Origin of the sequence: Streptomyces sp. NPDC048370 (assembly GCF_043200825.1) — a bacterium.
Classification (GTDB): Bacteria; Actinomycetota; Actinomycetes; order Streptomycetales; family Streptomycetaceae; genus Streptomyces.
The window spans coordinates 224,145-390,666 of sequence record NZ_JBICYI010000007.1; the positions used below are offsets into that span (position 1 = coordinate 224,145).

Consider the following 166,522-nt stretch of genomic DNA (forward strand, 5'->3'; position numbering starts at 1 on the left):
ACGCGGGGTCCGCCGCGCTCGCCAGCACAGGTGCCTGCTGCATCTCTCGAGCTCCCTTGCTCGGTTAATGAGCGTTAACGTATGTCCTTCAGGTTAACGACCGCTAACCGCATTGTCTAGAATCGATTCCATGACCACCACCGCCAGGACCGACGCCCCCACGCGACGCGAGCAGATCCTCAAGGAGGCCGCTCGCCTCTTCGCCGAGCGCGGCTTCCACGGCGTGGGTGTCGACGAGATAGGAGCCGCGGTCGGCATCAGCGGCCCCGGGCTCTACCGCCACTTCCCCGGCAAGGACGCGATGCTCGCGGAGCTGCTCGTCGGGATCAGCGAACGCCTCCTGGACGGCGGCCGGCTGCGGGTCGGCGACGCCGCCGGCGACCCGCGGGCGCTGCTCGGCGCGCTCATCGACGGGCACATCGACTTCGCGCTCGACGACCGGCCGCTGATCACCCTCCACGACCGGGAGCTGGACCGGCTCAAGGACGAGGACCGCAAGCGCGTGCGGCAGCTGCAGCGGCAGTACGTGGAGCTGTGGGTGGCGGTCGTACGGGAGCTGTACCCGGCGGCCTCCGAGGGCGAGGCGCGGGCCGCCGTCCACGCCGTCTTCGGGCTGCTGAACTCCACGCCCCACCTCGCCGCCCTCGGCCGCGAGTCCATGGAGGAACTGCTGCGGCGCCTCGCCCACGGGGCGTTCGGCGCTCTCGCCCACGGGTAGCCGCCCGTCCACGGGGTGAAAACGGGCGGCCGCCGCCCCGGAGGCCCGGCAGAATGAGCACCATGCCGATACTCAGTCGCCCCGCCCTCGTCGAGCACCTCGTACGGACCCGGATCGCGGGAGACGTCGCGACCCCGCGCGACAACAACCTCTCCCACTACCGCAAGCTCGCCAACGGCGACCGGCACTACTGGCTCGGCCTGGAGCTCGGCGACCGGTGGACCGACGAGCAGGACGTGCTCGCCGTGATGGCCGAGCGGTGCGGGGTGAACGACGACCCCGCCCACCGCGCCGGGCAGGACACCATCGACCCCGAGCTGACCGTCGACGCCCTCGACCGGGCCGCCGCCCGGCTGCGCAAGGCCGCCGCGGGCAAGCAGCGGGTGCTCTTCGCGACCGGCCACCCGGGCGCGCTGATCGACGCCCACAGCCGCGTCGCCGCCGCGCTGCGGGCCCAGGGCTGTGACATCGTACGGATCCCCGGCGGGCTCACCGCCGACGAGGGGTACGTCGTGCAGTTCGCGGACGTGGCCGTCTTCGAGCGGGGCGCGACCCTCTGGCACACCCATTCGCCGGAGCCCATGAACGCGATCCTGGACGGCCTGGAGGCCCTGGGCGAGCCCCGGCCCGACCTCGTCGTCGCCGACCACGGCTGGGCGGGCCGGGCCGGTCAGCGCGGGATCGACTCCGTCGGCTACGCCGACTGCAACGACCCCGCCCTCTTCATCGGCGAGGCCGAGGGCACGATGCAGGTCACGATCCCCCTGGACGACCACGTCATCGACCCCCGCTCCTACGAGCCGCTCACCGACTACCTGCTCGACGCGTCCGGCCTGCTCTGACGCCGCCCCAGGCCCGGTGTCGGGTCGAGGTACACCCGGCGGACGGCCGGAAAGCGCTCCCGCAGCTGCTCTTCGGCCTCCTCGCAGGCCCACTCGACCTGCTCGGCCGAGGACACGTCCCGGAAGTCGACCTTCGCCGCGATCATGACCTCCGCCGGGCCCTGGATCAGCGTCGTCAGCTCCAGTACGTCGATGATGTGCGGGACCGACAGCAGCTCCTCGCGGATCTCCTCCCGCATCCGCCTCGGCACCGGGCGGCCGATCAGCAGCTCCGCGTTCGAGCGGCCGAGCACCCAGGCCACGTACACGAGCAGGGCGCCGATGAGGAGCGAGGCGATGCCGTCCCAGACGCTGTCGCCGGTGAGCTCGACGCCGAGCAGGCCGCCCGCCGCCAGCAGCAGACCGGCGAGGGCCGCCGAGTCCTCGAGCACCACGGCCTTGACCGTGGTGTCGGGGGTGCGCCGCAGATAGCGGCCGAAGGGCGCCTTCATCCGCTCCGCCTCGCCCTTGACCTGACGGACCGCCGTCCGCAGGGAGAAGCCCTCCAGGACGAAGGCGACGCCGAGCACGATGTACGAGAGGAGCGGGTCGCCGACCTCCTCGCCCTGGACGAGGGTGTGGATGCCGTCGTAGATCGAGAAGACCGCGCCGCCGACGAAGGTGGCGACGGCGGCGAGCATCGCCCAGACGTAGCGCTCGCCCGCGTAGCCGAGCGGATGGTCCTCGTCGGCCGGCTTCTCGCTCCGCTTGAGCGCGGTGAGCAGCATGACCTCGGTGACCGTGTCGGCGACCGAGTGGGCCGCCTCGGAGAGCATCGCGCTCGATCCGCTGACGACGCCCGCGACGGCCTTGGCGGCGGCGATCCCGAGGTTCGCCACCGCCGCCACGATCACCGTGAAGGTGCTCTCGCCGTTCTGCGAGTCGTCGTTCCGGGGCATGTTCGGACGGTATGTCCGATCATCGGCGCGGAACGCGAACGACACCCTCCTGGATGACGGAGATCGCCAGCTGCCCGTCCTGCGTGTAGATCCGGGCCTGGCCGAGTCCGCGCCCGCCCGAGGCGGACGGCGACTCCTGGTCGTACAGCAGCCATTCGTCGGCCCGGAACGGCCGGTGGAACCACATCGCGTGGTCGAGCGAGGCCCCGACGACGTCCCCGACCGCCCAGCCGCCCCGCCCGTGGGCGAGCAGCACCGAGTCGAGCAGCGTCATGTCGGAGACGTACGTCGCCAGGCAGACGTGCAGCAGCGGGTCGTCCGCCAGCTTGCCGTTCGTCCGGAACCAGACCTGCGAGCGCGGCTCGCGCGGCTCCCCGACCGAACCCCACGGCGGGGTGTCGACGTACCGCAGGTCCACCGCCGCCCGTGCCTCGACGAGCCGTGCGGCCACATCCGCAGGGAGGTGCCGGGGCAGCATCTCGGCGGCCGTCGGCAGGGACTCCGGGTCCGGCGAGGCCGGCATGTCGTACTGGTGCTCAAGCCCCTCCTCGTACGTCTGGAACGACGCGGAGAGGTGGAAGATCGGCTGCCCGTGCTGGACGGCGACGACCCGCCGGGTGGTGAAGGACCGGCCGTCGCGGATCCGGTCCACGGTGTAGACGATCGGCGCGCCCGGGTCCCCCGCACGCAGGAAGTACGCGTGCAGGGAGTGGGCGAGCCGGTCGCCGGGGACGGTCCGGCCCGCCGCCACCAGCGCCTGGGCGGCCACCTGGCCACCGAAGACGCGGGGGACGACGGAGGAACGGGACTGTCCCCGGAAGAAGTTCTGCTCGATCTGCTCGAGGTCGAGCAGATCGAGCAGAGCGTCCAGAGCCTCGGGCACTTACAGACCCATCGACTTGGCGATGATCGACTTCATGATCTCGCTGGTGCCGCCGTAGATGCGGTTGACGCGGTTGTCCGCGTACAGGCGCGCGATCGGGTACTCGTTCATGTAGCCGTAGCCGCCGTGCAGCTGGAGGCAGCGGTCGATCACGCGGTGCGCGACCTCGGTGCAGAAGAGCTTGGCGCTCGCGGCCTCGGCCGGGGTCAGCTCGCCCGCGTCCAGGGCCTCCAGGGCGCGGTCGGCGACCGCCTCCGCGGCGTCCACCTCGGCCTGGCAGGCGGCCAGCTCGAACTTGGTGTTCTGGAAGTGCGCGACCGGCTTGCCGAAGACCGTGCGGTCCGTGACGTACTGCTGGGCGAAGCGGACGGCGGCCTTGGCCTGCGCGTAGGCGCCGAAGGCGATGCCCCAGCGCTCGGAGGCCAGGTTGTGGCCGAGGTAGTAGAAGCCCTTGTTCTCCTCGCCGAGGAGGTCCTCGACCGGCACCTTCACGTCGACGAACGCCAGCTCGGCGGTGTCGGAGGTGCGCAGGCCGAGCTTGTCCAGCTTGCGGCCGATGGAGTAGCCCTCGGACTTGGTGTCCACGGCGAAGAGGGAGATGCCGTGGCGGCGGTCCTCGGCCGTCGGGGCGGACGTACGGGCGCAGACGATCACGCGGTCGGCGTGGACGCCACCGGTGATGAAGGTCTTGGCGCCGTTGAGGACGTAGTGCGTGCCGTCCTCGGAGAGCTTGGCGGTGGTCTTCATGCCCGCGACGTCGGAGCCGGTGCCCGGCTCGGTCATCGCCAGCGCCCACATCTCCTCGCCGGTGACGAACTTCGAGAGGTAGCGCTTCTTCTGCTCGTCGGTGGCGAGCATCTTGATGTACGGCAGGGCGAGCAGCACGTGCACGCCGGAACCGCCGAACTGCACGCCCGCGCGCGAGGTCTCCTCGTAGAGGACGGCCTCGAACTTGTGGGTGTCCAGGCCCGCGCCGCCGAACTCCTCGGGGACGTTGATGCCGAAGATGCCCAGCTCGCCGAGCTTGTCGTAGAACTCGCGCGGCGCCTGCCCCGCGGCGAACCACTCGTCGTAGACGGGGACGACCTCGGCCTCGATGAAGGCGCGGATGGTCTCCCGGAACGCCTCGTGGTCCTCGTTGAATACGGTACGGCGCACGAGCCGCCTCCTTCGGAGTCCTGGACATAAGTCTAAGCGCTTGCTCAGTCAAGTTACCCATCGGTTCGCTGCGCTGTCCAGGTCTGGGCGCGCAGGGTTGCCCACATCACGTCCGCTCAGGGGGACGGGATCCAGCGGCGGCCCAGGGTGTCGTACTCGTACACCGGTCCCTGGATCCCGCTCGTGCGGAACGGCCGGCCGGCGTCGTCGATCCGGACCGTGCCGGAGCGGCCCTCGCCGCTCCACTCCAGCTCCAGGTACCAGCGGCAATCACAGCCGGCCGTACGGGCGTTCACGAGGAGCTCCTCCGGGGCCGTGGACGTCACCGCGTACGGGAGGGAGACGGCGGGGATCTCCTCGCCGGCATCGCCCGCGAGCGCGTCGAAGCCCGCGACGGACCGGGCGACGGGCCGGGGAGCGTCGAGGTTCACGTCGAAGCGGCGCGGGGTGACCGCGCCGCCGCAGCCGTTGTCCATCCGGTACGCGGGCCGGCCGAGGGGCTCCGCACGTCCTGTGACCCGCACGTGCAGGGCCTGGAGCACCACCGCCGACGTCGGGGACCTGCCCTGGAGGGAGACGCGCACGAGCGTGTCCCCGCCGTGCACGGCACCCTGCGCACCGGCCCACGGCGCCGCGTCCTGCGCGGCCGGGGGCGGGGGCACGCGGTCGGGCCCGGCGTCGACGAGGTAGGTGTGGCCGCACCCCGACTGCCAGACCTGGGACGCGACGGTCCAGGTGAAGGGGGGAGCGGGGGGTTGGGGAGCGGTGGGCGTGGGTGTGGCCGTGGGTGCTGGTGTGGGTGCGGTGGGGGCGGACGCGGTGGGGGCGGCGCCGTCGGGCGCGGTCGACGGGCCGAGTCCCAGGAGCGCGAGGACGGAGGCGAGGGCGGCGAGCGCGGGGGCGAGTCCGGCGCGCGTGCGTGCCCGGGTCGGACGGTTCCGGGGGTCCGGCTCGGGCGCGGGGGCCGCAGTGGGGACCGGGGTCGGTGTCGGGGCCAGGGTCGGTGACGGCGTGAGGGTCGGTGACGGCGTCGGTGGGCGGCGGACCTGGTCCGCAGCGGTCCACAGGCGTCGGAGCGCGCGCCGTTCCTCCTCCGTCGCCCCGCAGAGCCGCGCCAGCGCGTCGACCACGGCGAATCGTTCCGGCACGGTCTCGCCGGAGCAGTAGCGGAAGAGTGTGGAGGTGCTGACGTTGAGCCGTCGCGCCAGGGAGCCGTAACTACGGCCGGAACGTTCCTTGAGCGCCCGTACCTCTCGGGCGAACCCGTCGACCGCCGGGTCCTGTGTCCGTCCCATCGGCGTTCCACCCCCCTTTACGTACTCCCACGTCAGCGGGGGTGGAACGGTTCCGGCACGAGAGGCGCGCGTGCCACCGTTGCGCCGACCCCCCGGCCGCCCGGACGCTGACCGGTGTCTTCACGACCCGCACATCTCAGGGGGATGCTCACCATGGTCACGTTCCGTTCCGCCATAGCCGTCTCCGGCGCCGCCGCGCTCGGCCTCGTGGCGCTGGTTGCCGCGCCGGCGGCCACCGCCTCGGACGCCCGTACCGCCGTCGCGGCGGCGGCCAATCGGCAGCCGGCGTTCCTGTCGCCGGGGCAGATGCCGCCGTCCAGCACGCCGTGGACGGCCGACCCGGTCACCCGGGGGCTGCCGGAGACCGGCGTCTTCTGCAGCCCGGGCACGTTCCCGGAGCAGGGCACCCGCCACCGGACCTTCCGTACCGACCTTGACACCGGGGGAGTCCAGGTCACCACGGTCGCCTCGACGGAGGCCAAGGCCGTCGCGCTCGTCGAGGCGCTCCGGCAGGCGCTCCTCGGCTGCGGGGAGCGCATCGAGCAGCAGTACCCGGGGACGGACGCGAGCAGCCTGTTCCACGGGAAGCTGGCGGTGGAGGAGGGCGCGTACGTCTACAGCCTGGACACCGCGAACCCCGAGATCGGCAACACGGACATCCACCTCTTCTCCGTCGGCCGCGACGGACGGGCCGTCACCTATGTGCAGTGGGGGCAGATGGGGGACCTGGCGGACGCCCCGCTGACGGCCTTCAAGAACACCACGCGTACCGCGGTGAACAAGCTCTACCCCTGAGCCGCGGGTAGCCCCTCGGCCGGCCACCGGTCCCGGTCACCGGTCACCGGTCACCGGTCCCGGTCACCGGCCACCGGTCCCGGTCACCGGTCACACCCGGCGGCCTCACACCCGGCCGAGAGCGAACCACAGCTCCATCCGTACGTCGGCGTCGTCCAGGTCCATGCCCAGGAGCATGGCGCAGCGGGCGATGCGCTGGCGGACGGTGTTGCGGTGGATGTCCAGGGCGACGGCCGTACGGTCCCAGTTGCCGTGCAGCGAGAGCCAGGTGCGCAGCGTCTCGGTCAGCGGCTCGCCGATGGGGGCGAGCAGGGTCCGGGCGTACGCGGTGGCCTCCGCGCCGTCCATCAGCCCGCCGAACCCGGCGGGCCGGTGGCGAACGAGGTCCGTGCGGCTCGCCTCTGCCCGGCGCAGCGCCCGCGCGGCCTGCGCGTCGCCGACGGGCAGGTCGCCTGCCTCGACGGGGGCGCTGACCCCGAGGGTCCAGCCGGGCTGGGCGGTGACGGGCGAGGCGGCGGGCACCAGGAGGCGGACGGTCACGGGGGTGCCGTCCGGCCGGGTCCTGCCCGCCTCGCCGCGCGTGCCGCCGTCCACGGCTGCCTCGTCGCCCGTGCCCGCCCCGTCGTCCGTGCCCCGGGCGCCCGCGCCTGGCACGGTCCGGGGCCCGCCCCCGAGCACCGTCCCCGTCCCGCCCCCGTCCACCAGCGGTGTCCCCAGTGCGGCCGCCAGGCTCGGGGCCGCGAAGGGGGTGCCGTCGCCTCCTCGGGCGTGGACGACCGTCCAGGGGCCGGGGCCGAGGGTCCGCGCGGCCTCCTCGGCCCCGGCGCCGAGGAGCAGGCGGACCAGGGCCGCGTCGCGGGCCGAGACGTCCGCGCCCCGGTGCGGGGCCGTGAGCAGCGAGAGCAGGACGACCGCGACGCCCGCGACGGTGTGGTCCCCGGGCTCCCGGCTCTCCGTCGCGACCCCGAGGGTCAGTCCGTCGCCCCCGCCCAGCGCGTACGCGGCCAGGCGCAGCCCGTCGCCCTCGCCGCTCGCCGTGGCCGGGCCGCCGGGCCGGGGGCCCAGGACCCCCGCAAGCTCCATGAGCGCCCGGGACACCGTGCCCGGCAGCTCCCGCCCCGCCGCCGCGTAGGGCGTGCCGTCCGCCGCGTAGAGCACCGCCCGCCCGCCGAGCCGGGAAGCGAGGGCTCCGAGGACCGCGGGGACCGGCGCGGGCCTGGCCGCGGCCGCCGCCAGCGACTGCTGGGCCTCGGTCACCCGCCGCAGCTCCCGGTGGCGGGCCTCCGCCATCAGCCGCCAGACCGCCCGGGCCACCGCCGTGAACGGCGTCTGCGGGGGCACTTCGAGCAGCGGCAGCCCGTGGAGCTCGCAGGCGGCGACGAGGGCCGCGGGGACGGTGTCGTACACCGGCGCGACGCCGAAGCCGAGCGCCGCCGCGCCCGCCGCCACCACCCGCTCGACGTAGTGCGCCGGGTCCGGGAGCTGCACGCCCGCCGTCATCAGCAGCTCGCCGCCGAGCAGGTACGGGTACGGGTCGGCCATCTCGGAGGTGTGCACCCAGTGGATCGCGGCGTCGGCCGGGCCCGCCAGGAGCCGCAGCCCGAGGTCCTGCCGGCTCAGCAGCGCCGCCAGCGAGACCGGCGGGGCCGGTGGTGTCGACGTGGGTTCCTGTGCGGGGGGCATCGCTCTGGACCTATGGACCTTTCGTACATTGCACCGGGATGACAGTGGATGAAACTTACGCTTCAGCGTCGCTTTCCGGCCACCTAGCCTCGTCCCATCCAGCGGCCGCGGGTACGGGCGGATGTCCTCGCGATCAGTCACTGGAGTCACTCCACCGCACGACACGCCACCGGAACGAACGAGGGAGGGCCCCATGGCCGTCGACTACACAGTGATCGTCCTGTATTTGGCCGGCATGCTCGCGATGGGCTGGTGGGGCATGCGCCGCGCCAAGTCCAAGAGCGAGTTCCTGGTGGCGGGCCGTCGGCTCGGCCCCTGGATGTACTCCGGGACCATGGCCGCCATCGTCCTCGGCGGTGCGTCGACGATCGGTGGTGTGGGCCTCGGCTACAAGTACGGCCTCTCCGGCGCCTGGATGGTCTTCACCATCGGCCTCGGACTCCTCGCCCTCTCCGTCTTCTTCTCCGCGCGGATCGCGCGCCTGAAGGTCTACACCGTCTCCGAGATGCTCGACCTGCGCTACGGCGGCAGGGCCGGCGTCATCTCGGGCGTGGTCATGTGGGCGTACACGCTGATGCTCGCGGTCACCTCGACCATCGCGTACGCCACGATCTTCGACGTCCTCTTCGACCTGCCCCGTACGGTCGCGATCGTCCTGGGCGGCGCCATCGTCGTCGCGTACTCGACGCTCGGCGGCATGTGGTCCATCACGCTCACCGACATGGTGCAGTTCGTGGTGAAGACCATCGGCGTGCTGATCCTGCTGCTGCCGATCGCCGTCATCAAGGCCGGCGGCTTCGCCGAGATGAAGGCCCAGCTGCCCACCGAGTACTTCGCGCCGCTCGGCATCGGCGGCGAGACGATCTTCACGTACGTGCTGATCTACACCTTCGGCATGCTCATCGGCCAGGACATCTGGCAGCGGGTGTTCACCGCGCGCACCGACAAGGTCGCCAAGTGGGGCGGCACGGTCGCCGGTACGTACTGTCTCGTCTACGCCCTGGCCGGCGCCGTCATCGGCACCGCCGCCAAGGTGCTCTACCCGAAGCTGCCCAGCGCCGACGACGCCTTCGCGACGATCGTCAAGGACGAACTGCCCATGGGTGTGCGGGGCCTGGTCCTCGCCGCCGCGCTCGCCGCCGTGATGTCCACCTCCTCCGGCGCGCTGATCGCCTGCGCCACCGTCGCCAACAACGACATCTGGTCGCGGCTGCGCGGGCTGACGTCCAAGGGCGACGGCGTCGGTACCGGCGCCGATGACCACGACGAGGTGAAGGGGAACCGTCTCTTCATCCTCCTCATGGGCATCGCCACGATCGCCATCGCCATCGCGCTCAACGACGTCGTCCAGGCGCTGACCGTCGCCTACAACCTGCTGGTCGGCGGCCTGCTCGTGCCGATCATCGGCGGCCTGCTGTGGCGCCGGGGCACCGTCCAGGGCGCGCTGGCCTCGGTCACCGTCGGCGGCCTGTCCGTCATTGGCCTGATGTGGACTTACGGAATCCTTGCAAATGAGCCTGTTTACTATGGTTTGTTGGCCTCGCTCGCCGCGTATGTGATCGTTTCCCTGGCGACCCGCCCGACGGACGCCGCCGTGCTCGCCCACTGGCGTGCCCGGCTGGCGGGCCAGTACACCCCCGAAACGGACGCCGAAGCCGACCCGAAGACGCCGGAGACCGTGCCGGCGCCGACGACCGGCTGACGGCACCAGACTCCCGGCCGGGGCCCGAGACGACCCTCGGGCCCCGACCGGACACCACCGACACACCCCTGGAGGACCCGACCATGAGCAGCAGCGACCAGAACGCCTTCCGCGGCCCGACCGACTCGTCCCGCATCCCGCGGTACGCCGGTCCCGCGACGTTCGCCCGGCTGCCGCGACTCGACGAGGTCGGCACCACCGACGTCGCCGTGGTCGGCATCCCCTTCGACAGCGGTGTCTCCTACCGCCCCGGCGCCCGCTTCGGCGGCAACGCCATCCGCGAGGCCTCCCGCCTCCTGCGCCCGTACAACCCGGCGCAGGACGCCTCGCCGTTCGCCCTGGCGCAGGTCGCGGACGCCGGTGACATCGCGGCCAACCCGTTCAACATCAACGAGGCCGTCGAGACGATCGAGGCCGCGGCCGACGACCTGCTCGCCACGGGCGCCCGCATGATGACCCTCGGCGGCGACCACACCGTCGCGCTGCCGCTGCTGCGCTCCGTCGCCAAGAAGCACGGCCCGGTCGCGCTGCTCCACTTCGACGCGCACCTCGACACCTGGGACACGTACTTCGGCGCCGAGTACACCCACGGCACCCCGTTCCGCCGCGCCGTCGAGGAGGGCATCCTCGACACCTCCGCCCTGTCGCACGTCGGCACCCGCGGCCCGCTGTACGGCAAGCAGGACCTGACCGACGACGAGAAGATGGGCTTCGGCATCGTCACCTCGGCGGACATCTACCGCCGCGGCGCCGACGAGGTCGCCGACCAGCTGCGCCAGCGCATCGGGGACCGCCCGCTGTACATCTCCATCGACATCGACTGCCTCGACCCGGCGCACGCCCCCGGCACCGGCACCCCGGAGGCGGGCGGCATGACCTCGCGCGAGCTCCTGGAGATCCTGCGCGGCCTGTCCTCCTGCAACCTGGTGTCGGCGGACGTCGTGGAGGTGGCCCCGGCCTACGACCACGCGGAGATCACGGCGGTCGCGGCCTCGCACACGGCGTACGAGCTGACGACGATCATGTCCCGCCAGATCGCGGCGAGCCGCGCGAAGTAGCCCCCTGGTGGTGTGGGCCGCCCACTCGTTCCGCTGGGGTGGAACCGGTGGGTGGCCACACCACCCACCGGGCCGCACCCGACCACCGAGCCACGCCCAGAGGGACCTCATGACCCACGACCACGACCTCGTCCTGCGCCCCACCGCCGCACAGACGGAGGCCGCGCTCAACCCGCCCGCCGGACGCAACGGCGGTGACCTCGTCGTCGAGACCCTCACCGGTCTCGGCGCGACCACCGTCTTCGGGCTCCCCGGCCAGCACGCGCTCGGCATGTTCGACGCGCTGCGCCGCTCCTCGCTCACGTACGTCGGGCTGCGCGTCGAGAACAACGCGGGCTTCGCGGCGGACGCGTACGGCCGGATGACCGGCGAGGCGGCCCCGCTGCTGCTCTCCACCGGCCCCGGCGCGCTGATGTCCCTGGCCGCGCTCCAGGAGGCTGCGGCCGCCTCCGCGCCCGTCCTCGCGATCGGCAGCCAGGTCCCGGCGGCGGGGCTCGGCGGCGGGCGGCACGGGTACCTGCACGAGCTGCGCGACCAGCAGGCGTCCTTCCGGGACATCGTGAAGTCCGTGCACACGGTCCGTACGCAGTCCCAGATCCCGTCCGCGATCGCGGCGGCCTGGGAGTCGGCGCTGACCGCCCCGCACGGCCCGGTCTGGGTGGAGATCCCGCAGGACGTGCTGCTCGCGGAGACGAGCCTGCCGGTCGTCACGGCGATGGACGCGACGCCCGAGGAGGTCGTCCCGCGCCCCGAGCTGACGGCGGTCGCGGCGCACCTCCTGGCCAACGCCGAGCGGCCCGCGATCATCGCGGGCGGCGGGGTCGTGCGCTCCGACGCGTCGGGCAAGCTCCGTGCACTGGCCGAGCGGATCGACGCGCCCGTGGTCACCACCTTCGGCGGCAAGGGCGCGTTCCCGTGGGAGCACCCGCTGTCGCTGCAGTCCTGGCTGGAGGACCGGCACACCACCGAGTTCCTGGAGGACGCGGACGTCGTCCTCGTCGTCGGCTCGGGGCTCGGTGAGCTGTCGTCGAACTACCACACGTTCGCGCCGCGCGGCCGGGTGATCCAGATCGAGGCGGACGCGGGGAAGCTGGAGTCCAACCACCCGGCGCTCGGCATCCACGCGGACGCGCGCCTCGCGCTCCAGGCGCTCCTGGAGACGGTGGAGGAGCGTACGGACGCGACGGCCCCGGACCGTGTGCGGGCGGTCCTGACGAAGGTCAGGGACCGGATCGCGGCGCAGGACCTCGGCCTGGAGCAGCGGATCGTGGCCTCGGTGCGGGAGGCGCTGCCGGACGACTCGCCCAGCTTCTGGGACATGACGATCCTGGCGTACTGGGCGTGGTCGGCCTTCGACGCGCGCCACCCGAACACGATGCACTCGGCGCAGGGCGCCGGCGGCCTCGGCTACGGCTTCCCCGCCGCCCTCGGCGCGGCGGCGGCCGACCCGACCCGCCCGGTCCTCGCGGTCTCGGGCGACGGCGGCGCGATGTACTCGATCGCGGAGCTGGCGACGGCGAAGCAGTACGGCTCGAACGTCACGTGGCTGATCGTCGACGACGGGGGCTACGGCATCCTGCGCGAGTACATGACGGACACCTTCGGCGAGGCCACGGCCACCGAACTGACCCGCCCGGACTTCGTGGCCCTCGCGGAGTCCTTCGGCGTCCCGGCCCTCCGCACGACCCCGGAGTCCCTGACGTCCGACCTCGCGAAGTCCCTCGCGACCCCGGGCCCATCGGTGGTGGTCCTGCCGGCCCTCCTCCACATGTTCGAACCGACGCACCTCTGAGGCGCCCCAGGACCGGCCCCTGGCCCCAGAAACCGGTGTCCCCGGTCCTAGGACCAGGGACCGGTCCTGCCGTGCAGTTTGTTGCGGCGGGATGAAATCGCACCTCACCCGCGTTGGAGCCTTCCGGTAGAGCAGGACGAACGGGAGGCACCACGTGGCCGCGGCGGGGCGAAAAGAGCAGGGGTGGGCGCGCAGGCTCGCCGGGTATGCCTGGCGGTACAGGGCCAACGTCGTGCTCGCCCTCGGGTCGTCCCTCGCCGGGATGGCCGTCCTCGCGCTCGTGCCGCTCATCACCAAGGTGATCATCGACGACGTCATCGGCGCGAAGACCAGGTCCCTCACCGTCTGGACCGGCCTCCTCATCGGCGCCGCCCTCGTCGTCTACGTCCTCACCTACGTGCGGCGCTACTACGGCGGCCGGCTCGCCCTCGACGTCCAGCACGACCTCCGTACCGAGATGTACGGGACCATCACCCGGCTCGACGGCCGGCGGCAGGACGAGCTGTCCACCGGGCAGGTCGTCGGGCGCGCCACCAGCGACCTCCAGCTCATCCAGGGCCTGCTCTTCATGCTCCCGATGACGATCGGGAACATCCTGCTCTTCCTGATCTCGCTGGCCGTCATGGCCTGGCTCTCCCTCCCCCTCACCCTCGTCGCCCTCGCCGTCGCCCCCGCCCTCTGGTTCATCGCCAAGCGCAGCCGCTCCCGCCTCCACCCCGCCACCTGGTACGCCCAGGCGCAGGCCGCCACCGTCGCCGGGGTCGTCGACGGCTCCGTGACCGGCGTCCGCGTCGTCAAGGGCTTCGGGCAGGAGGACCAGGAGACCGGCAAGATCCGCGAGGCCAGCCGCAAGCTCTTCGCCGGACGCCTGCGCACCATCCGGCTGAACGCCCGCTACACCCCCGCCCTCCAGTCCGTGCCCGCCCTCGGCCAGGTCGCCGTCCTCGCCCTCGGCGGCTGGCTCGCCACCCGCGGCGAGATCACCCTCGGCACGTTCGTCGCCTTCTCCGCCTACCTCGCCTCCCTCGTCGGCCCCGTCCGCATGCTCGCCATGGTCCTGACCGTCGCCCAGCAGGCCCGCGCCGGCGTCGACCGCGTCCTGGAGCTCATCGACACCGAGCCCGTCATCGAGGACGGTACGAAGGAGCTGCCGGCGGACGCCGAGGCGACGGTCGAGTTCGACGACGTCTCCTTCGCCTACCAGGACGGCCGGCCCGTCCTCGACGGCTTCTCCCTGGAGATCCGCGCGGGCGAGACCGTCGCCGTCGTCGGCGCCTCCGGCAGCGGCAAGTCCACCGTCTCCCTCCTCCTGCCCCGCTTCTACGACGTCGATCACGGCGCCGTCCTCGTCGGCGGCCACGACGTCCGCGAGCTGACCCAGGACTCCCTGCGCGCCGCCATCGGGCTCGTCCCCGAGGACAGCTTCCTGTTCTCCGACACCGTCCGCGCCAACATCGCGTACGGCCACCCGGACGCCACCCAGGAGCAGATCGAGACCGCCGCCCGCGCCGCCCAGGCGGACCGTTTCATCGCCGAGCTTCCCGACGGCTACGACGCCAAGGTCGGCGAGCACGGCCTCACCCTCTCCGGCGGCCAGCGCCAGCGCGTCGCGCTCGCCCGCGCGATCCTCACCGACCCCCGGCTCCTCCTCCTCGACGACGCCACCTCCGCCGTCGACGCGCGCGTGGAGCACGAGATCCACGAGGCCCTCGCCTCCGTGATGGCCGGCCGCACCACCCTCCTCATCGCCCACCGCCGCTCCACTCTCGGCCTCGCCGACCGGATCGCCGTCCTCGACGACGGCAAGCTCTCCGACATCGGCACCCACGAGGAGCTGGAGGAGCGCTCCGCCCTCTACCGACGGCTCCTCACCGACCCCGACGAACTCGGCGGCGTCTCGCCCGGCCACACCGTCCCCGTGGAGCTGCCCGAGGAGCGCACCCTGCGCGCCGAGCTCGACGCCGAGTTCGACGCCGAGCGGGGCATCACCCCCACCCTCTGGGTACGGGAGGAGACCCCGACCGAGGAGTCCCAGGCTCCTGGGGCCACCCCCGAACTCCTCGCCGCCGTCGAGGCGCTGCCGCCCGCCACCGACACCCCTGACATCGACGAGGCCCGCGCGGTCACCCCCGAGGACTCGTACGGCCTCCGCCGCCTGCTGCGCGGCTTCCGCACTCCGCTCCTCATCAGCCTGGGCCTCGTCGCCGTCGACGCCGGCATGGGCCTGCTGCTGCCGGTCCTGATCCGGCACGGCATCGACGACGGCGTGAACAAGCTCGCCATGGGCGCCGTCTGGGCCGCCTCGGCGCTCGCCCTGCTGACCGTCGTCGTGCAGTGGTTCGCCCAGACCGCCGAGATCAAGATGACCGGCCGCACCGGCGAACGCGTCCTCTACGCCCTGCGCCTGAAGATCTTCGCCCAGCTCCAGCGGCTCGGCCTCGACTACTACGAGCGCGAGCTGACCGGCCGGATCATGACCCGGATGACGACGGACGTGGACGCCCTGTCCACCTTCCTCCAGACCGGGCTCGTCACCGCGTTCGTCTCCGTAACGACATTCTTCGGGATCATGGGCGCGCTGCTCGTCCTCGACCTCCAGCTCGCCCTGGTCGTCTTCGCGACGCTCCCGGTCCTCGCCGTCGCCACGTACTTCTTCCGCCGTTCCAGCGTGAAGGCGTACGAGCTGGCGCGCGAGCGGATCAGCGTCGTCAACGCCGACCTCCAGGAGTCGGTCTCCGGCCTCCGCATCGTCCAGGCCTTCCGCCGCGAGCGCTCCGGCGTCGCCCACTTCACGGCCCGCAGTGACGACTACCGCGAGGCCCGCGTCCGAGGCCAGTGGCTGATCTCCATCTACTTCCCGTTCGTCACGCTGCTGTCCTCGGTGGCGGCAGCAGCGGTGATGATCGTAGGCGCGAACCGCATCGAAGCCGGCACCCTCACCACCGGCGCTCTGGTCGCGTACCTGCTCTACATCGACCTCTTCTTCGCCCCGGTCCAGCAGCTCTCCCAGGTCTTCGACGGCTACCAGCAGGCCACCGTCTCCCTGAAGCGCATGCAGGAGTTGCTCCAGGAGCCGACGTCGACGGCCGAGGCGCCCGAACCCCGCGAAGTCCTCTCCCTGCGCGGCGAGATCGCCTTCGAGGCCGTCTCGTTCGCGTACGGCGACGAGGAGGAGGCTCTGAAGGCCATCGACCTACGGATCCCGGCAGGCCAGACGGTCGCCTTCGTAGGCGAGACGGGCGCCGGCAAGTCCACCCTGGTGAAGCTCGTCGCCCGCTTCTACGACCCCACCTCCGGCCGAGTCACGGCCGACGGCACCGACCTCAGGGACCTGGACCTCACCTCGTACCGCCACCGGCTCGGCGTCGTCCCGCAGGAGGCGTACCTCTTCGCGGGGACGGTCCGCGACGCCATCGCGTACGGCCGCCCCGAGGCGACCGATGCCGAGGTCGAGGCGGCGGCCCGCGCGGTCGGCGCGCACGACATGATCGCGACCCTGGACGGCGGCTACCTCCACGAGGTCGCCGAGCGCGGCCGCAACCTCTCCGCGGGCCAGCGCCAGCTGATCGCCCTGGCCCGCGCCGAGCTCGTCGACCCGGACGTCCTCCTCCTCGACGAGGCCACCGCCGCGCTGGACCTGGCCACCGAGGCCCAGGTCAACCAGGCCACGGACCGCCTCGCCGGCCGCCGTACGACCCTGGTCGTCGCCCACCGCCTGACGACGGCGGCGCGCGCGGACCGCGTGATCCTCATGGCCCACGGCCGGGTCGCGGAGGACGGCACCCACGACGAACTCCTGGCCCGGGGCGGTCGCTACGCGACGCTCTGGAAGGCCTTCATCGGCGAGGAGGAACCGGCCCGGGCCCTCTGAGGACCGAGGACGCAACCGCTGACGCCCCTCCTGCGTCGTACGCATGTACGGCAAGGAGTCGGGAGGGGATCCAGGTGTTCGCTGGGATCGGCGTGACGGCACACGGTAGGCGGCTGCTCGGATACGCACTGGCAGTCCTGCTCACCACCACCACCCTCGCCCTCGCAGGCCCAGGCGTCGCGAGCGCCGACGCCGCCTCGCTCTGCGTCGGCCGCCCCAGCAAGACCGTCGCCTTCGCCACGGGCGAGCTACGGCTCTACCGGAGCCGCCAGTACGTCTGCGCCCTCACCGTCGCCAAACACCCCGGCGCCCGCCGCGCGATGTCCGTCTCCCTCCAGCCCCGCGGCGGCCACCCCGCCGTAGACACCGGCCGCTACACCCGCCAGGCGGGCCCCATCACCGTCCACGCCCTCAACCGCTGCGTCCGAGCCACCGGCTCCGTCGCAGGCTCGAGCGCGTCCACGGGGTGGGTGCTGTGCTGACCCGCGGGTGCCGTGCTGCGCCCCGCGTGAACGCAGAAGCGCCCGCACCGGCCTAGGTCGCGTCCGGAAAGTCTGGCCTGGCTCGCGACGCCCGGCACGCACGCTCGCCGCGTTGCCGAAATGCCCACGTAGCTCCGCTACGAGAGCATCCCGGCGCCTTGCGATCGCACGCACCGGACGCCGCGAGCCCCGCCCTTCGGGCGGACGACCATACTTTCCGGACACTCCCTAGGCCGACGCGGGCGCCACGTAGCGGGGGAGAGGGGGATCCCCGCCTGTTCCTACGGGTCGCTACCTACGGGTCACGGCGTGATCGCGAACAGCATTCGCTGTTCCGGGTGTTCGGTGACCGTCCAGAGGCGGTCCGTTGCTCCCGGCCAGACCGAGAAGTCCTCGACGCCGATCGCGGAGACCCGGCGGGGGGAGGTCTCGACGAGTCGGCCCGTGGCGGTGTCGGGCTTGGCGACGAGTACCCTGCCGTTCTTCGCGCCCCGGCTCTGGCTGAGGTAGTACGTGCCGTTGATGACGGCGGCGCCCTGGATCCCGCCGTTGTCGTCCTCCGACGCGACGAAGGGGATGCGGTAGGCCGCGTCCGCCGCCCAGTACCCGTAGCCGTTCAGCGCCGGTGTTCCCCCGCTGGTGTTCATCGGCCAGCGGATGACCCGGCCCGTCGTGAACGCGTCCGTGACCTTTGCCTTGTCGCACCACTCACCCGTGGTGATGTGCCGTACGGCACTGCTGCGGTCGAGGCTCGCGAAGCTGGTCTTCGGTGTGACGTCCGTGGCCTGGCACGTCTTCTCGTCGTCCTGCATGTCGCAGGGCGTGCCCGGCGGCGGCTCGACCGTGTCGCAGGCGGCGTTCGTCCAGCCGTCGCTCTGCGGCAGGATGTAGCGGTAGCCGTGGGCGTTGTACACGCCGTCCTGCCGACCGATCGCGGTCTTGGACTTGCCCCACTTGTCGGCGGGCAGGGCCCCGAGGTCGATGATGTTGCGCAGGTCGAAGACGCGGAAGCCGCGGTTGGTGTCCGCCACGTACAGGTAGTAGCCGTACCAGACCATGCCGCCGGCGTGCAGCGAGCCGTACTGCTTCCCACCCGGCTTCGAGTAGTGCTGCGAGGTGCGGACGCTCATGTAGCTGGCGTTGCCGGAGTCGTTGATGAACGGGTACACCAGCAGGACGTGGGCGTACTTCCCGGTGCTGGAGTCGATGAACGAGACCCGGACGCCCTTGCGTTCGGTGTTGGTCCCGCCCTCGTCGACGTCGTCCGGCTTCTTGTCGTCGTTCCAGTCGTCCTTGTTGTACCAAGTGACCATCATGGGCTTGTGATCCGCCGGGTTCCAGCCGGTCTCGGGGTCACCCCAGGTCTGGTCCTCGTCGGCGTCGGCGACGCTGGTCACGCCCTGCGGCCACCACTCCGAGCCGTCGTCGGTGCCGTTGTCGGCGGTGTCGAAGCAGAAGCTCTTGGCGAAGCCCTGCGGCTTCGTGCCGAGCTCGATGGCCGCCTTGTTGCAGACTTCGGTGTCCCACTTGCCCGTTCGGCCGCTGGTCTGCGCCTCCTTCAGGAGCGAGTTCACGCCGATGTTGGGCAGATCGGCGTTCAGCTTGTCTATGCGGCCCTGGAGCTCCGTCTTGTTGGAGAGCGGGCGCAGCTCGAAGTTGCCGAGTTCGAGACCGGGGTCGGGTGCGGCGTGCGCCGGTGCCGTCGTCGCCAGCAGTGAGGCGGCGACGGTCGCCATGAGCGCCACCATCGCCCTCACCCTGTAACTCCTCGTCATACGTGTCCTCCCGTGTCGTGCCATGTACATGGCTTGCGGGAGTTTAGGTGATGACTACAAGGATCTTGATCGCGGGGTAAGGGTCAATTAGGTCTGGCGGCACCCACGTTGACACCGCTAGGTTCGCGGACACCGTTGTGAACCAAGGGGAGGGTGAATGCGCAAGTCGCTGATCTGGCTGACGTCGCTCACGGTGCTCATAGGCACCGTCGGGGCGAGTGGTGCGGCTACCGCCGCCGAGCCGGCCACCGGCAGCCCGACCGCCGTCGCGGACAGCGCCGTCGGTACGGACATCAAGGACCGCATCCTGGCGATCCCCGGGATGAGCCTCATCGAGGAGAAGCCGTACGCCGGCTACCGCTACTTCGTGCTCGAATACACCCAGCCGGTGGACCACCGCCGCCCCTGGAAGGGCACGTTCAAGCAGCGGCTCTCGCTGCTCCACAAGGACACCGAACGGCCGACCGTCTTCCACACCAGCGGCTACGGGCTGAGCACCACCCCCAGCCGCCGCGAGCCCACCCGGATCATCGACGGCAACCAGGTCTCCATGGAGTACCGGTTCTTCACGCCGTCGCGTCCGCAGCCCGCCGACTGGTCCAAGCTGGACATCTGGCAGGCCGCGAGCGACCAGCACCGCATCTTCACCGCGCTGAAGACGATCTACGGCAAGAAGTGGCTCTCCACCGGCGCCTCCAAGGGCGGTATGACGGCGACGTACTACGAGCGCTTCTACCCCCGTGACATGGACGGCGTCGTCGCCTACGTGGCGCCGAACGACGTGAACAACAAGGAGGACTCGGCGTACGACCGGTTCTTCGAGAACGTCGGCACCAAGGAGTGCCGCGACCGCCTCAACGCGCTGCAGCGCGAGGCGCTCGTCCGCCGGGCCCCGCTGCAGAAGAAGTACAAGGAGTGGGCCGCGACCGAGGGCGCGACCTTCAACACCGTGGGCTCCCTCGACAAGGCGTACGAGGCGGTCGTCCTCGACTTCGTCTGGGGCTTCTGGCAGTACTACGGCGAGGACGTCTGCGGTTCGGTCCCGGACGCGAAGACCGCGACCGACGACCAGGTCTACGAGACCATCGACGCCTACTCCGGCTGGTCCTTCTACACCGACCAGGGCCTGGACCCGTACACCCCGTACTACTACCAGGCGGCCACCGAGCTCGGCTCGCCCAGCATCAAGCTGCCGCACCTCGACGGCCTGACCCGCTACGGCTACCAGCCCGCGCGGAACTTCGTGCCGCGCGAGATCCCGACGAAGTTCAAGCCGTCGGCGATGCGGGACGTGGACGACTGGGTCCGTAAGAACGCGAACCAGATGCTCTTCGTCTACGGCGGCAACGACCCGTGGGGAGCCGAGCCGTTCCACCTCGGCAAGGGCGCCCGTGACAGCTACGTCCTCACGGCCCCCGGCGCCAACCACGGCGCCCAGGTCGCCGGTCTCGTCGAGGCCGAGCGCACCAAGGCCACGGCCCGCATCCTCGCCTGGGCCGGGGTCGAGGCCCCGACGGCCCAGGCCGGACAGCCGCTGGCCCGCTTCGACGCCCGTCTCGACAAGCCGACGGACGACGAGCTGAACCGGGAGCACGGTCTGCGCCCGTAGGGCGGTAGGACACGGTCTGCGCCCGTAAGGCGACAGGACACGGTCTGCGCCCGTAGCTCCGTAGGACCATGAGCGCCCGGCGGCCTCTACAGCCGCCGGGCGCAGCCCACCGGTCGTTCCCCGCCCAGCGCCACGAACAGCGCGGTCGTGGACGGGCAGTGGTCCCGGCTCGTGACCGCCGACGCGACCCGGAACGCCGGCGGACGTTCCCCCGACCCGTCGCAGGCGGTCTCCCTCACCCGGCCACCGCCCGAGGACGAGACGCAGTCCCCGACGACGGTGTGCGGCCCGCCGCCCTGCCCGGGGTCACCCGGATGCGGCGGCTCCAGATTGCGCATGCAGGCGTAGCCGCGCGGCACCGAGCCGTCGCCGTCCTCGTCCGCCGCAGGACGGCTCTCCGAGACGTGCAGGACGAAGTCCGTGGTCGCCGGGCAGGTCGGAGAGGCCGCGGTGAGCCCCTCGTACCGGGTGGTCACCCGTGCGACGGCCTTCTCGCTCGTGCACGGGACCTCGCGGAACACCTTCCCGCGCGTGGAGCAGTCCCCGGGCCCCAGGAACACCGTCCCGTGGTCGTGGGGCGCGCTCGTGTACGTGACGGGGCGCGGCGGTCTGCCGTCGTCCGGGGCGCGCTGACACCCGGTCAGGGCGAGCAGCAGCCCGACGGCACACGCCACCCCGCTCCTGAGAGCGCGCATGAAAGACCCCCCGATCTCGGTTCCGAGCGTCGCCCGCCGGGGCGGGCGGACGCCAGGGAGAACGGGGGGCCTACGTCACTGGTTACGTCTCGGGTAGGACAGGCCGTGGCCGACCGGGTACAGCACGCACGTCGGATCGTCCGCCCGCTGGACCGGCACGGGCAGACGGCCCCGCGGCCGGACCCGCCCGGCCATCACCCGGACCGCGGCCCGCAGTTCGACATCGGTCCAGGAGTACGCGGCGAGGGCGGCCCGCACTCCGGTGAGCCGGGCGATGTCGTACGGGTTGCGGATCGCGACCGTCACGACCGGCACCCCGGTCGCCACGAGCCGGTCGACGAGGGTGCGCTGCGGGCTGGTCGCCGAGACGTTGTACGTGCCGACGACGACCAGGTCCTTGCCCGCGGCGGCCGCCACCGCCTCCTCGATCCTCGCCGCCGTCGGGGTGATCCCGGTGGACAGCGCGGTGGCGGTGAAGCCGAGCGAGGTGAACTCGGCGGCCAGGGTGGTGGTCGGCGGTCCCGTGGTGCCCGACGGGGAGGCCGGGTCGGCGCCGACGACGAGGACCGCGGCGTGGCTGCGGCGGCTGACCGGCAGGAGACCGCCCTCGTTGAGGAGCAGGGTGGTGGTGCCCTCCGCGATCCGGTCGGCCCGGTCCAGATGGGGCCGGATGCCGACGGTTCGGTCCACTCCGGCGTCGGTCACGTACGGGTGGCGGAACAGGCCCAGCTTGGCCTTGAGGCGCAGGATCCGGCGGATCGACTCGTCGAGCCTGGCCTCGGTCAGTTCGCCGTCCTTGACGGCCTTGAGGACCGCGTTCCAGGCGACGTCGAGCTTCGGCGGGTTGAGCAGCTGGTCGACGCCGGCCTTGAGCGCGAGGACGGGCACGCGCTCGTCGCCGTACTTGGTCCGTACGCCCTCCATGCCGAGGGAGTCCGTCACCACCACGCCGTCGTAGCCGAGCTGTTCGCGCAGGATGCCGGTGAGGATCGGGCGGGAGAGGGTCGCCGGGTCCTCGCTCGGGTCGAGCGCGGGGACGACGATGTGCGCGGTCATGATCGAGTCGATGCCGGCGGCGATCGCCGACCGGAACGGCGGCGCGTCGAGCTCCGCCCACTGCTCGCGGGTGTGGGTGATGGTCGGCAGGCCGTAGTGGCTGTCGACGGCGGTGTCGCCGTGACCGGGGAAGTGCTTGGAGGTCGCCGCGACCCCGGCCTGCTGGTAGCCCCTGACCTGGGCCGCCACCAGGCCGGCGACGGCCTGCGGGTCGGAGCCGAAGGACCGGACGCCGATCACCGGGTTGGCGGGGTTGACGTTGACGTCGGCGACGGGCGCGTAGTTCTGCCGGATGCCGACGGCGGCCAGTTCGGCGCCCGCGATCCTGGCCGCCTCACGGGCGTCGGAGCGGGAGCCCGAGGCGCCCAGCGCCATCGCGCCGGGGAGCAGGGTGGCAGGCTCGCCGACCCGGCAGACGATGCCGTGCTCCTGGTCGGTGGAGATGAGGGCGGGGACGGGCGTGGCCTGGGCGAGGGCGGCCCGCTGGATGCCGTTGGAGAGGGCGGCGATCTGGTGCGGGTCGCGGGTGTTGTGCGCCCAGGAGAAGTAGATGACGCCGCCGACGTGGTACTTCTCCACGAGTTCGGCGGCGGTGCGGACGCCGATCTCCTTGAGGTTCAGGTCGATGTCGGCCTGGTCGGGGGCGGTGGCGGAGTGGCCGTACACCCGCATGACGAAAAGCTGGCCGACCTTCTCCTCCAGCGACATGCGGGAGATGAGCTCGTCGAGCGTGCGGTCGCTCGTCGCGTCGCTCGCCTGGGCGGGGGTGAGGGCTCCGGTGACGGCGGCGACCGCCGTAGCGGCGGTGACGGTGAGGAGGATGCGTCTGGAGGGGGCGCGGTGGTGCAACTGATGCTCCTTCCGGCCGTGCAGGATGGGGGAAGTGGGTGAAGGAAACTTCCAAGGAGCCACGGATAGCCCGAAAGTAACTGCCAGGTCAAGAACCTGAGCAGGAATCGCCCCCTCAGGTCGTCGCCGACGCCACCTGGGGCCAGTGTTCCTGGAGCGTCCTGACGGTCTCGGTGATCGCGGGGCGGCGGGCCGCGCCCGTACGCCAGAGCGCGTGCAGCCGGCGCGTCGGCACCGGGTCGAGGCGGACCGGGGCCACCTCGGGCGGCAGTGCCCCGCGCCCGAGGCGCGGCACCAGCGCGATCCCGAGGCCGGCGGCGACGAGGGCGACCTGGGTGTGGTTCTCCTCCGCCTGGTGGACGACGTGCGGTTCGTAGCCGGTGGACCGCAGGGTCTGCATCAGCCACTCGTGGCAGACCGACCCCGGCGGCTGGGTGATCCACCGCTGGTCCGCCAGCTCCTCCCGCCGCACCGACGCCCGCGCCGCCAGCGGATGGCCGTGCGGTACGAGGACGTCGCAGGGGTCGTCGCCGATGACCGCCTGTTCGAGCCCGGGCGGGGACGGCATCGGGGAGATGTCCCAGTCGTGGGCCACGGCGAGGTCGATCACCCCGCGCGCCGCGAGCTCGATCGAGAGGTGCGGATCGACCTCCGTGAGACGGGCGTCGAGCGCGGGGTGACGGGCCGCCAGATCGGCGAGGACCCGGGGCATCAGACCGCGTGCGGCGCTCGCGAAGCAGCCGATCGAGAGCCGCCCCGCGGGCAGTCCGCGCCGCTCTTCGAGACGTACCTCCGCCTCCTCGACGATCGAGAGCAACTGCTCGGCGGTGGAGGCCAGTTGGTGCGCCTCGTCGGTGAGCCGCACGCCGCGGCCCCGGCGTTCGAGCAGGGTCGTACGGGTCTCCCGCTCCAGCTTGGCGATCTGCTGGGAGACGGCCGACGGGGTGTACCCGAGGGCGGCTGCCGCGGCGCCGACGGAGCCGTGGACGGAGACGGCGTGGAGGGCGCGCAGGCGACCGAGATCGAGCATGTGCGGGCCCTCCTGGGGAGCTTGGATGAAGAGTTGCTTCATCCAACCATGAAGGAATCCGTGCTGGTGCTACACGGTCGTGGTGGGTGACGCTCTCCTCCATGCGCCCTGCACACATCGCCCTGGCCGCACTCGTCGCCGCCGTCTGGGGAGTCAACTTCGTCGTCATCGAGATCGGCCTCGACCACTTCCCGCCGCTGCTCTTCAACGCCCTGCGCTTCCTCGCCGCCGCGCTCCCCGCCGTCTTCCTGGTCGGCCGCCCCCTGGTCGCCTGGAAGTGGATCGTCGGCGTCGGACTCGTCCTGGGCGTGGCCAAGTTCGGGCTGCTCTTCACCGGTATGGGCCTCGGCGCCCCGGCCGGGCTCTCCTCGCTGATCCTCCAGATCCAGGCCGTCTTCACGGCGCTGTTCGCCTTCGTCGCGCTCGGCGAACGGCCGGGGAAGGTGAAGACCGCGGGCATGGCGGTCGCCCTCGCGGGCATCGGCGTCGCGGCCGCGGACGAGGGCGGCGGGGGCGCCGAGGGCGCGCTGGTGGGCTTCGCCCTGTGCGTGGCGGCGGCGGCCTGCTGGGGCGTCTCCAACGTCCTGACCCGCAAGGCGGCGCCGCCCGACGCGCTCAACTTCATGGTGTGGGTCAGCACCGTGCCCGTCCTGCCGCTGCTCGCCCTCTCCCTCCTCCTGGAGGGCCCGGAGCAGGACCTGGCGGCGCTGCGCGGCCTCGACCGGACCGGCGTGGGCGTCATCGTCTACGTCGCGTGGATCACGACCATCTTCGGCTTCGGCGCCTGGGGCTGGCTCCTGCGCCGCCACCCGGCGTCCTCGGTGGCCCCGTTCTCCCTCCTGGTCCCCGTCTTCGGGATGTCCTCCGCGGCCCTCTTCCTCGACGAGGACATCACCGGCCTGCGCTGGTGCGCCGCGGCCCTGCTGGTCGGGGGAGTGGCCCTGACGTCCCTCGCGGGGCGCGGGGGTGGGGGCCCGGAGAAGGGGGCGACGGTGGAGGCGACGCAGCCGCCCGTCCCGGAGGCGGTTCACCGGGTCGGGGCGTAGGGCCTTTCAGGCCCGCCCGCCCCCGGGTCACTCCCGGGGTCGCGCCGTGGATGCCCGTACCAGCAGCTCCGCCGGGATCGTCGTCACGCCGCCCGGCGGGGGCTGCTCCGTGCCCACCGCGAGGCGGCCCGCCCGTGCGCCCGCCTCGTGGAGCGGCAGGCGTACGGTCGTCAGCGCCGGGACCGCGTCGATCGAGAACGGCAGGTCGTCGAAGCCCGCCACCGACACGTCCTCCGGTATCCGAAGACCCCGGTCCCGAAGGGCCGCGCACGCGCCCAGCGCGACGGTGTCGTTGGCCGCGAGGACCGCCGTGAGGTCCGGGTCCCTGCGCAGGAGTTCGAGCGTCGCGTCGTAGCCGGAGCGCCGGTCGTACGGGCCGTGCACCGTCGGCCCCTCGGGCAGCCCCGCCGCCGCGAGGGCGTCCCGGTGGCCCTCGAGGCGGTGCCGGGTCGTCGTCCGGTCCGCGGGCCCCGCCACGTAACCGATCCGCCGGTGCCCGAGCGAGAGCAGGTGCTCGGTGAGCCGGCGCGCCCCCGCCCGGTTGTCGAAGGTGAGCGCAGCCACGCTCGCGTCCCCCGCCACGGGCGGTCTGCCGCACAGCACGATCCGCGTCCCCGCGTCCGTCAGCTTCGCGAGCTTCGCCGACACCGCCGCCATGTGCTCCGGATCCTCCAGGGCCCCGCCGGTCAGGATGACGGCGGCGGCGCGCTGCCGCTGGAGCAGCGTGAGGTAGGTGAGCTCGCGCTCGGGGGAGCCGCCCGTGTTGCAGACGACGGCCAGTTTCTCGCCGCCCGCGCGCCCCGACGCCCCTTCCCCGATCGCGTTCTGCGCCGCGCCCGCCATGATCCCGAAGAAGGGGTCGGCGATGTCGTTGACGAGGACGCCGACCAGGTCCGACGTGGCGGCGGCCAGCGAGCTCGCGGGCCCGTTCAGGACGTAGTCCAGCTCGTCCACCGCCCGCAGCACCCGCTCCCTCGTGGACGCGGCGACCGGGTAGTTGCCGTTCAGGACACGGGAGACGGTGGCGGGGGACACCTGGGCACGCGCGGCCACATCCGACAGCGTGACGGTCATCGCGTACCTCCGGGAAGAGTCGGGCGATTCAAGCGTTTCGGGCGGTTTCCCGGACCGTCGGCGGCGCCGAGGAGAAGTCCGGCGGACCCCTTGTCCGGTGTGTTGTCGGCAGGCTAGCGTCTCCGTTCGTAGAAAGCGCTTTCTGTTGAGGGTTGTGTACGTGATGGAGGCACCTTCGTGACACGCAGGACAGTCCGTATCGCCATGAACGGCGTCACCGGACGCATGGGCCACCGCCAGCACCTCGTCCGCTCGATCCTCGCCCTGCGCGAGCAGGGCGGCCTGGATCTCGGCAACGGCGAGACCCTCTGGCCCGAACCCGTCCTCGTGGGCCGGCGGGAGTCCGCCCTGCGCGCCCTCGCGGAGCGGCACGGCCTCACCGAGTGGTCCACCGACCTCGACGCGGTCCTCGCGGACGAGAGCGTGGAGATCTACTTCGACGCCCAGGTCACCTCCGCCCGCGTGGAGGCGATCCGCAGGGCCGTCGCCGCCGGCAAGCACGTCTACACCGAGAAGCCCACCGCCGGTGACCTCGCGGGCGCCCTGGAGCTGGCCCGCCTCGCCCGCGAGCAGGGCGTCAAGCACGGCGTCGTCCAGGACAAGATCTTCCTGCCGGGCCTGCTCAAGCTGAAGCGGCTCATCGACGGCGGCTTCTTCGGCCGGATCCTCTCCGTGCGCGGCGAGTTCGGCTACTGGGTCTTCGAGGGCGACTGGCAGGACGCCCAGCGCCCCAGCTGGAACTACCGCGCGGAGGACGGCGGCGGGATCGTCGTGGACATGTTCCCGCACTGGGAGTACGTCCTCCACGAGCTCTTCGGCCGGGTCACGAGCGTCACCGCGCACGTCGCCACCCACGTCCCCGAGCGCTGGGACGAGCACGGCAAGCCGTACGCCGCGACCGCCGACGACGCCGCGTACGGCATCTTCCAGTTGGAGGGCGGCGCGATCGCCCAGATCAACTCCTCCTGGACGGTCCGGGTCAACCGCGACGAGCTCGTCGAGTTCCAGGTCGACGGCACGCACGGCTCGGCCGTCGCCGGACTCCGCAACTGCCGCGTCCAGCACCGCTCGGCCACCCCGAAGCCCGTCTGGAACCCGGACGTCCCGGCGACCGAACCCTTCCGCGAGCAGTGGCAGGAGGTCCCGGACAACACCGAGTTCGACAACGGCTTCAAGGCGCAGTGGGAGCTGTTCCTGCGCCACGTGGTCCTCGACGAGCCGTACCACTGGGACCTGCTGGCGGGCGCGCGCGGCGTGCAGCTCGCCGAGCTCGGGCTGCGGTCCTCGGTCGAGGGCCGGCGCCTGGAGGTCCCGGAGGTCACGCTGTGATCCGCCTCCCCGACGCGTCCGGCGGGGTACGGGAGTACACCCCGCGCCCGGCGCGCCCCCTCGCCCCCGTGGGCGGCGCCCTGACCTCCCGTACGGTCTTCTCCGCCGCGCACGTCGTCGCCGACCCGTACGCCGACACCACCCCCGACGGGCCGGCCGCCGTCGACTGGGACGCCACCCTCGCCTTCCGCCGCCACCTCTGGTCGCACGGCCTGGGCGTCGCCGAGGCCATGGACACCGCCCAGCGGGGGATGGGCCTGGACTGGGCGGGCGCGGCCGAACTGATCCGCCGCTCGGCGGCCGAGGCGAAGGCGGTCGGCGGCCGGATCGCCTGCGGCGTGGGCACGGACCAACTGATCGGCCCGGCCACTTTACTGACGGTCCGTAAGGCGTACGAGGAGCAGCTCGCGCTCGTCGAGGAGGTCGGCGCCCAGCCGATCCTCATGGCCTCCCGCGCCCTCGCAGCCGCCGCCGAGGGCCCGGACGACTACCTCGACACGTACGCGCATCTGCTGCGCCAGTCGGCCGAGCCGGTGATCCTGCACTGGCTGGGCCCGATGTTCGACCCGGCGCTCGACGGGTACTGGGGCTCGGCCGACCTCGACAAGGCGACCGACACCTTCCTGGAGGTCGTCGCGGCCCACCCGGACAAGGTCGACGGCATCAAAGTCTCCCTCCTGGACGCCGGGCGCGAGATCGACCTGCGCCGCCGCCTCCCGGAGGGCGTCCGCTGCTACACGGGCGACGACTTCCACTACCCCGAGCTGATCGCGGGCGAGGAGCCGGCGGCGGGAGGACGCTTCAGCCACGCCCTGCTCGGCATCTTCGACCCGCTGGGCCCGCTGGCGGCGGAGGCCGTCCGCAGCCTGGACGCGGGGGACGTGAAGGGCTTCCGGGAGCTCCTCGACCCGACGGTGGAGCTGTCACGGCACCTCTTCGAGACCCCGACCCGCTTCTACAAGACGGGAGTCGTCCTCCTCGCCTGGCTCGCCGGCCACCAGGACCACTTCACGATGGTCGGCGGCCTCCAGTCGGCGCGCTCGCTGCCGCACCTGGCGCGGGCGTACGAACTGGCGGACCGGCTGTGCCTGTTCCCGGATCCGGAGCGCGCGGAGTCGCGGATGCGCTCCCTTCTGACCGTGTACGGAGTCGAGCGATGAACCCCCTGGCGCGCTTCAGCATCAACCAGATGACCGTGAGGCAACTGTCCCTGCCGGAGCTGGTGGAGAACTGCGTACGGCTCGGCGTCCCGGGCGTCGGCCTGTGGCGTGAGCCGGTCGCGGAGTACGGCCTGGAGCCGACGGCGAAGCTCGTACGCGACGCGGGCCTGACGGTCACCTCGCTCTGCCGGGGCGGCTTCTTCACGGCGGCGGAGTCCCTGGCGGAGGTTCTGGACGACAACCGCGCGGCGATCGACGAGGCGGCGGCCCTGGGCACGGACACCCTGGTCCTGGTCTCGGGCGGCCTCGCCCCCGGCAGCCGCGACCTGACGGCCGCCCGCGCCCGGATCACGGAGGCGATCGCCGAACTCGCCCCGTACGCGGGGGAGCGGGGCGTCCGGCTCGCGATCGAACCCCTCCACCCGATGTACGCGGCGGACCGCTGCGCGGTCTCCACACTCGACCAGGCCCTGGAGATCGCCGAACGCTTCCCCGCCTCACAGGTGGGCGTGGTCGTCGACACGTACCACGTCTGGTGGGACGACCGTGCCCCTGCGGCGGTCGCCCGCGCGGGCGCGGCGGGCCGCATCCACGCCTTCCAACTGGCCGACTGGACCACCCCCTTGCCGGCGGGCGTCCTCAACGGCCGGGGCCGGCTCGGCGACGGCGCGATCGACCTCCGGTCCTGGCGCACGCTCGTCGAGGCGGCCGGGTACACGGGCCCGATCGAGGTGGAACTCTTCAACGACGAGCTGTGGTCACGGGACGGCGCCGAGGTCCTGGAGGAGACGGCGGCCGGTTTCGTACGGGAGGTGGGCTGACCCTCGGTCGGTGGGCGGGGCGCGCCGGGTCTCCGGTGTGGCGTCCCGCCTACTTCTTGGGGCCGCCCAGGATGTCGCCCAAGCCGCCCGCCCCCGCCTTCTTGCCCGCCGCGCGCTTGGTGATCACGGCGAGGACCACGGGGACCACCAGCTCGATCGCGCGGGAGACCGTCGCCGGGGGGAGGCCCGTCTTCTTCGCGACCGCGTTGGCCGCGGGCTTCGCCAGTTTGCCGAGGACCCCGGCCATGAGGCCGCCGCTCACCAGGCCTCCGAAGCCCGCCACGCCCTGGAGCGGCGGCTCGGCGGAGGTGGCCTCCTCGACGGCCTGCCGTACCTCGTCCGCGCTGTGGGGTTCGGACGCCGCCTGCCGCAGCTCGCCGGAGAGCGCGGACACCGAACTGCCCACGACCTCCTGCGCCCCGGCCGCGTCCGTGCCGAGCAGTCCGGCGATCTCCTGGAGCCGGTCGTCGCCCAGCTCGGTCAGCACGTCGTCCTGGAACGATTCATCACTCATGCCGGAAACGCTACGTTTCCTCCGACGTCTCGGCACGTCGGAGCGCCGCCGCGCAGGCCCCCGCGAACGCCTCCGGGTTGTCCAGCATGATGTTGTGCCCGCAGTCCGGGATCGCGACGACCGACACCCCCGAAGCGGTGAGCGCGTCGGAGCCCGGGAGCGGGCCGTCGGACTCCGGCAGCAGGTAGGTGCGGGGGATCGTCAGCTCCAGCAGGAGCTCGCGCATGGTGGGGACGGTGCCGCGACCGAGGTGGACCGCGGTGCGGTGCAGGCCCTCGCGGCCGGCCAGGCGCATCGTGGACCACCAGTGGGGGCCGACCCGGTCGCGGACCTCCTCCCAGCCGCCCGCCAGGAACTCCTCCTCGGAGTAGGAGGCGAGGCCGCTACTGCCCGCGGAGACGGGCGAGGGCGGGTTCGGGTCCAGGTTGGCGTCGACCAGCACCAGGCGGGAGACCAGGTGGGGATGGCGGGCCGCGAGGACGATGGCGACCGCGCCGCCCATGCTGTGGGCGATCAGCTCGGCTCCCGTGACCCCGGCGGAGGTCAGGGCCGCGGCGAGGGCGTCCGCGTGGGATTCCAGGGTGTAGTCGAAGCCCGTCGGCCGGTCGCTGATGCCGTGACCGAGCAGGTCGATCAGCAGCGAACGGTGCCCCGCCAGCAGCGGGTTGACCGCGGCCTCCGTGAAGTAGGCCGGTGACGTGGAGCCGAGGCCGTGCACGTAGACGCGGGTGGGCTCCCGCCCCGGCAGTTCGACCCAGCGGATCCGGTCGCCCTCGGGCGTCACGGTGGCGGTGCGCACAGTCTGTTCCCCTCCGGCCGAAGCCAAGATCGATGGAGGGGACGAGCGTAACCACCCGTACCGATCGTCCACAGGCCTTTGCACACCCGCCCCCGATGTCCGAGCCCTTCGCTACCTTCGGGTCATGTCCAACGAGGGTCGGGGTCACGGTCAGGCAGTCGTCGAAGGGGTGCTGGAGCGGGTCACGTACGCCAACGAGGAGAGCGGGTACACGGTCGCCCGCGTCGACACCGGCCGAGGCGGCGGCGACCTCCTCACGGTCGTCGGGGCGCTGCTCGGCGCCCAGCCGGGCGAGTCGCTGCGGATGGAGGGGCGTTGGGGCTCCCATCCGCAGTACGGCAAGCAGTTCACGGTCGAGAACTACACGACGGTGCTGCCGGCCACCATCCAGGGCATCCGCCGGTACCTCGGCTCCGGGCTCATCAAGGGCATCGGCCCCGTCTTCGCCGACCGCATCACCCAGCACTTCGGCCTGGACACCCTCGACATCCTCGAAGAGGCCCCCGCGCGACTGATCGAGGTCCCCGGACTCGGCCCCAAGCGCACCAGGAACATCACCGCCGCGTGGGAGGAGCAGAAGGCCATCAAGGAGGTGATGGTCTTCCTCCAGGGCGTCGGCGTCTCCACCTCCATCGCCGTGCGGATCTACAAGAAGTACGGCGACGCCTCGATCTCCGTCGTCCGCAACCAGCCCTACCGGCTGGCCGCCGACGTCTGGGGCATCGGCTTCCTCACCGCCGACCGGATCGCCCAGGCCGTCGGCATCCCGCACGACAGTCCCGACCGGGTCAGGGCCGGGCTGCAGTACGCCCTGTCGCAGTCCACCGACCAGGGCCACTGCTTCCTGCCCGAGGAGCAGCTGATCCGGGACGCGGTGAAGCTGCTCCAGGTCGACACGGGTCTGGTCATCGAGTGCCTCGCCGACCTCGCGGCGGATCCCGAGGGGGTCGTACGGGAGTCGGTGCCGGGGCCCGAGGGGGAGCCGGTCACGGCCGTGTACCTGGTGCCGTTCCACCGTGCCGAGCTGTCCCTCGCCGGGCAGGTCGGACGGCTGCTGCGGACCCCCGAGGACCGGATGCCGGCCTTCCGGGAGGTCGTCTGGGACAAGGCGCTCGCCTGGCTCGCCGACCGCACCGGGGCCTCCCTCGCGCCCGAGCAGGAGGAGGCCGTGCGGCTCGCCCTGACCCGTAAGGTCGCCGTGCTCACCGGCGGCCCGGGGTGCGGGAAGTCGTTCACGGTCCGCTCGATCGTGGAGCTGGCCCGGGCCAAGCGCGCCAAGGTCGTCCTCGCCGCGCCCACCGGCCGGGCCGCCAAGCGCCTCGCCGAGCTGACCGGCACGGAGGCGTCGACCGTCCACCGCCTCCTGGAGCTGAAGCCGGGCGGCGACGCGGCCTACGACAGGGACCGGCCGCTCGACGCCGACCTGGTCGTCGTGGACGAGGCGTCCATGCTGGATCTGCTCCTCGCCAACAAGCTCGTGAAGGCCGTGGCACCCGGTGCCCACCTCCTCCTCGTGGGGGACGTGGACCAGCTGCCCTCGGTCGGCGCGGGGGAGGTGCTCGGCGATCTGCTCGCCCCGGACAGCCCGGTTCCGGCCGTCCGGCTGACCCGCATCTTCCGGCAGGCGCAGCAGTCGGGGGTCGTCACCAACGCCCACCGCATCAACGCGGGTCTGCCGCCCGTCACCACCGGCCTGCCCGACTTCTTCCTCTTCGCCGAGGACGAGACCGAGGACGCCGCCCGGGTCACCGTCGACGTCGTCGCCCGACGAATTCCCGCCAAGTTCGGTCTCGACCCGCGCACGGACGTGCAGGTCCTGGCCCCGATGCACCGGGGCCCGGCCGGCGCGGGCGCGCTCAACGGTCTGCTCCAGCAGGCGGTCACGCCGGCCCGCCCCGATCTCCCGGAGAAGCGGTTCGGCGGCCGGGTCTTCCGCGTCGGCGACAAGGTCACGCAGATCCGGAACAACTACGAGAAGGGCGCCAACGGCGTCTTCAACGGCACCGTCGGCGTCGTGACCTCGCTCGACACCGTCGAACAGCGCCTGACCGTACGGACGGACGAGGACGAGGAGGTGCCGTACGACTTCGACGAGCTGGACGAACTGGCCCACGCGTACGCCGTCACGATCCACCGTTCGCAGGGCAGCGAGTACCCGGCGGTCGTGATCCCTGTCACCAACAGCGCCTGGATGATGCTCCAGCGGAACCTGCTCTACACGGCCGTCACCCGGGCCAGGAAGCTCGTGGTCCTGGTCGGCTCCCGCAAGGCGATCGCCCAGGCCGTACGTACGGTTTCCGCAGGCAGACGCTTCACCGCCCTGGCCCACCGGCTCTCGGCAGCCGTGTGAAAGACCACCCCGGACTTCCCCGAACGGGGCGAAGGGGGCAAGATGAGCAGGTTGGCGGCACTGAGTGCCGCCAATTGGCCCAATGGTCGACCCCGAGTGCACTCTCCTGAGCCAAATGGGGGATGGTAGAGACAGTCAGGGCACCTCGAAGAAGAGGCACTACGTCGGTGAGGGATGACGTGAGCGACAACTCTGTAGTACTGCGGTACGCGGACGGTGAATACACCTACCCGGTGGTCGAGAGCACCGTCGGCGACAAGGGCTTCGACATCGGGAAGCTCCGAGCCCAGACCGGTCTGGTCACCCTGGACAGCGGATACGGCAACACCGCCGCCTATAAATCCGCGATCACCTACCTCGACGGTGAGCAGGGCATTCTGCGGTACCGCGGCTACCCCATCGAGCAGCTGGCGGAGAGCTCCACCTTCACGGAGGTGGCGTACCTGCTGATCAACGGTGAGCTTCCCAAGGTCGACGAGCTCGCGACCTTCAAGAACGAGATCACCCAGCACACGCTGCTGCACGAGGACGTCAAGCGTTTCTTCGACGGCTTCCCCCGGGACGCCCACCCGATGGCGATGCTCTCGTCTGTGGTCTCCGCGCTGTCCACCTTCTACCAGGACAGCCACAACCCGTTCGACGAGAACCAGCGCCACATCTCCACGATCCGGCTGCTCGCCAAGCTGCCGACGATCGCGGCGTACGCCTACAAGAAGTCGATCGGCCACCCCTTCGTCTACCCGCGCAACGACCTCGGGTACGTCGAGAACTTCCTGCGCATGACCTTCTCGGTCCCGGCCCAGGAGTACGAGCTGGACCCGGTCGTGGTCTCCGCGCTCGACAAGCTGCTGATCCTGCACGCGGACCACGAGCAGAACTGTTCGACGTCCACCGTCCGTCTGGTCGGTTCGAGCCAGGCGAACATGTTCGCGTCGATCTCCGCCGGCATCTCGGCCCTCTGGGGCCCGCTGCACGGTGGCGCCAACCAGTCGGTCCTGGAGATGCTCGAAGGCATTCAGGCCAACGGCGGCGACGTCGACTCCTTCATCAACAAGGTGAAGAACAAGGAGGACGGCGTCCGCCTGATGGGCTTCGGCCACCGGGTGTACAAGTCCTTCGACCCGCGCGCCAAGATCATCAAGGCAGCGGCGCACGACGTCCTCTCGGCGCTCGGCAAGTCCGACGAGCTGCTGGACATCGCGCTCAAGCTGGAGGAGCACGCGCTCTCCGACGACTACTTCGTCTCGCGCAACCTCTACCCGAACGTGGACTTCTACACGGGCCTCATCTACCGCGCGATGGGCTTCCCGACCGAGATGTTCACCGTGCTCTTCGCGCTCGGCCGTCTGCCGGGCTGGATCGCCCAGTGGCACGAGATGATCAAGGAGCCGGGGTCCCGCATCGGCCGCCCGCGCCAGATCTACACCGGCGAGGTCCTGCGCGACTTCGTCCCGGTCGAGGGCCGCTGACACGCCTGTTGCGTCACGCGCGCGAAGGTCGCTGACGCGCCCGTCGCGTAACGAAAAGCGCCCCGCTGTCGATCCCCCCACGGGTCGACGAGCGGGGCGCTTTCCATATCCCCGGTGCGGATTCCCCCCACGGGATCCGGGCCGGGCGTCTGCCGGGTTCAGCAGAAGCTACGCGGGTCTGCGCGGTCTGCCGGGGTACGTACGTACGGGAGGGCCGCTCAAAGCTCCCCGGTGCACGTGCCCCGGCCAACGCTTGCCTGAGACGTCCCCCAAGACATCCCATGAACGTCCCCCAAGACGTTCTTGGCATCGCCCACTTAGACTCGCGAACGGCCCGAATGGTTACCCCCAAATATCTGTGATCTAGGTCTCTTTGTGAAGGTCCTGTGCGTCACGTGTAGGTGAATTCACGTGAAGTGCCGAAGTCGCAGGCTGTTTGTCACGACAAAGACGGACGAAAAGGCCATGGCCAGACCGGCGATCATCGGGTTCAGCAGGCCGAGAGCGGCCAACGGAAGCGTCGCCACGTTGTAACCGAAGGCCCATCCCAGGTTTCCCTTGATCGTCGCCAGGGTCCGGCGGGCGAGCCGGATGGCGTCCGCCGCCACCCGCAGGTCGCCCCGGACCAGCGTCAGATCGCTCGCCTCGATCGCGGCGTCCGTGCCGGTGCCCATGGCGAGACCCAGGTCGGCGGTGGCCAACGCGGCGGCGTCGTTCACGCCGTCCCCGACCATCGCGACCGTCCGGCCCTCCGCCTGGAGGCGACGGACCACCTCGACCTTCTCCTCCGGCAGGACCTCGGCGAAGACCCGGCCCGCGTCGATGCCGACCTCCGCCGCAACCGTCTCGGCCACCGCCCGCCCGTCCCCGGTCAGCAGGACCGGCGTCAGGCCGAGATCCCGCAGCCGCGCGACCGCTTCCGCGCTGGTCTCCTTCACGGCGTCGGCGACCGTGAGGGCTCCGCGCGCCCGCCCGTCCCAGGCGACCTGGACGGCCCCCGGCTCCGGTACGCCCTGTGCCTCGACGCCCTCGACGCCCTCGGCCGTCAGGAGGGCCGGGCGGCCCACCAGGACGGCGTGGCCGTCGACCGTGCCGCGCACCCCGAGGCCGGGCACGTTCTCGAAGGAGGTCGGCACGGGCAGCTCGCCGAGCTTCTCCGCGGCGCCCGCCGCGACCGCGCGGGCCACCGGGTGCTCGGAGGCGTGCTCCAGGGCGCCCGCGAGGCGCAGCAGCTGGGCCTCGTCCACACCCTCGTACGCGTACACCTTCGTCAGCCGCATCCGGCCGGTCGTGACCGTGCCGGTCTTGTCGAGGACGACCGTGTCGACGCGGCGGGTGGACTCCAGGACCTCGGGACCCTTGATGAGGATGCCGAGCTGCGCGCCGCGCCCGGTGCCGACCATGAGCGCGGTCGGGGTCGCCAGGCCCAGGGCGCAGGGGCAGGCGATGATCAGTACGGCGACGGCGGCGGTGAACGCGCCGGTGGTGTCCTCGACCACGAAAAGCCAGGTCAGCAGGGTGCCGAGGGCGATGTAGAGCACGACGGGGACGAAGACGGCGGAGATCCGGTCGGCGAGGCGCTGCACCTCGGCCTTGCCGTTCTGCGCGTCCTCGACCAGCTTGGCCATCCGGGCCAGCTGGGTGTCGGCGCCGACCCGGGTCGCCTCGACGACAAGGCGTCCCGAGGTGTTGAGGCAGCCTCCGGTGACCGGGTCGCCCGCGGTCACGTCGACCGGCACGGACTCGCCGGTGAGCAGGGACGCGTCCACGGCGGAGGAGCCCTCCGCGACGGTCCCGTCGGTGGCGATCTTCTCGCCGGGGCGGACGACGAAGCGTTCACCGGTCCGCAGTTCGGCCACCGGGATCCGTACCTCCGTACCTCCCCTCAGGGCGGCCACGTCCTTGGCCCCGAGCTCCATCAGGGCACGCAGCGCCGAGCCGGCCTTCCGCTTGGCACGGGCCTCCAGATAGCGGCCGAGGAGGATGAAGGTGATGACTCCGGCCGCGACCTCCAGATAGATCGCGGAGGCGCCTTCGCCGCGGTCGACGGTGAGGTCGAATCCGTGGCGCATGCCCGGCATGCCCGCGTCGCCGAAGAACAGGGCCCAGAGCGACCAGCCGAAGGCGGCAAGCGTGCCGACGGAGACGAGGGTGTCCATGGTCGCCGCGCCGTGTCGCAGATTGGTCCAGGCGGCCCGGTGGAACGGCAGCCCGCCCCAGACGACGACCGGCGACGCGAGGGTCAGGGAGAGCCACTGCCAGTTGTCGAACTGGAGGGCAGGGACCATCGCGAGCAGGACGACCGGGGCGGCGAGCACGGCCGAGACGGTCAGCCGTCGGCGGAGGGCGGCGAGCTCGGGGTCCTCCTCCGGGCTGTCCGAGTCCGACGGCTCGGGCTCCGGCGGTGCGGGCTCCTCCGCGGTGTAGCCGGTCTTGACGACCGTCGCGATCAGATCGGCGATGTCCGTCTCCGGCGGGTGCGCGATCCGCGCCTTCTCCGTCGCGTAGTTGACGGTCGCCGTGACGCCTTCCATCCGGTTGAGCTTCTTCTCGACGCGGGCGGCGCAGGAGGCGCAGGTCATCCCGCCGATGACGAGCTCGGTCGTCAGGGTGGCGGGCGCGGGGCTCGGAGTCATGTGCGGTTCCAAAGGGGAGCAGGGCCGTACCGCGTAACGGTACGGCCCTGCCGGGGTGGTGCGGGAGTCTGTCCCAGGCCTGGTGGACCTGGCGGTCCTGGCCTGGGTCAGGCCTGGCGGCTCTGGCCTGGGTCAGGCCTGGCGGCTCTGGCCTGGATCAGGCCTGGCGGCTCTGGCCTGGATCAGGTCGAGCGCTCTGGCTGGGCTCAGACCTGGCCGACCAGCTCGTAGCCGGCCTCGTCGACGGCGGCGCGGACGGCCTCCTCGTCGAGGGCGGCCTCGGAGACCACGGTGACCTGGCCTGTGGAGGCCACGGCCTTGACGGAGGAGACTCCGGCGATCTCGGAGATCTCGCTGGAGACCGCGCCCTCGCAGTGTCCGCAGGTCATTCCCTTGACCTGGTACACGGTGGTGAGTTCGGTCGTCGTCTCGGCGGTCATGACGGTCTCCTCTTCGAGGGCGTGCTGGTTCAGGCTCGTACTGAAGCAGATTATACCCCTAGGGGGTATAAATTCCAGTCCCGCGCCGATGCGACGTGGGTTCGGACAGGTCACCCTGCGCGTCGAGGTACTGAGGATGATAGATACCCGATATGTCGCATTCAGGGACCACGCTGATCCTGATCATGGCGATCGCCGTCCTGGCGCCGCTGCTCGCCTACGGGGTGGGACGCCGGCTGCCCGTGCCCCTCGTCATCTTCGAGATCCTGCTCGGCATCCTCATCGGCCCCGACGTGCTCGGCTGGGCACACACGGACGCCCTGATCGACGGCCTCTCGGAGCTCGGGCTCGCGATGCTGATCTTCCTCGCGGGGTACGAGATCGAGTTCGGGAAGGTACGCGGCGACACGCTCAAGCGCTCGGTGGGGGCGTGGGTGATCGCCCTGGCGCTCGGCCTCGGGATCGGGGTGCTGCTGGGCGGCGGGTTCCACAAGGGCGTCTTCATCGGCGTGGCGCTCACCAGCACCGCGCTCGGCACCGTCCTGCCGGTGCTGCGGGACGCGGGCGATCTGCACGGCCGGTTCGGCTCGGTCGTGATGGCCTTCGGCGCCGTGGGCGAGTTCGGGCCGATCACCGCGATGGCGCTGCTCCTGAGCGGCCGCGGCGCGGCCGAGTCGACGGCGCTGCTCGCCGTCTTCGCCGCCCTCACGGCGGTGGCGGTGCTCTGGGCGCTGCGGCCGAGGCCGCCGTGGTTCGCCACGATCATCCGGAAGACCCTGCACAGCAGCGGCCAGTTCGCGGTCCGGTTCGTCTTCCTGCTGCTCGCGCTGATGCTGGGCGCCTCGCAGGCCCTCGGACTCGACGTGCTGCTCGGCGCGTTCGCCGCCGGAATGATCACCCGGCTCGTCCTGACCGGCGCCGCGCCGGAGGCGGGACCGGCGATCCTGGAGAAGGTGGAGGCGGTGGGCTTCGGCTTCCTGGTGCCGGTCTTCTTCGTCGTCACCGGTGTCGAGTTCGACCTGGACTCGCTGCTCGACGGCGGCCGGACGCTGCTCCTGCTGCCGCTCTTTCTGCTGCTGTTCCTGGCGGTGCGGGGCGGCCCGGTCTGGTTCCTGGCCCCCGGCGACCTGACGCGCAAGGAGCGTGGCGCGCTGGTGCTCTACGAGTCCACGGCCCTGCCGCTCGTCGTCGCGATCACCACCATCGGCCTCGACGACAAGGCGCTTTCGGCGGGCGAGGCGGCGGCGCTGGTGGGGGCCGGGATGCTCTCGGTCCTCGTCTTCCCGCTCGTCGCGCTGAAGATCCGGGCGGGGGCGGGTGAGAAGGGGCTGCCGAAGGAGGCGATCAGGGGGTCGGAGTCGTGGTGACGGGGGTGGCGCGGTCATCGCCGTTCTCGAGCGCCGAGCCGACGATCGGGTCGAGGTAGCGGAAGAGGACCTTCTTCAGCTCGGCGGAGGTCGCGTCCCGCTCCGGCCCCTCGGGCGCCGCGAGCACCAGGGCGAGGCCGCCCTTGAAGACCGCGAAGGTCATGTCGGCGATGAGGGCGCGCTCCGCCCGCGGCAGGTCCGGGAGGTAGAGCCCCAGCAGATCGCCGATGCGGGCCAGGAGGGAGGCGTGCAGGGCGTCGTGCTCCTCGGCGATCCGGCCGGGGATGTCGGAGCCGTGCATCAGGGCGAGGAAAACCGGGTTCTGGCAGTTGAACTCGATCAGCGGGTCGACGACGGCGTCCAGCATCTCGGGCAGCGGCAGAGCGAGGTTCTCCGCGGTGAACGCCTGCCCGTGGGCCTCGCGCATCTCGTGCAGGAGGCGGTCGCCGAGCTCGATGGCGATGGCTTCCTTGTTCGGGAAGTACTGGTAGAGCGTGCCGGGCGAGACGTGCGCCTCGCGGGCGATCGCGTTGGTGCTGGCCGCGGTGTACCCGGAGGTGCAGAAGACGTTCGTGGCGGCCTGGAGCAGCTGCGCGATGCGGCGCTCGCCGCGGGCCTGGCGGCGGCGCGGCTTCGGTTCTTCGGACATGGCTGTCCACAGCCTCCTCGACACGATTGACAAACGCGAGAGGTCGCTCGCATTCTTGGGGAACGCGAGCGGTCGCTCGTGTTTGCCAGTTTATGGCAATGGTCGACCCATGCGGCCTGCCGGGAAGCGAGCGCATGGGTCAGGTGAAGGGGACACCGCGTCATGGCCGAAGTCAAGAATTCAGCGCCCGCCCCGGGCGGACCGCCGGGCGGGGGGTGGACCCGGTTCGTGACGGCCAGGCCGCGCCTGTCTCTGCTGGTCGCGCTCGTGATCACCGCACTCGCCGTCCTCGCGGGCGGCGGCGTCGCCGACCGGATGGGCAGCGGCGGCTGGGAGGACCCGGACGCCGAATCCACGTACGCGACGCGGGTCCTGGAGCGGGAGTTCCCCGCCTCCCAGCCCAACCTGCTCCTGCTCGTGGACGCGCGGGAGGGTGGGGTCGACGATCCCGCCGTGGCCGCCGAGGCCCGCAGGCTGACGGAGCGGCTCGACGCCGAGCCGGGCGTGAGCGGCATCGGGTCCTACTGGGGGACGGGCTCCCCCGCCCTGCGCTCCGAGGACGGCAGGCAGGCGGTGGTCGCCGCCCGGGTCGAGGGCGACGAGAAGGCCGCCGGCGAGATCCTGGAGCGGATCGCCCCCGCGTACCGGGGAGTGCACGGGCCGGTCGAGGTCTCCGTCGGCGGTCCGCTGGCCGTGCAGCACGAGATGCAGACGGTCATCCAGGAGGACCTGCTGCGGGCCGAGCTCATCGCCCTGCCGGTGACGCTCGTCCTGCTCGTCATGGTCTTCGGCAGCGCGGTCGCCGCCCTGCTGCCGCTCGGGATCGGGATCGTGGCCATCCTGGGGACGAACGCGGTGCTGCGCGGCATCACGGAGTTCACCGACGTCTCGGTCTTCGCCCAGAACCTCACCACCGCCCTCGGGCTCGGACTCGCCATCGACTACGCCCTCTTCGTGGTCCGGCGCTTCCGCGAGGAGCTCGCCGGGGGCGCCGACCCCAGGACGGCGATCGGCACCACCCTGCGGACCGCCGGGCGGACCGTGCTCTTCTCCGCGCTGACCGTGGCCGTCTCGCTCGCCGCGATGCTGGTCTTCCCGCAGTATTTCCTGCGCTCCTTCGCCTACGCGGGCATCGCGGTGGTGCTGCTCGCGGCGGCGGCCGCGCTGATCCTGCTGCCCGCCGCGCTGCTGCTGCTCGGAGACCGGGTCAACGCACTCGACCTACGCCGCCTGTTCCGCCGCCGCCGGAAGCCGGGCGCGGAGGCCGCAGGCGCGTCCGGGGCCGAAGAAGCCGGCTCCGGGGCCGGATGGGCCCGGGCGGCGGGGCTGGTCATGCGGCGGGCGCCGGTGTTCGCCGTGGCCACGGCGACCGGTCTCGTGCTGCTCGGGCTGCCGTTCCTCGGCGTGAACTTCGGCACGGTCGACGACCGGCAGCTGCCCACCACCGCCGAGTCCCGGGTGGTCCAGGACCAGTTGCGCGACGGCTTCCCCGGCAGCCCCGGCGGCGGGCTCACCGTCCTCGCCGAGGGCGCCGCCACCCCGCAGGCGCTCACCGGCTACCGCGAGCGGATCCAGGGCCTCGACGGCATCGCCCGGGTGGAAGGACCGGTGACGTCCGGCACGGGACCCGGGAGCTCCGCGTACTTCACCGTGGTGCCGGAGGGCGAGGGCGTCGGGGAGACCGCCCAGAGCGTGGTGGGCGAACTGCGGGCCGCGCCCGCCCCGTTCGACACCTCGGTGACCGGAGCGGCCGCCGTGCTCGTCGACTCGAAGGACGCCATAGGCGACCGACTGCCCTGGGCGCTGGCGATCATCGTCGTCGTCACCCTGGTCCTGGTCTTCCTGCTGACCGGCAGTGTGGTGATCCCGATCCAGGCCGTCGTCCTCAACGCCCTCAGCCTCACGGCGATGTTCGGCGCGGTCGTCTGGGTCTTCCAGGACGGCCACCTCTCCGGGCTGCTCGGCTTCACCCCGACCGGCGACATCGAGACGAACCTGCCGGTGCTCATGTTCTGCGTCGCCTTCGGACTCTCCATGGACTACGGCGTGTTCCTGCTCTCCCGGATCAAGGAGGAGTACGACGAGACGGGCGACCACGACCACGCGGTCCGCTTCGGCCTGCGGCGCACCGGCGGCCTCATCACCGCCGCCGCCGTGATCCTCGCCGTCGTCATGGTGGCCATCGGCACCTCCCGCGTGACCAACACCAAGATGCTCGGCCTCGGGGTCGCGCTCGCCGTGCTGATGGACGCCATGGTGGTCCGCAGTCTGCTCGTGCCCTCCGTGATGAAGCTGACCGGCCGTCTGACGTGGTGGGCGCCGGGCCCGTTGCGCCGCTTCCACGACCGGTTCGGGATAAGCGAGGGCGGCGGCGCGCCGTCGCCGTCGCCCTCGCCGGCCCCGGCGGCCGAGCGGGACAAGGAGCCCGTCGGAGGCTGACGCGTCAGTGGCGGCTCCGGTTGCCGGGGCGGTTGGCCACCCATGAGCGGATCGTGTCCGCGTACCAGTAGGGCTTGCCGGACTCGACATGGTCGGGCGGCGGCAGGAGGCCGTGCTTCCGGTAGGAGCGGACGGTGTCCGGCTGCACCTTGATGTGCGCGGCGATGTCCTTGTACGACCAGAGCCTTCGGTCCGTCATGCGTGGCACCTCCCTGCCCACCTCGCAGCGGCGGCGGGGGTGCCGTTCGGGGGAGCTGCGGGGCGGGCGCTGGCGATCACTGAGCCTGTGCCCCCTGCAACGACCCCTTCCAACGGGAGGAGAGCGGCTGTCGATCGGCTGTGACGTAAAGCCCGCGTAATGGAGATATGTGTGACGACAGGGGGACGGATGTGACGTAAGCGACGCATGGTCACATCGGCGTGGCGGAAGGCGTTCGGGAGGTTTCTACGCTCCGCAGGAGCGCAGGAAGCGGCGGGTGCGGACGGCGATCGGGTACGGCTTGTCGGGCTCGCACGGGTACATGTCCTGCTCGACGATGGCGAAGAGCTCCACGTCGAGCGCCTGAGCCGCCGCGAGGACCGGCTCCAGGGCCGGTACTCCGGAGGGCGGCTCGCACATCACGCCCCGGGCCACGGCCGGGCCGAAGGGCACCTCGTCGGCGATCACCCCGGCGAGGACCTCCGGGTCGACCTGCTTGAGGTGGAGGTAGCCGATGCGCTCGCCGTACGTCTCGATCAGTTTGACGCTGTCGCCGCCGCAGTACGCGTAGTGCCCGGTGTCCAGGCACAGGGAGACCAGGTCCGGATCGGTCCCGTCCAGGAACCGGGCCACGTTCTCCTCGCTGTCGACATGGGTGTCCGCGTGCGGGTGGACGACGATCCGCAGCCCGAAGCGGTCCTGGACCTCGCGGCCCAGGCGCTCGGTCAGACCGGTGAGATTCCGCCACTGTTCGGGGGTGAGCGTGCGGTCCTCCAGGACCTCGCCCGTCTTGTCGTCCCGCCAGAAGGACGGGATGACGACGAGGTGCTCGGCGCCCATCGCCTGCGCGAGCGCCGCGTTGTCGGCGACATGGGCCCAGGTCTTCTCCCAGACGGCCGGCCCGTGGTGCAGCCCGGTGAAGACCGTGCCCGCCGAGACCCGCAGGCCCCGGCGGCCCGTCTCCTCGGCCAGGACCGCGGGATCGGTGGGCAGATAGCCGTACGGGCCGAGCTCGATCCAGGCGTAACCGGCGTCGGCGACCTCGTCGAGGAAGCGCTGCCAGGGGACCTGCCGGGGATCGTCGGGGAACCAGACGCCCCAGGAGTCCGGGGCGGAGCCGATACGGATGCGGGACAGCGGCGACGGCTTCGTCATGAGAGCCACCTTGACCGCGCCCGGAACGACGCGTCAAGACGCTCGTCCGAATGTAAGGACATAGCGTTGACAGGGTTCGGGGCGGACGGCTAGACCTGGGTGCGGGGCCGAGGTGAGAGGTGGCGCGCGTGGATGCGGAGCCGGAGCCGTACGAGCTGATCACGATGGGGCGTCTCGGGGTGGACCTCTACCCGCTCCAGGTCGGCGTTCCGCTCGCCCGGGTGGAGACCTTCGGGAAGTACCTGGGCGGCTCGCCCGCCAACGTGGCCGTCGCGGCGGCCCGGCTCGGGCGGCGGACGGCGCTGGTGAGCCGGACCGGGGCGGACCCGTTCGGGGAGTACCTGCACGAGGAGCTGCGCGGGTACGGGGTCGACGACCGGTGGGTGACGGCGGTCGGGGAGTATCCGACGCCGGTCACGTTCTGCGAGATCTTCCCGCCCGACGACTTCCCGATCCACTTCTACCGCCTCCCCAAGGCGCCGGACCTGGAGATCCGTCCGGAGGAGCTGGACCTCGCGGCGATCCGCGCGGCCCGGGCGTTCTGGGTGACCGGGACGGGGCTGAGCGTCGAGCCGAGCAGGGCGGCGACGCTGGGCGCCCTGCGGGAGCGGGGCGGCCGGGAGCTGACCGTGCTCGACCTGGACTGGCGGCCGACGCTCTGGCCCGACCCGTCCGAGGCGGGACCGCTCTACCGGGAGGCCCTGGCGACGGCCACGGTCGCCGTCGGGAACCTGGACGAGTGCGAGGTCGCGACGGGCGAGCGCGAGCCGTACGCGGCGGCCCGCGCGCTCCTTGCCGCCGGGGTGAGCCTCGCGGTCGTCAAGCAGGGCCCCAAGGGCGTCCTCGCCCTGACCGCCGACGGGGAGAGCGCGGAGGTCGCGCCCCTGCCGGTCGAGGTGGTCAACGGCCTCGGCGCGGGCGACGCGTTCGGCGGGGCGCTGTGCGACGGGCTGCTCGCCGGCCGGGACCTGGACCGCACCCTGCGCCGGGCCAACGCGGCGGGCGCCATCGTGGCCGGCCGCCTCGCCTGTTCCCCGGCGATGCCCCACGCCGACGAGATCGACCTGGCCCTCACCACCGGCACCGGCACGCTCCCGGAGCGCACTCCATGACCGACCACCCCGCCGACACCTGGCGCACCCGAGCGGCCCACCGCCGAGCGAGCGGCCCGAAGGCGACACCCACGCCCGCACCACCCGCGCCCGCGCCTCCGGACGCCTCGGAGCCCCGGCCGCCCTCGGACGCCTCGAAGCCCCCGCCCTCGGACGCCCCCGCCGCTCCTCCGGACACCTCGAAGCCCGCACCCTCGGACGCCCCGGCCGCTCCTCCGGACACCTCGAAGCCCGCACCCTCGGACGCCCCGGCCAGGCCCGGGGGAACCCCCGACGCCCCCGCCGACCCCTCCGCGCCCCCCAACACCCCCAACACCCCCAACACCCCCAACACCCCCGACCCCCTCCGCCGGGCCGCGCACCCCGCGCCGCCGAGGCGGTTCGCGCGGGCCGTTCCTGTGGTCGATGTGCACGAAGCCGTCGACGTCGAGTGGCTGGTCACCGTGCGGGCCCGGCATCCCGAGGCCGTTGCCGAGGCTGCCGCGCGGCGGCGGACGCGGGAGCTCTTCGAGGAGCGGGACCGGCTGCTGATCGTCGCCGCCGACCACCCCGCCCGGGGCGCCCTCGGGGTCGGCGCGCGCCCGTACGCGATGGCCGACCGCGCCGACCTCCTCGGACGGCTCCGGCTCGCGCTCTCCCGGCCCGGCGTCGACGGCGTCCTCGCCTCCGCCGACATCCTCGACGACCTCCTCCTGCTCGGCGCCCTGGACGACCGCCTCGCCGTCGGCTCGATGAACCGCGGCGGCCTCGCCGGCGCCTCCTTCGAGCTCGACGACCGCTTCACCGGCCACCGCCCCCAGGACCTCGCCCGGCTGGGCTTCGACGCAGGCAAGCTCCTCCTGCGGATCGACCCGGACGACCCCGGCTCGCTCGCCACCCTGCACGCCGCCGCCCGCGCCGTCGACGAGATGGCCGCCCTGCGCCTGCCCGTCTTCGTCGAACCCTTCCTCTGCCACCGCGACCAGGACGGCCGGCTCCACAACGACCTCTCCGCGGAGTCCGTCATCACCTCCCTCGCCGTCGCCTCCGGCCTCGGCGGCACCTCCGCCTACACCTGGCTCAAGGTCCCCGTCACCGACCACCCCGAGGACATGGCCCGCGTCCTGGCGACCACCACACTGCCCGTCGTCCTCCTCGGCGGAGACCCGGGGCCGGGGCCGGACGCCCAGGACGTCACGTACGAGAAATGGCGCCGCGCGCTGAGCCTGCCCACCGTCCGGGGCCTCGTCGTCGGCCGCGCGTTGCTCTACCCCGAGGACGGCGATGTGGCCGGAGCCGTCGATACCGCTGCGCGCCTGCTGCGCGAGACGGTAGGAAGGACCCTGCACGCGTGAACGATCACCACGAACTCCATCTGCCCGCCGGGAGCGCCTCCGACGGGCCGTACGCCCTCCACGTCGACCCCGACCGGGCAGGCTGGGGGCACTCCGCACTGCGCGTCCTCGAACTCGGCCCGGGAGCCACCCACCTCCTGGACACCGGGGACAGCGAGTGGATCGTGCTTCCGCTCACCGGCGGCTGTACGGTGCAGATCGACGGCCAGACGCTTCAACTCCTGGGCCGCGAGAGCGTGTTCGGCGGAGTGTCCGACTTCGCCTACGTGCCCCGCGACGCACGGGTCCAGATCGCCTCCGGTGCGGGAGGCCGCTTCGCTTTGGCAGGAGCGAAGTGCGAGCGACGACTCCCCGCCCGCTACGGCCCCGCGCCGGAGGTACCCGTCGAGGCCCGCGGCAGCGGCAACCAGGCCCGGCAGGTACGGAACTTCGCCGCCGCCGGCGTCTTCGAGGCGGACCGTCTGATCGCCGTCGAGGTGATCACCCCCGGCGGGAACTGGTCGTCCTACCCGCCCCACAAGCACGACGAGCACCGCCCTGGCGTCGAGTCCGAGCTCGAGGAGATCTACTACTTCGAGATCGCCGACGGCGGAGTCGGCTACCAGCGGATCTCCCCCTCCCGACCCGGCGGCGCCGACCTCCTCGCCGAGGTCCGCACCGGCGACGCCGTCCTCGTGCCCGACGGCTGGCACGGCCCGTCGATCGCGCAGCCGGCGCACGACATGTACTACCTGAACGTGATGGCAGGACCAGGACCCGACCGGGAGTGGAAGATCTGCTTCCACCCGGACCACACGGAGGGATACAAGTGACCGCGCTGACCGTCGCACAGGCCCTGACGCGGTTCCTCGCCGCGCAGTACACCGAACGCGACGGCGTCCGCCGCCGGTTGATCGCCGCGACCTGGGGCATCTTCGGCCACGGGAACGTCGCAGGGATGGGCCAGGCCCTCGTCGAGTACGCCGACGCCATGCCGTACCACCAGGGCCGTAACGAACAGGCCATGGTGCACGCCGCCGTCGGCTACGCCCGCCAGTCCAACCGGCTCTCCGCGCACGCCGTGACCACCTCCATCGGCCCGGGCGCCACCAACCTCGTCACCGGCGCCGCGCTCGCCACGATCAACCGCCTCCCGGTCCTGCTCCTGCCCGGCGACACCTTCGCGACCCGCCCCGCCGACCCCGTCCTCCAGCAGCTCGAAGTCCCGTACGCCGGTGATGTGTCGGTCAACGACTGTCTGCGACCGGTCTCGACCTACTTCGACCGGATCACCCGCCCCGAGGCGCTGATCCCGGCCGCGCTCGCCGCCGTCGAGGTCCTCACCGACCCCGTACGGACCGGAGCCGTCACCCTCGCCCTGCCGCAGGACGTCCAGACGGAGGCGTACGACTGGCCGGAGGAGTTCTTCGCCGAGCGCGTCTGGCGGGTGCGCAGGCAGCAGCCGGACGAGGGCGAACTCGCCGAGGCCGTACGGGCGGTTCGCGCGGCGGAGCGCCCGCTGATCGTGGCGGGCGGCGGGGTCAAGTACAGCGGCGCCGAGACGGCCCTGGGGGTCTTCGCCGCCGCCACCGGCATCCCCGTCGCCGTCACCCAGGCCGGCAAGGGCGCCCTGCCGTACGGCCACCCGGCCGACGTCGGCGCCCTCGGCCACACCGGGACCGCGACCGCGAACGGACTCGCCCGCTCCGCCGACCTCGTCCTCGGCATCGGCACCCGCTACTCCGACTTCACCACCGCGTCCGCGACGCTCTTCGCGAACCCCGATGTCCGCTTCGTCAACCTGAACGTCACGTCCTTCGACGCCCACAAGCTGGCCGCCCGGCCGCTGGTCGGGGACGCCCGCGAGGGCCTCGAACTCCTCCACGCGGAGCTGGACGGCCACACGGTCGCCCCGGCGTACGCGGAGGCGTACCGCGAGGAGCGGGCGCGCTGGGAGCAGCGGGTCACCGCCGCGTACACCGCCGCCGACGAGGAGGCGCGGCCCACCCAGGCGCAGGTCCTCGGCGCACTCGACACTCTGGTCGACGACAGCGACATCCTGATCAACGCGGCCGGCTCGCTCCCCGGCGACCTCCACAAGCTCTGGCGGGCCCGGTCCTCGGACCAGTACCACGTCGAATACGGGTACTCGTGCATGGGCTACGAGATCCCGGCGGCGATCGGAGTGGCGATCGCGGCGCCCGGCAGACCGGTGTGGGCCCTGGTGGGCGACGGTACATACCTCATGAATCCCACCGAGATCGTGACAGCCGTCCAGCAGGCACTGCCCATCAAGGTGGTCATCCTGCAGAACCATGGGTACGCGTCCATCGGAGGGCTCTCCGAGTCGGTGGGAGGTGAGCGCTACGGCACCGATTACCGCTTCCGGGCGAGGGACGGCGGTTTCACCGGCGCGCCGCTCCCGGTCGACCTGGCGGCCAACGCGGCCTCCCTCGGGATGCGGGTGCTGGCCCCTCGTACCGTACGTGACCTGCGGGAAGCCCTGGCCGACGCGCGGTCGGCCACCGTCCCCACATGTGTCTACGTGGAGACCGAAACGGCAGACACTGTGTCGGGCCCGCCTCCCGCCCAGGCATGGTGGGATGTGCCCGTGGCCGAGACTTCGACCCGCCCGTCGGCGGTCAAGGCCCGGGAGGAGTACGACCGGCACGTCACCGCCCGACGCCGCCATCTCTGAAGGAGCAATTCGTCATGACGAAGACCGTCAACCACTGGATCGGTGGCAAGACCGTCGAGGGCACGTCGGGCAACTGGGGCCCGGTCACCGACCCGGCCACCGGTGCCGTGACCACGCAGGTGGCGCTCGCCTCGGTCGAGGAGGTCGACGCGGCGGTGGCCGCCGCGAAGACCGCCTTCGAGACCTGGGGCACGGCGTCGCTGGCGCAGCGCACCACGGTCCTGTTCAAGTTCCGCGCGCTGCTCGACGCCAACCGCGACGCGATCGCCGAGCTGATCGTCGCCGAGCACGGCAAGGTGCACTCGGACGCGCTGGGCGAGGTCGCCCGCGGTCTGGAGATCGTGGACCTGGCGTGCGGGATCACCACGCAGCTCAAGGGCGAGCTGTCGACGCAGGTGTCGAACCGCGTCGACGTGGCCTCGATCCGCCAGCCGGTCGGTGTCGTCGCCGGCATCACGCCGTTCAACTTCCCGGCCATGGTGCCGATGTGGATGTTCCCGCTGGCCATCGCGTGCGGCAACACCTTCATCCTCAAGCCGAGCGAGAAGGACCCCTCGCCGTCCCTGAAGATCGCGGAGCTGCTGGCGGAGGCCGGGCTGCCGGAGGGCGTCTTCAACGTCCTGCACGGCGACAAGGTGGCGGTGGACCGCCTCCTGGAGCACCCGGACGTCTCGGCGATCTCCTTCGTGGGCTCGACCCCGATCGCGCGCCACATCCACACGACGGCCTCGGCGGCGGGCAAGCGCGTCCAGGCGCTGGGCGGCGCGAAGAACCACATGCTGGTCCTGCCGGACGCGGACCTGGACGCGGCGGCCGACGCGGCGGTCTCGGCGGCGTACGGCTCGGCCGGTGAGCGCTGCATGGCGATCTCGGCGGTCGTCGCGGTCGGCGCGATCGGCGACGAGCTGGTGGAGAAGATCCGCGAGCGCGCCGAGAAGATCAAGATCGGCCCCGGCAACGACCCGACCTCCGAGATGGGCCCGCTCATCACGGCCGTCCACCGCGACAAGGTCGCCTCGTACGTGAAGGGCGCGGCCGACGAGGGCTGCGAGGTCGTCCTCGACGGCACCGGCTACACGGTGGACGGCCACGAGAACGGCCACTGGATCGGCCTCTCGCTCCTGGACAAGGTCCCGACCACGGCGAAGGCGTACCAGGACGAGATCTTCGGCCCGGTGCTGTGCGTGCTGCGCGCGGAGACGTACGAGGAGGGTGTGGCCCTCATCAACGCCTCGCCGTTCGGCAACGGCACCGCGATCTTCACCCGCGACGGCGGCGCGGCCCGCCGCTTCCAGCTGGAGATCCAGGCCGGCATGGTCGGCGTGAACGTCCCGATCCCGGTCCCCGTCGGCTACCACAGCTTCGGCGGCTGGAAGGACTCCCTCTTCGGCGACCACCACATCTACGGCAACGACGGCGTCCACTTCTACACCCGCGGCAAGGTGGTAACCACCCGCTGGCCGGACCCCTCGGACGCCCCGGCAGGCGTAGACCTGGGCTTCCCCCGCAACCACTGACCCACCCCACCCACCGTTGACCCCCGTCGGCTCCGGCCGACGGGGGTCTCTGGTTGCGAGCTGCGAGCTGCGAGCTGCGAGCTGCGCGCTGCGCGCTGCGCGCACGGCGAGCCGGGCCCCTGGGCCCGGACCTGCGTGCGTCGGTCGACCCCGAATCCCGTGACCGTCAGTCTTCCGGAGGGGCGGGCTGCTTCTCACTTCCTGCGAACAGGAAGTCGTAGACATCCTGCAGGTATGCGTGAAGGGCGTCATCGGTCTCGAATTCGATGGCCGTGAGAGATTCGTACTCCTCCGCCGTGAGTTGCTTCTCGTTCAGGACGGACAGCAGTCCCTCCCGAACTGCAGCCTTCCATTCGGGCTTGAAGTGTTCCAACGTCTCGCGGGTCGCCGACAAGTCGTCGTACGCCACTTCCTGTTGAAGATAGACGCTGATGAAACGGCGGAGTTCTTCATTCATGGACAGGCTTCCTAAGGGTGTCTCTTATAGGCGGGATTCGGGTACATGGTATGCAGTTGCCAGGCTCCGTCGCGGAAGTGGTAGACAGGCTTGATGAACCCGCCTTCGAAGTCCACCTCGAGAGCGGTGTCCGGATCGGACGGGTCGAGGTAGAGGCCTTGGCAGCGTTCATGGCCGTCCTCGCCGAGGACATCCTCGATGGGTACCTTGTCGGGCGGAATCCCGTTGTCTTCGATGTACTTACGGCAGTATTCGTCTGCGGTCACCAAGTCCTCAGGGTTCTCGAACTTGGTCGCGTATGCGCCGCAGCGGTGCACTCCGCCATGCACGCCGTCCACCGTGCTGTTCGTGAGCGGATCGTTCTGCTCTTCCAGCTTCATGTGGCCTACGTACTGAGAGGCGGGGCCGTACAACTTGGGTGACCCGTTCTCCAGGATCGGTCTACCGAGGCGGTCCTTCAATTGGCCTTCGGTCACGTCCAGGTGTCGCCCCGGGGCATGTCCTTCGCCGCCTTTCCGGTCGTCCAGCTCGTCGATCCGTTGCTGGACGGATTCCGGGTCCTCCGGTTCCTCGGGCTCCGCATCCCCGCCGTCAGAGGTGTCCTCCAGGCCGGACTCCGCCGACGCGTCCTCCGTCGGCTCGACCGGCTCCCCGGTGTCGTCCGTCTCTGCGGGCGGATCGGGTATCTCGGGCTCGGGCGGCCGGGTCTCCGTGCCCTCGCCTCCGTACAACTCGCTCATCTACCGCCCCCCACGGCGCATGTCGGTCCCGATGGCTACGGGTGGTGCGGCGTCACCGTCGCACAGCTGAGCGTACGTCACACGGACGACGTGCTCGTCTGGTTCGCCGGTGTGCCGAGGAGCCCCGTACCTGGGGGGTACGGGGCTCCTCGGGCATCTCGGCGGGTAGGTGTCAGAAGAGCGAGTGCAGGAGCTTGTTCGGGGAGCCCGTCATGGGGTTCTGGACCTTGCCCGGGGTGGCGTTGTCCACCAGGGCCTTGCTCACCTGGGCCGGGGTCGACGTCGGGTTGGCCGAGAGGTAGAGGGCCGCTACGCCCGCCGTGTGCGGGGTGGCCATCGACGTGCCCGAGATCGTGTTCGTCGCCGTGTCGTTGTCCTTCCACGCCGACGTGATCGAGACGCCCGGGGCGAAGAGGTCCACGCACGTGCCGTAGTTGGAGAACGAGGCCCGCTTGTCGGCGGAGTCCGTCGCGCCGACCGTGATCGCCTCGGGGACGCGCGCCGGGGAGTAGTTGCAGGCCCGGGCCGGCAGGCCCAGGAAGTTGCCGTTGCCCGCCGCGACCGCGTACGTGACGCCCGACGCGATCGAGCGCTTCACCGCGTCGTCCAGCGAGGCGTTCGTGCCCCCGCCCAGGCTCATGTTGGCGACCGCCGGCTTGACCGCGTTGGCCGTGACCCAGTCGACGCCCGCGATGACCCCGGCCGTCGTACCGGACCCGTTGCAGTCCAGGACCCGTACCGCCACCAGCTTCGCGCCCTTGGCGACGCCGTACTTCGCGCCGCCGACCGTGCCCGCGACGTGCGTGCCGTGGCCCTGGCAGTCCTGACCGTTCTGGCCGCCGCCGACCGTGTCCGTGCCCACCGTCGCCCGGCCGCCGAACTCGCTGTGCGAGGTCCGGATTCCCGTGTCGATGATGTACGCCGTCACGTTCGACGCCTGCGTGGTGTAGGTGTACGTCGTGGAGAGCGGGAGGTCGCGCTGGTCCACGCGGTCCAGGCCCCAGGTCGCGCCCGGCTGCGTCTCGGTCATGTGGACCGTTGCGTTCTGTTCCACGTACGCGACGCGCGGGTCCTTGGCGAGCTCCGACGCCCTGGCCTTCGACAGGGTGGTCGAGAAGCCCTTCAGGACCTTCGTGTACTCGTGCTTCGGCGTCACGCCGAAGTCCGCCGCGCGGGTCGAGCCGTCCTTCAGGACGACTATCCAGCTGTTCTCGATTGCCAGGGAAGCCGGTGCCAGGCGGAGATCGCCTACGACCGGGGCGCTCTGAGCCGCGGGGGAGACGGCCAACTGGAGGCCGGCGGCGAGCGCGAGGACGGGCACGAGCGCTACGGCTCGACGGGGTATCCGGGGCATGTGGTGGGGCACCTGAACCTCTCGTTGTCCGGGTTACCGGAAGTACGGGCGGGTGTGGTGCGCCACAGAGTCTCGTGTTGTCATGGGTCGTACAAGAGTGCGTTCCCTCCCCTCACCGGTCCTTCACCTCGAACTCCCAGGTCAGCATGGAGAACGCACCCTCCTCCCGCGCCCCCGCCGACCGGTACGTCCGCAGTGCGGCCTCGTTGTCCGGCTCCACCCCCACCCACACGTCGTAGCAGCCCCGCTCCCGCGCCTCCGCCACCAGCGCCTCCGTCAGCGCCCGCCCCACGCCCCGCCGCCGGTGCGCCTCGTCCACCGACAGCTCGTACAGGCACAGCTCCACCCCCTTGTCCGGGTGGAGCATCTCGATCCCCGACACGAAACCCGCCGGGAAGCCCTCCGTCGTGTACGCGATCAGCATCAGGTGGCCCTGCGCGGCCAGGAACGCCTCCGCCCATCCCGCCCTCGGAGGGCTGTCGTAGAGGTGCCCCGCCGCCAGAAGTTCGGACACCGCCGTTGCCCGCCTGATCTCCATCCCGGACCCTTCGCCTCGTGTCGCGCGTTCAGGAGCGCATACCGCGTCTGGTGTACGGGACGGTACGGCGTACGACTCCAGGAGGCCGCCGATTTCCGCCCCGGGGCAGCCGAGTCGCACAGGCGGCCCGCCTAGGCTCGGCACCATGCCATTCCGACTTCCCCGGTGGGCCGCGGTCACGGCCGCCCTCGCCGTGCTCGCGGGCGCCGGTACCTGGACCGCCGTCGCCTCCGACGAACCACCGCCCGTGCACCGCGCGGACCAGCTGCTCGACATGCCCGGGGCACGGATCGACACCTCGTACTTCACCTCCGGCGCCGCCTCCGACCGCCGGCCCGCCGTGCTGCTCGGACACGGCTTCGGCGGCTCCAAGGACGACGTCCGCGCCCAGGCCGAGCAGCTCGCCCGCGACGGCTACGCCGTCCTGACCTGGTCGGCGCGCGGTTTCGGCGCCTCCACCGGGCAGATCGGCCTCAACGACCCCGCCCACGAGGTCAAGGACGTCCAGCGGCTCATCGACTGGCTCGCCAAGCGCTCCGAGGTCCAGCTCGACAAGGCCGGAGACCCGCGCGTCGGCGTCACCGGCGCCTCCTACGGCGGGGCGGTCTCGCTGCTCGCCGCCGGGTACGACACCCGCGTCGACGCGATCGCCCCCCAGATCACGTACTGGAACCTCGCCGACGCCCTCTTCCCTGACGGCGTCTTCAAGAAGCTCTGGGCCGGGATCTTCTTCTCGGCCGGCGCGGGTACGGAGAGCGCACAGGCCGGGAAGAGCGCCGACGGTTGCGGGCGGTTCACCGCCGAGCTGTGCGGCATGTACGAGCGCGTCGCCGTCTCGGGGAAGCCCGACGCCGCCGCCCGGACCCTCCTCGAAGCCCGCAGCCCCTCCGCCGTCGGCGAGCGGATCAAGGTCCCCACCCTGATCGTCCAGGGCCAGAGCGACTCCCTCTTCCCGCTGACGCACGCCGACGCCATGGCGAGGACGATCGGCGCCAACGGCGCGCCGGTCGCCGTCGACTGGATCTCCGGCGGCCACGACGGCGGGGACCGCGAGGGCGAGCGGGTCGAGGCCAGGATCGGCGACTGGTTCGACCGCCATCTGAAGCAGGACAAGGGCGCCGACACCGGGCCCGCGTTCCGCGTCAGCCGCACCGGTGGGGTCGACTCCACCGACGGCCAGGCGCAGCTGCGCGGCGCGAGCTCCGACCGCTACCCGGGGCTCACGGGCGGCCCGGGCACCGACCCGGTCTCCGTCGCGTTCGACGCCGGCCGGCCGCAGTCCTTCGCCAACCCCGCGGGGGCCAACCCGCCCGCGATCTCCACCGTCCCCGGCATCGGCGGCGGGCTCTCCCAGCTCTCCTCCTTCGGCGTCGGCTTCTCCCTCGACTTCCCCGGCCAGTACGCGCGGTTCGACGGAAGGCCGCTGGCCGAGCCGGTACGGATCACGGGCACGCCGACCGTCCGCGTCAAGGTCACGTCGGACAGCCCGGACGGCTCGGCCGTCCTCTTCGCCAAGGTCTACGACGTCGGGCCCGACGGACGCCAGCAGGTGCTGCCGTCGCAACTCGTCGCCCCGGTCCGCGTCGAGGACGCGGCCAAGGGCCGCAGCGTCGCGTTGACGCTGCCCGCGATCGACCACGAGGCCGAGGCCGGTCACCGGCTCCGGCTCGTGCTCTCGGCCACCGACCTCGGCTACGCCTCTCCGGCCGTCCCGGCCACGTACACCGTCGCCGTCGAGTCTCCGCTGACCGTGCCGACGGCGCCCGCCGTGGCGACCCAGGCGGCCGCGCTGCCCTGGTGGGTGTGGGGCCTTCCGCTCGCGGGCGCGCTGATCGCCGCCGCGCTGCTCCTGACCGGCCGGCGCCGGGCCGCGGCCTCCGCCCCTGACCCCGAACTCGCCGCCGTACCGCTGCAGATCACCGGCCTGGCGAAGAAGTACGCCAAGTCCTCGGACCGCTATGCCGTACGGGACCTCTCCTTCCGCGTCGAGCAGGGCCAGGTCCTCGGGCTGCTCGGGCCCAACGGCGCCGGGAAGACCACCACTCTGCGCATGCTCATGGGTCTGATCACCCCCGACGACGGGGAGATCCGGGTCTTCGGGCAGGCGGTGCGCCCGGGCGCCCCGGTCCTCTCCCGGGTCGGTGCCTTCGTGGAGGGCGCGGGCTTCCTGCCGCACCTCTCCGGGCGGGACAACCTGGAGCTGTACTGGCAGGCCACCGGCCGTCCGGCCGACGACGCGCACATCGAGGAGGCCCTGGAGATCGCCGGTCTCGGCGACGCTCTCGCCCGGGCCGTACGCACGTACTCGCAGGGCATGCGGCAGCGGCTCGCGATCGCCCAGGCCATGCTCGGCATGCCGGACCTGCTGATCCTCGACGAGCCGACCAACGGCCTCGACCCGCCACAGATCCGCGAGATGCGGGACGTGATGATCCGGTACGCGGCCGGCGGCCGGACCGTCATCGTCTCCAGCCACCTCCTCTCGGAGGTCGAGCAGTCCTGCACCCATCTCGTGGTGATGGACCGCGGGCGGCTCGTGCAGGCCGGTCCTGTCGGCGAGATCACCGGCGCGGGCGACACCCTGCTCGTGACGCTCGGGGACACCGTCCCCGACCCGCTCGTGGACAAGATCGGCGCGCTGCCCGGGGTCGGCTCGGCGGTACGGACCGAGGGCGGGCTCCTGGTCCGTCTCGACGGTGCCGACGCCACGGCCCTGATCGGCGAACTCGTCCGCCTGGACGTGCCCCTGACCGGTGTGGGACCGCACCGGCGCCTCGAGGACGCGTTCCTGACCCTGATCGGAGGAGGATCCGCATGAGCACGAAGACCGCTGAACCGGCCGAGCTCGTGGAGCTCGTGGAGACCGCCCCCGGTTACCGTGCACGGCGCACCCTGCCGCTGCGCGTCGAGGCCGTACGGCAGCTGAAGCGGCGCCGCACCCTGGTCATGGGCGCGGTGCTCGCGGCCCTGCCGTTCATCCTGATCATCGCCTTCGCGATCGGCGGGGAACAGGACGGCGACGGCGGCAACGGCCGGATCACGCTGATGGACACGGCGACGGCGTCGGCGGCGAACTTCGCCGCGACCTGTCTCTTCGTCTCGGCCGGCTTCCTCCTCGTGGTGGCGGTGGCTCTGTTCTGCGGGGACACCGTCGCCTCCGAGGCGAGCTGGTCCTCACTGCGTTACCTCCTCGCGGCACCCGTGCCCCGGGGGAGGCTGCTCTGGTCCAAGCTGGCGGTGGCGCTCGGCTTCAGCGCGGCCGCGATGGTGCTGCTGCCGCTGGTGGCGCTGGCGGCGGGCACGGTCGCCTACGGCTGGGGGCCGCTGAAGCTGCCCACCGGCGGCGCCCTGCCGACCGACGAGACCCTGCCCCGGCTCGCGCTCGCCGTCGCGTTCATCTTCGTCTCCCAACTGGTCACGGCCGGGCTCGCGTTCTGGCTGTCCACCCGCACCGACGCCCCGCTGGGCGCCGTCGGCGGCGCGGTCGGGCTGACGATCATCGGCAACGTCCTGGACGCCGTCACCGCGCTCGGCACCTGGCGGGACTTCGTGCCCGCGCACTGGCAGTACGCCTGGGTGGACGCGCTCCAGCCGCAGCTGGAGTGGGGCGGGATGGTGAAGGGCACGGCGATCTCGGTGACCTTCGCGGTGATCCTCTTCGCGCTCGCCTTCCGGGGCTTCGCGCGCAAGGACATCGTTTCGTAGCCCCGCGCATCGGCGTAGCCCCGCACGGTGGTTCCGTCACGGTCACGGCCGGTGGTTCCGTCACAGCCACCCCCTTCGAGCCGCTTCCGCGCCCGCGCGGAAGCGGCTCGTCGTGCCCAGGGCGTGCATCAGCTCACCGACCCGGCGGCTGTACGTACGCCCCGACATGCCGAGGCGGGCGGCGGCCGTCTCGTCGGTGAGTCCGGCGAGGAGGGCTTCGAGGACCGGACGGAGCTGTGGGGGGAGCCCGGCCCTCGAGGTCGCCGTCGCACCGGTCAGTTCCTCGCCCGCGTCCCAACTGGCGTGGTGGGCGCGGACCAGGGCCTGCACGACGACCGGATCGCGGATCAGCAGCATCCCGTTGTAGAGCAGCTCCAGATCGAGCGGGACCGCCGCGACCGTGCGGTCGACGACGATCATCTTGAACGGGATCGTGTCCGCGAGCCTGGCCCGCCCCGGTATCCGGACCGCGCCCGTCACGTGAGGGAGGGCGTGGCGGGGCACGATCCGTCTGACCTCCGGGGCCCGCTCCGCCGCGGCCCGCATGCACGCTCCCGCCAACTCCAGGAACGGCTCGGGGATCGCGCGGCCGACGGAGGCGGCCGGGTCGTCGAAGGTCAGCAGTTCGTGCCGGATGGAGGAGGCCAGCCCGGCGAGGGCTGCGCTGATCCGCCGCGCACCGCGCACGGGACGGCCCGGAGGCCGCTGGGCCTCCGGTATGGCCCGGTTCATCGCCGATCGCGCGAGCATCACGGATCCCGCAGTCTCACCCACCGCTGACCACCCCCGCCCGATCGGTGTGCCACTCCATGTACGCATGCGACTGCGCACGGTGACAACCCCTGTTGAGGAGGATGGCGAGTCCATGCCACGGGAGAATGCGCAGGCCGCCGTTGCCGCATTGAGATCCATCCGCAACTCCCTCGTCTGCTCCTTCCGCCCTCCCCGGACGTCACATTCACAAGTGACGGACCCTGAGGGGGAGATGACGTGAGGCGACACGACTGGGCGCGGATCGCGGCCGGGATCATGGCGGCGGGGCTGGTCCTGACCGGGTGCGCGGGCAACGGGAACACCAAACGGACCACGGACAGCAGTGGCAGCGGCAACCATGCGCCGGGCGTGCCACGCCCCGGCGCCGGCGGCAACACCGGTACGGGTGGCACCGGCTCGGGCGGTACGGGCGGCGAAGGTGCGGACCGGGAGGGCGCCCCCGAGGGTGAGCAGCGGGACGCCCGTCCGCCCGCCGACTACCTCTCCACCTTCGCCCTGGACGTGGACACCGCCTCGTACGGCTACGCCCTGCGCACCCTCGACTCGGGCCGGCTGCCGGACCCGGCGTCCGTACGGCCCGAGGAGTTCGTCAACAGCTTCCGCCCGGACTATCCGCGGCCGAAGGGAGATGGCTTCGGCGTGACCGTCGACGGCGCCAGGACCGGCGAGGACGGCTGGTCGCTCGTCCGGGTCGGGCTCGCCACCGCGGCGGCGGACCGGCAGGGCGAACGCCCGCCCGCCGCGCTCACGTTCGTCGTCGACATCTCCGGCTCGATGGCCGAGACCGGCCGCCTCGACCTGGTCAAGGAGTCCCTCGGCATCCTCACCGACGAGCTTCGCGACGACGACTCCGTCGCCCTGGTCACCTTCAGCGACGAGGCCGAGACCCGGCTCCCCATGACCCGGGTCAAGGGGCAGCGCGAGCGCATCCACGGCATCGTCGACGAGCTGAGGACCACCTCCTCCACCAATGTGGAGGCGGGGGTGCGCACCGGTTACGACGTGGCCGTCGAGGGCCACCGCGAGGGCGCGACGAACCGTGTCGTGCTGCTCTCCGACGCCCTCGCCAACACCGGTGACACCGACGCGCAGTCGATCCTCAACCGGATCGAGGAGGAGCGCAGGGAGTACGGCATCACGCTCTTCGGCGTCGGTGTCGGCAGCGACTACGGCGACGCGTTCATGGAGCGGCTCGCCGACAAGGGCGACGGGCACACCACGTACGTCTCCACCCCCGAGCAGGCCCGCAAGGTGTTCGTGGAGCAGCTGCCCGCCCACGTCGAGCTGCGCGCGCGTGACGCCAAAGCGCAGGTGGCCTTCGACCCGAAGACCGTGGAGCGGTTCCAGCTGATCGGCTACGAGAACAGGGAGGTCGCCGACGAGGACTTCCGCAACGACCGGGTCGACGGCGGCGAGGTCGGCGCGGGTCACACCGTCACCGCGCTGTACGCCGTGAAGACCCGGGCGGGCCGCAGCGGTCCGCTGGCCACGGCCACCGTCCGCTGGCTCGACCCGAAGAGCCGCGCGCCGCGCGAGGCCTCCGGCAGCGTGGGGACAGGAGCGCTCGCGCCCGCGCTCTGGGCGCCCGGCCACGACAGCCTGCAACTGACCGCCGTCACCGCCTACTTCGCGGACCGTCTGCGGGGCGGCGCCCTGCCGGGCGCGCCGCGTCTCGCGGAGCTCGCGGAGCACTCGGGGGCGATCGCCGACCGGTCGGGTTCGAAGGTGGTCCGGGAGCTGACGGAGGCGATCCGGAAGGCGGCCGAGCTGCGGGGCGCCGAGCCCGAGCGGGGCACGGGAGCGGAATCGGGTGATCCGTACAGCGGCTGATCGGCACAGCTGATGGGCACAGTTGACGCGCGCGGCGGGTGACCGGTTGCGGCGGTTGTCCACAGGCGCTGCGCACGGGACCGGGGCGCGTCATGATGGGGCCATGGCCACCACGCTGCTCGCTCTCGCCATCGCCTCCACCGGTCTGTACGCCGGGTTCATGCTGATCTTCCTGACCGGGATCATGCCCGCCCTGGCCCGGCTCGACGACGGCGCGTTCGTCGACGCCATGCGGCGGATCAACGAGTACGTGCCCAAGGCGGTCTTCCTGGTGGTGTTCCTGGGTGTCGTGGCCTTCCCGGTCGCCGCGTTCTTCGTGCCTGTCGACGGACGCTCGGACACGCAGAAGTGGCTGATCCTGGCCGGTCTCGTCTGCGCGGTCCTGAACCACCTGGTGACGGCCGCGGGGAACATCCCGCTGAACAACGCGCTGGCCGCCTCGGAGCGGACGGGTGAGGCCCCGTCCGCCGTCCGGGCGGCCTTCGAGAAGCGTTGGAACGGCCTGCACCTGATCCGTACGGTGCTGATCGTCGCCGCGTTCGGGCTGCTGATCGCGGCCGGGCTCAACTGACCTGACGGACTCCACGCCCGGTGTTTGACCGGGGTGGAGACCGGGCCGAGCATCTCAGGACGAGGCGGCCGGGCCCGGTGCACTGGTTAATGCCCCAGGCCAGGAGCCGTGCCTGTCCGCCTCGCTCGCCGCGCGCGGAGCCTTCGCCCACGGCCACCACCCGCTCGCTACACGGTTCGCTCGTTCCGGCGGGCCGCGTGGGTCGGGCCGGCGGGCACGCCTGCCGGGCGCAGGCTCTCCATCTCCTTGCGCAGCACGGGGACGACCTCCTCGCCGAGGATGTCGAGCTGCTCCAGGACCGTCTTCAGGGGCAGGCCGCCGCTGTCGATCACGAACAGCTGCCGCTGGTAGTCGCCGACGTACTCCCGGAACGACATCGTCCGCTCGATGACCTCCTGCGGGGAGCCGACGGTGAGCGGGGTCTCGCGGGTGTACTCCTCCAGGGATGGACCGTGGCCGTAGACGGGCGCGTTGTCGAAGTACGGGCGGAACTCCCGTACGGCGTCCTGGGAGTTCTTCCGCATGAACACATGGCCGCCCAGACCCACGATCGCCTGCTCGGGGGTCCCGTGGCCGTAGTGCGCGTACCGCTGCCGGTAGAGCCGGACCATGTTCTCCGTGTGTTCCTTCGGCCAGAAGATGTGGTTGGCGAAGAAGCCGTCGCCGTAGTACGCGGCCTGCTCGGCGATCTCGGGGGAGCGGATCGAGCCGTGCCAGACGAACGGCGGGACGCCGTCCAGCGGGCGGGGCGTCGAGGTGAAGCCCTGCAGCGCGCTGCGGAACTTGCCCTCCCAGTCGACCACGTCCTCCCTCCACAACCGGTGCAGCAGCGCGTAGTTCTCGATGGCCAGCGGGATGCCCTGCCGGATGTCCTGGCCGAACCACGGGTACACCGGGCCGGTGTTGCCGCGCCCCATCATCAGATCCACGCGCCCGTCCGCCAGGTGCTGGAGCATCGCGTAGTCCTCGGCGATCTTCACCGGGTCGTTGGTGGTGATCAGCGTCGTGGACGTGGAGAGGATCAGCCGCTCCGTACGGGCCGCGATGTGCCCGAGCAGGGTCGTGGGGGAGGACGGCACGAACGGCGGGTTGTGGTGCTCGCCGGTGGCGAAGACGTCGAGCCCGACCTCCTCCGCCTTCAGGGCGATGGCCACCATCGCCTTGATCTTCTCGTGGTCGTCCGGCGTCGTGCCGTCCGTGGGATCGGTGGTCCGGTCCCCGACGGTGAAGATTCCGAACTGCATGACGTCACGCTCCAAGCCGCCCCAGGATGGTCTGTCCTCCCCATGGTGCCCGACCGGACGCGGAAACGGAAACTTATCCGGAAAGCTCGGCGGGTGGTCGTGGCCGCATAGCCTGGCCCCATGGACTTCCGCGGACAGCTGCCGGTTGTCGGCGTCGTGGCCGCCGGCGGGGCCCTCGGCGCGACGGCCCGCTACGGCGCCTCGCTCGCCTGGCCCACCCCCGCCGGAGCCTTCCCCTGGACCACGCTCACCGTGAACGCCACCGGGTGTGCCGCGATCGGGGTCCTGATGGTCCTGGTCGCCGAGGTCGCCACCGCGCCCCCGCCGCTCCTGCGGCCCTTCATCGGCACGGGGATCCTCGGCGGCTTCACCACCTTCTCCACGTACGCCCTCGACACGCAGCGGCTGTTGAGCACGGGCGAGGCGGCCCGCGGCGTGGCGTACCTGGGCGCGACGGTGGTGGCCGCCCTGGCCTCCGTCGTCGTGGCGACGGGCGTGACCCGTCGGGTCGTCCGCCGCGCGGGGCGGGAGGGGCGGGCGTGAACTGGCTGCTCGTCGTCGTCGGCGCGGCCGTCGGCGCGCCCCTGCGCCACCTCACCGACCGTGCGCTCAAGGCCCGGTACGGCTCCGCGTTCCCCTGGGGCACGTTCGCCGTCAACGTCGTCGGCTCCTTCGTCCTCGGCCTGCTCACCGGGGTCTCCTCCGCCCACGCGCAACTCCTCCTCGGCATGGGCCTGTGCGGGGCGCTGACGACGTACTCCACGTTCTCGTACGAGACATGGAAGCTGTACGAGGACGGGGCGAAGGGGTACGCGGCGGCGAACGTGCTGGGGAGTCCGGCCGCCGGACTCGGCGCCGTATGGCTGGGCGTGGAGATCGCGACGACCTGGTGAGGCGCCGCCCTCGGGGGATCTCGGCGGCGCCTCCGGGGCCCCGGGTCGCCGCCGCCCGTGCCGTAGCCCGTGCCGCCGCCCGGAGGAAATGACCCGTTCCGACCGTTCGTGTCCGCTCTTGGCCGGGGAATGTTTCCTTGCCGTCAAGATATGCACTCCTACAAAAACGAAGTGGTCATTATTATCTTATGGTGAGCGGGTACGTGACCATGGAGGGGGCGCTATGGATCTGAAGGTGCTGGGCTTGCTCGCCGTGCAGGAGAGAGGGACGCCGATCGTCCCCACCGCGGCGTCGGCCCGTCAGTTGCTCGCACTGCTCGCGGCGCACGCCGACCGCATCGTGCCGACGGCCGTCCTGACCCAGGAGCTCTGGCCCGACGGCGCGCCGCGGCACGCGCAAGACGTCATCGAGACACATGTGCGGCAGCTCCGCGAGCTCATCGACGACGCACTGGACGTCGGTCGCGAGGGGGCGGCGGGGCTGTCCTCCGCGCCCGGACCCCGGACCGCGCGCGACGTCGTGGTCTCGCTGGCCGGGGGGTACCGGCTCGGCACCGGAGGCGGTACGTCGGACGTCCGGATGTTCCAGCGCGCGGTGGGCGCCGGCTACCGGGCCATGGAGCTGGAGGACTACCGTACGGCGGCCGAACGGCTCGGCGAGGCGCTGCAGTTGTGGACCGCCGACGCGTACACCGGGGTCGTGACCGGACCGCACCTGCGGGCACACGGCGCCCGCCTCGAACTGTCCCGGCTGCGCGCCCTCGACCTCTGGGTCGAGGCACAGCGCAGGCTCGGGCGGAGGCACGAGCTCTACACCGGTCTGTCCGTTTTCCTGTCCCGCTTCCGCAGCTCGCCGCCGCAGTACGCGGCGCTGGTCGCGGAGCTGGAACGCGGCACGGATCAGGGGCACGCGGGACGGTCGTACGAGCAGGCCCCGACGTTCCGGATCGGGTCCGTCCGGCACTCCTTGCGCCACTCGATCCCCACCCGTCACCCCCTTCCCGTCGCTGGTTGACCGCAAGATCACCGTCGAACTAGTTTCGGACCGATAGCGGGCGAAACGGGTACGACGGGCTGGGGGCTCGCACACCATGACGGATCCACAGATCCATGACACCGGCCTGATGGCCGTCCTCGAACTCCTCGCCGAGCAGGCCCCGGCGGGCCGGTTCGACGCGCTGCTGCAGGGGGCCCGGCGCGACGGCACCCCCGGCCAGGACCTGGTCCGCCTGGAGCGGGCCGTGCACCTGGCCCGGGGTGTGCAGGCCTGGCAGGGGCAGCGCCGGCAGCGCGAGGACGGCCTCGCCGACCTGGTCGACACCGCACGGGACCTGACGTCGCCCCATGACGTCGAGTCCCTGCTCCACGTGGCCACCAGCCGGGTCAAGCGGCTGCTCAACTTCGACATGACGTCCATCGCCGTCCTGGACCCGGAGGGCAACCTCCGGGTGGCCGTCTCCAACGGCTCGACGACCGCGCTCGTCACCGGCCACTCCATCCCCGCCGGGTACGGCATGGGCCACCAGAGCCTCATCGCCAGGGCGCCGCTGTGGACCGCCGACTACCTCGACGACGACACGGTGGAGCACGACCCGAGCGCCGACGACGTCGTCAGGGCCGAAGGCCTGCAGGCGCTGATGGCCGTGCCGATGTGCAACGGCGAGCAGGCCATCGGCGTGCTGTACGGCGCCAACCGCTCCGTACGCCACTTCAGCCCCGACGAGATCGGCCTCGTCTCCTCGCTGGCCGCGCTCGCGGCCGTCGCCGTCGAGCGGGCCGGCCGCTTCGAACAGACCACGGGCGAGGTCGGCCGGCTCGAACGGGACGGCTTCCGTACGCGGACGAGCCTGGTCCGGCTGCAGCAGCTCAACGAGGCGCACAGCCACACGCTCGGCCTGGTCCTCGCCGGGGCCGACCTGACCACCGTCGCGAAGGCCGCGGGCGACGCGCTCGACTCGGCGCTGCAACTGCGCGACCCGGCGGGCCGGCCGCTCGCCGCAAGCGGCGACCTCGGCGACCTGGACGAGCCGGCCGTCGCCGAGGCGGCCCTGGACGCCCACGCCCATCTGCGCCCCGTCGTCACCGCCCGGGGCACATGGGTCGCCCCGGTCACCGCGGGCGCGGAGGACCTGGGGGTCCTGGTGCTCCGCCCGTCGACGGCGCTCGTCGGCGAGGACGAGGGGCTGCTGCAGCTGACCGCGCAGACCTTCGCGATCCAACTCCTCCTCAGACGCAGCACGGCCGTCGCCGAAGGACCCGTGCGCGACGACCTGTTCGACGAACTCCTCGCCGCCCACGCCCGCAGCGGGCACCAGACGCACTACCTCGTGCAGCGGGCGCGCGGCCTCGGGATCGACCTGGAGGCGCCGCACGTCCTGCTCGTCGCCCATCCCGAGGGCGGCGAACAGGGCCGCGCCGTGGTGTGGGCCTCCTCCTACGCGCACCGGATGACCGGGCTCAAGACGGTCCACAGCGGCCACATCGTGCTGCTCCTGCCGGGCACGGACGCCTCCGCCGCGGCCCGTGCCGTCGCCGACCAACTCTCCCCGCTGCTCGGCCACCCGGTCTCCGTGGGCGCGGCAGGACCGGGCCGGGGCGCGGCCGACATCGGCCGGATGCACCGGGAGGCGATGCGCTGCCTGGACGCGCTGACCGCCCTCGACGGCGCGGGCAGCACGGCCTCGGCGAAGGACCTCGGCTTCCTCGGCCTGCTGCTCTCCGACGACCACGACGTCGAGGGCTACATCAGATCCGCCATCGGCCCGGTCCTCGACTACGACCGCGACCGGCTCACCGACCTCATCGGCACCCTGGAGTCGTACTTCGCCTCCGGCGGCAGCCAGGCCCACGCCGCCGACGTGCTGAAGGTCCACCCCAACACCGTGTCGCGCCGCCTCGACCGGGTCACCGACCTGCTCGGCGACGCCTGGCAGCAGCCGGGCAGGACCCTGGAGGTGCAGCTCGCCCTGAGGCTCCACCGCTCCCGCGAGGTCCTGCGCCGACAGCGCCGGTCGGGTACGGCACCTCAGGCCGATGCGAGCTCCGTGGACCGGCCGGTGTCGTAGCCGACGCGGGACAGCACCACGGCCGCGTGGGCGGCGGAGGCCAGGGTCATGTGGCGGTGCCAGCCCGGGAAGGAACGGCCCACGTAGTCCCGCAGCCCGCTCTCCTCGCCGACGCGCGCGAAGTCCGCCTCCACCCGGCGGGTGAGCTTGGTCAGGCGCAGCAGCGGACCGGGGGCCGGCTGCGTCATGCCGGTGAGCCACAGCGCGGACGGCGGACGCGAAGGGTCGCTCCACTCACCGAGCAGATGGAGACCGCGCGAGGCGGCGGAGCGGTCCGACAGCATCACCGGCACCATCGCGGCGAGCGACATCCGGGGGGCGAGCCCGGCGGCCGCGTCCTGCCACGGCACCGGCCGCCGGACGCCCTTGACCAGCTGGAGGATCTGCTGCGCGGGCAGCGGACCGCTCCGGAAGCCCGGCATCGCGCGGTCCGCGACCGACAGCCGCTGGGAGCCGCTGATCCGGACGAGGAACGGGACACGGGCGGCGGCCAGCGGGGCCACGGCCGACGGGGCGTCGCCGCCCCGCAGATCGATCAGGACCGGCCTGCGCGGCCCCCAGTGCCGGGTGGCCTCCAGGGCGACCGCGACGGCGCACTCCTCCGGGGTCTCGGCCCCCGCCTCCGGGGGCACACCCGCCCGGTCGCGCAGCGCGTGGTCGTGGACCCACTGGTCGGGCAGGACGAGTCGCCAGTCGACGGGCGCGCTCATCTCCTGCGAGGCGAGCCACACGCCGGCGGACTGCTGACCCCGGAACGACTGCCGCAGGTGCGGGGCGAACCCCCGGTCGACGCCGACCGAGTGGTCACCGGTCTTCGGCACCGACATCTGCCGTACGACCCAGGCCTGGGGGGCCGACTTCCGCTCCAGATGGGCGGCGAGCGCCGCCCGCAGGGGGCGCCAGCTCCACGTGGAGTCGGCGATGAAGTGATGCAGCGTCTGTTCGGTGGCGGGCGCGCCCAGATGGGCGGCGATGTTCCGTGCGGTCTTGCGTCCTTCGGTGGTGAGGAGCCCGCGTAGGTACTGCTCTCCACGCTGCCGCTGGTCCTTGCGGGGGAACGAGGAGAAAAGGGTCGCGCAGAGTTCGGTGACGGTGTCGTCGGACACGGCGGGTCCGGCGGGGCGCCGCGTGCCCTGACGCGGCACCGTCAGCGGTCGGACCGAGTCCCGCTGTCTGCTGACTGCTGTGTTCACGACACTCCAACCATGGGGGGTGGCCTGCTTCGATGCACCTCCACGATGTCTCCGCGGGGGTGTCGCGGACGAGGTGTCCACGACACCCACCTGCTGTCGCTCGTGGTTCCTGGACCACTGGTGTTCCGGGTGTCCGGTACGAGACGGGTCGCCGCGCCCCGCACCCCGCGGGCGGGGTGTGGCCGGACCACCACGGGAGGCAGGACCGGTGCGCGGTCACACACCGGTGAAGTCGCGGTCCCCGTGCAGCCAGGACACCTGGTCGTACAGCTCCTCCTGGGAGAAGGCGGAGAGCATCCGGTTGCGCTCCACGGCGAGTTCGCCCGCCGGGTGGTAGAGCTCGGAGCCCATCAGCCGGGCGACCTCCTGCGTGCGGCCGGTCCGCTCGCGCCGCGCCGCGTTGAACTTCTCCAGGCGCTGCACCACGGCCCCGCCGTCGACGTCGGCGAGCAGCTCCGCGAGGACGACCGCGTCCTCCAGGGCCTGGCAGGCGCCCTGCGCCGCGTACTGCAGCATCGGGTGCGCCGCGTCGCCGATCAGACCGACCCGGCCGTCGGTCCAGCCGTCGACCGGGTCACGGTCGCAGAGCACCCATTCGCGCCATTCGTCGCCGAGTTCGAGCAGCCGCCGGGCGGTCGCGCCGATCCCCGGGAACTGCTCAAGGACGTACTCCCGCGCCGTGGGCCTGCCCGTCACCGGGACGGTCGCGCCGTTGTCGCGGGTGACCGCGAGGTTGAGGTACTCGCCCCCGCCGATCATGTAGTGGACGAAGTGCCACTTGGGGCCCGCCCACAGGGTGACGGTGTTCCAGCGCAGCTCCTCGGGCACCTTCTCGATCGGGATCACCGAGCGGTAGATGGTGTGGCCGGAGACGCGCGGTTCGCCGTCGCCGAGCATCTGCGCGCGCACCGTGGAACGGATGCCGTCCGCGCCGATCAGCGCGGCGCCGGTGAAGCTCCGGCCGTCGGTGGTGTGGACGGTGACGCCGCTCGCGTCCTGCTCGTAACGCTCCACCGAGGCGTCCGGGACGAGCGTCACGCCCTCAAGCTCTTGGCATGCGGCGAGCAGCGGCTGGTACAGGTCGCCCCGGTGCACGACGGCGTACGGATTGCCGAACCGCTGCCGGTACGCGCCGGTCAGCGCCATCGCGGCGACCTTCTCGCCCGTGGTGCCGTCCATGAAACGGAGTTCGTCGATGAAGACGGCCCGGGCGCGTACCCCTTCGCCGACGCCGAGCCGGTCGAGGGCGTGGAAGGCGTTGGGGCCGAGCTGGATGCCCGCGCCGATCTCGGCGAAGGTCTCGGCGCGTTCGAGGACGGTGGTCCGGTGTCCGCGCCGCGCCAGCGACAGCGCCGTGGCGAGCCCGCCGATGCCACCGCCGGCGATGAGTATGTGAGCCATGTCGTTCCTCAGTTCCCTTCAACAGCAGGGAGGTTCGTCGCCGTCGGTACGGCGTGTCGGGGGAAGAGCCGGTGCAGCTCCTCGTGGAAGCCGGGGAAGGTCTTGGCGACGCAGCCGGGGTCGTCGAGGGTGATTCCCTCGGCGCGCAAGCCCAGGACGGAGAAGGCCATCGCGATGCGGTGGTCGCGGTGGCAGACGATCCGGGCCGGCGCGGGCGTGCCGGGGTGGACGGTGATCCGGTCCGGTCCTGTCTCCGCCCGGATGCCGAGGGCGCGCAGATTGCCCTCGACGGCGGCGACCCGGTCGGACTCCTTCAGCCGGGCGTGCGCGATGCCGGTGATGGTGATCGGGGCGTCGGCCAGGGGCGCGATCGCGGCGAGCGTCATGAAGGTGTCCGAGATCTCGCCCATGTCCACGGAGAACCCGCCCCTGAGGACGCCCGTACCGGTGACGGTGGTCGCCTCCTCGGTGGTCTCCACCCGTGCGCCGGTGCGGGCGAGGACCTCGGTGAAGCGCAGGTCGCCCTGGAGGCTGCCGAGGCCGAGACCGGGCACCCGCACGCTCGTCCCGGTGACGGCCGCGGCCGCGAAGACGTACGAGGCGGTGGAGGCGTCGGGCTCGATGCTCAGGTCGGTGCCCCGGTAGCCGGTCGGCTCGACGGTGAACGCGCCGGGCTCGGCCTCGTCGACCCGGGCGCCGAAGTGCCGCATCAGGGCGAGGGTCATGTCGATGTACGGCCGGCTGACGAGGTCCGGCACGCGCAGCGCGAGCGGCGCGCTCATCAGCGGGCCCGCCATCAGCAGCCCGGTCAGGAACTGGCTGCTGAGCGAGCCGTCCACGGTCAGCGCCCCGCCGTCGAGCCCCCGCGCGCGGACCCGCAGCGGCAGCCGTCCGCCCGGCGCCGTGGTGACGTCGGTGCCGAGCCGGCGCAGGGCGTCGGCGAGGGGGGCCACCGGGCGGGCGGTGAGCTGGTCGGAGCCCTCGAAGCCGAAGTCGCCGTGCCCGGTCGCGGCGAACGGCGGCAGGAAGCGGGCCGCCGTCCCGGCGTCCGCGCACCAGACGGTCCCGGTGCCGGCCGGGCCGCGGCCGAGGCCGGTCACCGTCCAGACGCCGTCGTCCTCGGCGACGTCGACCCGGACCCCGAGGCCGCGCAGCGCCTCGCGGAAGGCCGTGGTGTCGTCGCTGACCAGCGGGGCGGCGAGGGCGCTCGTGGAGTCCGCCGCGGCCGCGAGCAGCAGGGCCCGGTTGGTGAGCGACTTCGAGCCGGGTATCCGGGCCCGCAGGGCGGGAGTCGCCGGTACGGCGAGGGTCATGGCTGTCCTTTGCGAGTACGGCCGCCGCGCGCGCGGCGGTCCGGGGGAGCGCCGCACACGGAAGCGTCCAGACGGCCGTCCCCGCCCGGTGCGGCCACGGAACGGGAGACCGCCCGGTCAGCCGTCGACGGTCTCCAGGGCCACGCCGCGGCCCGCGAGCGCGGCGACCGCGAAGACGCCCTCGACCGTCGCCTCCACGTCGAAGGCGTGCCGCTCGGTGGGCGGGTAGCCGATGAGTTCGGCCGCCCGCTGCGGAATGGCCGCCTCGACCGACTCCCAGAGCAGGACGGCCCCCCACCGGTTCGTCGCCGCGTCGGAGATCCAGAACTTCAGCCGTAGCCCGGGGACCTGGGAGAAGCGGTCCACCGCCTCGTCGCGCAGGAAGCCCCGCAGCGACTCGACGGTCTGCGCCGACCCGGTCAGGTCCCACCAGACGATCACCGCACGCACGAGCCGGCCACCTCCGCGAGCAGCCCCCCGATGATCCGGGGCCCGTCCACCGTCAGTACGGACTCGGCGTGGAACTGCATGGAGACGAAGGCGGCCGCCCGCAGCCCGTGCACCTCGCCCGTCGCGGGGTCCCTGCTGACCTCGACCCGGCCGTGCAGCGGGTGCTCGAACGCGTCGCCGTCGGAGTGCGCGGCGAACGTGTTGTAGAAGCCCACCCGCTCGCGCCGGCCGAAGAGGTCGATCTCGTGCTGTGCGCCCTGGTTGGGCACAGGCCGGCGCACCAGGTCGAGCCCGACGAGAGTGCTGAGCACCTGGTGGCTCAGGCAGACCGCCATGAACGGCCTGCGCTCCTCAAGAAGTTGGGACACCGCCGCCCGCAGGTGCGCGATCTTGGGGTCGCCCGTCTCCCGCGGATCACCGGGACCGGGGCCCATCACGACCAGGTCGTGCTCGTCGAAGCTGTAGCGCTCGTCGAAGCGCCGCACGCTCACCTCGCCGCCGAGCGAGCGGATCTGCTGGGCGATCATCTCCGTGAACGTGTCCTCGGCGTCGATCACCAGGACCCGGTTGCCGCTGAGCGGACCTGTCGCGCCCACGCGCGTCTCCTGGTCCCTGAGCCAGAAGTCGGCGATCCGCTCGTTGCGTTCGTCGAGCGCCTCTCGGACCGCCGGGTGCGCCCCGAACCGGATCGGTTCCGGGTCGCCGAGCGCGGCGAGCAGCCCGGCCGCCTTGGCACGGGTCTCGTGCACCTCGGACTGCGGATCGGAGTGGCGTACGAGCGTGGCGCCGACGCCGATCCGCATCAGGCCCTCGCGGTCGATGTCGGCGGTACGGATCAGGATCGACGAGTCCAAGGTGCGGCCACCGGCGGCGTCGCGGCCGATCAGCGCGGCCACCCCGCTGTAGTAGCCGCGGCCCTGGGGCTCGTAACGGCTGATCACCCGGGCCGCGCTCTCCAGCGGCGAGCCGGTCACCGTCGGCGCGAACAGCGTCTCGCGCAGGATGTCCCGCACATCGCGGTCGGTACGGCCCTCGATGAAGTACTCGGTGTGCGCGAGGCGGGCCATCTCCTTGAGGTAGGGCCCCACGACCCGGCCGCCCTCGGGGCAGATCCGGGCCATCATCTTCAGCTCCTCGTCGACGACCATGTACAGCTCGTCGGCCTCCTTCGGGTCGGCGAGGAAGTCCATGACGCCGTCCAGGTCGGGGCCGCCCGCCGGATAGCGGTACGTCCCCGAGATCGGGTTCATCACCGCCGTACCGTCGTGGACGCTGATGTGCCGCTCCGGCGTCGCGCCCACGAACGTCCGCTCGCCGGTGTGCACGAGGAACGTCCAGTACGCCCCCGCCTCCCGCTGCACCAGGCGCCGGAAGAACGACAGCGCCGTGGGCAGGCCGAAGCCGGGCAGCTGGGCGACGAAGGAGCGCCGCATCACGAAGTTGGCGCCCTCGCCGGTGCCGATCTCGTCCGCGACGACCCGCCGCACGATCTCCGCGTAGGCCTCGTCGTCCACGTCGAAGTGACCGTCGGCCAGCTTCACCGGCTCGTCCGGCAGCAGCGGGAGCGTCGCGCGCAGCGGGACCGCCGCCTGCTCGCGGACCGTCATCGCGAGCAGCGGCGCGCCGTCGTCGGGGGCGGCGAAGCCCCGCTCGGCCAGCTGACGGTAGGGGATCAGGGTGAGGATCTCCGAACGCGCGCCCGGCCCGTCCTGCGCGGGCAGGTCCAGGTCCGCGAGGGACGGGATCTCCGCCACGTCGCCGACCAGCAGTTCCAGGGTGTCCGGGTCCACCGTCTCGGGCCGGTGCATCAGTGCGAACGCGCCGGCCGAGCCGTCGAGGATGCGTGCCAGGAGGTCGTGCGCGCTGTCCTGCCTTGCCATGGGGGATTCCTTTCGGCGGTGGGGCGCGCTCAGCGCGCCGCGCCGCCCGCGTCGAGTTCGCTCAGCACGGTCTTGGCGGACACGACGCGGGCCGCGCGCTGTGCCGCGTAGTCGAGGGCGAGCCGGTGGTACGAGGCGGAGAAGTCGGCGACGGCGTCGGCCACCACGAAGGTCTCGATGTCGTTGGTGAAGGCCTCCACCGCGGTCATCAACACGCCCACGTGCGCGTACACACCGCAGACGATCAGCTGGTCGCGCCGGTGGGCCCGCATCCGCTCCAGCAGGTCGGACTTGAAGAAGGCGCTGTACCGCCACTTCGTGAACGTCCAGTCGTCCGGCCCGGGTTCGAGCGGCGCGACCACCTTGCGGTGCTCGGGGGTCGGCTTCATGCCGGGGCCCCAGAAGTCCTTCAGGAGCCCGCGCTGCTCGGGCGTCATCCCGCCGGGCTGCGCCGTGTACGCGATGGGGATCCCGAGCTCGACGCACCGCTCGCGCAGCAGCGCCGCGTTGCCCACCAGGGCGTCGCCGGGCTCCTGGCCGCGCGGGAACGGCTTGAGGAAGAACTCCTGCATGTCGTGGAGGAGCAGGACGGCCCGGCGGGGATCCACCTGCCAGCTGACGGTGTTCTCCGGCAGCTCGCCCTCGGTGGGCATGGGATACGGCTCGATCGGGGGGATACCGGGCATGGGCCGGTCGTTCCTCTCTTCGCTAGACACCGAGCGTGGCACCGCCGTCCACGGTCAGTTCGTGCAGGGTGACGTGGCCGGCGTCGTCGGACAGCAGGAAGGCGACGGCCCGCGCGACGTCCTCGGGCCGGGCGACCTTGCCCAGCGGAATGCCGACCCGGTACGACTCGGGGGAGCCGGCCACCGATGCCTTGGCCGCCGTGTCGGCGGTGTGCATGCCGCGCAGCATCGGGGTGTCGGTGGAGCCGGGCGCGACCACGTTGCAGCGGATGTTGTGCTCCGCCACCTCCAGGCCCAGGCACTTGGTGAACGCGGTCGCGGCCGCCTTGGACGCCGCGTACGCCGCCATCTGCGCGCGGGCCGTGCCCGCCGCGTTCGACGCGACCGTGACGATCGCACCGCGCCGGCGCGGGATCATGCGGTTGACGACGGCGCGGGACACGTGGAACACACCGCCCGCGTTGACGGCGAACGTGGTCGTCCAGTCCTCGTCGCTCAGGGCGTGCGCCCCGGCCAGGCGGAGCACACCGGCCGCGTTCACCAGCTGCTCCACCGGGCCGAGTTCGCGCTCGACCCGGGCGACGGCGGCCTCGACGTCCTCGCTCGACGTGACGTCGGCCGGGAAGCCGGTCACGTCCAGACCGTCGGCGCGCAGCCGCGCCACCGCGTCCGCGAGCCGGTCCGGCGCCAGGTCGACGGCGGCGACGCGCGCGCCGCGTTCGGCGAGCAGCCGTACGACGGCCTCGCCGATGCCACCGGCCGCGCCCGTCACCAGGGCGACTGTTCCTGCCACGTGCGTTACCTCCGTGTTCACACCTGTCGGGTCCGTCCGCGGGTCCGTCCGCGCGGGGGGCGGGTTCATCCGCGCCATGCCGCGACGGCCGCGACGGCCTGCTGCGGGTTGAGGCGCGGGTCGCAGAAGCTCAGGTACTTGTCACCGAGGCTGCCGAGACCGTCGGCGTCGGCGACGCACTCGGTGACGCTCTCCGGGGTGGTCTCCAGGTGCAGGCCCGCGGCCACGCCGCCGCCCGCGCCGACCGCGTCCTGGAACGCCTCGATCTCCTTCACCACGGTCGTCAGGAGACGGGTCTTGAGCCCGCCGGGGCCGCTGACGGTGTTGCCGTGCATCGGGTCCGACAGCCACAGCACCGGGTGGCCGGCGCGGTCGACGGCCTCGACGAGCGCCGGCAGCTTCGTGGCGGCGTTCTCGGCGCCCATCCGGGCGATCAGGGTGAGCCGGCCGGGACGGCGCTGGGCGTCCAACCGGTCGCACAGGGCGAGGAGTTCGTCGGGGGTCATGGACGGGCCGACCTTGACCGAGACCGGGTTGGAGACCGCGGCGAGCAGGGCGATGTGGGCACCGTCCAACTGCCGGGTGCGCTCGCCCACCCAGGGCCAGTGCGTCGAGGTGAGCAGCAGCGAACCGTCGGGCTCGCGGCGCAGCATGGGCAGCTCGTAGTCGAGCAGCAGGGCCTCGTGGCTGGTCCACACCGGCACGTCCAGCTCCGGGCGGACGGCCGTGCCGCGCCAGCCCAGGTAGTGCATGGTGTCGCTGGCTGCGCGGTAGCCGGTGAGCAGGTGCGCCGGGTCGGCCTCGCGCTGCTCGGGGTCGGGCTCGGGGCGGTTGACCATGTGGCCGCGGTAGACGGGCAGTTCGGTGCCGCCGACCGTCTCGGTGGGCTTGGAGCGCGGCTTGGCGTACTGGCCGGCGATACGGCCCACCCGCAGGACGGGCCTGCCGGAGGCGAGCTTCATCGTCCCGGCCAGGACGTCGAGGAGCGCGGTCTTGCGGTGGACGTCACCGGGGTTGGCCTCGGCGGGGTCCTCGGCGCAGTCGCCGGTCTGGATCACCTGGACGTGGCCCGCGGCGGCCTCCGCGAGGAGGGAACGCAGCCGGCGCACGGCGTCGGCGTCCACGAGGGCCGGCATCCGGCCGAGGTCCGTGCGGACCTCGGCCAGACGCGGGTGGCCTTCCCAGTCGGGCTGCTGGAGTGCGGGTAGGGAGCGGAGGTGGGACAGGATGTCGGTCATCGGTTTCCCTCGGCGGGCGTGCCGGATGGAGTGGAATCCGGCTGATGGCGGGCGTGGAGGCGGGCGGATGGCACGGACGCGTGCGCGTCGACGTGCTGTCCCGCCCGGCGTCTTCCGTCCTGCGGCGGCGGCTCGGCTGGCAGCATCGGCATGCCGGAGCGTCGACGAGTGTGAGCGGCGCGGGCCTCTGGAAGGCGCGCCGATTCGTACGAAATCCACTATCACCAGGCCCCCCGCCGGGCCGCAACGACGGCCCGCCGAGTCCGTCAAGTGGCGCGGATACGGGATGGGCCGGCGCTCTCCACGGGCGGCTCGATCAGGCTCGCGTGGTCGTGGAAGACCGTCAGACGGGCGAGCGCGACGCGGCTGGAGATGCCCAGTTTGATGAAGATGTGGCGCAGGTGACTGTCCACCGTGTGCGGTGAGACGACCAGGTGGGTGGCCACGGCGCGGTTGGTCAGTCCCTCGGACACCAGGCGGGCCACCCGCAGTTCGGCCGGGGTCAGGCTCGCCCAGCCGAGGAGCTGTCCGGACGGATGTTTCCGGTACGAAGCGTTGGCTGTATTCACGCGGCAGACCCTGACGGGACGCCCAGAGGGGTCGCAACGGCGCCCGGTCCACTCTGTCATGTCGTCCGTCAGGTTCCCCGAGCCCCGGGGGCGGCCCCCGTCAGAGCGCGGAGAGTGCGCTTTCGACGACGCTGAGCAGGGCGTTCCGGTCCTTCTGGACCCGGGCGAGAACGCGCAATCCGTAGTAGGTGCTGAGCACTTGGCGGGCGAGCGTCCCGGTGTCCCGATCGGCCCGGATCTCCCCGGAGAGCTGCCCCCGCGCGATGGTCGCCGCCAGCGCCTCCTCCACGGTGGAGAAGTGCCGGAGGACCTCCTCCCGTACCGCGTCGTCCGAGCCGGCCTTCTCGACCGACGCGTTGATCGCGAAGCACCCGGAGCCTTCCTGGTCCGCGAGATCGTCGTCGATCGCGTGGACCATCAGCTCCCGGAGCCGGTCCTTGGCCGGCCCCGGCTTCTCCAGAAGTGCGGTCTGCTCGGCCGTGTGCGTCTCGTAGTAGCGACGCAGGGCCCGCAGGTACAGCTCGCGCTTGTCGCCGAAGGCGTTGTACAGGCTCGACTGGCCCATGCCCGTCGACTCGGCCAGGTCCCGGGTCGAGGTGGCCTCGTACCCCTGCCGCCAGAACGTGTTCATGGCAGCGCTGAGCGCGTGCGTCTCGTCGAACTTCCTGGGCCTGGCCATACCCGTATTCTAGAGGTTTTGGAGCGATCGCACTGAAATTCGGCGGAGGCCCGTACGAATCACGCCGTCACCGCGATCGCCTCGATCTCGATCAGCCACTCCGGGTCGGCGAGCGAGGAGACCTCGACGAAGGACTCGGCGAAGGTGTGCGGGACGAAGTGCTCGGCCCTGACCCGCGCGAACGCCTCCTGGTGCCGGGCGATGTCGGTGACGAAGACGGTCGCCTTCACCACCCGGTCGAGGCCCGAGCCCGCGTTCTTCAGGACGAGGGCGAGATTGGCCAGAGCCTGCCGGGCCTGGGCCTCGAAGTCGTCTGCGCCGACCGTGGCGCCGTGCTCGTCGATCGGCGCCTGACCGGACGTGAGGACGAGGTTCCCGACGCGGATGCCGAGCGCGATGCCGGCGGGCGCGTACCAGTCGGGATCCGCGGTGACACGGACGGGCCGGGGCGCGCCGGCGGGGGTGCCGGGTGCGTCGGGTGCGTCGGGTGCGTCGGTCATGAGGGCTCCGCCGCCGGCTCGCCCAGCGCCTCGTGCACGGCGAGGACCAGCTCGTCGATCGAACGCTGTCCGCTCTCCGTGCCGAACGAGTCGAAGATGTGGAACGCCCCGGCCCACTGGTGGAGCGTGACCGGCACGCCCGCCTCCAGGAGGCGCTGGCCGTAGCGCAGGCCCTCGTCGCGCAGCGGGTCGTACTCGGCGGTGACGATGTGCGTCGCCGGGAGTCCGCTCAGGTCGTCGGCGCGGTTGGGCGCCGCGTACGGCGAGGTCTCCCGCTGCTCGTGGCCCTCGCCGAGGTAGTGGCGCCACATCGACACGGACTGCGGCGTCGACCAGACGGGGGTGTCGTGGAAGCTCCGCGCGGACGGGGTGTCCATCCGGTCGTCGGTCACGGGGAAGGTCAGCACCTGGAGCGCGAGCTCCGGCCCCCGGCGGTCGCGCGCCATCAGGGCGACGGAGGCGGAGAGCGCGCCGCCCGCGCTGCAGCCCGCGACGCCCAGACGCGCCGGGTCGACCCCGAGCTCGTCGGCGTGCGCGGCGAGCCACTCCAGGGCCGCGTAACAGTCCTCGGCGCCCGCGGGGAAGGGGTTCTCGGGCGCCAGCCGGTACTCGACGCTGACCACGACGACGTTCGCGCGGGAGGAGAACCAGACGCACTGGTTGTGCTCGGTCTCCAGGCTGCCCATCACGAAGCCGCCGCCGTGGATCCACAGCAGACCGCCGTGCGGGCCTTCGGTACGGGGTGTGTACACGCGCACGGCGACGTCAGGGGCGCCCGCCGGGCCGGGTATGAGCCGCTCGGTGACGGTGATGGCGCTGGTGTCGGCAGGCTCCCACTGGGCTTCGAGGTCCTTGAGGGTGCGGCGGGCGACACTCGGTTCCGCGACGTCGAGGTACGGGATCTGGTCGACGAGCGGTGCCAGATCGGGGCGGAGCCGCATCCGGGTCGGCTCGGGCGTGGCGGATCGGTGGGTGGCGTCACTCATGCGGTCATCGTCCCGTGCGGGCGGGGTCGTCCGCCGCCGCCGCCCGTCGCATGTTGGCGCCCCGGAGGCACCGATTGGTGCGTCGACCTGACGGAGTGTCGTGGCCGTCGGGATGGCGACGGGGCCCCCGAACTAGCCTGCGCGGATGTACGGACTGACGTCGAGCCCCGCGCACCCGTCCTCCGAGGCGGAGACGGCGCCGGCTCTCCTCGCCCGTCTCGACGCGCTCTTCGGGAGCGTCGGGGACGCCGACGAACTGGTCCGCGCCGCCGCGCGGGTCGCGGGCTGCACCGCCGGCATGTCGGACCACGGCCGGGCGCTGCGGCGATGTCCGGCCGGAGGCCTGCCCGAGGCCGCCGGGGAGGTGGTGCCGTCGACCCGACGGCTGATCACCGTCGACGGCCGCGCGGCGGGGGAGGTCTGGGTCGAACGCCCGGGTGAGCCACAGCCCTTCGACGCCCTGCTCACCGAACGCATGGCGCTCGCCGCCGCGTCGCTGGTGGCCGCGGGAAGGGGAGTGGCGGCCGGGGGCGCGGGTGCGGGTGTGGGCGGGGGCTTGGGCGCAGGCGGGGCCGGGGGCGGGGCGCGCGCAGCGCGGCGCTCCGGCGGCCCGGTCGCCGGACGGGGCGAACGTCCGCCGTCGGGTCGACCCGCTTCTTCGGACCGACTCGCTTCTTCGGACAGGCTCGCCCCCTCGGACAGGCTCGCCCCCTCGGACCGGCTCGCCTCTTCGGACCGACTCGCCCCCTCGGACAGGCTCGCTTCCTCGGGCCGGTTCTCCTCTCCGGATCGACTCGACTCCGCAGACCGACTCGACCCCTCGGGCCGACTCGCCTCCACCGACCAGCTCTCCTCCGCGGACCAGCGGGTCTGGTGGCCGGCAGGGCTCGGGGATCCGGCGCTCGTCCAGGCGGTCCTGTCCCCGTCCATGCCCGAGACGCAGCGGTCGCGCGCCCTGCACCTGCTCGGTCTTCCCCCGGCCGGTCCGATGCGGGCGGCCGCCGTCATCGTGGCCGAACCGGGGGCCCTCCAGGGAGCGTTGCGCGCCTGCGCGACCGCGTTGTACGCGCCGCCTTCGACGCGTACGGGCGGCACGGCACCGCACGGCGCGCTCTGGCCCAGGGTCGGCGCGCTCCTCCTGCCAGGGCCCGGCACCACCACCGCCAAGCTCGGGCCGGGCGTGGCCGTCGGCATCGGCCCCGCCGTCGCACCGGAGCGGCTCCCGGAGTCCTGGGCGCAGGCCCGGCGCGCGGCCAGGTTCGCGGGCCTGGGGCCCACCTGGCCCCGGCTCGTGGACGCCGCCGAGCTGGGCGCGCAGATCCTCCTCGTCGACATCCCCGAGGACGCCGCGCTCGCGCACCCGGACGTGGCCGCGGTCGCCCGTCTGGAGGCGGAGCCGGACGGCCCGCAGATGCTGGCGACCCTGGAGGCCGTCTGCCGTACCCGGTCGCTGCGCGAGGCGGCCAAACTACTCTCCCTGCACCACAGTTCGGTCGCCCACCGGGTCGCCCGCGCCGAGCGCGCCCTCGCGATGTCGCTGAGCGACCCGTCGGAGCGGCAGCGGGCCCACACCGCCGTACTCCTGTGGCGGCTGAACGCTCCCGACAACTGGCGTAACTGAGCCGGGGATCCGGGCTCTCGGCACTCCGTGCCGAGGTTTTGAAGTGAGTGCTCCAAAATGTGCTAGCGTCGCCACGTGGTCGGCCGCACCGCTCGCGACCGGACCCCCGACACAAGGCCACATCCACGCTTTTGGAGGCACTCCATGCCCCTGGCCGTCTACATCCTCGGCTTGGGAATCTTCACCCAAGGCACCTCGGAGTTCATGCTCTCCGGGCTGCTCCCCAACCTGGCCGACGACCTGGGTGTCTCCATCCCCGACGCCGGGCTCCTGATCTCCGCGTTCGCCATCGGCATGGTCGTCGGCGCCCCGCTGCTCGCGGTCGCCACCCTGAAGTGGCCCCGCCGCACCGCCCTGGTCGCGCTCCAGGCCGTCTTCATCGCCGCGCACATCGTCGGCGCCCTGGCCCCCGGCTACGGCGTCCTGTTCGCCACCCGCGTCATCAGCGCCCTCGCCTACGCCGGCTTCTGGGGCGTCGCCGTGGCCACCGCCGTCGCGCTCGTCCCCGCGAACGCCAAGGGCAAGGCCGTCGCCGTGGTCGCCAGCGGACTGACCCTCGCCACCATCGCGGGCGTGCCCGCGGGCACCGTGCTGAGTCAGTTCGCCGGCTGGCGGGCCGCGTTCTGGGGCGTGGCCGCGCTCACCCTCGTGAGCCTCGCCTGCTCGGTGTTCGCCATCCCCGGCGGCAAGGGCTCCGGCGAGGAGACGCGTACCGTCCGCGCCGAACTGCGCGCCATGGCGCGGCCGCAGCTGTGGCTCTCGTACGCCGTGACCGCCTTCTCCTTCGGCGCGGTCATCGTCACCTTCAGCTACCTCGCCTCGCTGCTCACCGACGTCACCGGCCTCGCCGAGGGCTGGGTGCCCGTCCTCCTGGCGCTCTTCGGCGTCGGCGGTCTGCTGGGCATGGTGATCGGCGGCCGGACCGCCGAGGCCTACCCGATCCGCACGCTCGCGCTCGGCACCGGTGTCCTCGCCGTCGCCTCCGCGCTGCTCGCGGTCCTCGCGGAGAACACCGTCGTGACCGTCGCCCTGATCTTCGTCCTCGGCCTCGCGGGGTACGTCACCAACCCGATCCTGCAGTCACGGGTGTTCGTCGTGGCGCCCGGTGCGCCGACCCTGGTGGGCGCCACCAACACCTCGGCCTTCAACGTCGGCAACACCCTCGCCCCGGCCCTCGGCGGCATGACCATCAGCGCCGGGTTCGGCTTCGAGTCGGTCGCCTGGGTCGGCGCCGCGCTCGCCGCCGCCGGTCTGCTCGGCACGCTGTGGGCCGGCCACCTCCAGTACCGGTCCCGGCCCGCCGCCGAGGGCGGCGTCGTCGCCTCCGGCGGGGGCGCCCCGCGCAAGGACGAGGAGCCGGCCCGGGCCACCCACGTGTGACCCGACGCTCCCGTCCCACCCCAGAGAACGCCGTGCCCCGGTCCGCTGCCTCCCCCCTGCGGACCGGGGCACGGTTCTGTCTGCCGTGACTCAGGCCGTGATGCCGCCGTCGATCACGAGGTCGTGGCCGAGCGCGAAGCCCGACTCGTCGGACGCCAGGTACAGCACCGCCGCAGCGCCCTCCTCCACCGTGCCGATCCGGCCCAGCGGGAACATGCCCTTGGCGCGCTCCACCCGCTCCTCCGGCGTCTCGTTCTCGAGCAGGGACATGGGGGTGTCCATCGAGGACGGGCTGAGGGTGTTCACCCGGATGCCGTCGGCCGCGTACTCACGCGCCGCGCTGCGCCCGAGCGCGGCGACCGCCGCCTTGCTCGCCCCGTACGCGCCGGCCCCCGGAATCGTCAGGTGTGCGCCGACCACCGAACCCACGTTGACGATGGCGCCGCCGCCCTGCTCCCGCATCTGCCGGATCTCGTACTTCATCGACCGCCAGGTGCCGAGCAGGTTGATCTCAAGGGTCCGCGTGAAGTCCGCCTCCGCGAGCTCCGCGAGACCGGCCGGGTCGGGCAGGTGGCCCGCGTTGTTGACCGCGACGTCCAGGCGGCCGTGTCGCTCGACGACCGTCCGCACCAGCGCCTCCACGTCCGCGTCGACGGCGATGTCGGCCGTGACGTGACCGGCCGTACCGCCGTCCTTCTCGATCAGTCGGACCGTCTCGACCAGGCGGTCGGAGGTGCGCCCCGCGACCACCACGGTGGCCCCCTCGCGGCCGAAGGCCACGGCGGTGGCGCGCCCGATCCCGGACCCGCCCCCGGTGACGAGCACCACCTTGCCGGTGAAGCGACCAGTCATCTCTCTCATCCCATCCTCGGTGCCTAGGGCCCGCCCGGCGGATCATGGCCGGGGCCCTGATCCGCCGGGCAGGCCCTGCGCGCGTCCGCGCGCACGCACCACGATGGCCGCGAGCGCCGCCCCGGCCATCACGTATTCACGGGAGTGACCAGGGAAAACCCCGTGAACACGTGATGCCCGCACGGCCGATAGCCGGATGGAGTGGAGGGAGCACGCGCACGCCCGCGGAGAAGGGAACACCTTGAGCTTCGAGGAATTCGAGGGCATCGTCTACATCCCGCCCAAGGCCGGACCGGCCCGTTGGGTTTTCGGGGACCACTACACGATCAAGGCGGACAAGGCCAACACCCACGGCTCGCTCGGCCTGATCGAAGCCCTCGTACCACCCGGCGGCGGGCCACCGTTGCACATCCACCACGACAGCGACGAGGCCTTCTACCTCATCGACGGCGAGCTGGAGATCTCCAACGAGAAGACCAGCCAGGTCGTCGGCGCCGGCGCGTTCATCTTCGTCCCCAAGGGCAAGGTGCACGCCTTCAAGAACATCGGCGACCAGCCCTGCAAGATGCTCATCATCTTCACCCCGGCCGGCTTCGAGCGCTTCTTCACCGAGCTCGGAGTGGCCGCGGAGGAGGGCGTCCCGGCGCCCGAGGCGGAGCAGTACGCCGCCGACGTCGAGAAGGCCCAGAGCATCGTCGCCCGCTACGCGGCGGAGTACATCTGATGCTCGACGCGACGACGGTGGACGCCTACCTCCGGCGGATCGGTGCCAAGCGGCCCGAACGCCTCGACGGCCAGGCCCTCGCCCACCTGCACGAACGGCACGTGCTCAGCGTGCCGTTCGAGAACATCGACTTCGCCTTCGGCCGGCCGAGCCTCCCCATAGGCCTCGGCGAACCCGCCCTGGAGAAGATCATCGGGCGCGGGCGCGGCGGATGCTGCTACGAACTCAACGGCGCCTTCTTCACGCTGCTGCGCTCCCTCGGCTTCGACGTGCAGCCGATGGGCGGCCGGGTCCTCGAGGACGGCGAGTTCGGTCCGCTCCTGGGCCACCTGTGCCTGCGCGTACGGACCGAGGACAGCGCGGTCCCGTGGCTGGCCGACGTCGGCTACGGGCACGCCTTCCGCTTCCCGCTGCGCCTGCGCCCCGGCGCGCCCCAGCAGGACCCGCAGGGCACCTTCGAACTCGTCGAGGCCCCGAAGGGTGACCTGGACCTGTACCGCGACGGCGAACTGCAGTACCGCGTCGAGCCCCGCACCCGCGAACTGGCGGACTTCGCCCCCACGATGTGGTGGTTCCGCAGCGCGGACGGCTCGCCGTTCCTGGCCCGCCAGGTCTGCTCCATGCCCACGCCCGACGGGCGGGTCACCCTCGCCGGCCGGACCCTGATCCGTACCGAGAACGGTGTCAGGACCAAGGAGGAGCTGGCCGACGACGCCGCCGTCCACGCCGCCTACCGCACGTGGTTCGGCATCGAACTCGACGTACTGCCCGACAGCCAGACCCACGGAGAACACTGATGCAGCACGAGCCCGGCCTCATCGACGTCCACCACCACGCGATCCCGCCGACCTACCGGGCGGCGCTCGGCGACAAGGTCGCCATCCCCGGTGTCGACTACCCGACCTGGAGCCCGGAGGAGTCCCTCGAGGTGATGGACCGGCACGGTATCGCCGCCTCGGTCCTCTCCGTCACCGCGCCCGGTGTCACCTTCGCCGAGGGCGCCGAGAGCCACCGCCTGGCCCGCGAGGTCAACGAGTACTACGCCGCCCTCATCGCCGAACACCCGGGCCGTTTCGGCGCGTTCGCGATCCTCCCGCTGCCCGACGTGGCCGCGGCCAAGGACGAGCTGACGTACGCGATCGACGAACTCGGCCTCGACGGCGTCGGCCTGCTCACCAGCTACGGCAACCGGTACCTCGGCGACCCGGAGTTCGAGCCGCTGCTCGCCGAGATCGCCGACCGCGGTCTGCCGGTGCACGTCCACCCGGGCACCCCGCCCGCCAAGGACGTGGCCACCTTCGACCTGCCGCCTTCGCTCTACGACTTCACCTTCGAGACCACGCGCACGGTCGTCGACCTGCTCTTCAGCGGCACGCTGGAGCGGCTGCCGCACCTGAAGCTGATCGTCTCGCACGCGGGCGGCACCCTGCCGTTCCTGGCGCAGCGGCTCACGTACGGGCCGACGATCGGGAAGTACCTGACCGAGCGGGCGCCCAAGGACGTCGTCGGGGCGCTGCGCGGGCTGTACTACGACATCGCGATGTCCGCCAACCGCTTCGCGCTGCCCGCGCTCACCGAACTGGCCGAGCCTGACCGGATCCTGTTCGGCAGCGACTTCCCGTTCATGCCGGCCGCGCACACGACGGAGAACGTCGAGGGCTTCCGGACGTACGCGGGCTGGAACGCGGAGCAGCGCACGGCCATCGGCCGCACCAACGCGCTGAAGCTCTTCCCGCGCCTCGCCGGCCAGTAGCGGCCACCGCGCACAGCGCCCCGGTACACGAAGGATCCGGCCGCCTCGGGGGAGGTGGCCGGATCCTTCGTACGTGCGTGGCGGGCGCGCTCAGCAGACCCCGTCGACACCGCAGGCGGCGCCGAACGACTCGTCCGACTGCTCCTGCCGCCGTGCCTGGGCGTCCAGGATCGCCTTGCGCAGCTGGGGCGCCGAGGGCACCCCCTCCATCCGGATGTCGCCGACAAGGAACGTCGGGGCGACCTGCACCCGGTGGGCGGCGGCCTCCCTGAGCGCGTCCTCGTGCCGGGCGGTGTACGTGCCCTTCTCCAGGGCCGTACGGAACTCCTCCCGGTCCAGGTCCAGTTCACCGGCGAGCTCGGTGAGGACCTCGATCCGACCGAGGTCCAGGTCCTCCTGGAAGAAGGCGCGGAACATGCGCCGCGTGTACGCGTCGCCCTTGCCCCGGTCCTGCGCGTACTGGAAGCCCTCGAACGCGAGCCGGGTGTACGGCTGCGGGGAGACGGTCGGCAGGGTGATGTCCACGCCCATCCGCCGGGCCATCGGATAGACGGCCCGCTTCCAGATGTCGGGCAGGTACGGGTCCTCCGGGCGGAGCGTGGGCTGCGGATGGGGCCGCAGCTCGAACGGCTTCCACTCGATCTCCACGTCCAGGCCCTCGGTGGCCGCCTCCAGCGGTCCCTCGGCGAGCATGCAGAAGGGACACACGTAGTCGGACCAGATCTGGATCTTCACCGGCTCGGTCATCGGACCCCGCCCCTCTGCACGGTCAGGAACTCCTGGAACGGCACCTCGTGCCCCTCGACGGGGGCGTGCGTGACGCGGATCGGCCACTGGGTGGGGTCGGTCGCGAAGATGGCGTACGAGCTGCCGTAGTCGAAGCCGTACCGGCCGGCGGTCTTCCGGTCGGCGGCGAAGACGATGTGCCCTACGCCGAAGTAGCGAGCCACCATGTAGCACATGGCGCAGGGCTCGCCGGAGGCGATGAGGGTGGAGCCCGCGACGGCGAACACGCCGGCCTTCTTGGCCGCCTCGCGCAGCGCGACGACCTCCGCGTGCGCGCTGGCGTCGTGGTCCTCGCGGACCCGGTTGAACCCGGTGCCGAGGACCTGGCCGTCCTGGACGACGATCCCCGAGAAGGGGATGCCGCCCTTGGCCACGTGCTCGCGGCTGATCCGTACGGCTTCGTGTACGTGGGGGAGCAGGGCGTCGATGTCGGTCATGGCGTGCGCGCCGATCAGACGGCCGTCAGGCGGAGCAGGACGGCGCCGCCGATGATGGACGCGAAGGAGAGCAGCCGGGCGAGCGTGATCTTCTCCTTGAAGATGATCGCGCCGCAGATGACGGTGCCGACGCCGCCGATGCCGGTCCAGATCGTGTAGCCGACGGAGACGTCGAGCTCACGCAGGGCCAGGGACAGGGTGTAGATGCCGCCGGCGGCGGCGAGCAGTGTGAGCACGGAGGGCCACAGGCGGGTGAACCCCTTGGTGGCGTTGGTACCGAGCGCGAAGAGGACTTCGAAGACGATGGCGATGCCGAGGTAGACCCAGGTCATGGTGGTGACTCGTTTCGGGAAGGTGGGACGGAGCGGAGGTCGGGGGAAGCGGCTGCGGGTCAGCCGACGGGCTGCGCGGCGGGGGCCTGCGCGGCCTCGGCAGCGGCCTGCTTCTTCGCGGCCACGGTGTCGGAGATACGCAGGCCGAGGGCGCCGCCGATGATCAGGATGAAGGCGAGCACCTTCCAGACGGTCATCTTCTCGTCGTAGATCAGCGTGCCGAAGACGACGGTGCCGACAGCGCCGATACCGGCCCAGACGGTGTAGCCGACGCCGACGTCGACGGTCTTCAGGGCCATGGAGAGCGTGAAGATGCCGCAGGAGGCGGCGGCGACGGTGAGCAGGGACGGGCCGAGCTTGGTGAACCCGTCGGTGGCCTCGGTCGAGAGCGCGAAGGTGATCTCGAACAGGGACGAGAACAGGAGCCAGGCCCAACCGACGTTGGCGTTCTGCGGCTTCGCCTCGGGCTGTGTCTGCGGGGAGGGGGACGTCATGGAACTCACTCTCCAGGAAGTTGTTTGTCCGTGCAAGTTCTTGGCGGGCGTAGTCGGTCGGTGACTGACGGACGCGGCGCCCATGAGGTTGCATGAGCATGTACTCTGTTGTCAACGTCTCGCTGAAAGGTGCGTCACCTTATGGTCGCTACCCACACCGCGTCGTCCGACCAGGCGGTCTGGAGCCGTCTCCTGGTTCTGCATTCCCGCGTGGAGCGGGAGCTGGCGCAGGCGCTCCAGCGACGCCATGGGATCGGCCTGTCGGAGTACCGCGCGCTCGAATCGCTGGCGCACGCCGAGGACAGCGAGCTGCGCATGCAGGACCTGGCCGAACGGGTCGGTCTCGGCCAGTCGTCGGTGACGCGCCTGGTCGCACGGCTCGAAGTGGCCGGATTCGCCTTCAAGGACCTGTGTCCTTCCGACAAGCGCGGGGTCTACGCGGTCGTCACGGAGGAGGGTCGCGAACGGTACGCGGCCGCCCGTACGACGTACGCGGACGTCCTCTCCTCGGCGCTCAACGCCCTGACCGCCGACCCCGAATACGCCTCCACGGTCCAGTCGCTGCGCGCCGCCGGCGCCTGACGCCCCGGCCCGCCCCGGCCGCCTCCCCCGTCGAAGGACACAGTCGACCCGGCACCTTCCCGCACCCCTGACGCGCTGTCAATCGCGAACTCTCGGCATAGCGCGCCAGGGGTGCTTTCGTTGCATGATCAAGCGTAACGAGAACGCGGTTCCCGCTTCTCCCGTCGTCCAGCTCGTCGCGATGTCCTCGTCTGACGATTGCATGACGATGCAAGTGCTTGATCTCAACGTCTCGAACGACTCGGGGGAGAGTCCGCCGTGCCATCGACACACCTCGCCGCATCCATCGACGCCCACAGCCGGGAACGCGCCGGCCGGGTCGCCCTCTCGTACGGCCGACGCGCCGTCACCTACGCACAGCTCGGCGACGCCACCGGGGCGTTCCGTGCCCAGCTGGCCGGCCTGGGGCTGCCGGAGGGCAGCACCGTCTGCGTCCCCGCCCACAAGACACCGGAGACCGTCGCCCTGCTGCTCGCGGTCTTCCACGAGGGCCTGATCGCCCTCGCCCCCTCGCCCGACCTGGGGATCTCCGCCCGCGTCCGGCTCGCCCAGCAGGCCCGCGCGACCCACACCCTCACCGTCTGCGCCGACGGCGCCCTGACCGCCGAGGCGGTGCAGGCCAACGCGGTGGAGGCCGAGGGGTTCGACCGGGCGGACGCCACCCGCACCCGCCTCCTGCTCACCACCTCGGGCTCCACCGGCACCCCGAAGATCGTGCCGATCCCCGCCGAAGGCTTCGACGCCTTCGCCGACTGGGCCACGGCCGAGTTCGCGCTCACCGGGGACGACGTGGCGCTCTCCTACGCCCCGCTCAACTTCGACCTCGCCCTGCTCGACGTCTGGACCTTCCTGCGCCTGGGCGCCCAGGTCGTCCTGGTCGAGAAGGACCGCGCCACCGAAGCCCCGCACCTGCAGGGCCTGGTGGCCGGCCACGGCGTCACGTTCGTCCAGGGCGTGCCGATGCTCCACCGCCTCCTGGCGCAGGACGGACCGGAGTTCTCCGCCGTCCGCGCCCTGATCACCACGGGCGACGCCCTCCCGCCGGAGCTGCTGCCGCCGTTGGCCCGGACGTTCCCGAACGCCCGGTTCCACAACATCTTCGGCTGCACGGAGACGAACGACTCCTTCATCCACCCCATCGACCCGCACGCGGCCGCCGCGCCGCCGATCGGCCGCCCCCTCGCCGGGGTGCGCGCCCTCGTGGTCGACGCCGGGGGACAGGTCGTCACGGGCGCCGGCACCGGCGAACTCCTCGTCTCCACGCCGTTCCAGACCGCCGGATACCTCAGGTCCGCCCTGAACGAGCAGGCGTTCACCGTCCGGGACGGCCAGGTGTACTACCGCACCGGCGACATCGTCTCCCGTACGGACGACGGCCTCTTCACCCTCGAAGGCCGCGCCGACTGGCAGGTCAAGGTGCGCGGCGTACGCACCAACCTCCAGGAGGTCGAGACCGTCGTCGCCTCCCACCCGGACGTCGCCGAGGCCGTCGTCGTGGCCCTGCCCGACGAGCAGACCGGCGTCCGCCTGCACGCGCACGTGACCCGGCGCCCGGCCACCGCGCTGACCGGCCTGCGCCTGCGGACCCACGTCGGCAAGCACCTCCCGCGCCACGCCATCCCGTCCTCGGTGCACGTCACGGAGGCCCCGATCCCCCGGACGTCGACGGGAAAGCCCGACCGGAACCTCATCAGGAACAACCGCATGAAGGAGAACGAGACCGCATGAGCGAGACCGACGCGACCCACGTGACCGCGGAGATCCGCGAGCACCTCGTCACCGAGTACCTGGCGGGCGAGGACTCCTCGGACCTCACCGACGACTACGACCTGATCGACTCCGGGGTGATCGACAGCCTCGGCCTCGTCCGGCTGATCTCCCACATCGCGAGCCGCTACGGCGTGCCCATGGACGACATCGAGTTCGGCCCTGACGACTTCCGCACCCTCGCCGCGATCACCCGCCTCGTCCGGGAGAACGCGCCCGCCACGGCGGCCTGACCGCCGTACCCGAACCACCTGGCGACACCGCTCGGCCGCACCACCCACCACCCAACACCCAAGGGAGTAACCGCATGTTCACCCGCAGCGTCGACGACGTCGTCCCCGTCCAGTGGGGCAACGGAACCAGCCACCGGCTCCTCACCAAGACCGACGGCATGGGCTTCGCCGTGGCCGTGACCCTCGTCCGCCAGGGCACCACCAGCGCCCTCCAGTACCGCGACCACCTGGAGGCCTGCTACTGCGTCGCGGGCTCCGGTGAGGTCGTGGAGAAGGACGGCACCCGGCACAAGATCACGCCGGGCACCATCTACGCCCTGGACCAGCACGACCCGCACTACCTGATCGCGTCGGACTACGAGGACCTGCACCTCATATCGGTCTTCAACCCGCCGATCGTCGGCAACGAGAAGCACACCCTGTCGGCCGACGGCTTCTCCCAGTACTGATCCACCCCGCCCCGCGGACGGCACGCGCCGTCCCGCACCGCGCCGTCCGGCACCCGCCGTTCGGCCGTGCCGTCCGCGGGGCACCCCTTCCCACCCGACGTGACAAGGACCAGGCTGTGACCGACGACGACCTCTTCCACCTCGCCACCCCGTGGGCCGACAAACTCAACGCAGACATCGGCGAACTCGACAGGAACGGCGCGTTCCCGTCCGACAAGTGGCCCGCCGTCCAGGACTCCGGGATCCTGCGGACCCCCTTCGACCCCGAGTACGGAGGCCACGGCCGGTCCCTGACCGAGACCATGCGCGTCCTGGAAGGCCTCGGTCACACCTCCCACGACGCCGGCCTGTCCTTCTCCACGTCCACCCAGATCGTCTCCGTGGGCGTCCCGCTGCAGCAGTTCGGCAGCGAGGAGCTCAAGCGGCGCCACCTCCCCCGGATCATGGCCGGTGACGTGATCACCGCCCACGCCATCACCGAGGAGTCCGGAGGCTCCGACGCGATGAACTCCACCACGACGGCCGTCCGCGACGGCGACCACTACGTGGTCGACGGCAGCAAGATGTTCATCACCAACGCCCCCGTCGCCGGCCTCTTCCTGCTGTACGTCCGCACCGGCGCGCCGGGCCCGTTCGGCCTGACCACCCTGCTCGTCGAGGCCGATACGCCCGGCCTTACCGTCGGTCCCGCCATGGACAAGATCGGCCTGCGCACCAGCCCGATCGGCACGCTCGCCTTCGACGGGCTGCGCGTACCGGTATCCCAGCGGGTCGGCCGGGAGGGCTCCGGTTTCATCGTCCTGAACTACGTGATGAAGCGCGAAGTGCTCTTCGCGTTCTCGATCACGCTCGGGGAGATGACCCGCAGGCTGGCCGACACGATCCGGTTCGCCAAGTCCCGTACGCAGTTCGGCCAGACCATCGGCTCGTACCAGGCCGTCTCCCACAAGATCGCCGACATGAAGATCAGCCTGGAGACGGCGCGCAAGTGGCTGCGCGACACCGGCGCCAAGGTCGAGGCCGGGCAGGACGCCTCGATCGACCTGGCCGCCACGAAGACCGTCGTCTCCGAGGCGAACCTGCGGATGGCGCTCGACGCCGTCCAGATCCACGGCGGGCGCGGCGTGCTCACCAGCCACGGCGTCGAACGCGAACTGCGCGACTCCGTCGCCGGAACCATCTATTCCGGCACGAGCGAGATCCAGCGCAACCGCATCGCCGCCCTCCTCGGCCTCTGACCCGGCTTCTGCCCGGCCTCCTCGGCTCGGCCTCCGCCCCGGCCTCCGAACCGGCTTCTGACCCAAGGGAACCGACTGTGATGACCCTCGACCTGTACGACCGCCTGACGCAGCCCACCGCGTTCCTCGACTACGAGACCGACGCCGTCCAGACCTTCGTCGACGGCGTGGTCAAGGACCGTGCCGCCGACAAGCGCACCATGGCCATCGAGCTCTACTACGCCGTCCGCGACGAGGTCTTCTACGAGGTCTACGGCGCGGACCTGTCCCCCGACGGACTGAAGGCCTCCCACACCGCCACCACCAAGTCCGGCTTCTGCCTGCACAAGTCGGCCCTCTACGCCGCCGCCGTCCGGGCCCTCGGCATCCCCTCCAAGCTCGTCTACGGCGACGTCCGCAACCACCTCGCCTCGCCGCGGCTGATCGAGCACATCGGCGGCGACGTCTTCTTCCACGGCCTGACCCAGGTCTATCTGGACGGCAAGTGGGTCAAGGCCACACCGGTGTTCAACAAGATGCTCTGCAAGCTCTACGGCATGGCGGCCCTGGAGTTCGACGGCCGCGAGGACAGCCTCTACCACCCGTACGAGGGCGGCGCCGGCGCCATGGAGTTCCTCACCGACCACGGCGCCTTCGACGACGTCCCGTACGACTTCGTCATCGGCTCGATGCGTGCCCGGCACCCCAAGTTCCTCAGCGACTCCGACTCCGGCACGAGCACCGTGGCCGGCGGCCGGCTGGCCGACGAAGCGAAGTAAGGAGAGACACGCCCCATGACCCAGGTCACCGAGCCCACCCGGGCCCCCCGGGCCGCCACGCCCACCGACGGGTGGGACGCCGCCATCCGTATCGGCGTCGTCGTCCCGCACGCCGACGTCGGCCCCGAGGCCGAACTCCAGGCCATGGCCCCCGCGTCGGTCTCGATCCACGGCTCCCGCGTCCACTTCGGCGCGATGCGGGCCGGCGGCGAGATGGACGAGAAGATCCCGCACGACCCGGTCCGCGCGTTCGTCGAACCGCCCTTCCTCGACCACGCCGTCGAGCAGCTCGCCGCCTCGCCCCTGCACGCGCTCACCCTCGGCTTCACCTCCTCCAGCTACGTCCTGAAGGCGGCGGGTGAGCGGGAGCTGTACGAGCGGCTGCGCCCGGTCACCCGGGAGCTGCCGATCACCGGCACGACCAAGGCCGCCCGGGCCGCCTTCACCGCGCTCGGCGCCCGCCGGATCGCCCTGGTCAACCCGCCGTGGTTCGACGACCGGCTCTCCGGCCAAGGGGCGGACTACTTCCGCGAGTTCGGCTTCGACGTGGTCCACCACGGACCGTGCGGGCTGCCCTCGAACCAGAAGGCGATCACGCCGCAGAACCTGTCGGAGTGGCTCCGCACCACCGTCGCCTCCCACAAGCCGGACGCCGTCCTGGTGGCGGGCAACGGCATCCGCGCGGTCGGCACCATCAAGCCGCTGGAGGAGGAGCTGGGCTTCCACGTCGTGACCGCGAACCAGGCGATCTTCTGGCACGCCCTGCACCTGGCCGGCGCGACGGCCATCAGCGAGGGCGTCACCGAGTACGGCGGCCTCTTCGCCACCCGCCCGGCGCCGGCGGACGAGGCCTGAGCCCGTCGCCGTAGCCACACGCGCGTGGGCCCGGACGGCGCGACGGCCGCCCGGGCCCACGGTCTGAGCGTGGTGGAGTCCCGTCAGCGGGCGACGGGTACCTCGTGCAGCGTGACGACCGAGGCGAAGATCTCCTCGTCGTTCTGCTCCGCCGTGACGAGCACCCGCGGCCGCCCGTTCGGGTCGTGCGGGAGCGCCCTGGCGACGATCCAGCAGGGCGCGTCGAGCTCGGCGTACCGGCTGAAGTCGCACTGCATGCCGGCGACGAGGGTCTGCCGCGGCTGGGACGCGGCCTGCGCCGCCTGGCGCGCGGCCTCCAGGAGCAGCATGCCCGGGGCGTGGTCGACGGGGTGGTCGAAGAGGACGGGGTGCGAGGTGTCCGTCCGCAGCTGCCAGCGGAGCGGGGTGTCGGTGCAGGAGAGCACGACGTCCTGGAAACGGGTCCGGCCCGTCTCGTGCGTGGGCGACGGCGGCGGCAGCGGCACCGCGCGCTCGTTGGCGCTCGCGATGTCGGCGTACCGTCCGCGCAGCCGCTCGTAGACCGCCCGGTCCTGGATGGTGAAGCGCGTCCGGGCCGTGGCCAGCCGGCGGCCCGCGCGGGTGGCCTCGACGGAGAGCGCGAGGGCCGTCGCCCGCCCCTTGCGGTACTTCACGTCCGAGGCGGTGATGTGGAGCTCGACGTGGGCGTCCTCCCCGTCGGCCCACAGCTCCTCGGGGGCGATGTCCCAGCCGAAGTCCTTCCAGAGCAGCTGGTGCCCGAAGGGGACGTCGTACGCGGCGTGGGAGAGCATCGGCAGGGTCTGGCGCACCGTCTCCGCGAGGAACAGAGGGTCGATCCTGCCGTGCCGCTCCAGGTAGAAGGTGTGCTCGCGCGGCCAGCGTGCGGTGATCGTGAAGGCGTCGTCCCCGGTGCGGCACCAGCTCACGAGGAGCACCTCGGCCGGATTCGTCTTGTGGGTGTACGACATGGGAACGGGCACGGGTCCGGTGGTCGGCCGGTCGGGCGCGAGCTCTATCTGAGGCACAACAGTTCTCCCCTGACTGTTTCAAGATATTCGCGGCCTGTGGCACTGGTGTGCCGACTGGCCGCTCACATAAGATAGTGGTCACTCTTTTTCTTTGTCGATGTATACGGGGTAACGGGCCAGTGGCGGAACACAGGCAGGAACGGGCGGTCCGCACACGGGAGTTGGTGCTCCGAGCTGCGGCGGAGGTGTTCGACGAGGCCGGCTACCTCGGCGCGAGCATCACCAAGATCCTCGATCGGGCGGGTGTCACGGCGGGCGCCGTGTACTTCCACTTCCGGTCAAAGGAGGGACTGGCCCGCGCGGTCATCCTGGAGCAGGCGGCCGACCTGAAGTTCCCCGAGGGGGAGGGCGGGCTCCAGCAGCTTCTGGACATGACCGGCTACCTCGCGGTGGAGATGCAGCACAACACCCTGCTGCGGGCCGGCGTCCGGCTCGCGGTCGAGCAGGGGGTGGTCGGCAAGCAGGAGTACTCGATCTACGAGTGGTGGGCCGACCACTTCCACCAGGAGTTCGTCCGGGCACGGCAGATGGGCCAGCTGCTCGACGGCGTGGACGAGGCCGCCTTCTCGCAGCTCCTCGTCGCCGCGTACACGGGTACGCAGGTCATGTCCCAACTCGCCACCGGCCGCGCCGACCTGCCCCGGCGGATCTGCGACATGTGGCGCTGTCTGCTGCCGGCGCTGGCCCCTGCCGAGGTCATCGCCGGCCTGCGGATCCCCGCCGACGACACCGTGGGCGCCGCGTGAGCGCACTGCGCGTCGTCCTGACCGGGGCGACGGGCTTCGTCGGCTCCCGCGTCCTGCACGCACTGACGTCGACCACCCGCGACACACTTCATGGCACCACCGGCCGCGGCTCCGGCCGTGAGCTCTCCATCCGGGCGCTCGGCCGCTCCGCCACCGCACCCGCCTCGGCGCCGCCGGGCGTGACGTGGACGCCCGTGGACCTGACGGACCGCGCGTCGCTGCGGAAGGCGGCGAGCGGGGCGGACGTCCTGATCCACCTCGCCTCACGCATCTCCGGCGACGAGGCCCAGTGCGCGGCGGTCAACGTCGAGGGTACGACGGCCCTGGTCGACGAGGCCGCCCACTGGGGCGTGGACCGTATCGTCCACCTCTCCACGGCCGCGGTCTACGGACCGGGCCCGCACCGCGGGATCACCGTCGACGAGATCACCCCCGCCCCGGTCTCACCCGCGAGCCGCACCCGGTTGGCCGGCGAGGCCCCGGTCCTGGCGGCGGGCGGAACGATCCTGCGCCCCGGCCTCGTCCTCGGCGCGGGCGACCGCTGGGTGGTACCGGCCCTTGCGGAGCTCCTCGAACGTGTCCCGGCCCACTGGGACGGCGGCCGCGGCCTGCTCTCCGTGGTGGACGTGGACGACCTGGCCCGCCTGATCGCCACCCTGGCGACCGGCCCGGAGGCGCCCCCGTCCGGCGTCCACCACGCCGGCCACCCGCGCCCGGTGAGCAACGGCGAGCTGATGGCGGAGCTGGCGGCGCTCGGGATCCTCCCGAAACCGGAAGAGGACTGGCCCTGGGAGACCTGCGTGGCACGACTCCACGCCACGCCCGGCCGCACGAGCGAGCGCCAGTTCTCCCTCCTTGCCCAGGACCACTGGTACGCGAGCGAGGAGATCTGGCGGGCGACGTCCTGCCCGCCGGGCCCGGGCCCGCTGGCCCGCCTCGGGGTGGCGGCTCCCTGGTACCGCGCGTTCCTGGCGGGATGAGCGCGTACGGGGTGGACGTACTCCCGGCCTGACGGCACCTGACGGCACCTGACGGCACTTCGACGCACGGAAAGGGCGGCGTACTCCGACGGTTGGTCGGTGTACGCCGCCCTGAGGTGTTGGCGGGGTGGAACGGTGGGAGCGGGGGTCGCGGGGGCCCTGGCCCGCGTGGTCACGGCGGTTACTTCGGGTCGTCGTTGAACTTCGAGGTCGACCAGAAGTAGCCGAGGACCGCGAGGCCGAGGCACCAGGCGACGGCGAGCCAGCCGTTGTGGCCGATCTCGGTGCCGAGGAGCAGACCGCGCAGGGTCTCGATGGCGGGGGTGAAGGGCTGGTACTCGGCGATCGGCTGGAACCAGCCCGGCATCGAGCTGAGGGGGACGAAGGCGCTCGACAGCAGCGGCAGCAGGATCAGCGGCATCGCGTTGTTGCTGGCGGCCTCGGCGTTCGGGCTGATCAGGCCCATGCCGACCGCGATCCAGGTGAGCGCCATGGCGAAGAGCACGAGCAGTCCGAAGGCCGCGAACCACTCCAGGACGGTGGCGTCGGTCGAGCGGAAGCCGATGGCCACGCCCACCGCGCCGACGAGGACCACGCTCATGACGGACTGCAGCACGCTGCCGACGACGTGTCCCACGAGCACCGAACCGCGGTGGATGGCCATCGTGCGGAAGCGGGCGATGATGCCCTCGGTCATGTCGTTGGAGACGGAGACCGCCGTACCGATCGTGGTGCTGCCGATGGTCATGAGCAGCAGACCCGGGATGATGTAGGCGATGTACTTGGCGCGGTCGGGCCCGCCGCCGCCGATGCCCATGCTCATGGTCTCGCCGAAGATGTAGACGAAGAGCAGCAGCAGCATGATCGGTGTGAGCAGCAGGTTCAGGGTGAGGGACGGGTAGCGCCGGGCGTGCAGCAGGTTGCGGCGCAGCATGGTGGAGGAGTCGCGGACGGCGAGGGAGAGGGAGCTCATCGGACGTTCTCCTTGGTCTGGTTGGGGATGGCGGCGTTGTCGGTGAGGGCGAAGAAGACGTCGTCGAGGTCGGGGGTGTGGACGGTCAGTTCGTCGGCCTCGATGCCGGCGGAGTCCAGCCGGTCGAGGATGGCGCGCAGTTCGCGCTGGCTGCCGTCGCTGGGGAGCTGCAGGGCCAGTGCGTCGTCGTCGAGGGTGGCCTCGCCCAGTGTGGCGGCGGCGGAGCGGTAGGCGGCGGGGTCGGTGAAGCGGAGGCGGATGTGGCCGCCGGGGATGAGGCGCTTGAGTTCTTCGGCGGTGCCTTCGGCGGCGATCCTGCCGTCGTGGAGGACGGCGATGCGGTCGGCGAGCTGGTCGGCTTCTTCCAGGTACTGGGTGGTGAGGAAGACGGTGACGCCGCCGGTGACGAGTTCGCGGATGATCTGCCACATGTTGTGGCGGGAGCGCGGGTCGAGGCCGGTGGTCGGTTCGTCGAGGAAGATGATCCGGGGGTTGCCGACCAGCGTCATGGCGATGTCGAGGCGGCGCTTCATGCCGCCGGAGTAGGTGGAGGCGGGCTTCTTCGCGGCCTCCACCAGGTCGAAGCGCTCCAGGAGTTCGGCGGCGACCCGCCGTCCCTCGCGCTTGGAGAGGTGGTGCAGGTCGGCCATGAGGAGCATGTTCTCCTCGCCGGTGATCAGGCCGTCGACGGCGGAGAACTGGCCGGTGACGCCGATGGCGGCGCGTACGGCCTGCGGTGCGGTGGCGAGGTCGTGGCCGCCGACGTGGGCCTGGCCGCTGTCGGCGGTGATGAGCGTGGAGAGGATCTTCACGGCGGTGGTCTTGCCGGCGCCGTTCGGCCCGAGCAGTGCGAACACGGACCCGGTCGGGATGCGCAGGTCGACACCGTCGAGGACGGTCTTGTCACCGTAGGACTTGCGCAGTCCGTTCGCCGCGATGGCGAGGTCGGTCATGGGGGTCACTCCTTGTCAGAGGCAGGGGGCTCGGAGACTGCGGGCGATCAGAGGCTGCGGGCGGTGATGTCGCCGTAGGCGGTGGTCGCGTGAATGCTCAGTGCGTCGCCGGAGCCGTCGTTCTGAAGCGCGTTGTGGACCCGCCCGTAGGTGGTGCCGGCGTCGAGGGAGGCGGAGACGCCGCGGGCCGCGCCGACGGAGATCCCGCCGGACTCGGTGCGCAGGGTGAGGGTGCCGCGGGTGGCCTCGGCGATACGGATGTCACCCTGCTGGGTGCTGATCTCGGCGGACCCGTCCAGGCGGGCGACGGCGACGTCACCGGCCTGAAGGACGAGCCGGGCGCCGGCGGTCTCGTCGAGCTCGACCACGCCCTGCTGCCCCTCGAACTCGACGTCGCCGAGCCGCCCGACACTCCGGAGTTCGGCGGCGGCCGCCTTCGCCTCGACCCGGGAGCCGGCGGGCAGTTGGACGGTCACCTCGATGGCCCCGCTGTTCCCGAGGACCCGGCTCTTCGCCTCCGGAACCTCGACCCGCAGGACGCCGTCGCCGTAACCGACGACGACCTGCTCGGCCGCCTTCACGTCCCGCCCCTTCGAGGCGTCCACGGGCCGCACCTCGACCGTGGCGTCGCCCCGCTCGGCGGCGACCAGCCGGATGACTCCGGCGGGGATGTCGAGGACGGCGGTGACGGGGGCGGTGGTGTCGAAGGTCTGCATGATGTTCTCCTTGGCTTCGCTGTTTCCGATGAGTGAAACACTACGTTGCGTTCGTAGAACCAGCAACAAGCTTGTTGCGTAGAAACCAAGTAATCCCAGGTAGTTGCCGCATTTTCGTTGCAACGGGGGTGAGATCTAACGCAACGATGCCCCCTCGATGCGTTGCAATGAATTGAAACTGAACGCTATGCGGGGGCGCACACGCCATCGGCGCACGAAAAAGGGCCCTCCCGAAGGAGGGCCGGCGGGCGAACGGACCGGGCGGCAGGGTCCTGGAGTGCCGCGTCACCCCTCGCCGTCGTCGGCGGGCAGCTCGCCCGTGCACGTGGCGCGTCCGAACTGGCCCATGGCGGTGGCGCGCTGGACGTGCTTGCCGTGGATCGCCAGGGTGCAGGCCGCCTGTCCGCCCTTCCCGTCGAGGACGACGGCGACCGTCGGGGCCTTGCCGAGAGGCACCTGGACCGACTTCTTCCAGGGAAGCGTGACGGCCTTCTCGACCGTGCCGGTGCCGGCCTCGCTGCGGGCGAGGTAGGAGATCTCGGCGGTCCCCGTACCCGTGACCTCGTACGTCACCTCGGCCGTCGGCGCGGCGCGCGGCTTCGGCGGCTCATCGGTGTCGAGCATGCCGTAGCCGACGAGCCCGAAGCAGGCGAGCAGGGCGATGCCGGCGATCAGCAACCCCCGCCGATCCGGGGAGCCTTCGGCGCTCTCGTGTCCGTTCTCTTCCCGTACGGCACTTTCCGCGAGTTCATTGGATGACATGAAAGAGCCCGGCTTTCGGTGAGCTGACAGATGAACCGGGCGGTTATACACCAACTCGCCGACCGAGCGCGAACGAGCGGAAGAACCGGGCGAACGGCACCTCTTTCCGGCGCGCAATTGTCCCGTATGTCACCAGGGTTGACCAGACGTCAGAAGACTGATTAGAAAACCCCCTGCGATGCTCATGAGGGGTGGTTCGCCTCCACCCCGTGGTCACTTCGCATTACTCCAAGCCGGGCGGAAACCTCCGCTCCGGCTCGTTCGGCGTGCCCATTTTCGCCTGGCGACGATGCGGGTGCGCCGATGCCGAAAGGTATTGAAGTGAAAGTTCAGTACAGGAGATATCTCTCCTGTCTTGTTGTTTCGGCGGTAGCGGGCACGCTATTGCCGCAGGTCGCCCATGCCGCTCCCGAATCGCCGTCGAAGGACGACGACAAGGGCGTATTCGACACGCTCGCGGGCTGGTTCTCGGACGACGGCGACGGCGAGGGCGAGTCGAAGCCCCCGGCCGGTGGAAAGCTGGAGATACCCAGCCGGGAGAAGCTGCCGAAGGGCGAGAAGCTCCCGAAGGCGAAGCGGGTCAAGGAACTCACGGACAGGCGCACCTCGCAGGCGCGCTTCTGGCAGCTGTCGGACGGGCGGATCGAGGCCGAACTGACGGCCGTGCCGACGTCGTACAGGTCAGGGAATTCCTGGAAGCCGGTCGAGACCACCGTGCGCGCCACCCAGGACAAGGGCTTCGATTTCGCCAACACCGCGAACACCGGCAAGAGCTGGTTCGGCTCCGACGCCGGCAAGTTCATGCGTTTCGAGGCGGAGGGCGGCGGGGCGGTCACGTTCGGCCTGACCGGCGCCGGTTCGCTCAAGCCGGAGGCGGAGGGCGACCGGGTCGTCTACAAGGACGCGGTCGCCGGTGCGGACCTGTCGTACCGGGTCGGCAACGGCCAGGTGAAGGAGGACATCGTCCTCGCCGAGCGCCCGGCCGGTCCGGTCTCGTTCACCTTCACCCTGGACACCGAGGGCGGTCTGACGCCGAAGACCCGCAAGGACGGCTCGATCGCCTTCTTCGGCGAGGCTCCGGGCACTCCGGTGATGGTGATCCCGGCTCCGTACATGACGGACGCCAAGAAGGACCCGCAGTCGGTCACCGGCGGTACGTACAGCACCAAGGTCACCCAGAAGCTGAGCCGGGACGCCGACGGCAAGGGCTGGAAGCTGACCATCACGCCGGACGCCAAGTGGCTCGCGGCGAAGGAGCGCCAGTACCCGGTCGTCATCGACCCGACGATCACGATCACGCCGATCGCCTCGGCCTCCGAGGACACGATGGTCCTCTCGGACCAGCCGGCGGTGAACTTCAACAACACCTGGAAGCTGTCGGTCGGCAAGACCGACACCGGTATCGCCCGTTCACTGATCAAGTTCCCGCTGAACGAGGTCCCGGCGGGCGTGAAGGTCGACGCGGCCCGGCTGAGTCTGTACTACGACCAGGCGCACACCACCAACGGCAATGCCGCCGCCCTCGAGGCGCACCGGGCCACCGGGGCGTGGAGCGAGGCGGGCGCGACGCCCGCGACCTGGTCCAACACCAGCGCGCTTGTGGGCGAACTGTCCGGCACCACCGTGTCCCTGGACGACGGCGACGCCGGTACGGCGGCGGTCGGCGAGTGGCCGCGATCCACCACGACCGGCGGCGCCGCGACCAACGACGACTACGCCTCCAACAAGAACGCGCTCACGGGCGAGTCGTACACCTGGCAGCCGAGGGTCCCGGAGACCGACACGTACCGGGTGGACGTGCACTACCCGGCCGCGGCGGACGCGGCCACGGCCGCCCCGTACACCGTCACCCACAACGGCGGCACCAAGAACTACACGGTCAACCAGACCGGTACCGGCGGCGTCTGGAAGACCCTGGACGCGGCCGAGCTGAGCTTCGCCAAGGGGAACGCCGGCAAGGTCGCCCTCGGTGACACCGGCTCGTCCACGACCCGTACGCTGGCGGACTCGGTGCGGCTTGTGAACCCCGCCGAGATCACCAAGCCCGCCTGGGCGTACAACAAGTGGCACGACTTCCCCGTCGCCGACACGGTCCAGAAGTGGGTCTCCGGCACGGCGACCAACCACGGCTTCGTGCTGAAGGCCAAGGACGAGTCGGGCACCGCGCCGACCGGCGGCCCGCGCTACGAGGCGGCCGACGGCAACGTCTACGGCGGTGAGACCTCCACGTACCCGCGCCTCACCGTGACGTACGGGGCTGTCGGTACGTCGCTGAACTCGCCGACCGTCGTCCACTCCACCGGTCCTGAGCTCTCATGGCCGGCGTACGCCAACGGCAGCGGTGACACCGGTCTGGACATCGTGGAGTACCAGCTGCACCGCTCCACGCAGCAGGTCTTCACCCCGTCCGCCGCGACGCTGATCGCGCCGATCGGCTCGACCGTGACGACGTACACGGACACCACGGCGGTGCCGACCCCGGACTCCAGCTCCAGCGAGATCGGGAAGTCGTACTACTACCAGCTCGCGGTCAAGACCCAGAGCGGGCAGCTGCTCGGGTCGCCGACCCGCATCGTGGGCATCCCCAAGGCCGGCCGGACGATGAAGATCATCCAGGCGGGCCAGACCGACACCACGCTCTCCTCGCAGCAGCCGACCGTCAACCACGACGGTCTTGTCTCCGGCACGCCGCAGACGTGGCTGAGCGTCGGCAACAACTCCGGCACGTACGGCAAGACCCGCGCGGCCCTGAAGTTCCCCACCACATCCATCCCCACCACCGCCACGGTGCTGGAGACCAAGATGTACATGTGGGGCGCGGAGACCACCAGCACGACCAACGGTGCGATCTACGAGCTCCACGCCCTGACCCGGGACTTCACCGAGACCCAGGCGACGTGGAACAACGCGAACTCGACGACTCCCTGGACCACCGCGGGCGGTGACTTCTCGGCCACCGTCTCCGACACCGTTCCGCAGATCACCGACGAGGTCGGGCGTCACTGGTGGGACTCCACCGGACTGATGCAGTCCTGGGTCAAGACGCCCGCCAACAACAAGGGCGTCCTGGTCAAGCTGAAGGACGAGACCACCACCGGCCCGCAGGAGCGCACGCTGTTCCTGTCGTCCGAGGCCTCCGACCCGCAGCTGCGGCCGTACATGCAGGTCATCTACGTCGACTCGACGACCGAGGACACCTACTACGCGCCGCAGACCCCGGCCCGGATGACCCCGAACTCGCAGTACACGGTCGAGTTCACCGTCACCAACACGACGGCGACGGCATGGGCGGCGGGTGAGCGGGAGCTGTCCTACACCTGGAAGCTCCCGGACGGCACGGACGTGACGACCGGCGGCAACCAGCTCGAGACGGCCGTCCCGGCGCTGCTGCCGGGCAAGTCGGCCACGATCCAGGCCCAGGTCGCCACCCCGATCAACTCGGACTCGGGCAACAAGCGCAACGAGTACGTGCTGGGCTGGGACGTGCGCAAGATCGCGGACGGTACGTGGCTGTCCGCCGGGACCGGCGGCATTCCGTCACTGAAGCAGAACGTGGCGGTGGAGGACCCGACCTCCAACACGCTGGGTCTGGAGAAGTTCTACTCGTACACGGGCAAGAACACCGGTGCCGGGTCCACGGTCATGAACAACCTGGCCTCGGGCAACACGGTCTGGTCGTACAACGCGTTCACCAACCCCGGGCGCGGTCTGAACACGTTCGTCCGGTTCGCGTACAACAGCCTCGACACCTCGGACACGGTGGCCGGACACGGCTGGTCGTTCCAGGCCGCCGGTCCGATCCGGCTGGGTGCGCCGCTGGACTTCCACCCGAACCCGAACCCGACCGAGGTCAGGCTCCCGGACGGTGACGGCACCACGCACACCTTCCGCTGGGACGCCACGAACAGCGTGTGGAAGGCGCCGGCCGGTGTCCACTACAAGCTGACGATGAAGGCGGGCCTGGACTGCAAGCCCACCAAGGACCCGGTCCCGGACGCCTGGACTCTGACCCGTCCCGACGGGACACGGTTCCTGTTCGGCTGCGACGGCTACATGACGTCGGTGATCGACAAGAACGGCAACACGCAGACGTACACGTACGAGGAGCGCAAGTCCAACAACAAGCCGACGAAGTTCCTCAAGTACATCACCGACCCGGCCGGCCGCCAGTCGCTCACCGTCACGTACTTCAACAAGGGTGACGCGAGCTACGAGTACATCAACGCCTCGGGCGCGAAGGTCACGGGGTCGAACCTGACCAACTCGAAGATCTACGACCACGTGAAGTCCATGACGGACATCTCGGGCCGCAAGATCTCCTTCTACTACACCGACAAGGGCCTGCTCGGACAGTTCGCCGACGGTGACGGATCCAGCCAGCCCAAGGTGTTCGCGTTCACCTACGACGCCACGCAGGGGAACAAGAACGTCAAGCTGGTCAAGGTCACCGACCCGCGCGGCAACGCCACCCAGCTGGCGTACTTCGCGCCGCAGGCCGGCGACGACCCGAAGTACCACTGGTGGACCAAGACGATCAACGACCGGCTGAACGGCGTGACGGGCTTCGCCTACGCGGTCGACGCCACCAACTCCAAGTTCATCGACGCAACGGTCACGGATGCCGAGTCGCATTCCTCGACGTCGGTTCTCGACGACTTCGGCCGGCCCGTCCAGATGACCAACGCCAAGTCCCAGACCACCAAGATGTCCTGGGACGCGGACAACAACGTCACGTACCTGGAGGAGGACAACGGCGCGAAGACGGCCTACTGCTACGACCAGAAGACCGGCTACCCGCTGTGGCAGCGCAACGCCGAGAACAACAAGGCGGGCGTCCCCGCTCCGGCCGACTGCGCCCCGGGCGTCTTCCCGGCGAACGCGCAGAAGTTCGAGTACCAGACCCGTGTCGACGGTTTCTCGGCCGATCTGTTCCGAAAGACATCCGTCGAAGGACGCACCTGGCAGTTCGGCTATGACTCCTTCGGCAACCTGAAGACGGTCACCGACCCCAAGGGCGTCTCCACCACCTCGGTTCCCGACGACTACACCACGACGTACGAGTACGACTCCTACGGCCAGCTCACCAAGGCGACCGACGCCAACGGCAACCCGACCACCAACAGCGGATTCGGGCCCACCGGCTACCCGGCCACGATCACCGACGCGCTGAACAACGCGACGACGTACGTGTACGGCGAGCGCGGGCAGGTCCTCGAAGCAACGGATGCGTTGGGCAAGAAGGTCACTCAGACCTACGACGTCTTTGGGCGTCCCCTGGTCGGCACCGTCCCGAAGGACCAGGCGAAGGGGGAGCGGATCACCTCACCCGCTCCCGAGTACGACGCCAACGACAACGTGACGAGGTCGACCTCGCCGAACGGCGCGGTGTCCACGGCGGTCTACGACGCGGCCGACCAGGTCACCGCGGCCACGGCCCCCAAGGACACGGCCACCTCCGCCGAGCGGAAGACCCTGTTCAGCTACGACCGTGTGGGCAACGTCAGGACGAGTACGGAGCCCAAGGGCGCCTTGACCACCACGGACGCCACCGACTACATCACCACGCAGAACTACGACGAGATCTACCAGCTGACCAGCGCGGTGAACTCGCTCGGCGACAGGATCTCGTACACGTACGACAACGTCGGCAACGTGACGACGATCTCCGACCCGAAGAAGAGCCGGACGCCGGACACGACCGATTTCACGTCGAAGATGGCCTACGACCTGAACCACAGGGTCACCACGGTCACGGACGCGGCGGGCAAGTCGACGACGCGCATCTACGACAAGGACTCTCTGGTCGTCGAGTCCAAGGACCAGGCGAACAGCAGCACGTACGTCGTGTACGACGAGCGGGGCAAGCAGAAGGAGGTCCGGGTCCCCTACGAGGGCACCACGTACCGCACGAGCCGATTCGAGTACGACGAGATCGGCAACACCACCAAGGTGATCAGCCCGCGTGGTGTGAACACCGCCGCCGCCGACGACTTCGTCTCGCGCACCGAGTACGACGCGCTGAACCGGCCCGTCAAGCAGTACCAGCCGTACGACCCGGCGGACGCCCGGTACAACGACCCCAACGTCTACACCCAGACGGTGTACGACGCCGTGGGCCGCGTGTCGAAGAGCTCGCTGCCGCCGTCCGAGGGCCAGACGGTCCGTAACGACTCGGTCGTCGAGTACTTCGACAACGGCTGGGTGAAGAAGTCCACCGACCCGTGGGACATCGTCACCACCTTCGACTACAACGAGCTCGGCCAGCAGACGGCCCGTACGCTCACCTCGGCCGACGCCTCCACGTCCCGCACCATGGGCTGGTCGTACTTCCCGGACGGCAAGCTCAAGTCGAAGACGGACGACGGTGTACCGGTCGGCAGCGCGGTGGTCGTCGTCGACAACTCCGACACGCAGCACACGACCGCCACGGGTACCTGGACGAAGGGGAGCGTCTCGGGCCAGCAGGGCTACGACCACCAGGTCCACGCCGCCGGCACGGGCACGGATGCCTTCACCTGGACCCTGAACATCCCCAGGGACGGGACCTACACCGCCTACGCGAAGTTCCCGCAGGTCACGGGAGCGGCCACCACCGCGAAGTACACCGTGACCCACGCCTCCGGCACGGCTTCGGTGACCAAGGACCAGAACGCGTCCGCCGGCACCTGGGTGCCGCTGGGCACGTACGCCTTCACGCAGGGCAACACGGCCAAGCTCAAGCTGGAGCAGAACGGCGCCGGCGTCGTCGTCGCCGACGGCGTCAAGCTGGTACGCGACACCACCGGTGAGACGGACAGCGAGAAGCACTCCTTCGCCTACGCCTACGACGTCAACGGCAACATGTCGTCGATCGACGACACCTCGTCGGGGACGAAGATCGACGCCTACACGATCGCCTACACGGGCCTCAACCAGGTCCAGAAGGTGACCGAGGCGCTCGCCGGGCAGGAGAAGAAGTCCACGGCCTACACGTACGACGTGAACGGCAAGCCGGAGACGGTCACGCACCCCGACCAGTTCTCCCGGTACACCTACGACCTCCGGAACCTGGTCACGTCGGTCTCGGTGGGCAAGTCGCCCACCGACCCGTCGCCGAAGGAGTCGTCGTACACGTACACCGACCGTGGCCAGAAGCTGAAGGAGACGAAGGCAAACGGCAATGCGGTCGACCACACGTACTACCTGAACGGTGTGGTCAAGTCCCTGACGGAGAAGAAGCCGAACGGCACGCTCGTCTCCTCGCACACCTACGCCTACGACGCCAACGGCAACAAGGCGCAGGACGTGGCGAAGAAGATGAACGCCGACAACCACGCGGCGTACCTCGACTCCACCACGAACTACACCTACGACCCGGTCGGGCGGCTCGCGAAGTCCGTCAAGACGGGTGTCGGCGCGGGCACCGAGACGTACACCCACGACGACAACGCCAACGTCATCAACCAGACGGTCAAGGGCGTGACGACGGCGTACGTCTACGACCGCAACCGCCTGCAGAGCGCCGCGGCCGGCGGCGTCTCCTCCTCGTACAACTACGACCCGTTCGGGCGTCAGGAGTCGGTGACCTCCGGCGGCCAGATCATCGAGCGGCAGATCTACGACGGCTTCGACCATGTGGTGGAGTCGCAGCGCAAGGACGCCGGCGGCGCGATGAAGGCGACGACGTTCACCTTCGACCCGCTCGACCGGACCTCGTCGAAGACCGCGGACGGCAAGACCACCGACTTCACGTATCTCGGCCTCTCCAACGAGGTCCTGAACGAGGAGGTCGCGGGCAAGCTGACCAAGTCGTACCAGTACAGCGCGTGGGGCGAGCGTCTGTCGCAGGTCACGCACAACGGCGACGGCACGACCGAGGACGGCTTCTACGGCTACAACAGCCACACCGACGTCGAGACGGTCACCGACAAGAACGGTGACTCGAAGGCGACTTACGGCTACACGGCCTATGGCTCCGACGACTCCTCGGAGTTCACCGGAATCGACAAGCCCGACGCGGCCGACCCCACCAAGGAGGCGTACAACCCGTACCGCTACAACGCCAAGCGCTGGGACTCCCGGTCGGGCACGTACGACATGGGATTCCGCGACTACAACCCGGGGCTGAACCGCTTCACGACCCGGGACATGTACAACGGTGCCCTGTCGGACATGAACCTCGGTGCGGACCCCTTCACCGGGAACCGCTACGCCTTCGCCGGCGGCAATCCGACGAGCTTCATCGAAATGGACGGCCACCTTCCGTGCGCGGAGGGAATCAGGGATGTGTGCGGGGGCGGCTCCGGGGCCTCCATGTTCCTCGCGCCACCCAGCAATGTGAACCTGTGCGACACCAGGTGCGAGAAGGCGTTCAAGTACTCGATGGACAACATCTCGCTGCTGGCGACGGACCTCGTTCCGGCGGACCAGCGCCAGCCTCTCCCGGCCGAAGGCGGGGCGGTGGGGGCGGCTCCGAAGGTCGGAGGCGGATCGGTCCCCGGCGCGGCCGTGAGCTTGCTCCTGCGGGTCCTCATGAACGGCGCCGAGGCGGAGGCATGGCAGACGCCGCAGCGCATGTACGTGGACGGTGCCGAGGACAAGGGCAAGGACTGCCTGAACAGTCGCGACACCGCGAGCGCCATCTGGAACAGCTCCCCCGACATCATGAAGCGCGCGACGGGAGGCTTCGCCTGTCTCAACCCGGCCGATGCGGACGAGAAGGACAGCCGGGATCCGCAGACCCCACAGGGTTGGAATCTCCAGGGTGCCGACGAGCAGTGGGACAGGTCCCATCTGATCGCACGTGAGTTCGGCGGCAGTTCCCGGCGCGAGAACATCGTCCCCATGTCGATGTACGCGAACCAGACGGGGATGCGGTCGGTCGAGTACGAGATCAGGCGACGCCTCAATGCGGGCGAGAAGGTCTATTACCAGTCCATACCGGTGTACAACCCTGACTCAGGACTTCCGGTCGGGGTGCACATGTACGTCGCCAGTTCCAGTAGCCCCTCGTTCTCCAGGTTGGTTCCCAGCCAGATCTATCCGAGGTAACGGATAGGGGAACCGAGTGCCCTGCCTCCTCTCGCAACCGGGAGGAGGCGGGGCACTCTCACGTCCGGGGTGGGATGCAATTGCACTGCGCGACCGAATAGGGGATTACTCCCGCTCATCCGTTCTGGTCGGGCCATTCCTTCAGGACTTCGTCGAGCCGAGAGCGCAGCTCATCGATCCAGCCGTCGGCCAGATCCAACAGCACCTGGGCCGTCGCCTGGGACATCGAGCGATCGACCACGGAGACCCGAACGCGCTCTTCGTCCTCATCGCGGTCGACGATCTCGATGTGCAGCTCGGCTGCCTTCTGCCCCTTTCGCCATGAGGCATTCCCGTCCTGTGCCAGCTGGTCCAGGACCGTCCGCCATGCGGTGAGATCCTCAGGGAAGATCCATGTCGGCAGCGTTCCCTTGACGAACTTCGTATCGACGGCGATCTCACCGACGAGCACCCGGGGGTCTCCCTTGGTGTCCCGGCCGCTCACGCGAATTACCACGCTGTTTCCGTACAGCCCGGCCAGGTGAATCAGATCGACAGACCTTTGCTCCGGCACGTCAACTCCTCGTCGATTGAGTATGCGTGGGAACGCTACCGCACGGCTCGTCGATGAAATCAGTACGTCATACCGTGTGACGGCGGCACGGAGTCCCCGTGGAAGCTGCCGCCGTCCGCGCTGCCGAGTACCGGGCCCGGCTCCGGAGGCGACCGCCCGGAGACCGCGGCGGCCGAGAGCGCCTCGGACCGCCGGTGAGCCGGATCCGAGGGCCGGCCGGCCGTCGTCCGGCAGGGCGGGCGGTGGGTGGCCGGGGCTTCGGGCGTTTTTTCGGGCCGATCGGCCGCCAGAGGTCATCCACGCCCGGTTTCAGCCGGACTGATCAAGCCGCCCGCGGCCCTCCGCCCGGCGACCGCGTCGGCGTCGTAAAACAGCCGCTGACCAGCAAAAGGACCCTCCCGAAGGAGGGTCCGTGATAGAGCGCCCCCGGCAGGACTCGAACCTGCGGCCAAGTGCTTAGAAGGCACCTGCTCTATCCACTGAGCTACGGGGGCCGGGTGGTGGGTCGGTGGCCGGGAGCCCCTGGTGGGTGGGGCGTGGCCGGTCGGGACAAGGATAGGGCTCCGATCCCCTTGGCCCGGTTGCTTCACCTGCGTGCCACGATGTGGAGGTTCGGTGAAGCGGAACGATAATCGCAGGCAGGTGCGATTCCTGCAGTGTTTTTCACGCCACTCGGCCCGGGTGTTGTGCACTCGTTATGCCTGAGGCGCCCGTCATCCTTCGTTCCGTCGGCGCGCAGGGCCCTTATACGCTTCAAAAAGGCTCCAAAATTGGGCATTCTTCGCATGTGGTGACCTTGGACGAACGGCCTCAGCTGATCGACGCACTCTCCGCCCTGCGCGACTGTGTCGCCGCCGTGCGTCTCCCACTCCCCCTCCCAGGCGCCCCACGCGCCCGCCAGACCCGGGCCGAGCTCCTCGCTCAGCTCGACGACTATCTGGTGCCCCGGCTGAAGGACCCCCACGCCCCCCTGCTCGCCGTCGTCGGCGGATCCACCGGGGCCGGGAAATCCACCCTCGTCAACTCCCTTGTGGGGCGCCGCGTGAGCGAGGCCGGAGTGCTCCGGCCCACCACCCGTACGCCCGTGCTCGTCTGCCACCCCGACGACCACCACTGGTTCGCCGGCATGCGCGTCCTGCCCCAGCTCACCCGCGTCTGGCTGCCCCAGGACGAGGAGGCGGGCGACGAACCCCAGGAGGAGAACGCGCTCCGCGTCGAGACCTCCTCCGCCCTCGTCCCCGGGCTCGCCCTGCTCGACGCCCCCGACATCGACTCCCTCGTCGTCGAGAACCGGCTCCTCGCCGCCGAGTTGATCTGCGCCGCCGACATCTGGGTCATGGTCACGACCGCCTCGCGGTACGCCGACGCCGTCCCCTGGCACCTGCTCCGTACCGCCAAGGAGTACGACGCCACGCTCGTCACCGTCCTCGACCGCGTCCCGCACCAGATCATCGGCGAGGTCTCCCGGCAGTACGAGGCCCTGCTCGACAAGGCGGGACTCGGAGAGGTACCCCGGTTCACCATCCCCGAGCTGCCCGAGTCCGCGGGCGGCGGCAGCGGGCTGCTGCCCGACAACGCCGTCGCCCCGCTGCGCGCCTGGCTCGCCCACCGCGCCCAGGACCCCGCCGCGCGCCAGCAGGCCGTCGGCCGGACCGCCACCGGCGTCATCGACTCCCTCGACAGCCGGATGCCCGAACTCGCCGGGGCGGTCGCCGCCCAGTACGCCGCCGCCGTCCGGCTCGGCGGCGCGGTCGACGGCGCGTACGAGGAGCAGGGCGAGCGCGTCCGGCAGCAGCTGCGCCGCGGCGCCGTCCTCGCCGGAGACGCCCGCACCCGCTGGCGCGGCTACCCCCGCGACAGCTCCGCCGGCGAGCTCCTCGACGCCCTCGTCGAGTCGCTCGCCGCCCTGCTCCAGTGCGCTGCCGCGGCCGCCGACGAACGCGTACGGGACGCCTGGCGCCGCGAACCCGCCGCGGCCGCCCTGGGCGCCCAGGCCGCCCCCGACCGGGAGGCGGCCGAGCGGATCGAGCTGACCGTACGGCGCTGGCGGCGCGAACTCGAAGAGCTCGCCGAGGACGAGCTCCGCACCACCGACCGGCCCGGCACCGCCCGTACCGCCGCCCCCGAGGCCGACACCGTCGCCGCCCTGCTCGCCGCCGCCCTCCTCGGCGGCCGCCGCACCCGCAGCGCCGGCGAGCGCCTCGCCGAACTGCTCGGCGCCCAGGCCGCCCTGCGCCTGCGCGACAAGGGCGGCGCGCTTCTCGTGGCGTACGTCGACCGAGCCCTGCACACCGAACGCGACCGGCGTCTCGCGCCCCTCGACGCCCTGGATGTGACTCCCGAGCCGCAGGCGGAGCTGATCGCCGCGCTCTCCGTACTGAAGAAGGAGAAGTGAGGACCGGTGAGCAGCAGCACGGTGGACGACCGCGCGGACGACCGCTGGGACGACGGCCTGATCGCACGGCGGGCGAGCGAACGGGACGCCTCGCCGCACGAAGACGCCCCCGGGGCCCCCGACGGAGCGGAGGAGGACAGCCTTCCGCCGCTCGGCGGGCAATACGGCGGCTCCCTGCGCATGCGCCTCGACGCCCTCCACGACCTCGTCGGCCTCTCCCGTACGCGCCTGGAGACCGACGCCCTCGCCGAGGCCGGGCTCGCCGAGGCCGGACGGGTCCTCGACGAGGCCGCCGCCCGCCAGCGGCTCTCCGCCCGGCACACCGTCGTCGCGATCGCCGGACCCACCGGCAGCGGCAAGTCGACGCTCTTCAACGCCCTCGCGGGCGTTCCCGTCTCCGAGACCGGGCTTCGCCGCCCCACGACCTCCGCGCCCATCGCGCTCAGCTGGTCCGAGGGCTCCGCCGGACTCCTCGACCGCCTCGCCGTCCCCGGCAGGCTCCGCCGCCGCCCCCTCGCGGGCGGGGCCGCCGACGAGGACCTCCAGGGCCTCGTCCTGATCGACCTGCCCGACCACGACTCCGCCGTCACCGGCCACCGCGACCAGGTCGACCGCGTCCTCGGCCTCGTCGACGCCGTGATCTGGGTCGTGGACCCGGAGAAGTACGCCGACGCGGCGCTCCACGAGCGCTATCTGCGCCCGCTCGCCGGCCACGCCGAGGTCACCTTCGTCGTCCTCAACCAGATCGACCGGCTGGGCGAGGAGGCCTCCGACCTCGTCCTGGACGATCTGCGCCGCCTCCTCGACGAGGACGGCATGGCCCTCGGCGAACACGGCGAACCCGGCGCCACCGTCCTCGCGCTCTCCGCCCTCACCGGGGAAGGCGTCGGCGAACTGCGCGAACTCCTCGGCCGGTTCGTCACGGAACGCACCGCGCCCGCGCTCCGCCTCTCGGCCGACGTCGACGCGGCGGCGGCCCGGCTCCGCCCCGCGTACGTCTCCGACGGCCAGACCGGCCTCGGGGAGCGGGCCAGGGAGGACTTCGCGGCCCGACTCGCGGTCGCCGTCGGCGCCACCGCGGCGGGCGAGGCCGCCGAACGCGTCTGGCGCAGGGGCGCCATCCGCGCCTGCGGCACGCCCTGGCTACGCCTCTACCGCTGGTACGAACGGCTCCGCGCCCACGGTTCCACCGACCCGCGCCTCCAGGCGCCCCTGGAGGACGAACTCACCGCCCGGCAACGCGTGGAGCAGGCCGTACGGGTCGTGGCCGACGACGCCTCGCGCGGGCTTCCGGGGCCGTGGGCGCAGGCGGTGCGCGAGGCGGCCGAGCGCGGCGCCGACGGGCTGCCCGAGGCGCTCGACGAACTCGCCACGAGCATCGGCGACCAGGCCGCCCGGCCCCCGCGCCCGGCGTGGTGGCCGGCGGCGGTCCTGGCGCAGGTCCTGATGACGTTCCTGCAGATCTTCGGCGCGCTGTGGCTGGTCGGCCAGATCGTCGGCGTCGTGGAGCCCGGGCTGCTGCCGCCCGTCCTCATCATGCTCGGCGGCATCGTCGGCGGCCCGCTGGTGGAGTGGGCGTGCGCGGCGGCGGTGAAGGGGCCGGCCCGTCGGTACGGCCAGGAGGCCGAACGGAAGTTGCGGGAGGCGGCGGCCGCGTGCGGACGGGCCCGGGTCCTGGACCCGATCGGCGCCGAGTTGATGCGCTACCGCGAGGTGCGCGACCAGTACGTGACGGTGTCGGGGACGCGTTCGGGGGCGCGGGTGGCGCGTCTTGGTGGGGTCGGCACGCGGTGGGGCGGTACGAGGCCGGGGGCGCGGCTGAGGTGAGTTTTCACCCTTCGGGGTGAGGGAGTTGTCCCCAACCCGGCAGGCGTCCACAGCCCTCGGCGGGATGCGGCGGACCGGTCCACCATGGAGTCGGTCGAAGGCACCGAAGTACTCCAAAAGGCTGTGAAACGGGGGAGGAACGACATGAACGACACGATGGTGACGCTCGTCGGGAACGTGGCGACGAGCGTGGAGTACCGGGACACGGCGACGGGTGGGGTGGCCCGGTTCCGGTTCGCGGTGACCGCGCGCCGTTGGGACCGGGAGCGGGGCGCTTGGGCGGACGGACGCACCAGCTTCTACACGGTGTTCGCGTGGCGGGCGCTCGGCGCCAACCTCGCCGCGTCGGTCTCGGTGGGGGAGCCGCTGGTGGTGCACGGCCGGTTGCGGGTGCGGGAGGAGGACGTGTCAGGGGAGGACGGCGGGCAGCAGGAGGGCCGGCGGAGGACGTTCGTGGACGTCGACGCGGTGGCGGTGGGCCACGATCTGACGCGCGGTACGGCGGCGTTCCGCAGGGTGGTGAAGGGCGAACCGCGTTCGATGGAACGTCAGGGGAACGGAGGTGGGGGCGGGATGGACCGGGATCCGTGGGAGGCTCCGGAGGCGCCGACGTCACCCAAAGTGCTGGAGCCCGTGCTCTGAGCGCGAGTTGTGGGAGATTTGTCGACACTGTGACCTGCGACTTCCCGCTCCGGACGGTCCGGTGATAACGATTCTGAGTCGGTATGGTTATCAGGTCGTATGGGCGGGCACCGAGCCCTTCCCCGTCCCTAGGATTCCCAGGTACTCATACGGGACTTGAGTAAGCACTTGAGTCGACAGTGAGTCAACCGGGTCTGTGATTCTGCTGGCGATGCGCTCCCCCCACGTGTCATGTCATGACGGCGACGGCACGGAGCAGCTCGCCCGGAGGGGAAATTCATGTTTTCTGTTCGGAGGCGCGGCGTTGCCCGCCTTGCCGCCGCGACCGTGGTCTCGGGCCTCGTCGCGGCCGGCGCGATAGCCGTTGCGGGACCGGCGCTGGCCGAGGACGGGGCTGACGGCACCGGCGGCGCGACCGCCACGCTGGGCAAGCTCACCGTCTTCGACACGGTCAAGATCAAGGGCAAGGGCGAGATCTCCGCCGGCCTGTTCGAGATGCAGGCGACGCCCGGTGGCACGCTGCAGACCTACTGCATCGACCTCTACACCGGCGCCAAGACGGGCCAGGAGTACAAGGAGGTCGGCTGGGACCAGTCCTCCCTGCACAACAACGAGAACGCGGGCAAGATCCGCTGGATCCTGCAGAACTCCTACCCGCAGGTGAACGACCTCAACGCCCTGGCGAAGAAGGTCGGCGCGAAGAACCTGACCGAGAAGACCGCCGCTGCCGCCACGCAGGCCGCGATCTGGCACTTCTCGGACAACGTCGACGCCAAGCCGCTGAACAAGAACGCCAAGAAGCTGACCGAGTACCTGGAGAAGGAGGCGGTGAACCTGGAGGAGCCCAAGGCCTCCCTCAGCCTCTCCCCGGCCTCCGTCGCCGGTAAGTCGGGCGAGCGTCTCGGCCCGGTCACCGTCAGCACCAACTCCGCCACGGCCGCGGTCTCCCTCGCGCCGGGCGCCCCCGCGGGCGTCAAGCTGGTCGACAAGGACGGCAAGGTCGTCACCAACGTCGCCAACGGCGGCCAGGTGTTCTTCGACGTCCCCGCCGGCACGCCGGACGGCGCCGCCGAGCTCAAGGTCCAGGCCGACACGACCGTTCCGATCGGCCGTGCCTTCGTCTCGACCAAGGTCAAGAGCCAGACCCTGATCCTGGCCGGCACCAGCACCTCCAGCGTCACCGCCAAGGCCACGGCCACGTGGGCCAAGAAGGGCGCGATCCCGGCCGTCACGGCCGAGAAGAACTGCGCCAAGGGCGGCCTGGACGTCACGGCGTCCAACGAGGGTGACGAGGACTTCAACTTCGAGCTCAAGGGCAAGAAGGTCACCATCGGCGCCGGCCAGTCGAAGACGGTCACGATCCCGCTCGCCGAGGACGAGGCCTACGACTTCACGATCACCGGCCCGAACGGCTTCGAGAAGAACTTCAAGGGCGTCCTCGACTGCAAGACGGCCACCCCGGGCCCGCTCCCGTCGGAGACCCCGTCGACCGAGCCCTCCGTCTCCACCTCGCCCACCCCGAGCACGACGGGTGGCACCACCGGCACCACCGGCTCCACCGGTGAGGGCGACCTCGCCGAGACCGGCAGCTCCAACGCCACCCCGATGATCGCCGGCATCGCCGCGCTCCTCGTGGTCCTCGGCGGCGGCGCGGTCTTCTTCCTCCGCAAGAAGAAGACGGCCGGCCAGTAGCACCCCCGCCTCACGGCACCCGACGGCCCCGACGCGCACTCCGCGCGTCGGGGCCGTCGCGCCACCCTGACGTACGAAGGCCGCGACGCGGCGGCCCGCCTCTTCGCCGCCATCTTCGACTCGGGCCGCAGGGTCGACCTCGTACCGACCCGAGCCAACGGCCAACCGGCCTTCGCCGCCTACCTCCGCCCCCCTACGGGCCCCCGCCCCGGATCAGGCCTCTTCGTCCTCACCCTCACCGCCGACCGAATCAGCGCCTTCACCCGCTTCGAGGAGACCCACCTCCCCCACTTCGGCCTCCCCGCCGCACTCCCCGGCCGAGCGACGTAGCGCCCGCACCCGCTCCCGTTCAGAAGCCACTACAGGTGGCAGCCGCCGACGGCCCTGAGGCGGTGGCCGTCGTGGGCGTGCCGTCGTCCACGATCACCGAACAGGTGGCGGTGCCGCCCGTCCCGCTGAGACTGATGAGCAGGGACCCGCCCTTCACGAAGCCCTTGGTCTCCAGGGTCTTCCGCCACGGCAGTGACGTGACGGTCTCGGACCTCGACGAGACACCGTCGTCGTTCCAGACGGAGTACGCGATGGTCACGTCTCTGGCATCGCCCGTGACCGCGTACTCCACGGTGACCGTCTTCGACACCTCGTTGGAGACGGTCACGAAGACGGCTACGCACCCGCCTGCCGCCAGGAGGACCAGCACGAGCAGCACCCAGGGCCACCTCCGCCGCCGTCCGGGCGGCGGTACTGCTCCATAGGGAGGCCCCCCGCCCGGCGGGGCCTGCCACCCAGGCCCGGATCGAGGCTGCTGCGCACCCGCCCCCCACGTCTGCCGATATGGCTCTGGCCGCGGCTCCTGACCCGACGAGTGTTCGCTCATGCAGCCAGCGTCCGCCGGCGCCCGCACCCACGCGACTCCGCCGTGCCCAGCACCCCAGCTCCGCCATGGCCCGCATGAAGAGGACGGGCCAGGGGCCCTCTGGCGACCAACAGTGACAGGCCCGCTACGAGAGTGATCCGGGAAATCCCAGGTCAGGGCGTTCCGTGACTACTGGTTCGCACCCAGGGGTGGCGGTCAGGCAAGATGGGGTGTATCTGCCCACTCACTCTTTGCCGGACGGTTTCTCTTGGCTGAGTACATCTACACGATGCGCAAGACGCGCAAGGCGCACGGCGACAAGGTCATCCTCGATGACGTGACGCTGAGCTTCCTGCCCGGTGCGAAGATCGGTGTGGTCGGCCCGAACGGTGCCGGTAAGTCCACCGTCCTCAAGATCATGGCCGGCCTCGAGCAGCCGTCCAACGGTGACGCGTTCCTGTCGCCCGGCTACACCGTCGGCATGCTCCTGCAGGAGCCGCCGCTCGACGAGTCCAAGACCGTCCTGCAGAACGTCCAGGACGGCGCTGCCGAGATCATGGGGAAGCTTCACCGCTTCAACGAGGTCGCCGAGCTCATGGCGACCGACTACTCGGACGCGCTCATGGAGGAGATGGGCAAGCTCCAGGAGGACCTGGACCACGCCAACGCCTGGGACCTCGACGCGCAGCTCGAGCAGGCCATGGACGCCCTGGGGTGCCCGCCCGGCGACTGGGCCGTCACCAACCTCTCCGGTGGCGAGAAGCGCCGCGTCGCGCTCTGCAAGCTGCTCCTGGAAGCCCCCGACCTGCTGCTCCTCGACGAGCCCACCAACCACCTGGACGCCGAGTCCGTGCAGTGGCTGGAGCAGCACCTCGCCAAGTACCCCGGCACCGTCGTCGCCGTCACCCACGACCGGTACTTCCTCGACAACGTCGCGGAGTGGATCCTGGAGCTCGACCGCGGTCGCGCCCACCCCTACGAGGGCAACTACTCCACCTACCTGGAGAACAAGGCGACCCGCCTCAAGGTCGAGGGCCAGAAGGACGCCAAGCGCGCCAAGCGCCTGAAGGAAGAGCTCGAGTGGGTGCGGTCGAACGCCAAGGGGCGTCAGGCCAAGTCCAAGGCCCGTCTCGCTCGCTACGAGGAGATGGCCGCCGAGGCCGACAAGATGCGGAAGTTGGACTTCGAGGAGATCCAGATCCCGCCGGGCCCGCGTCTGGGCTCGATCGTCGTCGAGGTGAACAACCTCTCCAAGGCCTTCGGCGAGAAGGTCCTGATCGACGACCTGTCCTTCACCCTGCCCCGTAACGGCATCGTCGGCATCATCGGCCCCAACGGCGCCGGCAAGACCACGCTCTTCAAGATGATCCAGGGCCTCGAGACCCCGGACTCCGGCGAGATCAAGGTCGGCGAGACCGTCAAGATCTCGTACGTCGACCAGAGCCGCGCCAACATCGACCCCAAGAAGACCCTGTGGGCCGTCGTCTCCGACGAGCTGGACTACATCAACGTCGGACAGGTCGAGATGCCGTCCCGGGCGTACGTCTCCGCCTTCGGCTTCAAGGGCCCGGACCAGCAGAAGCCGGCCGGCGTGCTCTCCGGCGGTGAGCGCAACCGCCTCAACCTGGCGCTCACCCTCAAGCAGGGCGGCAACCTGCTGCTCCTCGACGAGCCGACCAACGACCTCGACGTGGAGACCCTGTCCTCGCTCGAGAACGCGCTCCTGGAGTTCCCGGGTGCGGCCGTGGTCGTCTCCCACGACCGCTGGTTCCTCGACCGGGTCGCCACGCACATCCTGGCGTACGAGGGTGAGTCGAAGTGGTACTGGTTCGAGGGCAACTTCGAGTCCTACGAGAAGAACAAGATCGAGCGCCTGGGTGCCGACGCGGCCCGTCCGCACCGCGCCACGTACAAGAAGCTGACCCGAGGCTGAGCGTGCGCCATATCTACAGCTGTCCCCTGCGCTGGTCGGACATGGACGCCTTCGGGCACGTCAACAACGTCGTCTTCCTGCGGTACTTGGAAGAGGCGCGGATCGACTTCATGTTCCGGCTCGCGCCGGGCGATGGTTCGCCGTCGTTCTCCGGCGGGTCCGTCGTGGCCCGGCACGAGATCGACTACGTACGGCCGTTGGTGCACCGGCACGCCCCGGTCACCATCGAGTCGTGGGTCACGAAGATAGGCGCGGCGTCGCTGACGATCGCGTACGAGATCAAGGACCCGGACGTGACGTACGTACGGGCCTCGACGGTCGTCGTCCCCTTCGACCTCGAAGCCCAGCGGCCGCGCCGGATCTCCGCCGAGGAACGGTCGTTCCTGGAGGAGTACATGGACGACGGGATGCAGGGCAGGGCCGCCGCCGCATGATCGCGCCGCTGCACTTCGCCGACGCCAGGGAGGCGGCGGACCTCGCCGCCTTCCTGGCCCGGCTGATCCACTACGACCGCGCCGCCGCCGTCCGTCTCCAGGCCGGTGGCGGCGCGCTCGCCGTCTTCGGACGGCCGCCGTCGTTCGAGGTGCTCGCGATCCGTACGGCACGTCTCGAGGACGCGGTCGACCTGGACGTCACCGTCTCCGCCGGTGAACTCCTCGAAGGCATCGAGGAGTCGGCGGGGAAGGCCGTCGTCCCCGACGCCGTCACCGGGCCGCCGTGGGCCGGCGTCCTGCCGCCCCGGGGTGGCTGGGAACCGGTCGCCGGACTGCCCGGCGCGGCCGGTCTGCGGGGCGCGGTCGCGGTGGCCGTCGCCGAATTCCGGGCGCGGGACGAGGAGTTGCCGGAGGATCGGCGCACGCGGGCGGAGCGGGACCGGATCGGACGCGAGATCTGGTCGCGGACGGTCGCGACGACCGGGCTTCCGCTGCGGGCCGTCCACGCGGCGCAGTCCCTGGGCTTCCTGCCGGGGGAGGGCGTGCCGGTGGCGCTCTTCGCCTCGGGCCCGTGGCTCCGGCTGCGTACCCCGTACGGGTCGATAGCGCTGCGGACCGCAGCCGGCGGACCGATGTCCCTCACGGTCACCCCCGGCCGCTGACACCTCCCGCCCCGAGTCCCTCACCGTCGACCCCGGTCGTCGACCCGCCCCTCCGGGGCCTCCCTCGCGATCGCGACCACCGAGGCCGCCGCCGCCAGGGTCAGCAGGGCCGCGGGGATCCACGGGGATCCCCGTGGCACGTTCTCGCTCTCCAGGACCGGGTCCATGCGGCGGGCCGAGTCGTAGGCGATGCGTACCTTCCCGCCCTCGTCGGCGACCTTCTCCTCGGCGCCGAACTCGGACGGATAGCCGCCCGGGCAGTCCAGCGGGTGGTGGAAAAGGGTCTTGGGCCGCGGAGCCCCTTCGCCGAACGTCGGGTAATGGGTCACCCTGACCTTGCCCACCACGACGCACGCGACGACCTCGTCCCGCGTCGTCGAGTCCCGCACCTCCACCCACACCGCCGCCAGACCCGCCACCATCAGCAGCGCCCCGAGACAGCTTCCGCCCTCACGGAACAGCGCGTTGTGGGCCACCAGGGCCGCGACGGTCAGGGCGAGACCGACCAGCACGGCGATCGCGGTGGGCGTCCCCGCGCCGCCCCCGAGACTCCCGTCGGCCCAGAGGTACAGCAGCGCCCCCGTGCCCAGGGGCACCACCACCGCGCCGAGGTACGACAGCGCCTTCCCCATCCCCATGCGCTCCACAGTCCCCCCGTCCTGGCCGGTTCAGTCCTTCGCGTCGTCCGGCCACACCCCGATGTGGTCCTGCTCCAGCTCCAGGAGCACGCGGTCCTCCATGCCCAGGGACGCCGTGTACTCCGCCGGGAGTTGCAGTCGGCCCGCGCGGTCGAGCATCGCGTACTCACGGGACACCAGGGACTCCTGGCCCTCCGCGTCGACCTCCGTGCGGCGCAGCACCTCGGACGAGGTGCGGCCGTCGCGGATGGCGACCGTGCGGCGCACCTCGGAGGCGACCGCCTGGTCGTGGGTGACGATCACGATCGTCGTGCCCAACTCCTCGTTGGCGCGCCGGAAGGCGGCGAAGACCTGCTCGCCCGTCGCCGAGTCGAGCTCGCCCGTCGGCTCGTCCGCGAGCAGGACCGAGGGGGAGTTGGCCAGCGCCACCGCGATCGCGACCCGCTGCTGCTGGCCGCCGGACATCTGGTGCGGCCTGCGGTCCCGGCAGTCCGCGACCTCCAGCATCGCGAGCAGCTCCTCCGCGCGCTCCGCCTTCTTCCGCGTTCCGCCCGCCCTGCCCCGCAACTGCATCGGCAGCGCCACGTTCTGAGCTGCCGTCAGGTACGGGAGGAGGTTGCGTGCCGTCTGCTGCCAGACGAAGCCCACCACGTCCCGCCGATAACGCAGCCGCGCCTTCGCGTCCATGGCGAGCAGGTCGCAGCCCGCGACCTTCGCCGCGCCTGCCGTCGGCACGTCGAGGCCCGCCAGGATGTTCATGAGCGTCGACTTCCCGCTGCCCGACGCGCCGACCAGGGCCATCAACTCGCCCTCCCGCACCAGGAGATCGAGGCCCTGGAGCGCCTGCACCTCCACCCCGTCCGTGGTGAAGATCCGTACCAGTCGATCGCAGGCGATCAGGGCGTCGTGCCCGTACGAGGGCCGGTCGCGGCGCGCCGTCGCCCGCTGCTCCAGCTCCGCCAGCGTGGTGTCGGTCGTCGTCATCGTCCGTCTCCTGCCCTGAGTTCCTTGATCGATCCGGTACGGGCCGACCACCACGCCTGAAGCCCCGCCGCGAGGGCGGCAAGGACCACCACGCCCACCGCCGGAAGCACCAGCGACCACGCGTCCGCCCGCAGCGCCGCGGCGTCGAGCGTGGCGATCCCCGGCGGCGCCGCGAGCGAGAGCCGGACCAGGTCCACGCCCGGCGCGAGCAGCAGGATCGTGGCCCAGCCGACGAGCATGCCGCCGCCCGCCGCCAGCAGCGCCTGCGGCAGCGCCTCCAGACCGAGGAGGCGCCTGCCCTGCCGCCGGGTGAGGCCCATCGTCCGCAACCGGGCGAGCAGCGTGGCCCGTTCCGGCGCGGACTGCATCAGCGACAGGAGCAGGGAGAGGACGGCGTAGCCCGCGCCCGCCCCGATCGCCGCGACGTAGATCCGCTCGGCGCCCTCCTGCATCGGCGAGTCGACGTAGGCCGCGCGCCGCTCGGCCCGCAGCACCACGGCGAAGTCCGGGGAGTCCGCCGTGACGGCCTTCCGGAGCGCGGCCCCGTCCAACGCGGGACCGGAGGCCAGCAGGACGGTGTCCTCCCCGCGCGGCAGGTCGGCGCCGTTGACCAGCAGGAAGTCCTGCTCGGGCAGGGCCGGCGTGCCCGTCCGCACCGCCACGACCCGTACGGCGAACTCACCGGCCGCCGCCTCGAGCTCCCGCGGCTCGGTGCCGAGCCGCTCCGCGACCGCGGGCGAGGCGATCGCTGGCAGGACCGGCTTCCCGCCCGCCGCCGTGCCCGTGGACGTGCCACCCGTACCCGTGGACTTCAGCAGCCCCGGCGGGAACGGGCCGAAGCCGGTCCGCCCCGCGAGCCGGGTGTACGACTCCGGGTCGACGCCCACAAGCGCCGTGGTCTCCAGCTCCGGCCGGCGTCCCGTCCCGTCCGGCAGCGCCACGCCGTACTCGACCTGGGCCGCCGTCATGTCCGTCACCCCGGCCGTCCGGCGCACCGCCGTCCTGAGCCCGTCCGTGAGCGGCACCAGGTCGGCGTTGCCCGTCACCCGCGCGTCCGCTCCGGTCTCCAGGAGCGCCGCGCGGTCCCGTGCCTCGGAGACCCCGGCCAGCACCGAACCGCCGAACGCGGCCGTCGTCAGCGCCACGAGCAGGGCGAGCAGCGGCAGCGCGCCCGTCGCCGAGGAGCGCCCGGCCCGGGCGAGCGACAGGAACCCGACCGCGCCCCGCAGCAGGCGCGCCGGGCGGGCCGCCCACCGCAGCGGCAGCGGATACAGCCGTACGAGGACGAGCGCGGCGATCAGGGCGACGAGCACCGGGGCCGAACTCACCAGGTGGTCCCCGGCGCCCCCGGTGCCGCGCCGGCGCAGTGCGACGACCGCGCCGACGGCCAGGACGAGGACGGTGAGTTCGGCGACCGTACGGCCCCGGGAGGGGCGGGCGTCGACCAGGTCCTCGCGCCCGCCGTGGGCGAGCGGCTTGCGGTGCAGGTAGAGCGCGCGCAGGGGCAGTGCGAGGGCGGCGAGCAGCGCGACCGTCCCGGCGGCGGCGAGGGCGGGCAGGAACCGGGCCCCGGGGAAGGCGAGGACCGCGAGCAGCAGTCCGAGCGCGGTGGCGGGCAGGGCCAGGACGGCGGTCTCGCCGAGCAGCCGGACGCCGATCCCGGCCAGTGAACCGCCGCGCGAGCGCAGCAGGGCGAGTTCGGCGGCCCGCCGGGCGGCGAACAGACCGCCGGTCATGGCGAGGACCACGGCCGCGACCGCGCCGATGCCGAAGGCGGCGACGGTGACCACTTGTGTGATCGCCGTCCGCATCCCGTCGTACGCCTCGACGATCTCGTCGAGGCCGGTGGCGGCAGAGGCGGTCCCGCCGACGGTCTCCTTGATCCTCACCAGGTCGGGGCCGGCGGCGACGGAGGCGAGGACGGCGGTCAGCCGGGCCTCGTCCTGCGCGGTGAGCTCGCTGACGTCGGGGGCGAAGCGCCAGTACACCTCGGGCTCGCCGGTGCTCGCGAGGATCGTGGTGGTGGCGGCGGGCGGCAGCAGCAGACCGGCCTGCCAGTAGAAGTAGGTGCCGCCGCCGGTGACCTTCGACGCGAGCACCGGGGTGCGCAGGAGCGTGTCGGCGGACCAGTAGGAGCCCTGGGGGAGGCGGGGTTCGACGATCCCGACGACGGTCAGGGCGAGCGGCTGCTTGGCGAAGAGCTCCGGGACGTGGACGACCGAACCGACCTTCAGACGCAGTGACTTCGCCGTCTCCGCGGTGACGGCGACCTCGCTCGTCCGGCCGGGCTCGGCACCGGTGGGCAGCCTGCCCTCCCGTACGGTCGTGTGGCGGTCCAGTTCCGGGACCGTGGTGAGGGTGAACTCCGGGGGCAGCCCGGACGGTTTCGGGAGCCAGGAGTCGAGCCCGGCGACCCGCTTGGTGGTCCGTACACCGTGCGCCGACTGGGTCAGGTCGACGCGGAGCGGTGCGGGCAGCAGCTCCCGCAGCTCGGCCCTCTTCCGCGCGAGGTGCTCCGGAGTCACCATGTCCGCGCGGGTCTCCGGGGGGAGGTCCCCGGTCGGCTGTGCGGCGGTGATGTCGAGGACCGTGGTGCTGGGCCTGGCGGTCACGATGTCGTGGCGCAGGCCCTCCGTCTCGTACCGGTCGACGGTCCTCGGGAGCGCGGCGGCGAGGAACGCGGTGACGAGGACGAGGAGCGCGAAGGCCCCTGCCGTCCCCGGCGCGGTCCGCAGCCGGGTCCGCACCCAGGGCGCCACGGCACGGGCGGGACGGCCCCGGCGGACGGCGGGATCGGCCGGTCGGCCGTCCTTGCGGGGCATGGTGTCGGTCGCCTTCCTTGCAGAGGCCGTGCGGGTCGTGTCGTCGTCGGATGCCTCGCGGGTCGTGTCGTCGCGCTTCACTGGTCCCCCTGGTGGCGCAGGGTCACGACCGGGTCCGTGCGGCGCAGCGCGATCCCGGCGACGATCAGCAGCGGCAGCGCGGCGACCCCGGCGAGCAGCAGGGCCACGTGACCGGGCGGGAGTTCGACCAGGACGCGGGGGACCGGCCGGGCCGCCTGACCGGTCAGCACGATCAGGGGCACGACGGCCCGCGTCAGTACGGTGCCGAGCGCCACGCCCACCAGCAGGCCGATGCCGACGAGCAGCCCCTGCTCGGCCGCGATCAGCCGGGCGAGCTGGCGGCGCGGGGCGCCGAGCGCACGCAACACCCCGAACTCCGCGGAGCGTTCACGCGTCGAACCGGCCGCGCTCACCGCGAAGCCGACCGCCGCGAGCGCCGCCGCGGCCACCGCGACCGCCATCAGCGCCGCGTTGGGGCCCGCGCCGAGCGGGTCGCCGAGCAGCTCGGCCGCCGCCTCCTCCCGTACGAGCACCTGGGCGGGGTCCGCGTCGGGCCGGGCGCGCAGGGCGTCGGCGACCTCGTCGGCGCGGCCGGGCGCGGTGGTCAGCCACCACTCGGTGGGCGCCAGGCTCGCGGTGGGGTCGGTGGAGAGGAACGCGTTGGCCGCCCGCAGATCGACCAGGAGCGCGCCCCCGTCGTCGGGCGTGGCGGTTGGGGAGCCCGCGGTCACGGCCGTGGCGCCGGGGCCCGTGGTCGGCAGCTCGCGGACCGTGTCCACGATCGTCACGTTCAGCCGCAGACCGCCGAGGGAGACCTCGACCTGGTCGCCCTCCTTCGCCCCGGCGGCGGTGAGGAAGGCGTCCGTGGCCACCCCGTTCAGCGTCCTGGGCGGCGCGGGGCGCGGGGCGGTGATCCGCAGTCCGTACTCCTGCTCCCCCCAGTTCGGGTCCGGTGTCGTCGAGCCGGCGGACCAGCCGGCGGTGAACCCGACCGTGTACGGGGTCGCACCGGCGGAACGCCCGGTCAGCGCGACCGGCTTCTCGGGTTCGCCGTCCTCGACCGCCTGGTGGTGGGTGGGCCAGGAGGCGAGCGAGCGCACGGCCTCCACCGGCCGCTCGGCGCCGCCGTCGTGACGGGAGAGGAGCCCCTCGATCGCGAAGGTCTGCGGCCCGCCGCTCCCTTCGAGGACCACCCCGTCGAGTTCGACGCCGGTCAGCCACATCGGCCCGACGCTCCGGGCGTCCTGGGATGCCACGCCGAGGTCGAGCGTGAGCCGGTGGCGCTGCCCGTCGGAGGGCAGCCGGCCGGCGATCCCGCGGTACGGAATCCCGTACCGGTCCTCGACCACGACCGTCACCTGGACCGGCTTCGTGTCGCGCGGCGCGGTGCGCCGCAGGTCCAGGGCCAGGCCCTGGGTGCCCTCCGGAAGCGCGATCCCCAGGGGCTCGGCGTCCTTCGGCGCGAGCGAGGACAGCAGCGCGCGGGGCGGGGCGTCCGCGAGGTCCTCGCGGAGCCGGAAGCCCTCGGCGGCGTGCCGGGTGTCGAGCGCGAGGACGGTCCCGGTGCGGTTGCCCACGAGGCTCGTCGTGCCGCGGTGCGCGGGGGCGACCGAGCCGACCCCGGGCAGGACCGTGAACCGGCCCCCCTGGTCCGGGTCGGCGGCGCCGCTGGTGAGGACCCGGACCGCCGTTCCCGTACGGAAGTCGGCCCGGTCCGTCTGCGAACGCTCCCACGAGGCGCTCTGCCCGATGGCGAGCATGCCCATCGCGACCGCGAGCACGAGCAGCAGCACGGGGCCCGCGCCGCGCAGCGGCCGGCGGCTGAACTGCCAGCCCGCGAGCGCGGCCGGCAGCCCCCGGCCGCTCGCGGCACGCCGCTCGGCGAGCCGGGCCGTGGGCGGCAGCAGACGCAGCGTCAGGACCGTACCGGCCAGCAGCGCGAGCGCCGGGGCCGCGACCAGCAGCGGATCGATGCCGAGCGCGCCCGCCCGGTCACCGGTGAGCGCCCCGGAACCCCCGTCCGGAGCGTCCACGGAGCCGCCGGTCTGCCGGTCGAGCTGCCAGTACGCGACGGCCGCGACGACCAGCAGGCCGACGTCGGCCCCGGCCCGTACCGGCGCGGGCAGCGCCGCCGCGCGCTTCTTCCGCAGGCTGACGCCGCCGCCGTCCCCGCTGCTCAGCGCGGGAGCCACGACGGCTGCCGCGCAGCACACCGCGACGAGCCCCGCGACCAGCCACACCTGGCCGAGCGGGATGTCGTCGAGCCGGACCCCGAGCGCGCCGAGCGCGGACCGGTCCGCGAGCAGCCGCGTCAGAGGCCCCGCGAGCAGCGGGGCGATCACGGCGGCGGGCAGCGCGAGCAGCAGCGCCTCCACGGCGGCGAGCGCCGCGATCCGGCCCCGCGAACCGCCGCGGGCCCGCAGCAGCGCGGTCTCGCCGGACCGCTCGGTGCTGAGCAGCCGGGCGACGAGCAGCAGGGCGTATGCGGCGAGCAGCACCAGCTGCACCGCGACGATCATCAGCGTGGACCGGGAGACGAGCAGGGCCCGCTCGGTCTGCGCCAGGACCGTCGGCAGCGAGGTGCGCACGGTGACGGTCGTGCCGAACGGAGCGGTGTCGGTGGCGAGCGCCTTCGGCCCGGCCTCGGCGGCGGCGCTCAGCGCGCCGATGCGGTCGGTGGTGATGCCGCTGTGGTCGGCGGAGGCCAGCCAGGACGTCTCGCCCGAGGTGACCTGCCCGGAGGCGAGGACGGCGGGGTCGGCGAGCAGGGGACCGTACGTGGTGAAGACGACGGTCTTGACGCCCCGGCCGCCTGCCGGGTCCAGCTGCCAGTACAGGTCGCTCTGGTCGACCGGCCGGTAGAGCCCGCTGACCCGGGCCCGAAGCGGTTTCCCGCCGAGCCGGTCGGTGAGGTCGAGGACGGTCCCCGGCTCGATCCGCAGCCGCTTCGCGGCCTCCTCGGGCACGGCCACGTCGATGGCGCCGCCGCTGCCGGCCGGGGTGGCTTTCCCGCCGGGGCCCGGCCAGGTGCCCTTGACGAGGGCGAGTCGGGACCGGTCGAGGGCCGCGATGTGGGTGAGGTCCGGCTCGCCCTGGCGCGCGGCAGGGCTCTGCAGCGCGCGGGGCAGCGCGTACGGGCCCGAGCGCTCCAGCTTCCGTACGCTCACCGGCAGCCCGTCGAAGGTCCGGCCCGCCGCCTCGCGGACGGCGGCGTCGGCGCTCCTCTGCTTGTCCACGGGCACCTGCCCGGTGACGACGAGCGCGGCGGCGGGCGCGGCCCTGCCCTGGAGGGTGCTCTGCAGGGCGGCGTTGCCGATGGAGCCGGAGAAGGCGGCGAGGGCCGCGAGGACGGATGTGGTCAGAAGGACGGCGAGAAGCGCGGCGGCGAGCAGCAACCGGTGCGCCCTGACACGCAGCAGTACAAAACCGGTCACGCATCCCCCTGAACCCCGCCGAACGTTCGTCCGATGTTTTCAGAGGGCACGTGCCTCTGGAAACCGCTTGCACGGGGTCCTTGACTGGATCGTGACCGTTATTCGGGCCGCAGGCTCCGGAATGCGTCAGTCCGCGGGTGGAACCGTCATTCGGCGGTGTTCACCATGGAGGCCGCCGCGTACGTCAGGTACTTCCACAGCTGGCTCTCGTGCTCGGGGGCGAGACCGAGCTCGTCCACCGCCGCGCGCATGTGCTTCAGCCAGGCGTCGTGCGCGGCCCGGTCGACCTGGAACGGCGCGTGGCGCATCCGCAGCCGCGGGTGGCCGCGGTGGTCGCTGTACGTGCGGGGACCGCCCCAGTACTGGATCAGGAAGAGCACGAGACGCTCCTCCGCCGGCCCGAGGTCCTCCTCCGGGTACATCGGGCGCAGCAGGGGGTCCTCCGCGACTCCCTGGTAGAAGCGGCGGACGAGGCGCCGGAACGTCTCCTCGCCACCCACCTGCTCGTAGAAGGTCTGCTCCTGAAGTGTGCCGCGCGGAATCTCCATCACCGTTCCATCGTCTCAGATGCCCCGGCCGAGGACCGGAGGTCTAGGACCTGTCCGGCGGACAGGCCCTGGGACCTGCCTTCCGGATCGGGCCGGGGCGCGCGCACGACCGGGCCGCTCGCCTCCCCGCCGCGCGCGCAGGACAGTGGAGGCATGGGCGCTCAGCGGGAGCGGGACGGGCACGCCGAGGACGGCTTCGCCGAGGCGGCGGCGCGGGCGCGACGGGCGCTCGTACGGGAGATCGAGGCGTACGGCACACTCGGCGACCCCGCCTGGCGCGCGGCCTTCTCCGACGTGCCCCGGCACCTCTTCGTCCCCTACTACTACGTCCCAGGGATCGGCGGCTACGAACGCCTCTGGTCAGGCGACCCCGACCCCGCCCGCCGCGCCCGCTGGCTGCGCGGGGCCTACCGGGACGTACCGCTCGCCACCCGGGTACGGGACGGGGAGCTGGTCACCTCCTCCAGCCAGCCCTCCCTGATGGCCCAGATGCTGGAGGCGCTCGACGTACGGGACGGGGACGACGTCCTGGAGATCGGCGCGGGCACCGGCTACAACGCCGGGCTGCTCAGCCATCGGCTCGGCGCGGAACACGTCACCACCGTCGACATCGACGAGGAGATCACCGAGTCCGCCCGCGCCCACCTCGCCGTCGCCGGGCACCGGCCCGCCGTCGTCACCGGCGACGGCGCCCGGGGCTGCCCCGCGCACGCCCCCTTCGACCGGATCGTCGCGACCTGCACCCTGCCCTCGGTCCCGTACGCCTGGCTCGCGCAGTGCCGCCCCGACGCCCTCGTCCTCGCCCCGCTCTCCACCGGGCTGCTCCTGCTCCGGGTCGCCGACGAGGCCCACGCCGAGGGCCGCTTCCTGGCCACGCCCGCGTACTTCGTCGCGCTGCGCGGCGGCAACGCCCGCTTCCCGCGCCCGCGGCCGATGGGGCTGCCGCGGCACGTCTTCGACGACGACCGCTTCCAGTTCCTGCGCACGCTGACGGAGGAGAGCCTCGACGTGCGCGAAGCGCTCTCGCTCTGGCAGCGCGAACGGCGGCCGGAGCGGGAGCGCTTCGGGGTGACGGTGAGCGGGGGCCGGCAGTGGGCCTGGCTGGACGACCCGGAGGGCCCGTACGCCTGGCCACTGCCGAGCGGCTGAACGGGACATCGGACATTGGACATCGGACATCGGACATCGGATATTGGATCCATGATCTTGGATCCAATATCCAGGATCATGGATCCAATGTCCGGCCGCGCGGCTGACCGCTATCCGCGTCGGATCGTGATCGTCGTCCAGGCGCCGACGTGCACCCGGTCGCCGTCCTGGAGCTGGACCGGCACGTAGGGCTGAATCGGTTCCTCGGCGCCGTTGATCGTCGTGCCGTTGGTGGAGTTCTGGTCCACCACCGCCCACGAGCCGTCCGGCTGCTGCACGAGCACGGCGTGTTGGTGCGAGACGCCCGGGTCCTCCGGCGGCACCGAGAGGTCGATGTCAGGGGATTCGCCGGTGGAGTGCCGACGCCGGCCGATGCTGATCTGGTTGCCCTGGAGCGGCAGGTGCTGCTCGGGGGAGTACGCGGGCAGGTTCAGGCCCGAGGCCTCCGGGCCGCTGCGATGCATCATCGCGAGGAAGTAGTCGCGGTCAGGCCCGATGTACGCCGACCAGCCCATGGCGGGCCGAGGCGGCTGGTACTGCTGGTGCGGCATCTGGGGCTGGTGCGGCTGCTGGGGCTGCGGGGCCTGTGGGGCCTGCTGGGCCTGCGGGGGTGCCTGCGGCTGCGAGGGCGGCGGCAGCAGCCAGTCGTCGCCACCGGGGGCGGGCGGCGCCTGGTGCTGCGGCGGCGCGGGAGGCGCGGGCTGCCCCTGCGGCGGCGCCTGGAAGAAGGACTGCGGGGGCGGCGGCGGTCCCTGCGGGAAGCCCTGCGGCGGCTGCCCCTGCGGAGGCTGCTGGACCGGAGGCTGCTGGACCGGCGGCCGCTGCGGCGGCGCCTGGTGGTGCGTGGGGTCGGCGGAGAGAGGCTCGGCCGGCCGGTTCATCTGCGAGGGCCGCGAGCCCTGGTACTCGTACGGATCCGGCTGCTGTGGCTGCGGCTGCTGCGGAGGCTGCTGCTGCGCGGGCCGGGGCGGCGTCTGGAAGCCCGGCGGCAGGTTGAGCCCCGGCGGCGGGCTCTGCTGCGGGGAGGGCGGCGCCACCGGCGTGTACGAGGTCGCGGTGTTGGTCAGGAAGTTCCAGCGGCACTCCTCGCAGAACGGGGCCATGGCCTCGCGCGGGGTGCGGCACTGCGGGCAGAGTTCCGCCTGGGCGGTCGCGTTCGGGTCGTAGCCACCGGGACCGGGGCCGGGGCCTGGACCGGGGCCGCCGGGCCCCGGATAGCCGTACGCGGGCGGCGGCGGGGGAGGCGGCGGTACGGCACCCGCCGGCGCACCCGCCCCGGTCATGCGGTGTCCGCAGACCTCGCACCAGTCGTCGGAGACCGACTGGTGTCCGTTCGGGCAGGTCGGCATGTCGGTGCTTCCCCCTCTCGTCGTCCGGCCCCCTGGCCGGGCTACTTCTTGACGCGAACCGTCTTGGTGGAGCGGGTTTCGAGAGTCATCTCGTCCGCTTCCGCGACCTTCGCCTTCAAACGCACAGTACCGGTCGCCGCGTCGACGACGTCGACCACCTTCGAAAGCAGTTTCGCGGTCCCCTCGTTGCCCGAGGCGGCCGCCAACTGCACCGCGCGCCCCAGCTTGGCCGTCGCCCCGTCGTGGTCGCCGGACTTGCGGGCGTCCAGTCCCTGCTGGATGACCTGCGCCAACTCGGCCTGCCCCGTGTAGTGCGCGACCTGCGGGTTGATCGACGTGGACATCGCCATGTCATCCGTCCACACGGCCCGTACGAGACCCTGGCCGAGCGTCTTCGGGGTGCCGCCCAGCGGGTCCGGGACGATCAGCGAGACCCGGGCGGCGAGCATCTCCTGCCCGATCCCGGCCTGCGGGACCCGTACGCAGACGTGGTAGTCGCGGGACTCGTCGCCCCACGAGCCGGTGGGGTAGTCCCCGGCGCGCGGCCCCGCCTCGGTGCGGCGCGCGGTCAACTCCTCGACCGTCGGCGCGACCTGCTTCACGAAGCCGATTTCCACCCCGACCGGGGTCCACAGCCGGAGCGCGACGTCCGCGACCTCCTTGCCCATGGCGTTCTCCATCATCACGGTGAAGTCCGCCGCCAGGCCCTGCGGATCGGCCACGATGTCGGCCGTGCCGAGCAGCGCGGAGGCGACCCCGGTGACCTCCTTGACCTCCCAGTCCGTACCGACGCCCCGCGCGTCGCACGTGAAGCGGCCCGCGGACGCGTCGAGCGCGGCCCGCAGGTCCTCGGGCGACTCGTGCTCGTTGCGGCCGTCGGTGAGCAGGATGCCGTGTCGGATCGACACCTCGGCCGAGCCGAGCAGCCGGTCCGCGAGGCGCAGCCAGGTGCCGATCGCCGTACCGCCGCCCGCGCTCAGCCGGCGCAGGGCGTCCTTCGCCTGCCCGCGCGTGGCCGGTCCCGCGACGGCGAGCCCGCCGTTGCCGGGGTAGACCTCGTTGGCCACGTGCGTACCCGCGATCACGGCGAACGACGTGCCGTCGCGCAGGGCGTCGATCGCGGCGGCGGTGGCGTCCCGGGCACCGCGCATCTTGGTCGGCGGGTAGTCCATGGAGCCGGAGCAGTCGACCATGATCACCACGGCCGCGTCGGCCCCGGAACCGCTCAGCGCGCTGCCGCGGCTCGTGCCGCCGCCGGTCGAGGTGACCGTGACGATGGCGTTGACCTCGCGGCCCCCCTCGGGCAGGAACTCGTTCTGGTACACGTCCACCGAGAACTGCGGCACGTTCGACTTGGAGAAGTTCGCCATGGGTTGAGGCTCCTCGACAGACAAGCGTGAAATCGTGAAAGGGACAGGGAGTGGCGACCGCTCAGGCCGATCCTGCCCCTTGTGGGGAGAGGGCGAACGGCAGCAGCGCCACTGTTACGTTGTCGTGGCCCCCGCCGTCCAGGGCGTGGCCGACCAGCACCTGGGCGCCGTGCAGCGGTCGCCCGGCGGCGTCCGTCGGCACGACCCGGGCCATCTCGTCGGCGGCCTCGGCGTAGTTCCACAGCCCGTCGGTGCAGACCACGACGACCCCGGGGCGGTCGGGCTTGAACGCGGCGGTGTGCGGCTCCAGTTCGTACGCGTCGGCGCCGAGCCAGCCGGTGATGGCGTGGGCGCGCTCGTCGGCGTACGCCTCCGCCTCGTTCATCAGGCCCGCCGCGACCATCTGGGCGGCCCAGGAGTCGTCCTGGGTGAGCCGGGCGGGCGGCGAGGTGCGGTCGTCCGGCACCCAGTAGGCCCGGCTGTCGCCGACCCAGCCGACGATCAGCAGTCCGTCGGCGACGATCGCGCCGACGATGGTGCAGGCCGGGGCGTTCTGGTGGCGGTGCGCGTCCTGGTCCGCGCCGTCCTGGCCGGGCTCCTCTGCCAGGGCGTTGACCGCATCGGCGGCGGCGACGATCGCCTCGTGCATCGCCTGCTGCGGGTGCGTGCCGCGCGGGAGGGCGCCGAGCAGCGACTGCCCGGCCGCGCGGGCGGCGGCCGCCGAGGCCTCGTCGGGGCGGGTCGCCGAGGAGACCCCGTCGCAGACGATGGCCAGGGTGGCGGGGGAGCCGTCGGGCAGCGCGGTGGCCGAGACCGCGAACGCGTCCTCGTTACGGTGGTGGCGCAGGCCCCGGTCGCTGACGGCGGCGACCGAGGAGAGCTCCTCCTCCATGTGGTCGCGCTCGCGCGGCTGGGCGTGCCCGCAGTTCTCGCAGTACCCGTCGGAGTCCACGGCGCCGGACCGGCAGGCGACGCACAGCTTGGTCCCGGCGGGCGGGGTGGCGGTCTGCGGGACGGCGGCGGCCCGGGGGTCGGGTGCGGCGAGCGTGAAGTCCCCCTCGGGCGCGGACGCCTCCGGGGCAGGGCTCACCCCGGCGGCGAGCGCCGCGAGCCCACTGCCGGACGTACCGGACGTACCAGGCGTACCAGACGTACCAGACGTGTCGTGCGCGTCGGACGGGATGTCCGTGCGGACCGGCATCGTCGGCAGGTCGCGGCCGCCCGAGTCGGTGCCCGGCAGGTCGCCCGGGTGTTGGGTGGCCGTGGAGAGGGAGTTCGGCTCGCGGGCCGGGGGCTCGGGCCAGTTCACGGGCGTACCGATCGCGACCGTCGGCCGGTCAGGCTCCGGGGCCGTCACCGGTACGGCCGCGAGGTCGTGACCGCACGCCCCGCAGAACCGGTCGCCCGAGTCCACTGGCTCCGCGCAGCCCGGGCAGGCCGACAGGTCGTGCTGGGGCATCTGGGACATACTCACACCCACGTCCGGGGGCGGAAACGGTTGGCCCGCTCCACCAGTTCGATCCTCTCCTCGCCCCGCTGAGCGAGCCGGGCGAGCACCCGGTACGAGCGTTCGAGGCCGAAGCGCAGCCCGCGCTCGTCCAGTTCGCTGCCGAGCAGCAGCGCGCCGGCCGGAGCCGCTCCGGGACTACCGGAGAGTACCCAGTCGAGCGCCGAGCCGAGGACCTCCGTCGACAGCCGCTCCCGGCGCACCGCGTCAAGACCGAAGCCCTGGAGCGCGGATACCTGCGCCGCGGCCGCCGTCAGGTCCGCGCCGAGCGGCTCGTGCGCCGCCCGCCGCCGCAGCCGCGCCCGTACCGCCGCGACCCGGGCCGCGGTGTAGTGGATGGACGCCTCCGGCACGGACTCCAGGGTCCGTACGGCTCCGGTACGGTCCCCGGCCGCGAGCCGGACCCGGGCGAGCCCGAAGGCGGCGCTCACATGGCTCGGGTCGGTCGCCCACACCAGGCGGTAGTACTCGGCCGCGTTGTCCAGCTGGCCGAGCACCTCGGCGCAGATGCCGAGGGCCAGCTTGGGCGCGGGCTCACCGGGGAACGCGTCGTAGATCGCGTCGAACGACAGCGCCGCGTTCTCGTGGTCGCCGGTCACCAGCGAGGTCACACCCCGGTACCAGACGACCCGCCAGTCGTCCGGGTGCTCCTCCTCAAGCGTGGTCAGCGCCTGCCCGGCGGCCCCCAGGTCGGCCATCTCCAGGCGCGCCCGCAGCTCGCGCAGCCGCAACTCCACGGAGGGTGCGGGCGCGGTGTGCAGGGCGTTGATCAGCTCGGCCGGCGCGGAGGCCATCAGGGACGCGAGGAAACCGGCGTTGGGATCCCCCGGGTCCACGCGCGGCACGGGCAGGGCGAGCGAAGCGGCCCGCCCGTCGAGCGGAGCGAGGAAGGGCCCGTCCGGTACGGCTCCGGGGACGGGAGCCGTGACGGGGGTGCCACCTTGCGCCGGACCCGGAAGGTGAGGCGTCCCGCCCTGCGCCGGAATCCCGCCCTGCGCCGTCGGCAGTGCCTTGCGGCGGCCGCGCGCGCCGCCGGTCGACCGCGCGCCCAGGGACGAGACGTCCCCGGTCAGCTCCGTGAACAACTCCGTGTCCGTGACCCGCAGTTCCGTCCCGAACAGCGTCGAGAGCGCCGGGCGCGGGCGGCCCGTCTGGACCGCGACGACCTCGCGCAGGACGCCCGTCAGCTGCTCGGCCATCTCCTGCGCGGAGGCGAACCGGCGGGCCGGGTCGGGGTCCGTCGCCCGGACCAGGAAGCGGTAGAAGGACTCGTACGTCCGCAGGACCTCGATGTTCTCCGGGTCGGGCAGCGAGTCGACGAAGACGTTCGTGTAGCCCTGGAAGTCGAAGGTCAGCACGGCGAGCGTGCGCGCCACCGTGTACAGGTCGCTCGCCACCGACGGGCCGACCTCGGCCACCTCGGGCGCCTGGTACCCCACCGTGCCGTAGATCGCGGACTCGTCGTCGTCCATCCGCCGGACCGCGCCCATGTCGATCAGCTTGAGCTGGTCCTCGGTCTGGATCGCGTTGTCGACCTTGAAGTCGCAGTACAGCAGGTTCCGGCTGTGCAGGTGTCCGAGCGCCTCCAGGGCCTCGATCCCGTACGCGCACGCCTGCTCCACCGGCAGCGGGTCGCGTCGGCCGTCCGGTGTCCGACGGTCGTTGGCGATCTCCTTGAGCGACTTGCCGCCGACGTACTCCATGACGATGTAGCCGTCGAGGGAGCCGGTGCGCGCGTCGAGGTGCTCGACGAAGTTGTAGATCCGGACGATGTTGGAGTGCTCGATCTCGGCGAGGAAGCGGCGCTCGGAGATCGCCGCGGCCATCGCGTCCTGGTCGCCGGTGTCGAGGAGGCCCTTGAGGACCACCCAGCGGTCGGAGACCGCCCGGTCGACGGCGAGGTAGATCCAGCCGAGGCCGCCGTGCGCGAGGCAGCCCGCGACCTCGTACTGCCCGTGCACGATGTCCCCGCCGCGCAGCTTCGGCACGAAGGAGTACGGGTGGCCGCACTTGGTGCAGAAGCCTTCCGTACGCCCCGGCCTTTCACCGCGTGAACGGCCCACCGGGGCGCCGCAGTCGGAGCGCGAGCAGAATCGCTTCCGCTCGGGAACCTCGGGGTTCTCCATCATCGCCCCGCGCGGGTCGGGGCGCGGCACCTCCGGGATCGTCACCAGGCCGGCGCCCAGCCGGTTGCGGCCGGACTGGGCGGTCGAGGAGCCGGAGCTGCGCACCGACACCGAACGGCTGCTGCTCCCGCCCGACAGCGCGCGCGACAGCCGCCCGGAGACGGAGCGGCGCGAGGTCGAGGAACGGGAGGAGCGCGAGGAGCTGCGGGCCGAGGCCCGCGAACTCGACCGCGACGCACCGGAGTCCTTGCCGGACACGGCCATGCCGGTCGGATTGGACTGGAGCATGCCGCTGGGCGCGACGACCGGGGCGAGCCCGCAGGTGTCGCAGTACAGCTCGCCGCCGCCCATGTCCTCGTACGATCCCTCGCACGAGGGTCGCTGACAGGCGCTCACCACTGACTCCCCCTGGCATCTCTCGGGCCGGACAGCACCTCGGCCGCCGCCTGCTGGTAGCGCAGTACCGCGTGCTCGGCGACCCGCAGGTCGCAGGGCGCGCTCCACAGCATCCGGCGCGCGGCGTCGTACCGCTCGATGAGCAGCGGATCCTCGGCCGCGCCGAGCCGGGCCACCTTCGCCTTGTACGCGTCGAGCCTGCCGCGCAGCTCGGCGCGGACCGCGAGCGGGGCGGTGACGGCGGTCAGGGACGCGCGGGCGCGCTGCAGCTCGTCCTCGGCCTCCTGCTCCAGGGACTCCAGGAGCGGCGAGAGCCGGTGCCACTGGGCGTGCCTGCGGTACTCGGCGGCCGTGGCCAGGCGCTCCTGGAGGACCGTCGGCGGTCCGCTGACGGCGGGCACCTCGGAGGCGGCGATCTTGGCGAGAACCTCGCCGCGCGCCACCCGTGCCTCGGCGAGCGTCCGGTCGGCGCGCGAGAGGACGTCCCGGAGCCGCAGCAGTCGCTCCTCGGAGTCCTGCCGCACGGCGAGGACCGCCTCGATCTCCCGCCGGATGTCCTCCAGGGCGCGCGCCGCCCGGTCGTACCGCTCGGTGTCAGGCCGGCCGCCGCCCGGAGCCGAACTCCCGGCGGCGGGGCGCCAGAAGGCCAGCGGATCGGTGACGACCTGGGACCGCAGCGCGGTCAGCTCGGCCGTGATCTCCTCCAGCTCGTCCCCGGCCGGATGCTCACCCGGCCTGACGCCGACGGAGTGCGCGAGCGAGCGGGTCCGCCGGAGCTCGGCGGCGAGGAGGTCTATCCGCGCGGGCAGCGCGGACCAGACGGCGTCGGCCGTCACGACCATGTCGAGCGAGGACGCGTACAGCTCGTTCATCCGGCCGACCAGCGCCTCCAGGCTGAACCGCTCGGAGAGCCGGGCGGGACCGGTCAGAGCAGGGGAGGCGGGCTGCCGTGCCCCGCCCGCGACGAGCACGCTCTCGCCACGCAGCCGCTCGGTCAGCTCCACCAGGTCCTCACGGCTGGCCCAGCGCCGCCGCGCCCGCAGCTCACGGGCGTCGTGCAGGGCGCCGGTGTACGCCTCGAAGTACGCCCAGAGCAGGGTGATCGTGCGCTCGGTGGTCTGCCAGCGGTCCCGGGTGGTCCCGGTCAGCTCGGCTCCTTCGAGCAGCCTGCGGCCCGCGTGGTCCTGGAGCGCCAGCAGCGAGTCCTCGATCGCCTTGTGCTCCGCGCCGAGCCGCGCCAGCGCACGGTCCACCTCGTCCCGGTCCATCACAGGGCCGGGGGTGCCCGCGACGCCCATCGATCACCTCTCGCTCTACTTGTACAGGGGTGCGGGCGGCCCGGTTATCCCGGGCAGGTCCGCCTTCAGCCACTCGTCGTACGCCGCCTTCCACGCGCTCCTGCGGTAGTCGACGAGGACCTGGTTGACCCGGCGGACCAGGTCGTCGTTGCCGAGCTTGGCGGCGACTCCGTAGAACTCGGTGGTGAACGGCCTGCCCTTGAGCTCGACGGCCGGGTCCTGGGCGGCCTGGCCGGCCGCGAGCGCGTTGTCCGTGACGACGGCGTCGACCTCGCCCATCTGGAGCCGGGCCAGGCAGTCCAGCTGGTTCGGGACGGTGAACCGGTCCTTGTCCGCCTTGGTGCCGTCGCCCTCGTCCTTGAACGTGGCGCCGAAGGAGTTGGCCTCCAGGGCTTCGTACGCCGTGGAGCCCTCCGCCGTGCAGACCCGCTTTCCGGCGAGGGAGGAGTCGTACCCGGTGATCGAACGGTCGTCCTTGGGCGCCAGGACCTGCTGGCCGGCCTGGAAGTAGGCGGTGGAGAAGGCGACCTGCTCGATCCGCCTGCAGTTGATCGTCATCGTGCGGACGACGAGGTCGACCTTGCCGGAGTCCAGGGCCGCGATCCGCTGGTTGGTCGGGATCGTGCGGTAGATGATCGCGTCCTCGCTGCCCAGCAGATCCTTGGCGATCGCCTTGGCCAGCGTGATGTCGAACCCTTCCAGCTGCCGGCTCTCGGGGTTGAAGTACCCCCAGTTGTAGCTGTTCTGGTCGACGCCGACGACGAGCTTGCCGCGCGCCTTGATCGCCTGGACCGCCGGGCCGTCCTGGGTGTCAGGGGTGAGCGAGGCCTCCGGGTTCTGGCAGGCGTCCGCCTTGACCTGCACGCCCGTGCCGACACCGGGGCCGGTCCCCGCGGGCGTCGCCGACGGGCCGTTCACCCCGTGGGCGAGCGGCAGGAGGGTCAGCGAGGCCGTAAGGCCGCAGGCCACGGCCATCGCGGCGACCCCGCCCCAGCCGCGCGGGCGCGCCAGGGGGCGCCGGCCGCTCAGGAGCCCGGTCGGACCGAGCCTCCTCGCGCCGTCGACGCTCTTCCGCATCCCGCCCCCTCTCACCGGTACTCCGACAGCCTGCGGTTGATGCCCATGACGGCGCCCGCCGCGCCCAGGATGCCGAGTGCGGCCGCGCCGAGCGGGAGGGCCGTGAGCGCGCCCTTGCCGCCCTCGGCGGCCTGGGTGAACTCGCGCTGCTCGTGGTCCAGGGCCTTCTTCAGGGCCGCGTCGACCTGGTCGAAGGACTGCCCGGTGGACTCGTCCGGTCCGGAGCCGGCGTCGTCCGGTCCGACGATGCTGGTGCGCGCGCCTTCGTAGTCGCCCGCGTCGTCCTTCTCGCGGGCGTCCTTGTGGCGCGCCTGCCATTCGGCCGTACGGTCGGCGGCGGCGCTCAGCGGATCGCGTCCGGCGTCGTCGTCGGCGAGCTCGCGGGCTTCGGCGAGCGCGGTCGTCAGCGCCTGCATGCTGCCGGCGTAGTCGGTCTCGTACTTGTCGTTCTTGCCGTCGTCGGTGAGGACGGCGCCCCGCGCGACCAGCGTCAGGTTCTCGTTGGCCCGCGCCTTCAGGGAGCTGATCCGGGCGGTGTTGAGGACCTGGAGCGAGCTCTGTCCGTGCGCGCGGGCGTCGCTCAGCTCGGCGCGGGCGACGGTGTGCGCCGCCGCCAGCCAGAGCAGTACGACGACGGAGGCGGCGGTCGCGGCGAGCAGCCCCTGGTTGAAGACCCGGTTCGTCCGCGCGTACGTGCGGCGCTGGGCCCGGACCAGGACGGCGAGGGCGGCGATCCCGAGGGCGAGCGAGAGGAACGGCCAGTCGCGGGCGTCCTCGTCGTCCTGGGCGAGGCGCGCGGTCTCCGCCTCGTACAGCCGCTCGGCGGCCGGGAGGAGCTGCGTGGTCATCTGCTGGTTCGCGTACCGCAGATAGGCGCCGCCGAGCGGCAGGCCCTGCCGGTTGGCGGCGCGGGCCCGCTCGATCAGGCCGGTGTAGCGGGGGAGTTGTTCGTTGAGGGTGGTGATCTCGCGGGCCGACTCCGCCGAGCCGTCCGTGCTCGCCGCGGCCTTCACGAGGAGCCGGGAGGCGGTGCCGATGTCGTCGCTGTACCGCTTCTGGAGGTCGGCGGGGTCCCGCTCCTTGGAGAGGAAGCCGCTGGAGGCGGCCGTGTCGGCGTCGGCGAGCGAGCGGTAGATGGCCGCGGCGTCGGCGCTCAACGGCTGGGAGCGGCTCACCACGTCGTCGGCGGACGTGGCCCGGTCGGACACCTCGTAGGCGGTGACGGCCCCGAACGCGACGACCAGCAGGGCCAGTACGGCTCCGAGGATCTGCAGCCGGCCCGGCTCGGTCGTGGCCGCGCGGCGCAGCACCCCCCGGATCTCGTCCCAGGCCCCGGGCCCGCCGGGCGCTCCGGCGGGCGAAGGCGTGGGCGAGGACGCGGGGGAGACGGAGGCCGCGGAAGGAGAGGTTCCGTGCGGTGACGTCTGCGCGGGCACACCCGTCCCCGGACGCGCGGCCGCGGTGCCCGGTGCCGAGGCGGCGGGCGCATTCGGCGGGTGTGTCACGTGACCTCCCCCTCGGTCCGACGTTCCCGGCCAGCAGTATGGCCTCAGGGACCCCACCCGCACACCAGGATTGACTGGATCTTGTACCTATCGTGCCCCATCGCGCGCCACCCCCGTGGGCGAATCCCCTGCTATGAATACGCTTTTCGGCCGCGATCGGTTCCACCTCACGCCCACCCCGAACGGGTGAACGACGACCGGGGCGCCCCCGCGAAGAGGGCGCCCCGGCGTCACCACGCCTGCGGGACTTCAGGCGTAGTGGCCTCGCAGCCGTGCCGCGGCCTCCGGCCCGGCCGCCACCGCGTCCAGGGCGAGGAGCGCCGCACCGAGCACCGGCGGGGAGGTGACCACCCCGATCACGGCCTTCGGCGCCTTGGCCGCGAGGAGTTCCGCGATCCGGCCGTCCAACTCGGGGTGCCGCGCGGCCAGCACACTGCCGCCGAGCATCACCGGGGCCTCCTCGTCGAGCAGTTCGAGCCGGCCGAGCGCGACCGTCGAAAGAGCGGTGACCTCCTCGGCCAGCCGGTGCACCAGCGAGCGGGCGACGGCGTCGCCCTCCGCGCTCGTACGGAACAGCACGGGCGTCAGCTCGTGCCGCCGCTCGTAGGGGATGGTCCCCAGGTGCAGCGCCTCGATCAGGGCGTACATGGTGGGCAGCCCGAAGTGCGCGGGCAGCGTCCGCGCGAGCGCGGTCGGCTCGCCCCGGCCGTCCTCGGCGCGGGCCGCGAACCAGAGCGCCTCCTCGGCGAGTCCGCTGCCGCCGCCCCAGTCGCCCGAGATCTTCCCGATCGCGGGGAACCGGGCGGTCCGCCCGTCCGGCAGCATGCCGACGCAGTTGATGCCCGCACCGCAGACCACGGCGACCCCGCGCGGCTCGTCGAGCCCGGCGCGCAGGATGGCGAAGGTGTCGTTGTACACCCGGACCGAGCGGCTCCAGCTCCTCGCCTCCAAGGCGGTCGTCAACTCCGCCTCCTCCACGGGGAGATCGGCGTTGGCGAGACAGGCGGAGACGTGCGCGAACTCGATCGGGAGGCCCGCCTCGGCGGCGGCGCGCCCCACGATCTCGGCGAGCGCGTCCACGGCCGGTCCGACACCGACGGCGGGCGGCTGGAACCCGCCGCCGCGCGCCGTGCCGAGCACGGCCCCGTCCGCCCCCACGACCGCCACGTCCGTCTTGCTGTTGCCCGCGTCGATCGCCAGGAGCGCGCCGCTGAGGTTCACGCCCACGCCAGGTGCTCCCGGTTGTGCGCGATCAGCCGGTCGGTGAGCCCGTCGGCGGCCTCGTACTGCCCGACCAGAGGGTGCGCGAGGAGCGCCCTGAACACCCGGTCACGGCCGCCGCGCAGCGCCGCCTCCAGGGCCAGGTCCTCGTACGTGGTGACGTGCGCGATCAGCCCCGCGTACAGCGGGTCCAGCGGGGGGACCGGCAGCGGCGTCGGGCCGTTCGCGCCCACCGCGGCCTGCACCTCGATCACGGCGTCGTCCGGCAGGAACGGCAGCGTGCCGTTGTTGTACGTGTTCACCACCTGGTACGGCGAGCCACCTCCGCCGAGCAGCGAGGCCGCGAGGTCCACGGCCGCCTCCGAGTAGAAGGCACCGCCACGCCTGGCGAGCAGCGCCGGCTTCTCGTCGAGCGCCGGATCGCCGTACATCTCCAGGAGTTCCTTCTCCATCGCGGCGACCTCCGCCGCCCGCGAGGGCTTGGTGCCCAGCTCCCGTACGACCTCGTCGTGCGCGTAGAAGTAGCGCAGGTAGTACGAGGGGACGACGCCGAGGCGGTCCACCACCGAGAGCGGCAGGCGCAGGTCCTCGGCGATGGCCTCGCCGTGCGCGGCGAGCAGCCGCGGCAGCACGTTCTCGCCCTCGGGACCGCCGAGGCGGACGCCGGTCTCCCAGGTCAGGTGGTTGAGCCCGACGTGGTCGAGGTGGACCTCGGACGGGGCCACGTCGAGCAGCTTCGCGAACTTCCGCTGGAAGCCGATGGCCACGTTGCACAGGCCGACGGCCTTGTGGCCGGCCTGGAGCAACGCGCGCGTGACGATGCCGACGGGGTTGGTGAAGTCGATGATCCAGGCGTCCGGGTTGGTGCGCCGGACCCGTTCGGCGATGTCCAGGACCACCGGGACGGTCCGCAGCGCCTTGGCGAGACCGCCGGCGCCGGTGGTCTCCTGGCCGACGCAGCCGCACTCCAGCGGCCACGTCTCGTCCTGGTTCCGGGCCGCCTGGCCGCCGACCCGCAGCTGGAGCAGGACGGCGTCGGCGCCCTCCACCCCCGCGTCGATGTCGGAGGTGGTGACGATCTTCCCGTCGTGGCCCTGCTTGGCGAAGATCCGCCGGGCGAGCCCGCCGACCAGCTCCAGGCGGTCCGCGGCCGGGTCGACGAGGACGAGTTCGGTGATGGGCAGGGTGTCGCGCAACCGCGCGAATCCGTCGATCAGTTCGGGGGTGTAGGTGGAGCCGCCCCCCACGACAGCGAGCTTCATCGTTCAGCTAGCCCTTCACTCCGGTCAGTGTGACTCCCTCGACGAACGCCTTCTGGGCGAAGAAGAAGACGAGGATCACAGGGGCCATGACCAGTACGGTCGCGGCCATGGTCAGGTTCCAGTCGGTGTGGTGCGCGCCCTTGAAGGACTCCAGGCCGTAACTCAGCGTGTACGCCGCCGGGTTCTCCGAGGTGTAGATCTGCGGTCCGAAGTAGTCGTTCCAGCAGTAGAAGAACTGGAAGAGTGCCACGGCGGCGATGCCGGGCTTCGCCATCGGGAGCACGACCTTGAGCAGGGTGCGCAGTTCGCCGCAGCCGTCCAGCTTCGCGGCCTCGATGTACTCGTTCGGGATCGTCAGGAGGAACTGGCGCAGCAGGAAGATCGCGAAGGCGTCACCGAACGCCATCGGGACGATCAGCGGCCACAAGGTGCCGGACAGGTCCATCTGCTTGGCCCAGAACAGGTACATCGGAATGATGATCACCTGCGGCGGCAGCATCATCATCGAGATGACGAGCAGCAGCGACAGATGCCGGCCCCGGAAGCGGAACTTGGCGAGCGCGTACGCCACCGGGACCGAGGACACCACCACGAGCGCGGTGCCGAGTCCCGCGTACAGCAGGGAGTTCTTCCACCAGTCGAGGAAGCCCGGGGTCCGGAAGACCCGGACGTAGTTGTCCCAGTGCCAGGTGTTCGGTGTCAGGTCGCGGGTCAGCGCCTGCTGGTCGCTCATCAGCGAGGTCAGGAAGACGAAGACGAACGGCAGCACGAAGAACAGGGCCGCGGCGATCCCGAGGGAGTGCACCGCGATCCAGTGCAGCAGCGCCTTGCGCCGGGCCGTCCTCTCGGCGGCCCCGGCGGGAGTCCGGTCCACGGGACGGTCAAGCGTCGATACAGGGGTTACGGAGGAGGACATGGTCAGTCACCCGAGCCGATCAGGCCGCCGCGCCGGCGCATCAGGAGCGCGGTGAAGGCCATGGAGAGGGCGAACAGGACGAGGGCCACGACGCAGGCCGCGCCGTAGTCGAAGCGGCCGAAGCCGAGGTTGTAGACCAGCTGCGGCAGGGTCAGCGTCGCGTCGTCCGGATAGCCCGGCTCGAAGGTCTGACCGGAGCCGCCCATCACACCCGACGCCACCTTCGCCGCCACGATCGGCTGCGTGTAGTACTGCATCGCGCCGATGATCCCGGTGACGACCGCGAAGAGGACGATCGGCGAGATGTTCGGCAGGGTGACGTAGCGGAAGCGCTGCCAGGCCGATGCCCCGTCCAGCTCCGCCGCCTCGTACTGCTCCTTCGGTACGTCGAGCAGCGCGGCCATGAAGATGACCATGAGGTCCCCGACGCCCCACACGGCGAGGACGGTCAGCGCCGGCTTGGCCCAGGCGGTGTCGTTGAACCAGGAGGGCGCGGGGATGCCGACGGCCTCCAGGAGCGAGTTGACCGGTCCCGTACCGGGGTTGAGCAGGAAGACGAAGGCGAGCGTCGCGGCCACCGGCGGGGCCAGGTACGGCAGGTAGAACAGGGTCCTGAAGACCCCCGCGCCGGTCTTGATCTTGGTGATGAGCATGCCGATGCCGAGGCCGAAGACCACCCGGCAGGCGACCATGACGACCGCGAGCCAGAGGGTGTTCTGCATCGCCGGCCAGAACTTCGGCAGGTCGGAGAAGACGTACGTCCAGTTGTCCAGGCCCCGCCAGGTCGGCGGGTTGAGCCCGTCGTACTTCATCAGGGAGAAGTAGACGGTCGAGACGAGCGGGTACGCGAAGAAGACGCTGAAGCCGATCAGCCAGGGCGACATGAACGCCGCGGTGCGAAGCGCGCTGCGCACGCGCTTCGACCGCAGCGCCGCCCGGCGCCCGTCGAGGGTGTCGGAGGACATGAGGTACCGGTCCCGGCTCTACTTCGCCTGGGCGATGTCGCGGTCGATCTGGGCGGCCGTGTCCTCAAGGCCCTTCTTCAGGTCCTTGACCTGGCCCTTCTCGTACTTCTGGGCGAAGTCCTGGAAGGTGTCCTGGTACGTGGAGCCGTTCACCGCGCCGTCGGAGGTCGAGGACTCGGGGTGCTGGGCGATGTCCAGGAAGACCTTGAAGCGCTCGTCGACCTTCAGCTTCGGGGACTTGAGGGCCTCCAGGGTGGAGGGGACGTTGCCGATGCCGTTGGCGAACTCCACCACCGCGTCGGTGTCCATGGTCATGTACTTGATCAGTTCCCAGGCCGCGTTCTGCTTCTTGCTCTGCGGTGCGATGCCGATGATCGTGCCGGAGAGGTAGCCCTTGCCGTACTCGGCCACCTCGTCGTCGGCGACCGGCAGCGGCGCGACGCCGACCTCGAAGTCGGCCTTGGCGTCCTTGATGAAGTTCAGCCGCCACTCGCCGTCCAGCTGCATGGCGACCTGGCCGGTGTGGAACGGGTGCTTCGCGCCCCACTCGTCACCGAAGGTGGTGCGGTACCTGTCCAGCTTCGCGAACCCGCCCAGGCCGTCGACCAGCGACTTCTGGTACGTGAGCATCTCGGCGAATCCGGGGTCCTTGGCCAGGTTCGACTTGCCGCTCTCGTCGAAGTACTTGTGGTCCCACTGCGACATGTAGTGGGAGGGGACGGTCTCGTAGCCGAGGTAGTTCGGCATGAAGCCGAGCTGCTCGTAGCTGTCGCCCTTCTCCTTGGTCAGCTTCTTCGCGACCTCTCGGAACTCCGACCAGGTCTTCGGCGGGGCGGTGATGCCGGCCGCCTTGAAGGCGTCCTTGTTGTAGTAGAGCCCGTACGCGTCGGAGAGCAGCGGCAGCGAGCAGCGCTTGCCCTCGAACTGGGTGTATTCCTGCAGGACCTTCGAGAAGGTCTTGTCCAGGTCCACCTTGTCCTTCTCCAGGAAGGGCTTGAGGTCCGCGAACGAACCGGTGTGGCAGAACTTGCCGACGTTGGAGGTGGTGAAGGAGGCGGCCACGTCCGGGCCGTTCGAACCGCCCGCGCGCAGCGCCTGGCTCAGCTTGTCGTCGTTGATGTTGCCGACGACCTTCACCTTGATGTTCGGGTGGGCCTTCTCGAAGCGGTCGACGTTGTCCTGGATCGCCTTGGCCTCGGAGGGCGCCGACCAGCCGTGCCAGAAGGTGATCGTGGTCTTGGCGTTCGGGTCGTCGCTCGCCTTGTTGTCCGCCGCGCCGGTACAGGCCGAGGCGAGGAGGGCGATGGAGGCGGTGGCGGCGAGCGCGACGGCGGCTCTGCGCGTGCGGCGTGCGGGCATGACGGAGACTCCCTGGGGCGGACGAAGGGGACGGGGGCGGAACCGAGGGGCGAGGGACAGCGGGCAAGCAGGCAAGCGGGAGGTGCTGGCTGTGTTCGGTGGTCGGGGGCGGGCGGCCTACCGGGACGTGTCGAAGACCTCGTCGCGGGTGGTCGCGAGGGCGCTTTCCAGAGCCCCGCGCAGGACGGGGTCGCGGTCCACGCCGCCGAGGACGAGCCTCGGCCGGGAGGCGGCGAGCTCGCCCAGTTCGGACTGGACGCGCTCGCGGAGGGGCTCCCCGCCGGCGGCGATCACCTCACCGGAGAGGACGACGAGTTCGGGGTCGAGCACGGCGACGAGGGAGGCGAGACCGGTGGCGAGGCGCTCGGCGTACTGGTCGAGCAGGGCCGCGTAACGGGGGTCGTCGCCGTGGTGGCCCGCCGCGTGGCTGAGCAGCCGGGCCGCGGTGGGTACGTAGGGCTGCTCGGCGGTCTCGATGCCGAGCGACCGGGCGATCCGGGCGACGGACTGCACGCCGGCGAGCTCCTGGAAGCCGCCGGAGTTCGCCTTGGTGACCTGCCGTACGAGCGGGGTGCCGGGCACGGGCAGGAAGCCGACCTCGCCGGCGCCGCCGGTGAAGCCGCGGTGGAGCCGGCCGCCGAGGACGAGCGCGGCGCCGAGGCCCTCCTCGTTCCACAGCAGCACGAAGTCCTCGTGGCCCCTGGCGGCGCCCAGGCGCTGCTCCGCGACGGCCACCAGGTTGACGTCGTTCTCGTACTCGAACGGCATCGGCAGCACGGCCGCCAGCTCCTCCAGGAGCGTGGGGGAGTGCCAGCCGGGCAGGTGGGAGGCGTACCGCAGGCGCCCGGTGGCCGGGTCGAAGGCGCCGGGGGTGCCGATGACGAGCCGGCGCACGTCGGCGCGGGTGATCCCGGCGTCCTTGACGGCGCCGTCGAGGGCGGTGGTGACCTGGCGGACGACGCCGTCGGTGGCGCGGCCGGGGGTGCGGAGCTCGAACTCGCCGACGACCGTGCCGGTGACGTCGGCGACGGCGGCGCGGATCCGGTGCGCGTTCGCGTCGATGCCGGCGGCGAAGGCGGCCCGGGCGTTGACGGCGTACAGCTGCGCGCTGGGTCCCGGCCGGCCCGCGGTGGTCCCGGTGGCGACGACGAGCCCGGCGGCCTCAAGACGGGCGAGCAGCTGGGAGGCGGTCGGCTTCGACAGGCCGGTGAGCTTGCCGATCCGGGTGCGGGACAGGGCCCCGTGCTCCAGGAGCAGATCGAGGGCCGCGCGGTCGTTCATGGCCCGCAACACGCGCGGGGTGCCGGGGGTTCCCGGAGTCGTACCGGCCATGACGACGCACCTGCCCTACTGCACTGTTAGGAAAGTTTCCTATTCGGTGGGAGGACGGTAGGGCGGCCGTCACCGGGGCGTCAATACCCGGGAACGCGCGAAGCCCCCGAAGGCAACCGAAGCGTTACCTGCGGGGGCTCCGTCCGTGCGCCGTGGCGGCCCGCCCTCGGGTGCCACGCGAGTCATGGGCCCTCTGTGTACGGGCATCGCTGCCCGTACGCCCTGGGGCAGGCGATCAGTGACCGTGAGACGAACTGCTGGGATTTCGAGTAGTACCCGTAGACCACGTCGTTCCCTGCGGTCAGCCTCAGCGTTTCGCGGGAGCGCTGCAGTCGGTCCCAGACTGGGAAGTGCTCCTGATCGACCGGGGGGTTCTGCGTCAGCTCCCCTTCCACCCACGAGACCGCGTCGTCGACGTCCGTGAAAGTGGCCACCACCTGCGCATTCTTGCGCGTGAGCCAGTCCTTGATCTCGATGGGCGGGTAGTCCGTCGGTACTTCGCCCCGCCGGATCGCCGCATCCGGATAGGACCGGCCGGTATACGCGTACGCGTGCCAGTGCTGCGTCACCGGCGCAATGTATCCGCGCCGGCCGGCCTCACCCTGCGACACGGGCAGCGGCCTTCCGAGCGAGTTCGGCCATGATCCCCGGTTCCAGGAGCAGCAGCGCTCCGATCAGGTATTCACGGGTCCACCGGACGGCCGCTTCGGGGGATGTCAGAAGCTGAGCCGGAGCGATTTCTGCTCGTAACGCGGGGTCCACCAGAGCCTGGGACAGGACTTCACGCGTCACCTCCGACGCGAGCCAGTGATACGTACGCTCCTTCAGCGCGAAGGTCAGATGCAGAGACGTCTCGTCGCCGTCGGTGTACGGGGAGTGGACGTATCCCCGGGGCAGCCAGAACACGTCGCCGGGTTCCAGGGTGAACGTCTGTGCGGGCGGCGTGGTGGCGAGATACTGCCGCTCCTGAAGAGTGAATCCTCGCTCCAGGAAGTTCCCGTGCTCCGTGGTCGGGTTCTCGACGAACGGCGGGTGCAGCGGCCAGGTCTTCCGACCGGAGAGCTGGACGATCAGCGTGACGTACGGGTCGTAGTGGTACTTGAGCCCCTGGGCGCCGGTCGGCGTCATGTACGCGTTCACGTGGACCAGGCATCCGGTCTCTTCCTGGATCTCGCGCCGCAGGATGCTCAGCGACGGCTTGACCGTCTGCAGCTGCCGGACGGAGATGGTGCCTCCGCTGTCGAGGTGAGCGCGGATGGCGTCGCGGCGCGGCATCTCCCCGTCGATGTAGGTGTGCCGCTCCAGTACCTTTCCCTCCTTGATCAGGACGATGTTGCGCGCCGCGATGCACTCGGCGTCCACGAGTGCGTTCACTTCCTCGATGGACCAGAGCGCGGCCAGTGCCCCGGGGGAACGACGGAACAGCGTCGGCTGAGTGGGCCACTGCTCCAGGATCTGTGGAACATCGTCCACGAGATCGGCGAGCGGCATGGTTGCCTCCTTGGGATGCGGGCGGGACGAGCGGGGCCCCGCCGTATTCAGCGGGGCCCGTCATCGGTCAGTCGGTCGCGTCGACCCTGGCCAGCCACCCACGGGCGAACGCGGTGATCTCGTCCGCGCTCATCCGCAACTCCCGTCCGGCCCCCTCGGGCTTGTTGTCCCCCAGCACGTATCCGCCGCCGTGCAGCTCGGCGAGCGTGATGCAGCTCTCCATGTTCCCGTCGTTGTCCGTTCCGCCGCCGCAGAGGGCGGCGAACGGACCGGAAACCTCCCGCTCGTACAGATCGCTCACTACCGTTGTCTCCTGTCTCTGTCTTCGATGGGGACCAGCCCCGCCCCTCAGCGGTCTTGCCGGACGTCAGTGAGGGGCGGGGAATTCCTTGATCGTCATTTTTGGCGGGCTGTGCGGGTGGTCACGGATCTCCACCACGCAGTCCAGGGCGGCGGATTCGTCGTGCTGCGGCCCCGTCCCCATGCAGAGGTCGAACCACCGCACCAAGGACGCGCATGCGGGGCAGTCCGGGACCGGCTCGGGGCGGGGGCGTAGGCCGTGGTCGGCGGAGAGGACGAGCGTCGGGGGTACGGGGGTGGTGAGCACCCGGATCCGCGCCCACTCGTCTTCCGTGGGCGGACGGAGGTTCGCCGGCTCGGTGGTCCACTCCGTCCCGCCGCCCGGCGGGCGCAGGTGGAGGGCCCCGCCGTCGTGAGCGGTCACCCTTCCGAGTCGGTTCGTTCCCTTGCTGGTGTCCACGACGAATGAGCCGAGGACGGGTGAGGGTTCGAGCATGACCGTTCCTCTCTGTAGTGATTCCACTACCAGGGGTCGCCAGATTGGCCTACAGTCGGGAGCTGTTCAACATGTCAGGACGGAAGGAGGAGTTGTGGTCAACCGCAAGGACCTGAACCCGGAGGGCAGCCCGGCAGCGGCCTTTGGAGCACGAATCCGCACGTCACGTGAGTCCAGAGGCTGGAGTCAAGAGGACTTAGGCGGGCGCATGGACTATTCCGGCACGCATGTCTCGGCTGTTGAAACTGCGCGGAAGATGCCGACTCTTCGCTTCGCGCGCAGTGCGGATCGTGTCTTCGGCACGGGCGGCACGGCCGACTCGTTCGAGCAGCAGTGGCGTGAGATCCGGCACGGCGCACTTCTGGAGGGCTTCCCGGAGTACGTCGGGTACGAGGGCCGCGCTGTGGAGATCCGGCTCTACGAGGTCGGTGTCATCCCCGGCCTGCTCCAGACGCCGGAGTACGCGACTGTCATCGCCGAAAGCACGGTCAGACGCGGAGCGGCGACGCCCGAGGAAGCGGGCGAGCGGGTGGCTCTCGTCGCGGAACGACAAGCGGCGCTGGTCCGGACCTCACCGCCGCTCGTCATCGTGGTCCTGGACGAGAGCTGCATCCGTCGGTCCATCGGGGAGCCTGCCGTGATGAACGCTCAGTTTGAGCGTTTGATCGAGTTCGCCGAGCTGCCGAACACCGTGCTCCAGGTCGCCCCGTTCGCCATGGGCGCGCGGCGGCCGTTCACCTTGCCGATAACGGTGCTGACGATGGCGGACCGTTCGCTCATGTCGTACGCCGAGTCCGCTCAACGAGGCCATCTGGAGCGCGAAACCGGCTCGGTCCTCCCCATGCTGACGGCCTACCATCAGCTACAGGCCGAAGCGCCCTCGCAGGCGGACTCCGTGGCCATGATCAATGAGGTACGAAAGGGCACCCAGTGACGACCGAATCCCCCCGTTGGTTCACGTCTTCCTACAGTGAGAATGGCGGCCAGTGCGTCGAGGTCGCCACGAACCTCGTCGCTTCGCGCGGCACCGTCCCTGTCCGTGACTCCAAGAGCACCGAGGGCCCGGTCCTGGACCTCTCCGTCGCCGCGTTCTCCTCGTTCGTCGCGAGCGTCAAGGGCGGCCCGCTCGGCCGCTGACCAGCTCGTACGACGAGGGGGCCCCGCCACTGACGGCGGGGCCCCCTCGTCGTACGAGAGCTACTTGGCGAGGTCCGGCCGGGGCAGCGGGCTCGCCGCCGCGCCCTGCGGGGACGTCGGCGAGGCGAAGACCGAGGGCGCGGCCATCCCCGCCGTCGGGTCCGCCGCGGACTCCTCCGCCTGCGCCGGGACACCGCCGACGATCCGGATGCCGGCCGCGTCCAGCGCCTTCTTGATCCGCCACCGCAGCTCGCGCTCGACGCCCAGCGCCTTGCCCGGCATCGTCTTCGCCGAGACCCGGACGGTCATGGAGTCGAGGAGCACCTCGGTGAGGCCGAGGATCTCCACCGGACCCCACAGCCGCTCGTTCCACGGCTCGTCCTTCGCCATGGACGCCGTGGCCTCGTCGATCACCGACTGCACCCGGCCCAGGTCCTCCGTCGGGCGCACCGTCACGTCGACCGCCGCCGTCGCCCAGCCCTGGCTGAGGTTGCCGATCCGCTTGATCTCGCCGTTGCGGACGTACCAGATCTCGCCGTTGTCGCCGCGCAGCTTCGTCACCCGCAGGCCGACCTCTATGACCTCGCCGGAGGCCACGCCCGCGTCGACCGAGTCACCGACGCCGTACTGGTCCTCCAGGATCATGAAGACACCGGACAGGAAGTCCGTGACCAGGTTCCGCGCGCCGAAGCCGATCGCCACACCGGCGACACCGGCCGAGGCGAGCAGCGGTGCCAGGTCGATCTGGAAGGCGCCGAGGATCATCAGCCCCGCCGTGCCCAGGATCACGAACGACGCGACCGAGCGGAGCACCGAACCGATCGCCTCCGAGCGCTGCCGCCGCCGCTCGGCGTTGACCAGGAGCCCGCCGAGGGCGGTGCCCTCCACGGCCTGGGCGGAGCGGTTCATCCGCTCTATCAGCTTCGTCAGGGCGCGGCGGATCGCCATCCGCAGCAGCAGGGCGACGACCAGGATGAGCAGGATCCGCAGGCCGGTGTTCAGCCAGGTGGACCAGTTCTCCTCCACCCAGCCCGCGGCGTTCGACGCCTTCTCCGCGGCCTCGTCGAGGGTGACGGGGACCTTCTGCGGATCGTCGGCGGTCGGCGGGGCGGACCAGAGCACGAGAAACCTCCAGGCGTGGCGTACGCGAACATCCACACTAACGGGGCACAAGGAGTGCTCCTGTTGTGCTGTTCGAGGGAGAGACCGACCTCACGCGGGGATGTACCAGGGGACGATGCCGATGTGGTCGAGAACACTCCAAGCCCGTTACCGGTACGTGGTGGCGCTCCGACCAGGCATGAGGAGAGACTGAGAGCAGTTCGTCCCGGCGCGAGCCACGCGCCGCCGGCGTATTAGGAGGCATCCGTGCCGCATGTCCTGGTCCTCAACGCGTCGTACGAGCCCCTCGGCGTCGTACCGCTCCGCCGCGCGCTCGTCCTCGTCCTCGAGAACAAGGCACTCTGCCTCGAGGAGTCCGGCGCCTTCCTGCACAGCGAGACCCGCGTCATCCCCGCACCCAGTGTGGTCCGGCTGAAGCGGTTCGTGCGGGTCCCCTACCGGGGGCCCGTTCCTCTGACCCGCAGAGCCCTCTTCGCCCGCGACGGCGGACGGTGCATGTACTGCGGTGGCGTCGCAACCAGCGTCGACCACGTCATTCCGCGCAGCCGCGGGGGTACGCACGCCTGGGAGAACGTCGTGGCGGCCTGCCGCCGCTGCAACCACGTCAAGGCCGATCGCCACCTGCACGACCTGGGCTGGCGGCTGCGCCATCAACCCGCGCCGCCGAGCGGCCTCGCCTGGCGGATCATCGGGACCGGACATCGGGACCCACGCTGGCTGCCGTACTTGCAGCCGTACGGCGCCGACGACGTGATGGCCCGGATCGACGCCGTCTCCACCGCCCCCACGGGGGCCGTGAAGACGGGTTGAGCCGGGCCTTCGTCGTCCTCGCCGGACCGTCGGCGGGCCTCCCCGAGGCCTCCCGACGGTCCGGGCGTGTCGGGGGCCCGGGTCCTACTGCGGCTGCTCCGGGGGCTCCGGCCGTTCCGGCTGCTCCGGGCGGCCTTCCGGCGCGTCGGGAGTGACCGGAGGGGCCACCGCGTACGTCTCCACCGACCAGAGCGAGTAGCCGTACTTCGTCGCCCGCGCGTCGCCCTGGACCCGCAGGAAGCGGGTGTCCGCCGCGTCCATGCGGACGCTCTCACGCCCGCCCCGCCCGTCGGCGACCGTCGCCGCCGTGCGCCAGGTGCGGCCGTCGGCGGAGACCTGGATGCGGTAGCGGGAGGCGTACGCGTCCTGCCAGTGCAGCACCACCTGACCTATCCGCGCCGGGCCCGTCAGCTCCATCTGCCACCAGGCGCCGTCCTCCGCGAGGGAGGACCAGCGGGTGGCCGGATCGCCGTCCAGGGCCGAGACCGCGGGGAAGTCGGGGGTCTCGTCGCCCGAGGACGAGGCCGTCGCCGTGCGCGCCAGATCGGGGCCCGCCGTGCGCGGGAACGCGCGGACCGTCAGGACCCGCTCCTCGCCCGCGAACGAGACCGGCACCCGGTAGGAGCCCGCGGGCACGTCCGGCGCGACCGTCACCCGGAGCGGCACCGTCGCGCGCGTGCCGCGCGGCAGCCGGGCCTCCTTGGGCAGCCGCACCTCGATGCCCTTCGGCGCCCGCGCCGTCAGCGCCCCGCGCACCTCGTCGGCGGACCGGCCCACGAGCCGGACGTCCACCCGCTGCGCGGGCCCGCCGATCTCGGCGTCCGTCTCGGCGCGGTCCAGCTCCAGTTCGGCGCGCGGCTCGTCCGCGAACCACGGCACGAGGGAGCGCACCCGGGGCGCGCCGTGCCCGTCGGCGCCGTTCCAGACGACCCGGACGGCCTCCGCGCGCAGCCCCTTCACGTCCGTCTGCGTCCAGCCGGTCGGGGAGACCGGGCCGAGCGCCCGCCAGCCCTCGCCGGGGACGTACGCCTCCACGCGCGCGGAGTCGCCCGAACCGGGCTCCGTCATCACGGTCACCGTGTCCACGGGCCGTGAGCGGTCGAGCCGGACGGTGTACGCGTCCGGTGCGACGGCCACGTCCCCCGACCGCCCGGTCCTGCGCTCGCGGTCGGCGCCCGTCCAGGCCGCCGCCTCCGTCACCGCGCGCGTGAGGAAGGGGTCGAGGACGCCGGCGCCGACGGTCGCCCCGCTCGCCTTCGCCGCCTCGCGCAGCGGCTCGAGACGCAGCTGGGACTGCCAGGCCGCGGCGCCGTCGCCACGGGCCTGGGCGAGCAGCATGTCGACCGCAGTCTCGCCCGCGAGGCCGTAGCGGGACAGCTGCTCCAGCCAGGGCCCGACCTCGTCGTCCAGGGCGCCGTCGGCGGTCCCCGCGAGCCGCCCCGGTGCCTCCCGCATCACGGTGAACGCCGCGCGCAGCTCGCGCGCCGCCTTCTCCCGTACCGCCGTGTCCGGGGACGTACGGGTGGTCCAGAACGCGGTCATCAGCGGCTTCAGGTACGCCGACTCGCCCGCCGGGTCGAGGAGCGAGGAGGCGTCGTTGCCGGCGAGGGCCCGCAGCGCCTCGCGGGCGGCCGGGTTCGGGCCCGCCAGGTCGTCGACGGCGGCGCGCCAAGACTCCTGCGGCCGGTAACCCTTCGGGTTCCAGGCGTAGTCGGCGGCGGTGAACAGCGGTATGCGGGAGGCCGCCGGCTGCTCCATGGCGTTGGCGAGGAACGCGGCCGAACCGGACGCGACGGCCGGCTCGCGGCCCATGGCGGGGCCGAGGAAGAGCCGGTCCTGGGCGTAGTCGTTGACCGGGTAGTTGTCCATCGTGACCAGCGGGTGGCCCAGCGCGTGCCGGGCACCGGCCAGGTCGCGCCCGCTGATGGTGCGCGGGACGGCGCCGACACCGGTCCAGGCGACCTGCACCCCGTCGTCGAGGCCGGCGGCGAGCGCCGTGCGGTAGGCGGTCGCGCCGTCCTGGTAGTACTCCGTCGGCATGACCGTGAGCGGCTCCGCGTCCGGGTGACGGTCGGCCAGGTGCCGGGCCACCGCGTTCGCCACGCGCGCGTGGGCGGTCGCGCCGGCCTCGGGCCCGCGGCCGAAGGTCTCCTTGTCCTTCGAGCAGTGCCACTCGCTGTAGCTGACGTCCTGGAACTGGAGCTGGAAGGAGCGCACCCCCAGCGCCCACATCGCGTCGATCTTGCGGGTGAGAGCCTTCACGTCGGCGTCCGACGCCAGACACATGGACTGGGCGGGCGCCACGGCCCAGGCGAGGGTCACGTGGTTGGCGCGGGCCCGCTCGGCGAGCGCGCGGAACTCGGCGCGCCGCTCGGCGGGGTACGGCTCGCGCCACTGGGTCTGGCGGTACGGGTCGTCGCCGGGTGCGTAGAGGTACCGGTTCTGCTTGGTGCGTCCCATGAAGTCGAGCTGGGCGAGCCGCTGTTCGTGGCTCCAGGGCCGTCCGTAGAAACCCTCGGTGAGGCCGCGCACGGCGGTGCCGGGCCAGTCGCGGACGACGACACCGGGAATCCGGCGGTCCTCGGCCGCATGACCCTCGATCAGCTGACGCAGTGTCTGGACGCCGTGGAAGAGCCCGTCCGTGCCGACGCCGTCCAGGGCGACGGTGTCCCGGCCCTGGAAGCGGCCCGTCGCGAGCCGGTAGCCGCCGCGCGGCAGGTCGCCCCGCTCGGCCACGCGCAGCGCCCGCAGGGCGTCCCGGGAGGCGGCGGAGCCCATGCGGAGCACGGTCCCGCCGCCCGGCAGGGTCGTGTGGACGGTCCGTACGCCCGCCGCCCGCAGCACCTCGCGCAGCTCGGCGACGGCGTACGGGTCCGAGTCGGGGTCCGCGAGCAGCGTCACCTCGCCGCCGAGCGCCACGGCGGGACCGGCGACCCGCAGGGACTGCGGGCGCGGCCACACGGCGGGCTCGGCCGGGCTCTGGGGTACGTCGGGGGTGGTGACGGGGGAGACCGGGGCGGCCTGGGCGACCCCGGGGGCGCCGCCGCCGAGGAGCCCGCCGATCACCGCGGCGGCCACGGCCGTCGCCGTCCGCTTCCTGCGCCCCAGGTGCACGGGAACCCCTCTCTGCTCCCCCGTTGGTCACGAGTGGGTCACGAGCCCACCACCCGTCCGGCGGAGGTGTCAATGCGCGTGGCCGATGTGTCGGGTTTGCCCACCCCGCTTTCGGCGAGGTGGAGTCGCTCCGCCAACTTCCGCCGGTAAAACGGGGTGCGGTGGGTAGGGCTTGGTCGTTCCACCTGTCGAGACGAAGCCGGGAGACCCCCCGTGACCGTGACCACCCCCCACATCACCGAGATACCCGTACCGAAACAGGGCCCGCTGACCAGCGAGCCGCCTCTCGCCGACGCCGCACCGCTGACCAGCGAGCCGCCCCTCGCCGACGCCGCGCCCCTCACCAGCGAGCCGCCCCTGACCTCGGCGGCCCCGCTCACCAGCGAACCCACCGCCCCCTGGAACCCGGGCGGCACGGAGTCCCCCGGCATGTGACCTCCGGCACGTGACCCCCGGGCCGCCGGGCCGGCCGCCACCACCGACCAGACCCTCTGGAGTGTGAAGTGACCCTGGCCCGCCTCGCCGCCCTCCACGGCGTCGCCACCGCGTACGAGCCGTCCGAGGGCGTCACCGTCCAGGTGCCCGACGCCACGGTCGTGGCCGTGCTCGCCGCCCTCGACGTCGACGCCGGTACGCCGGAGGCGGTCGCCGCCGCCCTGGAAGCGGCGCGAAGGGCCGAGGAGGCCCGGCTGCTCCCGCCCACGCTGGTGCGGTGGCAGGACGGCCCCGCGCACGCGCCCGAGGGCCTTCCGCCCGGCACCCGGCTCCGCGTGACGACCGAGTCGGGCGAGGCGGTGGAGGGGCCCGACTGGGAGGGACTGCCGCTCGGCGTCCACCGCGTCGAGGCGCTGACCCCCGACGGGCGCGGCGACACCGGCACGCTGATCGTCGCCCCCGCGCGCGTGCCCCGGCCCGAGCGCCGGGTCTTCGGGCTGCTCGCCCAGCTGTACTCGGTCCTCTCGGCCCGCTCCTGGGGCATGGGCGACCTCGGCGACCTGCGCGAACTCGCCACCTGGGCGGGCCGGACGCACGGCGCCGGGTTCGTCCAGGTCAACCCCTTGCACGCGGCCGTGCCCGGGGCGCCCACCGACCCCTCCCCGTACCGCCCGTCCTCCCGTCGCTTCCCCGATCCCGTCCATCTGCGGATCGAGGACGTCCCGGAGTACGGCTTCGTGGGCCCGGAGCACGGCGACCGCCTGGACGCGATCCGCGCCGACGCCGCCGAGCTGCGCGAACGGGTGCTGCGCAAGGGCGCGTTGATCGACCGGGACGCGGTGTGGGAGGTCAAGCGGCGCGCCCTGGAGCTCGTGGCGACGGTGGAGCTCGGCCCCGGCCGGCGCGCCGAGTACCGCGACTTCCTCGCCGAGCGGGGCCGCGCCCTGGAGGACCACGCCACCTACTGTGCCCTCGCCGAGCGGCACGGGCACCACTGGCGGTCCTGGCCCGAGGAGCTGCGCGATCCGCGGTCGGCCGCCGAGGCCGTCCGCGCCGACGACGAGCTGACGGCCCGGGTCGACCTCCACTGCCGCCTCGCCTGGCTGACGGACCGCCAGCTGGCCGCCGCGAGCGCGGCCGCGCGGGAGGCCGGGATGGCGGTCGGGATCGTCCACGACCTCGCGGTCGGCGTCCATCCCGACGGTTCCGACGCCTGGGCGCAGCAGGACGCGTTCGCCGCCGGCATGTCCGTCGGCGCCCCGCCCGACGCCTTCAACTCGCGCGGCCAGGACTGGGGTCTGCCGCCGTGGCGCCCGGACGCCCTCGCCGCCTCCGGCTACGCCCCGTACCGCGGCCTGCTGCGGGAGCTGGTGCGGCACGCGGGCGCGCTGCGGATCGACCATGTGATGGGCCTGTTCCGGCTCTGGTGGGTCCCCGAGGGCCGCGAGCCCACCGAGGGCACCTACGTCCGCTACGACTCCGAGGCGATGCTCGCGGTCCTCGCCCTGGAGGCCCACCGGGCCGGCGCGGTCGTCATCGGCGAGGACCTCGGCACGGTCGAGCCCGGCGTGCGCGAACGGCTCGCGCGGCGCGGGGTGCTCGGCACGTCCGTGCTCTGGTTCGAACGGGACTGGTCGGGCACGGGCCGGCCGCTGGCCCCCGAGGAGTGGCGCACCGACTGCGTGGCCACGGCCACCACGCACGACCTGCCCTCCACCGCCGCCCGGCTCTCCGGCGACCACGTCGCCCTGCGCCACCGGCTCGGGCTGCTCACCGGCGACCTGGGGCGCGAGCGCGCCCTGGACGCGTCGGAGGTCGGCGGGTGGCTGACGTACCTGGAGCGGCTCGGGCTGCTGCCGGAGGGCCCGGGCGACGAGGAGGCCGAGGTCCGGGCCGTCCACCGGTTCCTGCTGCGGACCCCGGCCGCGATGGTCGGGGTGTGGCTGCCCGACGCGGTGGGGGACCGGCGGCCGCAGAACCTGCCGGGGACCTGGGACCAGTACCCCAACTGGCGGCTGCCGGTGGCTGGCCCGGAGGGCCAGCCGATGACCCTGGAGCAGCTGGCCGCCTCGCCCCGCGCGCACCGCCTCCTCGAGATCTTCGGAACCCTGGGGGGCGTCCGTACGGCACCCCCGGACGCGCGCCCCGTTTAGGTGTTCGCTACGTTTGCACCGTGGACAAGAAGAACGCCCTGCGCGCCGGTGCTGTCGCGGCCGGTACGACGCTGATGATGCTGCTCATGTCGTCCCCCGCGCTCGCGCTGACCCGCGACGACGGTGACGACCCGGCCCCCAAGCTGAGTGTCGTCGAGACCCTCGGTCTCTTCGTGGCCGCGCCGATCGTGCTGTTCCTGGTGATCGCCGGTCTCGTGATGGTGCTCGACAAGTCCAAGAAGGCCTGAGGCCCCATCGCTTCATGAGGGCGCCGCGCCGGTACTCACGTACCGGCGCGGCGCCCTCGTGCGTGTCCGGCCACCGGCCGACGCGCCCGTTCACACCACCGTCGTCGCCAGGAGCTTGCGCAGCAGCCCCGCCAGCTGCTCCGCCTCCTCGGGCGTGAGCGCGCTCTCCAGCGCCTCCCGCTGCTGCGCGAGACCGGCGCCGACGGCCTGGTCCACCAGCTCCTTCCCGCGCTCGCTGAGCGTCACCCGCAGTCCGCGCCGGTCGTTCGGATCGGGGCTGCGGCTGAGCAGTCCTGCCTTCTCCAGCTTGTCGAGCCGGCCCGTCATCCCGCCGGTGGTGATCATCAGCGTCGCGGTGAGCGCGCGCGGCGAGAGGGTGTAGGGCTCACCCGAGCGGCGCAGGGTCGCCAGTACGTCGAACTCCCCGAGCGACATGCCTCCGTAGGGGGCGTACGCCTTGTCGACCCGGCCGCGCATCGCCCCGGCCAGCCGGTAGATCCGGCCGAAGACGGCCATCGGGAGCGTGTCCAGGTCGGGGCGGACGGCCGCCCACTGGTCGGTGATGGCGTCGACGGCGTCGTGCGCGGGCTGCTCGGTGCGATCCATGGGCGAAAGCATCTCACGGGAAAGCCACTTGCCAGTAAGTAGCTTACTGCTAAGCTACTTACCAACAAGTCGCTCGGACGTACTCCGAACAACGGGGGAACCTGTCATGTCCCGTAAGGCCGCCGTCGTCGCCCTGACCGCGCTCGCCCCGATCTCCTGGGGCTCCACCTACTTCGTCACCACCGAGTTCCTGCCGCCCGACCGGCCGCTCTTCACGGGTCTGATGCGGGCCCTGCCCGCCGGGCTGCTGCTGCTCGCCCTCACCCGCAAGCTGCCGCAGGGTGCCTGGTGGTGGAAGTCCGCGGTCCTCGGGGCGCTCAACATCGGCGCCTTCTTCCCGCTCCTCTTCCTCGCCGCGTACCGGCTGCCCGGCGGCGTCGCGGCGGTCGTCGGCTCCGTCGGCCCGCTCTTCGTGGTCGGCCTTGCCGCGCTCCTCCTCGGCGACCGGCCGACCGTGCGGTCCCTGCTCACCGCCGTCGCCGCCGCCTTCGGCGTCAGCCTCGTCGTCCTGAAGGCGGGCGCCGCCCTCGATCTGATCGGCGTGCTCGCCGGACTCCTCTCCGCGCTCTCGATGTCGGCCGGCACCGTCCTCACCAAGCGCTGGGGCAGGCCCGAGGGGGTGGGCGCGCTGGCGCTCACCGGCTGGCAGCTCACCGCGGGCGGTCTGGTCATCCTGCCGATCGCCGCCCTGGTCGAGGGCGCCCCGCCGGCCCTGGACTCCACCAACCTGCTCGGCTACGCCTACCTCGCCCTCGGCAACACCGCGATCTCCTACTTCCTCTGGTTCCGGGGGATCGAGCGGCTGAGCGCCTCCTCGGTGACCCTCCTCGGCCCGCTGTCGCCGATCACCGCGGCCGTCGTCGGCTGGGTGGCCCTCGGTCAGGCGCTCGGGCCCGTGCAGCTCGCCGGCATGGCGATCGCCTTCGGCGCCACCCTGTTCGCCCAGCTGAGCCCCCGTACGACCCCTGAGGTCTCGGGTGCGAAGAAGGCCGGATCGTTCAGTTCGGCTGAACGAATGGATCGGAAAGTTTCGATGGACCTGGAGGTTTCCGCGGTGCGACGGTAGAGGCCACACCGACCGAAAGGAACACCGTGGCACTCCTGGACCGCGTCCGTACCGCCGAGCGCTCGACCGAGCCCACCGCCCCGCGCGTCCTCGCGCGGGGCGCGGGCGTCGGACTGCTCCTCGCGCTCGTCGCCACGGTCGTCTGGTCCGGCAGCTTCGTCGCCTCCCGCGCCCTGCACGACTCCGTCCCGCCCGTCCAGGCCGCCTTCTGGCGCTGGATCGTCGCGATCCTCGCCGTCGCCCCCTTCGCGGTCCGCGAGACCTGGCGGCAGCGCGCGCTGATCCGCCGCCACCTCGGCTTCGTCACCCTCGCCGCGCTGCTCGGCGTCACCGTCTACAACACCCTGGTCAACCAGGCCGGACTCACCACGTCCGCCGGCAACATGGGCATGATCATGGCCGCCTCCCCGGTCCTCATGGCGGTGTACGAACGCCTCGGCGGCGCCCGGCTCGGCGCCCGTCGGGTCGCCGGGATGCTGATCGCCTGCGTCGGCGTGCTGCTCCTGGTCGGCGAGGGCGCCCTGCCCACCCGGCTCACCGCGGGCGACCTGTGGATGCTGGCGGCGGCGGTCAGCTTCGCCTCGTACAGCGCCCTCCTCAAGCGCCGCCCGGCCGAACTCGGCGGCCTGGCCTTCCTCTTCACCACCTTCGTGCTCGGCGCGCTGATGCTGCTCCCGGCGTACGGCGTCAGCCTCGCCGTCCAGGGCGGCTTCGAGCCCACGGCCGGCACGGTCGGGCCCCTGGTCTACGTCGGCGTCCTCTCCTCCGCCGTCGCCTTCTTCGCCTGGAACAAGGCCATCGCCCTCATCGGCGCGGCCCGTGCCGGAGTCGTCTACTACCTCCAGCCGGTCTGCGTGGCCCTGCTCTCGTACGCCCTCCTCGGCGAGGAACTCGGCCTCCTGGGCGGCGCCTGCATGGCCCTGATCCTGGGCGGCGTGGCCCTCGCGAGCGCCCGGGCCAAGGCCCGGACGTGACGGATCCCCGCGGGGCGCCCGGTAGGTTGCGCCCCATGACCGAGTGGGACATCAAGAAGCTCCAGATCCTCCGCACCCTCCGCGACCGCGGCACCGTCACCGCGACCGCGGAGGCGCTGCTCATGACCCCCTCGGCCGTCTCCCAGCAGCTCACCAACCTCGCCAAACAGCTCGGCGTCCAGCTCCTGGAGGCGCAGGGGCGCCGGGTCCGGCTCACCGACGCCGCGCACCTCGTGCTCCGGCACGCCGAGGTCGTCTTCGCCCAGCTGGAGCGGGCCGACGCCGAGTTGGACGGCTATCTGCGCGGCGAGGCCGGGCAGGTGCGGGTGGCCGCGTTCTCCACGGCCGTGCCCGCCCTCGTCGTCCCCGCCGTGCAGCAGCTGCGCGCCGCCCACCCCGGACTCGACGTCAAGATCCGCGAGGCCGAGGCGGCGGAGGCGTACGAACTCCTCGGCACCGGCGACGTCGACCTGGCGCTCTCGCTCGCCGCGCACGCCCCCTCCGCGCGCGACCCCAAGTTCAGCCGGGTCCCGCTCCTCGCCGACCCGCTCGACGTCGCCCTACCCGCCGAGCACCCGCTCGCCGACGCGCCCGGGCTCCGGCTCGCCGACCTCTCCGCCGAACCCTGGATCTTCGGCGGCTCAGGACCCTGGTCCGAGATCACCACCGCCGCCTGCGAGGCCGCCGGGTTCGTCCCCGAACAGGCCCACAGTGCCGCCGGCTGGACCGCCATCCTCGCCATGGTCGAGGCCGGGATGGGCGTCGCCCTCGTGCCCCGGATGGCCTCCGCCGAGCGGCGCGGCGAGCGCGGGGTCGTCATGCGGGTCCTCTCCGCCGACCAGCCCCGCCGCCATGTCGTCGCGGCGGTACGGCGCGGGGCGGAGGAGGGCCCGGCCGTGGCCCGGGTGCTGGCCGCGCTCCGGCAGGCGGCCGTCCAGCGCGAGACCGTGCAGTAGGACCGGCCGAGCCCACGCCCGACCCACAACCGTTCAGTACAGCTGAAAGTATCTGTCGAAAACATTCGATGGACCGGGTCGTGGTCCAGGGCGCACAGTCGACCCATGAGCCTCGACGAGAACGCCGCGAACGCCGACCCGCACGCCAACGACGCCGCCCCCTACGGCGGCGGCGACCCGTACGCCGACTACCGCACCGGTGACTTCCCCTTCACCGAGCTCGTCGACCTGGCCGACCGTCGCCTCGGCGGCGGTGTCGTCGCCGCCAACGACGAGTTCTTCGCCGAGCGCGAGAACCTCCTCGTCCGCGAGCGCGCCGTCTTCGACCCGGAGCACTTCGGGCACAAGGGCAAGATCATGGACGGCTGGGAGACCCGCCGCCGACGCGGTGCCGACGCGGAGAACGTCTTCCCCGCCCCCGAGGACCACGACTGGGCGATCGTCCGCCTGGGCGCCCCCGGCGTGATCCGCGGCATCATCGTCGACACCGCCCACTTCCGCGGCAACTACCCGCAGCGGGTGTCGATCCAGGCCGCCGCGGTGGAGGGTTCGCCCAGCCCCGAGCAGCTCCTCGCCGACGACGTGAAGTGGGAGGAGCTCGTCCCGCCCACCCCCGTGCGCGGCCACGCCGCCAACGGCTTCGAGATCGACGTCGAGCGCCGCTTCACCCACGTACGGGTCTGCCAGCACCCCGACGGCGGCATCGCGCGCCTTCGCGTCCACGGCGAGGTCGTCGCGGATCCGGAGTGGCTGGAGCTGCTCGGCACCCTCGACCTGATCTCCGTACTCAACGGCGGGGTGTACGAGGACGCGTCGGACAAGTTCTACTCCTCGCCGACCCAGATCATCCTGCCCGGCACCTCCCGCAAGATGGACGACGGCTGGGAGAACCGCCGCCGCCGGGTCCGGGGCACCAACGACTGGGTCCGCTTCCGGCTCGCCGCCCAGGGCGCCGTACGCGCCGTCGAGATCGACACCGCGTACCTCAAGGGCAACTCGGCCGGCTGGACAGCGCTCCACGGCCGCAACGGCGAGACGGGCGAGTGGTTCGAGATCATCCCCCGGACCAAGCTCCAGCCCGACACCCTGCACCGCTTCAAGCTCCCCGCGCAGGCCGTCGTCACCCACGTCCGCCTGGACGCCTTCCCCGACGGCGGCGTCGCCCGGATGCGGCTGCACGGCGCGCTGACGGAGCAGGGCGCGGCCGACCTCCGCGCCCGCTGGACGGCGCTCGGCGGCTGAGCCGCCGGACCCAGGTCTCCGCCCGGCGGGCGGCCGCGCACCGACGCCCGCCCGCCGAGCGGACTCGAACGGACGAAGGGGCACCTCCGTGGGGGAGGGTGCCCCTTCGTCTGTGTCCTGCTTGAGGAGTTACGCGGCGGCCGCGTCCGCCGCCTGGGCCTTCAGGGCCCGCTCGACGCCCGCACGGCACTCCGTCACCAGACGCTTCAGCGCCGGCGCCGGGTTGTTCGCCGCGATCCAGGCGTCCGTGGCGTCCAGGGTCTCCTGCGAGACCTGGATCGTCGGGTAGAGCCCGACCACGATCTGCTGGATCATCTCGTGGCTACGGGTCTCCGAGACGCCCTTGATGGCGGCGAAGTACTTCGCCGTGTACGGGGTGAGCAGCTCACGCTGGTCGGTCTGGACGAAACCGCCGATCACCGCCTCCTGCACGGCGTTCGCCAGCTTGTCGGACTCCACGACCGACGCCCACGCCTCGGCCTTGGCCGCCTCGGTCGGACGCGCCGACCGCGCGGTCGCCGCGTGCCGCTCGCCCGCCGCCGTCTTGTCCCGCGCCAGCTCGGCCGCGATCTCCGGCTCGTCGAAGCGGCCCGTCGCGGCGAGCCGCTGCACGAACGACCAGCGCAGCTCGGTGTCCACGGCCAGACCCTCGATGGTCACGCTGCCGTCGAGCAGACCGGCGAGGACGTCGAGCTCCGCGTCGGTCCGCGCGGCCGCCGCGAACGCCCGCGCCCACGCCAGCTGGTGGTCGCTCGCCGGCTTCGCCGCCCGCAGCTGCTCCTGCGCCGCCGTCGTCCAGCGCGCCAGGCCCGTCGCCCGCCACTCCGGCGCCGCGTACAGCTCCAGGGCCGCCTTCACCTGGCCCTGCAGCGACTGCACCACACCGATGTCGCTCTCCTTGGTGATGCCGGAGAGGACCAGGTCCAGGTAGTCGCGGGTGGCCAGCTCGCCGTCGCGGGTCATGTCCCAGGCCGAGGCCCAGCACAGCGCGCGCGGCAGCGACTCGGCGAAGTCGCCGAGGTGCGCCGTCACGTTCTTCAGCGACACGTCGTCGAGCCGGACCTTGGCGTACGAAAGGTCGTCGTCGTTGAGCAGCACGACCGCCGGCCGCGGCTTGCCCGCCAGCTGCGGTACGGCGGTCAGCTCGGCCGCCTCGATGTCCAGCTCCAGGCGGTCGGAGCGGACCAGCTTGCCGGCCGCGTCCAGGTCGTAGAAGCCGATCGCGATCCGGTGCGGACGGAGCGTCGACTCGCCCTTGGCGCCGACGGGCAGCGCGGGGGCCTCCTGCTTGACCGCGAAGGAGGTGATGACACCGTTCTCGTCGGTCTCGATCTCCGGGCGCAGGATGTTGATGCCGGCCGTCTCCAGCCACAGCTTCGACCAGGCCTTCAGGTCACGGCCTGAGGTCTCCTCCAGCGCCCCGAGCAGGTCCGTCAGCCGGGTGTTGCCGAAGGCGTGGGCCTTGAAGTACGCCTGGACGCCCTTGAAGAACTCGTCCTGGCCGACGTACGCCACCAGCTGCTTGAGGACCGAGGCACCCTTCGCGTAGGTGATGCCGTCGAAGTTGACGAGCACGTCCTCGAGATCGTTGATCTCGGCCATGATCGGGTGCGTGGACGGCAGCTGGTCCTGGCGGTACGCCCACGTCTTCTCCGCGTTGGCGAAGGTGGTCCAGGCGTTCGGCCAGCGGGTGCCCTCCACGGAGGCCTGGCAGGCGACCGAGGTGAAGGTCGCGAACGACTCGTTCAGCCAGAGGTCGTTCCACCACTCCATGGTGACGAGGTCGCCGAACCACATGTGCGCGAGCTCGTGCAGGATCGTCTCGGCCCGGCGCTCGTACGCCGCGTCCGTCACCTTCGAACGGAAGACGTACTGGTCGCGGATGGTGACCGCGCCCGCGTTCTCCATCGCGCCCGCGTTGAACTCCGGCACGAAGAGCTGGTCGTACTTGGCGAAGGGGTAGTCGTACGCGAACTTCTCCTGGAACCAGTCGAAGCCCTGGCGCGTGACGTCGAAGATGTGGTCCGAGTCGAGGTACTCGGCCAGCGACGGACGGCAGTAGATGCCGAGCGGGACGGTCTGCCCGTCCTTCTCGTACGAGGAGTGCACCGAGTGGTACGGGCCGACGATCAGCGCGGTGATGTACGTCGAGATCCGCGGGGTGGGCTCGAAGACCCACACGTCGTTCTTGGGCTCCGGCGTCGGCGAGTTGGAGATCACCGTCCAGCCGCTCGGCGCCTTCACGGTGAACTGGAAGGTCGCCTTCAGGTCCGGCTGCTCGAACGAGGCGAAGACGCGGCGGGCGTCCGGCACCTCGAACTGGGTGTACAGGTACGCCTGGTCGTCGACCGGGTCGACGAACCGGTGCAGGCCCTCACCGGTGTTCGTGTACGCGCAGTCCGCGACGACCTTGAGCTCGTTCGGGCCCTGCCGCAGATGGGCCAGCGCGATCCGCGAGTCCCGGAAGACGGCGGCGACGTCCAGCGCGTGGCCGTTGAGCACCACCTCGTGCACGGCGGGGGCGACGAGATCGATGAAGGTCTCGGCCTTGGCCTCGGCGGAATCGAAGCGGACGGTGGTGACGGACCGGTAGGTGCCGCCCTCCTGCGCACCGGAGAGGTCGAGGTCGACCTCGTACGCGTCCACGGTCAGCAGCTTCGCCCGCTGCTGCGCCTCTTCACGGGTCAGGTTTGTGCCAGGCACCCGGTCAACTCCTCGGTTTCGTGACGTTTGGGCCATCCTTCCACGCCCTGCCTCAGCGCCGCACCGCACATTTCCACGGCCCGTCGCAGCCGATCCGCAGCAGCCCGGGGCCGGGCACGGGGGCGCTGACGCGGACCTCGCCGACCTCGTTGACGAGCAGCTCCTGGTCCTGCGCGTCGTACTCGGGCTCCCGCGGCGGGGTGTGCTGGTGGACGGTGAAGTTGGACTCGCCGAAGTGGGAGAAGTCGAGGACCCCGGGCGGCCCGTCGTAGACGACGAGGTCGTGGGCGTGGCCCTCGATGTGGCTGTCGAAGCGGCGGGCGTGGCTGAGGGGGAGGACCCGCAGGGTCCAGGGGGTGTCCGCCTCGACCCGCAGCGTCAGCGGCCGGTCCGGCGGGACGAGGGCGACGGTACGGGCGCGGACGTCGTCCTCGTACGCCATGAGCAGGAAGTCCTCGGCGCGGCCGTAGGAGTCGCAGGACTCGATGGTGGTGGAGATCGAGTGGTACGACTCGATCTCCAGGAGCGCCCAGCCCGGCGGGATCGCCGGATCGCAGTGCACGGTCTCCTTGCCGCGCCCCTGGTGGACGGAGGGCCGGAAGGAGGAGGAGAAGGGATCGGCGAAGGGATCGGCGAAGGGGTACGAGGGCCCGGCGGGCGCCGCGTGGGCCTGGGAAGGGGCCTGGGAATGGGCCTGGACCGGCCGCGGAGGCGGGACGTAGCCGGGGCCCGGGATCGGGGCGGGCGGGGCCTCGACAACGATGCCGAAGTCCGTCGCGAGACCGGCGAGACCGGAGGCGTACCCCTGTCCCACCGCGCGGAACCGCCAGCCGCCGTCCCGCCGGTAGAACTCGCCGAGGACGAACGCCGTCTCGCTGGTCGCGTCCCCGACGGCGAAGTACGCCACGGGCCCGCCCGCGAGGTCCATGACCCGGACGTCCAGCGCGGGCACCCGCCCGAAGGGCCCGCCGTCGGCGGAGGCGGCGACCACGACCCGGCCGATCGCGGGCTCCACGCGCGCGAGGTCGAGCCAGAGCCAGTCCGCGGCAGCGCTGCCCGGCGCACCCGGCGCCGACTTCCCCAGGTGCCGTACCGCGCCGGAGGGGTGCTCGCCCTGGTTGTAGAAGACGAGGTCCCCGTCCCCGCGGACCCGCCCGCCGCCGTCGAGCAGCAGCGCGGAGACGTCCACGTCGGGCGTGCCGGGGACGGTCTGCCAGGTGACGGCGACCTGGAGAGCCTGGGTGGGCACCGGGAGGTCGGCGCCCTTGGGCAGCTGGGTCATGCTCGGATCCTGTCACCCGGAGGCCCGGCTTCGAACGCGTTGTCCGAATTCCGCCGGTCCAGAACGCCGGTCCGGTCCGCCGGTCCGGTCCGCCGGTCCAGAACGCTGGTCCAGGACGCCGGTCCGGTCCGCCGGTCCTCGGCCGCTCGTACGCCGAAGGGGCGGCCGCCCTCCCGGACGGCCGCCCCTCCTCGGAGAGCGTTGTCAGCCCTTCAGCTCCGCCGCGACCAGCTCCGCGATCTGCACCGCGTTCAGCGCGGCGCCCTTGCGCAGGTTGTCGTTGGAGAGGAAGAGCGCCAGACCGTTGTCAACGGTCTCGTCCACGCGGATGCGACCCACGTACGAGACGTCCTTCCCGGCCGCCTGGAGCGGGGTCGGGATCTCGGAGAGCTCGACGCCCTCGGCGTCCTTGAGCAGCTCGTACGCGCGCTCGACGCTGATCGGACGCTCGAAGCGCACGTTGACCTGGAGCGAGTGGCCGGAGAAGACCGGGACGCGCACGCAGGTGCCGGAGACCTTCAGCTCGGGGATCTCCAGGATCTTGCGGGACTCGTTGCGGAGCTTCTGCTCCTCGTCGGTCTCGAAGGTGCCGTCGTCGACGATCGAGCCGGCCAGCGGGACGACGTTGAAGGCGATCGGGCGCTTGTAGACGGTCGGCTCGGGGAACTCCACGGCCTCGCCGTCGAACGCCAGCTGGTCGGCGTTCTCGGCCACGGCGCACGCCTGGGTGCGCAGCTCCGCGACGCCCGCGACACCGGAGCCGGAGACGGCCTGGTAGGTCGTGGCGATCAGCGCGGTCAGGCCGGCCTCCTGGTGGAGCGGCTTGAGGACCGGCATCGCGGCCATCGTGGTGCAGTTCGGGTTGGCGATGATGCCCTTGGGGCGGTCCTTGATCGCGTGCGGGTTGACCTCGGAGACCACGAGCGGGACCTCGGGGTCGCGGCGCCACGCGGAGGAGTTGTCGATCACGACCGCGCCCTGGGAGGCGACCTTCTCGGCGAGGGCCTTGGAGGTCGCGCCACCGGCGGAGAACAGCACGATGTCGAGACCGGTGTAGTCGGCGGTGGAGGCGTCCTCGACCGTGACCCCGTCCACGACGGTGCCGGCGGAGCGGGCGGAGGCGAAGAGCCGCAGCTCGTCGACAGGGAACTTCCGCTCGGCCAGGATGCTGCGCATGACTGTGCCGACCTGACCGGTGGCTCCGACGATTCCGACCTTCACGGGGACTCCTCCGTACGTTTGTGCAGGCTGCTGCCGTCCATGATGCGTATGTCCCGGCCCGCCTTGTCCAATCCATTGTCCGAGGATCGGGACGGTGAGGGGACGGACACGCACACGGAGAGGGAGACGCGGAAGGGGGGGGGGGGGGGGGGGGGGGGGGCGCCCCCCCCCCCCCCCCCCGGGGGGGGGGGGGGGCCCCGGCCCCCCCCCCCCCCGGGCTCGATCGAGTTACGGGTGTTCCGGTGTCGGGTCCGTCAGGACGCCATC

Annotated in this window: 139 protein-coding genes and 1 tRNA gene (1 of these 140 running past the window's edge); 63 read left to right on the plus strand and 77 right to left on the minus strand. The window is 71.8% G+C overall.

Going from position 1 to position 166,522, the window contains the following annotated elements:
• A protein-coding gene (locus ACGFYP_RS18100; RefSeq protein ID WP_361969305.1) for a carboxyl transferase domain-containing protein crosses the window boundary here: on the minus strand, positions 1–43 show its 5' end (the start). 1,565 nt of this gene lie to the left of the window's left edge; the window shows 43 of its 1,608 coding nt (coding positions 1–43); the start codon lies at positions 41–43; its stop codon lies beyond the left edge, outside the window.
• Between the two features lie 87 nt (positions 44–130).
• On the opposite strand from ACGFYP_RS18100, the gene ACGFYP_RS18105 reads away from it, so the two are divergent.
• Both ACGFYP_RS18105 and ACGFYP_RS18110 read left to right on the plus strand, forming a co-directional pair.
• Complete coding sequence (locus ACGFYP_RS18105; RefSeq protein WP_361969308.1) at positions 131–718, plus strand: TetR/AcrR family transcriptional regulator; 588 nt, start codon at positions 131–133, stop codon at positions 716–718.
• Between the two features lie 62 nt (positions 719–780).
• Positions 781–1,560, plus strand: coding sequence for a phosphatase (locus tag ACGFYP_RS18110; RefSeq protein WP_361969311.1), 780 nt, complete (start codon positions 781–783; stop codon positions 1,558–1,560).
• Here ACGFYP_RS18110 and ACGFYP_RS18115 read toward each other — a convergent pair.
• The 4 genes from ACGFYP_RS18115 to ACGFYP_RS18130 form a co-directional block, all read right to left on the minus strand.
• Positions 1,530–2,498: a cation diffusion facilitator family transporter gene (locus tag ACGFYP_RS18115; protein ID WP_393493958.1), complete on the minus strand. Its 969-nt coding sequence runs from the start codon at positions 2,496–2,498 to the stop codon at positions 1,530–1,532. The two genes, ACGFYP_RS18110 and ACGFYP_RS18115, sit on opposite strands and share 31 nt — an antisense overlap.
• A gap of 19 nt (positions 2,499–2,517) precedes the next feature.
• Positions 2,518–3,381, minus strand: a complete 864-nt coding sequence (gene tesB, locus ACGFYP_RS18120) for an acyl-CoA thioesterase II (protein WP_393493961.1) — start codon at positions 3,379–3,381, stop codon at positions 2,518–2,520.
• Positions 3,382–4,539 carry an acyl-CoA dehydrogenase family protein gene (locus ACGFYP_RS18125; RefSeq protein WP_361969320.1) on the minus strand — a complete coding sequence of 386 codons (1,158 nt, stop codon included), beginning with the start codon at positions 4,537–4,539 and terminating at the stop codon, positions 3,382–3,384.
• 116 nt (positions 4,540–4,655) lie between these two features.
• Positions 4,656–5,834 (minus strand): helix-turn-helix domain-containing protein, encoded by a 1,179-nt coding sequence (locus ACGFYP_RS18130; RefSeq protein ID WP_393493965.1) that lies wholly within the window; start codon positions 5,832–5,834, stop codon positions 4,656–4,658.
• Between the two features lie 153 nt (positions 5,835–5,987).
• Here ACGFYP_RS18130 and ACGFYP_RS18135 point away from each other — a divergent pair, with 153 nt between their 5' ends.
• The gene (locus ACGFYP_RS18135; RefSeq protein ID WP_393493968.1) at positions 5,988–6,629 is read left to right on the plus strand and encodes a hypothetical protein; all 642 of its coding nucleotides are present in this window, start codon (positions 5,988–5,990) and stop codon (positions 6,627–6,629) included.
• 105 nt (positions 6,630–6,734) lie between these two features.
• On the opposite strand, the gene ACGFYP_RS18140 is transcribed toward ACGFYP_RS18135, so the two are convergent.
• A complete protein-coding gene (locus tag ACGFYP_RS18140) occupies positions 6,735–8,312 on the minus strand; it encodes a PucR family transcriptional regulator ligand-binding domain-containing protein (protein ID WP_393493971.1) in 1,578 nt (525 codons plus the stop codon).
• A 193-nt stretch (positions 8,313–8,505) separates the two neighbouring features.
• Between ACGFYP_RS18140 and ACGFYP_RS18145 the strand changes: the two genes are divergently transcribed.
• The 5 genes from ACGFYP_RS18145 (at position 8,506) to ACGFYP_RS18165 (ending at position 17,217) form a co-directional block, all read left to right on the plus strand.
• Positions 8,506–10,014 (plus strand): sodium:solute symporter, encoded by a 1,509-nt coding sequence (locus tag ACGFYP_RS18145; protein ID WP_393493974.1) that lies wholly within the window; start codon positions 8,506–8,508, stop codon positions 10,012–10,014.
• An 83-nt stretch (positions 10,015–10,097) separates the two neighbouring features.
• Entirely contained in the window at positions 10,098–11,072 is a 975-nt protein-coding gene (speB, locus tag ACGFYP_RS18150) for an agmatinase (protein ID WP_315892121.1), read from the plus strand.
• Positions 11,073–11,181: 109 nt separating this feature from the next.
• The gene (locus ACGFYP_RS18155) at positions 11,182–12,864 is read left to right on the plus strand and encodes a thiamine pyrophosphate-binding protein (protein ID WP_393493978.1); all 1,683 of its coding nucleotides are present in this window, start codon (positions 11,182–11,184) and stop codon (positions 12,862–12,864) included.
• Positions 12,865–13,018: 154 nt separating this feature from the next.
• Positions 13,019–16,735: an ABC transporter ATP-binding protein gene (locus tag ACGFYP_RS18160; protein WP_393493981.1), complete on the plus strand. Its 3,717-nt coding sequence runs from the start codon at positions 13,019–13,021 to the stop codon at positions 16,733–16,735.
• A gap of 74 nt (positions 16,736–16,809) precedes the next feature.
• On the plus strand, positions 16,810–17,217 hold the full coding sequence (locus tag ACGFYP_RS18165) for a hypothetical protein (RefSeq protein WP_393493984.1): 408 nt from the start codon (positions 16,810–16,812) through the stop codon (positions 17,215–17,217).
• Between the two features lie 302 nt (positions 17,218–17,519).
• Here ACGFYP_RS18165 and ACGFYP_RS18170 read toward each other — a convergent pair whose 3' ends face one another.
• Entirely contained in the window at positions 17,520–18,974 is a 1,455-nt protein-coding gene (locus ACGFYP_RS18170; RefSeq protein ID WP_393493987.1) for a hypothetical protein, read from the minus strand.
• 175 nt (positions 18,975–19,149) lie between these two features.
• Between ACGFYP_RS18170 and ACGFYP_RS18175 the strand changes: the two genes are divergently transcribed.
• Positions 19,150–20,601, plus strand: a complete 1,452-nt coding sequence (locus ACGFYP_RS18175) for an aminopeptidase (protein ID WP_393493990.1) — start codon at positions 19,150–19,152, stop codon at positions 20,599–20,601.
• 86 nt (positions 20,602–20,687) lie between these two features.
• Here ACGFYP_RS18175 and ACGFYP_RS18180 read toward each other — a convergent pair whose 3' ends face one another.
• The 3 genes from ACGFYP_RS18180 to ACGFYP_RS18190 all read right to left on the minus strand — a co-directional run bounded on the left by ACGFYP_RS18180 (position 20,688) and on the right by ACGFYP_RS18190 (position 24,231).
• Positions 20,688–21,296 (minus strand): hypothetical protein, encoded by a 609-nt coding sequence (locus ACGFYP_RS18180; protein ID WP_393493993.1) that lies wholly within the window; start codon positions 21,294–21,296, stop codon positions 20,688–20,690.
• Between the two features lie 75 nt (positions 21,297–21,371).
• Positions 21,372–23,201, minus strand: a complete 1,830-nt coding sequence (locus tag ACGFYP_RS18185; RefSeq protein ID WP_393493995.1) for a glycoside hydrolase family 3 protein — start codon at positions 23,199–23,201, stop codon at positions 21,372–21,374.
• Between the two features lie 115 nt (positions 23,202–23,316).
• Positions 23,317–24,231, minus strand: coding sequence for a LysR family transcriptional regulator (locus ACGFYP_RS18190; RefSeq protein WP_393493998.1), 915 nt, complete (start codon positions 24,229–24,231; stop codon positions 23,317–23,319).
• Between the two features lie 101 nt (positions 24,232–24,332).
• Between ACGFYP_RS18190 and ACGFYP_RS18195 the strand changes: the two genes are divergently transcribed.
• Positions 24,333–25,277 (plus strand): EamA family transporter, encoded by a 945-nt coding sequence (locus ACGFYP_RS18195; RefSeq protein WP_393494001.1) that lies wholly within the window; start codon positions 24,333–24,335, stop codon positions 25,275–25,277.
• Positions 25,278–25,304: 27 nt separating this feature from the next.
• Here ACGFYP_RS18195 and ACGFYP_RS18200 read toward each other — a convergent pair whose 3' ends face one another.
• Positions 25,305–26,351, minus strand: coding sequence for a LacI family DNA-binding transcriptional regulator (locus ACGFYP_RS18200; RefSeq protein WP_393494004.1), 1,047 nt, complete (start codon positions 26,349–26,351; stop codon positions 25,305–25,307).
• Between the two features lie 177 nt (positions 26,352–26,528).
• Here ACGFYP_RS18200 and ACGFYP_RS18205 point away from each other — a divergent pair, with 177 nt between their 5' ends.
• The 3 genes from ACGFYP_RS18205 to ACGFYP_RS18215 are packed head-to-tail and all read left to right on the plus strand — an operon-like array spanning position 26,529 to position 29,661.
• Positions 26,529–27,680 (plus strand): Gfo/Idh/MocA family protein, encoded by a 1,152-nt coding sequence (locus tag ACGFYP_RS18205; protein ID WP_393494007.1) that lies wholly within the window; start codon positions 26,529–26,531, stop codon positions 27,678–27,680.
• Positions 27,677–28,840: a dihydrodipicolinate synthase family protein gene (locus tag ACGFYP_RS18210; protein ID WP_393494010.1), complete on the plus strand. Its 1,164-nt coding sequence runs from the start codon at positions 27,677–27,679 to the stop codon at positions 28,838–28,840. Before ACGFYP_RS18205 ends, ACGFYP_RS18210 begins: the two co-directional genes overlap by 4 nt.
• Positions 28,837–29,661, plus strand: coding sequence for a sugar phosphate isomerase/epimerase family protein (locus ACGFYP_RS18215; RefSeq protein WP_393494013.1), 825 nt, complete (start codon positions 28,837–28,839; stop codon positions 29,659–29,661). Before ACGFYP_RS18210 ends, ACGFYP_RS18215 begins: the two co-directional genes overlap by 4 nt.
• A 49-nt stretch (positions 29,662–29,710) precedes the next feature.
• Here ACGFYP_RS18215 and ACGFYP_RS18220 read toward each other — a convergent pair whose 3' ends face one another.
• On the minus strand, positions 29,711–30,175 hold the full coding sequence (locus ACGFYP_RS18220; protein WP_393494016.1) for a DUF937 domain-containing protein: 465 nt from the start codon (positions 30,173–30,175) through the stop codon (positions 29,711–29,713).
• 10 nt (positions 30,176–30,185) lie between these two features.
• Positions 30,186–30,974 (minus strand): alpha/beta fold hydrolase, encoded by a 789-nt coding sequence (locus ACGFYP_RS18225; RefSeq protein ID WP_393494019.1) that lies wholly within the window; start codon positions 30,972–30,974, stop codon positions 30,186–30,188.
• A gap of 124 nt (positions 30,975–31,098) precedes the next feature.
• Here ACGFYP_RS18225 and ACGFYP_RS18230 point away from each other — a divergent pair, with 124 nt between their 5' ends.
• Positions 31,099–33,324, plus strand: a complete 2,226-nt coding sequence (locus tag ACGFYP_RS18230) for an ATP-dependent RecD-like DNA helicase (protein WP_393494021.1) — start codon at positions 31,099–31,101, stop codon at positions 33,322–33,324.
• A 179-nt stretch (positions 33,325–33,503) separates the two neighbouring features.
• On the plus strand, positions 33,504–34,793 hold the full coding sequence (locus tag ACGFYP_RS18235; RefSeq protein WP_393494024.1) for a citrate synthase: 1,290 nt from the start codon (positions 33,504–33,506) through the stop codon (positions 34,791–34,793).
• Positions 34,794–35,200: 407 nt separating this feature from the next.
• Here ACGFYP_RS18235 and ACGFYP_RS18240 read toward each other — a convergent pair whose 3' ends face one another.
• Together ACGFYP_RS18240 and ACGFYP_RS18245 are read right to left on the minus strand one after the other, a co-directional pair.
• The gene (locus tag ACGFYP_RS18240) at positions 35,201–37,429 is read right to left on the minus strand and encodes a heavy metal translocating P-type ATPase (protein WP_393494027.1); all 2,229 of its coding nucleotides are present in this window, start codon (positions 37,427–37,429) and stop codon (positions 35,201–35,203) included.
• Positions 37,430–37,635: 206 nt separating this feature from the next.
• Positions 37,636–37,869, minus strand: a complete 234-nt coding sequence (locus ACGFYP_RS18245; protein ID WP_393494030.1) for a heavy-metal-associated domain-containing protein — start codon at positions 37,867–37,869, stop codon at positions 37,636–37,638.
• Between the two features lie 152 nt (positions 37,870–38,021).
• Between ACGFYP_RS18245 and ACGFYP_RS18250 the strand changes: the two genes are divergently transcribed.
• The gene (locus ACGFYP_RS18250) at positions 38,022–39,236 is read left to right on the plus strand and encodes a cation:proton antiporter (RefSeq protein WP_393494033.1); all 1,215 of its coding nucleotides are present in this window, start codon (positions 38,022–38,024) and stop codon (positions 39,234–39,236) included.
• Here the strand turns inward: ACGFYP_RS18250 and ACGFYP_RS18255 are convergent.
• Positions 39,214–39,885 (minus strand): TetR/AcrR family transcriptional regulator, encoded by a 672-nt coding sequence (locus ACGFYP_RS18255; protein WP_393494036.1) that lies wholly within the window; start codon positions 39,883–39,885, stop codon positions 39,214–39,216. The two genes, ACGFYP_RS18250 and ACGFYP_RS18255, sit on opposite strands and share 23 nt — an antisense overlap.
• A 162-nt stretch (positions 39,886–40,047) precedes the next feature.
• Between ACGFYP_RS18255 and ACGFYP_RS18260 the strand changes: the two genes are divergently transcribed.
• Positions 40,048–42,324: an MMPL family transporter gene (locus ACGFYP_RS18260; protein WP_393494039.1), complete on the plus strand. Its 2,277-nt coding sequence runs from the start codon at positions 40,048–40,050 to the stop codon at positions 42,322–42,324.
• Between the two features lie 4 nt (positions 42,325–42,328).
• Here the strand turns inward: ACGFYP_RS18260 and ACGFYP_RS18265 are convergent, their stop codons facing one another.
• Together ACGFYP_RS18265 and ACGFYP_RS18270 are read right to left on the minus strand one after the other, a co-directional pair.
• Entirely contained in the window at positions 42,329–42,523 is a 195-nt protein-coding gene (locus ACGFYP_RS18265) for a helix-turn-helix transcriptional regulator (protein WP_393494042.1), read from the minus strand.
• A 246-nt stretch (positions 42,524–42,769) separates the two neighbouring features.
• Entirely contained in the window at positions 42,770–43,678 is a 909-nt protein-coding gene (locus tag ACGFYP_RS18270; RefSeq protein WP_361968901.1) for a sugar phosphate isomerase/epimerase, read from the minus strand.
• A 164-nt stretch (positions 43,679–43,842) separates the two neighbouring features.
• Between ACGFYP_RS18270 and iolC the strand changes: the two genes are divergently transcribed.
• The 5 genes from iolC (at position 43,843) to mmsA (ending at position 50,318) form a co-directional block, all read left to right on the plus strand.
• The gene (gene iolC / locus ACGFYP_RS18275) at positions 43,843–44,790 is read left to right on the plus strand and encodes a 5-dehydro-2-deoxygluconokinase (RefSeq protein WP_393494355.1); all 948 of its coding nucleotides are present in this window, start codon (positions 43,843–43,845) and stop codon (positions 44,788–44,790) included.
• Positions 44,791–45,197: 407 nt separating this feature from the next.
• Positions 45,198–46,124, plus strand: coding sequence for a deoxyribose-phosphate aldolase (locus ACGFYP_RS18280; RefSeq protein WP_393494358.1), 927 nt, complete (start codon positions 45,198–45,200; stop codon positions 46,122–46,124).
• Positions 46,121–46,936 carry a 5-deoxy-glucuronate isomerase gene (gene iolB / locus ACGFYP_RS18285; protein ID WP_393494046.1) on the plus strand — a complete coding sequence of 272 codons (816 nt, stop codon included), beginning with the start codon at positions 46,121–46,123 and terminating at the stop codon, positions 46,934–46,936. The genes ACGFYP_RS18280 and iolB overlap by 4 nt, the downstream gene beginning before the upstream one ends.
• Positions 46,933–48,801 carry a 3D-(3,5/4)-trihydroxycyclohexane-1,2-dione acylhydrolase (decyclizing) gene (gene iolD, locus ACGFYP_RS18290; RefSeq protein WP_393494049.1) on the plus strand — a complete coding sequence of 623 codons (1,869 nt, stop codon included), beginning with the start codon at positions 46,933–46,935 and terminating at the stop codon, positions 48,799–48,801. Before iolB ends, iolD begins: the two co-directional genes overlap by 4 nt.
• A gap of 14 nt (positions 48,802–48,815) precedes the next feature.
• Positions 48,816–50,318: a CoA-acylating methylmalonate-semialdehyde dehydrogenase gene (gene mmsA, locus ACGFYP_RS18295; protein WP_361968911.1), complete on the plus strand. Its 1,503-nt coding sequence runs from the start codon at positions 48,816–48,818 to the stop codon at positions 50,316–50,318.
• Positions 50,319–50,484: 166 nt separating this feature from the next.
• On the opposite strand, the gene ACGFYP_RS18300 is transcribed toward mmsA, so the two are convergent.
• The 4 genes from ACGFYP_RS18300 to ACGFYP_RS18315 form a co-directional block, all read right to left on the minus strand.
• Positions 50,485–50,775 carry a hypothetical protein gene (locus tag ACGFYP_RS18300; RefSeq protein ID WP_393494053.1) on the minus strand — a complete coding sequence of 97 codons (291 nt, stop codon included), beginning with the start codon at positions 50,773–50,775 and terminating at the stop codon, positions 50,485–50,487.
• Positions 50,776–50,786: 11 nt separating this feature from the next.
• Entirely contained in the window at positions 50,787–51,515 is a 729-nt protein-coding gene (locus tag ACGFYP_RS18305; RefSeq protein WP_393494055.1) for a hypothetical protein, read from the minus strand.
• 172 nt (positions 51,516–51,687) lie between these two features.
• Positions 51,688–52,869, minus strand: coding sequence for a S8 family peptidase (locus tag ACGFYP_RS18310; RefSeq protein ID WP_393494057.1), 1,182 nt, complete (start codon positions 52,867–52,869; stop codon positions 51,688–51,690).
• 112 nt (positions 52,870–52,981) lie between these two features.
• Positions 52,982–53,407 carry a GNAT family N-acetyltransferase gene (locus ACGFYP_RS18315; protein ID WP_393494060.1) on the minus strand — a complete coding sequence of 142 codons (426 nt, stop codon included), beginning with the start codon at positions 53,405–53,407 and terminating at the stop codon, positions 52,982–52,984.
• Between the two features lie 145 nt (positions 53,408–53,552).
• Between ACGFYP_RS18315 and ACGFYP_RS18320 the strand changes: the two genes are divergently transcribed.
• Both ACGFYP_RS18320 and ACGFYP_RS18325 read left to right on the plus strand, forming a co-directional pair.
• Positions 53,553–56,225 carry an alpha/beta fold hydrolase gene (locus ACGFYP_RS18320; protein WP_393494063.1) on the plus strand — a complete coding sequence of 891 codons (2,673 nt, stop codon included), beginning with the start codon at positions 53,553–53,555 and terminating at the stop codon, positions 56,223–56,225.
• The gene (locus ACGFYP_RS18325; RefSeq protein ID WP_393494066.1) at positions 56,222–57,112 is read left to right on the plus strand and encodes an ABC transporter permease; all 891 of its coding nucleotides are present in this window, start codon (positions 56,222–56,224) and stop codon (positions 57,110–57,112) included. Before ACGFYP_RS18320 ends, ACGFYP_RS18325 begins: the two co-directional genes overlap by 4 nt.
• A 60-nt stretch (positions 57,113–57,172) precedes the next feature.
• On the opposite strand, the gene ACGFYP_RS18330 is transcribed toward ACGFYP_RS18325, so the two are convergent.
• On the minus strand, positions 57,173–57,862 hold the full coding sequence (locus ACGFYP_RS18330; protein WP_393494069.1) for a DNA-binding response regulator: 690 nt from the start codon (positions 57,860–57,862) through the stop codon (positions 57,173–57,175).
• Positions 57,863–58,141: 279 nt separating this feature from the next.
• Here ACGFYP_RS18330 and ACGFYP_RS18335 point away from each other — a divergent pair, with 279 nt between their 5' ends.
• Entirely contained in the window at positions 58,142–59,716 is a 1,575-nt protein-coding gene (locus tag ACGFYP_RS18335) for a von Willebrand factor type A domain-containing protein (protein ID WP_393494361.1), read from the plus strand.
• Between the two features lie 103 nt (positions 59,717–59,819).
• Complete coding sequence (locus ACGFYP_RS18340) at positions 59,820–60,287, plus strand: DUF1772 domain-containing protein (protein ID WP_361968925.1); 468 nt, start codon at positions 59,820–59,822, stop codon at positions 60,285–60,287.
• Between the two features lie 167 nt (positions 60,288–60,454).
• Here ACGFYP_RS18340 and ACGFYP_RS18345 read toward each other — a convergent pair whose 3' ends face one another.
• Positions 60,455–61,531 (minus strand): LLM class flavin-dependent oxidoreductase, encoded by a 1,077-nt coding sequence (locus tag ACGFYP_RS18345; protein WP_393494073.1) that lies wholly within the window; start codon positions 61,529–61,531, stop codon positions 60,455–60,457.
• A 120-nt stretch (positions 61,532–61,651) separates the two neighbouring features.
• Here ACGFYP_RS18345 and ACGFYP_RS18350 point away from each other — a divergent pair, with 120 nt between their 5' ends.
• The 4 genes from ACGFYP_RS18350 to ACGFYP_RS18365 all read left to right on the plus strand — a co-directional run bounded on the left by ACGFYP_RS18350 (position 61,652) and on the right by ACGFYP_RS18365 (position 65,489).
• Positions 61,652–62,074, plus strand: coding sequence for a CrcB family protein (locus ACGFYP_RS18350; protein ID WP_393494076.1), 423 nt, complete (start codon positions 61,652–61,654; stop codon positions 62,072–62,074).
• Positions 62,071–62,424, plus strand: a complete 354-nt coding sequence (gene crcB / locus ACGFYP_RS18355; protein ID WP_393494079.1) for a fluoride efflux transporter CrcB — start codon at positions 62,071–62,073, stop codon at positions 62,422–62,424. Before ACGFYP_RS18350 ends, crcB begins: the two co-directional genes overlap by 4 nt.
• Before the next feature lie 223 nt (positions 62,425–62,647).
• Positions 62,648–63,439 (plus strand): BTAD domain-containing putative transcriptional regulator, encoded by a 792-nt coding sequence (locus tag ACGFYP_RS18360; protein WP_393494082.1) that lies wholly within the window; start codon positions 62,648–62,650, stop codon positions 63,437–63,439.
• A gap of 76 nt (positions 63,440–63,515) precedes the next feature.
• Positions 63,516–65,489, plus strand: a complete 1,974-nt coding sequence (locus tag ACGFYP_RS18365; RefSeq protein WP_393494086.1) for a GAF domain-containing protein — start codon at positions 63,516–63,518, stop codon at positions 65,487–65,489.
• Here the strand turns inward: ACGFYP_RS18365 and ACGFYP_RS18370 are convergent.
• The 12 genes from ACGFYP_RS18370 to ACGFYP_RS18425 form a co-directional block, all read right to left on the minus strand.
• The gene (locus tag ACGFYP_RS18370; protein WP_393494089.1) at positions 65,450–66,682 is read right to left on the minus strand and encodes an IS701 family transposase; all 1,233 of its coding nucleotides are present in this window, start codon (positions 66,680–66,682) and stop codon (positions 65,450–65,452) included. The two genes, ACGFYP_RS18365 and ACGFYP_RS18370, sit on opposite strands and share 40 nt — an antisense overlap.
• 216 nt (positions 66,683–66,898) lie before the next feature.
• Complete coding sequence (locus ACGFYP_RS18375) at positions 66,899–68,083, minus strand: 3-hydroxybenzoate 6-monooxygenase (protein ID WP_393494092.1); 1,185 nt, start codon at positions 68,081–68,083, stop codon at positions 66,899–66,901.
• An 8-nt stretch (positions 68,084–68,091) separates the two neighbouring features.
• Positions 68,092–69,396, minus strand: a complete 1,305-nt coding sequence (aroA, locus tag ACGFYP_RS18380; RefSeq protein ID WP_393494095.1) for a 3-phosphoshikimate 1-carboxyvinyltransferase — start codon at positions 69,394–69,396, stop codon at positions 68,092–68,094.
• 117 nt (positions 69,397–69,513) lie between these two features.
• A complete protein-coding gene (locus tag ACGFYP_RS18385) occupies positions 69,514–69,846 on the minus strand; it encodes a hypothetical protein (RefSeq protein WP_393494098.1) in 333 nt (110 codons plus the stop codon).
• Positions 69,834–71,726 (minus strand): anthranilate synthase family protein, encoded by a 1,893-nt coding sequence (locus tag ACGFYP_RS18390; protein WP_393494101.1) that lies wholly within the window; start codon positions 71,724–71,726, stop codon positions 69,834–69,836. Before ACGFYP_RS18390 ends, ACGFYP_RS18385 begins: the two co-directional genes overlap by 13 nt.
• A 29-nt stretch (positions 71,727–71,755) precedes the next feature.
• Complete coding sequence (locus tag ACGFYP_RS18395) at positions 71,756–72,412, minus strand: isochorismatase family protein (protein ID WP_361968947.1); 657 nt, start codon at positions 72,410–72,412, stop codon at positions 71,756–71,758.
• 22 nt (positions 72,413–72,434) lie between these two features.
• Entirely contained in the window at positions 72,435–73,205 is a 771-nt protein-coding gene (locus ACGFYP_RS18400) for a 2,3-dihydro-2,3-dihydroxybenzoate dehydrogenase (RefSeq protein WP_393494105.1), read from the minus strand.
• A gap of 65 nt (positions 73,206–73,270) precedes the next feature.
• Positions 73,271–74,443: a 3-deoxy-7-phosphoheptulonate synthase gene (locus ACGFYP_RS18405; protein WP_393494108.1), complete on the minus strand. Its 1,173-nt coding sequence runs from the start codon at positions 74,441–74,443 to the stop codon at positions 73,271–73,273.
• Positions 74,444–74,709: 266 nt separating this feature from the next.
• Positions 74,710–75,012: a helix-turn-helix transcriptional regulator gene (locus ACGFYP_RS18410; RefSeq protein ID WP_361968953.1), complete on the minus strand. Its 303-nt coding sequence runs from the start codon at positions 75,010–75,012 to the stop codon at positions 74,710–74,712.
• 100 nt (positions 75,013–75,112) lie between these two features.
• Positions 75,113–75,691 (minus strand): TetR/AcrR family transcriptional regulator, encoded by a 579-nt coding sequence (locus ACGFYP_RS18415; RefSeq protein WP_393494112.1) that lies wholly within the window; start codon positions 75,689–75,691, stop codon positions 75,113–75,115.
• 59 nt (positions 75,692–75,750) lie between these two features.
• Complete coding sequence (locus ACGFYP_RS18420; protein ID WP_393494115.1) at positions 75,751–76,191, minus strand: RidA family protein; 441 nt, start codon at positions 76,189–76,191, stop codon at positions 75,751–75,753.
• A complete protein-coding gene (locus ACGFYP_RS18425; RefSeq protein WP_393494118.1) occupies positions 76,188–77,177 on the minus strand; it encodes an alpha/beta hydrolase in 990 nt (329 codons plus the stop codon). Before ACGFYP_RS18425 ends, ACGFYP_RS18420 begins: the two co-directional genes overlap by 4 nt.
• A 145-nt stretch (positions 77,178–77,322) precedes the next feature.
• On the opposite strand from ACGFYP_RS18425, the gene ACGFYP_RS18430 reads away from it, so the two are divergent.
• Together ACGFYP_RS18430 and ACGFYP_RS18435 are read left to right on the plus strand one after the other, a co-directional pair.
• Positions 77,323–78,798 (plus strand): helix-turn-helix domain-containing protein, encoded by a 1,476-nt coding sequence (locus ACGFYP_RS18430; protein WP_393494121.1) that lies wholly within the window; start codon positions 77,323–77,325, stop codon positions 78,796–78,798.
• A 144-nt stretch (positions 78,799–78,942) separates the two neighbouring features.
• A complete protein-coding gene (locus ACGFYP_RS18435; protein ID WP_393494124.1) occupies positions 78,943–80,178 on the plus strand; it encodes a Cmx/CmrA family chloramphenicol efflux MFS transporter in 1,236 nt (411 codons plus the stop codon).
• Positions 80,179–80,268: 90 nt separating this feature from the next.
• Here ACGFYP_RS18435 and ACGFYP_RS18440 read toward each other — a convergent pair whose 3' ends face one another.
• Positions 80,269–81,030: an SDR family NAD(P)-dependent oxidoreductase gene (locus ACGFYP_RS18440; protein ID WP_393494127.1), complete on the minus strand. Its 762-nt coding sequence runs from the start codon at positions 81,028–81,030 to the stop codon at positions 80,269–80,271.
• Positions 81,031–81,271: 241 nt separating this feature from the next.
• Here ACGFYP_RS18440 and ACGFYP_RS18445 point away from each other — a divergent pair, with 241 nt between their 5' ends.
• The 3 genes from ACGFYP_RS18445 to ACGFYP_RS18455 are packed head-to-tail and all read left to right on the plus strand — an operon-like array spanning position 81,272 to position 83,507.
• On the plus strand, positions 81,272–81,754 hold the full coding sequence (locus tag ACGFYP_RS18445) for a cupin domain-containing protein (RefSeq protein WP_393494130.1): 483 nt from the start codon (positions 81,272–81,274) through the stop codon (positions 81,752–81,754).
• On the plus strand, positions 81,754–82,551 hold the full coding sequence (locus ACGFYP_RS18450) for an arylamine N-acetyltransferase (RefSeq protein WP_393494133.1): 798 nt from the start codon (positions 81,754–81,756) through the stop codon (positions 82,549–82,551). Before ACGFYP_RS18445 ends, ACGFYP_RS18450 begins: the two co-directional genes overlap by 1 nt.
• Positions 82,551–83,507, plus strand: coding sequence for an amidohydrolase family protein (locus ACGFYP_RS18455; protein ID WP_393494136.1), 957 nt, complete (start codon positions 82,551–82,553; stop codon positions 83,505–83,507). Before ACGFYP_RS18450 ends, ACGFYP_RS18455 begins: the two co-directional genes overlap by 1 nt.
• Positions 83,508–83,597: 90 nt before the next feature.
• Here the strand turns inward: ACGFYP_RS18455 and ACGFYP_RS18460 are convergent, their stop codons facing one another.
• The 4 genes from ACGFYP_RS18460 to ACGFYP_RS18475 are packed head-to-tail and all read right to left on the minus strand — an operon-like array spanning position 83,598 to position 85,556.
• Positions 83,598–84,254, minus strand: coding sequence for a DsbA family protein (locus ACGFYP_RS18460; protein WP_393494139.1), 657 nt, complete (start codon positions 84,252–84,254; stop codon positions 83,598–83,600).
• Positions 84,251–84,730, minus strand: a complete 480-nt coding sequence (locus ACGFYP_RS18465) for a nucleoside deaminase (RefSeq protein WP_393494142.1) — start codon at positions 84,728–84,730, stop codon at positions 84,251–84,253. Before ACGFYP_RS18465 ends, ACGFYP_RS18460 begins: the two co-directional genes overlap by 4 nt.
• A gap of 14 nt (positions 84,731–84,744) precedes the next feature.
• The gene (locus ACGFYP_RS18470) at positions 84,745–85,062 is read right to left on the minus strand and encodes a multidrug efflux SMR transporter (RefSeq protein WP_260226197.1); all 318 of its coding nucleotides are present in this window, start codon (positions 85,060–85,062) and stop codon (positions 84,745–84,747) included.
• A 59-nt stretch (positions 85,063–85,121) separates the two neighbouring features.
• Positions 85,122–85,556: a multidrug efflux SMR transporter gene (locus ACGFYP_RS18475; RefSeq protein ID WP_361969191.1), complete on the minus strand. Its 435-nt coding sequence runs from the start codon at positions 85,554–85,556 to the stop codon at positions 85,122–85,124.
• A 141-nt stretch (positions 85,557–85,697) separates the two neighbouring features.
• On the opposite strand from ACGFYP_RS18475, the gene ACGFYP_RS18480 reads away from it, so the two are divergent.
• The 7 genes from ACGFYP_RS18480 (at position 85,698) to ACGFYP_RS18510 (ending at position 91,438) form a co-directional block, all read left to right on the plus strand.
• Positions 85,698–86,138: a MarR family winged helix-turn-helix transcriptional regulator gene (locus ACGFYP_RS18480; RefSeq protein ID WP_393494146.1), complete on the plus strand. Its 441-nt coding sequence runs from the start codon at positions 85,698–85,700 to the stop codon at positions 86,136–86,138.
• Positions 86,139–86,396: 258 nt separating this feature from the next.
• Positions 86,397–87,866, plus strand: coding sequence for an AMP-binding protein (locus ACGFYP_RS18485; RefSeq protein WP_393494149.1), 1,470 nt, complete (start codon positions 86,397–86,399; stop codon positions 87,864–87,866).
• Positions 87,863–88,138, plus strand: a complete 276-nt coding sequence (locus ACGFYP_RS18490; protein ID WP_361969198.1) for an acyl carrier protein — start codon at positions 87,863–87,865, stop codon at positions 88,136–88,138. Before ACGFYP_RS18485 ends, ACGFYP_RS18490 begins: the two co-directional genes overlap by 4 nt.
• A gap of 74 nt (positions 88,139–88,212) precedes the next feature.
• Complete coding sequence (locus ACGFYP_RS18495) at positions 88,213–88,587, plus strand: ectoine synthase (RefSeq protein WP_361969201.1); 375 nt, start codon at positions 88,213–88,215, stop codon at positions 88,585–88,587.
• Between the two features lie 116 nt (positions 88,588–88,703).
• On the plus strand, positions 88,704–89,825 hold the full coding sequence (locus ACGFYP_RS18500) for an acyl-CoA dehydrogenase family protein (RefSeq protein WP_393494153.1): 1,122 nt from the start codon (positions 88,704–88,706) through the stop codon (positions 89,823–89,825).
• 80 nt (positions 89,826–89,905) lie between these two features.
• On the plus strand, positions 89,906–90,583 hold the full coding sequence (locus tag ACGFYP_RS18505; RefSeq protein WP_393494156.1) for a transglutaminase family protein: 678 nt from the start codon (positions 89,906–89,908) through the stop codon (positions 90,581–90,583).
• A 15-nt stretch (positions 90,584–90,598) separates the two neighbouring features.
• The gene (locus ACGFYP_RS18510; protein WP_393494159.1) at positions 90,599–91,438 is read left to right on the plus strand and encodes a maleate cis-trans isomerase; all 840 of its coding nucleotides are present in this window, start codon (positions 90,599–90,601) and stop codon (positions 91,436–91,438) included.
• An 83-nt stretch (positions 91,439–91,521) separates the two neighbouring features.
• On the opposite strand, the gene ACGFYP_RS18515 is transcribed toward ACGFYP_RS18510, so the two are convergent.
• Positions 91,522–92,463: a ScbA/BarX family gamma-butyrolactone biosynthesis protein gene (locus ACGFYP_RS18515; protein ID WP_393494162.1), complete on the minus strand. Its 942-nt coding sequence runs from the start codon at positions 92,461–92,463 to the stop codon at positions 91,522–91,524.
• 122 nt (positions 92,464–92,585) lie between these two features.
• On the opposite strand from ACGFYP_RS18515, the gene ACGFYP_RS18520 reads away from it, so the two are divergent.
• Both ACGFYP_RS18520 and ACGFYP_RS18525 read left to right on the plus strand, forming a co-directional pair.
• Positions 92,586–93,212, plus strand: a complete 627-nt coding sequence (locus ACGFYP_RS18520; RefSeq protein ID WP_393494165.1) for a ScbR family autoregulator-binding transcription factor — start codon at positions 92,586–92,588, stop codon at positions 93,210–93,212.
• Positions 93,209–94,192, plus strand: a complete 984-nt coding sequence (locus ACGFYP_RS18525) for an NAD-dependent epimerase/dehydratase family protein (RefSeq protein WP_393494168.1) — start codon at positions 93,209–93,211, stop codon at positions 94,190–94,192. Before ACGFYP_RS18520 ends, ACGFYP_RS18525 begins: the two co-directional genes overlap by 4 nt.
• A 181-nt stretch (positions 94,193–94,373) precedes the next feature.
• Here ACGFYP_RS18525 and ACGFYP_RS18530 read toward each other — a convergent pair whose 3' ends face one another.
• The 4 genes from ACGFYP_RS18530 to ACGFYP_RS18545 all read right to left on the minus strand — a co-directional run bounded on the left by ACGFYP_RS18530 (position 94,374) and on the right by ACGFYP_RS18545 (position 97,596).
• A complete protein-coding gene (locus ACGFYP_RS18530; protein ID WP_393494171.1) occupies positions 94,374–95,165 on the minus strand; it encodes an ABC transporter permease in 792 nt (263 codons plus the stop codon).
• Entirely contained in the window at positions 95,162–96,118 is a 957-nt protein-coding gene (locus ACGFYP_RS18535) for an ATP-binding cassette domain-containing protein (RefSeq protein WP_393494174.1), read from the minus strand. Before ACGFYP_RS18535 ends, ACGFYP_RS18530 begins: the two co-directional genes overlap by 4 nt.
• Before the next feature lie 47 nt (positions 96,119–96,165).
• Positions 96,166–96,834 carry a DUF4097 family beta strand repeat-containing protein gene (locus ACGFYP_RS18540; RefSeq protein ID WP_393494177.1) on the minus strand — a complete coding sequence of 223 codons (669 nt, stop codon included), beginning with the start codon at positions 96,832–96,834 and terminating at the stop codon, positions 96,166–96,168.
• Between the two features lie 285 nt (positions 96,835–97,119).
• Complete coding sequence (locus tag ACGFYP_RS18545; protein ID WP_393494180.1) at positions 97,120–97,596, minus strand: hypothetical protein; 477 nt, start codon at positions 97,594–97,596, stop codon at positions 97,120–97,122.
• Between the two features lie 303 nt (positions 97,597–97,899).
• Here ACGFYP_RS18545 and ACGFYP_RS18550 point away from each other — a divergent pair, with 303 nt between their 5' ends.
• The gene (locus tag ACGFYP_RS18550; protein WP_393494183.1) at positions 97,900–106,626 is read left to right on the plus strand and encodes a DNRLRE domain-containing protein; all 8,727 of its coding nucleotides are present in this window, start codon (positions 97,900–97,902) and stop codon (positions 106,624–106,626) included.
• 115 nt (positions 106,627–106,741) lie between these two features.
• Here ACGFYP_RS18550 and ACGFYP_RS18555 read toward each other — a convergent pair whose 3' ends face one another.
• Complete coding sequence (locus ACGFYP_RS18555) at positions 106,742–107,179, minus strand: DUF5959 family protein (protein ID WP_393494186.1); 438 nt, start codon at positions 107,177–107,179, stop codon at positions 106,742–106,744.
• Positions 107,180–107,600: 421 nt separating this feature from the next.
• Positions 107,601–107,673 (minus strand) — tRNA-Arg (locus tag ACGFYP_RS18560).
• A gap of 302 nt (positions 107,674–107,975) precedes the next feature.
• On the opposite strand from ACGFYP_RS18560, the gene ACGFYP_RS18565 reads away from it, so the two are divergent.
• The 4 genes from ACGFYP_RS18565 (at position 107,976) to ACGFYP_RS18580 (ending at position 113,735) form a co-directional block, all read left to right on the plus strand.
• Positions 107,976–109,574, plus strand: a complete 1,599-nt coding sequence (locus tag ACGFYP_RS18565) for a dynamin family protein (RefSeq protein ID WP_393494189.1) — start codon at positions 107,976–107,978, stop codon at positions 109,572–109,574.
• Positions 109,575–109,754: 180 nt separating this feature from the next.
• Positions 109,755–111,401, plus strand: a complete 1,647-nt coding sequence (locus ACGFYP_RS18570) for a GTPase (RefSeq protein WP_393494364.1) — start codon at positions 109,755–109,757, stop codon at positions 111,399–111,401.
• A gap of 144 nt (positions 111,402–111,545) precedes the next feature.
• Positions 111,546–112,043: a single-stranded DNA-binding protein gene (locus ACGFYP_RS18575; RefSeq protein ID WP_393494192.1), complete on the plus strand. Its 498-nt coding sequence runs from the start codon at positions 111,546–111,548 to the stop codon at positions 112,041–112,043.
• A gap of 279 nt (positions 112,044–112,322) precedes the next feature.
• Positions 112,323–113,735 carry a Cys-Gln thioester bond-forming surface protein gene (locus ACGFYP_RS18580; RefSeq protein WP_393494195.1) on the plus strand — a complete coding sequence of 471 codons (1,413 nt, stop codon included), beginning with the start codon at positions 112,323–112,325 and terminating at the stop codon, positions 113,733–113,735.
• Positions 113,736–114,084: 349 nt separating this feature from the next.
• Here ACGFYP_RS18580 and ACGFYP_RS18585 read toward each other — a convergent pair whose 3' ends face one another.
• Complete coding sequence (locus ACGFYP_RS18585; protein ID WP_393494198.1) at positions 114,085–114,444, minus strand: hypothetical protein; 360 nt, start codon at positions 114,442–114,444, stop codon at positions 114,085–114,087.
• A gap of 415 nt (positions 114,445–114,859) precedes the next feature.
• On the opposite strand from ACGFYP_RS18585, the gene ettA reads away from it, so the two are divergent.
• The 3 genes from ettA to ACGFYP_RS18600 are packed head-to-tail and all read left to right on the plus strand — an operon-like array spanning position 114,860 to position 117,620.
• Positions 114,860–116,524, plus strand: coding sequence for an energy-dependent translational throttle protein EttA (ettA, locus tag ACGFYP_RS18590; RefSeq protein ID WP_361965997.1), 1,665 nt, complete (start codon positions 114,860–114,862; stop codon positions 116,522–116,524).
• Between the two features lie 2 nt (positions 116,525–116,526).
• On the plus strand, positions 116,527–116,958 hold the full coding sequence (locus ACGFYP_RS18595; RefSeq protein ID WP_393494202.1) for an acyl-CoA thioesterase: 432 nt from the start codon (positions 116,527–116,529) through the stop codon (positions 116,956–116,958).
• The gene (locus ACGFYP_RS18600; protein WP_393494205.1) at positions 116,955–117,620 is read left to right on the plus strand and encodes a hypothetical protein; all 666 of its coding nucleotides are present in this window, start codon (positions 116,955–116,957) and stop codon (positions 117,618–117,620) included. The genes ACGFYP_RS18595 and ACGFYP_RS18600 overlap by 4 nt, the downstream gene beginning before the upstream one ends.
• A 20-nt stretch (positions 117,621–117,640) precedes the next feature.
• Here ACGFYP_RS18600 and ACGFYP_RS18605 read toward each other — a convergent pair whose 3' ends face one another.
• The 5 genes from ACGFYP_RS18605 to ACGFYP_RS18625 all read right to left on the minus strand — a co-directional run bounded on the left by ACGFYP_RS18605 (position 117,641) and on the right by ACGFYP_RS18625 (position 126,070).
• Positions 117,641–118,258, minus strand: coding sequence for a hypothetical protein (locus tag ACGFYP_RS18605; protein WP_393494207.1), 618 nt, complete (start codon positions 118,256–118,258; stop codon positions 117,641–117,643).
• Between the two features lie 30 nt (positions 118,259–118,288).
• Positions 118,289–119,242 (minus strand): ABC transporter ATP-binding protein, encoded by a 954-nt coding sequence (locus ACGFYP_RS18610; protein WP_361966005.1) that lies wholly within the window; start codon positions 119,240–119,242, stop codon positions 118,289–118,291.
• Positions 119,239–122,064 (minus strand): FtsX-like permease family protein, encoded by a 2,826-nt coding sequence (locus tag ACGFYP_RS18615; protein WP_393494367.1) that lies wholly within the window; start codon positions 122,062–122,064, stop codon positions 119,239–119,241. The genes ACGFYP_RS18610 and ACGFYP_RS18615 overlap by 4 nt, the downstream gene beginning before the upstream one ends.
• 77 nt (positions 122,065–122,141) lie before the next feature.
• Entirely contained in the window at positions 122,142–125,519 is a 3,378-nt protein-coding gene (locus ACGFYP_RS18620) for an FtsX-like permease family protein (RefSeq protein ID WP_393494210.1), read from the minus strand.
• A gap of 146 nt (positions 125,520–125,665) precedes the next feature.
• Entirely contained in the window at positions 125,666–126,070 is a 405-nt protein-coding gene (locus ACGFYP_RS18625) for a globin (protein WP_393494213.1), read from the minus strand.
• A gap of 150 nt (positions 126,071–126,220) precedes the next feature.
• On the opposite strand from ACGFYP_RS18625, the gene ACGFYP_RS18630 reads away from it, so the two are divergent.
• On the plus strand, positions 126,221–127,216 hold the full coding sequence (locus ACGFYP_RS18630) for a methyltransferase domain-containing protein (protein ID WP_393494216.1): 996 nt from the start codon (positions 126,221–126,223) through the stop codon (positions 127,214–127,216).
• Between the two features lie 110 nt (positions 127,217–127,326).
• Here the strand turns inward: ACGFYP_RS18630 and ACGFYP_RS18635 are convergent, their stop codons facing one another.
• From ACGFYP_RS18635 to ACGFYP_RS18715, 17 genes are all read right to left on the minus strand, one after another.
• Positions 127,327–128,565: an FHA domain-containing protein gene (locus tag ACGFYP_RS18635; RefSeq protein ID WP_393494218.1), complete on the minus strand. Its 1,239-nt coding sequence runs from the start codon at positions 128,563–128,565 to the stop codon at positions 127,327–127,329.
• Positions 128,566–128,606: 41 nt separating this feature from the next.
• Entirely contained in the window at positions 128,607–129,935 is a 1,329-nt protein-coding gene (locus ACGFYP_RS18640; protein WP_393494221.1) for a VWA domain-containing protein, read from the minus strand.
• Positions 129,936–129,996: 61 nt separating this feature from the next.
• Entirely contained in the window at positions 129,997–131,403 is a 1,407-nt protein-coding gene (locus ACGFYP_RS18645) for a protein phosphatase 2C domain-containing protein (RefSeq protein WP_393494224.1), read from the minus strand.
• Between the two features lie 2 nt (positions 131,404–131,405).
• The gene (locus ACGFYP_RS18650; RefSeq protein WP_393494227.1) at positions 131,406–133,967 is read right to left on the minus strand and encodes a tetratricopeptide repeat protein; all 2,562 of its coding nucleotides are present in this window, start codon (positions 133,965–133,967) and stop codon (positions 131,406–131,408) included.
• Positions 133,961–135,262: a hypothetical protein gene (locus tag ACGFYP_RS18655; protein ID WP_393494230.1), complete on the minus strand. Its 1,302-nt coding sequence runs from the start codon at positions 135,260–135,262 to the stop codon at positions 133,961–133,963. Before ACGFYP_RS18655 ends, ACGFYP_RS18650 begins: the two co-directional genes overlap by 7 nt.
• Before the next feature lie 15 nt (positions 135,263–135,277).
• Positions 135,278–136,339, minus strand: a complete 1,062-nt coding sequence (locus ACGFYP_RS18660; RefSeq protein WP_393494233.1) for a glutamate ABC transporter substrate-binding protein — start codon at positions 136,337–136,339, stop codon at positions 135,278–135,280.
• Between the two features lie 11 nt (positions 136,340–136,350).
• On the minus strand, positions 136,351–137,844 hold the full coding sequence (locus ACGFYP_RS18665; protein ID WP_393494236.1) for a hypothetical protein: 1,494 nt from the start codon (positions 137,842–137,844) through the stop codon (positions 136,351–136,353).
• Positions 137,845–138,093: 249 nt separating this feature from the next.
• Positions 138,094–139,071, minus strand: a complete 978-nt coding sequence (locus ACGFYP_RS18670) for an N-acetylglucosamine kinase (protein ID WP_393494239.1) — start codon at positions 139,069–139,071, stop codon at positions 138,094–138,096.
• Positions 139,062–140,327 carry a 6-phospho-beta-glucosidase gene (locus ACGFYP_RS18675; RefSeq protein WP_393494242.1) on the minus strand — a complete coding sequence of 422 codons (1,266 nt, stop codon included), beginning with the start codon at positions 140,325–140,327 and terminating at the stop codon, positions 139,062–139,064. Before ACGFYP_RS18675 ends, ACGFYP_RS18670 begins: the two co-directional genes overlap by 10 nt.
• A gap of 7 nt (positions 140,328–140,334) precedes the next feature.
• A complete protein-coding gene (locus ACGFYP_RS18680; RefSeq protein WP_393494245.1) occupies positions 140,335–141,243 on the minus strand; it encodes a carbohydrate ABC transporter permease in 909 nt (302 codons plus the stop codon).
• A 2-nt stretch (positions 141,244–141,245) separates the two neighbouring features.
• Positions 141,246–142,208 (minus strand): carbohydrate ABC transporter permease, encoded by a 963-nt coding sequence (locus ACGFYP_RS18685; protein WP_393494248.1) that lies wholly within the window; start codon positions 142,206–142,208, stop codon positions 141,246–141,248.
• 18 nt (positions 142,209–142,226) lie between these two features.
• The gene (locus tag ACGFYP_RS18690) at positions 142,227–143,567 is read right to left on the minus strand and encodes an ABC transporter substrate-binding protein (protein WP_393494251.1); all 1,341 of its coding nucleotides are present in this window, start codon (positions 143,565–143,567) and stop codon (positions 142,227–142,229) included.
• Positions 143,568–143,684: 117 nt separating this feature from the next.
• Positions 143,685–144,899, minus strand: coding sequence for an ROK family protein (locus ACGFYP_RS18695; protein WP_393494254.1), 1,215 nt, complete (start codon positions 144,897–144,899; stop codon positions 143,685–143,687).
• Positions 144,900–145,081: 182 nt separating this feature from the next.
• Positions 145,082–145,468 carry a hypothetical protein gene (locus tag ACGFYP_RS18700; RefSeq protein ID WP_393494257.1) on the minus strand — a complete coding sequence of 129 codons (387 nt, stop codon included), beginning with the start codon at positions 145,466–145,468 and terminating at the stop codon, positions 145,082–145,084.
• A 28-nt stretch (positions 145,469–145,496) separates the two neighbouring features.
• Positions 145,497–146,390: a JmjC domain-containing protein gene (locus ACGFYP_RS18705; RefSeq protein ID WP_393494260.1), complete on the minus strand. Its 894-nt coding sequence runs from the start codon at positions 146,388–146,390 to the stop codon at positions 145,497–145,499.
• 67 nt (positions 146,391–146,457) lie between these two features.
• Positions 146,458–146,691 (minus strand): DUF397 domain-containing protein, encoded by a 234-nt coding sequence (locus ACGFYP_RS18710; protein WP_393494263.1) that lies wholly within the window; start codon positions 146,689–146,691, stop codon positions 146,458–146,460.
• Positions 146,692–146,757: 66 nt separating this feature from the next.
• Complete coding sequence (locus ACGFYP_RS18715) at positions 146,758–147,186, minus strand: hypothetical protein (protein ID WP_393494266.1); 429 nt, start codon at positions 147,184–147,186, stop codon at positions 146,758–146,760.
• Between the two features lie 94 nt (positions 147,187–147,280).
• Here ACGFYP_RS18715 and ACGFYP_RS18720 point away from each other — a divergent pair, with 94 nt between their 5' ends.
• Complete coding sequence (locus ACGFYP_RS18720; RefSeq protein WP_393494269.1) at positions 147,281–148,120, plus strand: Scr1 family TA system antitoxin-like transcriptional regulator; 840 nt, start codon at positions 147,281–147,283, stop codon at positions 148,118–148,120.
• Positions 148,117–148,323: a DUF397 domain-containing protein gene (locus ACGFYP_RS18725; RefSeq protein WP_393494272.1), complete on the plus strand. Its 207-nt coding sequence runs from the start codon at positions 148,117–148,119 to the stop codon at positions 148,321–148,323. The genes ACGFYP_RS18720 and ACGFYP_RS18725 overlap by 4 nt, the downstream gene beginning before the upstream one ends.
• Positions 148,324–148,383: 60 nt before the next feature.
• Here the strand turns inward: ACGFYP_RS18725 and ACGFYP_RS18730 are convergent, their stop codons facing one another.
• Positions 148,384–149,445 carry a mechanosensitive ion channel family protein gene (locus tag ACGFYP_RS18730; protein WP_393494275.1) on the minus strand — a complete coding sequence of 354 codons (1,062 nt, stop codon included), beginning with the start codon at positions 149,443–149,445 and terminating at the stop codon, positions 148,384–148,386.
• A gap of 246 nt (positions 149,446–149,691) precedes the next feature.
• Between ACGFYP_RS18730 and ACGFYP_RS18735 the strand changes: the two genes are divergently transcribed.
• Complete coding sequence (locus tag ACGFYP_RS18735) at positions 149,692–150,255, plus strand: HNH endonuclease (protein ID WP_315893268.1); 564 nt, start codon at positions 149,692–149,694, stop codon at positions 150,253–150,255.
• A gap of 84 nt (positions 150,256–150,339) precedes the next feature.
• On the opposite strand, the gene ACGFYP_RS18740 is transcribed toward ACGFYP_RS18735, so the two are convergent.
• Complete coding sequence (locus ACGFYP_RS18740; RefSeq protein ID WP_393494280.1) at positions 150,340–153,369, minus strand: beta-N-acetylglucosaminidase domain-containing protein; 3,030 nt, start codon at positions 153,367–153,369, stop codon at positions 150,340–150,342.
• 213 nt (positions 153,370–153,582) lie between these two features.
• Between ACGFYP_RS18740 and ACGFYP_RS18745 the strand changes: the two genes are divergently transcribed.
• The 3 genes from ACGFYP_RS18745 (at position 153,583) to ACGFYP_RS18755 (ending at position 156,205) form a co-directional block, all read left to right on the plus strand.
• A complete protein-coding gene (locus ACGFYP_RS18745; protein ID WP_393494282.1) occupies positions 153,583–153,804 on the plus strand; it encodes a hypothetical protein in 222 nt (73 codons plus the stop codon).
• Between the two features lie 68 nt (positions 153,805–153,872).
• Positions 153,873–155,957, plus strand: coding sequence for a 4-alpha-glucanotransferase (malQ, locus tag ACGFYP_RS18750; RefSeq protein ID WP_393494285.1), 2,085 nt, complete (start codon positions 153,873–153,875; stop codon positions 155,955–155,957).
• Positions 155,958–155,977: 20 nt separating this feature from the next.
• Positions 155,978–156,205 (plus strand): hypothetical protein, encoded by a 228-nt coding sequence (locus ACGFYP_RS18755; RefSeq protein WP_361966042.1) that lies wholly within the window; start codon positions 155,978–155,980, stop codon positions 156,203–156,205.
• A gap of 90 nt (positions 156,206–156,295) precedes the next feature.
• Here ACGFYP_RS18755 and ACGFYP_RS18760 read toward each other — a convergent pair whose 3' ends face one another.
• Positions 156,296–156,811, minus strand: coding sequence for a MarR family winged helix-turn-helix transcriptional regulator (locus ACGFYP_RS18760; RefSeq protein WP_393494290.1), 516 nt, complete (start codon positions 156,809–156,811; stop codon positions 156,296–156,298).
• Positions 156,812–156,917: 106 nt separating this feature from the next.
• On the opposite strand from ACGFYP_RS18760, the gene ACGFYP_RS18765 reads away from it, so the two are divergent.
• From ACGFYP_RS18765 to alc, 4 genes are all read left to right on the plus strand, one after another.
• On the plus strand, positions 156,918–157,877 hold the full coding sequence (locus ACGFYP_RS18765) for an EamA family transporter (RefSeq protein ID WP_393494293.1): 960 nt from the start codon (positions 156,918–156,920) through the stop codon (positions 157,875–157,877).
• A 26-nt stretch (positions 157,878–157,903) separates the two neighbouring features.
• Positions 157,904–158,851 carry a DMT family transporter gene (locus tag ACGFYP_RS18770; RefSeq protein ID WP_393494296.1) on the plus strand — a complete coding sequence of 316 codons (948 nt, stop codon included), beginning with the start codon at positions 157,904–157,906 and terminating at the stop codon, positions 158,849–158,851.
• 35 nt (positions 158,852–158,886) lie between these two features.
• Positions 158,887–159,807, plus strand: coding sequence for a LysR family transcriptional regulator (locus tag ACGFYP_RS18775; RefSeq protein ID WP_393494299.1), 921 nt, complete (start codon positions 158,887–158,889; stop codon positions 159,805–159,807).
• Positions 159,808–159,912: 105 nt separating this feature from the next.
• A complete protein-coding gene (gene alc, locus ACGFYP_RS18780; protein WP_393494302.1) occupies positions 159,913–161,049 on the plus strand; it encodes an allantoicase in 1,137 nt (378 codons plus the stop codon).
• Between the two features lie 129 nt (positions 161,050–161,178).
• Here the strand turns inward: alc and pepN are convergent, their stop codons facing one another.
• The 3 genes from pepN to ACGFYP_RS18795 form a co-directional block, all read right to left on the minus strand.
• Entirely contained in the window at positions 161,179–163,752 is a 2,574-nt protein-coding gene (gene pepN, locus ACGFYP_RS18785) for an aminopeptidase N (protein WP_393494305.1), read from the minus strand.
• 52 nt (positions 163,753–163,804) lie between these two features.
• Positions 163,805–165,034 carry a TerD family protein gene (locus ACGFYP_RS18790; protein ID WP_393494308.1) on the minus strand — a complete coding sequence of 410 codons (1,230 nt, stop codon included), beginning with the start codon at positions 165,032–165,034 and terminating at the stop codon, positions 163,805–163,807.
• Positions 165,035–165,238: 204 nt separating this feature from the next.
• Positions 165,239–166,255, minus strand: a complete 1,017-nt coding sequence (locus ACGFYP_RS18795; protein WP_361966056.1) for an aspartate-semialdehyde dehydrogenase — start codon at positions 166,253–166,255, stop codon at positions 165,239–165,241.
• Positions 166,256–166,522: the final 267 nt, after the last annotated feature.

Bases quoted from the DNA above. Each gene is read 5' to 3' on its own strand.
- ACGFYP_RS18465 (WP_393494142.1), bottom strand. From the start codon at position 84,730: ATGACCGACATCGACGCCCTGCTCCCCCACGTACACGAAGCCGTACGG.
- ACGFYP_RS18450 (WP_393494133.1), top strand. From the start codon at position 81,754: ATGCTCGACGCGACGACGGTGGACGCCTACCTCCGGCGGATCGGTGCC.
- ACGFYP_RS18635 (WP_393494218.1), bottom strand. From the start codon at position 128,565: ATGCCGACCTGCCCGAACGGACACCAGTCGGTCTCCGACGACTGGTGC.
- ACGFYP_RS18305 (WP_393494055.1), bottom strand. From the start codon at position 51,515: ATGAGCGAGTTGTACGGAGGCGAGGGCACGGAGACCCGGCCGCCCGAG.
- speB (WP_315892121.1), top strand. From the start codon at position 10,098: ATGAGCAGCAGCGACCAGAACGCCTTCCGCGGCCCGACCGACTCGTCC.
- ACGFYP_RS18265 (WP_393494042.1), bottom strand. From the start codon at position 42,523: ATGACGGACCGAAGGCTCTGGTCGTACAAGGACATCGCCGCGCACATC.
- ACGFYP_RS18215 (WP_393494013.1), top strand. From the start codon at position 28,837: ATGAACCCCCTGGCGCGCTTCAGCATCAACCAGATGACCGTGAGGCAA.
- ACGFYP_RS18545 (WP_393494180.1), bottom strand. From the start codon at position 97,596: ATGTCATCCAATGAACTCGCGGAAAGTGCCGTACGGGAAGAGAACGGA.
- ACGFYP_RS18495 (WP_361969201.1), top strand. From the start codon at position 88,213: ATGTTCACCCGCAGCGTCGACGACGTCGTCCCCGTCCAGTGGGGCAAC.
- ACGFYP_RS18510 (WP_393494159.1), top strand. From the start codon at position 90,599: ATGACCCAGGTCACCGAGCCCACCCGGGCCCCCCGGGCCGCCACGCCC.
- ACGFYP_RS18580 (WP_393494195.1), top strand. From the start codon at position 112,323: ATGTTTTCTGTTCGGAGGCGCGGCGTTGCCCGCCTTGCCGCCGCGACC.
- ACGFYP_RS18600 (WP_393494205.1), top strand. From the start codon at position 116,955: ATGATCGCGCCGCTGCACTTCGCCGACGCCAGGGAGGCGGCGGACCTC.
- ACGFYP_RS18645 (WP_393494224.1), bottom strand. From the start codon at position 131,403: ATGTCCCAGATGCCCCAGCACGACCTGTCGGCCTGCCCGGGCTGCGCG.
- ACGFYP_RS18435 (WP_393494124.1), top strand. From the start codon at position 78,943: ATGCCCCTGGCCGTCTACATCCTCGGCTTGGGAATCTTCACCCAAGGC.
- ACGFYP_RS18220 (WP_393494016.1), bottom strand. From the start codon at position 30,175: ATGAGTGATGAATCGTTCCAGGACGACGTGCTGACCGAGCTGGGCGAC.
- ACGFYP_RS18105 (WP_361969308.1), top strand. From the start codon at position 131: ATGACCACCACCGCCAGGACCGACGCCCCCACGCGACGCGAGCAGATC.
- ACGFYP_RS18130 (WP_393493965.1), bottom strand. From the start codon at position 5,834: ATGGGACGGACACAGGACCCGGCGGTCGACGGGTTCGCCCGAGAGGTA.
- ACGFYP_RS18540 (WP_393494177.1), bottom strand. From the start codon at position 96,834: ATGCAGACCTTCGACACCACCGCCCCCGTCACCGCCGTCCTCGACATC.
- ACGFYP_RS18695 (WP_393494254.1), bottom strand. From the start codon at position 144,899: ATGGCCGGTACGACTCCGGGAACCCCCGGCACCCCGCGCGTGTTGCGG.
- ACGFYP_RS18655 (WP_393494230.1), bottom strand. From the start codon at position 135,262: ATGGGCGTCGCGGGCACCCCCGGCCCTGTGATGGACCGGGACGAGGTG.
- ACGFYP_RS18575 (WP_393494192.1), top strand. From the start codon at position 111,546: ATGAACGACACGATGGTGACGCTCGTCGGGAACGTGGCGACGAGCGTG.
- ACGFYP_RS18550 (WP_393494183.1), top strand. From the start codon at position 97,900: ATGCCGAAAGGTATTGAAGTGAAAGTTCAGTACAGGAGATATCTCTCC.
- ACGFYP_RS18175 (WP_393493990.1), top strand. From the start codon at position 19,150: ATGCGCAAGTCGCTGATCTGGCTGACGTCGCTCACGGTGCTCATAGGC.
- ACGFYP_RS18180 (WP_393493993.1), bottom strand. From the start codon at position 21,296: ATGCGCGCTCTCAGGAGCGGGGTGGCGTGTGCCGTCGGGCTGCTGCTC.
- ACGFYP_RS18440 (WP_393494127.1), bottom strand. From the start codon at position 81,030: ATGACTGGTCGCTTCACCGGCAAGGTGGTGCTCGTCACCGGGGGCGGG.
- ACGFYP_RS18790 (WP_393494308.1), bottom strand. From the start codon at position 165,034: ATGACCCAGCTGCCCAAGGGCGCCGACCTCCCGGTGCCCACCCAGGCT.
- ACGFYP_RS18390 (WP_393494101.1), bottom strand. From the start codon at position 71,726: ATGGCAAGGCAGGACAGCGCGCACGACCTCCTGGCACGCATCCTCGAC.
- ACGFYP_RS18195 (WP_393494001.1), top strand. From the start codon at position 24,333: ATGCGCCCTGCACACATCGCCCTGGCCGCACTCGTCGCCGCCGTCTGG.
- aroA (WP_393494095.1), bottom strand. From the start codon at position 69,396: ATGACCCTCGCCGTACCGGCGACTCCCGCCCTGCGGGCCCGGATACCC.
- ACGFYP_RS18605 (WP_393494207.1), bottom strand. From the start codon at position 118,258: ATGGGGATGGGGAAGGCGCTGTCGTACCTCGGCGCGGTGGTGGTGCCC.
- ACGFYP_RS18345 (WP_393494073.1), bottom strand. From the start codon at position 61,531: ATGCAGTTCGGAATCTTCACCGTCGGGGACCGGACCACCGATCCCACG.
- ACGFYP_RS18685 (WP_393494248.1), bottom strand. From the start codon at position 142,208: ATGTCCTCCGACACCCTCGACGGGCGCCGGGCGGCGCTGCGGTCGAAG.
- ACGFYP_RS18420 (WP_393494115.1), bottom strand. From the start codon at position 76,191: ATGACCGACGCACCCGACGCACCCGACGCACCCGGCACCCCCGCCGGC.
- ACGFYP_RS18660 (WP_393494233.1), bottom strand. From the start codon at position 136,339: ATGCGGAAGAGCGTCGACGGCGCGAGGAGGCTCGGTCCGACCGGGCTC.
- ACGFYP_RS18310 (WP_393494057.1), bottom strand. From the start codon at position 52,869: ATGCCCCGGATACCCCGTCGAGCCGTAGCGCTCGTGCCCGTCCTCGCG.
- ACGFYP_RS18570 (WP_393494364.1), top strand. From the start codon at position 109,755: ATGCGCCTCGACGCCCTCCACGACCTCGTCGGCCTCTCCCGTACGCGC.
- ACGFYP_RS18250 (WP_393494033.1), top strand. From the start codon at position 38,022: ATGTCGCATTCAGGGACCACGCTGATCCTGATCATGGCGATCGCCGTC.
- ACGFYP_RS18330 (WP_393494069.1), bottom strand. From the start codon at position 57,862: ATGCTCGCGCGATCGGCGATGAACCGGGCCATACCGGAGGCCCAGCGG.
- ACGFYP_RS18415 (WP_393494112.1), bottom strand. From the start codon at position 75,691: ATGGCCAGGCCCAGGAAGTTCGACGAGACGCACGCGCTCAGCGCTGCC.
- ACGFYP_RS18760 (WP_393494290.1), bottom strand. From the start codon at position 156,811: ATGGATCGCACCGAGCAGCCCGCGCACGACGCCGTCGACGCCATCACC.
- alc (WP_393494302.1), top strand. From the start codon at position 159,913: ATGAGCCTCGACGAGAACGCCGCGAACGCCGACCCGCACGCCAACGAC.
- ACGFYP_RS18190 (WP_393493998.1), bottom strand. From the start codon at position 24,231: ATGCTCGATCTCGGTCGCCTGCGCGCCCTCCACGCCGTCTCCGTCCAC.
- ACGFYP_RS18110 (WP_361969311.1), top strand. From the start codon at position 781: ATGCCGATACTCAGTCGCCCCGCCCTCGTCGAGCACCTCGTACGGACC.
- ACGFYP_RS18675 (WP_393494242.1), bottom strand. From the start codon at position 140,327: ATGAAGCTCGCTGTCGTGGGGGGCGGCTCCACCTACACCCCCGAACTG.
- ACGFYP_RS18615 (WP_393494367.1), bottom strand. From the start codon at position 122,064: ATGCCCCGCAAGGACGGCCGACCGGCCGATCCCGCCGTCCGCCGGGGC.
- ACGFYP_RS18475 (WP_361969191.1), bottom strand. From the start codon at position 85,556: ATGACGTCCCCCTCCCCGCAGACACAGCCCGAGGCGAAGCCGCAGAAC.
- ACGFYP_RS18395 (WP_361968947.1), bottom strand. From the start codon at position 72,412: ATGCCCGGTATCCCCCCGATCGAGCCGTATCCCATGCCCACCGAGGGC.
- ACGFYP_RS18230 (WP_393494021.1), top strand. From the start codon at position 31,099: ATGTCCAACGAGGGTCGGGGTCACGGTCAGGCAGTCGTCGAAGGGGTG.
- ACGFYP_RS18315 (WP_393494060.1), bottom strand. From the start codon at position 53,407: ATGGAGATCAGGCGGGCAACGGCGGTGTCCGAACTTCTGGCGGCGGGG.
- ACGFYP_RS18365 (WP_393494086.1), top strand. From the start codon at position 63,516: ATGACGGATCCACAGATCCATGACACCGGCCTGATGGCCGTCCTCGAA.
- ACGFYP_RS18480 (WP_393494146.1), top strand. From the start codon at position 85,698: ATGGTCGCTACCCACACCGCGTCGTCCGACCAGGCGGTCTGGAGCCGT.
- ACGFYP_RS18505 (WP_393494156.1), top strand. From the start codon at position 89,906: ATGACCCTCGACCTGTACGACCGCCTGACGCAGCCCACCGCGTTCCTC.
- ACGFYP_RS18135 (WP_393493968.1), top strand. From the start codon at position 5,988: ATGGTCACGTTCCGTTCCGCCATAGCCGTCTCCGGCGCCGCCGCGCTC.
- ACGFYP_RS18425 (WP_393494118.1), bottom strand. From the start codon at position 77,177: ATGAGTGACGCCACCCACCGATCCGCCACGCCCGAGCCGACCCGGATG.
- ACGFYP_RS18240 (WP_393494027.1), bottom strand. From the start codon at position 37,429: ATGACTCCGAGCCCCGCGCCCGCCACCCTGACGACCGAGCTCGTCATC.
- ACGFYP_RS18340 (WP_361968925.1), top strand. From the start codon at position 59,820: ATGGCCACCACGCTGCTCGCTCTCGCCATCGCCTCCACCGGTCTGTAC.
- ACGFYP_RS18200 (WP_393494004.1), bottom strand. From the start codon at position 26,351: ATGACCGTCACGCTGTCGGATGTGGCCGCGCGTGCCCAGGTGTCCCCC.
- ACGFYP_RS18470 (WP_260226197.1), bottom strand. From the start codon at position 85,062: ATGACCTGGGTCTACCTCGGCATCGCCATCGTCTTCGAAGTCCTCTTC.
- ACGFYP_RS18460 (WP_393494139.1), bottom strand. From the start codon at position 84,254: ATGACCGAGCCGGTGAAGATCCAGATCTGGTCCGACTACGTGTGTCCC.
- mmsA (WP_361968911.1), top strand. From the start codon at position 48,816: ATGACGAAGACCGTCAACCACTGGATCGGTGGCAAGACCGTCGAGGGC.
- ACGFYP_RS18640 (WP_393494221.1), bottom strand. From the start codon at position 129,935: ATGGCGAACTTCTCCAAGTCGAACGTGCCGCAGTTCTCGGTGGACGTG.
- ACGFYP_RS18270 (WP_361968901.1), bottom strand. From the start codon at position 43,678: ATGACGAAGCCGTCGCCGCTGTCCCGCATCCGTATCGGCTCCGCCCCG.
- iolC (WP_393494355.1), top strand. From the start codon at position 43,843: ATGGGGCGTCTCGGGGTGGACCTCTACCCGCTCCAGGTCGGCGTTCCG.
- ACGFYP_RS18300 (WP_393494053.1), bottom strand. From the start codon at position 50,775: ATGAATGAAGAACTCCGCCGTTTCATCAGCGTCTATCTTCAACAGGAA.
- ACGFYP_RS18350 (WP_393494076.1), top strand. From the start codon at position 61,652: ATGGACTTCCGCGGACAGCTGCCGGTTGTCGGCGTCGTGGCCGCCGGC.
- ACGFYP_RS18490 (WP_361969198.1), top strand. From the start codon at position 87,863: ATGAGCGAGACCGACGCGACCCACGTGACCGCGGAGATCCGCGAGCAC.
- ACGFYP_RS18455 (WP_393494136.1), top strand. From the start codon at position 82,551: ATGCAGCACGAGCCCGGCCTCATCGACGTCCACCACCACGCGATCCCG.
- ACGFYP_RS18705 (WP_393494260.1), bottom strand. From the start codon at position 146,390: ATGCCGCTCGCCGATCTCGTGGACGATGTTCCACAGATCCTGGAGCAG.
- ACGFYP_RS18115 (WP_393493958.1), bottom strand. From the start codon at position 2,498: ATGCCCCGGAACGACGACTCGCAGAACGGCGAGAGCACCTTCACGGTG.
- ACGFYP_RS18765 (WP_393494293.1), top strand. From the start codon at position 156,918: ATGTCCCGTAAGGCCGCCGTCGTCGCCCTGACCGCGCTCGCCCCGATC.
- ACGFYP_RS18405 (WP_393494108.1), bottom strand. From the start codon at position 74,443: ATGACCGACATCCTGTCCCACCTCCGCTCCCTACCCGCACTCCAGCAG.
- ACGFYP_RS18255 (WP_393494036.1), bottom strand. From the start codon at position 39,885: ATGTCCGAAGAACCGAAGCCGCGCCGCCGCCAGGCCCGCGGCGAGCGC.
- ACGFYP_RS18245 (WP_393494030.1), bottom strand. From the start codon at position 37,869: ATGACCGCCGAGACGACGACCGAACTCACCACCGTGTACCAGGTCAAG.
- ACGFYP_RS18335 (WP_393494361.1), top strand. From the start codon at position 58,142: ATGGCGGCGGGGCTGGTCCTGACCGGGTGCGCGGGCAACGGGAACACC.
- ACGFYP_RS18375 (WP_393494092.1), bottom strand. From the start codon at position 68,083: ATGGCTCACATACTCATCGCCGGCGGTGGCATCGGCGGGCTCGCCACG.
- ACGFYP_RS18680 (WP_393494245.1), bottom strand. From the start codon at position 141,243: ATGTCCTCCTCCGTAACCCCTGTATCGACGCTTGACCGTCCCGTGGAC.
- ACGFYP_RS18535 (WP_393494174.1), bottom strand. From the start codon at position 96,118: ATGACCGACCTCGCCATCGCGGCGAACGGACTGCGCAAGTCCTACGGT.
- ACGFYP_RS18260 (WP_393494039.1), top strand. From the start codon at position 40,048: ATGGCCGAAGTCAAGAATTCAGCGCCCGCCCCGGGCGGACCGCCGGGC.
- ACGFYP_RS18630 (WP_393494216.1), top strand. From the start codon at position 126,221: ATGGGCGCTCAGCGGGAGCGGGACGGGCACGCCGAGGACGGCTTCGCC.
- ACGFYP_RS18715 (WP_393494266.1), bottom strand. From the start codon at position 147,186: ATGCTCGAACCCTCACCCGTCCTCGGCTCATTCGTCGTGGACACCAGC.
- ACGFYP_RS18360 (WP_393494082.1), top strand. From the start codon at position 62,648: ATGGATCTGAAGGTGCTGGGCTTGCTCGCCGTGCAGGAGAGAGGGACG.
- ACGFYP_RS18145 (WP_393493974.1), top strand. From the start codon at position 8,506: ATGGCCGTCGACTACACAGTGATCGTCCTGTATTTGGCCGGCATGCTC.
- ACGFYP_RS18320 (WP_393494063.1), top strand. From the start codon at position 53,553: ATGCCATTCCGACTTCCCCGGTGGGCCGCGGTCACGGCCGCCCTCGCC.
- ACGFYP_RS18430 (WP_393494121.1), top strand. From the start codon at position 77,323: ATGTACGGACTGACGTCGAGCCCCGCGCACCCGTCCTCCGAGGCGGAG.
- ACGFYP_RS18155 (WP_393493978.1), top strand. From the start codon at position 11,182: ATGACCCACGACCACGACCTCGTCCTGCGCCCCACCGCCGCACAGACG.
- ACGFYP_RS18325 (WP_393494066.1), top strand. From the start codon at position 56,222: ATGAGCACGAAGACCGCTGAACCGGCCGAGCTCGTGGAGCTCGTGGAG.
- ACGFYP_RS18140 (WP_393493971.1), bottom strand. From the start codon at position 8,312: ATGCCCCCCGCACAGGAACCCACGTCGACACCACCGGCCCCGCCGGTC.
- ACGFYP_RS18610 (WP_361966005.1), bottom strand. From the start codon at position 119,242: ATGACGACGACCGACACCACGCTGGCGGAGCTGGAGCAGCGGGCGACG.
- ACGFYP_RS18530 (WP_393494171.1), bottom strand. From the start codon at position 95,165: ATGAGCTCCCTCTCCCTCGCCGTCCGCGACTCCTCCACCATGCTGCGC.
- ACGFYP_RS18690 (WP_393494251.1), bottom strand. From the start codon at position 143,567: ATGCCCGCACGCCGCACGCGCAGAGCCGCCGTCGCGCTCGCCGCCACC.
- ACGFYP_RS18775 (WP_393494299.1), top strand. From the start codon at position 158,887: ATGACCGAGTGGGACATCAAGAAGCTCCAGATCCTCCGCACCCTCCGC.